At 36.1% G+C, this 230,686-nt stretch carries 194 protein-coding genes, 3 tRNA genes and 2 pseudogenes (1 of these 199 running past the window's edge); 97 read left to right on the top strand and 102 right to left on the bottom strand.

Annotated features, from left to right (window positions below; genetic code table 11):
- Positions 1–6: 6 nt before the first annotated feature.
- Positions 7–444: a universal stress protein gene (locus ACLI50_RS07765; RefSeq protein WP_062673831.1), complete on the top strand. Its 438-nt coding sequence runs from the start codon at positions 7–9 to the stop codon at positions 442–444.
- 84 nt (positions 445–528) lie between these two features.
- Here the strand turns inward: ACLI50_RS07765 and ACLI50_RS07760 are convergent, their stop codons facing one another.
- Positions 529–762: a DUF6341 family protein gene (locus ACLI50_RS07760; RefSeq protein ID WP_002976854.1), complete on the bottom strand. Its 234-nt coding sequence runs from the start codon at positions 760–762 to the stop codon at positions 529–531.
- A 42-nt stretch (positions 763–804) separates the two neighbouring features.
- On the opposite strand from ACLI50_RS07760, the gene ACLI50_RS07755 reads away from it, so the two are divergent.
- Positions 805–1,710: a DUF6427 family protein gene (locus tag ACLI50_RS07755; protein WP_411413520.1), complete on the top strand. Its 906-nt coding sequence runs from the start codon at positions 805–807 to the stop codon at positions 1,708–1,710.
- A 6-nt stretch (positions 1,711–1,716) separates the two neighbouring features.
- The gene (locus tag ACLI50_RS07750; RefSeq protein WP_110007981.1) at positions 1,717–2,301 is read left to right on the top strand and encodes a DUF3109 family protein; all 585 of its coding nucleotides are present in this window, start codon (positions 1,717–1,719) and stop codon (positions 2,299–2,301) included.
- A gap of 77 nt (positions 2,302–2,378) precedes the next feature.
- Here ACLI50_RS07750 and ACLI50_RS07745 read toward each other — a convergent pair whose 3' ends face one another.
- The 13 genes from ACLI50_RS07745 to ACLI50_RS07685 form a co-directional block, all read right to left on the bottom strand.
- The gene (locus ACLI50_RS07745) at positions 2,379–5,222 is read right to left on the bottom strand and encodes a M16 family metallopeptidase (RefSeq protein WP_411413519.1); all 2,844 of its coding nucleotides are present in this window, start codon (positions 5,220–5,222) and stop codon (positions 2,379–2,381) included.
- A gap of 429 nt (positions 5,223–5,651) precedes the next feature.
- Positions 5,652–6,338, bottom strand: a complete 687-nt coding sequence (locus ACLI50_RS07740) for a hypothetical protein (RefSeq protein WP_411413518.1) — start codon at positions 6,336–6,338, stop codon at positions 5,652–5,654.
- Positions 6,339–6,588: 250 nt separating this feature from the next.
- Entirely contained in the window at positions 6,589–7,923 is a 1,335-nt protein-coding gene (locus ACLI50_RS07735; protein ID WP_411413517.1) for a trigger factor, read from the bottom strand.
- 136 nt (positions 7,924–8,059) lie between these two features.
- Complete coding sequence (locus tag ACLI50_RS07730; RefSeq protein WP_411413516.1) at positions 8,060–8,632, bottom strand: hypothetical protein; 573 nt, start codon at positions 8,630–8,632, stop codon at positions 8,060–8,062.
- Between the two features lie 39 nt (positions 8,633–8,671).
- Positions 8,672–11,056 carry a TonB-dependent receptor gene (locus tag ACLI50_RS07725; RefSeq protein WP_411413515.1) on the bottom strand — a complete coding sequence of 795 codons (2,385 nt, stop codon included), beginning with the start codon at positions 11,054–11,056 and terminating at the stop codon, positions 8,672–8,674.
- Between the two features lie 250 nt (positions 11,057–11,306).
- Positions 11,307–11,663: a hypothetical protein gene (locus tag ACLI50_RS07720; protein WP_411413514.1), complete on the bottom strand. Its 357-nt coding sequence runs from the start codon at positions 11,661–11,663 to the stop codon at positions 11,307–11,309.
- A gap of 148 nt (positions 11,664–11,811) precedes the next feature.
- Positions 11,812–13,740, bottom strand: a complete 1,929-nt coding sequence (locus tag ACLI50_RS07715; protein ID WP_137905759.1) for an ABC-F family ATP-binding cassette domain-containing protein — start codon at positions 13,738–13,740, stop codon at positions 11,812–11,814.
- A 200-nt stretch (positions 13,741–13,940) separates the two neighbouring features.
- Complete coding sequence (locus tag ACLI50_RS07710) at positions 13,941–15,287, bottom strand: T6SS phospholipase effector Tle1-like catalytic domain-containing protein (RefSeq protein ID WP_411413513.1); 1,347 nt, start codon at positions 15,285–15,287, stop codon at positions 13,941–13,943.
- 149 nt (positions 15,288–15,436) lie between these two features.
- The gene (locus ACLI50_RS07705) at positions 15,437–16,114 is read right to left on the bottom strand and encodes a response regulator transcription factor (RefSeq protein ID WP_202841152.1); all 678 of its coding nucleotides are present in this window, start codon (positions 16,112–16,114) and stop codon (positions 15,437–15,439) included.
- A complete protein-coding gene (locus ACLI50_RS07700; protein ID WP_238349642.1) occupies positions 16,083–16,715 on the bottom strand; it encodes a sensor histidine kinase in 633 nt (210 codons plus the stop codon). Before ACLI50_RS07700 ends, ACLI50_RS07705 begins: the two co-directional genes overlap by 32 nt.
- A 149-nt stretch (positions 16,716–16,864) precedes the next feature.
- A complete protein-coding gene (locus tag ACLI50_RS07695) occupies positions 16,865–17,488 on the bottom strand; it encodes a hypothetical protein (RefSeq protein WP_202841153.1) in 624 nt (207 codons plus the stop codon).
- Positions 17,489–17,504: 16 nt separating this feature from the next.
- Positions 17,505–18,284 (bottom strand): hypothetical protein, encoded by a 780-nt coding sequence (locus tag ACLI50_RS07690; RefSeq protein ID WP_238349643.1) that lies wholly within the window; start codon positions 18,282–18,284, stop codon positions 17,505–17,507.
- A gap of 62 nt (positions 18,285–18,346) precedes the next feature.
- A complete protein-coding gene (locus tag ACLI50_RS07685; protein WP_227943444.1) occupies positions 18,347–18,967 on the bottom strand; it encodes a DUF5715 family protein in 621 nt (206 codons plus the stop codon).
- A 218-nt stretch (positions 18,968–19,185) separates the two neighbouring features.
- On the opposite strand from ACLI50_RS07685, the gene aqpZ reads away from it, so the two are divergent.
- Complete coding sequence (aqpZ, locus tag ACLI50_RS07680; RefSeq protein WP_110008304.1) at positions 19,186–19,902, top strand: aquaporin Z; 717 nt, start codon at positions 19,186–19,188, stop codon at positions 19,900–19,902.
- Between the two features lie 278 nt (positions 19,903–20,180).
- Here aqpZ and ACLI50_RS07675 read toward each other — a convergent pair whose 3' ends face one another.
- The 11 genes from ACLI50_RS07675 to aceB all read right to left on the bottom strand — a co-directional run bounded on the left by ACLI50_RS07675 (position 20,181) and on the right by aceB (position 29,868).
- Positions 20,181–20,726 (bottom strand): hypothetical protein, encoded by a 546-nt coding sequence (locus tag ACLI50_RS07675; RefSeq protein WP_411413512.1) that lies wholly within the window; start codon positions 20,724–20,726, stop codon positions 20,181–20,183.
- A 70-nt stretch (positions 20,727–20,796) separates the two neighbouring features.
- Positions 20,797–21,789 (bottom strand): LuxE/PaaK family acyltransferase, encoded by a 993-nt coding sequence (locus ACLI50_RS07670; protein WP_411413511.1) that lies wholly within the window; start codon positions 21,787–21,789, stop codon positions 20,797–20,799.
- A gap of 192 nt (positions 21,790–21,981) precedes the next feature.
- Complete coding sequence (locus ACLI50_RS07665; protein WP_202841163.1) at positions 21,982–22,752, bottom strand: UDP-2,3-diacylglucosamine diphosphatase; 771 nt, start codon at positions 22,750–22,752, stop codon at positions 21,982–21,984.
- A 20-nt stretch (positions 22,753–22,772) separates the two neighbouring features.
- On the bottom strand, positions 22,773–23,219 hold the full coding sequence (locus tag ACLI50_RS07660; RefSeq protein WP_202841165.1) for a 6-pyruvoyl trahydropterin synthase family protein: 447 nt from the start codon (positions 23,217–23,219) through the stop codon (positions 22,773–22,775).
- A 187-nt stretch (positions 23,220–23,406) separates the two neighbouring features.
- On the bottom strand, positions 23,407–23,799 hold the full coding sequence (locus ACLI50_RS07655) for a hypothetical protein (protein ID WP_202841167.1): 393 nt from the start codon (positions 23,797–23,799) through the stop codon (positions 23,407–23,409).
- A gap of 32 nt (positions 23,800–23,831) precedes the next feature.
- Positions 23,832–24,998 (bottom strand): hypothetical protein, encoded by a 1,167-nt coding sequence (locus ACLI50_RS07650; protein WP_202841169.1) that lies wholly within the window; start codon positions 24,996–24,998, stop codon positions 23,832–23,834.
- A gap of 88 nt (positions 24,999–25,086) precedes the next feature.
- Positions 25,087–25,416: a hypothetical protein gene (locus ACLI50_RS07645; RefSeq protein ID WP_202841171.1), complete on the bottom strand. Its 330-nt coding sequence runs from the start codon at positions 25,414–25,416 to the stop codon at positions 25,087–25,089.
- Positions 25,417–25,645: 229 nt separating this feature from the next.
- Entirely contained in the window at positions 25,646–26,035 is a 390-nt protein-coding gene (locus ACLI50_RS07640) for an acyl-CoA thioesterase (protein ID WP_202841172.1), read from the bottom strand.
- Between the two features lie 129 nt (positions 26,036–26,164).
- Positions 26,165–26,737 carry an OmpH/Skp family outer membrane protein gene (locus tag ACLI50_RS07635; protein ID WP_202841173.1) on the bottom strand — a complete coding sequence of 191 codons (573 nt, stop codon included), beginning with the start codon at positions 26,735–26,737 and terminating at the stop codon, positions 26,165–26,167.
- Positions 26,738–26,904: 167 nt separating this feature from the next.
- Complete coding sequence (gene aceA, locus ACLI50_RS07630) at positions 26,905–28,185, bottom strand: isocitrate lyase (protein WP_411413510.1); 1,281 nt, start codon at positions 28,183–28,185, stop codon at positions 26,905–26,907.
- 108 nt (positions 28,186–28,293) lie between these two features.
- Positions 28,294–29,868 carry a malate synthase A gene (gene aceB, locus ACLI50_RS07625; protein ID WP_411413509.1) on the bottom strand — a complete coding sequence of 525 codons (1,575 nt, stop codon included), beginning with the start codon at positions 29,866–29,868 and terminating at the stop codon, positions 28,294–28,296.
- 127 nt (positions 29,869–29,995) lie between these two features.
- Between aceB and ACLI50_RS07620 the strand changes: the two genes are divergently transcribed.
- From ACLI50_RS07620 to ACLI50_RS07610, 3 genes are all read left to right on the top strand, one after another.
- Positions 29,996–31,477, top strand: a complete 1,482-nt coding sequence (locus tag ACLI50_RS07620) for a helix-turn-helix domain-containing protein (RefSeq protein WP_411413508.1) — start codon at positions 29,996–29,998, stop codon at positions 31,475–31,477.
- Positions 31,478–31,645: 168 nt separating this feature from the next.
- Complete coding sequence (locus ACLI50_RS07615; RefSeq protein WP_411413507.1) at positions 31,646–32,299, top strand: ComF family protein; 654 nt, start codon at positions 31,646–31,648, stop codon at positions 32,297–32,299.
- A 186-nt stretch (positions 32,300–32,485) separates the two neighbouring features.
- Positions 32,486–33,172 carry an alpha/beta fold hydrolase gene (locus tag ACLI50_RS07610; RefSeq protein WP_137905768.1) on the top strand — a complete coding sequence of 229 codons (687 nt, stop codon included), beginning with the start codon at positions 32,486–32,488 and terminating at the stop codon, positions 33,170–33,172.
- Here ACLI50_RS07610 and upp read toward each other — a convergent pair whose 3' ends face one another.
- Complete coding sequence (upp, locus tag ACLI50_RS07605) at positions 33,173–33,823, bottom strand: uracil phosphoribosyltransferase (RefSeq protein WP_062676151.1); 651 nt, start codon at positions 33,821–33,823, stop codon at positions 33,173–33,175. It abuts the gene before it with no gap.
- A gap of 162 nt (positions 33,824–33,985) precedes the next feature.
- The gene (gene der, locus ACLI50_RS07600) at positions 33,986–35,296 is read right to left on the bottom strand and encodes a ribosome biogenesis GTPase Der (protein ID WP_110008006.1); all 1,311 of its coding nucleotides are present in this window, start codon (positions 35,294–35,296) and stop codon (positions 33,986–33,988) included.
- A 362-nt stretch (positions 35,297–35,658) separates the two neighbouring features.
- Between der and ACLI50_RS07595 the strand changes: the two genes are divergently transcribed.
- The 4 genes from ACLI50_RS07595 to ACLI50_RS07580 all read left to right on the top strand — a co-directional run bounded on the left by ACLI50_RS07595 (position 35,659) and on the right by ACLI50_RS07580 (position 45,172).
- Positions 35,659–35,729: transfer RNA gene (locus ACLI50_RS07595), tRNA-Gln, on the top strand.
- A 508-nt stretch (positions 35,730–36,237) separates the two neighbouring features.
- Positions 36,238–37,863 (top strand): T9SS type A sorting domain-containing protein, encoded by a 1,626-nt coding sequence (locus ACLI50_RS07590; RefSeq protein ID WP_343641841.1) that lies wholly within the window; start codon positions 36,238–36,240, stop codon positions 37,861–37,863.
- 84 nt (positions 37,864–37,947) lie between these two features.
- Entirely contained in the window at positions 37,948–41,517 is a 3,570-nt protein-coding gene (locus tag ACLI50_RS07585) for a DUF5977 domain-containing protein (protein WP_343641843.1), read from the top strand.
- Between the two features lies 1 nt (position 41,518).
- On the top strand, positions 41,519–45,172 hold the full coding sequence (locus tag ACLI50_RS07580) for a DUF6443 domain-containing protein (RefSeq protein ID WP_489752990.1): 3,654 nt from the start codon (positions 41,519–41,521) through the stop codon (positions 45,170–45,172).
- Positions 45,173–45,859: 687 nt separating this feature from the next.
- On the opposite strand, the gene katG is transcribed toward ACLI50_RS07580, so the two are convergent.
- Positions 45,860–48,139 carry a catalase/peroxidase HPI gene (katG, locus tag ACLI50_RS07575; protein ID WP_411413505.1) on the bottom strand — a complete coding sequence of 760 codons (2,280 nt, stop codon included), beginning with the start codon at positions 48,137–48,139 and terminating at the stop codon, positions 45,860–45,862.
- A gap of 433 nt (positions 48,140–48,572) precedes the next feature.
- On the opposite strand from katG, the gene ACLI50_RS07570 reads away from it, so the two are divergent.
- Both ACLI50_RS07570 and ACLI50_RS07565 read left to right on the top strand, forming a co-directional pair.
- On the top strand, positions 48,573–49,040 hold the full coding sequence (locus ACLI50_RS07570; RefSeq protein WP_202841185.1) for a heme-binding domain-containing protein: 468 nt from the start codon (positions 48,573–48,575) through the stop codon (positions 49,038–49,040).
- Between the two features lie 4 nt (positions 49,041–49,044).
- Positions 49,045–49,455 (top strand): thiol-disulfide oxidoreductase DCC family protein, encoded by a 411-nt coding sequence (locus tag ACLI50_RS07565; protein ID WP_202841187.1) that lies wholly within the window; start codon positions 49,045–49,047, stop codon positions 49,453–49,455.
- A gap of 269 nt (positions 49,456–49,724) precedes the next feature.
- Here ACLI50_RS07565 and ACLI50_RS07560 read toward each other — a convergent pair whose 3' ends face one another.
- Positions 49,725–51,164 (bottom strand): alpha-amylase, encoded by a 1,440-nt coding sequence (locus ACLI50_RS07560; RefSeq protein WP_411413504.1) that lies wholly within the window; start codon positions 51,162–51,164, stop codon positions 49,725–49,727.
- Positions 51,165–51,352: 188 nt separating this feature from the next.
- On the opposite strand from ACLI50_RS07560, the gene ACLI50_RS07555 reads away from it, so the two are divergent.
- The gene (locus ACLI50_RS07555; protein WP_202841191.1) at positions 51,353–52,018 is read left to right on the top strand and encodes a DUF4290 domain-containing protein; all 666 of its coding nucleotides are present in this window, start codon (positions 51,353–51,355) and stop codon (positions 52,016–52,018) included.
- A complete protein-coding gene (gene murA / locus ACLI50_RS07550; RefSeq protein ID WP_110008022.1) occupies positions 52,018–53,325 on the top strand; it encodes a UDP-N-acetylglucosamine 1-carboxyvinyltransferase in 1,308 nt (435 codons plus the stop codon). The genes ACLI50_RS07555 and murA overlap by 1 nt, the downstream gene beginning before the upstream one ends.
- 456 nt (positions 53,326–53,781) lie before the next feature.
- Here the strand turns inward: murA and ACLI50_RS07545 are convergent, their stop codons facing one another.
- Together ACLI50_RS07545 and ACLI50_RS07540 are read right to left on the bottom strand one after the other, a co-directional pair.
- Positions 53,782–54,093: an NIL domain-containing protein gene (locus tag ACLI50_RS07545; RefSeq protein WP_062676181.1), complete on the bottom strand. Its 312-nt coding sequence runs from the start codon at positions 54,091–54,093 to the stop codon at positions 53,782–53,784.
- Positions 54,094–54,253: 160 nt separating this feature from the next.
- On the bottom strand, positions 54,254–54,913 hold the full coding sequence (locus ACLI50_RS07540; RefSeq protein ID WP_411413503.1) for a YiiX/YebB-like N1pC/P60 family cysteine hydrolase: 660 nt from the start codon (positions 54,911–54,913) through the stop codon (positions 54,254–54,256).
- Positions 54,914–55,013: 100 nt separating this feature from the next.
- On the opposite strand from ACLI50_RS07540, the gene ACLI50_RS07535 reads away from it, so the two are divergent.
- The gene (locus ACLI50_RS07535; protein ID WP_411413502.1) at positions 55,014–55,718 is read left to right on the top strand and encodes a response regulator transcription factor; all 705 of its coding nucleotides are present in this window, start codon (positions 55,014–55,016) and stop codon (positions 55,716–55,718) included.
- 27 nt (positions 55,719–55,745) lie between these two features.
- The gene (locus tag ACLI50_RS07530) at positions 55,746–57,107 is read left to right on the top strand and encodes a HAMP domain-containing sensor histidine kinase (RefSeq protein ID WP_411413501.1); all 1,362 of its coding nucleotides are present in this window, start codon (positions 55,746–55,748) and stop codon (positions 57,105–57,107) included.
- Between the two features lie 85 nt (positions 57,108–57,192).
- Here ACLI50_RS07530 and ACLI50_RS07525 read toward each other — a convergent pair whose 3' ends face one another.
- Entirely contained in the window at positions 57,193–58,044 is an 852-nt protein-coding gene (locus tag ACLI50_RS07525) for an EamA family transporter (protein WP_411413500.1), read from the bottom strand.
- A gap of 404 nt (positions 58,045–58,448) precedes the next feature.
- Here ACLI50_RS07525 and ACLI50_RS07520 point away from each other — a divergent pair, with 404 nt between their 5' ends.
- From ACLI50_RS07520 to ACLI50_RS07505, 4 genes are read left to right on the top strand one after another with little or no spacing between them, the layout of a single operon-like run.
- Positions 58,449–58,931 (top strand): MgtC/SapB family protein, encoded by a 483-nt coding sequence (locus ACLI50_RS07520; protein WP_227942839.1) that lies wholly within the window; start codon positions 58,449–58,451, stop codon positions 58,929–58,931.
- Positions 58,932–58,935: 4 nt separating this feature from the next.
- Positions 58,936–60,036 (top strand): efflux RND transporter periplasmic adaptor subunit, encoded by a 1,101-nt coding sequence (locus ACLI50_RS07515; RefSeq protein ID WP_411413499.1) that lies wholly within the window; start codon positions 58,936–58,938, stop codon positions 60,034–60,036.
- 15 nt (positions 60,037–60,051) lie between these two features.
- Positions 60,052–63,147 (top strand): efflux RND transporter permease subunit, encoded by a 3,096-nt coding sequence (locus ACLI50_RS07510; protein ID WP_411413498.1) that lies wholly within the window; start codon positions 60,052–60,054, stop codon positions 63,145–63,147.
- Positions 63,137–64,402: a TolC family protein gene (locus ACLI50_RS07505; protein ID WP_411413497.1), complete on the top strand. Its 1,266-nt coding sequence runs from the start codon at positions 63,137–63,139 to the stop codon at positions 64,400–64,402. Before ACLI50_RS07510 ends, ACLI50_RS07505 begins: the two co-directional genes overlap by 11 nt.
- 261 nt (positions 64,403–64,663) lie before the next feature.
- Here ACLI50_RS07505 and ACLI50_RS07500 read toward each other — a convergent pair whose 3' ends face one another.
- From ACLI50_RS07500 to ACLI50_RS07480, 5 genes are all read right to left on the bottom strand, one after another.
- Positions 64,664–65,119: a DUF1801 domain-containing protein gene (locus tag ACLI50_RS07500; protein ID WP_411413496.1), complete on the bottom strand. Its 456-nt coding sequence runs from the start codon at positions 65,117–65,119 to the stop codon at positions 64,664–64,666.
- A 24-nt stretch (positions 65,120–65,143) separates the two neighbouring features.
- On the bottom strand, positions 65,144–66,565 hold the full coding sequence (locus tag ACLI50_RS07495; protein WP_411413495.1) for a hypothetical protein: 1,422 nt from the start codon (positions 66,563–66,565) through the stop codon (positions 65,144–65,146).
- Between the two features lie 10 nt (positions 66,566–66,575).
- A complete protein-coding gene (locus ACLI50_RS07490) occupies positions 66,576–67,760 on the bottom strand; it encodes a hypothetical protein (protein WP_411413494.1) in 1,185 nt (394 codons plus the stop codon).
- Between the two features lie 144 nt (positions 67,761–67,904).
- Positions 67,905–68,870 carry a T9SS type A sorting domain-containing protein gene (locus ACLI50_RS07485; protein WP_411413493.1) on the bottom strand — a complete coding sequence of 322 codons (966 nt, stop codon included), beginning with the start codon at positions 68,868–68,870 and terminating at the stop codon, positions 67,905–67,907.
- A gap of 273 nt (positions 68,871–69,143) precedes the next feature.
- The gene (locus ACLI50_RS07480) at positions 69,144–71,636 is read right to left on the bottom strand and encodes a GEVED domain-containing protein (protein WP_411413492.1); all 2,493 of its coding nucleotides are present in this window, start codon (positions 71,634–71,636) and stop codon (positions 69,144–69,146) included.
- A 214-nt stretch (positions 71,637–71,850) separates the two neighbouring features.
- On the opposite strand from ACLI50_RS07480, the gene ACLI50_RS07475 reads away from it, so the two are divergent.
- The 4 genes from ACLI50_RS07475 to proC all read left to right on the top strand — a co-directional run bounded on the left by ACLI50_RS07475 (position 71,851) and on the right by proC (position 75,731).
- The gene (locus ACLI50_RS07475; protein WP_110008033.1) at positions 71,851–73,056 is read left to right on the top strand and encodes a pyridoxal phosphate-dependent aminotransferase; all 1,206 of its coding nucleotides are present in this window, start codon (positions 71,851–71,853) and stop codon (positions 73,054–73,056) included.
- Positions 73,057–73,066: 10 nt separating this feature from the next.
- A complete protein-coding gene (locus tag ACLI50_RS07470; protein WP_202841214.1) occupies positions 73,067–73,552 on the top strand; it encodes a hypothetical protein in 486 nt (161 codons plus the stop codon).
- A 4-nt stretch (positions 73,553–73,556) separates the two neighbouring features.
- Positions 73,557–74,570 (top strand): UDP-N-acetylmuramate dehydrogenase, encoded by a 1,014-nt coding sequence (murB, locus tag ACLI50_RS07465; RefSeq protein WP_202841215.1) that lies wholly within the window; start codon positions 73,557–73,559, stop codon positions 74,568–74,570.
- 357 nt (positions 74,571–74,927) lie between these two features.
- Positions 74,928–75,731 carry a pyrroline-5-carboxylate reductase gene (gene proC / locus ACLI50_RS07460; RefSeq protein WP_202841216.1) on the top strand — a complete coding sequence of 268 codons (804 nt, stop codon included), beginning with the start codon at positions 74,928–74,930 and terminating at the stop codon, positions 75,729–75,731.
- Here proC and ACLI50_RS07455 read toward each other — a convergent pair.
- Entirely contained in the window at positions 75,721–76,134 is a 414-nt protein-coding gene (locus ACLI50_RS07455) for a VanZ family protein (RefSeq protein ID WP_202841217.1), read from the bottom strand. The two genes, proC and ACLI50_RS07455, sit on opposite strands and share 11 nt — an antisense overlap.
- 56 nt (positions 76,135–76,190) lie before the next feature.
- On the opposite strand from ACLI50_RS07455, the gene lnt reads away from it, so the two are divergent.
- Both lnt and ACLI50_RS07445 read left to right on the top strand, forming a co-directional pair.
- On the top strand, positions 76,191–77,825 hold the full coding sequence (gene lnt, locus ACLI50_RS07450; protein ID WP_202841218.1) for an apolipoprotein N-acyltransferase: 1,635 nt from the start codon (positions 76,191–76,193) through the stop codon (positions 77,823–77,825).
- Positions 77,826–77,861: 36 nt separating this feature from the next.
- Positions 77,862–79,079 carry a hypothetical protein gene (locus ACLI50_RS07445; protein WP_411413491.1) on the top strand — a complete coding sequence of 406 codons (1,218 nt, stop codon included), beginning with the start codon at positions 77,862–77,864 and terminating at the stop codon, positions 79,077–79,079.
- A 62-nt stretch (positions 79,080–79,141) separates the two neighbouring features.
- On the opposite strand, the gene ACLI50_RS07440 is transcribed toward ACLI50_RS07445, so the two are convergent.
- Entirely contained in the window at positions 79,142–80,851 is a 1,710-nt protein-coding gene (locus ACLI50_RS07440; RefSeq protein WP_411413490.1) for a T9SS type A sorting domain-containing protein, read from the bottom strand.
- Between the two features lie 243 nt (positions 80,852–81,094).
- Between ACLI50_RS07440 and rpmB the strand changes: the two genes are divergently transcribed.
- The 7 genes from rpmB to ACLI50_RS07405 all read left to right on the top strand — a co-directional run bounded on the left by rpmB (position 81,095) and on the right by ACLI50_RS07405 (position 84,660).
- Entirely contained in the window at positions 81,095–81,337 is a 243-nt protein-coding gene (gene rpmB, locus ACLI50_RS07435; protein WP_002976757.1) for a 50S ribosomal protein L28, read from the top strand.
- Between the two features lie 6 nt (positions 81,338–81,343).
- Positions 81,344–81,526, top strand: coding sequence for a 50S ribosomal protein L33 (gene rpmG, locus ACLI50_RS07430; RefSeq protein ID WP_002976756.1), 183 nt, complete (start codon positions 81,344–81,346; stop codon positions 81,524–81,526).
- A gap of 20 nt (positions 81,527–81,546) precedes the next feature.
- Positions 81,547–81,699 (top strand): DUF4295 domain-containing protein, encoded by a 153-nt coding sequence (locus tag ACLI50_RS07425; protein WP_002976755.1) that lies wholly within the window; start codon positions 81,547–81,549, stop codon positions 81,697–81,699.
- Positions 81,700–81,780: 81 nt separating this feature from the next.
- Complete coding sequence (locus tag ACLI50_RS07420; RefSeq protein ID WP_343643337.1) at positions 81,781–82,737, top strand: MBL fold metallo-hydrolase; 957 nt, start codon at positions 81,781–81,783, stop codon at positions 82,735–82,737.
- Between the two features lie 156 nt (positions 82,738–82,893).
- Positions 82,894–83,358 carry a RidA family protein gene (locus ACLI50_RS07415; RefSeq protein WP_202841223.1) on the top strand — a complete coding sequence of 155 codons (465 nt, stop codon included), beginning with the start codon at positions 82,894–82,896 and terminating at the stop codon, positions 83,356–83,358.
- A 15-nt stretch (positions 83,359–83,373) separates the two neighbouring features.
- Complete coding sequence (ftsY, locus tag ACLI50_RS07410) at positions 83,374–84,327, top strand: signal recognition particle-docking protein FtsY (protein ID WP_076595870.1); 954 nt, start codon at positions 83,374–83,376, stop codon at positions 84,325–84,327.
- A gap of 72 nt (positions 84,328–84,399) precedes the next feature.
- Entirely contained in the window at positions 84,400–84,660 is a 261-nt protein-coding gene (locus tag ACLI50_RS07405; protein WP_034694983.1) for a GlsB/YeaQ/YmgE family stress response membrane protein, read from the top strand.
- A gap of 77 nt (positions 84,661–84,737) precedes the next feature.
- Here ACLI50_RS07405 and sppA read toward each other — a convergent pair whose 3' ends face one another.
- Positions 84,738–86,495 (bottom strand): signal peptide peptidase SppA, encoded by a 1,758-nt coding sequence (gene sppA, locus ACLI50_RS07400; protein WP_343643338.1) that lies wholly within the window; start codon positions 86,493–86,495, stop codon positions 84,738–84,740.
- 20 nt (positions 86,496–86,515) lie between these two features.
- Here sppA and folK point away from each other — a divergent pair, with 20 nt between their 5' ends.
- From folK to fmt, 6 genes are all read left to right on the top strand, one after another.
- A complete protein-coding gene (gene folK, locus ACLI50_RS07395) occupies positions 86,516–86,932 on the top strand; it encodes a 2-amino-4-hydroxy-6-hydroxymethyldihydropteridine diphosphokinase (protein WP_202841227.1) in 417 nt (138 codons plus the stop codon).
- Positions 86,933–86,949: 17 nt separating this feature from the next.
- Positions 86,950–88,065, top strand: coding sequence for an OmpA family protein (locus ACLI50_RS07390; RefSeq protein ID WP_227942856.1), 1,116 nt, complete (start codon positions 86,950–86,952; stop codon positions 88,063–88,065).
- A gap of 52 nt (positions 88,066–88,117) precedes the next feature.
- Positions 88,118–89,644: an OmpA family protein gene (locus tag ACLI50_RS07385; RefSeq protein WP_411413489.1), complete on the top strand. Its 1,527-nt coding sequence runs from the start codon at positions 88,118–88,120 to the stop codon at positions 89,642–89,644.
- 209 nt (positions 89,645–89,853) lie between these two features.
- Entirely contained in the window at positions 89,854–91,293 is a 1,440-nt protein-coding gene (locus ACLI50_RS07380; protein ID WP_202841231.1) for an OmpA family protein, read from the top strand.
- 78 nt (positions 91,294–91,371) lie between these two features.
- A complete protein-coding gene (locus ACLI50_RS07375) occupies positions 91,372–93,279 on the top strand; it encodes a RecQ family ATP-dependent DNA helicase (RefSeq protein ID WP_202841233.1) in 1,908 nt (635 codons plus the stop codon).
- A gap of 147 nt (positions 93,280–93,426) precedes the next feature.
- Positions 93,427–94,374 carry a methionyl-tRNA formyltransferase gene (fmt, locus tag ACLI50_RS07370; RefSeq protein WP_202841235.1) on the top strand — a complete coding sequence of 316 codons (948 nt, stop codon included), beginning with the start codon at positions 93,427–93,429 and terminating at the stop codon, positions 94,372–94,374.
- Between the two features lie 80 nt (positions 94,375–94,454).
- On the opposite strand, the gene ACLI50_RS07365 is transcribed toward fmt, so the two are convergent.
- The 3 genes from ACLI50_RS07365 to ACLI50_RS07355 form a co-directional block, all read right to left on the bottom strand.
- Positions 94,455–95,036 carry a Crp/Fnr family transcriptional regulator gene (locus tag ACLI50_RS07365; RefSeq protein ID WP_411413488.1) on the bottom strand — a complete coding sequence of 194 codons (582 nt, stop codon included), beginning with the start codon at positions 95,034–95,036 and terminating at the stop codon, positions 94,455–94,457.
- Between the two features lie 102 nt (positions 95,037–95,138).
- Positions 95,139–96,260 carry a 3,4-dihydroxy-2-butanone-4-phosphate synthase gene (gene ribB / locus ACLI50_RS07360; protein ID WP_202841239.1) on the bottom strand — a complete coding sequence of 374 codons (1,122 nt, stop codon included), beginning with the start codon at positions 96,258–96,260 and terminating at the stop codon, positions 95,139–95,141.
- Positions 96,261–96,328: 68 nt separating this feature from the next.
- The gene (locus ACLI50_RS07355; RefSeq protein WP_330743108.1) at positions 96,329–97,333 is read right to left on the bottom strand and encodes an LLM class flavin-dependent oxidoreductase; all 1,005 of its coding nucleotides are present in this window, start codon (positions 97,331–97,333) and stop codon (positions 96,329–96,331) included.
- Between the two features lie 261 nt (positions 97,334–97,594).
- On the opposite strand from ACLI50_RS07355, the gene ACLI50_RS07350 reads away from it, so the two are divergent.
- Complete coding sequence (locus ACLI50_RS07350) at positions 97,595–98,443, top strand: M12 family metallopeptidase (protein ID WP_411413487.1); 849 nt, start codon at positions 97,595–97,597, stop codon at positions 98,441–98,443.
- Between the two features lie 36 nt (positions 98,444–98,479).
- Here ACLI50_RS07350 and ACLI50_RS07345 read toward each other — a convergent pair whose 3' ends face one another.
- Complete coding sequence (locus tag ACLI50_RS07345) at positions 98,480–100,606, bottom strand: helix-turn-helix domain-containing protein (RefSeq protein ID WP_411413486.1); 2,127 nt, start codon at positions 100,604–100,606, stop codon at positions 98,480–98,482.
- Positions 100,607–100,688: 82 nt separating this feature from the next.
- Here ACLI50_RS07345 and ACLI50_RS07340 point away from each other — a divergent pair, with 82 nt between their 5' ends.
- Positions 100,689–101,141 (top strand): hypothetical protein, encoded by a 453-nt coding sequence (locus tag ACLI50_RS07340; RefSeq protein WP_202841242.1) that lies wholly within the window; start codon positions 100,689–100,691, stop codon positions 101,139–101,141.
- A 176-nt stretch (positions 101,142–101,317) separates the two neighbouring features.
- Here the strand turns inward: ACLI50_RS07340 and ACLI50_RS07335 are convergent, their stop codons facing one another.
- A complete protein-coding gene (locus tag ACLI50_RS07335) occupies positions 101,318–101,854 on the bottom strand; it encodes a gamma carbonic anhydrase family protein (RefSeq protein WP_034694954.1) in 537 nt (178 codons plus the stop codon).
- Between the two features lie 162 nt (positions 101,855–102,016).
- Here ACLI50_RS07335 and ACLI50_RS07330 point away from each other — a divergent pair, with 162 nt between their 5' ends.
- The 3 genes from ACLI50_RS07330 to hemH are packed head-to-tail and all read left to right on the top strand — an operon-like array spanning position 102,017 to position 104,483.
- The gene (locus tag ACLI50_RS07330) at positions 102,017–102,895 is read left to right on the top strand and encodes a NifU family protein (protein WP_411413485.1); all 879 of its coding nucleotides are present in this window, start codon (positions 102,017–102,019) and stop codon (positions 102,893–102,895) included.
- Positions 102,896–102,905: 10 nt separating this feature from the next.
- The gene (locus tag ACLI50_RS07325) at positions 102,906–103,439 is read left to right on the top strand and encodes an NADPH-dependent FMN reductase (protein ID WP_411413484.1); all 534 of its coding nucleotides are present in this window, start codon (positions 102,906–102,908) and stop codon (positions 103,437–103,439) included.
- A gap of 15 nt (positions 103,440–103,454) precedes the next feature.
- Complete coding sequence (gene hemH / locus ACLI50_RS07320; protein ID WP_411413483.1) at positions 103,455–104,483, top strand: ferrochelatase; 1,029 nt, start codon at positions 103,455–103,457, stop codon at positions 104,481–104,483.
- An 81-nt stretch (positions 104,484–104,564) separates the two neighbouring features.
- On the opposite strand, the gene ACLI50_RS07315 is transcribed toward hemH, so the two are convergent.
- Positions 104,565–106,517, bottom strand: coding sequence for a M4 family metallopeptidase (locus tag ACLI50_RS07315; protein ID WP_411413482.1), 1,953 nt, complete (start codon positions 106,515–106,517; stop codon positions 104,565–104,567).
- Between the two features lie 353 nt (positions 106,518–106,870).
- Complete coding sequence (locus tag ACLI50_RS07310; protein ID WP_343643344.1) at positions 106,871–108,091, bottom strand: type IX secretion system plug protein; 1,221 nt, start codon at positions 108,089–108,091, stop codon at positions 106,871–106,873.
- Between the two features lie 70 nt (positions 108,092–108,161).
- Here ACLI50_RS07310 and ACLI50_RS07305 point away from each other — a divergent pair, with 70 nt between their 5' ends.
- Positions 108,162–108,800, top strand: coding sequence for an MBL fold metallo-hydrolase (locus ACLI50_RS07305; RefSeq protein ID WP_202841251.1), 639 nt, complete (start codon positions 108,162–108,164; stop codon positions 108,798–108,800).
- A 499-nt stretch (positions 108,801–109,299) separates the two neighbouring features.
- On the opposite strand, the gene ACLI50_RS07300 is transcribed toward ACLI50_RS07305, so the two are convergent.
- Genes ACLI50_RS07300 through ACLI50_RS07290 form a run of 3 tightly spaced genes read right to left on the bottom strand, consistent with a single transcriptional unit; the run spans position 109,300 to position 114,478 of the window.
- The gene (locus ACLI50_RS07300; protein WP_411413481.1) at positions 109,300–111,741 is read right to left on the bottom strand and encodes a TonB-dependent receptor; all 2,442 of its coding nucleotides are present in this window, start codon (positions 111,739–111,741) and stop codon (positions 109,300–109,302) included.
- A 23-nt stretch (positions 111,742–111,764) separates the two neighbouring features.
- The gene (locus ACLI50_RS07295) at positions 111,765–113,246 is read right to left on the bottom strand and encodes a trehalase family glycosidase (protein WP_411413480.1); all 1,482 of its coding nucleotides are present in this window, start codon (positions 113,244–113,246) and stop codon (positions 111,765–111,767) included.
- Positions 113,247–113,248: 2 nt separating this feature from the next.
- Positions 113,249–114,478, bottom strand: coding sequence for an MFS transporter (locus tag ACLI50_RS07290; RefSeq protein ID WP_062676222.1), 1,230 nt, complete (start codon positions 114,476–114,478; stop codon positions 113,249–113,251).
- A 123-nt stretch (positions 114,479–114,601) separates the two neighbouring features.
- On the opposite strand from ACLI50_RS07290, the gene ACLI50_RS07285 reads away from it, so the two are divergent.
- On the top strand, positions 114,602–115,507 hold the full coding sequence (locus ACLI50_RS07285; protein WP_411413479.1) for an AraC family transcriptional regulator: 906 nt from the start codon (positions 114,602–114,604) through the stop codon (positions 115,505–115,507).
- 142 nt (positions 115,508–115,649) lie between these two features.
- Here the strand turns inward: ACLI50_RS07285 and ACLI50_RS07280 are convergent, their stop codons facing one another.
- Entirely contained in the window at positions 115,650–116,204 is a 555-nt protein-coding gene (locus ACLI50_RS07280; protein ID WP_411413478.1) for a thioredoxin family protein, read from the bottom strand.
- A 311-nt stretch (positions 116,205–116,515) separates the two neighbouring features.
- Here ACLI50_RS07280 and ACLI50_RS07275 point away from each other — a divergent pair, with 311 nt between their 5' ends.
- The 4 genes from ACLI50_RS07275 (at position 116,516) to ACLI50_RS07260 (ending at position 123,441) form a co-directional block, all read left to right on the top strand.
- A complete protein-coding gene (locus ACLI50_RS07275; RefSeq protein ID WP_034694942.1) occupies positions 116,516–117,112 on the top strand; it encodes a TetR/AcrR family transcriptional regulator in 597 nt (198 codons plus the stop codon).
- 363 nt (positions 117,113–117,475) lie between these two features.
- Complete coding sequence (locus tag ACLI50_RS07270; protein WP_062676224.1) at positions 117,476–118,636, top strand: efflux RND transporter periplasmic adaptor subunit; 1,161 nt, start codon at positions 117,476–117,478, stop codon at positions 118,634–118,636.
- A 40-nt stretch (positions 118,637–118,676) separates the two neighbouring features.
- A complete protein-coding gene (locus ACLI50_RS07265) occupies positions 118,677–121,859 on the top strand; it encodes an efflux RND transporter permease subunit (RefSeq protein WP_123279189.1) in 3,183 nt (1,060 codons plus the stop codon).
- 169 nt (positions 121,860–122,028) lie between these two features.
- Entirely contained in the window at positions 122,029–123,441 is a 1,413-nt protein-coding gene (locus ACLI50_RS07260) for an efflux transporter outer membrane subunit (protein ID WP_411413477.1), read from the top strand.
- Positions 123,442–123,673: 232 nt separating this feature from the next.
- Here ACLI50_RS07260 and miaA read toward each other — a convergent pair whose 3' ends face one another.
- Positions 123,674–124,594: a tRNA (adenosine(37)-N6)-dimethylallyltransferase MiaA gene (gene miaA / locus ACLI50_RS07255; protein ID WP_411413476.1), complete on the bottom strand. Its 921-nt coding sequence runs from the start codon at positions 124,592–124,594 to the stop codon at positions 123,674–123,676.
- Positions 124,595–124,885: 291 nt separating this feature from the next.
- On the opposite strand from miaA, the gene ACLI50_RS07250 reads away from it, so the two are divergent.
- From ACLI50_RS07250 to ACLI50_RS07235, 4 genes are all read left to right on the top strand, one after another.
- A complete protein-coding gene (locus ACLI50_RS07250) occupies positions 124,886–125,743 on the top strand; it encodes a YicC family protein (protein WP_082798853.1) in 858 nt (285 codons plus the stop codon).
- Positions 125,744–125,829: 86 nt separating this feature from the next.
- On the top strand, positions 125,830–126,393 hold the full coding sequence (gene gmk, locus ACLI50_RS07245) for a guanylate kinase (RefSeq protein WP_411413475.1): 564 nt from the start codon (positions 125,830–125,832) through the stop codon (positions 126,391–126,393).
- 104 nt (positions 126,394–126,497) lie between these two features.
- The gene (nadA, locus tag ACLI50_RS07240) at positions 126,498–127,517 is read left to right on the top strand and encodes a quinolinate synthase NadA (RefSeq protein WP_002976710.1); all 1,020 of its coding nucleotides are present in this window, start codon (positions 126,498–126,500) and stop codon (positions 127,515–127,517) included.
- A gap of 51 nt (positions 127,518–127,568) precedes the next feature.
- On the top strand, positions 127,569–127,730 hold the full coding sequence (locus tag ACLI50_RS07235) for a bacteriocin-like protein (protein WP_157885796.1): 162 nt from the start codon (positions 127,569–127,571) through the stop codon (positions 127,728–127,730).
- A 56-nt stretch (positions 127,731–127,786) separates the two neighbouring features.
- On the opposite strand, the gene ACLI50_RS07230 is transcribed toward ACLI50_RS07235, so the two are convergent.
- From ACLI50_RS07230 to ACLI50_RS07215, 4 genes are read right to left on the bottom strand one after another with little or no spacing between them, the layout of a single operon-like run.
- Complete coding sequence (locus tag ACLI50_RS07230; RefSeq protein WP_110008066.1) at positions 127,787–127,996, bottom strand: bacteriocin-like protein; 210 nt, start codon at positions 127,994–127,996, stop codon at positions 127,787–127,789.
- A 24-nt stretch (positions 127,997–128,020) separates the two neighbouring features.
- Complete coding sequence (locus tag ACLI50_RS07225) at positions 128,021–128,218, bottom strand: bacteriocin-like protein (RefSeq protein ID WP_202841259.1); 198 nt, start codon at positions 128,216–128,218, stop codon at positions 128,021–128,023.
- Positions 128,219–128,257: 39 nt separating this feature from the next.
- Positions 128,258–128,428 (bottom strand): bacteriocin-like protein, encoded by a 171-nt coding sequence (locus tag ACLI50_RS07220; protein ID WP_157885797.1) that lies wholly within the window; start codon positions 128,426–128,428, stop codon positions 128,258–128,260.
- Between the two features lie 46 nt (positions 128,429–128,474).
- Complete coding sequence (locus ACLI50_RS07215) at positions 128,475–128,669, bottom strand: bacteriocin-like protein (RefSeq protein ID WP_110008068.1); 195 nt, start codon at positions 128,667–128,669, stop codon at positions 128,475–128,477.
- Positions 128,670–129,004: 335 nt separating this feature from the next.
- Here ACLI50_RS07215 and thrA point away from each other — a divergent pair, with 335 nt between their 5' ends.
- From thrA to ACLI50_RS07170, 9 genes are all read left to right on the top strand, one after another.
- Complete coding sequence (gene thrA / locus ACLI50_RS07210) at positions 129,005–131,452, top strand: bifunctional aspartate kinase/homoserine dehydrogenase I (protein ID WP_411413474.1); 2,448 nt, start codon at positions 129,005–129,007, stop codon at positions 131,450–131,452.
- A 10-nt stretch (positions 131,453–131,462) separates the two neighbouring features.
- Positions 131,463–132,389 (top strand): homoserine kinase, encoded by a 927-nt coding sequence (locus tag ACLI50_RS07205; RefSeq protein ID WP_411413473.1) that lies wholly within the window; start codon positions 131,463–131,465, stop codon positions 132,387–132,389.
- 15 nt (positions 132,390–132,404) lie between these two features.
- Positions 132,405–133,709, top strand: a complete 1,305-nt coding sequence (gene thrC / locus ACLI50_RS07200) for a threonine synthase (protein WP_343641498.1) — start codon at positions 132,405–132,407, stop codon at positions 133,707–133,709.
- A gap of 3 nt (positions 133,710–133,712) precedes the next feature.
- Positions 133,713–134,081 carry a dihydroneopterin aldolase gene (folB, locus tag ACLI50_RS07195; RefSeq protein WP_110008073.1) on the top strand — a complete coding sequence of 123 codons (369 nt, stop codon included), beginning with the start codon at positions 133,713–133,715 and terminating at the stop codon, positions 134,079–134,081.
- A gap of 34 nt (positions 134,082–134,115) precedes the next feature.
- Entirely contained in the window at positions 134,116–135,480 is a 1,365-nt protein-coding gene (locus ACLI50_RS07190; protein WP_411413472.1) for a DUF4403 family protein, read from the top strand.
- A gap of 42 nt (positions 135,481–135,522) precedes the next feature.
- Complete coding sequence (locus ACLI50_RS07185; RefSeq protein ID WP_411413471.1) at positions 135,523–136,032, top strand: RDD family protein; 510 nt, start codon at positions 135,523–135,525, stop codon at positions 136,030–136,032.
- Between the two features lie 58 nt (positions 136,033–136,090).
- Positions 136,091–136,161, top strand: a tRNA-Cys gene (locus ACLI50_RS07180).
- A gap of 89 nt (positions 136,162–136,250) precedes the next feature.
- Entirely contained in the window at positions 136,251–136,694 is a 444-nt protein-coding gene (locus ACLI50_RS07175) for a CPBP family intramembrane glutamic endopeptidase (RefSeq protein WP_202841272.1), read from the top strand.
- A 546-nt stretch (positions 136,695–137,240) separates the two neighbouring features.
- Positions 137,241–137,468 (top strand): glutathione synthase, encoded by a 228-nt coding sequence (locus ACLI50_RS07170; protein ID WP_411413470.1) that lies wholly within the window; start codon positions 137,241–137,243, stop codon positions 137,466–137,468.
- A 653-nt stretch (positions 137,469–138,121) separates the two neighbouring features.
- Here the strand turns inward: ACLI50_RS07170 and ACLI50_RS07165 are convergent.
- Positions 138,122–138,562 (bottom strand): hypothetical protein, encoded by a 441-nt coding sequence (locus ACLI50_RS07165; protein WP_411413469.1) that lies wholly within the window; start codon positions 138,560–138,562, stop codon positions 138,122–138,124.
- A 242-nt stretch (positions 138,563–138,804) separates the two neighbouring features.
- Between ACLI50_RS07165 and ACLI50_RS07160 the strand changes: the two genes are divergently transcribed.
- The 8 genes from ACLI50_RS07160 to ACLI50_RS07125 all read left to right on the top strand — a co-directional run bounded on the left by ACLI50_RS07160 (position 138,805) and on the right by ACLI50_RS07125 (position 148,095).
- Positions 138,805–139,353 carry a glycine zipper domain-containing protein gene (locus ACLI50_RS07160; protein WP_110008078.1) on the top strand — a complete coding sequence of 183 codons (549 nt, stop codon included), beginning with the start codon at positions 138,805–138,807 and terminating at the stop codon, positions 139,351–139,353.
- A 55-nt stretch (positions 139,354–139,408) separates the two neighbouring features.
- Positions 139,409–141,043: an LIC_10190 family membrane protein gene (locus ACLI50_RS07155; protein ID WP_411413468.1), complete on the top strand. Its 1,635-nt coding sequence runs from the start codon at positions 139,409–139,411 to the stop codon at positions 141,041–141,043.
- A gap of 50 nt (positions 141,044–141,093) precedes the next feature.
- Positions 141,094–142,164 carry a chorismate synthase gene (aroC, locus tag ACLI50_RS07150; RefSeq protein ID WP_202841276.1) on the top strand — a complete coding sequence of 357 codons (1,071 nt, stop codon included), beginning with the start codon at positions 141,094–141,096 and terminating at the stop codon, positions 142,162–142,164.
- Positions 142,165–142,181: 17 nt separating this feature from the next.
- Positions 142,182–142,745, top strand: coding sequence for a thioredoxin family protein (locus ACLI50_RS07145; RefSeq protein WP_062676249.1), 564 nt, complete (start codon positions 142,182–142,184; stop codon positions 142,743–142,745).
- Positions 142,746–142,754: 9 nt separating this feature from the next.
- Positions 142,755–143,294 carry a TlpA family protein disulfide reductase gene (locus ACLI50_RS07140; protein ID WP_330743194.1) on the top strand — a complete coding sequence of 180 codons (540 nt, stop codon included), beginning with the start codon at positions 142,755–142,757 and terminating at the stop codon, positions 143,292–143,294.
- An 82-nt stretch (positions 143,295–143,376) separates the two neighbouring features.
- Complete coding sequence (locus ACLI50_RS07135) at positions 143,377–143,718, top strand: YkvA family protein (protein ID WP_110008082.1); 342 nt, start codon at positions 143,377–143,379, stop codon at positions 143,716–143,718.
- 121 nt (positions 143,719–143,839) lie between these two features.
- A complete protein-coding gene (gene pyrF, locus ACLI50_RS07130; RefSeq protein WP_202841282.1) occupies positions 143,840–145,219 on the top strand; it encodes an orotidine-5'-phosphate decarboxylase in 1,380 nt (459 codons plus the stop codon).
- Positions 145,220–145,272: 53 nt separating this feature from the next.
- Positions 145,273–148,095, top strand: a complete 2,823-nt coding sequence (locus ACLI50_RS07125; protein ID WP_411413467.1) for an aminopeptidase — start codon at positions 145,273–145,275, stop codon at positions 148,093–148,095.
- A gap of 60 nt (positions 148,096–148,155) precedes the next feature.
- Here ACLI50_RS07125 and ACLI50_RS07120 read toward each other — a convergent pair whose 3' ends face one another.
- Together ACLI50_RS07120 and ACLI50_RS07115 are read right to left on the bottom strand one after the other, a co-directional pair.
- Positions 148,156–148,965 carry a T9SS type A sorting domain-containing protein gene (locus ACLI50_RS07120; RefSeq protein WP_411413466.1) on the bottom strand — a complete coding sequence of 270 codons (810 nt, stop codon included), beginning with the start codon at positions 148,963–148,965 and terminating at the stop codon, positions 148,156–148,158.
- A gap of 154 nt (positions 148,966–149,119) precedes the next feature.
- Entirely contained in the window at positions 149,120–149,989 is an 870-nt protein-coding gene (locus ACLI50_RS07115; RefSeq protein WP_343641478.1) for a T9SS type A sorting domain-containing protein, read from the bottom strand.
- Positions 149,990–150,142: 153 nt separating this feature from the next.
- On the opposite strand from ACLI50_RS07115, the gene ACLI50_RS07110 reads away from it, so the two are divergent.
- Positions 150,143–153,370, top strand: a complete 3,228-nt coding sequence (locus tag ACLI50_RS07110) for a DUF8818 domain-containing protein (protein ID WP_343641476.1) — start codon at positions 150,143–150,145, stop codon at positions 153,368–153,370.
- A gap of 149 nt (positions 153,371–153,519) precedes the next feature.
- Complete coding sequence (gene dusB, locus ACLI50_RS07105; protein ID WP_110008089.1) at positions 153,520–154,515, top strand: tRNA dihydrouridine synthase DusB; 996 nt, start codon at positions 153,520–153,522, stop codon at positions 154,513–154,515.
- Between the two features lie 52 nt (positions 154,516–154,567).
- Here dusB and deoC read toward each other — a convergent pair whose 3' ends face one another.
- The 5 genes from deoC to ACLI50_RS07080 form a co-directional block, all read right to left on the bottom strand.
- Positions 154,568–155,311, bottom strand: coding sequence for a deoxyribose-phosphate aldolase (gene deoC, locus ACLI50_RS07100; protein ID WP_343641474.1), 744 nt, complete (start codon positions 155,309–155,311; stop codon positions 154,568–154,570).
- 4 nt (positions 155,312–155,315) lie between these two features.
- Positions 155,316–155,786 (bottom strand): Lrp/AsnC ligand binding domain-containing protein, encoded by a 471-nt coding sequence (locus tag ACLI50_RS07095; RefSeq protein WP_002976659.1) that lies wholly within the window; start codon positions 155,784–155,786, stop codon positions 155,316–155,318.
- A 27-nt stretch (positions 155,787–155,813) separates the two neighbouring features.
- Positions 155,814–156,749, bottom strand: a complete 936-nt coding sequence (locus ACLI50_RS07090) for an endonuclease/exonuclease/phosphatase family protein (RefSeq protein ID WP_411413465.1) — start codon at positions 156,747–156,749, stop codon at positions 155,814–155,816.
- A gap of 379 nt (positions 156,750–157,128) precedes the next feature.
- A complete protein-coding gene (gene trmD, locus ACLI50_RS07085) occupies positions 157,129–157,800 on the bottom strand; it encodes a tRNA (guanosine(37)-N1)-methyltransferase TrmD (RefSeq protein ID WP_110008092.1) in 672 nt (223 codons plus the stop codon).
- Positions 157,797–159,059 carry an NAD(P)/FAD-dependent oxidoreductase gene (locus tag ACLI50_RS07080; protein WP_343641469.1) on the bottom strand — a complete coding sequence of 421 codons (1,263 nt, stop codon included), beginning with the start codon at positions 159,057–159,059 and terminating at the stop codon, positions 157,797–157,799. Before ACLI50_RS07080 ends, trmD begins: the two co-directional genes overlap by 4 nt.
- 66 nt (positions 159,060–159,125) lie before the next feature.
- Here ACLI50_RS07080 and ACLI50_RS07075 point away from each other — a divergent pair, with 66 nt between their 5' ends.
- Positions 159,126–159,989: a glycoside hydrolase family 25 protein gene (locus ACLI50_RS07075; protein ID WP_343641467.1), complete on the top strand. Its 864-nt coding sequence runs from the start codon at positions 159,126–159,128 to the stop codon at positions 159,987–159,989.
- A gap of 51 nt (positions 159,990–160,040) precedes the next feature.
- Here ACLI50_RS07075 and ACLI50_RS07070 read toward each other — a convergent pair whose 3' ends face one another.
- Positions 160,041–160,898 (bottom strand): carboxypeptidase-like regulatory domain-containing protein, encoded by an 858-nt coding sequence (locus ACLI50_RS07070; RefSeq protein WP_343641465.1) that lies wholly within the window; start codon positions 160,896–160,898, stop codon positions 160,041–160,043.
- Positions 160,899–161,039: 141 nt separating this feature from the next.
- Entirely contained in the window at positions 161,040–161,552 is a 513-nt protein-coding gene (locus tag ACLI50_RS07065) for a 5' nucleotidase, NT5C type (protein WP_110008314.1), read from the bottom strand.
- Between the two features lie 214 nt (positions 161,553–161,766).
- On the opposite strand from ACLI50_RS07065, the gene ACLI50_RS07060 reads away from it, so the two are divergent.
- Positions 161,767–163,659: an ABC-F family ATP-binding cassette domain-containing protein gene (locus ACLI50_RS07060; protein ID WP_411413464.1), complete on the top strand. Its 1,893-nt coding sequence runs from the start codon at positions 161,767–161,769 to the stop codon at positions 163,657–163,659.
- A gap of 109 nt (positions 163,660–163,768) precedes the next feature.
- On the opposite strand, the gene ACLI50_RS07055 is transcribed toward ACLI50_RS07060, so the two are convergent.
- Positions 163,769–164,824, bottom strand: coding sequence for a Gfo/Idh/MocA family oxidoreductase (locus tag ACLI50_RS07055; RefSeq protein WP_411413463.1), 1,056 nt, complete (start codon positions 164,822–164,824; stop codon positions 163,769–163,771).
- Positions 164,825–165,006: 182 nt separating this feature from the next.
- Between ACLI50_RS07055 and ACLI50_RS07050 the strand changes: the two genes are divergently transcribed.
- The 3 genes from ACLI50_RS07050 to ACLI50_RS07040 all read left to right on the top strand — a co-directional run bounded on the left by ACLI50_RS07050 (position 165,007) and on the right by ACLI50_RS07040 (position 168,755).
- Complete coding sequence (locus tag ACLI50_RS07050; protein WP_411413462.1) at positions 165,007–167,292, top strand: TonB-dependent siderophore receptor; 2,286 nt, start codon at positions 165,007–165,009, stop codon at positions 167,290–167,292.
- Between the two features lie 94 nt (positions 167,293–167,386).
- Positions 167,387–167,902 carry a hypothetical protein gene (locus ACLI50_RS07045; RefSeq protein WP_411413461.1) on the top strand — a complete coding sequence of 172 codons (516 nt, stop codon included), beginning with the start codon at positions 167,387–167,389 and terminating at the stop codon, positions 167,900–167,902.
- Between the two features lie 262 nt (positions 167,903–168,164).
- Positions 168,165–168,755, top strand: coding sequence for a hypothetical protein (locus tag ACLI50_RS07040; protein WP_411413460.1), 591 nt, complete (start codon positions 168,165–168,167; stop codon positions 168,753–168,755).
- A 98-nt stretch (positions 168,756–168,853) separates the two neighbouring features.
- Here the strand turns inward: ACLI50_RS07040 and ACLI50_RS07035 are convergent, their stop codons facing one another.
- Positions 168,854–169,489: a peroxiredoxin gene (locus ACLI50_RS07035; protein WP_202841304.1), complete on the bottom strand. Its 636-nt coding sequence runs from the start codon at positions 169,487–169,489 to the stop codon at positions 168,854–168,856.
- Positions 169,490–169,583: 94 nt separating this feature from the next.
- Between ACLI50_RS07035 and ACLI50_RS07030 the strand changes: the two genes are divergently transcribed.
- Complete coding sequence (locus ACLI50_RS07030; RefSeq protein WP_202841305.1) at positions 169,584–170,471, top strand: mechanosensitive ion channel family protein; 888 nt, start codon at positions 169,584–169,586, stop codon at positions 170,469–170,471.
- A 214-nt stretch (positions 170,472–170,685) separates the two neighbouring features.
- Here ACLI50_RS07030 and sucC read toward each other — a convergent pair whose 3' ends face one another.
- The 5 genes from sucC to ACLI50_RS07005 form a co-directional block, all read right to left on the bottom strand.
- Complete coding sequence (gene sucC, locus ACLI50_RS07025) at positions 170,686–171,876, bottom strand: ADP-forming succinate--CoA ligase subunit beta (protein WP_343641432.1); 1,191 nt, start codon at positions 171,874–171,876, stop codon at positions 170,686–170,688.
- A 131-nt stretch (positions 171,877–172,007) separates the two neighbouring features.
- The gene (locus ACLI50_RS07020) at positions 172,008–173,285 is read right to left on the bottom strand and encodes a chloride channel protein (protein ID WP_343641430.1); all 1,278 of its coding nucleotides are present in this window, start codon (positions 173,283–173,285) and stop codon (positions 172,008–172,010) included.
- 3 nt (positions 173,286–173,288) lie between these two features.
- Positions 173,289–173,675 carry a DUF423 domain-containing protein gene (locus tag ACLI50_RS07015; RefSeq protein WP_411413459.1) on the bottom strand — a complete coding sequence of 129 codons (387 nt, stop codon included), beginning with the start codon at positions 173,673–173,675 and terminating at the stop codon, positions 173,289–173,291.
- Position 173,676: 1 nt separating this feature from the next.
- A complete protein-coding gene (locus ACLI50_RS07010; RefSeq protein WP_202841308.1) occupies positions 173,677–174,765 on the bottom strand; it encodes a hypothetical protein in 1,089 nt (362 codons plus the stop codon).
- A gap of 166 nt (positions 174,766–174,931) precedes the next feature.
- Positions 174,932–176,260 (bottom strand): hydroxymethylglutaryl-CoA reductase, degradative, encoded by a 1,329-nt coding sequence (locus ACLI50_RS07005; protein ID WP_202841309.1) that lies wholly within the window; start codon positions 176,258–176,260, stop codon positions 174,932–174,934.
- A 156-nt stretch (positions 176,261–176,416) separates the two neighbouring features.
- Here ACLI50_RS07005 and ACLI50_RS07000 point away from each other — a divergent pair, with 156 nt between their 5' ends.
- Both ACLI50_RS07000 and ACLI50_RS06995 read left to right on the top strand, forming a co-directional pair.
- Positions 176,417–177,676: a putative DNA modification/repair radical SAM protein gene (locus tag ACLI50_RS07000; RefSeq protein WP_411413458.1), complete on the top strand. Its 1,260-nt coding sequence runs from the start codon at positions 176,417–176,419 to the stop codon at positions 177,674–177,676.
- 151 nt (positions 177,677–177,827) lie between these two features.
- Positions 177,828–178,586 carry a TIGR03915 family putative DNA repair protein gene (locus tag ACLI50_RS06995; RefSeq protein WP_202841313.1) on the top strand — a complete coding sequence of 253 codons (759 nt, stop codon included), beginning with the start codon at positions 177,828–177,830 and terminating at the stop codon, positions 178,584–178,586.
- Between the two features lie 322 nt (positions 178,587–178,908).
- On the opposite strand, the gene ACLI50_RS06990 is transcribed toward ACLI50_RS06995, so the two are convergent.
- On the bottom strand, positions 178,909–179,709 hold the full coding sequence (locus ACLI50_RS06990; protein WP_411413457.1) for a DNA alkylation repair protein: 801 nt from the start codon (positions 179,707–179,709) through the stop codon (positions 178,909–178,911).
- Between the two features lie 94 nt (positions 179,710–179,803).
- On the opposite strand from ACLI50_RS06990, the gene ACLI50_RS06985 reads away from it, so the two are divergent.
- From ACLI50_RS06985 to gap, 4 genes are all read left to right on the top strand, one after another.
- On the top strand, positions 179,804–180,154 hold the full coding sequence (locus ACLI50_RS06985; RefSeq protein ID WP_411413456.1) for a winged helix-turn-helix transcriptional regulator: 351 nt from the start codon (positions 179,804–179,806) through the stop codon (positions 180,152–180,154).
- Positions 180,155–180,216: 62 nt separating this feature from the next.
- Complete coding sequence (locus ACLI50_RS06980) at positions 180,217–181,095, top strand: DUF4846 domain-containing protein (protein WP_411413455.1); 879 nt, start codon at positions 180,217–180,219, stop codon at positions 181,093–181,095.
- 83 nt (positions 181,096–181,178) lie between these two features.
- Positions 181,179–182,165: a 6-phosphofructokinase gene (gene pfkA / locus ACLI50_RS06975; protein WP_120232866.1), complete on the top strand. Its 987-nt coding sequence runs from the start codon at positions 181,179–181,181 to the stop codon at positions 182,163–182,165.
- Positions 182,166–182,197: 32 nt separating this feature from the next.
- Positions 182,198–183,202 carry a type I glyceraldehyde-3-phosphate dehydrogenase gene (gap, locus tag ACLI50_RS06970; RefSeq protein WP_110008110.1) on the top strand — a complete coding sequence of 335 codons (1,005 nt, stop codon included), beginning with the start codon at positions 182,198–182,200 and terminating at the stop codon, positions 183,200–183,202.
- A gap of 63 nt (positions 183,203–183,265) precedes the next feature.
- On the opposite strand, the gene ACLI50_RS06965 is transcribed toward gap, so the two are convergent.
- Entirely contained in the window at positions 183,266–184,087 is an 822-nt protein-coding gene (locus ACLI50_RS06965) for a hypothetical protein (protein WP_411413454.1), read from the bottom strand.
- Between the two features lie 207 nt (positions 184,088–184,294).
- On the opposite strand from ACLI50_RS06965, the gene ACLI50_RS06960 reads away from it, so the two are divergent.
- Complete coding sequence (locus ACLI50_RS06960) at positions 184,295–185,479, top strand: oxygenase MpaB family protein (protein ID WP_411413453.1); 1,185 nt, start codon at positions 184,295–184,297, stop codon at positions 185,477–185,479.
- A gap of 470 nt (positions 185,480–185,949) precedes the next feature.
- Positions 185,950–186,951, top strand: a complete 1,002-nt coding sequence (recA, locus tag ACLI50_RS06955; RefSeq protein ID WP_062676286.1) for a recombinase RecA — start codon at positions 185,950–185,952, stop codon at positions 186,949–186,951.
- A gap of 268 nt (positions 186,952–187,219) precedes the next feature.
- Here the strand turns inward: recA and ACLI50_RS06950 are convergent, their stop codons facing one another.
- Together ACLI50_RS06950 and ACLI50_RS06945 are read right to left on the bottom strand one after the other, a co-directional pair.
- Positions 187,220–188,653 (bottom strand): hypothetical protein, encoded by a 1,434-nt coding sequence (locus ACLI50_RS06950; protein ID WP_411413452.1) that lies wholly within the window; start codon positions 188,651–188,653, stop codon positions 187,220–187,222.
- A 141-nt stretch (positions 188,654–188,794) separates the two neighbouring features.
- The gene (locus tag ACLI50_RS06945) at positions 188,795–191,689 is read right to left on the bottom strand and encodes an alpha/beta hydrolase family protein (RefSeq protein ID WP_411413451.1); all 2,895 of its coding nucleotides are present in this window, start codon (positions 191,687–191,689) and stop codon (positions 188,795–188,797) included.
- Positions 191,690–191,841: 152 nt separating this feature from the next.
- On the opposite strand from ACLI50_RS06945, the gene htpG reads away from it, so the two are divergent.
- Positions 191,842–193,734: a molecular chaperone HtpG gene (gene htpG, locus ACLI50_RS06940; protein WP_202844160.1), complete on the top strand. Its 1,893-nt coding sequence runs from the start codon at positions 191,842–191,844 to the stop codon at positions 193,732–193,734.
- A gap of 284 nt (positions 193,735–194,018) precedes the next feature.
- Complete coding sequence (locus tag ACLI50_RS06935; RefSeq protein WP_110008116.1) at positions 194,019–194,405, top strand: helix-turn-helix transcriptional regulator; 387 nt, start codon at positions 194,019–194,021, stop codon at positions 194,403–194,405.
- Positions 194,406–194,689: 284 nt separating this feature from the next.
- Here ACLI50_RS06935 and ACLI50_RS06930 read toward each other — a convergent pair whose 3' ends face one another.
- Positions 194,690–194,986: an MGMT family protein gene (locus tag ACLI50_RS06930; protein WP_110008117.1), complete on the bottom strand. Its 297-nt coding sequence runs from the start codon at positions 194,984–194,986 to the stop codon at positions 194,690–194,692.
- A gap of 88 nt (positions 194,987–195,074) precedes the next feature.
- Between ACLI50_RS06930 and ACLI50_RS06925 the strand changes: the two genes are divergently transcribed.
- Complete coding sequence (locus ACLI50_RS06925; protein WP_202841328.1) at positions 195,075–195,221, top strand: hypothetical protein; 147 nt, start codon at positions 195,075–195,077, stop codon at positions 195,219–195,221.
- A gap of 461 nt (positions 195,222–195,682) precedes the next feature.
- On the opposite strand, the gene ACLI50_RS06920 is transcribed toward ACLI50_RS06925, so the two are convergent.
- From ACLI50_RS06920 to ACLI50_RS06900, 5 genes are all read right to left on the bottom strand, one after another.
- The gene (locus ACLI50_RS06920) at positions 195,683–196,657 is read right to left on the bottom strand and encodes a deoxyhypusine synthase family protein (RefSeq protein ID WP_002976594.1); all 975 of its coding nucleotides are present in this window, start codon (positions 196,655–196,657) and stop codon (positions 195,683–195,685) included.
- Positions 196,658–197,096: 439 nt separating this feature from the next.
- The gene (locus ACLI50_RS06915) at positions 197,097–197,477 is read right to left on the bottom strand and encodes a GreA/GreB family elongation factor (RefSeq protein WP_202841330.1); all 381 of its coding nucleotides are present in this window, start codon (positions 197,475–197,477) and stop codon (positions 197,097–197,099) included.
- Positions 197,478–197,771: 294 nt separating this feature from the next.
- Positions 197,772–198,413 carry a DUF2715 domain-containing protein gene (locus ACLI50_RS06910; RefSeq protein ID WP_411413450.1) on the bottom strand — a complete coding sequence of 214 codons (642 nt, stop codon included), beginning with the start codon at positions 198,411–198,413 and terminating at the stop codon, positions 197,772–197,774.
- A 48-nt stretch (positions 198,414–198,461) separates the two neighbouring features.
- Positions 198,462–198,854 carry an alternative ribosome rescue aminoacyl-tRNA hydrolase ArfB gene (arfB, locus tag ACLI50_RS06905; RefSeq protein ID WP_202841332.1) on the bottom strand — a complete coding sequence of 131 codons (393 nt, stop codon included), beginning with the start codon at positions 198,852–198,854 and terminating at the stop codon, positions 198,462–198,464.
- A 30-nt stretch (positions 198,855–198,884) separates the two neighbouring features.
- Positions 198,885–199,913 carry an AMP-binding protein gene (locus ACLI50_RS06900; protein ID WP_411413449.1) on the bottom strand — a complete coding sequence of 343 codons (1,029 nt, stop codon included), beginning with the start codon at positions 199,911–199,913 and terminating at the stop codon, positions 198,885–198,887.
- Positions 199,914–200,013: 100 nt separating this feature from the next.
- Here ACLI50_RS06900 and ACLI50_RS06895 point away from each other — a divergent pair.
- Positions 200,014–200,084, top strand: a tRNA-Gln gene (locus ACLI50_RS06895).
- A 586-nt stretch (positions 200,085–200,670) separates the two neighbouring features.
- Here ACLI50_RS06895 and ACLI50_RS06890 read toward each other — a convergent pair.
- Positions 200,671–201,609 (bottom strand): annotated as a pseudogene (locus ACLI50_RS06890) (recombinase family protein); the annotation flags it as partial.
- 761 nt (positions 201,610–202,370) lie between these two features.
- Positions 202,371–202,715, bottom strand: coding sequence for a helix-turn-helix domain-containing protein (locus ACLI50_RS06885; protein WP_411413448.1), 345 nt, complete (start codon positions 202,713–202,715; stop codon positions 202,371–202,373).
- A gap of 734 nt (positions 202,716–203,449) precedes the next feature.
- Between ACLI50_RS06885 and ACLI50_RS06880 the strand changes: the two genes are divergently transcribed.
- From ACLI50_RS06880 to ACLI50_RS06870, 3 genes are all read left to right on the top strand, one after another.
- Positions 203,450–204,265 (top strand): RNA polymerase sigma factor, encoded by an 816-nt coding sequence (locus ACLI50_RS06880; RefSeq protein WP_411413447.1) that lies wholly within the window; start codon positions 203,450–203,452, stop codon positions 204,263–204,265.
- A gap of 1 nt (position 204,266) precedes the next feature.
- Entirely contained in the window at positions 204,267–205,361 is a 1,095-nt protein-coding gene (locus ACLI50_RS06875; protein WP_411413446.1) for a hypothetical protein, read from the top strand.
- An 82-nt stretch (positions 205,362–205,443) separates the two neighbouring features.
- Positions 205,444–205,812: a hypothetical protein gene (locus ACLI50_RS06870; RefSeq protein WP_411413445.1), complete on the top strand. Its 369-nt coding sequence runs from the start codon at positions 205,444–205,446 to the stop codon at positions 205,810–205,812.
- A 16-nt stretch (positions 205,813–205,828) separates the two neighbouring features.
- On the opposite strand, the gene ACLI50_RS06865 is transcribed toward ACLI50_RS06870, so the two are convergent.
- The 9 genes from ACLI50_RS06865 to ACLI50_RS06825 form a co-directional block, all read right to left on the bottom strand.
- Positions 205,829–206,992 (bottom strand): plasmid recombination protein, encoded by a 1,164-nt coding sequence (locus ACLI50_RS06865; RefSeq protein WP_411413444.1) that lies wholly within the window; start codon positions 206,990–206,992, stop codon positions 205,829–205,831.
- Between the two features lie 508 nt (positions 206,993–207,500).
- Positions 207,501–207,824 carry an RHS repeat-associated core domain-containing protein gene (locus ACLI50_RS06860; protein ID WP_411413443.1) on the bottom strand — a complete coding sequence of 108 codons (324 nt, stop codon included), beginning with the start codon at positions 207,822–207,824 and terminating at the stop codon, positions 207,501–207,503.
- 52 nt (positions 207,825–207,876) lie between these two features.
- On the bottom strand, positions 207,877–208,023 hold the full coding sequence (locus tag ACLI50_RS06855) for a hypothetical protein (protein WP_411413442.1): 147 nt from the start codon (positions 208,021–208,023) through the stop codon (positions 207,877–207,879).
- Between the two features lie 85 nt (positions 208,024–208,108).
- Complete coding sequence (locus ACLI50_RS06850; RefSeq protein WP_411413441.1) at positions 208,109–208,768, bottom strand: hypothetical protein; 660 nt, start codon at positions 208,766–208,768, stop codon at positions 208,109–208,111.
- A 427-nt stretch (positions 208,769–209,195) separates the two neighbouring features.
- The gene (locus ACLI50_RS06845) at positions 209,196–209,747 is read right to left on the bottom strand and encodes a hypothetical protein (protein WP_411413440.1); all 552 of its coding nucleotides are present in this window, start codon (positions 209,745–209,747) and stop codon (positions 209,196–209,198) included.
- Between the two features lie 53 nt (positions 209,748–209,800).
- Complete coding sequence (locus tag ACLI50_RS06840; protein ID WP_411413439.1) at positions 209,801–210,328, bottom strand: hypothetical protein; 528 nt, start codon at positions 210,326–210,328, stop codon at positions 209,801–209,803.
- Positions 210,329–210,330: 2 nt separating this feature from the next.
- Complete coding sequence (locus tag ACLI50_RS06835) at positions 210,331–214,050, bottom strand: DUF6443 domain-containing protein (RefSeq protein ID WP_411413438.1); 3,720 nt, start codon at positions 214,048–214,050, stop codon at positions 210,331–210,333.
- A 5-nt stretch (positions 214,051–214,055) separates the two neighbouring features.
- Complete coding sequence (locus tag ACLI50_RS06830) at positions 214,056–216,404, bottom strand: hypothetical protein (RefSeq protein ID WP_411413437.1); 2,349 nt, start codon at positions 216,402–216,404, stop codon at positions 214,056–214,058.
- Positions 216,405–216,416: 12 nt separating this feature from the next.
- Entirely contained in the window at positions 216,417–218,039 is a 1,623-nt protein-coding gene (locus ACLI50_RS06825) for a T9SS type A sorting domain-containing protein (RefSeq protein ID WP_411413436.1), read from the bottom strand.
- Between the two features lie 772 nt (positions 218,040–218,811).
- On the opposite strand from ACLI50_RS06825, the gene ACLI50_RS06820 reads away from it, so the two are divergent.
- Both ACLI50_RS06820 and ACLI50_RS06815 read left to right on the top strand, forming a co-directional pair.
- A complete protein-coding gene (locus ACLI50_RS06820) occupies positions 218,812–219,486 on the top strand; it encodes a nucleotidyl transferase AbiEii/AbiGii toxin family protein (protein WP_142018111.1) in 675 nt (224 codons plus the stop codon).
- Positions 219,487–219,525: 39 nt separating this feature from the next.
- A complete protein-coding gene (locus ACLI50_RS06815; protein WP_209787185.1) occupies positions 219,526–219,843 on the top strand; it encodes a DUF6922 domain-containing protein in 318 nt (105 codons plus the stop codon).
- Between the two features lie 102 nt (positions 219,844–219,945).
- Here ACLI50_RS06815 and ACLI50_RS06810 read toward each other — a convergent pair whose 3' ends face one another.
- The 8 genes and pseudogenes from ACLI50_RS06810 to ACLI50_RS06775 all read right to left on the bottom strand — a co-directional run.
- Positions 219,946–221,196, bottom strand: coding sequence for a hypothetical protein (locus ACLI50_RS06810; protein ID WP_411413435.1), 1,251 nt, complete (start codon positions 221,194–221,196; stop codon positions 219,946–219,948).
- 618 nt (positions 221,197–221,814) lie between these two features.
- Positions 221,815–222,156, bottom strand: a complete 342-nt coding sequence (locus ACLI50_RS06805; RefSeq protein ID WP_411413434.1) for a helix-turn-helix domain-containing protein — start codon at positions 222,154–222,156, stop codon at positions 221,815–221,817.
- Positions 222,157–223,336: 1,180 nt separating this feature from the next.
- Positions 223,337–224,362: a hypothetical protein gene (locus ACLI50_RS06800; protein WP_411413433.1), complete on the bottom strand. Its 1,026-nt coding sequence runs from the start codon at positions 224,360–224,362 to the stop codon at positions 223,337–223,339.
- A 1,492-nt stretch (positions 224,363–225,854) separates the two neighbouring features.
- The gene (locus ACLI50_RS06795) at positions 225,855–226,556 is read right to left on the bottom strand and encodes a hypothetical protein (protein ID WP_411413432.1); all 702 of its coding nucleotides are present in this window, start codon (positions 226,554–226,556) and stop codon (positions 225,855–225,857) included.
- 165 nt (positions 226,557–226,721) lie between these two features.
- Entirely contained in the window at positions 226,722–227,396 is a 675-nt protein-coding gene (locus ACLI50_RS06790; protein WP_411413595.1) for a caspase family protein, read from the bottom strand.
- A 120-nt stretch (positions 227,397–227,516) separates the two neighbouring features.
- A pseudogene (locus ACLI50_RS06785) lies at positions 227,517–227,863 on the bottom strand (AbiJ-related protein); the annotation flags it as partial.
- 351 nt (positions 227,864–228,214) lie between these two features.
- A complete protein-coding gene (locus ACLI50_RS06780; RefSeq protein ID WP_411413431.1) occupies positions 228,215–229,711 on the bottom strand; it encodes an SIR2 family protein in 1,497 nt (498 codons plus the stop codon).
- Positions 229,712–229,764: 53 nt separating this feature from the next.
- Positions 229,765–230,686 carry the 3' end of an SIR2 family NAD-dependent protein deacylase gene (locus ACLI50_RS06775; RefSeq protein WP_411413430.1) on the bottom strand. The gene runs 974 nt beyond the window's last position, so only the last 922 of its 1,896 coding nucleotides appear in the window; the start codon falls outside the window, past its right edge — the gene reads right to left on this strand; it ends in the stop codon at positions 229,765–229,767.

Here is a 230,686-nt window from a genome sequence, read left to right as displayed (position 1 = left end):
GAGGTTATGATAAATATTGTATTACCCGTAGATTTTGGGGACAAGACAGACCAATTGGTAGACGGTGCCATAAAATTTGCAAAACAGCTTAACGGCAGAATTTACCTGATCCACGTAGCACCATCAGATATCGGCTTTGCTATTGGTGACATGGGATTTCAATATTTTCCGGAAGTGGAAGCCAACGAAATCAGAGAAGAGCTGGTACAGCTTAATAAAATTGAGCAAAGAATCATCAGCCATGATATTGATTGTGAACACCTTTTAAAACAGGGGCTTGCAAAAGATATTATTCTGGAACATGCAAAAGCCAAAAATGCTGATTATATTGTGATGGGATCACACGGCAGAAGCGGAATTTATGATGTATTCGTGGGAAGCTTAACCAAAGGAATAACGAAAAGTTCAAGTATTCCTGTTCTGGTACTTCCGATTCACGACTAAGAAAAAGAAAATTTTAATCGTTAGTAATAAAAAAACCGATCAAACCCTATTGTTTGATCGGTTTTTTACTATATAACCAATTAATTAACCTTCTTTTTTATAGATATTCGGATCGTAGTAAGGGTGCTTACCTTCCGTTGGAGAATAATAGTCTTTATCTTTATCGCCACCTAGTGTAACCACCAGTACGTAGCACCAATAAGTGAATAGTACACAGCAAACTATAAATAGAATCCAGTTTAAAACATTACCGAAAGCATCAAAGAAACCGAAAGACCATTTGAAAACTTTGCTTAAGAATAGAAAGAAAGACGTCATTATTTTCCTTTTTTAAATTAACTTTGTACAAATTTATAAAAAATGTTTAAATTACTTTCAAAAGAAAGCAATATTTTTTCAATTCCTGTTTATATTGGTTTTCTTCTTTTAGTAGTCATAATATTTAACATACTGAATTTCAATACTTACGAAGCCATAGTTGCCGGAATAACTTTTCTGGGAATTGCTTTGGGATATTTTTGTTTTCACAGTGTTGCCCTTAATTATCAGACCCATCTGCCCTTATTTTTATACACCTTTTTTATTTTCGGGCTGTATCCCGGAAATCTGGATATAGGAATTGCAGTTTCTCTGCTTACCAACTCTTTCCTTATCCTGCTTCTGACGAGTGCAGATGAAGATATCAGGAAAAAATCATATGTATTGGTAGGATCTATTGTAGCCCTGAACTTTATTTTTCTTCCTACCACCTGGCCAATGGCTGTTTTTGTGATCATTCACGTGATTGCCACTTCTGCCAAAATAGGGTTGAATCTTTTCAGATTCCTTCTGGGAATTGTTCTGATTGCATTCAGTTATTTTTCTGTCATGTATTTCGTTCAGTTCACTTCATGGAATATCGATTATTTTCCGTTTGGAAAAATGAAACCGGTAACAGATTACACGGAACTTCTTCCGCTGATTCCTGTGGTTCTGATGCTTATTTATGCTGTGTACGACCATTTTAAAAATTACAACAAGAAAAGTCCGATAAGCAGATATAAATACACTTTCCTGCTGGTCTTTTCTGTAGCACAGCTCGTTACTATCATTCTATATATGAATAAAAGCTATGAATATCTGCTGCTCCTGGCATTTCCTTCAAGTATTATTCTGAGCAGAATGATGAGATTTTTACCTAAATACTGGATGCGTGAAGCCAGTGTATGGCTTATTATTATTAGTTTACTGACCTTCAAAGCGGGTACAGTTTTTGATTTATTTTAGAAAATTATGATTCAGATAGACGATAAATTGATTTCTGAGGAAATTTTTTCCGAAGAATTTGTTTGCAACCTTACGAAATGTAAAGGTGCATGTTGTGTGGAAGGAGATGTGGGAGCTCCGTTGGATAAAGACGAGCTTGAAATATTGGACAGTATTTTTGACAAAATAAAACCTTACCTTACTCAGGAAGGTATTAAAGCCCTTGAAGAACAGGGAACATGGACTACTGATCCACACGACGGAATGTATGTTACTCCAATGGTGGAGAACCGCGAGTGTGCCTATGTAACCTTTGATGAAAAAGGAATTACCAAATGTGGTATTGAGAAAGCATATGAAGATGGTGCAGTAGACTGGCAGAAACCTATTTCATGCCATCTTTACCCAATCCGTGTTACGGAATACTCTTCATTTACCGCATTGAATTATCATGAGTGGAATGTATGCAGCGATGCCTGTACGCTTGGAAAAGAACTTCAGGTTCCTGTGTATAAGTTTTTAAAAACTCCACTGACGAGAAAGTATGGTGAGGAATTTTATACTGTTCTGAGCGAAGCTGCTGAAGAATGGAAAAAAGAGTATGGTTCTTAACCGATACACATTCGAATGAAATAATAAAAACCGCAGATCTCTCCGCGGTTTTTATTTTTGTTATCAATAAAGATGAATTAGTTCGTTGTACCTCCTTTTTGGGTTTCATTTTTTTTAGCATTCTCCCAACCGTCTTCAGGCATAAGTATGGCTACATTTTTTTCTTTTGTCAGATATTTTCTGGCAACATCCTGAAGATCTTTTACTGTAAGTGCTTTTACTTTATCCTGATAATTTAAGATATCATATTTGTCACTTCCGTCTAATTGATTTTGAGCAATTCCCTGTAACCAGAATCCATTGTCTTTAAGACTTGTTTTATATTCATTGTATTCTCCTTCTTTGTATTTATCGAGATCTTTTTGTTCAGGGCCCATGTCTATCAGTTTTTGTAATTCGGCCACTGCACTTTTTGTAAGCTGATCTACATTTTCAGGACCACAAGGGAAATTAACACTAAAATCATAAGCACCATACGGGATTTTACTGAAGCTTCCGCTTGCGCCTCCGCCGTAAATACCGCTTTCGTCTTCTCTCAGTTTTTCAAGAACTTTAATCGTAGCGACCTCTCCAAGAGCTGAAAGTGCCATAGCTTCCTTCTCATTATAAGGCGCTTCTCCGCTGTAAGAAATTGTGACAAGGCTCTTCGGTTCTTTTCCTTTTTTATAAACCTTTGTATATCCTCCTTTCACTGGTCTGTAGCCTGTATCTTTAAATGTAGACGATTTTCCTGTAGCAGGAAGTGAAGCAATATACTGCAGGATCTCACTTTTAAGCTGCCCTTCATCTATATTCCCCACAAAATAGAAGTGGAAATTACCTGCATTGGCAAACTTATCTTTGTAAATATCATATGCTTTTTTATAATCTGTATTCGCCCAGTCTTTTTCGGTAGGTTCAAGGCCGGTAAATCTTGGATTCTTCTGATTGATAAATTTGGAATATTCACTGGAGAAATAGTATTCCGGATCAGAATCCACATTCGCCAGTATGGCAGATTTCTTTGTTTTATAGGTGTTGAATGATTCCGGGTTATAATTTAAGTCTGTAAAGCAGGCATAGATCAGTTCCATGGCAGTCTTCAGATCTTTTTTCGAACTTGTTCCTGAAATACCTTCTGTAAGACCACCGACATAAGAGCTTACACTCACCTGTTTTCCTGCAAGATAGTGAGCAAGATCTGTCTTTGAAAGCCCTGCTAATCCGGCTTCCAGTAAAGCATCAAATGCAAATTTTGTTTTATTGTAATCGGCATCCGGAATGACAGACAGTCCTCCCAGGCTTATTGCTGCAAAAACAATCTCATCATCTTTAAAATCTGTTTTCTTGAAAGTAACCTTAGCACCGTTGTTCAAAGTCCATGTGGTCGTTCCTAATTTGGCGTCTGCTTCTGTTTTAGTAATTTTCCCTTCGGATTTAAAAGGTTTTACTAAGCTTTCAGTTTTCTTTTTTTCTTCATAAGGTTTAAGATCAGCCACTTTTACAGTATCAAATGTCTTCAGAACCATCGCCTCTTTTGGCATGGTAATACCTTCCTTTTTTGGACCTGTAATAATAATGACCCTGCTGTCATTCTTTACCCGCTTTTTGATAATTTCATTGGTCTGTTCCAGCGCTATGGACGGAAGAACTTCTTTAATATGTTCATATCCCCAGGTAATTCCAGGTATTGGCTCCTGTCTCAGGAAATGATTCACGTAGCCATCGATAAGTTCACCGCTTTGGTTTTTGTCTTTGTTGTTGTAAGCCCATTCATAAGAGGAAAGCATCCCGGCTTTTGCCCTGTCCAGTTCAGATTGGGTAAATCCGAATCTTTTGGCTCTTTCCACTTCTTCCAAAAGAACTTTCAACGCATTCAACTGGTCGCCGTCTTTTGTAGCTGCGGCACCCTGAAATGCTTCTTTGTTTCTTGCGTAAGTTCCTCCATGGTATACTGAACCATAAGTAAAAGGAGGATTTGGAGAATTAACCAGTTCTGCCAGTCTGCTGTTCAGCATAATATTTACAAGGCCTTCAACAATACTTCTATCATATTGCTGCACTGTTACATCCGGCTGGTACACTTCAGAATCTTTGATAATGAACTGCACTCCTGAAGCCGTAGCATCAGGATCAGTCTCAATAGCAACCAGTGCTTCTTTATGATTCGGAAGATCAAATGATTTTCTTTCTCTGGGTTTTGAAGGATTTTTATATTGGCTGAAGTTATTCCTGATCTTTTTCTCTATTTCATCCACATTGATATCTCCTACTACCACAATTGCCATCAGATCCGGACGGTACCAATCCTGATGGAACTTCCGGATAAGATCAGGTCTGAAGTTTTCCAGCACTTCTTTTTTACCGATAGGAAGTCTTTCTGCGTACTGAGATTGGTATAAAAGCTTTGGCAGGTATTTATCCATCATTCTCTTATCCGGTCCGAGACCTAATCTTAGCTCTTCCAGTACCACTCCTCTTTCTTTATTGATCTGTTCATCAGAAAGTGTTGCGTTAAATGCCCAGTCTTCCATTACTTTCAGACCGGCATCCAGATTTCCAAGTTTATCCAACGGGACAGGAAGCATGTAGACGGTTTCGTCAAAGCCGGTGTAAGCATTAAGGTGCTGCCCGAATTTTACCCCGATAGATTGTAAAAAGTCTACTAATTTATTGTCAGGAAAATTTTTGGTTCCGTTGAAGTTCATATGCTCCATAAAGTGAGCCAGTCCTCTCTGATTTTCGTCTTCAAGAATAGATCCGGCATTGATTGCCAGACGGAATTCTACTTTTTTTTCCGGTAAAACATTTTTTTTGATATAGTACTTCATTCCATTGGAAAGAGTACCGATTCTTACGGACGGATCCACAGGGATGTTTTGTCCATAGATATTGACAGACATCAGGAAGATGGCTGAAAACGAAGATAACATTCTTTTCATCTACATTATTTTTTGACCTTTCAAAAATATCAATTCTCCCAGTGACCGGGCTTTAGCAGAGGGTTAAATTCAAGTTAAAAAATTTAATTATTATAAAATGAAAGCAAATTGTTTCTTTTATATTACTTATATTGATTTTTAATTAAAAACATTCATTAATTATTTAAAATAGACTAATTAAAAATAAGCTCATCTGATTCATTTTTCTTGAAATTACGGTTAACAGATCCATATATACTTCTTTTAAACCCAAAAAACCGTTGTAAAACACAACAGTCATATTATTTTGATTAAAAAAATTCAGTTATTAAACCTGATTTCTGAAACACTGCAATAGCATATTAAGAAAACTTATTGGCATTTGGTTCATATTTTCTACCATAAAAAAACCGGGAATTCCCGGTTTTGATGACTTAAAAAAGTATTTTATTATTTAAAATCAGCATCCGTTACTCCGGAGTTGATCAAAACTTTTGTTGTTTTAATGGTCATTTTCTGACCTCCACCCTCAGCTTCCACTTCAGCCGGGAATTGTATTCCGTCTACAGCCATATAGCTTTTAATGGTTGCCTTTCCTTCACCGGCATCCGTCTTATACAAAAGTCCGGTTCCGGCATCGAAATAGAATTTTCCTTTATCGGAAGACAAAACATTATACTCTTTTCCGTCAAGTTTTTCTGTAGATACTGTCTTGAAATTAGATGCATCAAATGCTAAAGCATCCATTGGTTTTCCTTTCATCAGGTCAGCAATCTTGTCAGCAGGAATATCTGTTTTAGTTCCCATCTGATCAAAATATCCTTTCTCACCGTCAAAAAGCTGCACCATTTCTTTTCCCATAAAAGATTGTACAGATTTGAATTTATTTCCTAATTTCTTAGTTGTCATTTGGATTTCCATTCCCTGCACAGCAACAGTGTTATCAGTAATGGTAGATTTTACAGCGTCTAGTTTATCTTTTCCACCTAGTGCTTTGAAATAATTATCAATAACCTCTTTAGGTGTAAGTTTTGATTGTACGGCTTCTGTTTTAGCAGATACAGCCCCTTTCTTCTGAGCTGCTGCAGGCACTGAGAAAAGTACAGCGCAGAAAAATGGAATGATGATCTTTTTCATATTTATAATAAAGTTTAAAGGGTAAATATAGGAATATTGGCGGACATACAAATAAGTAATGAGTAATGAGCAATTAGTAATGATTGATAAATTGATAGTTGATGATTGATGAATGCTCTACAAGAACTTTGGAAACAAAAACCCGGCCAATTGGTATACGGAACATATCTGACGTAATTCTTAGAAGAGATTTACAACAAAAAAACCGCCAAAAAATTGACGGTTTTCAAATATTTATATCCGGGTATAATTATTTCTTAAGTTCTTCTAAAAATTCGTCGTGAGAAATTTTAGTTTCTTTTTTAGTCGCTTTTTCAAGAATTACATCTTTCAGTTTAGCCATAGCTACTTCAGAAGAAATTTGTCTTACCTGCTCCTGGTCTTTCAACATTTCAACAGCATATTTCTGGATTTCTTCATCTCCTAAGTGGTGGATTCCGTAGATAGCCAATTGGTTTTTCACCAACTGTTCAGCCTGAGCCAATACATCAGCATAGTCAAGGTTGATTTCGTTCTCAGTCATCAATTTACCTTCGATGATCTGATATTTCAACTGGTTTTTCTCAGCTTCAAGAATTTCTTTAGCCTGTTCTTCAGACTGGATATTCTGGTTAGAGAATAACAACCACTTCACAAGGAAAGATTCAGGAAGTTTTACTTCTTCTTTCTCAGTTACCTGCTCCAATACTTTATTCACAAAGTGAACATCAGCATTCTGCTGGAAATACTCGTCTAATTCAGTTTTTACTTTATCTTTAAGCTCTTCTTCAGACTTGATGTTTCCTTCTCCGTATACTTTGTCGAAAAGATCCTGGTTAAGCTCAGCTAAGTTTAATGAATAGAAATCTTTCACTTTAACTTCTACTTCATTGTGGTGTAAGTGCTCAACTTCTTCTTTGCTGAATCCTAATTCTTTAGCTAATTCTTCATCACCTGTAAGAGTTTCTTTAGATACTTTTACAGATTCCTCCATTTTCAACCCTTTTACCAACTTGAAAGCTTCTTTGTTTTCAGCTGTAATAGTAAGGTTTTTTGGGTGGTGGTGGTGCTCACCTTCAGCATCTTCTTCCACAACCTGAGAAACTTCTAAAGCAATGTAAGAATCTTTAGTGATTTTATCTTGAGGAACCTGCTCTGCGAAACGCTTCTGCATGTTTTCAATGCTCTTACCGATTTCTTTGTCAGAAGCTTCTACTTTGTAGTGAGGAGCTTCATATTTAGCTAAATCTATAGTGAATTCAGGCTCAAATCCTACTTCGAAAGCAACTTCTAATTGATCAGCATTGTAATCGAATTCGTTTACTGGCTGAGGAACAGGCTGACCAACTAATCTTAGTTTGTTTTCATTAACATAGTTGTTTAAAGCATCAGAAACTTGTCTGTTGATTTCTTCAAATGCAATACCTGCTTCATATTGTTTTTTAACCATACTCAAAGGCACTTTCCCTTTTCTGAATCCAGGAACTTGCGCATTTTTAGCATAATTAATCAACTGCTTCTCTACTTTTTCTTTGTAGTCAGATTTTTCCAATGTTACTGTAAGCAATGCACTTACATCATCATGGTTTTGTGCGGTAACCTTCATTATTGATTAAAATTTTAGGTTGCAAAAATAGGAATTTTTTATGAAAAAAACTCATTTAAAATCAACTTATAAAGCCAAATATTGTTAAATAAAAAACCACCGGAAAATTCCGGTGGCCCAAACAAGATTAATTGTCCTAATTACTTAGGTTGTATTTTGCCTCAGCATCTGTTTCTCCTCCTACTACGCTTCCCCAGGCAGTTCCTGATTTGGCATCATTTACGCTTTGTGGAGAGTGAATCAGAGTTAATTTTAAAAATGGTTCTGTTCCATCAACAGCTTTTACAACAGTCCATTTTGTTCTCAGTCCTACTCTTTTGCCATCGCTTCTAAGATCACTACCATCTACTCTTTCAACAGTAATATTAGATTTTGGGAAATCAAAAATTAAAAAATGTTCGTTTTTAGCATCGATAATTTCCTGAGTAGCATCTTCATTTCCATTTTTAAATTTTGCCTGAACAGTATAGGTTTTACCATTTGTAAGCGGAATCGTAGGTGTTCCTCCTGCTCCGATACTGTAATCATAAGTCTGAGTAGTTCCAGCCGCATCATCTGTCACCAACAAAAGGATGTTGGTAAGTTCTTCCTGAGGAAGATCATCTTCTTCTGCCGAACCGTTTCTCTGACAAGAAGTAACAGCAGTAACAGCGATGAATAAAACAGCTAATAATTTGATAATATTTTTAGTATTGAATAGATTTTTCATTTTTTAAGAATTTTAAAATTTTGATTGAATAGTTAATCTTTAGAATCTGTATCTAAAGTTTAAAATAAAGTTTCTTCCTGCCTCATCTGCAAAGAATCTTAAACGGTTCATATATTCTCTGTAAGAAGTATTGAAAAGATTGTTTACGATAAGTCCTGCAGAAAGATTTTTGCTGATGTTGATTCCGGTTTGGATATTCCAAAGTGAATATCCGTTGGGTGGAGTACTGAAATCTATTTCCTTGTCCACCAATTCACCATTCACATACAGCTCTAATGTGGCATTTCTAATCGGGAATCTGGTTTGTTTTAAAAATGTTTGATTTTCAACAGTGAAATAGAAGTTGCTCCATTCCTGTTTTTTAAACTGCAATGCATTGGAAAAATTTGGAGGCATCATTAAAATTAATGGCTCATTATGGGTATCATCCTGACCATACACGTAGCTTCCTTTCCCTACATAGGTAAGGTTATCAGTAAGTCTCCAGTTGATATCCAGATCCACTCCATACATTTTTGCATCAATCTGCTGATAAGCCCATTCCGGAAATACACCTCTGATTGTTCCTTTAATTCCTACAGGAATTTCATTAATGAAATTTTTAGTAATGAAAAAATATGGATTCACAGAGACATTTAACCCTTTCAGAACATTAAACTTTGAGTCAACATTCAAATTAAACTGATGTCCCTGTTCATTTTTCAATCCCATATACCCGGTTTCAATAATTCCTGCAGAATGGTGCAGTCCATCTGAAAATAATTCAGCGACATTAGGAGATCTTCCCACTTTTGCGTAATTAAATTTCAGATCAAAATTAGCATTGGGACGGTATTCCAAACCTGCATTGAAAGAAACGTTATTATAATTTAGCTGAGGGCGTGTTAAAACTCTGTTTTGATCTGTTTTCACATAAAATTGTGGATAAGCATCTGCATATAATTTTTCCCAGTCACTTTTATCATACCATTTGGTTACATCATAACGGGTAAAGTCATATCTTGCTCCTGCTTCAAAATTGAATTCAGGTGAAATTTTATATTTGAAAACAGAATATGCTCCCGCAGAATATTTATCGTAATTGGGTATCAGACGTCTTGCTTTGGTTGCCGGATCTGAATAATTGTTTTGAAAACTTGCATCAATTCCGGTTTCTAAAGACCATTTTTCCCTTTCTAATAAATCATTAATGTTAAATTGATGCGTCATGAGCTCCATATCAAGTGAGGGAGTTTCGTTTAGATTTCCTCTTCTGATATCATATTCCTGTCTGTGATTATACTGATAGCTATACGTTGCAGATAGTTTTCCTATATTTTCAAATCTTTTGAAAGCTGAAACTTTTGCGATATGATGCTCAATAACCTGTCTCGGATTATCAATATCATAAGTGAATTTGCCTGAATATATTGGCGGATTGGCATTCATGGCTCTGTCATAATCTTCAGAAGTTGAGACGTGTGAATCTCTTAATATCCCTATGTTCTGATTCGTCAGATAATAATCAAAGGAAATTCCTCTTTCATAAGTATTATTTTGAACAGTGAAATTGAAGGAAGAAAAATCCATTCCCGTATTTTTCAGATTATAATTGGGAGCACTCTGATCCCCCAGTTTCTTAATGCTTCCTCCAGATTTTACAGCCCATCCGTTTTTCCACACTCTGGCAACATCTGCATCTAATCCAAGCCCCCTTCCATTGGAGATTCCGGTAAGTCCGATTGAACCTTTTATGGTATCTTTTTTAGGAAAAATTTCCGGTTCCATTACCACAACTCCACCAATAGCATCGCTTCCATATTTCAAAGCAGATGCTCCTTTTATCACGTCGATATGTTGAAAATTATTAATATCAACATTCGGAGCATGTTCTACTCCCCATTCCTGCTCAGCAAGACGTACCCCATTGTTCAGAATACTGATACGGCTTCCATACAACCCGTGAATAACAGGTTTTGAAATATTATTCCCGGTCTTCAAAGCAGTTACCCCTGAAATTCTAGATAATAAATTCCCAAGATTGTCTGTAGAATTTTTCTCTATATCAGATTTATTGAGTGTTTTAACTACCAGTGAACCATTATTTTTATGACTTCCATGAATAGTCACAGTTTCGATATCTTTAATATGGTGTTCCAGTGTAATCACCAGCTGAACATCCTTATCAACTCCTATATTTTCAGTATAATCATTGCAATCAGGATGTTGAGCAATGAGTGTATACTTTCCTGCAGGAATTTTGTCAAAAGAAAACTGACCTTTCTTATTGGTTTTAGCTGTAAAGTTCCCGATTTTAATCACTGCATTTTCCAGCCATGTTTTATCATGGAAATCCTGAACGGTTCCCTCTACAGTATAAGTTTTTTGTGCACTTGTAAATACTGATCCACAAAAGACCAGCAGCAGGCAATATATCAATTTCATTGTAAATAGATTGATTGCGCACCCTTTTCAACAGGGTACATTTTCGTTAAAATTTGTGAGAAGGGCTAGTTTTAAATGTACAATGTAAAAGTCTAATGTCTGATGAGAGGTTAGAGGTTAGAAGCTAGAAATTAGTAATTGAACATTATTTAAATACCAATTACAAATTAACAGTTGTTTTTCCAGCAACTTTAAACCTTAAACATTGAACTTTAAAGTACAGAACTTTAAACCCTATAGAATCTATGAATTATGCAAATGCGGGCGGTCCCCGAAGCTGGAAGGTGAATTTGGTCTGTGACCAGATTTTCTCCTGAATGGCGATGATTTGTTTTACTTCATGGCTGTAATGCTCAAAAGTAAAGTTGAATTCTTCAGGAGCTAATGTATGTCCGGTAACCAAAAAGTGGCAGGCCAGACAGTCGCCAGCTTTCTCTTTAGTAACGGCTTTCGTCATTGTATTCTCTGCTTTTTTAAAATGAAAAGCCTTAAAATAGTCTACAGAATCATGATGGTGAAAGCTTTGAGAAAGCAGCGCAAGGAAATACACTCCAAACAACAGTTTGGAGATAAAACTCTTTAGGTTTCTGCTTTCTTTAAAAATCATGGTTCAAAATTATGAAAATAATTTAATTGTTTCCTTAAACTTTTATTAAATTACTTAATAACTGTTGACAATAGGTAGAAGTAAATACGGTTTTGTTACAAAAAAAATGCTTCATCATTTTTGGTTGATAAAGCATTTATATTGTAGTTTAATCCAGTTGGGTTCCAAGATATTCCCACTCCTGTAAAGCTGTATCCAGCTCCTCCTTAGCTTTGTTGTATTCTTCTAAGGTTTCATCTGAAGGATTTTCTTTGGCAAAAGATGCTTCCATCTGCTCTACTTTTGTTTCAAGCTCAGAAATTTTCTCTTCTACTTTCTTTATTTTATTCTGAATATTTTTCTGTTCTTTCGTCACAATATTTGAAGACTGGCTGCTGCTTACAACAGGTTTTTCCTCTACTTTCTTGGGTTCAACCTTTACTTCCGTATGAAGTTTGGCTTTTTCTGCAGAAATCTCTCTGATGGTTTCTTTCTGTCTGTACTCAAGATATTCATTGATATCACCAAGGAATTCTTTCATTTTCCCATCACGGAATTCGTAGATTTTATCACAAAGTCCCTGAAGGAATTCCCTGTCGTGAGAGATGACAATTAAAGTTCCTTCAAAATTCTGCAGTGCCAGCTTGATAATTTCCTTAGACTGGATATCAAGGTGGTTGGTAGGTTCGTCCATGATCAGCGTGTTGAAAGGACGAAGCAACAGTTTACAAAGTGCCAGACGGTTTCTCTCTCCTCCGGAAAGTACTTTTGTTTTCTTAGTAACGGCATCTCCCTGGAAAAGGAAAGATCCTAATAAGTCTCTTACTCTTGGTCTTGTTTCTTCTGTTGCTGCATCTTCAGCTTCTTCCAGAACCGTTTTATTAGGTGTTAAAACCTCTTCCTGATTCTGAGCGAAATATCCAATGTTGACATTATGTCCAAGATTCCAGGTTCCTGAATAGTCTTTGATATCTCCTGCCAGGATTTTAGCCAGCGTAGTTTTTCCCTGACCGTTCTGCCCCAGAAGGGCAATTCTGTCTCCTCTCTGAACGATGAAGTCTACATCATCAAAAATTTGCTTCTGTCCGTAGGCTTTTCCAAGATTGATCGCTTCGAAGATCACTTTTCCCGGAACCATAGACTGTACGAAACGGATATTGAATTTTGAAACGTCTTCGTTATCCACTTCAATACGTTCAATCTTATCTAATTTTTTAATAAGTGACTGCGCGAAAGAAGCTTTGGTAGCACTTGCACGGAACTTATTAATATTATCTTCCATCTGCTTGATCTCCGCATCCTGATTCTTTTTAGCCTGAATCAGTTTTTCACGGCGGTCTTCTCTCATGATCAGATATTTGGAATAGTTGGCTTTGTAATCGTCAACTTTTTTATTGTTGATATCAAAAGTACGGTTACAAACCGCTGTCATAAACTGTTTATCGTGACTTACCAGAACAATAGCTCCGGGATAATCCTTAAGGAAGTTCTCCAACCAGATGATGGATTCCATATCCAGGTGGTTGGTAGGCTCATCGAGAAGCATGATATCGTTCTTCTGAAGAAGTAATTTTGCCAATTCGATTCTCATTCTCCATCCTCCGGAAAATTCATCGGTGATTTTCTGGAAATCATCTGCTTTAAATCCTAAACCGAATAACACTTTTTCCATGTCACCCTCAAGATTGTAGGCATCATGGTTCATCAAAAGGTCATTCAGCTCGGTCATTTTATTAATCAGATCCGTATAGGAATCACTTTCGTAATCTGTTCTTACAGTCATCTGGTGATTCACTTCTTCAAGCTCATTCTTCCAGGCATTGATCTGTTCAAAAGCCTGCATGGTTTCTGCCCAGACCGTTCTTCCTTTTACGAAATCAAGATCCTGCTTCAGGAAACCAATGGTAACACTTCCTTCAGTGACAACTTCTCCCTCGTAGAAATTAATTTCTCCGGAAAGCATTTTCAATAAAGTGGATTTTCCTGCTCCGTTTTTACCAACGAGACCCACTTTATCATCCTTTTTAATGGTGAAATTGACATTTTGAAATAAATAATTTCCTGAATGATGTAATCCTAAACTTTGAACCGAAAGCATCTTAATTAATAATTAGTAATGAATAATGAATTTTCGGGTGCAAAAATACGGAAAAAGAAATGAATAGCCGAGAAATAAAAAAACAGGCCAGAATTTGGCAATTTTTCTCTGTAGGTAAAACATTAAACCGCAAAAAAGGAGACACCATGAGATGTCCCCTAACCTAAATTTAAAACTGAGAAGTATTTTCACGAATGCTTCTATTCATTTACTCTAACAGCTGCCGGTGTTTTTACAATAGAGCGAAGCCAGATATCATTATTGGGAACGTTTGTTCCATAAAGAAAATCTGCAACAAAGCTGTCTTCCGGCAGATGAAGTTCTACGGAAAGTCTTTTTGTCCGGCTTGTTTCATCAACGGAGGTACTGCTTGATACATTTAATCCGTTATTGATCAGCTCAATATTAATTTCACGCTGGGTTCTGTACCGGAAACTGTTACTGTACAATCCGAAGTTTGATGAAATATGCGTATACTCTGCAAATTTTCCGAAATCATATATTGGCTTTTTGTTTCCGGAAAGATCCTTCAGATATTCTTTCATTTTACTATAATACCTGTTAAGAAAAGAATGTTTATTATAATCTGTTCCGAAATAGGCTTCATTTTCTGTACTAAACACTGACAATATGATATTGGTCTCATCCATCATCAGTTTTCCATATACTTTTGAGAGGTCGTTATATACTTTATCCCTGCATACAAATGCCTGCGAAAGTCCATTCACTGTTTCCACTTTATATTCTGAGAGCAATGCATCCCAGATTTTATTTCCATCAGCACTGGTTTTTGCATTTCTGATATCTGAAACATAGCTATGCAGATCATCAACATTTGCGAAATCTGTAGAAATATAAACAGATTGCGGTCCTTCAAGATAGCCGCCTCCAATATCGGCATGATCTCCGGGAACGAATACTTCTTTCCAAACTGATGATTTTTTTTCTGATTTCTGATCCTTCATTGTTTTTGAATTCTCAAATAAGCCGGTAAGCGGAAAGAAAAACCTGCCCTCATTAACTGCACAAAAATGCAGAGCATTCTCTATCTGTACAGACATATTCATATTATAGGTATTAAAAGGTTTGGACTCTACCGTATCAAAAAGCCCCAGAAATTTTATTCTGCAATTTCCCACAGCATAATGAGTCAGAAGCTGATTACATAAGGTTCTTGCCAACATACCTCCCCGGCCGAATCCGTATACATAAAAATGGTATTCTTTGGTGTCATCATAGGCTATTTTTTGCACAAATTCCCCTGCTTTCTGAAGTTTATCATCAGATGAATAACCACTTCCATAGGGTGGGTTTGCACATGTTGCCATAGCAAAATTATTATCTTCATGCCCCGTTACAGTACCAATTCCTTCAATATATATCTTTTCATCTCCAACGAACAGACTGTATAATTTATAGATATTGCTGAAAGTCCCGTAATAGCTTTCATTATTATTCAGCGGTTTATCCGGTGAAAGGATATTGACTCCATTGTTTCCTGTGCCGTCAAAGAAAATCCCGACGGAAATCACTCTGTTACCATTCATGTTTCTACTTTAATTTTTTATTACAGATCCTGTTGTGTTTTTTTCAACTGACATCCCTTAAAGAGACATTCCAAAATAACAGAAGAAAAACAAGGTTAGCTAGAGTGAAAAGTACCAAATAAAAAATTCCGTATTTCTACGGAATCAATTTATATTTTTTCAAGGGAGTAAATATTGTTGACAATAGCATAGATGACGATTCCTACTGTATTTCTGGCTCCGATTTTTTCGAGAATACGCTGTCTGTGACTTTCTACAGTTCTTGGGCTGATAAAGAGTTTTTCTCCGATTTCGTTGTTAGTCAGTTCCTGACAGATCAGCTTTACCACATCTTTTTCTCTTTCGGATAATTCATCTTCTGTTTCAAAAAGAGAATTTTTCTTAGCAGAACTGTTCATATAAGTAAACAGCATCTGATGATCTTCAGCCGTAAAAAAAACTCCGTTTTTGTCTACCATTGTAATGGCATCAATAAAGGTTTTCTTATTCGAATTTTTCGGCAGAAACGCAGATACTCCCAGTTTGACCATATATCCGAGAATTGAGGTTTTATAATGGGATGACAGGATAATAATTTTAAGATCAGGATATTTTTCCTTGAGGATTTCTACCAGTTCAAAACCGTTCATGGGTTTCATCTGAACATCTACAAGAGCAATATCAGGAAATTCATCTTTTGAAAGTTTTCCGAGGTCTTCTATAAAATCGGGGCCATTATCTGCGGTAAGGGTTACCGATATATTTTTTTCATTGGACAGCAGCATTTTTACCCCTTCGAGGATCAGCTGTTCATCATCAATCAGTGCTAGTTTGATTTGGGAACTCATGATATTTTGGAATTTTTATGATTAGACGACTTCCTTTGTTTGAAAATGTTTTTTTCCATTTGTGTGTGGCATTCATAGATTTGATGCGGGATTCGATATTTTTTATTCCCATTCCTTTTTTCACATCTTCATATTCAAAGCCCTGCCCGTTATCCGAAATCACTACAGCCATATTGTCAGGATAATCTTTCATGTAAATCCAGATATCCGTTGCGTCCGAATGTTTGATCACATTGGTAGTAAACTCCTGAATAATTCTGTACAGCTGTACTTCCACAAAAAGATCTTTCTTTTCATATCCCTGCATTACCTGCAAAGAGATATTGATTTTGTGGGAAAGGTTGGCTATTAATTCTTCAACATATAAAACCAGCCCTACCGACTCCAGGTTTACAGGGTATAATGAATGGGAAATACTTCTGGCAGCATCAATCAGGGAAGACATCTGACCGTAGATATTTTTTTTGATCAGCTCATCGCCCTGAGTATCCAGATTATTTAACCATAAGGAAAGAATATTGAGACGGTTTCCGATATCATCATGAATCATGACCGCAATTCTTTTTCTTTCTTCTTCCTGGGCTTTGATATTTTCCAGCACCAATTTCTTCTGATGGAGAACTTCCGCCTCATGCTGTACATTTTTCTCCTTAATGATTCTGGTTATAAAAGCCCTGTACGCTAACAGAATAAAGGATACTATAACTGTTATGGTAACAATTATAAGGATCAGCAGATTGATATTTAAAGTTACTTCTTTAATCTGATAAAAGTGTATAAAAATGAACAGTACAAAATACCCGAAAGAATATTATTGGCACTGAGAATTGTATAGTAATCATTTTCCGACAGATTGGCAATCTGATGCTGGATGATAAAAATAAATACCGAAACGGAATAGTAGAAAAAAATACTGGCATCTACGAGAAGAAAACGGTTCTGTAGAGAGGTATTCTTAATCTCACGGATCAATGTAAACCCGGAAAGACAGATGATGATGATATTGGAAACTACTTTCGCAATATCGGCATTGGCAGGATAATCAAATCCATATTTCGAGATCATAAAGCCAGCTGCCAATGCACCTGTAATCCACAGAACAGGTTTTGGCCAGTCCAGTTTTCTGACAAATAAACCCGTCAGAAGGAAAAATTCTCCTGCGATATATAAAGGATAGAGGAATGAAGTATCATTCAGTCTGAAGATATAAGGCAGCGCCAGATTCAGCAGCTCAATAAAAAAAAGAAAAGCAATACAATGAAAATATTGCTTTTCTTTATGATTTAATATGCGGTATTTTGCTGCTCCCAGCAGTATAACAGATAGAAGCAGTGCATAATTCAGGAATAAAATTGCCTTATAAAGTCCAGCCATTCCTCAGTATATCATTTTAAAATTCACTTCCTACATCTACATCCGGAATACGGCAGATAGGAGGACACGGCTTTGCCCAGTCATAAGTATTGGAAATCACTTCTGCTCCCAGTTCTGCATTCCTTAGATTTTCACGGAAAGAGATAAAAATAAGGGTTACCAGCATTTTTCCATAGATATCATTGTATCTGATACCAAAAGAACAGGTAATACCAGCCAACCCTTCATCTGAAAGGCAAAGGTCTGCTACAGGAACATAGAATTTTCTGAAAATTCCGCTGCCTTCATTTTCTCTGCTCTCTTTATAAAACCAGTCCATCCCCTGGTTTCTCCAGCGTTCAATAGCATCTACAGCTTTGTCCTGCTCAAGAACCGGTGTATTGGAAACCGGGAATCCCATATTGGCATTCTTCTCCATACTCTCAAGATCTCTGGAAAGAACCGCATTTCTGATGACGGTATATTCCTGGATTTCCTGCAGCCTCAGATCTTTATCAAGTTCGGTAAGGAAACTGTATGGATATTCTTTTACATCTATTTTTTCCCCGTCGTTATTCATAGGATAAAAAATAAGAATCAACCGGTCTCTGTAAATTCCTACTGCAGCACAGAAGTCTTTATAATCACTGAACCCTTTCATCCATTCAAGGTGTTCTCTGGAAATATTAAAAACATAGTTGGTAGGGATAAGCTTTTGAATTCTGGAAAAGTCTGAAAGAGATGCTTTCCATTCATTTGATGCTGTCCTGCATTCTTCTACAGGCAGCATATAGTCTACAATGTTTAATGTTGACATAAGCATAGTTTTTAGTCCTATAAAAATATAGAAACTAAATATGCTACGCAAGAGGATTTTAATTAATAATTTTTCACAGTAATATGATAACAGCTCTGTTGTTTCTCTTTGATGAAATATATTCTACCAGCTTTCTCATAGTACTTTAAAACTTTCTCCAATGCCAATTCCATTTTCGGATTGTACTTTAAAACGTTGTTGAATCTTACATAAGAAATGTCAAAAGAATTACCATAATTGTGTGAACTAATCCCTAGTGAGGCGTTGGAATTTACTCTTCTAAGCCTGCATTGGTCTTCAAGAGTTCTGGTAATGGATGAAACAGTAAAGGTACCGCCTTTTGTATCCTTGCTGAACTTAGAACCTATTTTTTCCAATGTAGTTTTTGCCTTTGATACCATATAAGCCCTGCTGTAATCAAGTTTTTGAACGCGATATCCTTTACCCGATTTTTTTATTTTGTGGAATTTGCCGCTATTGATGTATCGCTGCACTGTTTTGGAATCTTTCAGCAGCTGTACCCCAAAACTTTTTGAGGCATCAAGATGAGATTTATAAAGCGGCGTAGGCTCAACCTTTAATACAGTGGCAAGATCATAGCAGGGAAAAGCTTTTTTAGCTGCCTGCGAATAATGTAAACTATAAATAAAAGGTACAAAGACCACACAAAAAAACTTTCTCATTCACCATCCTTTTAAATTACAAATGAAAGATAAAACATTTATGTTATATCTTTCAAAACCGACTATTATACTCTCTAAACAAATCCCAAACAAACTTTACACCAAATTACAGATTTTGTAATTTTTGTTCTCTCTTTTTTGAAATATTTTTCAGATTTATCTTTTTACTTTAAGATTTAAATTTTACATTTGAGATACTTTAAACAATAAACAACATGATAAAAAAACTTTTCGCTGAATTTTTCGGCACATTTTGGCTTGTTTTCGGAGGATGTGGAAGCGCTGTTTTCGCAGCTGGTGTTCCAGATATTGGCATCGGACTTTTAGGAGTTGCTTTAGCCTTCGGTCTTACTGTTCTTACCATGGCTTACGCTGTAGGCCATATCTCAGGAGGGCATTTTAATCCGGCAGTTTCTTTTGGACTTTTAGCAGGAGGAAGATTTTCTGCAAAAGACCTTATCCCGTACATTGTGGCACAGTGTCTGGGTGCAATTGTAGCAGCAGGATGCCTGTATACGATTCTTAACGGAGCCGGAGCGGTAGAATTCTCAAAACCCGGAGATTTCGCCACCAACTTCTACGGTGAAGCCGTTTATAACGGAAAAGCTTTCAGTATGGGAGCTGCATTTCTTGCTGAGTTTTTATTAACCGCCTTTTTCCTTATTGTAATCATGGGAGCCACGGATAAGTGGGCTAACGGTAAGTTTGCCGGTCTTGCCATCGGTCTTGCTCTTACGTTGATCCACCTGATCTCAATCCCGATTACAAATACTTCTGTAAACCCTGCGAGATCACTTTCTCAGGCAGTGTTTATGGGAGGAATTGCAATGTCACAGCTTTGGCTGTTCTGGGTTGCCCCTATTTTGGGAGGAGTTGTAGGAGGTTTAATCTACAAGTTCTTACTTCAGAGAGATACTGCTGAAATTGCAGATTAATTTAAAATACTATTCAATGATAAAATCCTGTCAGGCGGCAGGATTTTTTTATTTTCTGATTTTGAATAATTGTTTTGAAATTCTTTGTAAACGCAAAGTTTTTATAAAGATGAATTTTTATTTAATGGAGCAAAGTGGCTGCGACTACGTCGTTGATAAAGTGATAGGTTTTACGATCGCTTAATAAAAATCAATGAAATTGTGATTCCTTCTTTGCTTTCTTAAACTTTCAATATAGAAAATAAGTCTTTGCGTTAGAATAAGAAACCTCCTTAATTTTATTTCAGTTTTTTGATTTCAAAAGGATTTTTAAAAATCAGTTCCTCGTGCTTTCCTTTAATTTCCATTTTACGCTGGAGAAGATTCAAAGCTATCTTCCTGATAAAAAAATCTTTGTCATTCAGTTTCCAGTAGGAATCTTCATGGAGTTTTTTAGGCTGGCGGATCAGATAAAATTCGGTATCCCAGGTATCCGCATTGTGATAGAATTCAATGATTCCGCAATGTTCCGGAATTAAAGCAGCATCTACCATTCCCATCGGGAGCAAAAAACTGAAAGAATTACACATATAATCTCCACAGGAAATTTTATCGTGTTTCAGAAATTTTTCTCCGGTGTCTTTATTCAGGTATGATTTTTTGAAATCATTTTTAAAATCACTTTTTGAAAGTTTAATTTCAATTTCATGACTTCCACCCTCCGAATCTATGATTAATATGTCCGCTTCCCAATCTGCCTGAAAATAATTCGTCAGTACGATTTCTTTTTCAAAATCGCAATGGGAATGGATGTAGGCGTGTATGAGTTCTTCTATTTTGATCATTTTTTATGATACAAAAATTAATAAGTGGAGCGAATTGACAATTAACAATTGCTTTCTTCGGTTTAAATCATCAGCTAACCAGTAAACTACATCCTCTGATATCTGAATGGTCTATTCTTCCTAACACCTGAAATTTATCACCGATTATTTTTCCTAAATCCTGTGTGGCAATAAATGAGCAGGAATGGGTATTGGCAAGATCAATAATATTAATAGCTCCTGTGCGGCCTTCTTTTTGGTACGTTAAGGGATCTTCTGCATTGCGAACCATAATTCTCATCCAGTTGGGACACTCATATTCATTATTTCCAAGGGAGTAAGCCTGTGAAAGTAACTCTGTCATAGAATATTCTGAATAGATTTTCTCCGTTTTAAGGCCTTCCTGCAATATTTTAAGCAATTCATCCTTGGTCATTTCTTCCTTCCGCCCCTTCATACCGCCGGTTTCAATCACTATTAAATTTTCAGGGAAATTCAGGGATTCTTCGCTTTGCTCAGAATGACAGTAATCAAGAAAGTCTAATAAAGCAAAAGAAACTCCGAAAAGAATCACTTTTTTATCCTGCAAGGTGTTCAATAGTTCAAAGAGTTCAGCATGATTATAAAGGAAATATCCGTTTTCCGGCTTGGCAGATTTTTTCATCAGATAATCTACCATATAGATGAGTGATGAATTCTGTCTCTCAAGATAACTTGGAAGCAGCCCCAGAAAAATAAAATCTTCCGGTTTTCCGATGAACTGTTCAAAGCTTTTATAAATACTCTCCTCATAAAGTTCCGGATCTGCGATGAAATGTTTGGAAAGGTTCATCTGGGTGGTTCCTGAACTTTGAAAGAAAAGATCCGTATCCACATTTTTATCCAGAATCTGATGATTTTTAAACATTTCAATAGGAAGAAACGGAATCTTCACCAGACTATCTACCTCATCGGGACTAACCTTCAGAAAATCAACAAATTTCCTGTATATTTCAACATTTTCATATTGATAACGAAATGTTTTCAATGAGGCATTCAGGAAATCCTGTTCAGTCTGTATGTTGAATATATTTTTCAGTTCCATAATTTTTGAGTTTCTTAATCCCCGGCTGCAGGGCAATTATAGAGATAGAATATTTTTTTAATAATTTTTTAATGCATAAAACCTATTTTGGTAGACTTATTGCAATGACTTATCCGGAATATGGATTAAAAACAAGAGTGGGTTTTCCACCCGTTCGAAAGTTACCTCTTTTTAGAGGTAATTTTTTTTGCTTTATTTTTCAAAAGTTTCCAGTTCAAAATCTTTTTCAAAAACCCCGTAAGTGAAATAGGAAATCCAGTCTCCAAGGTTGATATATTTTGCATTCTGTTCCAGATCCAGTACCATAGGCAGATGTCTGTGTCCATAGATAAAATAATCAATCTTCTGGGTTTTCAGCTTTTCTTTGGAATAAATGATGAGAAACTCTTTATCTTCTCCCAGAAAAGCCTTGTCCTCTTCTCCTGAGATCATTTTATTTTTTTGGGAAAGATACAATGCTACTTTCATCGCAATATCGGGATGAAGCCATTTGAAAAACCATTGTGCCACAGGGTTTGTGAATAATTTTTTCATTCTTTTATAGCCTTTATCTCCAGGTCCCAAACCATCTCCATGGGCCAGCAGAAACTGCTTCCCTCCCATTTCAAAATATTGTTTCTGATAGAATACGGTACACCCGATTTCTTCTTCCAGATAATCTTTCATCCAAAGATCATGATTTCCGACAAAGAAATAAATATGAATTCCTCTGTCTTTCAATTCTGCAATTTTCCCGAGCACCCGGACATATCCTTTGGGAATGACATGCTTCCATTCGTGCCAGAAGTCAAAAAGATCACCCATTAAAAACAAAACCTGCGCATCTTCCTTGATCTCATCCATCCAGCGTATAAATCTCTCTTCCCGCACCTTGCTTTCCTTTGGTGTAGGGGCACCAAAATGCTGATCCGAAGCGAAATATACTTTTTTTCCAGGTTCTAAATTAATTGTTGTTTTTAACACCTTCTGAGTTTTGTGAAAAATTATTGATTATCTTCTGCAACCCATTCTCCATAAGAGTTTTCTGTCTCATGAAGTTTAAGATAGGCTAAAGAAATTCCTTCGGGAAGTCTCGATTTGATTTTAGCAGCAATGGCATACAACATGTTTTCACAGGTTGGCTGGAAGCTGCAATAGATTACTTTATGTCCTTTCTGTTCAAGGTCATCTCCCAGTTCTTTGTGTGGAGACAGCGCATTGACAAGAACCGCATGGTCCCATACATCTACGATTTCAGATTTTACGATACTTTTGATATCTCCGAAATCTACCACCATTCCATTTTTAGGATTTTCAATATCATTAATCGGTTTTCCTTTCACTGTTACAAACAGTTTATAGGAGTGCCCATGCATATTTTTACACTTCCCATCGTAGTTGTAAAGCACGTGAGCCGTTTCGAATGTAAAAATTTTTGTAATACGTATCATAGTACAAAGATAGGATAAAACAGCTTAATAGAGAAAAGACTGTTTCTATTACAACGATTTTAAAATATTCTTTTTAGAAAAAACCTGAAAATAATATTGTTGAAATAGAAAGTTTCATGGAGATGTTTGTTTGATGTTTCCCTAGTAAAAACAGCGGTCGTTTTATTCTATTACATTACAGGAAAAATTATTCATTATATTCTGGTTTTAATTGACCGGTTTGAAAGCCTAATTCTCTCAAATAATCAAGTCCGTTTTGTATTTCCATTGAATTGAAACCGGACCATCCTTTTTTTAACCCCATTACAATTAACTGCCTGATGTATTTAGGCTTATTGAGATTTATCTCATCTTCTGAACCTGTGATTTTATTCATCAGTTTCACACCTGATTTTAAAGGCTGCCCCATTACATAATCCTCGACAGTCATAAATTTGATGATTAGAGGGGTTTGCTTTTGTCCGTTTAAAAATACTTTTACAGTCAAAGTATTAGTTTTAGTTTCAGAGTGATATTGATCAGAAACCAAATACAAGTATTCTATAGTATTGACAGTTATTTTTCTTAACTTATTTTTCATTACCTCGTTCTTCTACCCAGATATTTCAGACATTATCTTATCGTTTTTTCAAACTTGTTAATAATGGTATACGCTTTATCTTTTACAACAATATCATAATTTCCTTTATCCAGGATTAAAAAACGACTGTCTTGGGAAGTATTGAGTTCAATGATATCCGCAGGAACACCTTCCTTTTCAAATTCACCTTTTCTGTAAGCTAAAACCAGGGCCGGATAATTTGAAATTTTAGAAGAAGGAATTTTGTAAAACTTCCTGTTTTTACTCAACATCCAATGCGGCCTTCCGTTGATGTATTTAGTAACAGGATGAATGATTTTAATATCAGTATACAACTCCTTGTCTTCTCCATTGTATATTCCCTTATTTTCATCTTTCAAAACAACAGGGATGGTATTATTTATCAATCTTAAAAGCGGTTCATTATACTTCAGGCTACTTTTTTCTGAAAACTGAGTCTGGTCAATCGTAAAAGGATTGATCCCCGTCAGGTCGGAAAGTCGCCCCGCCATTGTTTTCTCCCAGGATTTATGAACCCCTTCATAAGCATGCTGATAGCCACAATAGATCAGATATTTGCCTTCTTTATTTTTCTGCATAAAATCGAAGATATTGTTTGCCTCTCCTATTTCCCTTTGTTTATTATTTCCTTCTGCTTCATATGAGAAAAGCTTGAACCCAATTTTCAAGGCATTGTAAATAAAGTTTCCGAATTCCGGTTCTTTGGAATAATATCCACTGTTAAGAGCAGCAAATTTTGTGGTGTTTACAGAGTCACCCGCTAATGTTTCAAGTCCCAAATATCTGTAACCTTTGTCATATAATCCCTGCAGTAAGGAAGATGCGAAAGTTCGGTGACTGGCATTGTGATGGGCTTCATTAATGATGATAATCTGTTCACTAACGGATCTTTCTAAGATATAATCTTTTGCGTTGACGGGGATTAATTTCGTAAACTTCAAACTATCTGCAGTGCTCAGCTTTTTCACTCTTCCAAAAGTCATATCCCAACTTTCCAATGCAGATTTATATTGTCCGCTTATCGAGTAAAATGTTGCAGCCATCTGGCTTCTCCAGGATTGACTTTGGGTGGAGTCTGCCACCTTTTTTTTAATATCATCTGTAAACCAGTAAGGATTTTCCTGGCCATAGCCCGCCATGCTTAACAAGAGTAAAGTCAGTGAATAAGAGAATTTCATATGTATCTAGTTTTTGATTGATAATTGTCATCCGATAAGCTACAAATTCAGAGCCAACAGTACAAGAGGCCTGGCTCAAATCATTTCTTTATAAGTTATTTGCAAATTTTGATTTATTTACAGTTACTTTATTCTTAAAAGCTTTATAAATATAGTATTGGTTGATATTATTCTGAGTAATCAAAATAGGTTCAGCATTATCCTCAATTACAATTTTAGAATATCCCAGATCTGATGAAAAGGCATTTGAATTCCATGAATAATACAATTCAACGGCTTTAATTTTATCAAAATCTATTTTTCTCTCTTTTTGGCTCTGTTTATCCAATACTATGATTTGCTTTTCTAAAGGATCAATTTTAGCTTCTTCCCTTAAATTTCGCAAATAATATTTTTTTCTGATTATTGCTGTTCCCAAAAAGAGATAAGTAAGAAAAGAAAACAGTAAAACCGGAACAGCAAATGAAAATATCTTTGATAATGAAAGTTCATTCCAGTTCAGAATCATTTTACGTACAATGGCACCAGAAATAAAAACAGTAAAACACAGATAAAAATACCCCAATATCAAATTGCCTACAATTTTATTCTTTTTATACTCAAATTCCATTTTAACAAGTTAAAATTGTTTTACTCTACACCTTGTTCTAATTAAAAAACTTCTCCAGCCAGTCGTTTTCCAGACGTTTTATTTTTTTGGTTTCAGGATCAAACAGAATCCAAAGCGTACTTGAGTCTACCACAAGTTCTTCATTGCAATAGAACTCAACTTTTCTTGGCTGTTTGGCTCCTTCGGGAGTCAGAGGATAAGTTCTTACCGTAATGATATCATCCAGATAAACCTGTTTTTTATATCGGATATGATGATCCAGAAGCATCCAGGCGTCGTTTACATATTCTGTTTGCTGTTTCAGAAGATCCCAGTGCTCTGCTGCCACTTCTTCCACCCAGTGTACATATTGTACATTATTCACATGGTTGTTCTGATCAATATGCTCTTCTGTTACTTTGATCTGTTTTTCGTACATCAAATTCATTCTCCTGAAAGTTTACTCAAATTTATCATTTTAAAATAAAACTTTCTTCATCCAGCCACTCACTTTTGTCCATAAAAAAACGGAATCATCGTTCTGATTCCGTTACAATATTCAGTATATTGAAAATTCTTATTTAGATTTCCCGGCTGGCTTGGCAGTTGTTGCCGTAGCCCCTAATTTGGTTTTCACAGTAGCAGTGATATCTTCGCTTCCGTCTGTGTAAAGAAGGTTATTAGATTCCTGTGATGCTACATCAAATACAAAATTCAGGTTTCTTTCTTTTGCTACAGCATAAATAGCATCTTTCACTTTCTTCTGTAAAGGACTAAACAATTCGTTTTGTTTGGCAGAAATATCTTTAGCAGCCTGTGTTCTGGTTTCCTCTATCTTCTTACCTAAAGCCTGTAATTCTGTTTGTGCTGCAATCAGTTCTTTAGTCACAGCTTCTTTATTGGCTTCGCTTAACGTTTTTTCTTTATCCTGTGCCGCTTTCAATTTAGTCTGATAATCACCGATAAGCTTCTCAATTTCAGTCTGCCTGGTCTTAGTCAGGTTATCAATAGTAGTTCCTATAGTTTTTACTTCAGATAAACTTGCAAAAATGTCCTCTGTATTTACACTTCCAATCTTCTGTTGAGCATGTACAATATTTGCAGTAAGTGTTAATCCTAACGCAATAAAAATTGTCTTAATTAAATTCATTTGTAATAATATTTTTTTTCGCTCCCAAATATAACTCAAATTTCAATTACTTATCATGTAATTATTAATTTGAAATTACATGGTGTAAAAAACAGGTTTAAACAACTTCAGACAAAGAAAAACCTCCTCAAAGAGAAGGTTTAACATCAAAAAATATGGAAAAATGACTAATGGAACTGTGCTGTTTCTGTAGAATCTTTCATTGCTACAGTAGCTGAGGAACCGTTGGTAACAATATTCTGCACTTCATCAAAATATCCTGTTCCTACAAAAGATTGATGCTTCACCGCTCTGAATCCTTTCTGCTGTAGTGCAAATTCACGCTCCTGAAGTTCAGAATATCCTGCCATTCCTCTTTCTTTATAAGCCAGTGCCAGCTCAAACATGGCTGTATTCAAAGCATGGAATCCTGCAAGGGTAATAAACTGGAATTTGTACCCCATTTTAGCCAGCTCTTCTCTGAAAGTAGACATTTCTTCCACACTCAGTTTTGCAGCCCAGTTGAATGAAGGTGAACAGTTATAAGCAAGCATTTTTCCAGGGAATTTTGCATGAATTCCATCTGCAAATCTTCTGGCCTGCTCCAGGTCAGGATTGGAGGTTTCCATCCAGATCAGATCAGCATATGGCGCATAAGACAGTCCTCTATCGATTCCCTGCTCAACTCCGTTTCTTACCACGTAAAAACCTTCAGAAGTTCTTTCTCCGGTTACGAATTTCTTATCTCTGTCATCAATATCAGAAGTCAGTAAATCTGCTGCATCCGCATCCGTTCTTGCAATGATAAGACTTGGAACGCCCAATACATCGGCAGCCAGACGCGCTGCTATCAACTTATTGACCGCTTCCTGAGTAGGCACCAATACTTTCCCGCCCAAGTGGCCACATTTTTTAGCGGAAGAAAGCTGATCTTCAAAATGTACGGTAGCCGCTCCGGCTTCAATCATTTGTTTCATCAGTTCAAAAGCATTCAGATTACCTCCAAAACCTGCTTCTGCATCGGCAATAATAGGCACCAGATATTCTTTATTTCCTGTTCCGCTTACAGACTGCACCTGATCCGCTCTTAGTAAGGCATTATTAATTTTCTTTACCACAGAAGGCACTGAATTGGCCGGATACAATGACTGATCCGGATACATCTCCCCTGACAGGTTAGCATCTGCAGCCACCTGCCATCCTGAAAGATAAATTGCTTCCAGGCCGGCATCCACTTCCTGCACCGCCTGATTACCTGTCAATGCACCCAGTCCCGCCACATAATCCTGGGTATTTAATTTATCCCAGAATTTTTTGGACATTTCTGTCGCAATAGTGTATTCAATGGTATAAGAACCGCGAAGTTTAAGAACTTCTTCTGCCGTATAAGGTCTTTTTACACCGTGCCAACGTGGATTTGTCAGCCAATCTTGCTCAATAGCCTGGATTTGTTCTTGTCTTGTTTTCATAATATTTGGATTTTGTTTGATTAGATTTTTGGGGTTCGGGTTACGAGGTTCGGAGGTACGAGATATAATTCTCAAACTTTCGGACACTTCTACTCTCTCACTCTCCAATTAGATAAAAGGGTATGCTTTAAGGGTTAGAAATTCTTCAAAATTTTCGCAGAAAATCAATTCATTGAAAAGTTCTTTGGCGAGGTTGAATTTTCCGCTTTTGAATCGGGTTTCACCTACATATTTTTCAATATGATCCATTTCTTCTTTTTCCCACTGCAGTACCATGCTTCGGGTTAATGTTCTGTCATCACTCAGAACCGCTTCATTTTTCAGCCATTGCCAGATTTGTGTTCTTGAAATCTCAGCAGTAGCGGCATCTTCCATCAGATTATAAATAGCGGCAGCACCGGTTCCCATCAGCCAGCTTTCAAGATAAAGAATTCCTACATTGATATTTTTACGGACTCCTTTTTCTGTGATTTCTCCTTTGGGAATTTCCAGCAGCTGGCTTTCTGTTATATGGTATTCAAATTTTTTATCGATCTGATTTTGGGAAGGCATAAACTGGTCAAAAACTTGTTTTGCTACAGATACCAATGCCGGATGTGCAACCCACGTTCCATCGTGGCCATTTTTCACTTCCCTTTCTTTATCATTTCTTACTTTTTCAAAAGCAATAGTATTGGCTTCGTCATCATCTTTTACCGGAATTTGAGCGGCCATTCCGCCTATAGCATGTACATTTCTTTTATGGCAGATTTCAATCACCCTCTTTGAATAAGCACTCATAAAAGGAGACGTCATGGTTACCTGATCTCTGTCCGGAACAATAAATTCGGTAAGGTTTCTGAATTTTTTAATGTATGAGAAAATATAATCCCATCTTCCGCAATTCAATCCTGCGCTGTGTTCTTTTAATTCAAATAAAATTTCATCAATCTGAAACGAAGCGGTAATCGTTTCTATTAAAACAGTCGCTTTAATGGTTCCCTCCGGAATTCCGAGATAGTTTTGCGCAAAAACAAAAACTTCATTCCACCAGCGTGCTTCTTTATAATGTTCCAGTTTTGGAAGATAGAAGTAAGGACCGCTGCCATTTTCCAAAAGCTGTTTTGCATTTCTGAAGAAATATATTCCAAAATCAGTCAGTGATCCGGAAGCTTTTTCTCCATTGATTTCAATATGTTTTTCAGGAAGGTGCAGGCCGCGTGGACGAACCTGTAAAACAGCCGTTTTTTCATTAAGTGTGTATGCCTTTCCTTTTTCGTTCACAAAATCAATAGTCCGGTTAATGGCATCAGAAAGATTAATCTGTCCCTGAATACAGTTTTCCCACACCGGCGAGCTGCTGTCTTCAAAGTCGGCCATAAATGTAGAAGCACCGGAATTCAAGGCATTGATAATCATCTTGCGGTCAACAGGACCGGTAATTTCTACTCTTCTATCCAGCATATCGTCAGGAAGCGGAGCACATACCCAATTTCCATTCCGGATGTCTGCTGTTTCTTTCAAGAACTCAGGAAGATTTCCTTTATCAAAATTTTGCTGAGTAATTTTTCTTTCTTCTAAAAGTTCAAGTCTTTTATGATTAAAGTTCTGATGAAGCGAAATCAGAAAATCTGCCAAATCGGGAGTAAATACTTCCTCAAACCGCTTCTGTGCCTTTATTTCTAATTGAGTCTTTGTTTCCATAACCTATTGATTTTGTGATTTGATATTACAAACATAAATAAAAATTTTCACAAATAGCGAACGTTCGCTAAATTTATTTAAAAATTATTATGCGAATAATCGCATCTAATTATTTATATTTGAAGTAATGAATTCAGAAAGCGACTTTATCAAAACAGTTTTCGGGCTAAAACTGAAACAGCAGAGACAAAAGAAAAACTGGTCTCTGCAGGACCTTGCTGTAAAGACAGGATTATCAAAATCTTACCTCAACGAAATTGAGAATGGGAAAAAGTATCCCAAACACGATAAAATTATTCAGCTTTCTGAAGCACTCAGCTGCACTTTCGATGATCTTGTTTCTACCAAGCTAGATAAAAGTCTGGCCCCATTCAACGAAATTCTTCAGTCTGATTTCTTTAAAGAAGTTCCGCTGGAGTTATTCGGAATTAATAAAAACAACCTCATCAGCATTATCAGCGATGCACCGAAAAAAGTAACGGCTTTTATTAATGCCCTGATCGAAATTTCTCAGAATTATAATCTTGGTAAGGAAAGATTTTATTTTGCCGTCTTAAGGTCATTTCAGGAATTATATGATAACTATTTTCCTGAAATTGAAGAAAAGGTTGATCTGTTTACCCGGGAAAATCAGTTACAACCCGGAAAAGATCTAAAGTCTGACATACTGGAGGCAATTCTTGCAGAAAAATTCAGTTACACCATTCAGTCTGAAGATTTTGAAAAATATGGGACTCTGGATAATCTTCGTTCTCTTTTCATTCCTGAAAAAAAACTATTGCTGCTAAATCAAAAACTGGAAAAGGATCAGAAAACATTCATTCTGGCTAAAGAAATCGGCTTCAATGTACTGGAATTAAAAAACCGTCCCAATACCTATTCGTGGCTTGATTTCGGAAGTTTTGAAGAAATTCTGAATAACTTTTACGCGTCTTATTTCGCAGGAGCATTGCTCATTTCAAAAGAACCTGTCATTGAAAAGACCGCAGAATTTTTCCAGCAAAATACATGGGAACCTAAAAGTTTTGAGAGCCTTATCAGCAGTTTTACCCACTCGCCTGAAACATTTTATTACCGGCTGACCAACATCCTCTCGGCAGAAATGGGAATCAAAGATCTTTTTTATTTATGTCTGGTAAAAAAGAAAAATTCGGATAAAATACAGATTTTAAAGGAGCTTCACCTTAATCATCAGCAGGCTCCTCATGCCAATGCAATGAACGAGCATTACTGCAGAAGATGGATTGCGGTAAAAAATCTTGGTGATTTAAAAGAAAATGAAACCCTGACGGATGCTCAGGTTTCTCATTATAAAGATCAGGGAATAAGTTATCTGGTAATTTCTACTTCACAAAAAAATCCTTTCTCAGATGGAAGCAACAGAAGTTATTGTTTGGGGATTTTACTGAATTCCCAAACAATTAAAAAAATAGGTTTTATCAAGTCTCCTTCCTTAAAAACCATTAATGTAGGCGTTACGTGTGAATCCTGCAGTATTCCTGACTGTGAAGTAAGACAAGCACCACCGGTAAGACTGGAAAAGGAACATTTTAATATGAGTATGAAGAATGCTGTTGAGAAGATCAGGAAGACGTTTGATGATATTTAAAAAGTGAATGGTGAATTGTCAATACGCTTCGCTTGTGAATTTTTATGTGAGGTTCGGGATGCGGGATTCGGGTTTGTGAATAATCGAATTCGCGAACAATAATAATTCACTATTGACATTGCGAAGCAAAAATTGACAATTATTTTCATATCTTAGTAAAAACACACTATGATATTAGATATATTGTTTCCTAACCGCTGCATCCACTGCAGCAGAATCATTGATCCTGAACTTTTGGTTTGTGATCTTTGTTTCAGTCAGATTCACTTTACCCATTACAATTATTTTGAAAATAATCCGATTAAGGAAAAATGCAGTTTATTTTTTCCGGTTGAAAACGCATTCGCTTTAATACAGTTTGAAAAGGAAGGTTTAAGCCGTCAGATTATTCACGATCTGAAATATAGAAGCAGGGAAAAAGCAGGAAAAATCCTAGCTGATTGGACAGCAGAACGACTTGATTTCAAAGATAATTTCCCTGACCTTTTAGTAAGTGTACCACTTCATCCAAAGAAACTGAAGAAAAGGGGATATAACCAGCTGCATTTATTTACTGAAACTTTATCTTCGTTTTATAACATTCCTTTTGATCATAATTTAATTAAACGAAATCATTATTCTAAAGCACAGGCCTTAAAAGACAAGAAACACAGACTGGAAACTGTCAATACATTCTCCACAATCAAGCCTGTTACCGGAAAACATATTCTTTTGATTGATGATGTTTTCACGACAGGAAATACGGTTTCATCAGTGGCGTGGGAGATTTTAAATGCAGGAGATAATAAAGTAAGTGTTTTAGTGATGGCTGAGGATGTTTGATATGGGAACGGATGCGAGTTTCGGGGTGCGGGTTTCGGGATTCGGGATTCGGGATTCGGGATTTTCTGTACGGAGAAATAATCAAAATATTTTTAAATCCGAAAACTCTCAGACACTCTTACACTTCCGCTTCATCCATTTTCACGATTCAATTCTTTTTCCTAATTTTCAGAAAACTATACAACTATGCCCAATCTGATTTTACTGCACGGAGCTTTAGGTCACAGCGACATTTTCAAACCTTACCTGAATGTCCTGTCATCCTATTTTACAGTTCATACTCCTCTTTTTTCAGGACATGGAGACCTGAAACTTCCTGAAGACGGCCTCAATATTAAAAAGTATGTCGAGGAATTATCCGAGTATTGTAAAGTGAACCATCTGACAGACGTATCTATTTTCGGGCACAGCATGGGTGGTTATGTCGCACTTTGCTACGCAATGGAAAATCCTGACAATGTAAATTCTGTTATAACACTGGGCACAAAGTTCGACTGGACTGAAGAACAGGCTTTAAAAGAAAGTAAGATGCTTAATCCGGATGTTATTCTTGAAAAAATTCCGCAGTATGCCCAGCTTTTAGAATCACAGCACGGAACAAAGTGGAAACAGCTTCTTCCTGGTATTGCTGATTTAATGATTGATTTAGGTAAAAATCCTCCTCTGGAAAATAATTTTGCTACGATTACCACTCCCGTTCAAATCATGGTGGGTGATAAAGATAATATGGTAACGCTGGAAGAGAGTTCAAGGGTTTACAGAAGCCTTCCAAATGCAAAACTGGCCGTACTTCCGGATACAAAGCATCCTATGGATAAAGTACGACCTGATTTATTATTGAACTTAATAAAAGATTTCTGGAATCTTTCTTAATTATCGCTGAAGTTTTTCTCCGTAGCTCAAATCTCCGGCATCTCCCAATCCTGGTGTGATATACCCTTTTGAAGTTAAGTGTTCATCAATTGCTCCTACCCAGATATGAGCTTCAGGATATGCATTCTGAACAGTTTCAACTCCCTGTTTCGATGCAATGGCTGCAACAATATGAAGCTGGGTTGGATTTCCGTTGGTCAGCAAATCTTTGATGGCTTCAATAAGAGAAGCACCAGTTGCAAGCATAGGATCAGCTACAATAAGGGGTCTGCCTTCAATGCTTGGGCACGTAAGATAATCCTGTTTGATTGAGAAATAATCGTTGGCATCATGTTTTCTGTAAGCTGCCACAAAACCGCAGTCTGCTCTGTCTAAATAGTTCAGGATTCCTTCGAATAACGGAACACCTGCTCTTAAGATGGTTGTAATAACCGGCTGCACGGCTATTTCCCTGCTTTTTATTGTATCTAAAGGAGTTTGAATTTCAACTTCTCTGTACTCCAGTCCTTTACTGATTTCAAAAGCGGCAATCTCCCCGATTCTTTCCATATTCCTTCTGAATCTCATTCGGTCATGCTGGATCGTAACGTTTCTAAGTTCGTTAATCCATTCGTTGACAAGAGAAAAGTGTTGCGATAAAATAGTAAGCATGAAAATTTTATTTTTAATTTCAGTTAATTGATATTAATTGCCGCAAAATTACAACTAAAAAACGAATTGAAAGATCGGTCTGAAAGAGAAAGTCTGGTTGGGTGATATAAAAAACTCCGGCAAGCTTCGCTTGCCGGAGTTTTCCGATGAACATTTGTTCTATTATTTTTGTCTGAAATACACTTCAATCGGAACTCCGGTAAATCCGAATTCTTTTCTCAGCTGATTTTCAGTAAATCTCTTATACGGTTCTTTCACATACTGTGGAAGGTTACAGAAGAATACAAACTGTGGTGACGGCGTAGGAAGCTGAACACAATATTTGATTTTGATATATTTTCCTTTCAATGCCGGCGGTGGTGTATTTTCGAAGATCGGAAGCATTACTTCATTCAGTTTTGAAGTTTTAATTTTCTTCTTACGGTCTTCATAAACCTGCATAGCTACTTCTACAGCTTTTAAAATTCTTTGTTTCGTTAACGCTGAAACGAATAAGATTGGAATATCCTGGAACTGACCGATTTTATCTTTGATTGATTTTTCAAAATCACGCATCGTATTGGTCTGCTTATCCTCGATCAAATCCCACTTATTCACTAGGATTACGATTCCTTTTCTGTTTTTCTGAGCCAGTCCGAAGATATTCATATCCTGAGATTCCCATCCTTGTGTAGCATCCACCATGATGATCACGACGTCAGAATATTCGATAGAACGGATCGATCTCATTACAGAGTAGAATTCAAGGTCTTCGTTTACCTTAGACTTTCTTCTCATCCCTGCAGTATCTACCAACACAAATTCGTGTCCGAATTTGTTATATAAAGTCTGGATACTATCTCTCGTAGTTCCTGCGATATCGGTTACAATATTTCTTTCAACATCCAATAAAGCATTAGTCATGGTAGACTTTCCTACGTTTGGACGGCCTGCAATCGTAATTTTAGGCAATCCTTCAAAAGGATCTTTATATTCTGTAGTAGGGAAATCTTTAACGATATCATCTAACAAATCCCCTGTTCCTGAACCTGTAGCAGAGGAAAGTGTGTAATATTTATCAATTCCTAACTGATAGAATTCTGTTGCAGGAAGTTCTTCCTTGGAAGAATCTACTTTATTAATAACAATATAAATAGGCTTGTTGGATCTTCTGAGAAGTCTGTAAATTTCGTGGTCTGTGTCAGTAAGCCCTTCTTCCACGTTCATCATAAAGATAATAGAAGTAGCTTCATCCACCGCTAATTGTACCTGCTTACGGATTTCTTCTTCGAAGATATCATCTGTACCTACATCATAACCTCCGGTATCAATTACCGTAAAGTCTACTCCATTCCAGTCTGATTTTCCGTAGTGACGGTCTCTGGTAACACCAGCTGTAGAATCTACAATAGCTTCTCTTCTTTCTAATAAACGATTAAAAAGCGTGGATTTTCCTACGTTGGGACGTCCAACGATTGCGACAATATTTGACATAAAAAATGTTTAATAATCCTTTTGCTTTGCTCAGGATATGTTATTAATGGGTTACTCCAACTTTTGGAGCCCAATTTTTTTTGCAAAGATAAGGTTTTATTATTTAACAGATTGAAGCTGGGAGAAGGAGGCAGGATGTTATTATCCATCGGATAAATTAATGTAAGCCCTACTCTTTCAATCTAACAATATATCCACAAATCTACTGTTTATGGGTAGAAGAAGATTTTTTTAAAATTTTATTGAAAAATAATTCTTTGGATATCAATACATAAAGCTATCTTCTTACTAATTATGTTAATTAATCTTTACTTTAGATTTTCATATTTAAAATAATTTCTATAATTTCGCGGCATAGAAACAGACCCATGGTGTAGCGGTAACACTACTGATTTTGGTTCAGTCATCTGGGGTTCGAATCCCTGTGGGTCTACAAACCATCCTTTTTCAAGGGTGGTTTTTTGTTTTTTCTTTTACAATCCCATTAAGCGTTAAACCTTATTCTCGGGTTGCCGGCTTTATTTGAACCTGTTTATAAACAAAAAAACCACCGCAAAAATAGCAGTGGTTATTATTACTTCACCACACGAAAGGGTTCGTGCGGTAACTTGAGTTCGATTAATAATTCCGATAACTTTTAAAAATTCATATTTCACGATCTTTTTCATTACAGGATCAACAGCGGAAAAAGGTTCACATTATAAATACAGGCAGATATAGTGTTATAAATTAATATTCTTCTATCAATTTTTAATGATAATTTTATTCTTTATCCATATTCAATTCCTGTTTTTAATACGTAATTGCATGACAAAACAGCACACCTAAAGGTGACAAAAATCATATTAATTCACTTAACAAAAGCCACTAAACCTTGCTAAAAACCGTTAATTTCGTGCAGGTTTAAAAAAACTAATACTAACTCAAAAAATTACACGGGAGTGAAAAAACTCTATCTCAGTGCACTTATTTTGTGCACTTTTCCGAGCGTATCTGCTCAGGAAGTGGTGTGGCAGAAAGATATCAAATCCTCCACCCAGGATTTTTTAAGCCAGATCACCACAACAATCGATCAACAGTATCTTATCACAGGAAGCAGCATTCAGGCCAAAAGCCAATTGCAAGCCGCTAGCAGCCAAAAGCAAAACAGCGGTTACGATTTTCACCTGGTAAAGCTTAATCAACAGGGACAAGAGGTCTGGGAAAAATATTTTTCAGGCCAGAGCCATGATTATTTATCAGCAACAGTTACCACGCAAGATGGTGGATTTCTTCTGGCAGGAACTTCTTATTCAGGAAAAGGGTTGGATAAAAAAGATGATTCCAAAGGGGGATCTGACATCTGGCTGATCAGAATCAATGAATTTGGAGATGAACTATGGCAGAAAACCTTGGGAAGTTCTTCCGACGAAGAAGCAAAGGCAGTGATTCAAACTACAGATTTGGGATTCTTTGTGGCCGGAAATGTACAAAGTTCTTCAAAAGGTTATGGTTCCAAAGACATCTGGATTACCAAACTGGATAAAAACGGAAAAGAACTTTCCCAATTACTCCTAGGTGGAAAAGGTTTAGACGAAGTAGAAAAGATGATTCCAACAAAAGATGGTGGAGCATTACTGGGAATTTATTCAAGAAGCTTCGAGGTTCGTGTTTCTGAACCTAAAGCAGGTAATCGTTCAGTCGGCAAACAGCAGCCTGCCACTTCAACTGCCATTAGCCAGACGCCTAAAACCACCAGCAATTATGGTGAGGGAGATTACTGGATTGTCAAATTAGACAAAAACGGAAAAGTAGAATGGGAGAAAAATTTCGGAGGTAAAGGTGACGATCATATCAGAACATTGGCTTTAACTTCAACAGGCTTCATGATTGGTGGAGAATCAAGATCAGAAAGATCAGGGAACAAAACCGTTGGATTGCAAGATGGAACAGATCTTTGGGTGATTGCTATAAATGAAAGAGGTGATGAACAATGGCAAAAATCTTACAATTTCAAAAATCGTGATATTCTAATGGGAATGAGCGTTCTTCATTCAGCAGATGATAAGTCTTCCAAAGGAATTTTATTGGGAGGTTATACACAGGCTGAAGGAAGAATAGAAACGGATGATGAAACTTTCTGGATGCTTTATCTTGACCAGAACGGAAATGAACAATGGAGAAAATACGTAAAAGGAGAATCCAGAAAGAAGGAAGAAAGGCTTTCAGACTTGAAATTAAATAGAGACGGTTCCATAGTTGTTGCCGGAACCAGTGCGGAAGAGCTGGGTAAAGAGAACTGGAAGATTGTTAAGCTGGAAGACAAGCAGGTTGACCAGTTAATTGAAAAATATGATATTAAAATCTATCCAAACCCTGTTTCAGATTATGCTTACGTAGAAATCGGCTTTGATTTCAAGGAAGCAGATATTCTGTTGTATGATATGAGTGGAAGACAGATCCAGAGTATAAAAACCAAGAACAGAGTGACTAAGATTAATACCCAGGTTTTAATACAGGGAGCTTATCTGATCACCATAAAAACAGATACGAATAAAACAGCAAACGCTAAACTGATAAAAAAATAATAACCAGTAATGAATAAATTTAGATTTTATTTGACAGGTATCTTTATGATATTATGTCAAATAATACATGCGCAGGGTAAAACTTTGGAAGATTATAGCCTCGGTAAAAAAGTGAATGTTTCCAATAATTACAATGTAGGAAAACTTAATCTTTCTATTCCTTTATATAATATTGATCTGGATAATCTCTCTCTTAGAGGGAGTGTAGATTATCTTCAGGAAATTCCTAAAACAGAGTCTGGAATGGTGGGATATAATTGGAACTACAATATGTTCGGTAAAATCACTGTAGCTTATAAAAAGCCTGGTGATCTTCATGAGCCAAGATTTTTAGGAGCCAATATGAGTTCCGGATTTTACCCGGCTTCTCAAAATAACTGTCTTATTTCAGGGCCTGGGACTGTATCAAAAAAACAGCTTCTTATCAATCCGAATACAAATACATCCTTCTACACCTATGAGCCAAATACATTCTACTTTGATTTTATGGGGTATTCCGGTTACATGGTTTTTGATAATGTAGGAAAATTTCTTGTATATTCTGAAAATGGAAATTTAACAGCTTCTTATAATGGTGAAAAGTGTCATAATATTCTTCAGCCAATCAATAGCTTTCCTGAAATTGTAATGAAAGATGATAAGGGTAATGAGTTTTATTTCGGAGGCGACTATAATTCAACCGATGTGTATTATGCCAAATCAAAATATACTTATAACTCTTGGAGAGATGATGGGAACTTCACATATGTAACTGATTTTTACACCAATAGACAGGTTAATTATATTTCAGCAGTATATTTAAAGAAAGTTAAGCTACCCAATGGAAGAATTATAGAGGCTTTTTATAAAAACAGTAATAAAAGTATTTTGGATCCGTTTACAAATGGAGGTGAATATTTAAACGGAGATTATCCATCCGGAATTCCTTCCAATTCTATTCTATTAAATAATAATATATTTCTGGGAAGTGGAAACGGAAGCGATTTTAGCAACCATAGCAGCTCTTCTACCAACAATGGCCCTAATGATACATCTTCAACAATCTCTTTTACCAATGTAAACATTTATCAAAAACTTGCTATTCTGGATTCAATCCGAGTGTCTGATTATGGTTCTCTAACATTTGACTACATTCAGGTGGGTAATCAATTTACAAAACCTTTTCTGAAAAATATAGGATTAAAAAGTTTTAAGAAAAACATAAAAAAAATTGATTTCAACTACACGGGAAAATCTCTTGAATCAATCAATAACAACAACGAAATTTATAGTTTCAATTATTATAGCGGAGGAAACGGATACCAGACAGATCCATCCGGAATTCAGTATTATGCAGGGTTTGGAGGAATGCTTAAAAGCGTAGTTTATCCTACAAGAGGAAAGGAAGAATTTGTATATGAGCAAAACGATGTTTCTAAAATAAACTATTTCTCACGCTCCAGCTTTGGTTTTGAATCAAATTCTTTGGTGGATAAAGAATCCCGTATAGATGGACAAAGATTACAGACAGTCACTACATATGACAATATGAACCAGCCTATCAGCACAAAAAAATACAGTTATTTAAATGATACTGGCAAATCTTCAGGTATATTAACCTATAAGGATGAGACAAGTGCATTTGTGGATAATTATAATTGGTTTGGTGAAGGATCTCCTACACTTGTAAGTAAAAGCCGTGGATATTATGATGACCATGTCAGATATAGCCAGGTTACAGAAGAAATCACAGGGAAGGAAAAAAATATATTTTATTTTACTGATCTTGTTTCCAACCCGGATTCTCTGGCCAATAAAGTATACAGCAGTAATGGACTTCCTAATGCGGCTCAGATTGCCCAGTCAAAACTACCTTTAAAAGTTAATAAAAATAATGAAAGAGGAAAACTTTACAAGATGGTTAAACATGATGCCAATATGTTTGCAGTATCAACACAGACCATTAAGTATACCAATTTCCTGAATAATGTAAATCCTGTCAACGAAACATCCAGCACATGTACCACCTGTAAAATATCTGACGATAAATATTATGTGGAAGCTAAAGCCAGTTTATGGGCACTCAATTCTTCAAATCCTCCACAGTTGGAATATATAGGATACTATCAGTATCAACCGGTACTTCCATACCTGCCAATCTCAATAAAAACTACAGAACAGATTGCTCCACAAACCATCAATGGAAATTTTGTTGGCAATAAACTGATAGACACGCAGAAATATATTAAATACACAAACTCATATTTGTATTGGCATCCCAATGCAATAGAGACTATTGACTATCTTCCATATGAATGGCCTTTACCATGGAACCAGCCGGTTTACAATGGGAAAATCATTAGCCGAACTTTTTATCCGCAGGATTTGGTAAGAAACAATTCTTCCTGTATTTCCGGAAATTGTCCCACAGATAATGATCAGGTAGGGGGAAAATTTTCTATCTATAAATATATGGCAGATAATGGTATTATCTCCCCTGTCATTATAAGTAAGATGAATAACAATAATAAAGTTTCACTTACTGAAAATGTATACTCCAAGGATATTACTACAAACAACAATTTAAAAATCAGTAAACAACGGCAGTCATTACTGGATTCTAATTTTACTTTAGATACACCTTCATCAGCTGCTGTGGAGGAAACAGTAAACTATCAATTATATGATAATTTAGGAAACTTAATACAATTCAAAAACGCCAACGGCATACCTACAACTATAATTTACGGATACAAGCAATCCCTGCCAATAGCAGAAATTGTTGGAGCTACCTATTCACAGGTAATGCAGGCTTACAATCTGGATCCTGCCAGCAGTACTTCATACCTGCAATTAGACGTTGTAAAAAAATCTGATTTAGATACCAATGAATCTGCGGAATCTGATTTAGCTTTAGTTCTTGATAATTTCAGACTAAAACCCGAATTTAAAGATTTCCAAGTTTCAACATATGTTTATGATCCTCTCATTGGAATTAAGACATCTACCACTCCTAATGGCAAAAAGGACTTCTACAAATATGATGCACTAAATCGTCCTAAAAAAGTGCTTGATACTGACGGAAACCCTTTGAAGGTATATAATTATAATCTTTCTCCCAAGAGATATTATAATGCCTCGTTTTTAAAAACATTCTACAGAACAAATTGTGGGGCCAACTTTGAAGGAGGACCACACATGTATATAGTACCAGAGAATAAGTTCTTTTCAACCATAAGTCAGGCTGATGCAGATCAAAAAGCTCTTGATGATGCCAATGCTAATGGGCAAAATGAAGCTAATATGTATGCTACTTGTTTTCCTAAGGAAAGCTGCCCATTCACAATGGCCAATAACTTCGTGGCCTTATCTACAGATGTCTACACCTATTATGGAAATATTGCGGTAAAAGTTACTTTCAGAAATTACCCTATTAACGCCAGCTACTGGAATGATGAAATTAAAATCGGGCAAATGGGAGGAAATTGTAAACCATCTGTACAAAGAACTATTAATAACTATGTAGAGCCACCGGGAGGCTCTTTCGGAGATACACCAGCGAACAGAACATGGTCAATAAGAATTGATACGGCAGGTAATATCTATGTAAAATTATTATCAGGATCTGTTGGAAACAATTCTGCTAATCCGTTAAAATTTGATTTTGTATTTTAAAATGAGAAATTATAAACTATTATTTTTAATAACTATCATTTTGAGTAATTTTTATTATACTCAAAATACAGGGCCCACACAGACTGAAAATTATATATCTACCAAAAGTTATATTTCAAAAGGTTCTGACACTTTAGTTAAACCCCCAATGCAAACCATCAGATATTTTGATGGAATTGGTAGAATTAAACAAACCATTGGAGTAAAATCTACTTCTAAAGGCAGGGATATAGTTACTCATGTAGAATATGACCAGTTTGGAAGACAGGTGAAAGAATATTTACCTGTGCCCCAGAAAGTAACACAAAATGGGGCTATGTATACCAATCCCCTTGAAAATGCAACTGATCCTAGTATATATGGCACTGAAAAAATCTATTCTGAGAAAATCCTCGAAAATTCTCCTCTGGATAAGATTCAACAACAAATACAGGTAGGCACAGCCTGGAGTGGTAAACCCGTACAATTCGGGTATGACAGAAATATCGATGGTGAAGTAAGAAAATATACTACTACTACAACATGGGTAAACGGATCAACAACTTCTGTACTAAGTATATCAGGAAATTATGGAAATAATCAACTATATAAGAATATCAAGCTTGATGAAGATAATATTGAGGTTATTGATTTTGTAGATGGAGAAGGAAGAACAATTTTAAACAGGAAGGCTATTAGTGCAACACAAAATGCAGACACCTATTATGTATATAATGAATATGGTCAACTTGCTTTTGTAATTCCACCCTTGGCCTCAGTTTCGGGAAATACAGACACAACAACACTCAATGCGCTTTGTTATCAATATCGTTATGATAATAAAAGCAGAATGACAGAAAAAAGGCTGCCGGGAAAAGATGAATGGGAATTTATAGTTTATGATAAACAAAACAGGGTCGTGCTTACCCAAGACCCAATGCAGGCAAGTCTGAATAACAATTTTAATAAAAAAGGCTGGATGTTTACCAAATATGACCAGTTTGGAAGAATTGTTTATACCGGTTTTTTTGCCAATACAGCAACAAGAGCTGCAATGCAAACAGCTGTTAACAATATGTCTGCTAATCCAGGGAATAACGAAGCTAGGAGTATAACTCCATTCAACCTCAATGGGATTGACATTTTTTATACAAAAAGTGCTTTCCCAACAGGAAGTATGACCATACTGAGTGTGAACTATTATGACGGATATCCATTAGGAGCCCCTGTTCTACCCGGACAAATTCTCGGACAAAATGTTCTGCAGGATAATCCTAATTCTTCGCTCAGCACGAAGAGCCTGCCTGTGGCAACTTTTATCAAAAATATTGATGATGATAATTGGACTAAAAATTTCAACAGATATGATACCAATGGGAGATTAATCGGAACATATTCTATAAATCATCTTGGAGGTTATACCCGCAATGAATCCCTACTTGATTTCAGCGGGCTGATCAAAGAAACCCACACCTATCATAAACGTACCACTAATGATACGGAAACTCACATAAAAAAAACCTTTGAGTATGATAGTCAAAACAGACTTTTGGCTCACAAACATCAGGTAAACAATAAACCGGAAGAACCAATTTTCTTAAATACTTACAATGAAATAGGACAGGTTAGCAATAAAAAAATAGGAAAGGATGATGATGGCAACCCTCTTCAATCCATCAATTATACCTATAATATTCATGGTTGGCTGACTTCTATCAATGATCCTTCTAATATGGCACCTGAAAATGTATTTGCCATGAAAATCAAATATCAAAACCCAGAAGACAGCAATTATGGACAGGCCCGTTACAATGGAAATATCTCGGAAATTGACTGGAAAACAGGTTTAGGCGACGGAATTTACCGCAGATATGCATATCAGTATGATAAGCTGAATCGTTTAACACAAGGAATTTATCTTACTCCCAATCTAACGTCTAATAGTCAGAATCATTATTATGATGAGACAATGACTTATGATATCAATGGTAATATTAAGACCTTAAGCCGTTATAAAAATCCTCCGGCTGGGCAGACAACTCCTATGCAGATTGATGAGCTGATATATGACTATGATCTTGGAGGAAATTCTAATCGTCTGACTAAAATTACAGATCAGAAGATGAACTCTTCTGGTTATCCGTTAGGTGGCAACCTCATCAGCTATGATGCTAATGGTAATATGTCTAATCATATGGACAAGCAGATAAAAATGATTAAGTATAATTATCTTAATCTGCCAACTTCAGTAAATGCAATAATAAATGGTATCACTCCAGGAATGAATGAAGGTCCTCTTCACACCTATAAATACAGATCTGACGGTTCAAAATATGCTAAAAGGGTAGATAATCTAAATCCTTACAGTACAGAATACTCAGAAACTGAATATCTAGATGGATTCCAGTATGAAAGAACCTACGCCAAAATAAATACAGCACAGAATGGTTTTGACAGTGGTTATATGCTTAAATTTGTTCCTACTGCTGAAGGCTTTTATAGTATTGACAGAGAAATGTATATTTATAACCTTAAGGATCATCTTGGGAATGTAAGATATAATATTGCCAGATCAGATGGTGGAGGACGCATGATGATGGAAGAAACTAACTATTATCCTTTTGGGTTAAAACATGAAGGATATAATGATGGTTTTCATATGTACGACTATGGAATTAAGAATAATTATAAATATAATGGTAAAGAACTTCAGGAAACGGGAATGTATGATTATGGTGCAAGAAGTTATATGCCGGATCTGGGAAGATGGGGAGTAATAGATCCGTTCGCAGAAAAGATGAGAAGATATTCTCCTTATAACTATGCATTTAATAATCCTCTGAGATTTGTTGATCCGGACGGAAGAGCACCTTACGGTTGGGGATTAAAAGGTACCCAATGGGAATGGCATGACAAAGTGACGAAAGATAACTATAAATCTATGGGATATAGTGATTTCTCTGACGGATACACAAATAATGTATATCCGACTGCCAATGGTTCAAAAGTAACTTTAGGACCTGCAGGACCTAGTGATTGGTCTGAAACTAAGATCTATAATGAAGGTAAAACTTATACAAACAATATGTATTATGGACAATGGTTTTCCCAATTGAATGGAAATGTCTCCTCATTTACATCTTCATCATTTGACTTTGCTGCAGTTGATTACAACGCAGGATTGAAAAATTTTAATTTTGAAGGCTTAGATACAAATCTTAACATCAAACTAATAAATGTAAAAGGAGGACTTTCTGTGCCAACTCTAATCGGCAGCAATTCAAATATTCAGGCTTACTTAGAAGGTACAGTTGCTGAAGCAAAATTGAGTTTCACAACAAGCACTCTATCTACTTCTTTATCCGCAAAAGGATTAACAGGTTTTGTAGGAGCGAATATTCAGAGTAACAAATATGGATGGTCTGTTGATGCTGGAGCCATTGGTGCATTAGCCGAATTTGAAGGAAACTGGACTGCTACAGCACCAAATGGACGATGGGGGCTGAATGTAACAGGTTCTATCCCGGTTGGTGCAGCAGGTGCAAAAGGTGGTGCATCCTATCTTTACAACCCTAAAAATGATAGTTTTTCCGTAGGCGTTTCAGGAGCCGTAGCAGACGGACTAGGAGTGGGCGCAGACATAAAGCTCACATTTCCCAATCCTTTTTCATATTAATTTTTAATATTTAATATCATGAATACAATCTTACAAATACTACTTCTTATTATCATATTTTTAAATTCAATTTTTTTAATTTTGGGAAAGGATATATTGTCCCTAAAAATATTTAGAATAAGCTGGATTGTTGCATTAATAGATATTTTATTGATTTTATTCTTTTTTAAACTCAACCAATCAATAATTCTTTATATTATATTCACATCAATTACTGTTCTATTTATTCTAGGATTAAGAAGTTTTGTAAATAATTATAGTGCTAATACACTAAAAAATCATGATATCAGAAAACGGTTTGTCAATTTTATTGCTTATTTTTTACTCTTATTTTTAACTATACTAACCGTTGGTGTTATGAAAAGTATCTTATTGGGCTCTCCTTTATAAGGATCCAATTATATATACAATGTTAAATAACAGGAATTATCAGAAAACAGGTATGTATTTACAATTATAAAATTGTTTATTCTTTAAACAAATTATAATTACCACCGCAAAATGCGGTGGTTTTTTATTTATAGTTATGTCACCTTACAATTTGAAATCATCAAGGTAGTACTTACTTTTAAGCAGTAATCATAACCTGCAAATTAGTATTGTACCGATATTGAAAAAATATTCAAAGGAGACAGGCTGCCTTTTCCAAGGCAGCCTGTTAATTATTTTGATTTAAGGAAAATCAGATCAGACCAGATCAAACCTATCCAGATTCATCACCTTCGTCCACGCCGCCACAAAATCTTTCACAAACTTACCTTGTGCATCAGCACTTCCATATACCTCAGCCACGGCTCTCAATTCAGAATTGGAGCCGAAAACAAGATCCGCACGCGTAGCGGTCCATTTTGGCTGGCCGGTTTTCCGATCAGTTCCGATATACAATTCTCTGTCATCTGACATTGCTTTCCACTGAGTTCCCATATCCAGAAGATTTACAAAGAAATCATTGGTAAGAACGCCCGGACGGCTGGTGAATACACCATGTTTTGAACCGTCAAAGTTCGTATCCAAAGCACGCATTCCTCCTATCAGTACAGTCAGTTCCGGAGCGGTAAGGGTTAATAATTGTGCTTTATCAATCAGTAAAGATTCTGTAGACACCGTATATTTTCTTTTCAGATAATTTCGGAATCCATCAGCAGCAGGCTCAAGGTAACCCATAGATTCTACATCCGTCTGTTCCTGAGAAGCATCCATTCTTCCCGGGGCAAAAGGAACTTTTACGTCCTGACCCGCATTTCTGGCAGCCACTTCAACAGCAGCATTTCCTGCTAGTACAATTAAGTCTGCCAATGATATTTTTTTACCTCCGTTTTGAGAATCGTTGAATTCTTTCTGAATTCCTTCCAGAACATTTAATACTTTATTCAATTGAGAAGGATTGTTGACTTCCCAGTTCCTTTGAGGCTCCAGTCTGATTCTTGCTCCGTTGGCACCACCACGTTTATCACTTCCTCTGAAAGTAGAAGCGGAAGCCCAGGCTGTAGATATCAGTTCTGTATTGCTTAGTCCTGAATTTAAAACTTTTGATTTCAATGCCTCCACATCATTTTCATCAACCAGTTCGTGGTTGACTTCCGGAATAGGATCCTGCCAGATCAGTTCTTCCTGCGGTACATCCGGTCCCAGATAACGGGCGCGTGGTCCCATATCTCTGTGTGTTAATTTAAACCATGCTCTGGCAAACGCATCGGCAAACGCATCAGGATTTTCGTAGAAGTGTCTTGAAATTTTTTCGTATACAGGATCCATTCTTAACGAAAGGTCTGTGGTAAGCATGGTTGGTTTATGCTTTTTGTCAGCATCAAATGCATCAGGAATGATTTCAGCACCGTCTTTGGCTACCCATTGGTGAGCTCCTGCAGGGCTTTTTGTTAATTCCCACTCATTTTCAAAAAGATTTTTAAAGAAGTAATTACTCCATTGGGTAGGAGTTTCTGTCCAGGTTACTTCCAGTCCGCTGGAAATCGCGTCTCTTCCGCTACCAGACTTATACGTGCTTGCCCATCCTAATCCCTGCTGTTCAATTCCGGCTCCTTCAGGTTCTTTTCCTACATGATCTGCCGGACCTGCTCCATGGGTTTTACCGAAAGTATGTCCTCCGGCAATCAAAGCAACGGTTTCTTCATCGTTCATCGCCATACGTCCGAAAGTATCACGGATGTCTTTAGCAGCAGCAATAGGGTCAGGATTTCCGTCCGGACCTTCAGGGTTTACATAAATAAGCCCCATTTGTACAGCAGCCAACGGATTTTCAAGGTTTCTTGAATGAATATCTCCGTCTGCATTATCATCAGTAGGAAGAACCGCCGAATGTCCTTCTGCTACTCCCTCCGAACCGTGAGCATACCGTAAATCACCTCCAAGCCATGTCTTCTCAGATCCCCAATAGACATCGGAATCCGGTTCCCAGACATCTGCACGTCCTCCCGCAAACCCAAATGTTTTAAAGCCCATGGATTCAAGAGCGATATTCCCCGTAAGGATCAGAAGGTCTGCCCATGAGATGTTTCTTCCATATTTTTGTTTGATGGGCCACAATAATCTTCGTGCTTTATCAAGACTTACGTTATCAGGCCAGCTGTTCAACGGTGCGAAACGCTGTTGCCCAGCTCCTGCTCCACCTCTTCCGTCACCTACACGATACGTTCCGGCGCTGTGCCATGCCATACGGATAAACAGAGGGCCATAATGACCAAAGTCGGCCGGCCACCAATCCTGAGAATCTGTCATCAATGCATGAAGGTCTTTTTTTACAGCCTCCAGATCAAGGCTTTCAAATGCTTTGGCATAGTCAAAATCCTTATCCATAGGATCTGAAAGTGAAGAATGCTGGCGCAGAAGATCTACTCTAAGCTGATCAGGCCACCAGTCAGAATTCTGAGTTCCTCCTCCTGCTACATTCTTCTTCATTGTTCCGTTGTGAAACGGGCATTTACTGATGTCATTCAAATCTTTTTCCATTGTCGTTTATTTATTTTTTATGTTGATTAATACAGTTTCCAATTGTGTTCTAAGAACATCACAAACCTACAACGTTTGCTCAATAAATACAATCTATTAATTTTTATCTCAATGATAGTTAAAAACTATAAATAAATATTTTCAACGGCACAATATCTGGTCAGAATTGTGGTATTAAGTTAGTCATTTTTAAGATTAACTTAAATAAAAACAACAGTATACCTTCCAATTTAGAATTACTCAACGTAAGAATGTAAAGGGAGAAGGAAGTTGAAAGGAGGATGTTTGGCGTCACCATGAAAATAACATATTAATTGCTAAAAAATACACTATTACAACATTTTCTGGAAGCTGTTCCTTCTTCCAGCTTCTAACTTTCTTTCACTAAAAATAAATTAACTATCTTTATATTTATAAAACATGAACATCCGCTATGAAAAAAATAATTGTTGTCGTTCTCGTTGTATTTATCATCATACAATTTTTTCCTATCGATAAAACGAATCCGCCGCCAACTCCCGGTATGGATTTTCTGAAAATTAAAAATACTCCTGAAAAGATAGCGCATACAATCAGAACATCATGTTATGATTGTCATTCCAATGAAACAAAGTATCCATGGTACAGCAATATCTCCCCGATGTCATGGTGGGTAAAAAATCATATTGACGAGGGCAGGAATCATCTTAATTTTTCTACCTTTGCAGTGTATGAACCTAAAAGACAGCTTCATAAACTTGAGGAATGTATAGAAATGGTTGAAAAAAAAGAGATGCCGCTTGAATCCTATTATTTAGGCCATCAGAATGCTAAACTTTCTGATGAGCAGCGTGCAGATCTTATCCATTATTTCAAAAAAGTAAAAGAAGACACGGAAAGGGGAATCCTATTTAATAAATAACGTCATGGAAAATTGGGAAAATAAGCATATTGTATTTTTTGACGGAGATTGCGGAGTCTGCAATTTCTGGGTACAGTGGATTTTGGAACGGGACAATAAAGACCAGTTCATGTTTGCTTCTCTTCAATCTGATTTCGGACAGCAGTTTTTATCTGAAAGAGGGCTGGAAACCAATGTATTCAATACTATGTATCTGTGGAAACCCGGACGGTTTTATCTGATCAAGTCAAGGGCAGTACTGGAAATAGCTAACTTGTTGGGAGGCATATATAAACTTTCGTTTATCGGAAAAATCGTTCCGGCATTTTTAAGGGACAAGGCCTATGATCTTATTTCCAGAAACAGGATGAAGCTGGCCAACCAGAAATGTTATTTACCGGACCTTCATCAGAAGAAAAAATTTATTCAGGTGTAATTAATGATTCTTACACCGTTTCATTTAACTTATAAAAAGATCATTCCGTAAGAATTTCCTACAATATTAATGCTTTGTATAGATATTCCTACGGAATGACAACTAAGACGTATAGTTTTGCTAGTTTAATGTTTAATGTTTAATGTTTAATGTTTAATAGAAATTAAACCGAAGAACAGTCTCTTACCAGCTTAATCAATTATCAATTATCAATTATCAATTATCAATTATCAATTATCAATTATCAATAATTACCCATTGCTCATTACTCATAAATTCAGCGACCACACAGAATAAGAATTCGGCGGACACTGGATTTTCACCCATTTATCTCCCTGAGTTGTTGGGTACCAGCTTGAGTTCCCTGTAAAATCTTTGATCTGCTGGCTGCTCCAGTTGGTTTCTATCCATCTTTCCTGCCAGTTTGAAGACGTATTGATGTAAACTACAAGTCCCGGATTACCATTATAACCGTTACGTCTTGCAATATATTCATCATTATCGGTGTAGAGAATGGAAGTTGTTCCGGTGGCTTTGTTATTGTGAATCCAGATCAGATTGTTCAGTCGTTCCTTATTTAACCATTCTTCATAATCTCTGTAAAAAATGGTAGGATAACCTTCATGGGTTAAGATATAGGCATATGCCGGCATTTTATTGTAGATGATATCGGTATCATGATTGGCAACAAAGGTGACTGCTTTGTATGGATTTCTTTTCCACATCATATCATCATTCAAAGCATTTAAATTACCATTATCAAAGGCTTCATCCATTTTATAATAGGCCGCAAAATCAAATACGGAACTGTTGGCATTATTGGCCCACCATTCCAATGTGTTGACATTTGAATCCCATAATTCCCCGACAGAAAATCCACCTACGTTAGAATTCCAGGTGTTAACAACCCATGGTCCGAACCCCTTAACGTAATCAAACCTCCAGCCATCAAATTTCATCACATTTTTATAATATTTTGCTAAGGAATCATCTCTTCCCCAAAGCCAGTCCTGCACATGAGGATTCGCGTGGCACAAATCCGGAAAGCCACCAAAAGCCCCTTCATCATTATTCCCGTAAGCATTTTTGTAAAAGTCATTATAGTTTCTCTGGAATTTTCCGGAAGCCACACCAGAAAAATTGGTCCAGGTATTAGTTCCTGTAAAAGGATTGGCTTCAGACTGCCCGCCACTGTTGTGATTGATTACAATGTCTGCATACACCTGCATGTTTTCAGCATGCGCTTTCGTAATCAATGCTTCCAGTTCGGCTCTGGATCCGAAACGGGTTTCTGTGCTTCCATTCTGATTAAAATTTCCAAAATCATAATAATCTGTAGGATCGTATCCCATAGAATATGCACCGTTCTGTGCTTTTGATGCCGGCGGCAGCCATACCGCACCAATTCCGGCATTGGACCACGCTGTTATTTTGTCTTTAACGGTATTCCACCAGTTACCACCTTCCGGAACATCCCAGTAAAAGCCCTGCATAAGAACTCCGCCACCCGGTCCGGCTACGAATTTACTTTGTGTGGAACCTGAACCGCTTCCTGTACTGAAAGGCCGGCCATCATGATGGGTCACATTCACTGTTTTGTTATGAACCTCTTCCTGCTTGGTAGGTTCTGTCATTAATTCATCACTTGTACGGCATGAGCTTATTAATGCTAAAGCCAGTAGTGAAAGGAAAAAGTTTGTTTTTTTCATCGCTGTAATTAATTATCAATCTATTAAACAAGATACAATTTTATTAAAAACAAAATCAAATAAACGGGAAATATTTTCATTTCACCTAATAAATCAAGATGAAAGGCATTCAATTTTTTTCATTAAAAAATCATAAATTTTTCAGATTCCCGAGACAATTTTTCTTTTAATGCATATATTTGCATACTATGGAATACAACACCCAAAAAACTCAGCTTCATATGCCGGAATATGGCAGAATTATACAACAGTTGGTTGAGCGCTGCAAAGAACTTCCTTCCAAAGACGAAAGGAATGAAATGGCTATGGCAATCATCGATTTTATGGGTCAGAGAAACCCACAACTTCGCGACGAGGAAAATTATAAACATAAACTTTGGGACCATCTTTTTATTCTTGCCAACTATGATCTGGATGTAGATTCTCCTTATCCGTTCCCAACGATGGAACAGCTGGCGGAAAAGCCTAAAAGAATGGAATACCCAAAACTTCAAGGTGACTTTAAGTTCTACGGAAAAAGTATTCTTCAATTGATAGAAAAGGCAATCGAACTGGAAACAGGTGATGAAAAAGAAGCCCTTATTGAGGTGATTGCCAACAATATGAAGAAGTCTTATAATGTCTATAATAAGGAACATGTGACGGATGATGTTATTTTCCGCCACCTGAAAGAACTGTCTGAAAACAGGCTGGATCTTACCGGAATAGATTCTCTTGAAAAGAGTAAAATTTATTACACCAGCAATAACAACAACAGGAATAACAATAACAACAACAGGAACAACAGCAATAATAAAAATAATAACCAGCCCAACAAAAGAAGGCATAATAACAATCATAAAAACAGAAAATAATGAGTGGAACATTTCAAATAAGAGGAGGAAAAAGACTGCAGGGTGAAATAACTCCACAAGGAGCCAAAAATGAGGCTCTACAAATTTTATGTGCGGTTCTTCTGACGGACGAAGAGGTAAGAATTAAAAATATTCCTGATATCCATGATGTGAACAGACTGATTGAAATTCTTGGAGATTTTGGAGTAAAAATTACCAAAAACGGACAGGGAGATTATACTTTCAAAGCGGATCAGGTCAATTTTGATTATATAAAATCTAACGAGTTTAAAAAAGACGGAGCCAAACTACGCGGATCCATTATGCTGATGGGACCAATGCTTGCCCGTTATGGAGAGGCTTATATGCCTACTCCCGGAGGTGACAAAATCGGGAGAAGAAGATTGGATACTCACTTTCAGGGACTTGTTGAATTAGGTGCTGAATTCAATTATGATGAGGAGGAATATTTCTACTCTTTAAAAGCTAAGGAACTGAGAGGAAAATTCATCTTATTGGAAGAAGCTTCTGTAACCGGAACTGCCAATATTGTAATGGCAGCCGCTTTGGCTAAAGGAAAAACAAGAATCTACAATGCTGCCTGTGAACCTTATCTTCAGCAATTATGTAAAATGCTGAACAGAATGGGAGCCAATATCTCAGGAATCGGGTCCAACCTTCTTACTATTGAAGGGGTTGAATATCTGAGAGGTACTGAGCATACCATGCTTCCGGACATGGTAGAGATCGGCTCATGGATTGGTCTTGCAGCCATGACAAAATCTGAAATCACCATCAAAAATGTAAACTGGAACCAGCTTGGGGTAATTCCGAATACCTTCAGAAAACTGGGAATTCAGCTTGAACAAAGCGGTGATGATATCTATATTCCGGCACAGGAGCATTATAAAATCCAGAAATTTATTGACGGTTCTATCCTTACGATTTCGGATGCGCCATGGCCTGGATTTACGCCTGATTTATTATCTATTATTTTAGTAGTGGCTACTCAGGCCAAAGGAAGTATTCTGGTTCATCAGAAAATGTTTGAATCCAGATTATTCTTTGTGGATAAATTAATTGATATGGGTGCTCAGATCATTTTATGTGATCCGCACAGAGCTACGGTAATCGGATTGAACCAGGAAGCTCCGTTAAGAGGGACAACAATGGTTTCCCCGGATATCAGAGCCGGAAATGCCCTTCTTATTGCAGCACTTTCTGCGGAAGGAAAATCTATTATCCACAATATTGAGCAGATCGACAGAGGATATGAAAATATTGATGGAAGGCTAAGAGCTATTGGTGCTGACATTGAAAGAATCTAAAATTATTTTATTGAGCTAATCCTTTAAATAATGGCTTCGACAGGCTCAGCCTGACAACGCTTAAAAATTTCGGTTGGTATTAGGGCTGTCACCCTGAGCTTGTCGAAGGGTTATCAATAAGAAAACCTTTGTTAATTATTAATCCCGAGTTATTAATATTAACTAAAGGGATAAGCCAAGAATTTTATTTAAAAACGTTCAGAATATTCTGAGCGTTTTTTTGCTTTACTTCTGTCATTGACTACGTCGAATCTTTGATTTCTGGCGAAGGAAGAATCTTATTGCCAATCAAATATATGAGATTCTTCACTACATTTCATTTCGCTCAGAATGACACCCTTGAGGCACCTCTGTTCTGCAGCAATTTGATTCGTCATTTAAATCTGTTATAGTGGCAAATAAAAAGCGCCCGGTAAAACCGGACGCTTTGAGTAATTAAAACTATATGAATCTCACTTAAAAATATGTTCTGCAGGTATATTCTACCGTCGTATTGATAAGTTTATTTTTATTCAGATACACTTCAAGCTGCTGAAAATCTTCTGAATTGACATTAATATATAACTGTACTGAACCGAAACTATACCCGTTCACATACTCTACGTTAGCAGATAACACTCTATGACAAATGCCAAATTGATTGTAGATCGTATTCATCAAATGTTCAAATTTCATTTTACCATTCAACTCTATTTCCAATAACAATTCTTTTTTAGGCAGGTTAATTTTATTTTGTAAAACCTGCAGGCCTGGATTAGGTGTAATCATTGCTAAACATTTTTGGGTTAAACTCTGTCAGATCATATGACACTTTTGTTTTTAAATCTGTGACAAAAATATAAAAAAATATTAGTCCACCAAATTAGTAGACTAATATTTTTAAAAATTTAACATAAAAAAAAGAAGCCTGTTGAGCTTCTCTTATGTTTTAATAGTTCCCTATTCTTTCTAATTTACCAGAACCGGCCAATCCGTTTGGGTTGCAACCAGGCTCACCTTCAGGGACTTTGAGATTTTTCTTAGTATAAAATTCTTCCCAGAATGTGTTTGTTTTTCCTGTTTTCGGATCAATAAATGTCATGGGCTCCAGTTTGAAAATATGTTCGTCCCGAAAAGCTCTTTCCACAAAATCTGAACAGTAATAGGAATTTTCATCAAGGATATAATTGAAATTGTAAGGTTTTCCCAGCATGGAATGCGCTTTTTTAACCGCTTCAGGAATTGCTTTCTGATATTCCGGTTTTAACCGGTAAACAATCACCTCCTGACCTTCTTCTTTCTGATCTTTAATAAAGTCTTTTAAATCTTGTCTCTGAGAACCGCCTTTTGGTGCAGCATGCAGAACAAACATTTTGCGGCCCTCTTTTTCCAGAATTCCTATATGATCAAATGAAGCTGTTTTTTGTTGTTGAGTTACATTATTAATCGCTCCGGAAAGCCCTGTTTCTTTTGCAGTTACAAAAAGCAAGTCTCCGTTTCTGATATCTACAGTACTTACAGAAACATTATTATGACACTGTACCAATAATAACATCAGACCGCATAAAAATCCAGCCACAGACCTCTTTTTTAATCTAAATTCAGACATTCGATTCTATTTTCGGAACCAAAATTACAAAATAGAATTCATTACATTTGTGAGAATATTGATCTATTCTTCACCCCAACCCAAACACTTCAGGAATTTTATGCCCCATATTTTATTAATTGAAGACGACGACAGACTTTCAAAATTGATTGCAAAGGGATTTCAGGAAGCAGAGTTTGAGGTCACTGCAGCTTACGATGGAAATACCGGTCTGAAGCTGGCTTTACAGACCCATTTTGATCTGGTAGTGACAGATATTGTATTGCCCAAAAAAGATGGTCTTGAATTCTGTAATGAAATCAAAGCTTTAAAACCCAATCTTCCTGTTATTATGCTTACTGCACTGGGAACTACGGATGATAAGCTGGAAGGATTTGATGCAGGAGCTGATGATTATCTCACCAAACCTTTTGAAATGCGTGAACTGGTGGCAAGGATCAAAGTACTTCTGAAAAGATTTTCACAACAGCCCCACCAAAAGATTTCTGTTCTTACATATGAAGGTATTGAAATGAATCTGGAACAAAAAACCGTGAGCCGTGATCATACGCCTATAAAATTGACCCCGAAAGAATTTAATCTCTTAAAATTCATGATGGAAAATTCAGAAAGAGTGCTTTCCAGAAGTGAAATTGCGGAAAAAGTGTGGGAAACCCATTTTGATACGGGGACCAACTTTATTGATGTCTATATCAATTATCTACGAAAAAAAATAGATAAAGATTTTGAAACCAAACTGATCCATACCAAAGCCGGTATGGGATTTATTCTGAAAAAAGACTACGAAACAGGCACTGTACAGTAAGCATTAAGATAAACTAAAAATATCCGGATGAAAATAAGAACCCGACTAACGCTGCTTTTCACCTTAATCACTGCAATGCTTTTAGGTATTTACAGCATTTCGATCTATTATTCATCCAAAGAAGCCAGAGAGCAATCTTTTTACAGCGAACTTCAAAATGAAGCGATTGCCAAGGCCGATTTATTTTTCCGAAGCTCACTCCCCGAGCAGGAAATGCACAAGCTTTATAAAAACAATACCAGAACGCTTAACGAAGTTCAGGTAGCGATTTATGACAATAATAAAGAGCTGGTTTATCATGATGACGCCAAAGTAGATTATGTAAAGGAAACTTCGGAAATGCTTTCCAAGATATTTCAAAAAAAGAAAATCAATTTCTTTCTCAATGATCTGCAGGTCATTGGAATCGTGTATCATTATGAAGGAAAAACGTATGCGGTAACTGCGGCAGCCTATGATCAATACGGATATGATTATCTTACACATCTTCTTACCATCAGTCTCATCTCGTTTTTCATTATTCTGATTTTGATTTATCTGGCCGGAATATTTCTTTCTAAAAAAGCATTGAGTCCGCTGACTGAAATGGTTATTCAGATAAAAAAAATAACCGCCGGGAAATTACAGTTACGCCTGAAAACAACCAAAGAAAAAGACGAACTAAATGAGCTTGCTGAAAACTTCAATGGAATGCTGGAACGGCTTGAAAATTCTTTTGATTCGCAAAAGCATTTTGTATCCAATATTTCTCACGAACTGAGAACACCTTTAGCAGCCATCATCACCGAGCTGGAACTCGCTTCTGAAAAAGATAAAACCAAAGAAGAGTATCAGGAAACCATTCACTTCGCGCTGGATGATGCCCGGAATATGGTAAAACTGTCAAATAGTTTAATGAATCTTGCCAAAGCAAGCTATGATCCCGATGAGATCAGTTTTTCGGAAGTACGTCTTGATGAAGTTCTTCTGGAATCTTATACCAAAATCACGAAAGATAATCCGGGATATAAAGTTTCAATGAACATTGAAGATTTGGTAGAAGAACACCAGCTTACCATCCTGGGAAATGAGTATCTTCTTCAAGTTGCCTTCAACAATCTTATTGACAATGCCTGTAAATATTCTCCGGAACATACTTGTCTGATTGATGTAAGTACGGATTCAAAAATCCTTACCATCAGTTTTACCAATACCGGAAATAGCATTAATAAAGAAGATTTACAGCATATTTTTGAGCCTTTTTACAGGAGCGAAAACTCCAAACATGAAAAAGGTCATGGAATAGGATTATTTCTCACCGAGAAAATTATTCTGCTCCACAATGCAAAAGTCAAAGTTGTATCGGAAAAGAATAAAACTATTTTTACGGTAGAGTTTATTACCCAGTAATTGATCAAAAGCTTCATTCAAATGTATTTGAATCTTAACTTCCCTTAAAACCTTAATTAGCTTAATGGTTTTTAAAATTTCTTATTTAATCATGAGAAAGAGATTTTTTATTGAAAACTGTCGTTCCTATACTCGCTGTAATCACACAGGCAATAGAAATCCATTGTAAAAAAGATAATTCTTCAGCAAGAAAAACCAATCCTGAAAGTGCTGCAAATGCAGGTTCCAGGCTCATCAGAATACTGAATGTCTTTGCCGGAAGTTTTTTGAGAGCCATCATCTCCAGTGAAAAAGGCAAAGCACTCGAAAGAACAGCCACGCCAAGTCCTTTTATGAAAATAGAAGGAGTAAGATTGAAAACGGCTCCATCCCAGATGGTAAAGGGAATAATGACAAGACTGGCAAATATCATCCCGGTGGTAACCGCATCTTTTCCATCCATTATTTGGGAGACCTTTCCACCCATTACAATATACAGGGCCCAGAACATCCCTGCCAGAAAGGCCAATCCAAGTCCTAACAAATCGACATGATCATTTTTCCACGGAACAATTAACAAAATTCCCACACAGGCCAGTAATGCCCACACGACATCCAACAGCTTACGTGACAATGCCAATGCGAGAAATAATGGCCCGGCAAATTCCACAGTAACAGCCAATCCCAGCGGAATCCTTTGAATCGCCATATAGAAAATAAGATTCATTGCAGCCAATCCAACTCCATAGATTGCACAGTATTTCCATTTCTGACTGTTAAATTGTAAAAACTTAGGTCGGTTAAGCAAAGTAAGCAAAACAGCAGAAAGTACAATTCTTAAAGTAACCGTACCAATCGCTCCGATTACAGGAAAAAGCTGTTTTGCAATGGAGGCTCCTCCCTGCACACAGATAATCGCTAAAAGCGTAGCCGGTATTGCTAAGTTTGATTTTTTCATTTCTAAAATATATAATTCAAAAGATATTGGAAGGAAGTCTCCGGGATTTAACAAGCTTTTATTTCATATGACAGATTGTAAAATTCATCATACAAAAATCAGCCTCCAAATGTATTGAAATTTTATCGCTTATCATGGGTACAGTTTACACATATTAAAAGGATATAATAAACAACTATTTCCTGCAGAATCATCAAAAAAACAGGAAGGAACTTTCTCTAATGATTTTCTAATCACATTCTAAAGCTTTTCTAACGGCAAAAAAGGGCAGTCAGTTTTACTTTTGCACAGTAAAAAATAAAGCAATATGGACTCAGATCCTTACAGTAATTATCAATCTTAAAAGCTTTAGTTGTACTCACTTTTCCCGTACAGCTGAAAAGCTTATAAAAACAGGAAAAGTTATGAATACATTCGAATTTACCCTTCGTCTCCTTACCGCATTTTGTCTGGGAGCCGGTATTGGCTTCGAAAGACAGTGGCGCAAAAAAAATGCAGGTCTCCGCACCAACACTCTGGTATGTATCGGTTCTGCTGCATTTGTACTGATTGCTATCAGAATTGGTGGCGATGCAGCCGGCCGAATCACCTCTTATATCGTCAGTGGAATAGGTTTCCTTGGCGGTGGTGTTATCATGAAAGACGGCCTTACCGTAAGAGGATTAAATACAGCAGCGACATTATGGTGTTCAGCAGCCATAGGCGCATTATGCGCTTTGGGATATCCTCTGGAAGCCTTTATCACAGTTCTCTTCATTGTATCTACCAATATATTCCTGAGACCTACTCTATCCTCTCAGAAAGAAGCCAGAAGCAAAAAATGGTTCAGTACCAGGAAAAATAACAAAGAAAAAGTAAAAATCAGCAACAGCACTCAATTGTATTAAGATCATGAAAAAAATAATCTTAAGTAGTATTATTCTCTTTGCAGTCTCTTGTAAAGACAATGCACCTCAGCAAAACAAAGATCCGGAAATCATAACAAAAGGTAATCAGATCACCATTCCGGAAAGCCATCCGGTTTTCAAAAAAATTAAAACACAGATGGTAACCAAACAGGAACACAGTGATGGTGTAATTTCAGCGGGAACAATCCAGGCAATTCCCAATCACTACGCGGAAATTGCCAGTCCTTTTTCCGGAAGAATTACAAAATCTTTTATTCAGCTTGGACAGAATGTTTCTGCCGGAAATCCACTTTTTGAAATCCTTTCCTCAGATTATTTTTCGGTTCAAAAAGATTACACGGATGCTCTGAATGATGTACAGCTTGCAGAAAAAAATTACAGACGCCAGCAGGACCTAGTAAAACATGGAGTCGGTATCCAGAAAGAGCTGGACGAAGCGGAAACTGATTTTAAAAATAAAAAAACATCCCTTTCCAATGCCTCTTCTGCCTTGAAGGTTTATAACAGCAAAGGAGGAGGCATAGGAAATCCGCTTGTTGTAAGGGCTCCCATTGGCGGAGAAATTATTTCCAACAAAATTGTCAACGGGCAATACCTGAAGGGAGATGCAGATCCTGTAGTAATCATTGCAGAATTATCAAAAGTCTGGATTTCCGGTGATGTAAAGGAAAAAGACATCCGCTTTGTCAATATTGGCAACCAGGTTTCTGTAAAAGTGAGTGCCTATCCCGACAGAAATATTACCGGAAAAGTATACCACATCAATGAAATGGTGGATGAAGATACCCGAAGCATTAAAGTTCTTATTGAATGCGATAATCCGGACAGAAAATTAAAGCCGGGAATGTACGCCACCGTAAACTTCTCAACAACTCCTGAAAAGACAGTAATGATTCCTGTAACAGCTTTAATGCAGGAGGACAGTTCACAATATGTATGGATAAAAACAGGAAAAAGCCAATTTACCAGACGTTCTGTGACAACGGGAGAAACCGATGAAAAAACTGTAAGAATCATATCAGGATTAAAACCCGGAGAAACCATCATGACCGAAGGCGGAATTTATATGCCTGATACAAAATAATGTAAATGAAAAACTATGAAGAAATTATTGACAATCTCTATACAGAAGAGATGGCTGATGCTTGCCCTCTTCCTTTTACTGGGATTCTTCGGATACTATTCCTGGACCAGATTATCCATAGAAGCCTATCCTGATATTGCCGATGTCACTTCCCAGGTGGTAACGCAGGTTCCGGGCCTGGCCGCCGAAGAAGTAGAACAGCAAATTACCATTCCTTTGGAAAGATCTTTGAACGGACTTCCCGGAATGCATGTGATGCGAAGCAAAAGTACCTTTGGGCTTTCCATTATTACGATAGTATTTGATGATGGTATAGATGATTACTGGGCAAGGCAGCGTATTCAGGAAAGACTGACGGATGTGGAGCTTCCTTATGGGGCACAGCCCGGATTAGATCCCCTTACCTCTCCCATCGGCGAAGTGTATCGTTACATTATTGAAAGTAAAAGCCACAGTCTGCGGGAATTGACAGATTTACAGAAATTTGTCATTATTCCCCGAATCAAACAGGTTTCAGGAATTGCTGATGTCACCAATTTCGGAGGAATGACCACCCAGTTCCAGATTGAGCTGAATCCGCATAAGCTTGAACAGTACGGTTTATCCCTGTCAGAAGTTACCGAAACAATATCCAAAAACAATGTCAGTGCTGGAGGAAGTATGCTTCCCCGTGGAAACCTTGCGTATGTAATCCGCGGAATTGGTTTGGTAAAAGACCTGGATGATCTGGGAAAAATTGTAGTGAAAACCCAGAATGGGGTTCCTGTTTTCCTGAATGATGTTGGAACACTGAAATACGGAAACCTTGAAAGAAAAGGAGTTCTTGGCTACACAGACAGAAACCGTAATTATTCTGAAAGTGTAGAAGGAATTGTACTATTGCTAAGGGGACAAAACCCTTCCCAGGTACTGGAAGGAGTACATGAAGCGATTGAAGAACTTAATAATGAAACACTTCCACCCGGAGTAAAGATCCATCCTTTTCTGGACAGAACAGATCTTGTAAAAACAACGCTTACCACAGTTTCTCATACCCTTACCGAAGGAATTGTACTGGTGATTATTGTACTGATTGTATTTCTGGGAAGCTGGCGCGGAGCATTACTGGTAGCGATTACCATTCCGCTTTCTTTATTATTTGCTTTTATACTAATGCATTTTACCAATATTCCGGCCAATCTTCTTTCACTGGGAGCTATTGATTTCGGAATCATTGTAGACGGAGCCATCGTTATGCTGGAAACCATCCTCAAGAAAAGAGAAGAAAACTCAGAAGAAACACTGGAAGAAAAGACAATTAAGCAAAGAGTGATTGAAGTGGCAAAACCGATTTTCTTTTCCACCATCATTATCATTACGGCCTACCTTCCATTATTTGCTTTTGAAAGAGTGGAAAAAAAATTATTTACCCCCATGGCTTTTACTGTTGGATATGCTCTGTTGGGAGCCCTTGCTGTAGCATTACTTCTTATTCCGGGATTAGCCTATGTAATTTATCGGAAACCACAGAAGATTTATCACAATAAATGGCTGGAGAAACTCAGCACAGCCTATGGAAAAAGCATTGAAAAAATAATGCAGACTCCTAAAAGAGTTCTCATTCCCATTATGATTGTTTTAGTATCTGCCGGAATTCTCTCCTGGCATGTGGGAAAAGATTTCTTACCTGAACTGGATGAAGGCTCTATATGGCTGCAGGTACAGCTTCCACCCGGAATTTCTTTAGCCAAATCAAAAGAAATGAGTGATACCTTACGTGCCCGCACGCTGAAACATCCTGAAATTACCTATATGATGGTTCAGGCAGGACGTAACGATGATGGTACCGACCCGTGGACTGCTTCCCACTTTGAAGTTTCTGTCGGAATAAAACCTTACAGCGAATGGCCTTCGGGAAAAACAAAAGCAGATCTCATCAAAGAACTTGCTGCAGATTATAAGGACATGCCGGGATTCACCGTCGGATTTTCACAACCAATGATTGATGGAGTTATGGACAAAATCTCCGGAGCGCACAGTGAGCTGGTGGTAAAAGTATATGGAGAAGATTTTAAAGAAACCAGAAGAATTGCAGAAAATGTATTGTCTACTTTAAATAAAATTCCAGGTTCGGCAGACCTTGCCATTGATCAGGAGCCACCGTTACCTCAACTGCAGATTATTGCCAACAGAGATAAAATTGCTCAGTACGGATTGAATGTTGCCGATGTGGCCGATCTTATTGAAGTCGCATTGGGAGGAAAAGCCATTTCCCAGATCTTTATCGGCAATAAAGTGTATGATATTTCATGCCGTTACACAGAAGACAGCCGCGATACTCCGGATAAAATCGGAAATCTGATGCTGACTTCAGCTTCCGGAGCCAAAATACCTTTATCACAGGTTGCAGAAGTGAAATTAAGTACCGGAGAAAGCACCATTACCCGAGAAATGAATAAACGACATCTTACGGTAAAGCTGAATTTAAGAGGAACCGATCTTTCTTCCTTCCTGAAAAATGCACAAAATACAATTGAAAAAGAGATCCAATATGATCATGAGAAATACCAGATCAAATGGGGCGGACAGTTTGAAAATCAAAACAGGGCATATTCCAGGCTGGCATTTATTGTTCCGCTGGCATTAGCTATTATGTTTCTTCTGCTGTACGGTGCCTTTGGAGATTTCAGGCAGGCTTTGGTACTGATGTCTATCGTTCCGTTGGCTCTATTTGGGGGAATGCTGGCACTCAATATCCGCGGAATGTCTCTGAATGTATCTTCAGCAGTAGGATTTATCGCTCTATTTGGAGTGGCCATCCAGAATGGAGTGATCATGATCTCTCATATCAATGATCTGCGGAAGAAAGGATATGAACTGAAAGAGGCTGCCATCAAAGGTGCAAAAGACCGTTTCAGACCTGTACTGATGACCGCGACGGTTGCTGTCATCGGATTATTTCCGGCATCACTGGCTACAGGAATCGGTTCTGATGTACAGCGTCCACTGGCAACAGTAATTGTTTACGGGTTGATGTTCTCTACTATTTTAACCTTATTCGTGCTTCCGGCTATTTATTTTATGGCTGAATGCCGAAACAAAAAACAAAATTTAGAATCAGATGAAAATTAGAGTTCGTTTTATCATATTATCTGTCGTATTGCTCAGCATCACCGGGATGAAAGCACAGGAAAAAGAGCTTTTAACCTTTGAAGAATACCTGAGTCTTGTAGGAAATAAAAATTTAGGCTATGCTTCTCAAAAATACAATGTAAGCATGTCCGAAGCAGCTATTCAGACTGCTAATATGTTCCCTGATCCTGAGCTGGAAATGGAAACCACCAATAACGGAGTAAGACAAAGTATGGGATATGTGTATGGTGCCTCACTTGGCTGGACACTTGAATTGGGTGGTAAAAGAAAGGCCAGGGTAAATCTGGCAAGAAATCAATCGGAGCTGAGCAAAATACAATTGCAGGATTTTTTCAGGAATCTTCGTGCAGATGCCAGTTTAGGATATATTGAGGCTTTAAAATCCAAGGCTTTGCTTGAAGTGCAGCAGGATTCTTATCAAAACATGCAGCAACTCGCAAAATCCGACAGTATCCGGTACAAATTGGGAACGATAACATGGGTCACTTCCAAACAGAGTAAGCTGGAAGCAACTTCTTTACTCAATGAAGTATATCAGGCTGAAAGTGCAGAGCAGCAGGCTCTCACCGGTTTATCTGTATTTATGGGAGACGGCAAAATTACAGGCAGAGATGTTGCCGGAGACTTTAATGCTTTCAACCGAGATTTTAATATTGATGATCTGATTCTTCAGGCTTTAAATGAAAGAGCAGATTTATTGGCTGCGAAACAAAATACAGAAGTAACCAAAAGCCAGATCAGCCTTGAAAAAGCTAATCGCATCATAGATTTGGGCATTAGTGCCGGAGCAGAACGGCATACCGAAGCAACGAATGAAATTGCCCCTTCTCCCTCTGTAAATGCTGTCAAAATGGGTATTAGTATTCCTTTAAAATTTTCCAACAGAAGAAATGCCGGATTGAAAATAGCAGAAATGGCCCATTCGCAGGCAGAAGTTGAGTATAAACAGATCGAACAGGAAATAAAAGCTGAGGTAATGCAGGCTTATCAACAGTACACTGCCACTCAGAAACAGCTCAGACAATTTCATAACGGAATGCTTTCTGAGGCGAAAAGTATTCTTGAAGGAATCACTTACAGCTACAAAAGAGGAGAAAGCTCTATCCTTGAAGTATTGAATGCGCAGAGAACCTATAACAGTGTTCGAAAAGATTATTATGAAGCTCTAGCAGATAATGCTGCCGCTTTGATTGAGCTGGAACGTAAAGCGGGAATCTGGGATATTCATTTTTAGCTGGAAGAGGGAAGCTGGAGGATGGAAGTTTCTGGATGTCGATGAATAAATACACATCATTTAATTAACTTTTTAATATTCAGATTGCTCATCAAGGAATCACAATTGGTGGTTTGCCACACAAATATATCTTCCAGCTTCAAACTTTACCATCCAGAATTTACGATAAGTGATTCTAAAGCACGAATAGTACTTCCAGCTTCAAACTTCCAGCTTCCCTCACAAAAGAGCCCTGAAATCAAATAGATTTCAGGGCTTTTTTTATTTCTTATACTGTGATTCATAAATTCCGATCCAGTCATCAGGTGTCATTTTCTGACTCAGCTCGGCAATCAGTTCAAAAGGAATATCTTCTGTTTTTTTGAAGCGGACACAGGATTTACCCATATCCAGCTTTTTCTTCGAATGTTTGGGATATTCTCCTACGAACCAATCCAGAAGTTCCGGTTTCGAATACAGTCCCATATGATAGAGTGCTATAAAATTCTTCTGGGAAGCAATATTGATAAAAGGCAGCGGTGTCCCGGGTGCACAGTGATATCCGGCAGGATAGGTTGTCAAAGGAACTACCCAGCCTATCATCCCGTAATTGGCAGCGTCTTCAAAACCTTTCGGAAGGTTGTCGTTCACCGTATCAAAAAGTTTTTTAAAAGCTTCCTGTCTCTCTTCAGGAATTTTTGAGATATAATCTTCTATAGAAACCGACTGAATCTGCATGTGATAATTTTTTCTAAAATACGATTATTTTATAAAATTGTATACACTGAACATCTGAACCTCTTTGCTGCTCTTTTGAAGGAACATCATTTTATTGACATTCGGAACGTACTGAATCATATTTCCATCTGCAAAACCGTAGTTCTGGAAGAAGTTTCTGCCTTTATAATCAAGGCTTACTTCCTGAGGTTTCAGATTGGCAAAATCAAAAACTTTCATAGAAAATCCTGTATTACCAAATGCTCCTTTAGGATAGAAAGCAGAAATATAAAGTTTGTCTCCGGCTTCAACTACATGAATTCTTTTTCCGGTAGAAGTTCCTGCTGCTACGAATTGCTTTACTTCACCTTCTTTGTTAAACTTCATCAGCATTCCCGCATCCAGAGAATATACAGGATCAGGGAAACGGTTCATTGCTGTAGGCATAGGTCTTGTCACCGTCTCCTGCTGAACAGCCATTAAAGTTTCATCCCCTTTCACAATCGTTTTAATGACTTTCACATCGCTCATGTCTTTGCTTCCAGCCAGATTGGTATTGCTGATAACTGCTTTTCCTGATTTCATATCATAAAACATTACCGTTCCGAAAGTACTTGCTCCAATGGTAACTGCTGCATTTTTTCTTCCAAAAGTTACCAGATAATCATTATCATTTTTACTGAAAGCATATAATTTTTCAGGAATATATTTATCATCGAACGGAAGGTCTTTATCTTCAGTATTGGAAACCAGTTCAAGCTTATACGATTCTTTCCAGCCTGCGGCTTTACGTAATAGGACGATTTTCGCTGAGTTGGTTAATGTCAAAGACTTTTCAACATAATCATTGCTCAATGTGATTTCTTTGTTCCAGACCGGAGAAAGTGTTCTTAAATCCATTACCAGCACATCATTGACATTATCTGTCTTTTTATTCGCATATCTGTCATTGAATATGGCTGCATATTTCCCGTTTTCTGAGAAAAGGACATAAGTAGTTCCTGATTTGTTGGTAGACTCGATGCTGTATTTTGCAATACTCTTTGTTGTAAAAGTCCCTTCCTTTCTGCTGAAAACATGCAGGAATACTTCCTTTCTGTTTTCTTTTCCGAAATACTCTTCCGTAAATGCTATAAATTTATCATCATCGATCTGTTGTGACCCCAGATAATTGTGAAGAACACCATTCGTTTTGTTGGCATAATCTTTCACATAAGTATCCACAAGACTTCCGTTCTGATCCAGTTTTCTCATCAGTAATTTTTTGTGAGGGAAAACATTTCTCATCAATCCGTCAATATTAATAGCACTGAACATATAAGAATTGTAATCATCTGCCAGTACCAGTTTATCATCCGTTTCAAGATTGGCATCCACTGTGAATTTTGTTCCTTCTGTTACTTTCGTCTGTGCAAAAGAGTACACAGAAGCGGTAATTAATGCCGAAGCAATAATCTGTTTAATCATATCGTTTTCTTTAGTTATTATAAATTTTTTCTTCTAATCTTTTCAGTTCAAGATTGGCATCATAGGATAATTTAATATCTACTAAATGCTCCTGTAACTCATTTAAATATTTCTCTGCTTCCTGATAGTTTCCTAAAGCAATATTCAATCTGATCAGGTTAAAATAAAGGTATTCTCCGATCTTCTGATTGTAAACTGCTTTCTTATCGTTGTAATTTACTTTTGTTAAAGCTGTTTTCCAGAGATCAATTCCTTTCTGCATATTCTCCATAGCAACTTTATTCGGAGCGTAATCCGATTTTGCCTGAAGTTTCTTCAGATTGGTCGTCACATAGATATATGCTTTTTCCAGATCATCATACTCTCCTTTGTTCTTCACAGTTGCCAAGGTCACGGTAGAATTGATGGTCTGATACCCAAAATTTTCATTGATAATATTTCTTGTACGGTCAATCGTTCTTTGCAGGAATCTTTTTTCCTGAGCATTCAGATTAATTTCATTAGTCGGAACGCTTGCTATTTCTGCAAAATCTGAGAAGTAGGTTTTATCGAGCTTTACTGTACCGCCTTGCTTCGCTGTGATTTTTGTAGGCTGGTTGGCAAAAGTTTTCCCCTGATTGTCCTGAAAATTTGTTCTTTCCATTTCAATGACAATATCAAGATAATTTCCACCTTTTGAAAAACCGGTCACATCAATTTGAGAAGCCAGAATTTTGTTATCTACAATTAAAGCATCCCTCAGATCAGGCTGCTGGTACACCGGCATTGGAGGAATATTAAGGATAGGTCTTGAAGGAAGCCTCAGTACAGGAGCTCCATTGGTTGCTGCAATTTTTTCAACAGCTGACAATTTGCTGTATTCTGCAGATTCAAGTTTGTATTTTTCCTGAAGTTTTTTTACTTCAGCATCATAGTCTTTTAATCTTTCCTGATGCTCATACCTGGCATTTTCAACATTAGTCTGGTAATTGTCTACCTTTTTCTGGTGGTCTTCTTTTGAAATTCTGATGACATCATCTTTTGTAATGTTGTAGGGAGACTTTACCGTAATCGTATAATTTCTGTTGGAAAGTTCCGTAAGAAAAACCGGCTCTTTTAAAAGCTGGAAACTGATTATTTCTTTATCAATTCGCTGAGCCTGGGAAAATTCGGAATAAAATAATGGTATTAAAAAAAGTAGTTTAAATTTATTCATGGATATTATAGTTTTCGGTGCAAATGTATAATAATTTTATGGACATTTTCTGATAATATTTTGTCCAGTTATTATCAAAACTGGTCACAAAAAAGGCAACCGCACGAGTGCAGCTGCCTACAGAAATTATCGACTCAAAAATTATTATTTTTTTAAGGCTTTTACTGTTGATTTTGAACCATCTTTAAAGTCTATCGTCAGCAAGTATAAACCGGCATTCAATTCTCCTAACTGAAGTTCATTAGTTGGATTGTCAATAGTTTTTACTACTCTTCCTGCCACATTTGTAACCGTTATAGTTTTAACACCTTTTATATCACTAATATGAAAAACATCTTTAAAAGGATTCGGGTAAATATCTCTTGTTTTAAGACCATTTGCTTCAGCGGTACTGAGTTGTGTATTCTTTTCTGCAGAAAAGGCAAAAAGATTGACAATACCATCACCTCCGCTTTTTGTCAGGGTTACACTTTTTACAGATTTAGATTGGTTGGCGGTATCTATATTCAATGCAAACTGATATATTCTGGGATTAGAACTATCAGGTTCTAGATCATCATTACCCACAACAACCCTTCCCAGCCCCTGAACCGCATAATTGGCTCCACCATACCAGTCAGAAATACTTATATTGGAAAATATCTGAGAAGTATTATCGGTGAATGTCACAGTAGCCGTTACAATAGCCTCGCCACTTCCACATGTTGCAAGCATATATAATTTTAAAGCTGTTGATGGAGTCATAAATTCAAGTGTTCCATATTCCCCGGTATTTTCCAGCCTCAGCGAATTATTGGAATTCAGATTTCCCAGCTGATAACTTAATCCGGGAGTCGAGGATACCGCAGAATTGAGGATACCATTAGTAGGTATACCAAAAGTTAGTGGCGGATCAGAACTCACAGCTTGAAAATCTGTTGCAACAAAAGCATAACCTTGACCATCAATGTCATTGGTAGTAGAATCATAAGCAGATCCGATGCCATTAGCTATTACATCAGCGGTAAAACCTGAGGAAACCGGCATGGTTTGATAATTCTGAGCCTGCATGGCAACGGTAGAAAATAAAGCAATACATGAAAGCTTTTCTAAAAATAGTTTTTTTTTCATAATAAGATGTTTTTTATGTTGAATCTAATCCAAAAATAAAAAACCAATACTTAAAAAGCTATTTCCCAAAACAATAAATAACATATCGACTTAAATTCTAAAAAATAGCTGCAAAAAAACTAAAATTATTAACACTCAAAAAGCACACAATGAATATTATTTACTTATTCTCAATAATAGATTTTGGAAGTCAGAAAATTATCCGCCTCATAAAAACAAAAAAGGCAGCCGCACGAATGCAGCTGCCTACAGAAATTATTAACTCAAAAAATTTTATTTTTTAATGGCTTTTACCGTTGATTTTGAACCATCCTTAAAGTTCATCGTCACTAAGTATAAACCGGCATTCAATTCCCCTAACTGAAGTTCATTAGTTGGATTGTCAATAGTTTTCACTACTCTTCCCGCTACATCTGTAACTGTTACAGATTTTACATTTTTGATATCTGCAACATGAAGCACATCTTTAAAAGGATTAGGATATACATTCACTTCTTTTTTCTTCAGATTCGTTTCTGAAGTGGATAAAGAGGTAGCCACTTCAAAGGTAAAATCAATAAATTCTCCTCTTGAAATAGCAGAACAAGGGTTTGAAGGGGCTGTACTGTTATAATCAGTCACCACTCTCATTCTATAAGATCCAAGAGGTGTTCCTGCAGGGACTGTGATAGATCCCGACGTACTTGTAACATAAGTATTGGTCACAAACATTCTTTCTGAAGCTTCAAAAGTTAAATTATTATTCCAGTCTACCCAAACCCCAATTCCACATGTAGGACCACCGGCCGTAAAAGATACGGAAGTACTGGAGCCAGGAGCATTGATTATTTTGTTACTGGTTGTTGTTAAATTCTGATATCCGCCTGCAACACTTGAACCGGATGAATAAGCCATATCTACAAGTCCTCCTGTAGAACTGAAGTCAGAAAGCCATGAATTCTGAGAAGTAGATGAAGGTAAGCAATACCCTGTTCTGAATGTAAGCACCTCACTCCAGATACTTTTATCAGCAGCACTGCATACAGATCTTACCCATACATAATAATTGGTATCAGAAGATAATGAACTTAATGGTGCAGAAGTCGTAGCAGAAGTTACAGAATTGGAAGCGTTCAAGACAGTAGATGCATCAGGTGCAGTATTCGTTGTACTGTAGTATACTTCGTATCCATTTGAAGGAACCGAAAGAGGAGCAGTCCAGCCAATTGTTGCAGAGTTCACTGTAAGATTGGATACCGCAACTGCAGTCGGCTCAAGGCAGGAAGGAATATCCTGAACGGTAATATTATCAATATAAATAGAACGTGAAGAACCTCCTAAACCGTGTTTAAATGCCAGTTGCAAATCAGAACCCGCAGGAATATTCACTGTATATTGTGCATGCGTAGTTGTAAGGGAAATAGGAGCTCCTATCTGTGTAAAGGATGCAGGATCCGCAGGGTTCGATAGTGTTCCCACCAATAAAGTATAATTACTACCTCCGGCTTTTGCATAGAATCTCACACGTTTGGTCCCGTCTGAAAGGTTTACCGCTGGAGGTGCAACCAACATCTGACTGCCTGTAGTCCCACTCGAGTTATTCATGTAGTAAGAATTAGGTGCTGAATAACTATTGGAGGTTGATACATAGCCATAACCCGAAAATGAAGGAGTTTCCAAATATGCCCAGCAGCTTGGAGCATTGGTATTGGTGCTTGAACCTGTACTTGTCGTATCAAAGTTTTCTGTATAAGGAACCGTGAAAGTAGAACATGCCGTTTTAAATGTTCCTGCAAAAGACCATACACTCTGTCCCGTTACAGTATTACAGTTGGATCTCACCCAATAATAATAGGTTGTATTGGAATTAAGACTTCCTATTGTTGTACTTGTTCCTGTTACTCCCTGATAAGTAGGTGTTACCGTACTTGCCGGTATTGTGCTGGAAGTACTGTGGTACACATCATAACTGGCAGCACTGCCTGTCCATGAGACTAAAGCAGAATTGGCTGTGATTCCGGAAACGGCCTGCAATACAGGAGGCATACAATCCGAATAGGCATCTGCCGAAAAAGCAAAAATATTCGGTATACCTGAACCGCTTGCTTTGGTTACCGTTACGCTCTGTATTAGTTTTGCCTGGTTCGCAGCATCTATTGCCAGTTCAGCCTGATATAATCTTGGATTGGTTCCGCCCTCAGGAGAGGGGATATCATCACCGGCACCGGGAGTAGCCCCGGGCTTTTTAATCCTTCCTATTCCCTGGATGGCAAAACTAGGTCCATTATACCAGTCAGCAAGACTGATACCTGAAAACGTCTGCGAACTGCCATCGGTAAAATTCACCACTACATTTACCGTAGAAGTACCACTTCCACTTACAGCAAGCATGTACAATTTGGTTGCAGCTTTCGGTGATGTAAATGCCAGGGTTCCGTTATCATTAATTGCAGCCAGTCTTAAAGAGTTGTTCGCACTCAGACCGGCCAGTTGAAAACTCAGCCCCGGAGTAGTTCCCACTACAGAATTAATAACCCCATCAACAGGAATACCATAGGTAATAGCTGCACTTGTGGAGGTTAACTGAAAATCTTTAGCTACAAAAGCATAAGAAACTCCATCTACGTCATTGTTTGTAGTAATTGTGGAAGAACCGATGCCATTAGCAATCACATCAGCTGTAAAGCCTGAGGAAATGGGCATGGTTTGATAATTCTGAGCCATCATAGCCGTGGCCGAAAACAGAGCAATAGCAGGTATTACTCTAGAAAATAAATTTATTACCATTTTAATCACATTTGAGGCGAAATTTAAGAAAAATAATAACACGAAAATATTATTTTTAACATAATCATAAAGTTTATTTTAAATACATGAAAATTTAATATTAAACAATCAAATTTTAAAGACAACATAAAACGTATGAAACATCTTCTTATTGATTCTTAATTTTATTATTGAGAAATTAAATCCTATTTTTGTCATACAAATTTTTTGAACAATGCCGAATATTTCAAACAGAGCACTGCATATGCCGCCATCGCCGGTAAGAAAACTGGTTCCTTTTGCGTTACAAGCAAAACAAAAAGGAATAAAAGTATACCACCTTAATATCGGACAGCCTGATATTGAAACTCCGGAAACAGCTTTAAATGCTTTAAAGAACATCGATTTAAAAGTATTGGAATATGCTCTTTCTGAAGGTAATATAGAATACAGAAAGGCCCTTACTGAATATTATCATTCATTAGGCTTCTCAGATCTTACTCCTGATAACTTCATTGTTACCAACGGAGGTTCTGAAGCACTTAACTTTGCGATCTCTACTCTATGTGATGAAGGTGATGAAGTCATTATCCCAGAACCTTACTATGCCAACTACAATGGGTTCACCAGCACATTTGATGTGAATGTAGTAGCTGTACCTTCTACAATTGATACTGGTTTTGCTTTGCCGCCTGTTGAAGAATTTGAGAAAAAAATTACAGAAAAAACAAGAGCGATCATCATCTGTAACCCTGGTAACCCTACCGGATATCTTTATACCCGTGAGGAACTTCAGAAACTGGCAGAAATCGCTTTGAAATATGATATCGTCATCATTTCTGATGAAGTATACAGAGAATACGTATACGATGGAAAGCAGCAGATCTCAATGCTCGATTTCCCTGAATTAGCTGAAAACTGTATCATTATTGACTCTGAATCCAAGCGTTACTCTATGTGTGGAGTAAGAATCGGATGTATGGTGACACGTTCCAACAAGATCCGTAATGCGGCGATGCTTTTTGCACAGGCAAGATTAAGCCCGGTTCTTTTAGGACAGATTGCAGCAACGGCAGCACACCAGAACGACGGCCCCTACATCAGAGCAGTAAGAGAAGAATATACCCACAGAAGAAATGTACTGGTAGATCTTTTAAACGCTATTCCTGGTGTGATCTGCCCTAAACCAAGAGGAGCTTTCTACTGTGTTGCAGAACTTCCGGTAGACGATACTGAAAAATTTGCCCAGTGGCTACTTGAAAAATATTCTCTTAATAACGAAACCATCATGGTGGCGCCTGCAGGAGGATTCTACAGCGATCCTGAATTAGGTAAGAAACAGGTAAGAATTGCCTACGTACTGAAAGAAGAAGATTTAAAAAGAAGTGCTGAAATTCTTAAAGAAGCTTTAAAGAAGTACAGAGAAGAATTCAGTCTGTAAAAATATATTGATGCCGACAACAAAAAAACTCCATCTGAAAATCCTGTTTTCGATCCTTTTGCTGTCGGCATTTTTTTCCTGTGATTCCAAAAAGACAGAGCCATCTGTTTCTCAAAAAAATCCACATGAGATTACATTCATCAGCGTATCCGACATCGGAGGACATCTGGGAAACTACAGAATTGTGAAGGCCACAAAAGATTCTGTTTTTGCAGAACAAGGGATGACAGCCAATCAAACCCATAAATCATGGGTATCTGCTATGAATTCCGAAACCTGGAAAAAGCTGGTATCAACAATCAATATTGTAGATCTTGATCATATCAAAAGTTCTCCAAGCCAACAGTCTGTAGACGGAACAGATGAAACCTTCCAGATCCGGACTCCCAAAAAATCACATATCTATGTGAATGCTTATGCAGATACTTTACATTACAAGCAATTACAGCAACTTAAAGAACAACTAAACAAAATTCTCCCCAAAGAATACCAATAAAAACATGCAGGAAAATTTTTCACTACGACCTTACAACACATTTGGTGTTGAAGCCAAAGCCCGTTATTTTACGGAAGTTAATACTATTGATGAATTAAAAGAGGCACTTATTTTCGCGAAAAACCAAAATCTTCAGCTTCTGTTCCTGGGAGGCGGAAGCAATATTCTTCTTACCAAAGATTTCGATGGTCTTGCTATCAGACTTAATTTAAGAGGTATTTTCGAAGAAATCATCAATGAAAATGAGGTATGGGTAACCGCAAAAGCAGGTGAAAACTGGCATGAATTTGTAATGTACTGCCTGCAAAAAAATTATGGAGGACTTGAAAATCTTTCTTTAATTCCGGGAAATGTTGGAACTTCTCCGATGCAGAATATCGGAGCTTACGGAACAGAAATTAAAGATATTTTTGTAAGCTGTGATGTATTGGACCTGGAGAATCTTGAATTGAGAACTTTCAATCTCGAACAATGCAGGTTCGGATACAGGGATTCTATTTTCAAACAGGAAGGAAAAGGCAGATATGTTATTCTGGAAGTTACTTTTAAACTGACTCAAAAAGATCACCATATCAAAACCGAATATGGAGCAATTCAATCTGAACTCGAAAATCTTGGCATTGAAAATCCAACCATTCAGGATGTTTCAAAAGCAGTGATCAATATCCGTCAAAGCAAATTACCGGATCCTAAAGAAATTGGAAATGCCGGAAGTTTTTTCAAGAACCCAACCATTCCTTTAGCTCAGTTTGAAGCATTAAAACAAAAATTTGAAAATATTCAGGGTTACCCGAATGGAGATGGGGTAAAAGTTCCTGCCGGATGGCTGATTGAACAATGCGGATGGAAAGGAAAACAAATCGGAAATGCAGCTTCACACAAACTGCAATCTCTGGTGATCATCAATGCAACCGGGAGTGCTACAGGAAAAGAAATTTTTGATTTTTCTACAGAGATCATTAATTCTGTAAAGGAAAAGTTTGGGATAGAACTTGAACGGGAAGTGAATATTATTTAATCTAAAAATATATAAAGGCTGATTTGTATGAATTTAGTCTTTTTTTATTACTTATTATCTGTAACTGTTGGATGAACGCAAAGTCGCAAGGATCTTTTATTTTTCTTTGTTATTATTTTAAGGCGCAAGGATTTTATCTTCGATAACATTTAATGCTGTACGATCTTTGTGCTACAAAAAGATTAACCTTATTTCATTCTCACCCTTGCTGAAAATCTCGATTTTCTCGCGTCTTAAAAACGGCATATTATTCAAAATCTTTAAGCCTTTGCGCTCACCCAACAAAAATTAATTCAGAATCATTTCATATCTAGTCTCCGGAAAATCATTATTTTAGCTTAAAAATTACTAGTTGTGATGAAAATAGCTATTCTTGGTGCCGGAAATATGGGGCTTTCTTTTTCGAAATCATTCTTAAAATACGAACTGATCAAACCTGAACATCTGCATCTTATTATCAGAAGCCAGGAAAAAATCTCCAAAATAGCTGACGAATTTCCCAAATCCAAAATCTCCACTTTCGAAGAGGTAAAAGATATTGATGCTGATTTAATCATCATTGCAGTAAAGCCTCAGGATTTTCAGGCGGTTGCCCACAACATTCAATTTACTTTCAAGGAAAACCAGATGGTCTTATCCATCATGGCAGGGATTAATATTGAAAAAATCCAAAAATTGCTAAATCATCCGCTTGTGGTAAGAGCAATGCCGAACTCTCCTACCCTTCTGGGAATGGGAATCACAGGGTATACTGCTGCCAACGGAATTTCTTTCAGCCAGTTAATCAATATTGAAAGATTATTAAACAGCACAGGAAGATCGGTTTATCTGGAGGATGAGGAACTTCTGGATGGTGTCACTGCCCTTTCAGGAAGCGGCCCTGCCTATTTTTATTATATTATTGATGCTATGATTAAAGCCGGCATTGAAATGGGAATTGAAGAAAACCTTTCCAAACTTTTTGTAAAACAGACGATGCTGGGAGCTTATCATCTGATCAATAATTCGGAAAAAAATCTTGAGGAACTGATTAAAGATGTTGCATCCAAAGGAGGAACTACTGAAGCTGCTTTAAAAACATTTGAAGAAAACAGTTTCAAAGAAATTCTGAAGCAGGGAATTCTGAACGCTGAAAAGCGTGCAAAGGAACTTAATAATTAAGTTTCCTATCCAAAAATCTGCGTAGCAACCAACCAATATATACCCCGAAAGTATTCAGGAGGATATCATCTACCTCAAATATTCCCATTCTGGTAAAATATTGAAGCGCTTCCACAATAACAATACATGAAATAAAACCAAATATCAGGGGTTTCAGCTTTTTCAGTCCGGGAATTACCCAGCCCATAAACCCAAAAGGAATAAACATCATAATATTACCCAAGACAATTGTTACTATATCTATGGTCTTAGTGGGACCCTGGATAAATTTGAAGGTAGAAAAAACTGGTTCTACGGTGATGAGATTTTCCTCATACTGAAATCTGCCCATTCCCAAAAACATCAGATAGAACAGAAACAGAGTATACGGAACAATTATGATTGTATAAATTTTCTTTAACATCGAACTGCTAATATATTCATTTCAAAAACATTAAATTTGTGTATTAAAATAATTTAATGAAATACGTTCTGCTTACACTTATTTCAGCAATGCTGCTGTCGGTTTCATGGCCAACTTATGGGGTTCCGTTTTTTATATTTTTTGCTCTTGTTCCTCTTCTGATGATGGAACATGGCATTTCAAAATTTTCTGATTATAAAAGGAAAAGCTGGGTGGTCTTCGGATTATCTTACCTATGCTTTGTCATCTGGAACGTAGTCACTACAGGATGGCTGTATGGTTCAAAGAATCCGGATGGAAGCCACTCACTGATGGCTGTTTTATTCCCTGTATTAGTCAATTCTCTTTTATATTCTCTGGTATTCCAATGTTATCACTGGTACAAAAATGCTCAGGGAACGTATTGGGGATTAGGCTTTTTAATTGCCATCTGGATGAGTTTTGAAAAATTTCATTTAGGATGGGAACTGACATGGCCGTGGCTGAACCTGGGGAATGTATTTTCAGACTATCCCAAACTGATCCAGTGGTATGATACTTTGGGAGCAACCGGAGGAAGCTTCTGGATTCTGGTCATCAATGTTCTGATTTTTTATACTGTAAGAACATGGGAAGCCGGAAGAAAGAGAAAAGACCTGATCAAAAACTCCGCTATTGTTGCTGCTTTAATTGTTCTGCCGATGATTATTTCAATAATCAGATACAACAATTTTGATGAAAAGCCAATCGGACAGGTTAATGTTCTGATGCTTCAGCCGGATCTTGATCCTTATGCTGAAAAATACTCCAAAGATAGCCTGACTATAGAACAGGATTTATTAGCGCTTGCTGAAAAAAACTCAACCGGTAAGATTGATTATTATATCGCCCCGGAAACCGCTCTTCCGGGAAGAGGATCTATTTCCGAAACAGGTTTTGAAAAGAGTTTACTTCTTAATAATATCAAAGGATTTTTATCCGGTCACCCGGAATCTGTTTTTGCTACAGGAATTTCTTCACACCGATTCTTTTATAATCCTACCGACTTACCTAAAGAAGCTTACCAGATTAACAGCGGTGTTTGGGTGAGCAGTTATAATACTGCCATTCAACTGGTGCCTAACCAAAAAGTACAAGCTTATCACAAAGGAAAACTGGTGCCAGGTGTTGAAATATTCCCTTATATGAATGTTTTGAAACCATTATTGGGAGATGCCATGCTGAATCTTGGAGGTACTGTAGCTTCTCTGGGAACAGACAAAGAACGAGTTGCCTTTGCAAATCCTTACAACAAAGGAAAACTAGCGCCTATCATTTGCTATGAAAGTATTTATGGTGAATTTGTAACAGACTATGTAAAAAAAGGAGCTAACTTTTTAGGTATTATGACCAATGACTCATGGTGGGGCGTTACCGAAGGGCACAAACAGCTTTTATCTTATGCTAAACTGAGGGCTATTGAAACAAGAAGAGAAATCGCCCGTGCAGCGAACAGCGGAATTTCAGCGCATATCAATGCTAAAGGAGAGATAACAGCCGATACTTTCTATGGTGACCAGACAGCCTTATTCGCAAAGGTAAACCTGTATGATACAATGACATTTTATACAAGAGCAGGAGACCTTCTTTCAAGGTTTTCCATATTTGCGTTAGGATTCCTATTGTTCTACTATCTGATTGAATGGTTCAAAAAGAAAACAAAGAAAGCGTAATCCGAAGATTAAGTAAATTTATTAGATAGAGATAAAATGAAAGAAAAAATATTCAGATACAGATATTCTCTCATTTTTCTGGTGTATTGTCTTGCAGTATACTTTTTAAGTAAAAATGCCAGTCTTGTATTTGAATGGAAGGTAATCATGGAAGATTTTTCCGTCTATCATGATTATTATTACCTAGGCAAACCTTCGGCTTATATGCCGCCTTTATATCCTTATTATTTACTTTTAATAGAAAGTATTGTTAAGACACCAAAGTGGGTTATGATTTCATGTGTTCTGCAGTCTGTCATTTTATTTTTCTCGGTTTTATTACTTGTTGTGTCTTTTGAAGAAAATGCGATAAAAAAAAACAGGTATTTCTTTGCTTTTGTGGGTGTTATTTTTTTTCCGCCTATTCTTTTAGGCGCTACAAAAATCAGTTCATTTGCTCTTACACTATCTGTATTCAGCATTTTCTTTGCGTTAGTATTGAAATTATCACAGAAGGTCAATGTAAAAAATATAATATTAACTTCAATATTTTCAATAGCCGGGCTGTATCTCCGGTTTGAATTTCTGTTTTTAATGATCAGCTCAGCAATTATGCTGATCGGATATAAAAAAATAAAATATTACAACCTTCTGCTTGTGTTTGTATTTATTTTCATTACCTATCTTCCATGGTGTATAAGAAACTATGAAAAAACAGGAGTATTCCATTATTCAACTTCTCTCAATTATAATTTCGCAAAGGGGAATAATGAAAAATATGATATTTTCTCAAGTGAAAACCTGCCGTATGATCCGGCAAAAAAAATGATATTAACCGATGAATATCTCCGTCAGAATTTCACAGATGAGAAACAAATAGATCAATATCTGCAACAGCTCAACAAAAATTTCATTTCGGAGCATCCGGAACTGTTTATTAAAAACAGTTTTAAAAAAATAGGAATCAATTTTTTAAATTATTATCCAGGAAACTATAATTTCCCAAGCGTTTACATAATGTATCTGTACTCTGTTATTTTACTCGTTTTTAATTTGCTTTTAATTTACACAATTATTCAAAAGCTAAGATTAAGATTCACATTTGATGCTGCATTTCCCGGAGTTATTTTCATTTTCTATTTATTGTTTTATTCTGTAGCACCGTTACCAAGATATTTCCTGTTATATTTACCGCTATTTTTCCTTTTTGTATTTCAGAATTTGAATGATAAACTCTATTTATATTTGTTGAAACTCAAAAAGACAAATGGATAAAAAAGAGAAAAGCCAGCTGGACGTCTGGCTTTTCTCATTGATAGAAGATAGAATTGATTCAATTACTTAATCGTAAGTTTCCTGGTGGTTATTTCGTTTTTTATCTTCAGTTTTAATACATAGATTCCTTTTGGTAAATGAGCAACATCAATAGACTGATCTCCATTGATACTGATATTCAGTTTTCTTCCGTCCATCGAATACATTTCAACTTCTGAAACTTTTTCTCCTTTTATATAGACTTTATCTGACACAGGGTTCGGATAGATAACAAGCTGCTTTTCAGATTTGATTTCCGCTGTTCTCAAAACACTTTGGGCAGAAGCGTCAGAATATACTTTTGCAGCATCAATTGATTTCACACTCCAGTATACATTCTGAACAGCCTGATCAAGCTCAAGGAACCATGATGGTGTCGTTACCACATATTTGGCAATATCATGAGCTCCCTGCGTAGTTCCTACCGAGATCTCATAACGTAATGCACTCATCGGAGTTTTATCATCAGAAGCACCACTCCATGTAAAATTGAAACGGTTTCCGTTTTTAGTCAGATTCAGTTGCGTTGGTGCTGTAGGTTTGGCATTTGCTTCTGCAGCATTATTTTTAAATACTTTAGTCAGTGAAGGCAGATCTGAAGCAGACCAGTCGAATCCACCCAATAAGATGTCCGGATGATGATCATTATTAAAATCAAAAAGCTGCACCAGCCCTGGCCCTCCAAGGGCAGTAATACCATTTAGAGTTCCTTCATTGAATTTATGATTGGAAACATCATAGATATAGGTTTTCACTACAGCATTATAATTTTCATTTCCTGAAATAATAAAGTCGTAATAGCCGTCATTATTTAAATCTCCGACACTTAATGCAACATCAGAAATATCGCCTGCTTGAATTATATTCGGAGTTAATGCTCCGGTACCATCATTCATTAAAACAGCAGAATAGGCATCATCATTTATATCTCTTCCAATTACTACGATATCCTGAAAGCCATCAGCATTAAAATCTGCAAAATCTATTTTTCCCACTGCAACAGGCGCAAGATCCTGTATAGGAGTCAGAACTCCAGCCTGGTTCATATATACTTTGGATACCGCATCTCCGTTGATGTCTGATCCGATAATCACAAGATCCAGCAGGTTGTCGTTATTAAGGTCTACTACTTTAAAACTTCCACTCTGAGTTCCATCTATCCAATTTTCCGTAAGATCAAAACCAGTCCCTGTATTTTTATAATAATCCAGACTGTTTCCGAAGCCTCCTCCATGAGCATATTGAGTTCCATTAAGAGCATAATCAGGCTTTCCGTCATGATTAAAATCAAAAACTTCCAGGGATCCGTAAATTTTTCCCGGCAGTTCTGCTTCTTTTATAAATCCTGTCCCGGTATTTTTGAATCGGTATTGTTTATAATTAACAACATCCATATAGCTGAGCCCTGTAGAAACAATATCCATTAGGCCGTCATTATTATAATCAATGAATTTAATATCTCCAAGATGGGTTACATCAGCTCCCAACCCTGCAAACGGTAACAATGTTGTTCCATTGTTCTGATATACTTCATTATACGTACTGTCCACATTTCCATCGCCATCAGTATCTATTGCTCCGTTAAGTACGATATCCAGCGTACCGTTGTTATCTATATCTGCAATATCAGCTGCAGAATAATAAAAATTATTCATGCCGGTCTGAATCTCAGTAAAGTTCTGAGCCATGATACTGACAGGCAGCATAGAGCATAAAATATAAATCCTTTTCATAATTGTTTTTATTTAGATTAATTAAAAACAAAGATAGAATATTAAATTTCCCGGGTGAAAAAAAGGCTGTATGAAATATATCAGCACTGATTATCTGCTGCATCCCAAGGATTCTGCTATTTTAAAAATTCAATATTATTAATCAGCCACTTATTTGCAAATATTTTCCAAAAGATTTGTCTATCTAAAAAATTCTTCGTTATTTTGCACTCTCAAATATTATACAAATAAGAACATCGAGATATGTCAAGAATTTGCCAAATAACAGGAAAGCGTGCAATGGTTGGTAACAACGTTTCTCACGCTAATAACAAAACGAAGCGTCGTTTTGAAATTAACTTATTAGAGAAGAAGTTTTACCTTCCGGAGCAAGATAAGCACGTTACACTGAAAGTATCAGCTCATGGATTGAGAGTGATTAACAAGATTGGAATCGAGGAAGCTATTGAAAGAGCTACTAGAAACGGATTGATTAAAAAGAATTAATAAATCATGGCAAAAAAAGGAAACAGAGTTCAAGTAATCCTTGAATGTACAGAGCACAAAGAAAGTGGTATGCCAGGAATGTCAAGATACATTTCTACAAAAAATAAAAAGAACACTACAGAAAGATTGGAATTGAAAAAATACAATCCTGTTCTTAAGAGATCTACCATTCACAAAGAAATTAAGTAATTTATAAATAATAACTTACCATGGCAAAGAAAGTAGTAGCAACCCTACAAAGCGGTCAGTCTAAGAAGATGACTAAAGTGGTGAAAATGGTTAAGTCTTCTAAATCAGGAGCTTACGTTTTCGAAGAAAAAGTAATGAATGCTGATGAAGTAGATGGTTATTTAAAAAAATAATCAGTACTTTGTTTACAATATAAAAAACTACTCATTTTTTGAGTAGTTTTTTTGTTATATTCGTTTCATAAAAAACACATTATGAAGCAATTCTTTATTTTATTTTCAGTCCTACTATTCACAGAGTCTTCCTATCATTCTCAAACCCTTCAAAATAAAAGAAGCGCTACAGATAATGTGAAAATTATTATTCTGGGGAATGTACAGGATGCCGGCTCTCCTCAGATCGGATGCCGTAAAGAATGCTGTGTGGATCTCTGGAAACATCCCCAGCCCGACAGAAAAGTATCTTCTCTGGGAGTCATCGACGACGAACTGCAGAAAAATTATATCTTCGATGCCACCCCGGATTTCACTCAGCAGCTGCAATTCCTGATGGAGCATTCAGCTGATCCAAAGAAAGCCGTGCCTGATGGTATTTTTATTACCCATGCCCACATCGGACATTATACAGGTCTTATGTTTTTGGGGAAAGAAGGTATGAATTCCAAGGATGTCCCCGTCTATACCATGCCCCGTTTAAAAGAGTTCTTTGAAAACAATGGCCCATGGTCCCAGCTGGTCCGTTTAAATAATATTATTCCCTATGAGATGCAAAATGAAACACCAATAAAGGTGAACTCTCATTTAGAGGTTACTCCTATACAGGTTCCTCACCGTGATGAATATTCGGAAACAGTAGGTTTCATCATTAAAGGTCCTCATAAAAAGGCATTATTCATTCCGGATATAGATAAATGGAATAAGTGGAAATACCATATTACAGATCTCATAAAAACAGTAGATTATGCATTTCTGGACGGTACATTTTATGATTCGGAAGAAATAGGCTACAGAAATATTGAAGATATCCCGCACCCCTTTGTAGTGGAGAGTATGGAACTGTTTAAAAGCCTGCCGCCTGAATATAAAAAAAGAATTTTCTTTATCCATTTTAACCATACCAATAAAATTTTAAATCCTGATAGCAGACAGAGTAAACAGGTTATTGAAAAAGGTTTTAATATAGCACGCCTGGGAGACGAATTTGACTTATAATTGCAATCAGTTTCTTTATCAGACTGTAATAAAAACCCTGCTGCTGAATATCAGGAAATAAAAATAATAAAGACTTTGTTTACATATAAAAAAACAACTCCTGTTTTGGGTAGTTTTTTTGCTATCTTTGCTCACCAGATTATTAATCAGTAAAGTATGAAAAAGATACTTGTTCTGGCCTGCACAGCAACTTTTCTATTTTCATTCAGTCAGAAAACAATGAATTTAGAATATAAAAGTTCGCCGAAAGTTTTCAGCATAAAAGGATTATCTCAATCGGTAAGTATTGATTGCGGAAATTCCAGAATGATTTTGCTATCCGGACAGGTTCCTCTGGACACGGAAGGCAATCTTGTGGGAAATACGATTGAAGAGCAGACCCAGCAGGTTTTCAAAAATATTGAAAACATCCTGAAAGAATATGAAGGTACAGGAAAAGATATTATCAAACTGGTCATCTACACCACAGACATCAAAAAAACACCTGATTTCAGAAAAGTAAGGGATTTGTATGTCAATCTTCAGAATCCTCCCGTAAGCAGCCTTGTAGAAGTGAGCAGGCTTTTCAGAGATGATGTGTTGATAGAAGTAGAAGCCACAGCAGTGATTAAAAATAAATAAGAATAAACTAAAACTATGAGTTGGTTTAAAAATATTTTCAAAAAGGAAGAAAAGGAAACCTTAGATAAAGGATTGGAAAAATCCAGCCAGGGATTCTTTGAAAAAATGACGAAAGCCGTAGTCGGTAAAAGCAAAGTAGATGATGAAGTTCTGGATGATCTGGAGGAAGTACTGATTGCTTCCGATGTAGGTGCCTCTACCACTATCAAAATTATTGAAAGAATTGAAGAACGTGTTGCCAGAGATAAATATGTAGGCGTCAACGAACTTGACAAAATTCTCCGTGAAGAAATTTCGGGATTATTGCTTGAAAATCCACATGCCGGTACGGGAAATATAGACACTTCAAAAAAACCATATGTCATTATGGTAGTAGGAGTAAATGGAGTGGGAAAAACAACAACCATCGGAAAACTGGCTCATCAGTTCAAATCGGAAGGTAAAAAAGTAGTTCTTGGAGCGGCTGATACCTTTAGAGCGGCTGCCGTTGACCAGCTTGTTATCTGGAGCGAAAGAGTGGGTGTTCCCATTATAAAACAGGAAATGGGATCGGATCCTGCGTCTGTAGCTTTTGATACGGTACAAAGTGCTGTAGCTCAAAATGCAGATGTTGTCATCATCGATACTGCAGGAAGACTTCACAACAAGATCAACCTGATGAACGAGCTTTCCAAGATCAAAAGAGTGATGCAGAAAGTAATTCCTGATGCACCTCATGAAATTTTATTGGTGCTTGACGGCTCTACAGGGCAGAATGCTTTCGAACAGGCAAAACAATTTACAGCAGCAACGGAAGTAAACGCGTTGGCAGTAACAAAACTGGACGGAACAGCCAAAGGAGGTGTTGTTATCGGTATCTCCGATCAGTTCCAGATTCCGGTGAAGTATATCGGTGTAGGCGAAAAAATGCAGGATTTACAACTTTTTAATGGTACGGAATTTGTAGACTCATTCTTCAAGAAAAGATGATTTATATCATGTTTTCCCTTATATTAGTAACAAATCATTTTTAAAATATTAACAATAAAAAAATTTGCAACTATGGGAATTATTACATGGATCTTATTCGGTCTTATTGCAGGTGCTATCGCTAAAATGATCATGCCTGGAACTCAGGGAGGAGGATGGCTTATCACTATCATCCTGGGAATTCTGGGAGCATTTGTAGGAGGAGCTATAGGAGTTTACGTTTTACACTGGGGTGATGTCACTTCATTCTGGAATCCGAGAAGCTGGATTCTCTCAATCGGAGGCGCTTTAATCATTCTCTGGATTTATGGAATGGCCACAAAGAAAAGCTGATAGTAACGCTGATAAAAAATAAAATCCCGGATCTGAAATTTCAGGTCCGGGATTTTTGTATACAATATAAAATTTAGTTAGTTGTTGATTCTGATCTGATAAGGCATTTCCATTTTCACCTCAGACTGTAGTTTTTTGTTTGTGATCTGCTGTAAAATCTCATAGTTGGACTTCCCTATCTTATTTTTAATAATTCTTGCCGAAACATCTTCCTCATTCAGGTCTTTAAAGATTTGTTCGAACGGGGTCATTCTCTTAGGGAAAGCCTCTACGTGGTAAGATTTCATTCCTGCTTTCTGAGCGGCAAATTCCACAGCATCAGCTAAAGTACCCAATTCATCCACCAATCCAATTTGCTTGGCACGAACACCACTCCATACTCTACCGCCTCCTACATTATCAATCTGCTCAAAAGTTTTCTTTCTGTTCTGAGTTACAAAATGTACAAATCTCTTATAGGTACCTTCCACACTTCTTGTCATCATATTGACTCCATAAGGGGTCACTCCGTTTAATCCTGAATAATACATAGAGTTGGCATTGGTAGAAACAATATCCGCACGAATCCCGTTTTTAGCAGCAATATCTTTATAGTAAGGCATCACCCCGAACACTCCGATAGAACCGGTAAGTGTATTAGGCTCTGAATAAATTTTATCTGCAGCCATTGCTACATAATATCCTCCTGATGCTGCATAGTCTCCAAAAGAAACGATCAGTGGCTTTTTCTTTTTCAGCTGCTGTAATTCAAATAAAATTTCATCTGAAGCATTGGCACTTCCTCCCGGAGAGTTGATTCTGAACACAACCGCTTTCACTTTATCATCCTCCTGAAGTTTTTTGATGTACTTCACATATTTCTCGGAATGAATATCATTGTATTCATCTCCGTTATTAATAGATCCCGAAGCATAAAGTACAGCGATCTTTTCACCGGATTTATCTTCATCCGCATAAGAATTGATATAGCTTGTCAAAGAAATCTTGTTCAGCTTTTCTTTATCTTTTACATTAAGCTTCGCTTTCAGAAGATCTTCATATTCGGATTTCTGGATCAGCTTATCCGCAAGTTTATACTGTAAACTCTGCTCAGGAATCATTCCGTATAAGCTGTCTGTAATTGTTCTGAACTGAGCAGTATCAATTTTTCTTGAAGCAGCCATTTTATTGGATGTATTTTTCCAAAGATCATTCAAAAGAGTACTTAACTGTTCTTTATTTTCAGGAGAAATATCATTTCTTAAAAAGGGTTCTACCGCAGACTTGAATTTACCGTGACGGATTACTTCGATTCCGATTCCGTATTTATCTGCAAAATCTTTGAAGAAAGTAACCTCAGTAGAAAGACCTTTTAATTCGATCATTCCTGCCGGATGCAGGTAATATTGATCAGCAACAGATCCTAAATAATAAGCAGACTGTGATACTCCGTTTCCATAAGCGTATACAAACTTTCCGCTTTTCTTGAAATCCTCAATAGCATTTCTAAGATCATCAATCTGCGTAAGGCCTGCAGACAAGTCATCAGCTTCTATACTGATTCCTTTAATATTATCATCAGTTTTTGCTTTGTTGATAGCCTCTAATGCATCATATATAAGAATACTTTTATTTTGGGCGCCTATCCCGAATAATCCCATCTCTTCTTCGGTAGGACTATCGATGATACTGGTCTTTAAATTAATCGTAAGAACTGAGTTCTTTTTCACCGCCACCGACTTATCATTCCCCATTGCACTGAACACAAGCATCATGATGAAAAAGATGAAAAATAGAGCGCAAAGTATGATAATTGCGACTATATTTGCCAAAACATTTTTGAAGAAACTTCTCATAAATCAATCAATTTTCTAATATGTCGCAGCATAAGGTCGTTTTGTTACTGGGAAGTAACTTAGGAGAGCAAAAAAAAAATGTAGAGCTTGCATTAAAAAAAATCAGTGAAGCCGGAAATTACATTTCACAAACCAGCGAATTTTTAATGTCTGAGCCTGTAGAGTTTGCCAGTTCCAATATTTTTTGTAATATTGCAGCAATAATATTCACACATCTTTCACCCATTCAACTGCTTGATTGTATTAAGAATATAGAAGTTGAGATGGGAAGAATTAATGATTCAAAAGTATCCGGTGGTTACACAGACAGGATAATTGATATTGATATCATTAAGTATAATGAGTTGAATTTTAAATCAGAAAGATTAGAAATCCCTCATAAAAAACATCTTTTTGAAAGGGATTTTTCCAGGATATTATTAAAAGATTTTATTTAAAACATAAAACATATTGTATGAAATTAGGTTTATTATTATTGGCTACGTCATTGCCAATTGCAGCTTTCGCACAGAACAGCGGCACAACAGTAAACTCTTCCACAGAGTACCCTAATACATTCTCCTCAGGTTCCGCTAATGTAAAACCCTTTGACAACAAATCCAGACGTTTCAGAGACTGGTCTATTTCTGTTGGAGGAGGTCCTGCATTTATGGTACACTCCGATTTAAAATCTATCCGCAAGGATAAGACTAATTGGGGATACAATGCTTACGTAAGCGTGGACAAACAAATCACACATGCATTCGGGCTAAGCCTTATGTATATGAGAGGAGAAACAAAACAGACAGCCCAGCTTCCTGGTGCTGAAGGTGTAAAATCAGGAATAGCTACTGCAACAACACAGTTTGACAACATCTCTTTATTGGGGGATATCAACTTCTCGAACTTATTCAGAAGAGTAGACAACCACTCTCCATACAGATGGGCTTTCCACGGATATATGGGTATCGGTCTTCAGGGATTCAGAACATCACTGCATGATAATGACGAATTCAGATGGAGCAATTCTCCAAGAAGAACTCCTTTATTCATTAAACAGGACATTGATATCAACTCTATCTTCTATCAGGGAGGTGTGGGAATCAAGTACAATGTTTCAAAACTTATTGACGTTGAGGCAAGAACCATGTACATTATCAGTGGTGATGATGAATTCGATGGCGGCGGATGGGCAGATCCTAATGATTATGATCCTTCCACTCCAGGTTCAAAATATAACATGTTAAATTCCAGAAGATCTGATAACGCCTGGACAGTAAGTTTAGGAGTATCTTTCAAACTAGGAAAGCACGAATCTCATCTGGCATGGCATGATCCGCTTCAGGAAGCTTATTACAGAACCAGCGTTCTCGAAAATGCAAGTACTGACCTTGTTGTCTGCGAAAAAGGAGATGCAGACAATGACGGAGTATGCGATGACTGGGACAGACAACTTGATACTCCTGCAGGAGCAAGAGTAGATGGAGCCGGAGTTGCTTTGGATATGGATCTTGATGGAGTTATTGACCTTTACGATAAGTGCGTAACTGTACCAGGACCTGTTGAAAATAACGGATGCCCGATTAAATAATTAAAACAGTCTTACAATTCTTTTACAAAAAGAAATCAAATAATAATACACGATGAAATTAAGTTTAGCAATTGTTGCATTAGCTTTGGCAATTCCTTCTGCCGCTTATGCACAAGACTCAACAGCAGTTTCGAATGGAAAATATCCCAATACATTTTCCTCAGGATCTGCCAATGTTACACCATTTACCAACCAATCCAAGAGATTTAATGATTGGTCTGTTTCAGTAGGAGCAGGTGTTCCGCTTCTGCAGTCAGCAGATTTAACCTCTATCAAAAATGGTAATGGTAAAAACCTTTTTGGCTATTCAGCGTATGTAAGTATTGATAAAGCGATTACCCATGCTTTTGGGATCAATTTACAGTATGACAGAGGTGAAACCAGACAAGGATGGTTCAATACTAAAAATGCAGCACCGGATGCAACAGCAGTAGGGGCAAGAACTCAGTATGACGCGATCTCTATCTTAGGAGATATCAACTTCTCAAACCTGTTAAGAAGAGTTGACAACCATTCTCCTTACAGATGGGCACTTCACGGATATGCAGGTATCGGTACTATTGCATACAGAGCATATCAGAAAGACGGAAGCAACAGACAGAGATTGATGACAGAAATCAAACCTTTCGAATTAGGTTCTATGTTCTTTCAGGCTGGTACAGGTCTGAAGTTCAAAGTGAACAGAAGAATCGATATTGAAGGTAGATTAATGTATGTGGTAACCGGTGATGATGAATTTGACGGTGGAGGTGATGCTTACAGCACTATCAACAAGCGTTCTGAGCAGGTTTCAGACAACTTCTTCAACGCTACTTTAGGTCTTTCTTTCAAACTAGGTAAGCACGAGTCTCACGTAATGTGGCATGACCCGCTTCAGGAAATCTATTATAAACTTGATGTACTGGCTAACAAAAACCAGGATATTGAAGTATGTAAAAAAGGAGATGCTGATAATGATGGTGTATGCGACGATTGGGACAGACAGCTTGATACTCCTGCAGGAGCAAGAGTAGATGGTGCCGGAGTTGCGCTTGACACTGACTTAGACGGTGTAATTGACCTTTACGATAAGTGTGTAACGGTTCCAGGACCTGTTGAAAACAACGGATGTCCTGTTGTTAAAGATAATAAGCAAACTGCTGTAGAAGTAGAGAAAACCCTTAAAGATATTTATTTCAACTTTAATAAAGCAACCATCAGACCTGAATCTAATGAGAAACTGGATCTGGCTGCTTCAATTATCAAAGAAAACGGAGGTAATTACCTGTTAACAGGACATACCGATATCAAAGGAAATGCAGCATACAACCTTAGATTGTCTAAAGAAAGAGCAGCAGCTGTAGTTGGAGCTCTGGAAAACAGAGGCATCAATGAAAATGTGCTGAAATCAAGAGGAGTAGGTTCTGCTGAAGCTACTATCCCTGCATCAGCTTCAGATGCTGAAAGAATGGCGGACAGAAAAGTTACTGTAAGATTTATAGAAAGTTCAGAATGGGATTCTATCAAAAAGAAAGACTATGAAGATGCTCCTGTAAAAAAAACAGTCAAAAAAGCTCCCGCTAAGAAAAAGAAGAAATAATTTCAAATACTTCATAAACCGAAAAGAATTGTTCTTTTCGGTTTATTTTTTTTCTACTACGAATTTTTTTACATACCTTTATCATTATTTTCAGGACAATTGTACAAACACATTAGTAATCAGTACGTTTGTTTTGAAAAAAATTAACACAATATCACTTTTTAGCGTAAAAAATCATTTAAAATAACTTAACTTAAAAAAATAACACTATGAAATTAAGTTTAGCAATTGTTGCATTAGCTTTGGCAATTCCTTCTGCCACGTATGCACAAGACTCAACGGCAGTTTCAAAAGGAGAATATCCTAATACATTTTCTTCGGGATCTGCTAATGTTTCCCCATTCACCAATCAATCTAAAAGATTTAACGATTGGTCTATTTCTGCCGGGGTGGGTGTTCCACTTCTTCAGTCTGCGGATTTAACCTCTATCAAAAATGGTAACGGTAAAAACCTTTTTGGATATTCAGCGTATGTAAGTATTGATAAAGCGATTACCCATGCTTTTGGGATCAATTTACAGTATGACAGAGGTGAAACCAGACAAGGATGGTTCAATACTAAAAATTCAGCACCGGATGCAACAGCAGTAGGAGCAAGAACTCAGTATGATGCGATCTCTATCTTAGGAGATATTAACTTCTCAAACCTGTTAAGAAGAGTTGACAACCATTCTCCTTACAGATGGGCACTTCACGGATATGCTGGTATCGGTACTATTGCGTACAGAGCATATCAGAAAGACGGAAGCAACAGACAGAGATTGATGACTGAAATCAAACCTTTCGAATTAGGTTCTATGTTTATGCAGGCTGGTACAGGTCTGAAGTTCAAAGTGAACAGAAGAATCGATATTGAAGGTAGATTAATGTATGTGGTAACCGGTGATGATGAATTTGATGGAGGAGGTGATAAATACAGCGCTATCAACAAGCGTTCAGAGCAGGTTTCAGACAACTTCTTCAATGCTACTTTAGGTCTTTCTGTTAAACTTGGAAAACATGAATCTCACTTAATGTGGCATGACCCGCTTCAGGAAATCTATTATAAACTTGATGTGCTGGCTAACAAAAACCAGGATATTGAAGTATGTAAAAAAGGAGATGCTGATAACGACGGGGTATGCGACGATTGGGACAGACAGCTTGATACTCCTGCAGGAGCAAGAGTGGATGGTGCCGGAGTTGCGCTTGACACTGACTTAGACGGTGTAATTGACCTTTACGATAAGTGTGTAACTGTTCCGGGACCTGTTGAAAACAACGGATGCCCTGTAGCAACAACAGGACCTGTAGTAGAAACAGAAACTAAATTGGAAGGAATTGAGTTTGATTTGAATTCTGACAGAATTTTACCTTCAAATACTCCAATTTTAAATAATGCAGTAAACTATATTAATTCTTCAAATGGTTCTTACAATGTAATCGGAGCTACAGATACAAGAGGTACTGATGCTTACAACCAGAAACTATCTGAAAGAAGAGCAAACAACGTTAAGAACTATCTGATCAAAAATGGTGTTCAGACAGGTAAACTACAGGCTATAGGAAAAGGTGAAAAAGACCTTAAATATCCTGAATGTGAACCGGCAACGAAGTGCCCTGAATGGAAAAACAGAGCCAACAGAAGAGTATACTTCGAAGCTAAATAATAAACATATTGATACATTATATGAAAGTCACGCCCTGCGTGACTTTTTTTGTCCTAATTCTTTCCTTATTTTTACAACATGATTTCTCCGCAGGATTTTCAAAAGCTAAAATATGATACTCTTAAGTATTTCTGGGGTTATACCGACTTCAGAGATTCTCAGGAAGAAATTATCAATGCTGTAATCAATGAAAAAGACACCCTGGTTCTCTTACCTACAGGAGCAGGAAAGTCTTTATGTTATCAATTACCAGCCTTACTGAAAGAAGGAACCTGCCTTGTTGTTTCTCCTTTGCTGGCATTGATGAAAGACCAGGTTAATCAGCTTAAAGCGCGTGGTATAGAAGCAGAATATCTTTCCTCCGAATTGGATGAATATGATGCTGAAGCCATTTATGACCGCTGTAAAGAAGGACTTACCAAGCTGCTCTATGTTTCTCCTGAAAGGCTTACCAATACTCAGTTTATTCAAAATATGGAAGAAATACAGCTATCCTTCATTGCCGTTGATGAAGCACACTGTATTTCAGAATGGGGACAGGATTTCAGGCCCAGCTACCAGAATATAAAAGGATTCAGAAATAATAACCCAGAGATTCCCTGCCTTGCCTTGACTGCAACTGCAACTCCGAAAGTGCTGGAAGAAATTAAAAATAAACTGGAACTGAAAAATCCTTTTGTTTTTCAAAAGAGTTTCAAAAGAGAGAATATTAAAATCTTTACAGATGAAGTATCTGATAAATTTCAACGTGTTTTTGATATTCTAAAATACAGCAATGATTCCGGAATTGTTTACGTAAGAACAAGAAAAGAAGCTGAACTGCTGGCAGAATTTCTAAAGAAAAATCAACTGAAAAATGTAGATTATTTTCATGCCGGTCTCACAACCAAAGAAAAGAATGCAAGACAGAATCTTTGGAATAACAGTGACAATCACGTTCTTATTTCTACCAATGCCTTTGGAATGGGTATTGACAAAGATAATGTCCGTTTTGTCATTCATTATTCTCCCGCTGCATCCCTTGAAAACTATTATCAGGAAATCGGAAGAGCCGGAAGAGATGGCAAAGACAGTTTTGCCTTCATGCTCTGGAACAAACAGGAACTATTGAATTTTGATCAGGTTTTAAAAAACCAGACTCCCAACAAAGCTGAGTTTTTGAAAATAGTTAGTTATCTCTACTCTATTTTTCAGGTAGCTGAATTTGAACTTCCGGAAAAGACATTTCAACTGAATCATCTCAGTATACAGAATTTTACAAAACTATCGAAGGCCAAGATCAACAATGTACTCAATTTTCTGCACAATCAGGAAATTGTTTACTACAATGATAACAAAAGTCTGTCTTCGCTCGAACTTTTTATTAAAGCTGATGAGATTGACCAGTTGCCACAAAAAGATGGCCATTTCATAGAACTCCTTTTCCGTACCATATCAGGAATTACTACGCACAAAGTTATGTTCAGCGAACAGCAGGTCAGCAACAAAATCAATATCAGTGTTCCTTTAATCAAGGAACGTCTGAAAGAGCTGCAGCAAAAGAATTACCTTGAATATATTGACGGAGCATTAGCCAGTATTAAATTCCTCAAACCCCGTGATGAAAGAGCTGTGAACAGCGCTTACTGGAAATTATTTGAACATATTCAGAGGAATAAAATCCAGAAATGGGAAGAGATGAAGTTTTACGTAGAAAATAACGACTACTGTAAAATGAAACTAATTCTTGCTTACTTTGGTGAAAAAAATTCAAAAAACTGTGGACAGTGCTCTGTCTGCGAAAAAAATAAGCAGTCTATCTTTGGGAAAAATATTTCCCAGCAGATCATTAATTTATTAGCTAAAAAATCGGCTACTATTGAAGAACTGTCTATCCAGCTCAGCTATCATTCCAAAGAAAATATACTGGAGAATCTGATTTTTCTTTTGGATTCAGGAAAGGTAAGAATGCTGAATTTCAGAACGTATGCGCTGAATCATGAGTAATGAGTAATATGCAATGAGCAATGAGCAATGATTGATAAATATTATGACCCTCAACCTGCCTAAATCTCAAAGCTCATACTCTAAAACTCTCCTACCTTCAAACCCTGATATTTTCCGACTCTCAGATCAAAAACTTATCTTTGCATTATGAAATCATTGAAAGTCGTTTTTTTAGGAACTCCTGAGTTTGCAAAAACCTCTTTGGAGGCCATCCACCAATCTCACCATCAGGTAGTAGGTGTTGTAACTGTAGCTGATAAGGCAAGCGGACGCGGACAGAAAATTCACCAGTCACCGGTAAAAATCTATGCAGAAGAAAATAATATTCCTGTTTTTCAGCCAGAAAAGTTGAGAAACCCTGAATTCCTGGAAGAACTTAGGAAACTGGATGCTGATGTTTTTGTAGTGGTTGCCTTCAGAATGATGCCTAAAGTGCTTTTTGAGATGCCTAAAATGGGAACTTTCAATCTTCATGCTTCACTGCTTCCTGATTACAGAGGTGCTGCACCCATCAATTATGCTGTAATCAACGGAGAAGAAAAAACCGGAGCAACTACATTCTTTATTAATGAAAAAATTGACGAAGGAAATATTCTTCTTCAGCAGGAAATGGAAATTTTACCGGATGAAAATGCAGGAAGCCTTCATGACCGACTCATGGAAATGGGCTCAGGCCTTGTGGTTAAGACATTGGATGGTCTTGCCGAAAATGCTATTGAAGAAAAACCTCAGCCCCATGTAGAACATCCTAAAAATGCTTATAAAATTTTCAAGGAAGATACGAGGATTAATTGGGAACAGCCTTCAAAAACTATTCATCAGTTTATTCTGGGAATGTCTCCTTATCCTGCAGCCTTCACTACTTTAAAGATTGACAACGAAGAAAAAGGATTAAAAATATTCGGGGGTAAATTTGAACTTTCTGATCACGGAAAACCAGCCGGAACGCTGGATATTTCAAAAAATGAATTTAAAATTTACACTCAGGACGGGATCTACTACCCTCTTGAACTTCAACTGGAAGGTAAAAAAAGAATGATGGTAAAAGATTTTCTGAATGGCTTCCGAAACTTTGACGGAATTACATTAAGCTAAAATAGACTATTATCAAACATAGAAAAAGTCCCGAAAACATGTACCAATAAACTTTCGGGACTTTTTATTTTTTTCGGTCATCAGCTTTTACTGACAATTTTCTTTCGGATTCTGCTTATAAATTCCGGAGTTACTCCCAGATATGCTGCAATCTGAATATTCGTTAAACGGTTGGCTGTCTGTGGATAATCTTTTAAAAACTCAACATAACGTTCATCAGAAGGCTTGCTTAGATTATCAATAATTCTACGCTGTAGTGCAATAATTGATTTTTGAAATTTAAGCCTCATTAATCTTTCAATCTCCGGCATTTCAGTATACAGTTTTTCTTTGTCTTTTTTGGGAATAAGAAGGATTTCACTATCCTCAAGCGCCTGAATATTGAGTTTAGAGGGAATACGGTTCACAAAACTATCAATATCGGAGATCCACCAGTTTTCAATTCCAAAATACAATATCTGTTCGGCTGCATTATGATGGGTATGAAAAACTTTAAAACATCCGCTTACTACAAACCCTTCAAATTCGCAAATTTCACCTTCTTTTAAGAGGAATTCTTTTTTCTTGATTTTCCTTAAACTGAAAGCACTGCAGTATTTCTCCAGCTTTTCATCTGAAATTTCAATATAGCCCCGGATATGTTTTTTTAAAGATTCAGTCATGGTTTAAAAAATAAAAAAGGTTTAGAAAAATCCTAAACCTTATATTTTATATTACAAACAGTCAATTAATGTGAAAACAATTCACTATTGACCATTCATTTTTTATAGTTGTACCATCTCCGTAACCTCTACATCATATCCTCCAACCTGAGGTTTGATATTAGGGTTTTGAGTGATTACTTTAAACTTGTTGATTCCTAAATTCTTAAGGATCTGCGTTCCGATTCCATAATCTCTGTAGTTGTACGCCAGTGTAGGATGCTGCTCCTGACCGTCCTGATAGTTCAGGAACTGCTGAAGTTTTCTCAATGTATTTTCAGAGTTGGAAACATTGTTGATGAAAATAATAGCTCCTTTTCCAGCCTCATTAACCATATTGGTTACTTTTTCCAACAGAGGTTTCTCCCCATTATTTAATCTTGTCAATACATCGAAATAAGAATCTGAAGATTGTACTCTTACCAAAACAGGCTCATCTACTGTCCATGTTCCTTTTGTCAATGCAAAGTGGATCTGGTCATTGGAAGTTTCTCTGAAAGCATAAAAATCAAAATCACCATAATGGGTTTTTACTTTTTTCTCTTCAAGTCTTTCTACAAGATTTCCTTTTTTAAGCTGATAATGGATCAGGTCTTCGATAGAAACGATCTTCATATCGTGTTTTTGGGCAAAAGCATGAAGTTCAGGCAGACGGGACATTGTACCGTCTTCGTTCATGATCTCGCAGATCACACCTCCTTCTTTTAACCCTGCTAAGTTCGTAAGATCGATGGCCGCTTCAGTATGTCCGGCTCTTTTCAATACACCTCCTTTTCTTGCACGAAGCGGGAAAATGTGGCCAGGTCTCATAAAGTCCGTAGGCTTGGATTTTTCATCCATCAGCGCTAAAATTGTTTTTGCTCTGTCACTTGCAGAAATTCCGGTAGATGTTCCGTTACCCAGAAGGTCAACTGATACGGTGAAAGCAGTTTCCTTAGGATCGCTGCTTCTGCTTACCATCACTTCAAGTCCAAGCTCATCACATCTTTTTTCAGGAAGCGGCATACAGATCAGCCCTCTTCCGTGAAGAGCCATAAAATTGATAATTTCCGGCGTTGTCAGTTCTGCCGCGCAAAGAAAATCACCTTCATTTTCTCTGTCTTCATCATCTACTACTATGATTATTTTACCATTTCTAAGGTCTTCAATAGCCTCTGGAATAGTATTTAATTTAATATCTGACATTTTTACTTTTTATTTGTGCAAAGATACTCATAAAAATAAGCATCTGCCAATTAATTATGGATGGTTTATTACGCTTTGGATAAAGAGTCTGCAGCCGCTCTGAAAATCTCGTAAGATCTCAATCTTTTCTGATGGTCGTAGATATGTGAATTGATCATCAGCTCATCTACCTGGAACCTTTCCTGGAAATCTTTAAGTTTTTCCTGAATTTCAGCCTGATCTCCGATAAAAGTATATCTCAGTTTCTGCAATACCATAGATTTTTCCATTGGGGACCAGATGTCATCCATATCATCCACGGGTGGAGCAAAAGGTTTTCTGTCGTTTCTTACAATATTGATGAATGCCTGGAATAAAGTGGTGGAAATTTTATGAGCTTCCTCAGAAGTTTCAGCCGCTACCCCATTAACACAGGCAATGATATAAGGTTTATCCAGATATTTTGACGGTTCGAAATGTTCTCTGTATATTTTAAAAGCCATTTCCATCTGCTCAGGTGCAAAATGTCCCGCAAATGCATAAGGCAGCCCTAGTTCTGCAGCCAGCCATGCACTGTCTGTACTTGACCCCAGAATATATAGCGGAATATCCAATCCTTCTCCCGGAATGGCACGAACCATCGCCTCTGAATTTTCTTTTGAAAAATATCTTTGAAGTTCGAGGATCTGTCTTGGAAACTGTTCATTGATGATGGCTGGATTCCTTCCCAACGCTTGTGCTGTCAAGCCATCTGTTCCCGGAGCTCTTCCTAATCCAAGGTCAATCCTTCCCGGAAACAGAGATTCCAGTGTTCCGAACTGTTCTGCAATGATCAGAGAACTGTGGTTAGGAAGCATAATTCCTCCTGAACCTACTCTGATTGTTTTCGTTCCATTGGCAATGAAACCAATTAAAACAGAAGTTGCAGAGCTTGCAATACTTTCCATATTGTGGTGTTCTGCCAGCCAGAATCTTTTATAATTTAAATTTTCAGCGTGATTAGCTAGTGATAAGCTGTCCTGAAAAGTATCATGAATGCTTTTACCTTGCTTTACCGGGGCAAGATCTAAAACAGAAATTTCAAAATTTTTCATGTTATGATGTTAATTTTTCTTTAATCTGAAAAACAAGGCAAATTTAAAACATAAAAACTGCATTAGTTACTTTTTGTAATTAATAAAAACAATTGATCAGTTCAGGGAAAAACTATTGGAATAAAATTTTTGTTTACTTGATTTTATCTATGAGATTTTAAAATTTAAATAACTCTATTAAAAACATATTTTAACGAAAACAATTCAACAAAAAGAGATATATTGATTATATTCGTATACCAAATTTTTAAAAACATTAATATGATCAAAAAACAAAACAGCCTGTTTTATAAACAGATGCTGACAGGAAAAACAGTCTTGATGAGTATTCTTATGACTGCCACAATTTCATCATGTAGTAAAAACAATGAAGAAATTGTTTCCGAAGCACAAACCAATGCCCTCAACGCAGACAATGTAGAAAAAGGACAATTGAACGGCCAGGAAATTACCTATGAAAGAAAAAACGGAATGAATTTTTTCCAGGGAGATATTGTTCTTACCGACAAACAACTATCAGAAGGTAATGAAGTTAATAAAGGCGGTGCCAGTTATTCAAGATGGCCGAATGGGAAAATCTATTATACCATTGCCGGGAATATGGGTTCCATTAATGTTAACAAAATCAACTCCGCAATCAGCGAGTATAATAATAAAACCAATACTCAGTGGATCTACCGCACCAATCAGTCTAATTATGTGGAATTTATTTTCGGAAGTTCATCAGGATCTGATGGCTGGGCGCATATCGGATACCAGGGTGGAAAACAAACTATTTCTTTGGATCAGTATATTTCTGTAGGATCAGTTATCCATGAAATGGGGCATACGGTAGGACTTTATCATGAACATACGCGTAAAGACAGAGATCAATACGTAAAAATTCTGTGGAATAATATTCAAAACGGACAGTCTTATAATTTCAATATCTATAATTCCGGAACAGATATAGGCCCGTTTAATATTAATTCGGTGATGATGTATTGGCCGACCTCATATTCCAGAAACGGGCTGCCTACGATTACCAGAGCTGACAACAGCAATTTTACTTATACCAGAACCGGATTTACCACCGGAGATATCAATACCATCAATGCGATGTATCCTTAAATTTTTAAGAATCGTCTCTCCATAAAAAAAGAACTCTTACGAGTTCTTTTCTTTTTTATAATTATAATGATTAATTAAAATCCTGATTTCGTTAAATTCAAAATGGCTTGGCAATGCATTCTTCCACTCGGTTAATGTTTCATGTGGATTTTTATAGAATTCATCTTCAAAAGCTTTGATTTTATCTGAAGTAATGACTCTGGCGATGTCCAGCAATCCCTGCTCGGCAAATTTGGCAAGATGCCCAATAACTGTTTCTTTCACCAGCCCTCTTTCCAAGGCAATTTCACCGATCGTTTTTCCTTGCTCAAACAACTGGAAGGTTAAAACCTGGGACGGAACTTTAGCAATTTTCAGATTGATTTCCTTATCATTCTTTTCATCTAAAAGTTTCGTTTCAAGCAGGTGAATATCTCTCAGGCTGTTCAGATATTCTTCAATGTCTTCCAGCCAGCTTTTAAATTCTTCGTTGTATTGTTTCAATCCTTTTGCACCTTTTATCTCAGCATAAAACTCTTTCAAAGGATCGAATATTTTATTTCTGGTTTCTGTAAAAAAGAAATTAACCGCACCTTTTGATTTGCTTTCAATCTCGGACCATTCTTCTTTCTGTTCAATAAAATTATTGACTTTCTGGAAAATGATTCGTTCTAATTTTTCAAAAATTTTCCCCAGGTTGACCGCTTCATGTTTCAACTGAAGATAAAGCTGTTTGGTTTTAACGTGGTCTATATTTTTGGTGACAATGGAAAGGTTATTCCACTCCTCCACTTCTTTCAAAAACCATGTACAGTCTAACGTTCGCAATACTTTACTGATGCTGTAATCATATTTTTCCTGATTCAGGATCGCCTCCACATGATCATTGGCAATAGTATCGGTATGGAAATGAAGAATCCTGTTATCCTTGAAAATAACTTCGGGAGTAATTTTTGATTTTAAAACAATGCCCTCCAGAGTTCTGCAGCGGGATAAAGCCACATACACCTGACCGGCAGTAAAACTTTTCCCGGCATCAATAATCACTTTATCAAACGTTAATCCCTGGCTTTTGTGAATCGTAACCGCCCATGCTAATTTGATCGGAAACTGCTCGAAACTTCCCAACACTTCCTCTTTGATATTTTTATCCGTATCAAGGAAATATTTTTTCTGTTCCCAGGTTTCCCTTTTTACCACAATTTCTCTTTCACTTTCATCCAGAACAACACGGATTTCATTCTCATCCAACCCGATAATCTCACCCAGTTTTCCGTTAAAATATTTCTTTTCTCCGGAAATATCATTTCGGATAAACATGATCTGAGCTCCAATTTTCAGTTCCAGAAACTGGTCATTTGGAAATTGATTTTCTTTAAAGTCTCCTACCAGTTTAGCTTCATAAATCTGAGGATCTACTTTAATTTCTGCCAGTTTTTCCTGATTGATCTCGTCTGCCATTTTGTTGTGAGAACAAAGATATACATAAGACTCTTTTCCCATATCAAAGTCAGGATCATACCTTTCATTGAGATGATCAAAATCTATATTATCCACATCGCCGTCACGGATCGCATTCAGAATTTCCAGAAACTCTTCGTCAGATTGTCTGTATACCTTTGTCAGCTCAATGGTGACGATTGGAATTTCCTTAATGGCATGGCTGTCAAAAAAGAAAGGTGAGTTGTAATACATTTTGAGTATATGCTCATCCCTTACCACCGGAGGAAGTTGATACAAATCTCCGATAAAGAGCATCTGTACCCCTCCGAATCTCTGATTATTCCTTCTGATGAATCTCAAAGAAAAATCCATCATATCCAGAACATCAGCCCTCAGCATCGAAACCTCATCGATAATGATGATCTCAACCTCTCTCAGAAGTTTGAGTTTATCTTTACGGTATTTGAAATGAGGCATCAGATCGGCAATATTATTGGCCAAACTGGTATCTATCCTTTCTGTAGTAGGAAGAAAGGTTCTCAACGGCAGCCCAAACATGGAATGGATGGTTACTCCTCCAGCATTAATGGCAGCAATTCCCGTGGGAGCCACTACAATATGCTTTTTCTTGGTACGCCTTACAAAATCATTAAGAAATGTTGTCTTTCCTGTTCCGGCTTTCCCCGTTAAAAAAACACTTCTGTTCGTATACTCTATTAAGTCAAAAAAATGATTATTCATCTTCGTCAAAAATACGGAAATGAATTTGAATTTCTTACCTTGGCATAAGTTTTGAAAATTCTTAAAAAGAAAAAAGTTTATTGTGAAAAAATTATTCTTTCATATCCCGGCAATAGTATTGTGTACTACATTAACTTTAGTTTCGTGTAATACATCAAAGAATGCCAATACCAATCTTCCTGTTGATATTGCAGACAGACCTGCTGACGAAGACAGTCAGAAATATGAACAGGCACAGCTGGATAGATTAAAAGCTTCTATTGAATCTGAAGTATCAGGAGAAAAATGTACGGATGCCAGCGAATGGGCATTTGCTCCCATGGGATCAAAAGCCTGCGGCGGACCTCAGCAATACATTGCCTATCCTAAGAAAAAAGAAGAAGCTTTCTTACAAAGAGTGAATGAGTATACGGATAAAGTGAAAGCTTTTAATGAAAAGTATAATATTACGTCTGACTGTATGATGATCGAGCCACCTACATCACTCAAATGTATCAATGGTAAGATCAGACTTATCACGCCGGACAATAATTAACAATAAAGCAAAGGTTCTATATCAAATCGAAAAAGCTCTGTTTCAGAACAGAGCTTTTATATTTATTTTTAAATAGTTCAATGGTGAATTTTGCTTTGCAAGTGAATGGTGAATTTTTGCAGTACAAAATAATTGACAAGCGCAGCGGATTGACTATTCACTATTCACCTGACATCCTAAAATTGATGATCCTTCACATTCTCCTTATACCATGATGAATATTTCACATAGTTATCTGCAATTCTGTTCACTTCTCCTTCCAGTAACTGAGCATTGATATCTTTTATTTTTCTTGCAGGAACTCCTCCCCAGACTTCTCCGGATTTAATGTGCGTTCCCTGGGTCACTACAGAACCTGCTCCTACAATGGAGTTTTCTTCTACCAGACAATCATCCATCACAATAGCTCCCATTCCGATCAATACATTATCTTTAATGGTACATCCATGAACAATCGCGTTATGTCCGATGGAAACATTGTTCCCGATATTCAAAGGATATTTCTGATACGTACAGTGCAGCATTGCATTATCCTGAACATTTACCTTGTCTCCCATTTTGATGTAATGAACATCTCCTCTGATTACTGCATTATACCAGACACTACAGTCTTTTCCCATTGTGACATCGCCAATAATAGTTGCCGTTTCTGCTAAAAAAGTATTCTCTCCGATCTGTGGTGCTTTTCCTAAAAGCTGTTTTATTAGTGCCATAATATTAATTTGAAAATGTGAAAATGTGCCCAATTGGGAATTAAAATATACTATCATTTCTGATATCTAACTTCTAAATTATAGTGATAGCAAAAATCTAACTCTCAATTTTCAGCTTCTAACTTCTAATGCGTATTTTTGTATCTCAAATTTAACGAAAAAATGCGTACCGTACTTATAGAACCAACTGAAAACCCAAAAGTGATGAAATTTGTAGCAGATTACAATCTCATCCCGGGGTCTTTGGAACTGGACAGAAATTCAGATATTTCGGAAATTCCTCTGGCACAGGAACTTTTCAATTATCCGTTTGTGGAAAGAGTTTTCATTACCGCTAATTTTGTAGCTGTGGCAAAACAGGATACCATAGAATGGGAACATGTTGCTGAAAGTCTGAAAAATGTAATTGAGGATGAATTACTGGCCAACCCGAGAATTTATCTTCAGAAGAAAAAAGAAATGTATCAGATCTATGCTGAAATGACTCCGAATCCCAACGTAATGAAGTTTGTTTCAAGCAAACTGCTGATGGATGGTTTCGTGGAAGTAAAATCGAAAGAAGCGGCTGAAGAAGTTCCTTTAGCACAGGCTATCTTTAAAGAGTTTGATTTTGCAACGGAAGTTTTCATTTCAGACAACTTTGTAGCTGTTACGAGAGATAATTCTGTAGAATGGCACCAGGTGATGATGACTGTTCGTGCACTTATTGCCGAATATCTTCAGAACGGAGGTGAAATTTCAAAAATCGAACCTCAGAAACACGAAAACCCAGTTGAGAAAATTATCAACAGAGATTATACTGAAGATGAGCAGAAAATTTCTGACATTTTAAATGAATATGTAGCTCCTGCCGTAGAAAATGATGGTGGAAAAATTTCTCTGATGGAATATGATCAGGAAAGCAAAACAGCAAAAATGCTTCTACAGGGTGCATGCTCCGGTTGCCCAAGCTCTACTGCTACTTTGAAAAACGGAATTGAAAATATCTTAAAACAATTCGTTCCGGACCTGGTAGAAAGAGTGGAAGCCGTGAACGGATAAAACTGCCGAAATGCCTCCCGGAAAAAAAATTGTCGTGATTATTGGAAGTGCTTCGGCAAATTCCAGCAATCAGAAACTGATGGAACAGGTGCTGGAAAAAACAGACAACGCAAATACAGATTTTCAGTTGTATGCTGACCTTTCTGTTCTTCCGCATTTTGATACCGCATTAACTGATGATCATACTCCTGAAGAAGTTCTGAAGATCAGAGAGGATATTAACCGTTCAGCAGGGGTGATATTTTCTACACCGGAATATATTTTCAGTATTCCCGGAAGATTAAAAAATCTATTGGAGTGGTGTGTTTCCACAACGGTATTTTCTGAAAAACCTGTTGCTGTGATCACGGCTTCCGCCAGCGGAGAAAAAGGACACGAAGAGTTGTTGCTGATCTTAAAAACTCTTGGAGCCGCAACAGATGATAAACATCAGGTATTAATAAAAGGGATAAAAGGCAAATTTGAAAGCAATGGCTTACTGGAAAGTAATACCTTTGCCAAAGTATCAAAATTAGTAACAGATTTTATAAGTTCTGTTTCATAATTAAAATTTAGAATATTGAATAAGAAAGGAATTTTACTAGTCAACCTCGGATCACCGAGATCAACTTCTGTAAACGACGTAAAGGAATATCTTGATGAATTTCTGATGGATGAAAGGGTGATTGATTACCGTTGGATCTTTCGTGCACTTCTCGTACAGGGAATCATTCTGAAAACAAGACCTGCAAAATCTGCTGAAGCCTATAAAACAGTTTGGACAGATGAAGGTTCTCCACTGATTGTCATTACTGAACAGATTCAGAAAAAGCTTCAGAAAGTAGTAGACGTTCCTGTGGAAATCGGAATGAGATATGCACAACCAAGCATTGAAACCGGAATTCAGAAACTGGTTGATCAGGGAATCACTGAAATTGTTCTTTTTCCACTATATCCTCAATATGCGATGAGCACCACGGAAACGGTTATTGAAAAGGCCGAAGAGGTAAGAAAAAAGAAGTTTCCCGGTATAAAAATTAATTATATTCAGCCTTTTTATAACAGAGATATTTATATCAATTGTCTTGCAGAAAGTATTAAAGAGAAGCTTCCTGAAAATTTCGATGCATTGCAGTTTTCTTACCATGGTGTTCCGGAAAGACATATTTATAAAACAGATCCTACAAAGACCTGTAACCTTAATGACTGTTGTTCCAGAGATGATAATCCAAGTCATCAGTTCTGCTACCGTCACCAATGTTATAAAACAACGCAGCTTGTTATTGACAAACTGAATTTACCTAAAGAAAAAACGATTGTTTCTTTCCAGTCAAGATTAGGAAAAGATAAATGGATTGAGCCATATACCGACGAAACATTGGAAACAATTGGTAAAAAAGGGATCAAAAACCTGGCCATTGTATGTCCGGCTTTCGTTTCTGACTGTCTTGAAACCCTGGAAGAAATTTCTGTGGAAGGAAAAGAACAGTTCATGCATGGTGGTGGAGAAAATTTCCATTATATCCCATGTCTGAATGATGAAGACCGATGGATTGAAGTGGTAAAAACACTTTGTGAAGAAAAACTTAATGATTTCTATTTAGTATAATTTTTTTTGCTAAAAATATACAAAAGGCCACAAGAATTAACTTGCGGCCTTTTCATTGAATATATTAAAGATTTGATTTGGTTATTTTTTAATCAGGTTTCCTGCTTTTTCTCCGTTGACCAATACAATGTATACTCCCGGAAGAATATTAGAAGGAAGCTGAATGTTCAGTTTATTTGTCCCATCAGTAATTTCAACTTTTTCTGAAATTTCTTTTTTACCTGTAAGGCTTACCAGTTCTACAATTCCTTTTCCTGATTTTCCTTCAAAGTTGATGGTAAATCTGTCTGTTGCAGGATTCGGGCTTATCGTGTACAGTGCTGTATCTGCTGTTGCCATTTTTCCTGCCGGAGAAGTTCCACCTCCTACACCTACAGCATTCCATGCATTTTTAACCTGAGTCACTTCATTGCTGGTTGCTCCGTATAAATCAGTAGCTGCCTGAATAGAATAGGTTCTTGCATTGGCATATGTTGAAGAAGAGGTCAGATAAGTTGTCAATGTTCTGTATGCAATGGCTCCAGCCTTATCAAGTCCTATTGCGGAAACATTGTAAGCAAAACCTTTGTCATTCGTACCGGAACCTCCTGTTACTAACAGATAATACCAGAAGTTAAGTACACCTGAATTGGTATGAACCCCACAATAATCATTAGACTGGCTTGGAGTAACGCAACCTGAAGTGGTGGTAGTTTTCCAGTAGGTTCCCATATAGGTATCCGGCTGGCTGTATGCGTTAGGGTTAGCCATATTCCTGATTACATAATTGAAATCTTCTCCCAGTGTCCAGCTTGCCTGTGTAGGTCTTGCCCAACGTTCAATGGTGTTTCCAAATATATCTGAGAAGCCTTCATTTAATGCTCCTGATTCTCTTTGATACGCAAGGTTAGCTGTTTTGGATGTTAATCCATGCGTAATTTCATGGCCGCAAACATCAAGTGCTGTTAATGGTTTTCCTCCGTTTGTAGTGGAACTACCATCTCCATAGGTCATTCTGGAACCATCCCAAAATGCATTAAAATAGTTGGTAGAATAGTGAACATAGGATTTAATAGCAAAGTTATTATTATCAATACTCTTACGTCCGTATTTTGTATAGAAGTAATCCACTGTCATTTCTGCTCCCCAATGGGCATCTGTAGCATATTGATCTTTATTGGTATTGACATTATTCCAGTTGTTGTCCGTATCTGTAAAGTCTACTGCAGAAGCATAGCTTGTTCCTTTTTTCAGGTTATAAGTTTCTACTGAAGTTCCTCCGTTTCTTCCTGTTTCTCTTAATCTGTAGCTTCCGTTATAAGAGTCTGTAGTGATGCTGCGGGTTCCGCTATATCCTGTAACGGCTGTTCCCGGTGTGTTTACTTCGTGAATAATGGCATCTACTCCCAGCACTTTTCCATTTTTAGCATCTACAAAAACATATTGTCTGCTTAATGGTTTTTCTGCATAGATATCGAATTTATAGGCTAGCCTTAAATCATTCAGCTTGTCATCATCAGGATTTGAATAATAAACCAATTCACCTTTTGGAGCATAGCTTGCATTGGGATCACCGGTTTCTTTTTTAAGAAAATCTTCTTCTTCTTTATTTTTCCATTTATAGGATTCTGCTCCTACAAATGACAAAGCGCTCTGTAAAGCAGCATTTTCAGCAAGACTGGCTGTTTTATCAAGTCCTTTCGGAACTTTAATAACCCATTTTCCTGATTGTCCTACAATTTTACCGTCTTTTGTCTGTACCGCCATCATTCCGTATTCTACAGGAATATCATTAACGGTCTGTTGAAATCTTTGAGTTTCAAAACCTAATGCATCTTTTTCTAACCCTAGTTTACGAGCATGCCCCGGAGAAAGCCTCTGAGAAGCTTCGTCAAATAAAACAGGGGCTCCCTGATAGGAAGGGGCATTTTTTTCAAATCTCATAAATTCAGCATGTAATCCGCTTTTTCCCGGAACTAATTTTGATGGTGTGTTTTGCCCAAAGACAAAAGAGCATGCAGCAACGCTTGCTACTAAGATAAATTTCGTTTTCATATTAATATTGGTTGATTGTGGTGACGAATTTATAAACTTTTCACAATAAAACAACAAAAACAATGAATAAAATTCAATTGATATTATAAATCAATAAATAAAACATAATAATGATTTTAAAACAAAGAAAATTATTTAAATATATTTTTTTTGCAATATGAATTTTATGTTAAAAAATTTAACTAAAATCAAATTTTTGTGAATTATTATTTTTCACTATGCAGTGCATTATAATGTAAAAAATTAATCCTAATCTACGGTCTGGAGGATAAATTCTATTCAATAGAATCAAAAAAAAGGAACCATCTTAACAGACAGTCCCATTTTATATGATATTTTTATCGTATTACTACCTACCTCTTGTTGGCAATTGGTGTTCTGAATTCTCCATATCCCATTAACCCATCATAATTTCTTCCAAATGGTGCATAATAAAGAAATGCCTGATAGAGATTTTCTGTCTGCCAGAAGTTACCGTTTATTTCTCCAAAGTTCAGAGAGCCATTCCCTTCTTTTGTTGCCAATACATAGTTATAAAAACCTTGTTTCAGGAATATTTTCGCGACATACTGTTTGGTGGACGCGTCATATTGCATCTGATTTTCCTTGCTGGGTTTAAAATTATTAAATCCTCCCAGTACATAAATTTCTTTATCCACAGGATCGGAATCCAGGTAGAAATGTACCCATGAATAATCAGCTTCTCTTTCTGCATCTCTCTCTCTTCCCAAGTCGTTCCTTCTGTAGTACCAGGCTCCATTCACATCCGGCTGATACTGATAATTTAAAGGGAACGCCCATACCGGATGAAGATACGTCTGGTTCACATCATCTTTTATTTCGGTAGCACGCACCATATCTGCGGCCATATTCATATTTTTATTATCAAAATAATAAAACTCATTATCCCCAGGAAAAACAAGATTCATCTGCTGGAACAAAACCTGATTTCCTAAAACACTGCTCGGTTTAAGATTGGATATCACCATATTCGGGTTGTTATTCTGCATCACATTCATCGTGATTGAATTGACGTTGGAAGAAATATCTCCGCCTTTCGGAGAAACATTCACTTCTACCCTCTGGTTAACGTTGGGATTTTTCGCATCTGCAAATCTTGAAATATTTAACCCCACAGACGTTACATCTTCTACCAGATAAAATCTCTTTTTGAACAGAGGCTGGTCTGCCGAATCTTTGTAGACAATCAGTTCATAATTCCCTGAGACTTTCAGCTGGATTTTATCATTCGGGAAAACAAGTTTATAGTGGGTATAAGCCTGTAATGTATTGAAAGAATACTGAAACTGATCCAGCAGTGCATTCATACTTCCGGTAGCAAATTCTGTAAAAAACAGATTATCTTCATTCCAGTTTCTGTCGTAATGTTTGAAGGTATACCTATAGATCTGACTGCCGTTTGTAAGATCATCAAAGCCTAAAACCAATTGTTCACCAATTTTAATGACAGGGGTTTCATCATTGGTCTGAGGGTTGAACAGCTGAATACTTTGGATATTTTGTCCAAAAACCAGTCCGCCCAAAGAAAGTAAGAGTATTCGCAAAGTTTTCATTATGACGAAGATAACGAAAAATAGCCATTTTCTTAATAATATCGTATTTTTGAATAAAAAATATTCAGATATGCTTCAGATTCAAGGTTTCGTATTCAACTTTGCGAGTGAAAATACTTACATCGTCTATAACGAAAATAAAAATGCCTGGTTAATCGATCCGGGAAATATGAATGCTCAGGAGACTCAGGCTATAGATAATTTTATTACTGAAAAAGGACTGAAGATTCAGAAAATTCTTTTAACCCATGCTCATATTGATCATGTTTTGGGCCTTCAGTGGGCTTTTGACAAATTCAATGTTCCTGTGAATATGCATCAGGAAGACCAGGAAGTTCTGGATATGCTTCAGGCGAGCGGGATGAGATTCGGAATGCAGATCAATCCGGTAAAAGTGGATGTAGAATATATAAAGGAAGGTGATGAACTTGATCTGGATGGAGAAAAATTCAAAATATATCATGTTCCGGGACATTCTCCAGGAAGTGTTGTCTATCATAACGAAGCACAAAAATTCATGATTTCCGGTGATGTTCTTTTTGAAGGAAGTATCGGAAGAACAGATCTGTATAAAGGAAATTATGATCAGCTGATTGAAGGAATTAAATCAAAACTTTTCATTCTGGATAATGATACCCAGGTTTTCTCAGGACATGGAAATCCTACATCTATTGGTTTTGAGAAACAGTATAATCCTTTTTTGAAGTAAACAATCTATTTAAACCTCATGCAGATAATGCAGATTCCTTCGAGATGAAATGATTTAAGTTTATTAAAAAATACTCATATAGCTAATCATTAAGAAGGATTTAAGTAATAAAGAATAGTTAAGATGAATCATTCTGATTTTTAAGCATAAAGCGCTGCTTATCTTAATACTCTCAAATGCTTAATGATAAACCTTTTTGTTTCAAAAAATAAAATTTAATCTTCATTAACAGGTCGCTCCTACGGAGCTTTATTTTACGGTGATCTTATTATTTTTCTATTAACAGTTGATCACGATGGGATCAAATCCAGCTCCAGTAGGAGCTAACTGTTAATAGACGTATATGTTTTAACATTAGAGCTCCGGAGGAGCGACCTGTTAATCCATGCCATAAATATTGATATTTCCAATGTATTTAGACTTTTTATCGGACAGTAATGATAAAAAATACAAAACCGTCAGAAATTCTGACGGTTTTGCTGTTATAAAGAAATAGAATTTAGAAATCCAATGTGATTGATGCTCTGGCAGCAGCTCCCATAATAGGTCTGGCCATGATGATTCCGTCTCCATTAGGCGATCCTGCTCTTGGATCTCCTTCTGTAATCCCGATGGTGTTAAAGATATTGGTACCGTCAACGGCAAAGCGTATTCTTCCTAACTGGTAAGACATTCCCGCTCCAAATTCTGTGAAAGAAGGCAAAGTTTGTACATTCTTCTCATCCTGGAAGCGTTTTCCATAATAATTCATACTTACATAGGCTCTCCATAATTTGGTAATATTCACAGCCGGTGAAATATTGAAGAAAAATTTAGGCATCCTTCTTACTACATTTCCTTCAAGAACACTTCCGGCCTCAAGGTTTTTATATTTTGGACTCTGAATGGTTCCGTTGAATGTTACTTCTACAATATTATTGAATAAACGGGCGAAACCTTCCACTTCAACTCCATAGTTTTGTGTATTGGCAAAGGTATTTTCGGATTTTCCATCAGAGAAAACATCCGTAAATGACAGGTTCTTCAAGGTAGAATAGAACGGAATCACTGCTATATCAAAAGTACGCGAGTAATATTTATACCCAACCTCCAATTGGTTTGTGGTCACTGATTTTAAAGGTTTATCAGGAGTTGGATTGGAGAAATAATTGTAGTACGCTTCTTCATTCGGAGATCTGAAACCATTGGAGAAACGGGCGTATACTGCATTTTCTCTATTGATTTTATAATTCGCTGCTAATGTAAAAGATACTTTATCCACATTATAGTTCCAGTAGGTATATTTATTTCCCAATACACTCATATTATCATCAGCAGTAGTCGTGCTGAAACCATGAGTTCCATCAATGGTTAACCCTGAATTATTTAAATTCGCACTTGTTGTATTGGCAAAATTTCCTTTGTAATAATCGTGGCTGTAACGAAGACCTCCGTTTACACTTAAGGCATCGGTAATATTATAATCCAGGTTTATATACAGATCATTCAAACTTCCCTGAGTCTGAGTTCTTCTTTGTAAAAATGTCATATCCATAACACCATTGTAGGTTTTAGAATATCCATCATCAGACGGACTCATAGACGGGTTTACCAGATTTAAAAGTTCAGGTCTGTCTGTAGCAGTTGCCAGAACATTACTCCAGTTCCAGTATTGCTGAGATTTCCAGTTGGATTTATAAAAACCAGCCGTAACATTTCCTTTGTCAAATTTATAACTGAATTGTAAATCATTCACAAAATTATTCATCTGTTTGTCGATTGCCCAGAATCCTAATTTTTGTACATACTCAGGATTAACAACAGCTCCGTTGCTTACGAGAGAATACTGATAATTGCTCATACCAAGCCCACCATCTTTCACGGCATCAGTAGCATATTTAGAAGCTAGCTTTGGACCTCCTGCCGGAAAAATCCCGGTATAATTCATATTGATATTGGTGTATCTCGTTTTGTTTAAAACACTGAAATTATTTCCAAGATCATATTTAAACTCTGCACCCAATGCATCTACTTTCGGATGGATCCCATCTTCAAGATTTCTGTTGAAAAATCCACCTCCGGCCTGTGGAATATTCAGCTGGCTGATGGCTCTGTAACTATATGTTCCGTAATTAGGATCAAATCCCTGGAATCCTTTCAGTTTATTTCCGTTCTGGATTAAAGGAATCGGAAGGAAGAATGTATTTCTGTCATCCAGTTTTTTGTAATATACTTTTACATAGCCTTTATCAAAGACATATTTCAGATTCATTCTGATTTGCCCCCCATTATTGGCTTTGAAACCTGTTTTTCTGATTCCGTCATCTGTTCTGTAAAAACCACCGACATTAAAAAACAATTTATCCTGAACCAAAGCGCCTCCTACATTCACATCGGTACGCATCAATCCGTAGGTACTGGTTTCAAGTTTCGCCGTACCTCTGAAATCATTGGTTCCTTCTCTGGTAATAAAGTTGATCAGACCTCCAGGTGAATTGGTTGCAAAAATAGAACCTGAACCTCCTCTCAAAGCTTCCATGCGGTTGACAGAATTGTCTACACGGAAAAAATTATCTGCATTGGCAAACTGAAGCGCTCCATCTTCAAAAACGGGAAGACCGTCTTCCTGTACCTGTACAAATTCATAAGCTCCAGCAGAAGGAATCCCTCTTGCAAAAAGGTTGTTTCCTACCTCACCTCCTGAAGTTTCCACAGCAAATCCCGGAACTCGCTGTAGTAAAGCCGCAGCACTGATCGGGTTCTGTTTCTGAATTTCTTTGGAACTAAATGTGGAAATTGCTGTACTGGATTCTATTTTTTTCTTTGGATTTGAGTTTCCTGTGATGACAATCTGATCGATGGAAGAAACTTTTGCAGAATCCTGCGGTGTTTCCTGGGCATAAGCATTATTAAAGTATAACGTAGCTGTTGCGGCGATTAAAAAGATCGATTTTTTTTTCATAGCCTTATTTTTTATTGTTAGTTTCAGTTCTGTTGTAATTGCAAATACACTCCATTGGTCCAACCGAATCCGTCCTGATTAGGGTATTCCCCTCCGCCTGCTATTGTTTCTGTGTCTAATGCATTGTATTTTTCCATCAGCTTTCCGGTGTTTTTGTAGACCCTTTCTACATTGGAACACCAGTTGTTTTTAATTTTTTCTGCCAGCTCATCAAAGCCGTAATTTTTCATTGCTTTAAATCCTAACCATTGATAAGGAGCCCACGCATTGGGAAGATCCCACTGCTGACCCGAGTTTTTAGTTGTGGTAACAAGACCACCCTGGTAAAGAAACTTTTCAGCAACAGCTTTAGCAACAGCCTCAGCCTGCTCCTGATTTGCAATACCCAGAAATAAAGGGTAAAGAGCAGCAATATGTTCAGACGGTGTTTTTGTGTTTTTTTTTGTGTGATAATCTTTATAATTGTTAGTATTTCCATCCCAGAAATAGTTATTGATCATCTGTCTTCGGCTTGCTGCTCTTTCTGAAAAATAATTTTCTTTTTCACTCAGATTCTGAAGCGCTGAAGATTTTGCCAAAGTCATTTCCAAATGCCATAAAAGGCAGTTCAGATCAACCTGTGCAAGGTTCAGCGTTTCTATCGTCTGTATATTTTCTCCGTCTGCAAACCATCGGCTGGAAAAATCCCAACCCGATTCACAGGCGCTTCTTATATTTCTGTAAAATTCATCACCTGAAGCTTTCTCATGATCTTCAATATCGATCAGATAACTTTCGGGCCGCGGTGTATTTTCTGCATCGTAATAACGGTTCAGGATATCTCCCTCTATTGTTTTTACCACTCTTTTTACACTGGACCCGTTTTCAAGTCCTTCTTCCCCATTCATCCAGAAAGCATATTCTTTCTCCAGTGTTTCGTGGTATTTCACATAAATCTCCTTGTCTCCTGTCGTTTCGAAAAGAAGATCCAGCATTAATGAAAAGTAAGGAGGCTGCGATCTGCTCAGGAAGTGAGTTCTGCTTGCATTCGGAACAAATCCTATATTTTGGATCAGATAAGAACAGTTTTCAATAATGTTCTCCATCATTTCTACTCTTCCCGAAACCTGTAATCCTAGCATGATAAAATAACTGTCCCAATAGAAAAATTCATTGAAACGACCACCCGGAACTATATAAGGCTTTGGCAATTTTAAAAGGGTCCCTTTTTCTTCATACGCTGTACGGGTGAGTTCATCCCACAACTTTTCGATATGTTCACCAATTGGGAGCTGATCTTGTCTCTGAACAGAAACTCTTGCTCCTAAAAAGTCAAAATGAGTCATCACAAAATCTTTCAGATCAAAACCTTCCGTATTTTTGGATTGTTCATAATCCTCATTGATCTTTGCAATGGGAAAAAGAGGAACTGCATCCGTCATCATTTTCTGATCCTCAAAAATTTCAGATCTCTGTACATTATCAAACAGACTTTGAATTTCGTTTATATAAAGCTGATTACTCATTGTTATTTTTTAGGATTAATTTTTAATTTATTCATGAACACTGCCGAAGTTATCAGTAATGAAAGCGGAATCAGGGAAAGGTAAAATGCCCGCTGCCCGCTGAACTCCTGAAATACAAAACCGGTAATGATAGAACCTATCGTTCCCCCGATTGCTGAGAAAACAACGATCAATCCTGACATCGCACTGTGCAGATATTTAGGGATTGATGCCAGAATCACAGAATTAATACTTGGATAAATTGGTGCCAGCAAACCTCCCATCAAAGGAAATAAATACACGACCAAAGGAGCATTCAACCAGTTTGTATTTGTATCAATATGAATATTATGGGTCAAGGGCAAAACCAGCAATAAACTGATAGCAAAACCTACCACACAGAAAGAAACTACATAGATCCAGCTGAATTTTTTAGAGAAGAATCCCGATAAAAATCTTCCCAAAGCAAAAGCTCCCGCTAAAACCGCTCCCGCCTGAATACTCATAGAGGTAGGCACTTTTAAAATCTCTTTATAAAATGTGGGCGTCCACGTTTGAAAGCTCTGCTCTACCAATACAAAAAGGAAAGCGCATAATAAAAAACATAATACTTTTTTATAGCTGAATAAGCTTACACTATTTTTTAAATCTCCCAAGAGATCTGTTTTATCACTTTTAGCTTCCTGTTCGTTCAGTTTTGAAAAGAATAAAAATAAAAAAGACAAACTTGAAAGTCCTCCCAGCACCCAATACACATTCAGCCATTCAGTAGATTTCGGATTATGATCATCTATATATAAACTGAATAAAACATTTCCAGCCAGTACTCCGATCATGAAAAACCCTTCCAGAAATCCCATAAAACTGGAATGTTCTTTATCTGTTTCCGTTACCAACCCAATAGAAGTAAAAACCGATATTTTGATTAATGCAAATGAAACTCCTACGGTTGCAAATAATAATTTAAATACCCAGAAGTCATTGGTAAAAGGCATTACAAAACACATGCAGCTTACCAGCAATAAAGCAATCAGCATTGATTTTTTGATTCCTATCTTCGGAAGAAATGAAGCCAGAATGAAAGAACATATGGCGATTGGAAGATCTTTGAAGCCTTCCAGAACGCTTGCCGAAGATTTTGAAATCCCAAAATTCTGCTGTACCTGTAGAATGACTGTTCCTACAGAATTCAGAAGAATGGCGAAGACAAAATAGTTTAAAAATAAAACGGCCTTGATGTTAAGATTTTTCATTCAGGTGATTTCTTGTTGGCTAAGATAGAAGCATTTCTGTTAACGATAATTTAACACAGTAAATCAATATTTGAACTATATTAATATATTTAGTATTTTTAGTGAATAAATATGATTAATTAGATGAAAGTTACTTTTGAAAGGGTAATCCCTAATGAAAAGAGCTCATTCCGCACCATTCATAATAATTCTCCCATTTCAGAATTCAAATGGGAGTATCATTATCATCCCGAAATTGAGCTGGTATGTGTTATTTCCGGGAATGGAACCCGTCACGTGGGTTATCATAAAAGTAATTATACGAACGGAGATCTGGTATTAATCGGGTCCAATATTCCCCACTCCGGATTTGGTCTGAATTCTATTGATCCGCATGAAGAAATTGTACTTCAGTTCAAAGAAGAAATCCTTCAGTTTCCCGAGCAGGAAGTAGAATCGCGATCTATTAAAAACCTGTTGGAACTTTCAAAGTACGGGATTCATTTTCATCATAAAGTAAAAAAAATAATGCTTCCTAAACTGAAGCTGATGCTGGAATCAGAAGGCTATAAAAGATACTTATTGCTGTTGGAAATTCTTTTTGAACTTTCAAAATGTGAGGATTATGATCTTTTAAACAAGGAAATCATGCCCTACACCATTATTTCTAAAAATAAAACCCGTCTTGAGAATATATTTACCTATGTAGAACATCATTACGACAAGGAAATTGATATTGAAGAAGTAGCAAAACTAGCTAACCTGACTTTGCCAGCTTTCTGTAATTTCTTTAAAAAAGCGACTCAGATTACGTTTACAGAGTTTGTGAACCGTTATAGAATTAATAAAGCCTGTCTGCTGATGGCGCAGGACAGATCTATTTCAGAATGCAGCTACCAGTGTGGCTTTAATAATGTGACCTATTTTAACAGGATGTTTAAAAAATATACGGGGAAGACTCCTTCAGAATTTATCAGGAATTATTCTCATAGCAATGTTAATGTAGATATAAAGACTGAAAAGGAGACTAAAGCTAAAATAAGTTTTTAATAGAAAAACTACGCTGAGACTTCTACCGGAGTGACAGACTGTGTGGATAATAGGTGAACTATGTTGCAAGAAACAAAAAAGCCACTCCAAAAGAGCAGCTTTGTATTATTGAGTAAAAACCAGTAACTAAATAAACCAGCAATTATTTCCATTTAATATTGCAACCCATGCTAGGTCTCTGAATTTCTTCCTGAACTTCTCCAGCCAAAAGATTCTCAAAAGCAATAATCAAATCCTCACCTGTAACATCTTTATTATTTCCCGGTCTTGAATCATCCATCTGACCTCTGTATACAAGATCAAGCTTATCATCAAAGAAATAAAAATCTGGTGTGCAAGCTGCATCGTAAGCTTTTGCTACTGCCTGGCTTTCATCGAACAGATAAGGGAAATCAAATCTTCTTTCAATCTGGAATTCGATCATTTTTTCCGGAGAATCTGCCGGATATTTTTCAATATCATTCGCATTGATGGCGATGAATTCAATTCCGCGCTCGTTATAATCTTCGTATAGTTCATTGATCTTGTCAATCACATGAAGAACAAACGGACAGTGGTTGCACATAAAGATCACCAAAGTACCTTTTTCTCCTTTCAGCTCTTCCAAAGACTGAAGTTCATTCGTTTTTGACGGGTTAGGAAGTTCAAAAAACGGAGCTTTTGTTCCTAATGCCAGCATATTTGAGGGAGTATTCATATCCTTATTTCTTTACCGGCAAAGATAATTATTTCTTTTGTTAATTAGGAAGAAGACATTTTCATTTTTAATTAAGCAAGGAAGCTGGAAGCTGGAAGAGCGAAGATTGTTAACCCTCAAAAATAGTTATAGTCAAATTCTATTATTATATTATTTAACCTTAAAAATAACTTCCAACTCCCACTCTTCCAGCTTCCAGCCTTCAATTAAATTTCTTTAAAAAGTAGGCAAACCCATAAAACTCACAATATCCCTTGGAAGTTATATTAAAAAGTTTGTAGTTTTGCTAACGCTGTTAGTAAATAAAAATCATGGGTCTACATGAACGCCGTCAACGAGAAAAAGAATCCATCCGTGCAAATATCTTGCAGGCTGCTTTTACGTTGGCTAAAACTGAAGGCTGGGGTTCGCTTTCTATGCGTAAGATAGCAGATGCTATTGAGTATAGTGCTCCCGTTGTATATGATTATTTTGAAAATAAAGAAGCTATTCTATTTGAAATTTCTTTAGATGGCTTTCATAAGTTACATATAGAATTATTAAAAGCTCAGCAGAAACACGATACTCCGGAAGAGCAGCTTGTTGCCATTGTGGATGCGTACTGGAACTTTGCTTTTAAAAATAAGGAATATTACCAGCTGATGTTTGGTCTTGGAATGCAATGTTGTGGAAAAGGGCAGATGAAAAAAGAATTCTCATCATTTCAGGAACTTATTTATGAATGTACTTATGAGATTATAAAGAAAAACGGATCTAATCCAGACAATGCCTGTCATATGTCCCACGCTCTGTTTTCTGCCGTTCACGGTATGATCTCTATTATGATGATGCGTACAGCTGATATCCCTTCAACGATGAATAAAACGACTTTGGACGAAACTGTTTCGGCTTTTATTAAGTCTTTATAGATTTTTTTTGAATTAAAAATTAACACCGTTAGGAAAATTAACACTGAATTAATAGATTATTCTGTTATTCCTGATTAAAAAATGAAATCACTTATGAAGCAATATATAAGATTCAGCTGTTAAAAGTAATCATTTTTTGCTTACAAATTAACACTGTTAGTAAAATTAACACACCTTACACCAACATTATACACTTAAATACATTAAAAAAATTTCAATTATGGAAACAATCGACCTCATCGGACATTAAAAATTCTGTAATTTTTTTTGAACAAATTATTAACACTGTTAGGAAAAAATACAGCATTTATTAAAACATTTTTTACTTACCTCTAACACTTCATTAAAAAAATTAAACCAACAATGAAATTACCTGGAAAAACAAGGTTTATTGTACTTATTGCAAGTATAATTCTTTTACAGAGCTGCACAAAAGCCGCAGAAGGAACCAATGCCGCACCTCCAGCTCCAGAACTTCCGGTTTATACCGTTATCACTTCACCCGCTACTACATATCAGGAATTCCCAACTGCATTGGAAGGGAAAAACAACGTAGAAATCAGATCTCAGGTAGATGGATACCTGGACAGAATCTATGTAGAAGAAGGAGCTTATGTAAGAGCAGGACAACCGTTATTTAAAATAGATTCAAGAAGCTATGGCGAACAGATGAATATGGCTCAGGCTAATCTTCAGGCGGCCAATGCCAATATTCAAAAAGCAAGAGTGGAAGTAGACAGACTTCAGCCGCTGGTTGCTGCAAAAGTAGTTTCTGATGTACAGCTTAAAACCGCAAAAGCCAATTATGAAGCCGCTGTTGCTGCCGCTGCTCAGGCCAGAGCTTCTGTAGGAAGCGCCAGAATCAATGTAGGATTTACCACCATTACAGCTCCTGTAAGCGGCTATATAGGAAGAATTCCTTACAAAAAAGGAAGTCTGATTTCAAGAACAGATGTGAATCCATTGACATTATTATCTGATATCAGTGAAATCTATGCCTATTTCTCTTTAAGTGAGCTTGACTTCATTGCTTTCCAGAATAAATATCCGGGAGCAAGCTTAGAAGAAAAACTGAAAAATATGCCCATGGTAGATCTAGTGATTGCCGACAACAGTACTTACCCTGAAAAAGGAAGATTAAGCATTGTAGACGGCCAGTTTGACAAAACTACCGGAGCCATCAGTGTACGTGCCGTTTTTCCTAATGCCAACGGAACTTTAAGAACCGGAAATACAGGAAGAGTACGTATGCCACAGCTGATTTCTAATGCAGTCGTAATTCCTCAGGAATCAACCTTCGAAATTCAGGATAAAACCTATGTTTATGTAATGGGTAAAGACCAGAAGGTAACCGGGAGACCGATCAAAATATCAGGAAAAACGGATAGCTATTATTTTATTTCTGAAGGGCTTAAGCCTGGAGAAAAAATTGTATTCACGGGAATTGGAAACCTGAAAGACGGAGCTTCCATCAAGCCGAAAAATATTTCTTCGGACAGCTTGTTAAAAGCAAAACCTCTATAGTTCTTTCCGAATACAGAAGACTTAAAAAAATAAACTTCTTATGTTAAAACAATTTATAGAAAGACCGGTCCTTTCAACGGTCATCTCCATAATACTCTTATTATTGGGAGCTTTGTCTCTCTTTAATTTACCGATTGCCCTTTTCCCGGACATCGCTCCACCAAGCGTTCAGGTAACGGCATTCTATCCTGGAGCCAATGCTGAGGTCGTAGCCCGTTCGGTAGCTACTCCTATTGAGGAAGCGGTAAACGGAGTTGAGAACATGACTTATATGACCTCAAACTCCAGTAACGACGGTACCATGACCCTGAGTGTTTTCTTCAAACAGGGTGCCGATGCAGACAATGCAGCAGTAAACGTACAGAACCGTGTATCGAAAGCGATGAGCCAGCTGCCTCAGGAAGTGGTACAGGCCGGGATCTCAACCCAGAAGGTTCAGAACAGTATGATTATGTTCATGGGACTGACCAGTGAAGATGCAAAACAATATGATGAATTATTCCTTCAAAACTATCTGAAGATCAATGTTATTCCACAGATACAGCGTATTCCGGGGGTAGCACAGGCTCAGGTATTCGGGACAAGGGATTATTCCATGAGAATCTGGCTGAAACCGGATCGTCTGGCAGCCAATAATCTTTCGCCTCAGGAAGTTTTGGGAGCCATTAAAGACCACAACCTTGAAGCTGCTCCGGGCCGTCTTGGACAGGGAAGTAAGGAAACCTACGAGTATATCCTTAAATATAAAGGAAAACTGAATAAGGGTGAAGACTATGAAAACATCGCCATCAAAGCAAACAGTGATGGATCTTTCTTAAGATTAAAAGATGTTGCAAGAGTAGAATTCGGTTCTTATACGTATACTGCCACCAACAGGGTAGACGGAAAACCGGTTGCCGGATTTGCTATCCTGCAGACAGCCGGATCCAATGCCAACGAAATCCTTACGGAAATTGAAAAGCAGGTGAAAGTAATGGAAACCACTCTTCCAAAAGGAGTGAAGCCAATCATCATGTACAACTCTAAAGACTTCCTGGATGCTTCTATTCATCAGGTTGTGGAAACACTTGTTATCGCTTTCATCTTGGTATTTATTGTAGTATTTATTTTCCTTCAGGATTTCAGATCTACCTTAATTCCTGCTATTGCCGTGCCGGTTGCAATTATCGGAACCTTCTTCTTCCTGCAGTTATTTGGTTTCAGTATTAACATGCTTACCTTATTTGCATTGGTACTCGCCATTGGTATTGTAGTGGATGATGCCATTGTGGTGGTAGAAGCCGTCCATTCTAAAATGGAACAGACGGGAATGCCTGTAGAGCATGCTACCATGCACTCGATGAGTGAAATTTCAGGAGCCATTATTTCCATTACACTGGTAATGTGTGCCGTGTTTATTCCGGTTGGTTTCATGCAGGGACCTGCAGGAGTTTTCTACAGACAGTTTGCTTTCACATTGGCGATTGCGATTTTAATTTCAGCGGTTAATGCATTAACATTGAGCCCTGCATTATGTGCGATGTTCTTAAATGATCCTCAGGGAGAACATGGGGAGCACGGTCATAAAAAAGGTTTTGGAGCAAGGTTCTTCAATGCTTTCAATGCGAGCTTCAACAGCATGACCAGAAAATATATTTACAGCCTTAAGTTTTTAATTAAAAACAAATGGGTTGCGATAGGAGGTCTTGTTATCATCACAGCAGCAAGTGTATTTTTAATCAAGAAAGCGCCGTCAGGATTCATTCCTACGGAAGACCAGGGATTCGTATTATATGCAGTGAATACTCCTCCGGGAAGTTCACTGGAAAGAACCCACAGAGCTACGGCTCAAATTGATCAAATCATCAATGGTGAAAAAGCAACCAACCACCTTTGGGTAGCGGACGGGATGAACTTCATCAGTAATGCCAACGCATCTCCCTATTCTGCAGGTTTCATCAAGCTTAAAGATTATGACAAGCGTGGTGAAATGAAAGATCCCGATCAGATTGCAGCAACGTTGACAGGTAAGGTAAGCCAGGTGAAAGATGCCAACGCATTCTTCTTCAACTTCCCTACTGTACAAGGTTTCGGTAACGTTTCCGGATTTGAATTCATGCTTCAGGACAAAACGAATGGTTCTTTTGAACAGTTGGGAACAACCACACAGCAGTTTATCGGAGAGCTTATGAAAAGACCTGAAATTGCTTTCGCCTTTACAACATATGCGGCAGGAAACCCTCAGTATACTATTGATGTGGATACTGATAAAGCTAACCAGCTGGGCGTTTCTGTAACAGAACTGATGCAGACCATGCAGATTTATTTCGGAAGTAGCTTTGTATCGGATTTCAACAGATTCGGGAAGTATTACAGAGTAATGGCTCAGGCCGATATTCCTTACCGTACGGATGTTAATTCATTAGAAGGAATCTATGTTAAAAATAAATCAGGAGAAATGGTTCCTGCCAAAACTCTGGTAACGTTAAAAAGATCTTTCGGTCCTGAAACGGTAACAAGAAACAACCTTTTCAATGCTGTTACGATTAACGGAACCCCGAAACCTGGATACAGTACCGGAGATGCCATCAAAGCGGTAGAAGAAGTTGCCCAGCAGTCACTTCCGAGAGGATACGGATATGAGTGGACAGGGATTACCCGTGAAGAAATTAAAACAAGCGGACAAACTGCCTTTATTTTCTTCTTAAGTATTCTATTCGTTTACTTCTTACTGGCAGCTCAGTATGAAAGTTATATCCTTCCGTTTGCGATTATTCTTACCATTCCAACAGGGATTTTCGGAGTATTTGCCTTCACAGGACTAGCTGGAATTGATAACAATATTTACGTTCAGGTAGGATTGATCATGCTTGTAGGACTATTAGCGAAGAATGCCATCCTGATTGTGGAATTTGCCGTACAGAGAAGAAAGGCAGGTAAAACATTGATTGAATCTGCCCTTCAGGCATCGAGATTACGTTTAAGACCGATCTTAATGACCTCTTTTGCCTTCATCGTGGGAATGCTTCCATTGGTATGGACGCAAGGTGCTTCTTCAAAAGGAAACCACTCTATCGGTTACAGTACCGTAGGAGGAATGCTTACAGGGGTAATCTTCGGGATCTTTATCATTCCGGTAATGTATGTAGTGTTCCAGTACCTGCATGAAAAAATGCCAAGCAGAAAAAAGAAAAGACTTCTGAAAAAACAAATGGAGGAAGAACTTTTAGCTGCTAGTCACTAATAAAAAAATGAATGACAAAAACTTAGAGAAAATTTTAAGATCATAGGTTTACCTATTTACCTGCCTGTTCTTAATGGTTTAAAAAACTAACTATTTTCTCCTACTAAAGAAATTTTTGCATCAACAGAAACCTCTCTAAGTTTTGTCTTCAATTAAAAGTTTAAAAACTATGAAACGAGTAAAAAATATTATTCTAACATTTGTGCTGGCCATCGGCTCTGTTTCGTGTGTGTCTAAACTGGCCTACACGGAGCCTGAGCTTCCACTTCCGGAAAAGTTCCAGTACACGGCCACTGCAGACACAGCCAGTATAGCCAACCTGGAGTGGAAAGAGTTTTTCAGTGATCCTATTTTACAGGGACTGATTGAAAAAGGAATTAAAAATAATTATGATCTTCAGATTGCCTTAAAGCAGGTGGCTGCTTCACAGGAAAAACTAAAACAGGCAAAATATATGCAGTATCCGGATGTTGGGTTCGGAGTAAGCGGACAGATTTCAAAACCTTCCAAAAACAGCATGAACGGGCAAAGCTTAAATTTATTTTTAGGTTCAAGCCATGTTGAAGACTATAACGCGGCCTTCAACCTTTCATGGGAAGCAGATATCTGGGGAAAAATCAAAAACCAGCAGGAAGTTTCAAGAATGCAGTACCTTCAGACGTATGAAGGTTCAAAAGCAGTTCAGACTCAGGTCGTGGCAGCCATTGCACAGGGATATTATAATCTGCTGATGCTTGACAGACAACTGGCGATCGCAAAATCCAACCTGGAACTGACCAGCAATACCCTGTTAATGACCCAAAAAATGTGGGAAAGTGGCGATAATACTTCTCTGGGAGTACAACAGGCCGCAGCACAGAAACAGGCAACAGAACTTCTGATTGCCCAGCTGGAACAGAATATTGCCATCCAGGAAAATGCACTGAGTATTCTGGTTGGAGAACTTCCCAATAAAGTCGACAGAACCATTGAAATGTCTGATACTTCACTGCCTCAAAACATTACGGCAGGACTTCCGGCAGCTATGGTAAGCAGAAGACCAGACGTTCGTCAGCAGGAACTGGTTTTATTAGAATCCAATGCGATGGTAGGAATTGCTCAGGCAAATATGTATCCTGCATTGAAAATTACTGCGAATGGTGGAGTAAATTCATTCAAATTTGATAACTGGTTCCAGATTCCGGCTTCGTTATTCGGATCGGTTTTAGGGGGAATTACCCAGCCTATTTTCCAGAAAAGACAATTGAAAACAGATCTGGAAGTAGCAAAAATTCAAAGAGAAAAAAATGTTCTTGCATTCCGTCAATCGGTATTAAATGCTGTGGGAGAAATTTCTGATGCTTTGGTTTCCAATGAAAACTTAAAAGTTCAGGAACAAAAAGCGACAGAACAGGCAACTACATTAAAAGATGGAATTAAAAGTGCACAACTTCTTTACAAAGGAGGTTCAGCCAATTACCTGGAAGTAATTACAGCACAGGGAAATTCCCTACAAGCAGAGTTGAATCTGGCTTCCATTAAAAGACAGAGATTAAGCAGCATTGTAGATTTATACAGAGCTTTAGGCGGCGGTTGGAAGTAGTAAATTAAATTATATTTGTTGAAGTGCGGTTCTTTTCAGAGCCGCATTTTTTTGTATTGTTTCTGTTTATCTACAATATGAATTTAAACTTGGATTCCTAAGGAATGACACAGTGTATGGATAAATGAAGCGTCCGGTTTGTCATTCTGAATGGAACAAAGTGGAATGAAGAATCTTTAAAAACAATCGATGAGATTCTTCCTTCGTCAGAATGACAAACTCAGTGCTTAATTTATTCCTGAAATTGCTCAGCAATCCATTTTAACAGAGCCTCAAAGTCTTTCTGAGAATATCCCAACTGTAAATAATGAATATCGTCCGCCTTTCTGTACCATGTCAATTGGCGTTTTGCATATCTGCGGCTGTTCTTTTTAATTTCCGAAACCGCAAAATCAAGATCCCATTCTCCATCAAAATACTTGAACAGTTCAGCGTAACCTACAGTATTCAAAGCTGTCAACCCTTTGAATTTCTCAAGACTTTTCACCTCATCCAGCAGTCCGTTTTCCATCATAATATCCACTCTGCGGTTAATTCTGTCATATAATTCTTCCCTTGGAGCTTCTATCCCGATTCTGATGACATTAAAATCTCTTCCATTTTGAGAAACCGAAATATGTTCAGAATATTTTTTATCCGTCTGCCAGATAATATCAATAGCTCTCAACAGCCTGCGGTGATTGTGAATATCCACCACACTGAAATATTCAGGATCCAGTTCTTTTAAAATCCCCTGAAGTTTTTCTATTCCCTCCTGCTCCATCATATTTTGAAGCTTTTCCTGGTTTTCAGCATTGGCTTCCGGAAGATCATGCAGACCTTCTATCACCGCTTTTTCATACATCATGCTTCCTCCAACAAGAATTACCGTGTCATGAGCAGTAAAAAGTTCATTGAGTTTCTGAAGAGCATCTTCTTCATACTGTCCGATAGAATAATACTCTTCCACTGAAAGATTTCCGATAAAATGATGAGGTGCCTGCCCCAGTTCTTCTTCCGAAGGGGCGGCAGTCCCTATTTTCATTTCTTTAAAAAACTGGCGGGAATCACAGGAAATAATCTCCGTATTGAAATGTTTCGCCAAATCAATTGCCAATCTTGTCTTTCCTATTCCGGTGGGTCCTACTACAGAAATTAAATTTTTCTTTTTCACAGCGCTAATTTACGAAAACGAGCTCATTTGAATTTTTATTTTTAAACACAAAAAAGCTACGGATTGTTTTGAATCATTAAGAATATTTAAGTTGTTAAGTTTAATTAAGAAAAAATCAAATAGATTTCTTTTAAGCACTATTCTAAAAGCGAAGCTCATCTTAATATTCTTAACATCTTCATTAAAATTTTAATGGTTATTTAAAATTGAATGATCAGATTGTATACGTTGGAATTTCATTGTATCACATTATACACTTAATTGTTTATCTTTGTAGAACAATAAAAAACTATGATTTTATCAATGACCGGATTCGGTAGAGCCGAAGATGTTTTTGAAGGAAAAAAAATTACTATTGATATTAAATCTCTGAACAGCAAGAGCTTTGATTTAAATATTAAAATTCCTTTACGTTATAAAGAAAAAGAATTTGAAATCAGAAAAATTCTTAACGATAGAATTATCCGTGGAAAAGTAGACTGCTACGTTAATATTGAGAATCTTGAAGAGTCCAACGATGTAAAAATCAATAAAAACTTAATTGACTCTTATATTAACGAACTTAAAAACATAGCTTCTGACGGTCCCAATTTCGAATACCTTAAAATGGCAGTAAGACTTCCTGATGCCATCACTTCAAGACCTGACGAATTAACGGAAGGTGAATGGGAAGCTCTGGCTAAGATTGTCAATAATGCCGTAGACAGATTCGAAGAATTCAGAAGAACTGAGGGTGGTATCTTACACGAAGAACTCAACAGAAATATTCAGAATATCGACAAATATCTTAGCGAGGTGATTCCTTTTGAAGAAGAAAGAATTGTAAGCGTGAAAGAACGTTATCAGAAATCTTTGAAAGAATTCGAAAACGTTGATGAAACCCGTTTCTACCAGGAAATGGCCTATTTCACTGAAAAACTTGATATTTCTGAAGAAAAGGTAAGACTTGCCCAGCACCTGAAATATTATAAGGAAGTAATGGACAATGAGTCTTTCAACGGAAAAAAACTGGGATTTATTTCTCAGGAAATCGGAAGAGAAATCAATACACTGGGTTCTAAAGCCAATCACGCAGAAATCCAGAAACTGGTGGTGATGATGAAAGATGACCTTGAAAAAATAAAAGAACAAACGTTAAACGTATTGTAATGACAGATACGAGGTGCGAGTTGTGTGGTTGTTATTTCTAATAATGGAACACCAAACTCGAAACCCGTAACCCGAAACCCAAAAAAATGGATAAAGTAATTATATTTTCAGCACCATCAGGGAGCGGAAAAACTACATTGGTAAAGCATTCACTGGAAACATTTCCTGAGCTGGAATTTTCAATCTCATGTACAACGAGACAACCGAGAGGAAGCGAAGTTCATGCGGTAGATTATCATTTTCTGACACCGGATGAGTTCAGACAGAAAATTTCTGAAGATGCTTTTGTAGAATATGAAGAAGTTTATACTGACAAATATTACGGTACTTTAAAATCTGAAGTGGAGAAAATCTGGAATCAGGGAAAAGTAGTTATTTTTGATGTAGATGTAAAAGGAGGAATTTCGTTAAAAAAATATTTCGGTGATAAAGCGCTGTCTATTTTTATAGAACCGCCTTCCATTGAAGAATTGGAACGAAGATTGATCTCAAGAAACACAGATGATGCAGAAACCATAAAAACCCGTGTCGCAAAGGCAGAAGAAGAAATGACCTACGCCAGCGGGTTTGACAAGATCGTGATTAATGAAGATCTTGATGCAGCTAAAAAAGAAATAGAAAGTTTAATAAAAAGTTTTATCAGTAATTAATGGCTGGAAGATGGAAGAAGGAGGATGGGAGTAAAATACTACACTCAAAATCTAACTTCTAATTTCTAACCTCTAGTTTCTGATCATAAAAAATTGAGGTGGATATGAGTACCGAAACATTAGAAAAAGCTAAATCTGCAATTCCTGTCAGAGGATTTCTGGATATAAAAGATATTGCTATTCCTCAGGGTGAAGAGCTTGTAAAAGCTATTCTGAAACTTAAAGAGGAAAAAAATGCTGTTATTCTTGCCCATTATTACCAACCGGGAGAAATCCAGGATATTGCTGATTTCCTTGGAGATTCCTTACAGCTGGCAAGACAGGCTAAAGATACCAATGCTGACATGATTGTATTCTGTGGAGTACATTTTATGGCAGAAGCCGCAAAAATTCTGAACCCAACTAAAAAAGTAGTTCTTCCTGATACCATGGCCGGATGCTCTCTGGCAGACGGTTGTTCCGGAGAAGGATTGAGAAAAATGCGAGAGCAGCACCCGAATGCTTTAATTGCCACTTACATCAACTGTAATGCAGAAACTAAAGCTGAAAGTGATATTATCGTTACAAGTTCAAATGCTGAAACAGTGATTGAAGCACTTCCGAAAGACAGACCGATCATTTTTGCACCCGACAAAAACCTGGGAAGATACCTTTCTAAGAAAACAGGCCGCGATATGATCCTTTGGGATGGAAGCTGTGTGGTACACGAAGCATTTTCAATGGAAAGAATTGCCCAGCAATTGGCAGACAACCCGGATGCAAAACTGATTGCACACCCTGAAAGCGAAGAAGCGGTATTGAAGTTAGCTCATTTCATCGGCTCTACTTCTGCTCTTTTAAATTATGTAGAAAAAGATGACTGCCAGAAATTCATCATCGCTACAGAAGAAGGAATTCTTCACGAAATGAAAAAACGTGCACCTCACAAAGAACTGATTCCTGCATTGGTTTTCGACGAAAGCTGTAACTGTTCAGAATGTTTTTATATGAAGCGTAATACAATGGAAAAATTGTATCTATGTATGAAATATGAACTTCCGGAAATTCTTATCGACGAAGAATTAAGATTAAAAGCATTAAAGCCTATTGAAGCGATGCTTGATCTTTCCAAAAGCATAAAATAATTTTTTTATCACGAATATTTATTATATTTAAAACTTAAACTAATAATAAATATGAAAAATCTAAAAAAATTAGACAGAAGAAGTCTTAAAAATGTAAACGGAGGAAGTAACATATGTAACTTAAACTGCGAAATACATGAAACCTGCGGAGCAGGATGCAATGGAGAATTGATCTGCGTACCCAGAGGAATGTATATTCCGGATAACTGTTAAAAAAATAAAGCACTGTAAAAACAGTGCTTTTTTATTGTTCTGAAACAGGTCTTGTGCTAAGAAACACCTCCGTCTACGCATTCCATACTTACCAGAACACACATCTTACAATAATCAGGCAGTCCCTGATAAGCAGAACATGGATACTGATATTCTGGACCATCTCCGAACGTAGCATTCTGAGGACACCCTGCACATCTGGACGGACCAGCTGCCCCATTTAATTTTTCAAGTTCTTTTCTGTTTAATTTCTTTAAATTTTTCATAGTTGTTTTAATTTTTAATACGTTTTAAGATTCTGAAATAAGACAACTTCCCGGAATTGACGGATCATAAGGGAAAAGATAAAGACAAACTTTACGCCCTTTAAGATCTGTGCATACTGCACACCCTTTTGGTCCGCAATCGAGGTCAACTGCACAGCTGTCTCCTGTACCTCCGATAATAGATCTTAAGCTTTCTCTGTTTAATTTTTTTGAATTTTTCATAGTATTTTAATTTTTAAATTGAGTTTAGTCTATTCAATACTAAAGCATTGGTGCATAGCAGGTTCCTCCCGGCTTCAGCCAGCATCCCCAATTCCCGCCTCCGCGGAAACAAACAAACTGCTCGCCTCCACAGGCTTCAATCTGAATATCAGTGAAACCACCTTTGATGTTCTTCTTGTCTTCTCTTGATAATTTTTTAATTGTTTTCATATGGTAATAATTTTGGTATTCTGTAACAATAAATTGATCATTTGAATCAGTAAGGTCCGAAGCATTCAAAGCTTACCAGAACTCTTCCTTTACAGCATTCCGGTAAAGCATGATAATCGGCACATGACCTTGGCTCGCCTGGTCCGTATGGGCCGGCAGGACAATTCTCAAAACAGTTATTCACATTTCCTCCACTGATTGACTTCAGATTCAAACGGTTTAATTTCTTTAAATTTTTCATAGTTATTTCGTTATTAGTTAATATCATAAATGTAACATTTTTAATCAATTACACCAAAATATATCTCATAAAAAGGAAATATATTTTATTATGTTAAAAACTTGTCTGTTTCAAAATAATTTGTACATTTGTTCCGTTACAATGAATTTTTTAAGAAACATATCTGATATTTCTGCTCTGAAGTCACTTATTTCAGGCGTATCTTCTGTTTCTACATTTGGCACTACAACAATTACCCCATAACGGGGTAGATTTTCACATATTATTCCCGGTACCCGTACTCTTTTTTTCAAAGAGTAACCACTTCTTTTTATCCAACTTCAAAAAAATAATTGATGAAAGTTTTAAAATTCGGCGGAACATCAGTCGCCCATTCTCAGAATATCTTACTGATGGAAAAAATCGTAAAAAGAGAATCTTTAAAAAGTAAAGTTGTTGTTATTGTATCAGCTCTTCACGGAGTTACAGATCAACTGATCAAAGCAGCAGAACAGGCTTCTGTAAAGGATGAAAATTACAGTCAGGCCGTTCAGAACCTTGAAGAAAAACATATCAGTCTGGTGAAAGAACTTTTCCCAATCACAGAACAAAGCTCATGGCTGAGTTTTGTAAAAAAACATTTCAACGATATCGAAGATCTCTGCAACGGAATTGCTGTTCTTGGGGAATTGACAGATAGAATTAAAGATAAAATTGCTTCTTACGGAGAATTCCTTTCCTCAAAAATTATAGCTGCAAGATTACAACATGAAGGATTAGACTGCGTCTGGATGAACTCTGCAGAACTGATCAGAACAGACAGTAATTTTACCCATGCAAAAGTAGATTTTAAATCCACCGATCATAATATTGCCCGTTTTCTGAATGAAAATCAGAACCACATTATCGTAGGACCAGGTTTTATAGCGAAGGACGAGAAAAATAACGCCACCACATTAGGGAGAGGCGGATCAGATTACACCGCATCTATTATTGCAGCGGCTATTGATGCAGAAGAACTCCAGATCTGGACCGATGTAAGTGGGATGATGACTGCTGACCCCCGCCTGGTCTCCAATGCTAAACCTATTTCAGAAATATCTTATCATGAAGCGATGGAACTGTCACATTTTGGGGCCAAAGTGCTCTACCCGCCTTCCATTCAGCCTGTCATGGTAAAAAATATAAACCTGCTTATCAAAAATACTTTTGATCCCGATGCAGAGGGAACTCTGATTTCTCATCAACTACAATCTTCAGAAGATGAAAAACAGATTGCAGTAGGAATCTCCAATATGAACAGTATTGCCCTGCTTACACTGGAAGGCAGCGGAATGGTAGGAATACCCGGAATTTCAGCTAAATTATTTCAGTGTTTAAGCCATGAAAAGATCAATGTAATCCTTATAACACAAGGTTCTTCAGAGCATTCCATCACTATTGCGATTGAAGAAAAAGAAGCTTTACGTGCCGAGCATGCAATCAACTCTTCTTTTGCGGATGATATTAATCTGAAAAGAGTGTACGCGGTGAAAATTGAGACCGGACTTTCTATTGTAGCTCTGGTTGGAGAAAGTATGAAAAGCAGAAGCGGTGTAAGTGCAAAAATGTTCGGATGTCTGGGAAATAACGGAGTTAATATTAGAGCCATAGCACAAGGGTCTTCGGAAAGAAATATCAGTATTGTGATTTCAGAAAAAGACAGTAAAAAAGCGGTAAATGTACTTCACGAAGATTTTTTCGAATCTGAAATAAAACAAATTCATCTTTACATCTGTGGAACAGGAAATGTAGGTTCAAAACTGATCCAGCAGATTTATGACCAAAATGATTATCTAAAAGAAAACTTTCTGATCAACCTGAGAATTGCAGGAATCTCCAACAGCCGGCATATGATGTTTTCAGATCAGGGAATATCACAGGAAAATTATTTTAACTGGAATCAGCAGGGTGAAAAAGCCTCTGCCAGGGAATTTGCTGATGAAATTATCCACAGAAACCTTAGAAATTCTGTTTTCGTTGATGTAACTGCAAGTCCTGAGGTTCCTGAAGTGTATGAAAGCTTATTAAAAAGAAGTGTGGATATTGTTGCCTGTAATAAAATTGCAGCTTCTTCTGATTTTAAAAAGTATAAAACCTTAAAAAATACCGCCAGAAACCACAACTGCAGTTTTTATTTTGAAACCAATGTAGGGGCAGGGCTTCCGGTAATAGGAACTATCAACGACCTCATTAAAAGCGGAGACCAGATTCAATCCATTAAAGCTGTACTGAGTGGAACATTGAATTTTGTATTTAATGAGTATGACGGAAACAGAACTTTTTCCGAAGTGGTAGCCCAGGCTCAGAAGGAAGGATACACAGAGCCGGATCCAAGGCTTGATCTTTCGGGAACAGATGTAGCAAGAAAAATTTTAATTCTGGCCAGAGAGGCAGGATATCTGCTTCAGTTTGAAGACATTGAAAATATAGGTTTTCTGCCTGAAGAATGCATGGAAGGAAGCGTTGAAAACTTTTATGAGAAACTCACAGTATATGAAGACCATTTTAAAAACTTATTAAACAATGCTAAAGACGAAGGCAAAATATTAAAATACGTAGCAGAATTTGAAGACGGAAAAGCCAGAGTAGGTTTACAGCATATTGCTCCGGACAGCGATCTGTTTCATCTGTATGGCAAAGACAATATTGTCATTTTTAAAACGCTGAGATATTCCGAACAGCCTTTGGTGGTAAAAGGAGCCGGTGCCGGAGCGGATGTAACAGCGAGTGGAGTTTTTGCAGATATTATCCGTTCTATTTAAAAATACAAATATGAAAAAAGTAAAATTAAAAGTACCTGCCACTGCTGCCAACCTGGTTTGCGGATTCGATATTTTAGGAATGGCAGTTCATGATCCTTATGATGAAATGGAATTCAGATTATTGGAAACTCCTGATATTATTATACAACATACAGACTCTTTCGGGCTGCCTGAAGAACCGTCCAAAAATGTTGCAGGCATCGTCTTGTTGAAAATTCAGGAACATTTTAATCTGAAAAATGGTTTTGAAGTGATTATTCATAAACATATAAAGCCTGGAAGCGGGCTCGGCTCCAGTGCGGCAAGTGCCGCCGGAGCCGCCTTCGGAGCCAATATATTATTAGGAAACAAATTGTCAAAAGAAGAAATGGTTCATTTTGCCATGTTTGGAGAAGAACTGGCTTCGGGAGTACGCCATGCAGACAATATCGCGCCATGCATCTATGGTGGGATTACACTGGTAAAATCTACTGATCCGATTGATATTATTCCGCTAAACAGCCCGGATTTGTTTGTAACAGCAGTACATCCGCAGGTAGAAGTTAAAACTTCGGATGCCAGACAGATTTTAAAGAAAAACATCAGTTTGAAAAGCGCTGTGGAGCAATGGGGAAATATCGCAGGGCTGGTAGCTGGAATTGAGAAAAATGATTTCCCGTTAATTGGAAGAAGTCTTAACGACGTCATTATAGAACCTGTCCGCAGTATTCTGATTCCGAAGTTTGACGAAATCAAAGAAAAAAGCTTACAGATAGGATCTTTGGGAGGAGGAATTTCCGGATCAGGACCTTCCATTTTCATGCTGTCAGAACAAAAAGAAACGGCAGAAAAAATTGCTCAGATGATGAAATCAGTCTATGATGAAATTGATATAAAAAGTTTTGTATACGTCTCAAAAATAAATCCGGCAGGAATTAAGATTGTTGAAGAAAATTAACCTTAAAAAACAGAAATGAAATATTATAATTTAAAAGACCATCTGGAAAAAATTGATTTCAGAGAAGCAACAATAAAAGGTCAGGGAAAAGAAAAAGGATTATTTTTTCCGGAAAACATTCCGCAATTTGATCAGGAATTTATTCAAAATCTTCATCAGTATTCCAATGAAGAAATTGCGTACCAGTGTATGAAAGATTTTGTGGGTGATGAAATTCCTTCTGAAATCTTAAAGGAAATTGTTACTGAAACAGTCAGTTTTGATATCCCTTTGGTTAAGATCAATGAACAAATCTCTATATTGGAATTATTTCATGGTCCCACCCTGGCTTTTAAAGATATCGGAGCCAGATTCATGAGCCGCTGCCTTTCCTACTTTTTGAAAGACCGGAATAAAAAAGTCACTGTTCTGGTGGCAACTTCTGGAGATACGGGAGGCGCTGTAGCCCATGGATTTTATAAAGTACCGCAAATTAATGTAGTCATTCTGTATCCTAAAAACAGAGTCAGTCCGGTTCAGGAAAAACAATTGACCGCATTAGGCGAAAATATTTCAGCGCTGGAAGTCAACGGAAGTTTTGATGATTGTCAGAATCTTGTTAAACAGGCTTTTTCAGATGAAGAAATCAATAGTCAGTTATTTTTGACCTCTGCCAATTCTATCAACGTTGCAAGATGGCTTCCTCAGCAGATTTATTATTTAATCGCTTTAAAACAATGGATACAGGAGCATAAGGAACAACCTGTAATCTGTGTACCCAGCGGAAATTTCGGAAATATCTGTGCCGGGCTTCTGGCTCATGTCAGAGGTTTGCCTGTCAGCCATTTTATTGCCGCCTGTAATGCCAACCAGGTAGTTCCTGATTATTTTAAAACTCAGAATTACCAGCCACAAAAAGCCATTACCACTCTATCCAATGCTATGGATGTGGGAAACCCAAGTAATTTTGTACGAATTCTGGAGCTTTTTGGGAATCAGTTTGAATTGGTAAAAAATAAAATTTCAGCTTATTCCATTGATGATGAGCAAACGATGAATACTATCTCGGAAGTTTATGAGAAATACGGATATGTTCTGGAGCCTCACAGCGCTGTTGCATTGGCCGCAATGGAACAATATCTGCAAGAAAATCCTGAACAGAAAGGATTTATTCTGGGGACTGCACATCCTGTAAAATTCCCTGATGCGGTGGAAAAAGCCATTCATACGCAGATTGAAATTCCTGAACCTTTGAAAGAACTTATGGAAAAGGATAAAAAAACTGTAGAAATAAATTCAGATTTTGAAGAATTAAGACGATTTTTGCTTCATAAAATCTAAGCAATGAGCAAAATATATCTTGAAGATGTAAGAATATATGCCTACCACGGTGTACTTCCCGAAGAAAATATCATCGGTACCTATTATATTCTGAACGTAGAACTTCATACCGATCTGTGGAAAGCTGCAGAATCTGATGATTTGCATGACACAATAAGCTATGCAGACATCAATGATATTCTTCATGGTGAGATGAAAATAAAATCCAGATTACTGGAACATGTTGCCGGGAGAATGATTACAAAAATTCACAACAGCTTTCCACAGATTGATTATATTAAATTAAAAATCACCAAAACAGCTCCTCCAATGCAGGGAGAAATGAAAGGCGCCAGCATTGAGCTTGAAAAAAGCTTTAAGCCGGAAAATTAAAATTCATATTTTCGTTGATAAAAAAACATTCAAATTGAAATTCGTTACAATATTATTTTTAGCAGCAGGAATCAGCGTTTTTGGCCAGACCACCGTTGATAATCAGCTGGCAGCCTATAACTTTCCGAAGATAAAATCCAGTATTACAATGCCTGTGACCATTCCTCTTTCGGAACTTAGCAATATGATCAATGCTTCTGTGAAAGATCTCGTTTATCAGGATGATTCTTATACAGACAATAATAATGACCAGTTCAAGGTAAAAGTTTGGAAAACAAGACCTATCCGCCTTGTAGGTGGAACCAGTCAGAACCTGCTGATTGAAGTTCCTTTAAAAATATGGGCAGAAAAAGGAATTGGTACATTGGGAGTTTATACCTATCAGAATACAACCTTCGAAACGGTAATGTCTTTCAATACCACCGTTACTTTTAAAAATAACTGGACCATCACAACGAACACCCGTCCGAACGGTTTCAGATGGGTTACAAAACCTGTTCTGGATTATGGAAGAATACAGATTCCTATTACCTCCTTTGTTGAAAAAAGCTTAAAAGAACAACAGGAAAAATTTTGTAAAACAATTGATCAGCAAATGGCTGCACAGTTGAATTTCCAGCAATATGCCTTAATGGCCTGGAATACTTTTCTGCAGCCCTTCAATATTTCTGAGGAATATAATACCTGGCTGAAAGTAAGTCCGGTGGGAGTTAATATCACTCCTTTGAAGTTCTATGGAAATCAGATCAACGCTACTCTTGGTGTTGATATCTTTTCGGAAACTTTCACAGGAAATAAACCTGCAGCTTCTTCACCGGTGACCAGCGTTGCCAATTTTAATACAACACCGGCAGTTGCAGATCGATTTATTTTGCAGACCACTGCTAATATTCCTTTTACTGAGGCAAGTAGTATGGCAAGAAAAACTTTCCTGAATAAGGAGTTTGATGTGCGTGATTCTAAAGTAAAAGTAACCGACATCAGAGTGTACGGTGTTGATGACAGAGTCGTTATTGAAGCGCAGACTGATGGTTATATAAAAGGGACTTCCATTATTTCAGGGGTTCCAGTATATGACGAAACGAAAAGGAAAATTGTTTTGTCACAAACCAAATTCAAGCTGAAAACGACCAATATTCTGCAGAAAACGGCTTCCCTTCTGTTCCAGGGAAAAATTGTAAAAATGATTGAGGAAGAATATGGTATCCCCACTCAGGAGCTGGAGGAAACTTCAAGGAAAAGTATTGAAGAAGCTTTTAATAAAGAGTATTATAAAGGATTAAAAATGAACGGAAGAGTTTTCAATCTTAAGCCCAGTAAAATTCTACTTAGCAGTACAGGAATTACCGCCGTTATTGATACAAATGCTTCGTTAAAATTGATTGTGAACGGATTCTAAAATTTTAAACTCAAAAACTAAACCAAAAACTAATAACCGACCATGAGAAAATATTTACTAGTTGTAGATCGAAACAAAGCTGAAAAGCTGACCAGATTTGCTAATTTTTTTATTGACAGACTTGTCATCTCAGTTTTTTTTCTTGCTTTGGGCTTTACTGCTTCCTTACTGTATAACCTAGCCAATATTGACTTTCTGCTCAAGATTGTTTATAAGATGTCAGAAATCAATAGGTTTCTTGATATACTGATAACCTCTCTTATCTACTTTATGTACACTTTTCTGATAGAATATTTTACCAAAGGAAGATCGATCGGCAAGTATATTACCGGAACAAAAGTCATTTGTATTGATGGAACAGAACCTACTTTCAATGATTATTTGGTTCGCAATATTTCGAGAATTGTTCCTTTTGATACATTTTCCTTCTTAGGTGAAAATGGCTGGCATGATAAATGGAGTGAAACAAGAGTAATAAACATCAAAAATTATCAGGCTGAAATTCAAGCAAAAAGCGAAATTGAGGATCTTGGAAAGAAAGAAATTGCTTAAAAACTTTTGTTCATAAAGAAATTTTACTATATTTGCACACCTCAAAAATGGTAAAAATGGTACTTTGGCCGAGCGGCTAGGCAGTGGTCTGCAACACCATCTACAGCGGTTCGAATCCGCTAGGTACCTCAGAAAAAACCTCTAAGTTATTTAGAGGTTTTTTTGTTTTTATATTTTTACGATTTTTAAATATTCCATTTTTTTTCAACAATATTATTATGAAAAAGTTGATCACTTTCTTTCTGATTTCTTTTGTCTTAGCAGTTTTAAACGGATATTTTTTTAATTATATTAATGACACCTACTTACATTTTGATGTCAATTACAATAAGTCTCAAAATATCTCAAAAAATGAATTAAACTTTATTGCGCTATTCGTTGCACCTTTTATTGAAACTTTTATATTTCAGTATCTCCCCTACCTGATTTTAAGCAAATGGATAAAGCTCAATAATAAAGCATTTTGCATCATCATTATGAGTATTATTTTTGCATCAATGCATTATTATAACTGGCTCTATATTGTGATGACATTTTTTGGAGGCATGATTTTAAATAACCTTTATATTTATTACCACAAGCAAATTCCTAACTACAGTTTTATTCTAACAGTACTCTTCCACATGTTGTTCAATCTTTATGGGTTTTTGTTTATCATGTAACTTTTCTTTATTTAAAAAACAAGCTCTTCCTGATCAAAGAAGAGCTTGGTAAATAATGCAAAAAGTAATGATGGATAAAAAATTATCTTTTTCAAAGATAAAGGGATACATCAACCTGAGTTTATGAGCAGCGTCATATCAGATCAAAAAAAAATCCCCGGAAATTCCGAGGATAAAAACTAATAACCATGAAAACTCAAATTAAACATGAGTTACATTTCTATATTGAAAAATCGTGCCAAGAATAACAATTTTGAGAAAAAAAGTTAATTTCTTACTGCAGCACCATTTTAATCAATTCAGCATTTTAAACCGATTTTACTGATACTTTAAAAACCACTTCATAATTACTTCTAATAATTTCAGATAAATATAACGGTCTGGCAAAAGTATTAAAAAAAAAGTAATTTACATTTTAATAAAATAAAATTTACATTCATGACATAAAAAAAATTAAAATAACTTAATCGGCCATAAAAATATTTTTTGTCACAAATTGGCATACTTTATTCTTTATATAAACCAACCCAGTAAAATTTAAATGTCATGTCACAAAAAAATTTTAATAAAGAAGATTTCACAAAAATCAAAGATGGGGAATATCAGTTGGAGTATACAATAAGTGAAATAGGTGAAGGGGCAGATCTTATCGTGGAAAGAATGACAGAAAATGGAAACTATGAAATGATTCAGCCTCAGTTACGAAAATCAAATGACAAAATATCAATCATTTGGGACAGTCCGTTCGACGGTAGAATTCTATTTAATGTATAAGGGCAATTCAGACATGTTCATCATATAGAAAAAGCCCCCAGAAATGGAGGCCTCAAAAAACACAAATGATGAAAAAAAATTTTATATCAGAGATAAAAATTATTTTATCTATTAATTCTTAGTCAAAGATATACCACTCTTTTTTTTTATTTTATGATTATACTCATAAAATTTTTAATTCTTTTAAGTAGGGATTTTTCCGAGCCTTTCAAATATTTCTCAAAAAGAGATAATAATTAAAATCTGTAATACTCTGTTTTCTTATAACTGGGAGAACAGCATTTCTTTAGATGAAAATGCATCATAAAAATATCATGTTTTGCACAATTATCATATTCGCTAAGTCATATAAAGCATAAAAAGAAACGGCCTCCGCAAGGAGGCCTAAAAAACACAAATGATGAAAAAAATCTATTTAGAAAAATCCAAACAGAATATTGTGGAATCATTCAAAAATGGTCATTATATTGTTACATTTTCTAAGCAGAAAACACTATACAATACTGGAACAGAAGAATGAATACTTTCTATAAGAATCAAACTGCATCTGAAGATCAATTAAACACCAAAACAGGGTGAAATTATTTAGTAAACTAAAAGATCTTCATCTGTGGAACGGGTAAATTTAGTTAAATATTTATTTGCTCACAAGACTATTCCTCCCAAATGATTGGAATATACACTGTAACATATCCATCAGCATCTACATGGGCATCAGAAACCGTTGCAACGACAGTTCCATAACCTACCCAGCCTCCCTGGCCCTGCGTAGCAGAAAAATTATAGGTTCCTGCAGGAAGGCCATCATAATATTGTGGAACAGATTGAAATCCGCCACCGTAATAGGTATCATACACTTCTCCTGTAGCTATATTCTCAGCAAGAAAACTTCCTACATCATAATTTCCAGAAAGAATTTTGGTTCCGTTTTTTGAGAGAAGACCGTACCGGATCTTATAGGTCTGATTTTTTGGCGTTTCACCGGTTATTCCTGAACTACCTTTATAGGGCTGGGCTATTTCTCTGGAGGAAAACGATGTGGCAACAGTAAGCAATGTAATCACTGCTGATACTGTAAAGATTGATTTTTTCATATTAAAACGAATTTGGTATTCAAAAATACTCAACTTATATGAATTTAATAAAAACTATTAATGAAATAAAATTTACAAATATTCCTGAAACCCTGCATTAACAATATAAAATTCATCATTATTCAAAATCATTTTCCTTTTAACTATTAATTTTAACACTCGTTAACTAAAATTTGGCTCTATAATTGAAAATACAACTAAAATTAAAAGTCAATTGACTTTATTGTATTAAAATTTGAATTATGAGAAAGATAGTATTAGCAGGTTTTTTATCCGTCTTTTTAATGACGGCCTGCAAGAAAGATGACCGTGTTGCAGAAAAGTCGCTGGAAGCACAGAAACTTGAGTTTCAGGCCAGACAACTTGAAATAGAAAAACAAAAACTGGCTATTGAAAAAGAAAAAATGGTGTACGAAGCCCAGAAAAAAGCAGACAGTATATCAGAAAGCAAAAAATCAAGAGCTGCTGCTGAAAATAATTCAAAACCACAGGTGATCAGAGAAACACGAACAGTATATAGAGACAGAAGCTCAAACTCTGGTTCAGGCAGCAACGGAAGCTATGCAGATAACGGAAGTGGTACTTCACAGGGAACCACACAGAAAAAAGGATGGAGTAAGGCTGCCAAAGGAACTGTTATTGGTACCGTAGGTGGAGCAGCTGTCGGAGCGATAGTGGCTAAGAAAAACAGAGGCCTTGGTGCTGTCATAGGTGGTGTTGTAGGAGGTGCTACAGGATATACTATTGGTAGATCACAGGATAGAAAAGACGGACGAGTACAACCACGTTAATAAATATTTTAATGATAAAATACAAAGATTGCTTACTTTTAAGCAATCTTTTTTTATGATACTGATTCTGTTTTCATCCATTTTCATCATTCCTGTCCTGATGGGCTGGGGAAAGATCATGGAAAATATATGGGGAGTTCTGTTTCAGGGAATTTCAGGGAAAATTTTATCCGGAATCCTGGGATTAAGTCTGATATGGACAGTTATCTCATTTTTCACTCCCTTGAATATCAATATAGAAATACCTTCCATATTCTCAGGGTTATTCTTTTTCTTTAAAAACAAACTTTATCAGAATTTCTATAAGCTTACAAAAAAAGATTTTAAAGTATTAAGTGTAAGTTCTCTGGTTATTATATTCGCAGGTTCTTTTTATCCTTATATATTGGATCATTTCGGATATTATATTCCTACGTTGAAATGGCTCACAGAATATGGTCTGGTAAAGGGAATTTCTAATGTAGATCTCACCTTAGGGCAAATGTCTGTCTGGCATACCTTTCAGGCTGGGTTTTCTAATTTCTCTGACCCTTTCTTAAGAATCAATACGGTGCTGCTTATCATCTACAGTATGTATAGTATTGAAAAGAAAAACTGGATCCATCTTTGTTTTCTACCCATCTTATTACTGTTTTCACAGTCTCCTAGCCCGGACCTTCCTGTGATTATCTTTTCTGTGATTATTTTAAATGAAATTATAGCTGGAAACAGAAATATCACGCTCCTCTTTGCATTTTCAGTTTTTGTCTTTACCATAAAACCTACGATGATATGGCTTCCTATTTTGGTTTTCTTAAACTTTGTTTTTATTTTTAAAAGCAACTTTAAACAATTTCTTTTAGGGAGTTCAATTCTTTTTTTATTCTTCGTTAAAAACATCTGGACATTCGGATATCCTGTCTTTCCTATAGCAATAGGAGATCTGGGGCTATCCTGGAAGCCCAATTCCGAAGTTTTAAAAATTTCTTCTCAGTTTGCGATCATGAAAACCTATGATATGCAGTATACCTATGAGGAAATCCAAAATTTTTCAACATGGGATTATATCAAAAACTGGTTTTCTCTGGAAGGAATAAAATCCAAAATCAATATTATCTTTATTCTGAGCTTAATTATTTTCATAGTATTCGCCTGGATAAAAAAGAAAAAACTTATCACCCTGATCTGCATTTCATTGTTGATAAAAAGTATAATAGTTCTTGCTTTTTCAGCCCAATACAGATTTTTCACAGATGTCTTTTTCGTGATATTCTTTGTTATTTTCCATGAATATTTTGATCAGAAAAAAGCTGTTATTGTTTTCTCAATTTTAAGCGTATTTTTTATTTCCATTTTATCTTTCCCGGAATTTATCCAGAGATATCTTCCAAGTTTCAGAGCCGGAAACTTCATGAGAGGATTTGAAAAAGAACAGATATACAAGCCTGCAACGTATGAATATCAGCAGTTTCATACATTTAAGGTAGGAAATTTTAAATTTAATATGGTTCACCATTATCCTTATAGTTTTGACACACCGCTTCCGGCCATCACTCCGGCTTATTTTTTCGATAACGTGAAGGCGGGTATTTTTCCACAGCTCTCGGATAAAAATGATATCAAAAAAGGATTTATCTGGAAAAAGATGACCTCAGAAGAAAAAGAGGAAGTCCAAAAGGTTATCAATACTATCAAAAACAATGATAAATAGAACAAATCCAGAAACTTTATTATCTGAAGAAAAAAAGGTAATTTTGTATCATGTTCAACACATTAGGTAATCTTCTTAGTCTTACAACATTTGGAGAAAGTCACGGAGTGGCTTATGGCGGTATCATTAATAATTTTCCGGCAGGTTTAACGGTAGATCTCGATAAAGTTCAGTATGAACTGAACCGAAGAAAACCTGGCCAGTCGGCAATCGTTACACAAAGAAAGGAAAGCGACACGGTAAAGTTTCTTTCAGGAATCTTTGATGGCAAAACAACAGGTACGCCCATCGGTTTTATCATTGAAAACGAAAATCAGAAATCGAAAGATTATGATCACATTGCTGGCGCATATCGTCCAAGCCATGCTGATTTTACTTATGACCAGAAATTTGGTTTCAGGGATCATCGTGGTGGCGGAAAATCTTCTGCAAGAGAAACAATGAATTGGGTAGTGGCAGGAGCCCTTGCCAAACAACTTTTACCCAACATTGAGATCAATGCTTACGTTTCTTCCGTAGGTGATATTTTCTGTGAAAAGCCTTATCAGGCTTTAGACTTCTCCCAAACAGAAAGCAATGATGTTCGTTGTCCGGATACTGAGACGGCAGAAAAGATGATTGCAAAAATCAAGGAGATCAAAAAAGAAGGAAACACAATCGGAGGAACCATCACCTGTGTGATTAAAAATGTTCCTGTAGGAATAGGTGAACCCATATTTTCAAAGCTTCAGGCTGAACTGGCAAAAGCAATGCTGAACATCAATGCCTGCAAAGGATTTGAATATGGAAGTGGTTTCTGTGGTGCTAAAATGACAGGAAAAGAACATAATGATGCCTTCAATACGGATTTCACCACAAAGTCTAACCTTTCCGGAGGTATTCAGGGTGGAATTTCCAACGGAATGGATATCTATTTCCGTGTGGCTTTCAAACCTGTAGCTACTATTCTGAGACCTCAGGACAGTATTGATAAAGACGGAAATCCAGTCATTGTAGAAGGAAAAGGACGTCACGATCCTTGTGTCGTTCCAAGAGCAGTTCCTGTAGTGGAAAGTCTCGCTGCATTTGTACTGGCAGACCTGTTTTTGATCAACAAAACAAGAAACATCAATAATTTTTAACATAAATATTTTTGGTAATGAAAAATTACTGGGATAAAGGAATTTCGTTTGAAGAATATCTTCAGATTGCAAAAGAAAGATTAGAAAATCCTGCCAACCAACAGGAGGCTGACTATAAACAATATTACGAGCTGGGTCTTCAGAGAATGGACAGAACGGTAAAAAAGTACGTTCCGGATGAAGATCAGCTGAAAGAACTGGCTGCCAAAAACTTTGACGGAAAGATTTTAATCATTTCTGAAGCATGGTGCGGAGATGCTAGTGCAACAGTACCTGCTCTTTTCAGATTTTTTGAAGGACACAATGAAGTAAGAGTTTTCCTGAGAGACAGTGATAAAAGCTTAATCAACCAATTTTTAACGAACGGTACAGAATCCATTCCGAAAGTCCTTATCCTTGATAAAGACCTGAATGTAAAAAATTCATGGGGACCGCGTCCCAAATATGGATATGAGCTTCTGATGAAATATAAAGCTGATCCTGAAGCGTATCCAAAAGATACTTTCTACAACGATCTGCAGATATATTATGCCAAAAACAGAGGTAAAGATGCTGTTCAGGAAATTTTAGATCTGCTATAAAAAAGAGATATGAAAAAAAATGTCATTTATCTTGTAATTATTGCCATCATAGGTGTGGTTGCCTTCGTACCCGGAATAAGAAACACCCTGAAAGATGCATTCTTTCCCGTAGCCACTATAGAAAATGCGGTTCATATCAGTGAAGAAGATTATGATATAGAGCTTAAAGGCATTAATGCGCCAAGCACCAATCTTAAGAATTTTAAAGATAAAGGGGTTTTTCTGAACTTCTGGGGAACATGGTGCCCGCCCTGCAGAAAAGAATGGCCTTCTATTCAGAAACTTTACGATACAAGAAAAGATCATGTTGATTTTGTTTTAATTGCCATGAATGATAAAGAAGAGGATGTAAGGAAATTTTTGAAAGAAAACAACTATACTGTTCCGGTATATATTGCTCAAAGTCCTATTTCTGAGAAAATTCTTCCAAAGGTATTTCCTACCACTTTTCTGCTGGATAAAAACGGAAGAATCCTTATTAAAGAGGATGCTACAAAAGACTGGAACACAGAGACTGTGCATCAGTTCATTGACAATATTATCAAATAATATTTTAACTAAATTTTATAATTTGTTGGTACAGGATTTGCGAATTTTATAGCGTTGAAAAATTTATTAATCCAAACACAAAATGAAATATTCAAAATTAAATCTTGCAAAAGAAGCCATCAATCATAAGGGCTTTATCAAAAAGATCCCTGATATTTTCAGAATGGTCAAAATGTGGAGAAAAGGAATTTATCCAATGAAATCCATAGACATTATTCTTCCTTTACTTGGAATTTTATATGTACTCTCTCCTATTGATCTGCTTCCTGAATTTGTAATACCGGTTCTTGGAGTCATGGATGACCTGGCAGTATTGTCGCTTACCATTCCTAAACTCATCAAAGAGGTTGACAAATTTTTGTTATGGGAAGCCCAGCAGAAATATAGCGGTACCCAAGTCATTGATGCTGAAATCGTAAAATAATAGTTTATTATATTTTTAACACCATCCCGGCCAATCCGGGATGGTTTTTTATTGACAAATGGGCGATAAATTTTTAAGCCTTATTTCAATTCCTTAAATTTGCAATATCTAATAAAAAATAATGGAAAGTAAAAAAGAATTCTTCTTAGAGTGTTACAAACTAGGCATCATCAAATTCGGCAGGTTTACCCTGAAAAGCGGTATTGAAAGTCCTTTTTATGTAGACCTGAGACCTTTGGCTTCAGATCCTAAAATTTTAAAAAATCTTGCTAATTATTTATTGGAAATGCTTCCGTTAGATAATTTTGATTTAATCTGTGGAGTTCCTTATGCTGCTCTTCCTATGGCTACAGCAATGTCTCTGGAAAGCTATATTCCATTAATTATTAAAAGAAAAGAAGCAAAAAGCTACGGTACCAAGAAGCTGATTGAGGGAATTTACCAGAAGGGGCAAAACTGCCTTTTGGTAGAGGATGTGATCACTTCAGGAAAATCTTTGCTGGAAACTATTCCTGAAATAGAACAGGAAGATCTTAAAGTTTCAGACATTGTGGTGGTACTTGACAGAGAGCAGGGAGGAAAACAATTATTGGAAAGCAAAGGATACAGAGTGCACACCCTTTTCAACATTTCGGAAGTATGCAATATCCTTCAGGAAACTGGTGAATTGTCTGATGAAGAAGTAAAAAGAATCCAAGACTTCCTTCAAGGGAACCATATTCAGTTTGAAGAGGAAATAAGATCTTCTTATGAACAAAAACTTCAGGTAACACAGCATTCCGTTTCAAAAAAATTACTGGAAACAGCTTTGGCAAAAAAATCAAACCTTATTGCCTCTGCAGATGTTACTACAACTCAGGAGCTGTTGGAGCTTGCTGAAAAAGTAGGTCCGCATATTATTGCTTTAAAAACGCATATCGATATTATTTCTGATTTTGAATACGAAAAAACAATTACTCCTTTAAAAGCTATTGCTGCAAAACACCAGTTTCTACTGATGGAAGACAGAAAATTTGCTGATATCGGAAATACACAGGAACTTCAGTTCACAAGCGGGGTTTTCAAAATTACGGATTGGGCAGATTTCGTAACTTCTCAGGTAATCGGAGGTTTTGAATCATTAGACTGTTTCAAAAATGTAGGAGTGGTAGCCATCGTTGGAATGTCTTCCAAAGGAGCTCTGACAACTGCAAGCTATCGTGAGGAAGCTTTAAAAGTGGCTTTATCTCATCCTAATGTCATTGGTGGTGTATCTCAGAATAAAATTCCTGAGGATCTGCTATTGTTCACTCCTGGGGTAAACCTTGCGGATTCAGGAGATGGTAAAGGGCAGCAGTACAACACACCGGAACATGTTTTCAAAACACTGCACACAGATTTTATCATCGTAGGAAGAGGAATCTACAAATCCAACGATCCTGAAGCATCTGCCATCACTTATAAGACAGAGGGATGGAATGCTTATATTAATTCTTTGGAAAAAAAAGCAATTCAAGGTTAAAATGCTATAAAGTATATACAAAATAAGTTATATTTGGGCTTTATCACGAATATTTGAAAAAGATCAGCATTTGCCTTATTTTGTTATGGGGAGTTGTACAGGTTTCTGCACAGACAGACAGTATATACATTGAAACAAAACTGTCTCCTGACAAAAAAAACCTTGAGGTCCGCCAGGAAATTGTTTATTATAATCAATCCGGGAAAGACCTGCAGACCGTAAAACTCCTGAATTGGGTTGCCGCGTACAATAAACGGGGAACTTCTTTAGTCTACAGAAAACTGGAAGACCGGAATAATGATTTGCATTTTGCAAAAAAAGACCAATTGGGAAAACTTCTGGAACTGAACATTAAAAATTCTGAAAATGAAGTCCTTCCTGTCAATACCCTCTCAGATGAAAATCTTTTTATTCCTCTGAAAAATGTATTAAAACCCGGCGAAAGCGTCACTCTACAGTTGCAATACAGGATGCAGCTTCCCGATAAAACTTTTACGGGATACGGAACATCCGCCCAGAATACTGTATTAAAATATTTCTTTATTGTTCCGGATCATTTTGATCCGGACAATATTTCCAGAAGAAACTATCATGATATTGAGGAACAGGTAAGCTTTAATACTTTCTGGACCGTCAATTTTGATATCCCTGTGAACAGTTTTGTTGAAGGTAACCTTCCTCAGGTTCAGATGAACTCATTTAAGGGCTATCTCGATTCTGATCCTGAGTTTTTAATTTCTCCGACAGCATTTCAATCCATAAAAACCAATGTTGACGGAGAGGAGATCGAAATCAAATTTGGATATAATCTGAAACCGGATGAAAAACAAAACCTGGAGTTTTATCTTCCTTTACAATTAAAATTCATTAAAGAACGCATCGGGTATCTACCGAAAAGTATTTTTATCTCAGATAAATTCAGAGCCAAAGAAGACTTTTTCGGGAATAATGATATTACTTTCTGGAAATTCAGATTCCGCCTGTTTACTGAGACCGAAAAAACCGATATGGATTATTTCGGGATCATTGCCAAGAAAATCCTTGACGAAGGCGTTATTGCAGATAAAGAAAAAGACCACTGGTTTAAAAATGGTTTAAAATCTTATCTTGAAATTCAGTACCTCAAAAAATTCTACGCTGATACGAAACTTCTAGGGACACTTCCGGAGACCAGAATCTTTGGACTTAAACCTTTAAAGCTATTCCATGCATCCAAAGTAAAACTTCTGGACCGCTATGGACTTTCCTATCAGTATATCATGCTGCAGAACCTTGATCAGAAAATTGATGAACATTTCCCTGTTCTGAGTAATTTCAATGATATGGCCATCAGCAGCTTTGAAACAGGAAGCCTTTTCAACTACTCGGCCGACAAAATGGGATATGAACAATTCGATGGGATTGTAAAAAATTATATTTCTAAGAATTCCGGGAAAAAAATTAATCCTGATGAATTCCTGTCATCTCTTTCTGAAAACAATAAATCAACAGCCTACCTTTCCAACTTTTTCAAACAAAAGAACAGGGTTGATTTTAAATTGAAAAACATTAGAAAAGATAATGACTCCCTGCAAATAAAAATTGTAAGAAATACAGATATTTCTATTCCTGTAAAGCTGGAAACAGAAACCAGAGAAGGAGAAAAGAAAGCGTATTGGATAGACACTGAGGAAAATGAACGTACCACCAGCCTGTCGCTTCCTGCATCAGAGAATATTTACAAAACCACCTTAAACAGTGGCTATATCTTCCCTGAATCCAATTACAGGGACAACTTCCTTTATGCGAAAGGTTTATTTTCCAATGCAAAAAAAATTAAACTTAAATTAATAAAAGATATTCCCAACCCGGAATACAATGAGATTTACATCAGCCCAAGGGTGCGTTTCAACAATACGTATGATAAATTTCTTCTGGGAGCCAATTTTAAAAATCAGTCTTTCTTTGACCAGAAATTTTTGTATTCGGTGACTCCAACCTATAGTACCGGAACAGGGAAACTTACCGGTTCAGGAGCTGTCTCCTATTCTATTCTGCCTGCAGAAAGCATTATCAGAAGTCTTACATTCGGGGTTTCCGGTTCTTATTTTCATTATGATTATGATCTTGCCTACAGAAAGACTTCTATATCTTCTTCTATTAACTTCAGAAAAAACCCGAGAAGTACCGTTAGCAGAAGTCTCGGCGTATCCTATAATTATTTTGAAAGGGATCTGAGTCCTAAGATGATCGCCAATAATGATTACAGCAAATATAACCTCTGGAGTATCGGATATGGTTATAGTGACAGCCAGATGATCCATGAAAAAAGTTTCAGCCTGAGCACCCAGGGAATGGAAGATTTCAATAAAATAACGGCTGAAGGCTTTTACAGATGGGAATTTGCTCCAAAACAAAAGCTGAGCTTACGTTTATTTGCCGGATATTTCTTAAGAAACAACACCAGAAATAACCTCTTCGACTATGGAATTTCCAGGGTTTCCAACTATTCATTCTCTTATACGCTTTTGGGAGAAAGTGCCAGCAGCGGGCTTCTTTCCCAGCAGTTTATATTAGCTGATGGTGGTTTTAAATCTTTTCTTCCGGGAACAGTCAATCAATGGATCACTTCTGCCAACGTGGATTCAAGTGTATGGAAAATCTTCCATGTATATGCGGATGCGGGAGTGTATAAAAACAAAGATCTTCCCGCCAAATTCATCTGGGACACCGGAGTTAAAGTAAGAATCATCCCTGATTTTCTGGAAGTGTATTTCCCGATACAGTCGTCTTTAGGATTTGAACCTTCATTCAAAGATTATGGGAAGCGTATCAGATACACTTTAATTCTTAATCTCGGATCCATTATTAATGCAGCTAGAAGAGGTTGGTATTAAGATTCTGAAAAATAAAAAAATAAGGACAACCTGTTATCGGTTGTCCTTTCTTATTTAAAACTAATCTTTTATTATTTTCTGTGAGATCGGAATATTGTTAATGGTTCCCGTCACAATATAAGTTCCTTTTGGAAGCTCTGCAATATCAAGAGTTGAGGCCAGCTTAGTAGGTGATTTTTTAACGACCTGCCTGAATGTATCATACACTTTCACATCTTTCACCTCAGTTCCGAACACGACTTTACTGTCTTTTATAAATGGATTTTGTACAAAACCTGACTTCACACTGCCTTCGAGGGAGAAGTCTGCCATATTATCATTACTTCCTGCTAAATTTCTTCTGATAGCCGTGGTTGTAGTGGGAGATGGAGCCGGCCCGTCTCCTTTAAACTGATCTGCATTGGATCCGTACCCTACAAAATCCAGAACATTGGATGCAGAAGGCCCTGTGACCTGCACTATATTTCCCGCTAATGCAATTTTTCCTGATACGTTGGAAATTTTTAATCCGGAAGATTTATTGGGAGTTCCATCAAAATTTACGATTGTAGTTGCAATAAAATCCGGTGTTGGCAGATTTTCGACACCTCCTTCAATCGCTGATTCCTGAATTAAATAGGTTTCTTCAGGTCCTAATGTCAAATCCGGAAGCGTATGATATTCTGTAAAAGCACCTATCGCCGGAGCATATTGAATACTTGCTCCCGTCAAAGAAACCAAAGAAGTTCCGATATTTTTAAGGACGATATAATTATTCTTTAATACAGCTCCCGAATTGGCATTCCCGCCATAGATCTCATTGATCACAATCTGAGCATTTGAAAAAGAAGTTAATAATGTAAGTCCGGCAAGAGTAAAGATTTTTTTCATCGTATTAATTTTAGAAATGGATTGATCATAAAACATCAAAAATAATACCACCAAATTATGAAATATATAAGATACAAAAAGCTAAACATCAGGAAATAATCACAAAAACAGCCGCTTCATTGAAGTGGCTGTTTATATTTTTATTTAACAGGGATTAGTCTTTAAGAACTTTCTGAGAAACCGGCTGGTTGTTTACTGTACCTGTAACGATATAGCTTCCTTTTGCTAATTCAGCAACGCTTACCGTTTCATTTTGTCTTACAGAAGCTTCTTTTACAAGCTGTCCGAAGCTATTGAAAATCTTTACATCTTTTACATCAGATCCGAAAACAATTTCATTATTTTTAACGAAAGAGTTTTTTACAAAGTTTCCTGACTTTATGTTTTTAGAATCGATAACAGCTAAAGTGGCACTGGATGCAGTAACCGTTAAAGAAATATCATCTATTCTCCAATTGGCAGTACCCAAAGATGGAGTTCCTGTACCAGGGCTGTCGCTTCCATAGATTCTTAGTGTAACCGGAGCTGATTCTGCACCTACTAAATTACTCCCTGAAAAAGTAATATTATTCAAGGTCCATGTACTGTTATTGTTAACGTTTACAGTTCCTATCGCTGTTGCATAATTATCGATGCTTGAATATACTGTAATCTTTCCGGGACCGGTAGATGTCCCTCTCGACCCGAAATTTAGAGAATTCAAAGTTACTTTGTTACCCGCAACAGGAGTAACAGTAACACTAAAATAGGTGCTTGTTGCAGTTGAAAGTGGTTCTTTAAAAGCAGCAGCACCAAAATTACTGGATCCGCTTGCTCCTGCATATCCTGTAGATACAGATGAAGCAGTTATTAAATTGGTAGTACCATTATTATTTCCCTGAGTTGCTGCAAAAGCCACATTTGAAATAGTAGCATTGGTACCGGAAATAGGATTTACAGAACTACCATCCCAAAGGTAAGTTGTTTGCGCAAAAACCACTGCGCTCAGTGCAACTGTTGCAAAAAGAGAATAAAGTTTTTTCATGATTTATTTTTTGTTGTTAATAATTTTCTTTCTCTAACAAAACTACATTCTATTTTTTTTTCAGGGACAATAAAGAGGTTAAGTTTTTGTTAATAATAGTTGACCTCTTAATGTTAACATTTTTTAATTATTTTTACGAATTATTTTTAAAAGTTGCGGAATTTTGTCATTCTATTCGTTTTGTTCTTCGTAGGCATATTTTCAGGAAATGCTCAGGTATTTTCATGGAAAAATCCCAACGTGCCTGAAGACAGCATAAAAAGGGACAGTATTCTTGCGGCAAAGCTGGAGCAGGACATCTTTGCAAAGGACACTCTGGATTTTATAAGAACGCACAATAAGATCATTATTGATGAAGCCGTACTGGCAAAAAATGATAAAAAGAGATTTTTAGGAGAGCTTAACTCAAAAGGATCTATTATCCGTGGGATTACTTTTGGTAACAACCAGGGGCAGTCTGTACAAAGTTCCATGGATCTTCAGATATCTGGGCGGTTATCCAAAGATGTTACTATTTTAGCAAGTATTTCAGATCACAACCTGCCGATTCAGGCTGATGGTTATACCCAGACTTTGGAGGAGTTTGACAAAATCTATATGCAGCTTAATATCAAGGATAAATCTATCCTCAGAGCAGGGCATCTTGACCTTGTGGAAGCTAAAAATTATTTTGCCAAATACCAGAGGAGAAGTATGGGACTTCAATTCCAGACAGAATTCGGGAAGGAAAACAAGACATTCCTAGATATCTCTGCAGGGGTTGCACGAAGTGAATTCCACAGAATCCGTTTTCAGGGGGTTGAAGGTAACCAGGGACCTTACCGTCTGACAGGCAAGAACGGTGAACAGTTTATTACACTGATCTCCGGTTCTGAACAGGTTTTTATTGATGGAATTCTGATGAAGCGTGGTGAAAACCAGGATTATATCATCAATTACAACACCGGTGAAGTTACCTTTACCAGTTTCCGTCCTATTTTTCAGCAGAATTTCATCACGATTTCTTATAACTATGCCAACAGGAACTATTCAAGGTATTTGTTTACAGGAAAGCTTGAGCATCAGAGAGAAAAATTCAAGGTGGGATTCAACTGGTTCATGGAAAATGACAATAAGAACGCACCTCTTTCTTTAAACCTTTCTAAAGAAGATGAGCAGATTCTGGCTGATGCCGGAAATAATCCTGACCTGATGTATGCCCCTTCAGGAGTTGTAACCGAATATGATGTCAATAAGATTTTATACAAATTAAATCCTGCCGGAAATTTCTATGAATATTCTACGGATTCGAGTTTAACACTTTATCAGGTTTCTTTTACTTATTTCGGAGCTAATCAGGGAGATTATAAAATTGCACAGACAACCAACAACGGGCGTGTTTTTGAATATGTAGGTCCTAATGGTGGAGATTACAGAGCGGTAAGAAAACTTCCTTCTCCCCAGAAATCACAGGTATACTCTCTGAACTCTGAATATTTGCTGAATGAAGGAAAAATTGGTGCAGATATCTCTTTGAGTAACTATGATGTCAATTTATTTTCATCAAAAGATTCTGATCAGAATATCGGCTACGCATGGCGTATTTTTGGAAATAAAAGCTTTACAAAAAACGCATGGAAAGGAACGCCAAGCTTTGAATATCAATATATAGACAGACAGTTTCATATCCTTGACCGTATCAACGATGTAGAATTCTCCAGAGATTTCAACCTTACCCAGGAATTCAATAAAAAGACCCAAAACAGATTCATCTTCAGCTTCCTGAATAAATGGAATAATAAGTCTACGTTGAATTACCGCATCAATTATCTGGACGAACAGGATTCTTACAAAGGGATTAAAAACGACCTTGACTTTGGCTGGCTAACGGGAAAATTCTTTACTAAAGGTAACTTATCTTATCTGAGTACCAATGCTACTCTTCAGGATACAAAATTCATCCGTGGCGGAGTTTCAACAGAGTTTACGGGTAAAAAAGGAAGCTGGGCTGTTGGTGGAAGCATGGAACACAACGAGAAGAAGTACAACGATACCCAGCTTATGGATGTCACAAGTTTCAGCTGGAAAGAAATCTTTTTACAGAAGAAAATCGGTGACAGCACAAGAACCAAATTGCTGGCAAAAGTATATATGAGGGATAACGACTCAGTACGTGATAATAGGCTTCAGAATATGAACAATATTCTGGGGATTATGGCTGAAAGTCAGATTATCAAAACCGAAAGAACCAGTTTAAATGCTCTAATTCACTACAGAAAATTCTTCTACGCAGGGGCAGAAGGTGAAGTAACCCGTAATAATGATTTTGTTGTCGGAAACATCTTATACAACCAGCAGCTTTTCAGAAACGGGATGCGTCTTCAGGCTTTCTATGAGCTGGGGAACGGGCAGGAAGCCCAGAGGGAATTCCAGTACATCAAAGTAACAGATGGACAAGGTGTTTATAAATGGACGGATTATAACGGAGACGGCGTTCAGCAGCTGGATGAATTTGAAATTGCCGAATATTCCGATCTGGCGCAATACATCCGTGTCTATACAAATTCTGTACGCTATATTCCTTCCAATAAAAATAAATTACAGTTGGCCTTATTTGTCAATCCGGCCATTGTTTTCAACTCTGAAAATGGATTTTTAAAACGTTGGAATTTTAATATTTCATTAAATTCTCAAAACTCATTCTACAAAAAGGAAAAAGTACTTGTGCTGAACCCTTTTGAAAAGAACAGTGACCAGATCCTTAAAAATCAGAATATTCTGGCTTCCGTACAGTTTAATCCAACCGATAAATCAGGCTGGAACGGAAATTACCGTTTTATCACCAATGACAATCTCATCAATGCCAATTTCAGTAATGAAGAACGTGAGCAGACTTCCCATTTCCTGAACATAGGATATTGGTTCAATAAAGAATTCAGAGTGGATTGGGAAAACTCGGTTCATGATATCCAAAACTCTTCACAGTTATTTAAAACAAGAGATTATCGTCTGAATAATTTTGAAACCAAGCCTAAAGCAACGTATAAATTCACCGATGCTATTCAGGCTGAATTATCTTCTGCTTTCCGTCAGAAACAAAGATTGGATGGCGAAGAACTTCTTAAGGCTTTTGATGTTACAGGAACCATCCAGTGGGAGCGAAGAAAAACGTCTATCCGTGGAAACTTCTCATTTATCAATAACGATTTTACAGGAAACAATTTCAGTATTGTAGGAAACCAGATGCTGGATGGGCTTAAACCCGGAAAAAACCAGGTGTGGAGTGTATTTATCCAGCAGGCTATCAACTCATTCATCCAGCTGAACCTTAATTACGAAGGAAGAAATTCAGGCGACCGTACCATTCATATCGGAAGTATGCAGGTAAAAGCAAGCTTCTAACTATGGACAACTGGAAGTGAGCAGCCAATCAACTCTTATATTCACTATTTAAAGTCTTTTTCTATCCTCCAATTTCCAAACAAAACAATCATTTATGCTGATAGATAATATCATATTTATGAATGTTCAGAATTTTGTAAATTTGCACCATGATAAAAATAGGCAACATAGAACTGCCGGAATTTCCGCTTTTGCTGGCTCCGATGGAAGACGTAAGTGATCCTCCGTTCAGACGTTTGTGTAAAATGCATGGTGCAGATTTAATGTATTCGGAATTTATTTCTTCCGAAGGGTTGATTCGTGACGCTATCAAGAGCCGTAAAAAGCTGGATATTTTCGATTATGAAAGACCCGTTGGGATACAGATTTTTGGTGGAGACGAAGAAGCGATGGCCATGTCTGCAAGAATTGTTGAAACGGTAAATCCGGATCTGGTAGACATTAATTTCGGATGTCCGGTAAAAAAAGTTGTCTGCAAGGGAGCAGGAGCTGGTGTTTTGAAAGATATCGACCTTATGGTGCGTCTTACAAAAGCTGTTGTAAGCTCTACTCATCTTCCTGTTACTGTAAAAACCCGATTAGGATGGGACAGTACCAGCATTAATATTGATGAAGTAGCAGAACGTCTGCAGGAAACAGGAATTAAAGCCCTTACGATACATGCAAGAACCCGTGCTCAAATGTACAAGGGTGAAGCAGACTGGGAACATATTTCAAGGATTAAACAAAATCCAAATATTGAGATCCCGATTTTTGGAAATGGTGATATAGATTCTGCTGAAAAAGCATTAGAATATAAGCAAAAGTATGCCTGTGACGGTATTATGATCGGGCGTGCTGCTATTGGATATCCATGGATTTTTAATGAAATCAAGCATTTCTTTAAAACAGGAGAGCATTTACCTGAGCCAACCATTTCAGACCGTTTACTGGCGGTACGTCAGCACGCAGAATGGAGTGCTGAATGGAAAGGAGAAAGACTAGGCCTGGTTGAAATGAGACAGCATTACAGCAACTATTTCAGAGGAATTCCTCATTTCAAGGAGTTCAGAAAAAAATTCCTGGAAGTTTTCACTATGGAAGAAATGGACAGCCTGATCAAAGAAACCCAACAGTTCTACGAAGAATATCAGGCACAGCTATAAAATAAAAACCATCAGCAAAACTGATGGTTTTTTTTATATTAAGAATCTGATATTAATATCCTTCTGATGAAGATTCGTTTTTAATTAATCCCAGAGCTGAAGAAGTTCCAATTCTTTTAACTCCCATTCTGATCATTTTCTCAGCATCTTCGGGAGTTCTTACTCCTCCTGCTGCTTTTACGGGAAGTTTGCCGGCGTTGCTCAGCATAATTGTTATTCCTTCAAAGGTTGCTCCGTTAGGCTTTCCTTCGGCAGTCTGATAAAATCCTGTTGATGACTTGACAAAAATTTTCGGCAACTCATTTTCAGAAAAATTCTCTTCTGCCCAGGTAGAAATCTTTTTAGTAAGATCGGCAATTTGTTCATCAGTTAATGCAGCAATTTCAATAATCCATTTTGCAATTTTATGATGCTCGAGAGACAATGTTGTACATTTTACAAATTCTTCTCTTACCAGTTCTATATTTCCCTGTAGATAAGCGGTATAATTAATAACAAAATCCAGTTCATCTGCTCCGTCTTCTATTGCCTTTGAAGCTTCTGCAAGCTTTTCATCAATGGAATACGTTCCTTCGTGGAAACCTATTACAGTTCCTACTACAACATTTGAATTTCTTTCCTGAATATATTTCTTCACCTCCGATACATAATCCGGACGAATCATCACGGCAAAAATACCATTATCTATTGCTTCCTGAGCAAGTTCTTTATCTTTTTGAAGTGTTTCTTCGTGGGAAATACCTGATTGTTCTGGGGTTTTCAGGTAAGTTGAATCCAAATATTGGGCTATGTTCATGTCGTTATACTTTCAATTGTCTGTAAATACCTTGTTCCAAAGATATAAAAGTTTCTGTTCTGGTTACACCTTTCAGCTTTTGAAGCTTGCTAAGGATCTGCATTAAGTGATCATTGTCTTTACAAAGAACTTTCAGAAAAATAGTATAATTTCCTGTCGTATAGTGGGCTTCCACTACTTCGTTGATATCATGCAAAGACTTTACCACTTCCGGATAATGGCTTGGCTGATCTAAAAATACACCAATGTAGGAAATTACTTTGTATCCAATTTTCTTAGGATTAAGAAATGATATTGAATTTTCAATAACTCCTGCATGTTCGAGTTTTTTGATTCTTTGATGCACTGCAGTAGTGGAAATTCCGACATTTTTTGAAATGTGGGCTAAAGAAGTTTTAGCATTATCCATCAACATGTAGATGATTTCTTTGTCAATAGAATCTAAATGGTAGCTTGTGTTGCTCGAATTTTTCATTTTCTACTTTTTTATTATTTATGTTTTTTAATGTAAATTTTTAAATTTTACAAAAACCGGAAAGTGATCGCTATATCCTCCTAAATACCGCGTACCAGCATAAGTTCGGAAAGGCCGTCCTTCAAAATTTCTGGTTCTGCTGCGGATTTTTTCAGAATTAAAAATATGGGCATCCTGAAAAGCCAGCGTCTTATTATCAAGTAAAGATCTTGACATAATGATCTGATCATACAGCAATCCAGATTTATAATGAAAAGTAGAATAATTTCTTGTAGAAAACAATTGTTGAAAAGGGTTCATTAAAACCTTCTCACGGTCATTGTCATAGAGAATCTGTACTAAATTTTCATCATCCGGGTTTTCGTTAAAATCACCACACAAGATAACATGCTCTTTGTCAGCATTTACAATTTTCATAATCCGTTCCCGGACTTCATTCAATATAAAGGTTCTTTTTGGTTTATTGATATCTTTTTCGCGTTTAGAGGGAAGATGCGCGATAAAGACATTAATAATTTCCCCTTTATATCTGACTTTTGAAAAAAGTACGTCTCTGGTTGTGTCGTAATTTTCTGTGTTTTTATTTACTATTTCAAAAAAGAAAGTAATGGTTTCTGAATCGATTACCTCTACTTTATTTTTATCATATAACATGGCTACATCCACTTTTCTTTCATCCATGGAATTATAATGTACAATTCCATATTCTGAATTAAAGGGTTCCATCTCCACAAGATTTTCCAAGACTTTCCTTCCGGAAACTTCTGATAATCCTATTAAAAATGGTAATACATCATTCTCCTCCTTCATCAGCTGAAATACGTGCGAGATTTTAAAAAGCTTGTTTCTATATCTCTTTTCATCCCAATTCCTTAATCCTGACCGGGTAGGATCTAATTTGTGGACAGGTTTCGGATCGGGCAAAAATAAATTTTCAACATTATAAAAAGAGAACAGCTCCATCTACACTAATTTCTATACTTTTAATTTATTATGTTCTTTTTACTTTAAGATGTAAATTTATTATTTTTTTTCAAATTTTCGTGATTTACCTCCAAAACTGTAAATCAATTTCCAATAAAAAACAATTCAAATATAGTAAAAAATACTAACGAAATAAACCATTATAAATTAATTTTTTAATCATTCGACAGTTTCGATATATTAATCAAAATTGAGACAATATAAAAAATACGGAATAATCGGAATAAATTTTCAATTTAAAATCGCTATCATTAATATTTTTCACGCTTTTTTAAATAACAACAAATATTATTCCATTTACCTATAATAAATGGAATAAAAGTGAAAGCAAGAATTATATTCGTTTGGCAATTCTTGTTTACAGTAAATCGGGACGTTTTTCTTTTGTGATTCTTACTGCTTCATCGTGACGCCATTCTTCAATCTTTCCGAAGTTTCCGCTCAATAGGATTTTGGGAACATCTAAACCTTTATAACTTTCAGGCCTTGTATAGATGGGTGGTGAAAGAAGATCATCCTGAAAACTATCTGTTAAAGCGCTTTGCTCATCATTCAAAACTCCGGGAAGCAATCTGATAATTGAGTCTGCCAAAACACAGGCTGCGAGTTCTCCTCCTGTAAGGACGTAGTCTCCAATTGAAATTTCTTTTGTAATATGAAGGTCTCTTACTCTTTGGTCTATTCCTTTGTAGTGCCCGCAGAGAAAGATCAGATTTTCTTTGATAGACAATGAATTGGCAATTTTCTGATTCAAAGTAACTCCATCCGGTGTCAGGTAGATCACCTCATCATAGTTTCTTTGAGATTTAAGCTCTGAAATGCATTTATCCAGCGGCTCAACCATCATTACCATTCCTGCTCCGCCTCCATAAGGCTCATCATCAATTTGTCTGTGCTTATTGACTGCCCAGTCTCTTAAATGGTGAAAATGTACTTCTACCAGTCCTTTATCCATTGCTCTTTTCAAAATAGAAGTTTTGAAAGGACTTTCCATCAATTCCGGAAGGACGCTTATTATGTCAATTCTCATTGTAATGTTCCGTTTTTCTTAGTAGGTATAATAATTAATCTTAAAGAAGAATCTTTGTTGATATAGCTCCACATCCAGTTGAAGAATATGGCCAGCTTATTACGAACGCTCAAAATTAGCATTAAATGGAGAAACATCCAGAAATACCATGCCAGAAATCCCTGGAATTTTATAAACGGCAGATCAACAACTGCCCTGTGCTTCCCAATGGTCGCTAATGAGCCTTTGTCATCATATTCGTATTCTTTCCATTCTTCCTGACTTTTCTTTAAAAGATTTTTACCTAAATTTTTGGCCTGATTAATGGCTACGTTGGCTACCTGAGGATGTCCCTGCGGATACTTCGGTGTTTCCATATAGGCGATATCCCCGATGGCATAAATATTATCGTAACCCTTTATTTTATTATGTCGATCTACAATATATCTGTTTCTTACTAATTTTTCTTCCGGAAACCCTCCTACTACATTTCCTGTAACTCCGGCAGCCCAGATCACATTATTGGATGGTATTTCTTTTCCGCTTCTGAGATGTACTTTGTCCCCATCATAATCTGTTACCACTTCCCCGCTCAAAAAAGTAACACCAAGATCTTTCAGGTATTTCTCAGATTTTTCCTGAGCTTCACTGCTCATGACAGCAAGGGGTTTTTCTGTGGAACTTACCAGAATAATTTTCAGATGGTCGAAATTCATGTAAGGGTAATCTCTTGGAAGGATGTCTTTTTTCATTTCAGCAAAAGCTCCGGCCAGTTCTACTCCGGTAGGTCCGCTTCCAACGATCACAATATTCCAGTTTCCGTCATCGCTCCTGCTTTTTTCAATAATCAGCTTTTCAAAGGTCATCAGAACATGATTCCTGATACTAATGGCTTCCTGGGTATTTTTCATCCCGAAAGCTTTTCCTTCCAGTTCTTTGTTCCCGAAAAAATTAGTTTTACAGCCCGTTGCTATGATGAGTTTATCATAAGTAAATTCTGCCTCGTCGGTAATGACTTTATGGTTGGCAGGATCTATTTCTTTCACCTCAGTCATACGGAACTGCGTGTTTCTGGATTGCTGAAAAATCTTTCTGAAGGGAAAAGAAATGTTGGAAGGTTCTATCCTTCCCGAGGCTACCTGATAAAAAAGCGGCTGAAACATATGGTGGTTCATCCGGTCGAGAACAATAACCTTTTTGTTCTTGTTATTCAATGTTTTTGCAAGCTGCAGCCCCGCAAATCCTCCTCCAATAATGATGATTTTTTCGCGTGTTTCCATAATACACAAATTTACTGATTTTATTTTAGCATTTCGCAGTGAAAAAAGTTAGTTTTGCAAAACTTTATGACACCAAAAAAGTACACCAAAAAAACTGCCAAAAAAGTCCATAAGTCGAGACGGAAGAAGTATTTTTTCCGAAGATGGGTCATACTGGCAATTTTAATAATGGCATTAGTAGGAACAGGACTTTACTTAAAGCAGTCCGTCAGCTATTACTATGCGTTGTACTTTAATAAATTTAAGCATAAAAAGCTTCATAACAGTGAAAAGGAGGCAGCAAGAATTCAGAGAATATTAGCCAGCAACCTTGATAAAACCTATGGTTTTGATGTTTCCCATTATCAAAACCGGGAAGATATCAGATGGGATAGCCTCAGCATCGGAAATAAAACGATTCCGCTGGAATTTGTAGTGATGCGTGCAACGATGGGAAACCGTAGTGCCGACAAGCATTTTGATGAATTTTGGGAAAGTGCCCAAAAACATGAGCTTATCCGTGGCGCCTATCATTTTTACAGAGCCGATGAAGATCCCGTGATCCAGGCCAATAATTTTTTAGACAACGTGAAACTTGAAAGCGGAGATCTTCCTCCGATTCTTGATATTGAAAAAATTCCAAAGCGTAAAACCAACAAAAAACTGGTTGAAGACCTGAAAGTATGGTGTAAAATTGTAGAAGAAGCCTATGGTGAAAAACCTATCATCTACACGTACTACCATTACTATAAAGATTTTCTGAAAGGCGAGTTTGAAGGCTACCCTTTATGGCTTGCCAATTACAACGATGTTCCCTCACCTTCTCCCGATGACGAGTGGGATTTCTGGCAGTTCACAGAAAACGGTATTGTTCACGGCATCAATACAAAAGTGGATCTTGATGTCTACAATGGTAATTCGTGGTCGTTAAAAAGGCTGACACTGGATTAGAAAGAAAAAGGAGCGGTGATAAATTTTCCAGCTGATCAAACTACATATGTATTAATCATCTTCATTCATATTATTGCTTCCGTTTTTATCCATTTTCACATCAATATTAATGGCTGGTGCGGCAATGGTCATTTTCTGCCAATCACCATAAAACTCCCTTATAAACCCTGTTCTGAACAAAGCAGCACTGATTTTAATCCTGCCGTCAAAATCTTTTAAAAACTGTATGCCGATAAAAAATTTTCCCTGCAGCCAGATGTTACGGTCGCTTACATCCAGTGTATACGTTCCATCTTTGATCATATCTTCAGTGAGCTTTACGGTAATCTCCTCTTCCAGGATATTTTTATCCGGGAAGCCATTTTTTTCACTGTAAATGCTATATCTCATTAAAACCGGCTCGGTAGAAACATAGCTGGCTATATTCAGATTGATATTTTTAAGCTTTGATCTTTTCTTTGCGTTGAATTCTAAAGCTGTTTCTCCAAGAAAACTCTTTTTGTCAAATTCCGGGTTAACAGAATAAATAACACTTTTTGTTTTGGTATTGACCCCCCAGTTTTTATCTACCAGCTTTTTAGGCTTAATTGTAATCTCTTTAATATTTTTAGTTTTCTCTGTTAAAAATATTTTTTGCTGGTCATATTTTTTAAAATCCTGTATTGTTTCCTGATAAAGATCGTATCCCGGAACTTCTATTTTTATTTTCTGCAGGGGATCTGTATTGGAAAGATCAATTGAAAATTTTCCTTTTTCATCTGAAATTGTGCCTGTCGATTTCTTCTCAATCCCGATTTTCACATAAGGAATAGGCTGATTTTCGTTTTTAGAAACAATAGTTCCGGAAACAACCTGCGCATGGAAGGCTGAGGCTGCCACAAGGAAGAATAAAGTAGAATATATTTTCATGTTAAAAGTTTGATGCAAACATATCTATTTTCAATATGCCGGCCTCCCAACATTTTATTAAATTTATTCTCCCTTTAGTTAAAATTATTTAAAAAATTTCCGGAATTCTCTCATAGCTCTATCAGGAATTAAAACTCAGAATTATAGGATATTCATAACCTCTTCCCAGGAATGAACTCTTTCATAGGTATCATTTTCTATCAGTTCATTATGAGGTTGGGTAAATATCAGTCTTTGTCCTGAAAAATGATCCAGATTTTTAGGATAATCATCAATCATGACATCTCCGGACACTACTCTTTTACTTCCGCAAAGAACAATCTGTTCCCATGTGATAAAAGGAAAATGTTCTGCCAGCCAGTCATATTTTTCCCGTAGACTGTTCGGAAATTCCATTCCGGCAGATACAATATAAAGTTCATATTTATTATTAAGGTATTCTATTGCCTCACGGCTTCCTTTCATTACCGGTAAGGTTCTGAAAAAGCCTACTTCATTCACATGCTTTTTTCCGTTGGGAAAAGACTCTATTTCAGGCTTACCTGCCAAATCACTGATTTCAATTTCTCTTCCTGTATCTCTTTTTTCAAATTGTGCCAGCTGATGATATACATCCGCCATTACTCCATCCATGTCGACGATAACTTTTTTCATTACTTCAATCAGATTTTGTATTATGTATTACTTTTACAATGTACATTTCATTGTAGTTGATCAAATTTACTGATTAGTTTTTGCAGGCAAGGGACACAGTCTATTAAAAAATTATAAATATTCATTTTTATAAAAGGGGTTCCGGGAAGTTTTAGGCTACATTTTCGTATTTTTGCCTTTCAATTCAAAATTAAAATCAAACTATTAATTCCCAATGAATTACGTTTCTGCAGAAAATCTTACCAAATCTTACGGCATCAAAGTTTTGTTTAAAAATATTTCTTTCCACATCAATGAAGGAGATAAAATAGCTATTGTTGCCAAAAACGGAAGTGGAAAATCTACGCTTCTGAAAATATTAATGGGTAAGGAAATTGCAGACAGCGGAACTGCGATCATCAATAAAGATATCCAGGTGGTATTATTTGATCAGGAAATTGACTATGATCCTAAGCTGAGCATTGAAGAATTTATGATGACCCTGGATTCCGAGCCTATCCTGGCGCTTAAAAACTATCATCGATCACTTCATTCTACAGATAATGATTTTATTGAGAAAGCACTGGCTGATATGGAAGTTCATAAAGCCTGGGATCTGGAAAATGAAATGAAGCAGATTCTTTCCCAGCTTAAAATTACAGATCTTGAGGCTAAAATGGGAACCCTTTCGGGAGGACAGATCAAACGTGTCGCTTTGGCGAAGCTTTTAACTGAAACAAGAGCTGAGCACAGACATACCCTTCTTATCATGGACGAACCTACCAACCACCTTGATGTGGATATGGTAGAATGGCTTGAAAATTATCTGAACAAGGCAAAAATTACTTTATTGCTTGTCACCCACGACCGATATTTCCTTGACAGTGTTTGTGATATCATATGGGAAATGGAGGATCAGAATCTGTATGTTCACAATGGTTCGTATGCAACTTATCTTGAGAACAAGATGATTCGTGAGGAGAATCTTAATGCTACAATTGATAAAGCCAATAACCTTTACAGAAAGGAACTGGAATGGATGAGAAGACAGCCAAAAGCCAGAACCACAAAATCAAAAAGCAGAATTGATGCTTTCTACGAAACGGAAAAAGTGGCCAAAACCGACACCAGAAAAGACGGACTGGAACTTGATTTTGAAATGAAACGTCTGGGAAATAAAATTCTTGAACTCAAACATATTGATAAAAGCTTTGGATCTAAAGTTTTATTGAAAGATTTCAGCTACCAGTTTCAACGTGGAGAAAAGGTTGGAATCATTGGAAAGAACGGCGCGGGAAAATCTACCCTGCTTAACATTATTCAAGGTTTTGAAAAAGCCGATAAAGGAGAAATTGAAACAGGAGAAACTATTTCCTTCGGTTATTTCTCACAAAAAGGCCTTACCTATAAAGAGGATGAACGTGTGATTGATTTCATTAAAGAAATTGCAGAATTTTATCCTTTAGCAAATGGTAAAAGTTTATCCGCATCACAGTTCTTAAGATTGTTCTTATTTGACGATCAGACACAGTATTCTCCTATTTCCAAACTTTCCGGAGGTGAAAAGAGAAGACTTCACCTGATGTATATTTTGTATCAGAATCCTAACTTCCTGATTTTTGATGAGCCTACAAATGACTTAGATCTTCCGACGCTAACGGTTCTTGAAAACTTTCTTCAGCAATTCCAGGGATCTTTGATTATCGTTTCCCACGACAGATATTTCATGGACAGAATTGTAGATCATGTTCTGGCTTTTGAAGGAAACGGAAAAATCAGAGATTTTGTAGGTAATTTCTCAGAATACAGAGAAGCCAGAAGCCGTGAAGAGGCATTGGAAAAAAATACTGTGGCAAAACCTGATCCTGTAAAAGAAGTAATTTCTTCCACAGAAGGTACTCAATCTTCCAATTCTAAAAGAAAACTGACCTTTAAAGAACAAAGGGAACTGGAAACGATTGAAAAAGAAATGCCTGAACTGGAGGAACAGCGTGCAAAAATTCTGGATAAGCTCAACAACGAAGCTGATTATGAAAAGATAGCCACTCTTTCTTCAGAGCTGGAAACTGTTTCAGAAAAACTGGAGAACCACGAAATGAGATGGCTTGAGCTTCAGGAGCTCCTTTAATAATAGGAATGAGTTCAAAGTGTCGCAGGGTTGGAATGTAGACGGGTTGGAGATTTCTAATCCCGACTGGTATCAACCTTGAACTTTAAACTTTGAACTCATTCATCATTTATAATTTTACTATTCTTTCTTCTTTTGCACTTTCAAGAGAAGCATCAATGATTTTCATATTCTGAATAATTTCTTTTCCCGGAGATGGTAAGGCATATCCAAAAACGATGTGTTCATAAATCTGCTGGTAATAATCCATATAGTTTCCGGCTTCGCTGGAGGTAAGAATTCGTTCTGTTTCGGAATGATCATTCAGGAAGTTTAAAATTCCGTCCGGTGCAGTCAAAGGCTGCGTCCATTCTTTACCATATTCAGGAACGGCACCTGCTACCAGTTCATTTTCCTGATTATCGGTTCTTTCCTGCAGGAAAGTTCCTCTGTCTCCATGAATTGTGTACGCATAATGCCCCTCTTTACTGAAAACAGATGATTTCAGTCTTACTCTCAGATTATCTTTATAGAATAAAAGAATTTCAAAATAATCGTTAGCGAATTCGGCTCCTTTCATAGAAAATACATCGGCAAAAAGTTTTTCCGGATACCCAAAGTACTGCACTGCCTGATCTACAAGATGTGCTCCCAGATCATGAAGTGATCCTGATCCCTGCTGATCAGGACTTTCTTTATGCTGCTTTCCACTGGCCGTGGTACGGAATCTGTCAAAACGTATTTCCACTTCTTTAATATTCCCTATTTTCTTATCATTCAGAATTTTTTGAACCTGCAGAAAGTCACGGTCAAATCTTCGGTTTTGGTATACACTCAGAAACAAACCTTTTTCTTGAGCAAGTTGCACCAGTTCTTCTGCTTCAGAAACATTTACTGTAAAAGGTTTTTCCACAATAATATTTTTTCCCGCTTCCAGTGCTTTTTTGGCGTACTCATAATGGGTCTGAACCGGAGTATTGATGATCACCAATTCTACATCAGCAAGCTGAAGCATTTCTTCCACGGAACGATAGATCGTTGCCTCAGGATATTTCACCTTCGATTCTTCCTTGCTTCTTTCCACCACAGCAGAGATAAAAAATCCCGGATGCTCCTTTAAAAAGGGAGCATGGAACACTTTTCCACTCATTCCAAAGGCACAAAGCCCTGCTTTTACCAATTGCATATTATAATTTTTAACAAATATATTCATAAAAAATTCTCTATCCCTTAGTCTAAAGGAGCTATAGAAATAATCCATCTCGTCCACTCATAAAAATATGATTTAAATCATAAAATTATTTTTATCTATTCTAAACAAATACTTACATTTGCGCCTTATTTAAAACTGTTCTACATAAAAATAAAATGAAAAAACAATTACTTTCTTTAGGTCTTCTATTCATCGCTGTTTCAGCGAGTTCTCAGATGAAAAATGCTGAAGCAGATACCATCAGAACACAGACCATTGAGGATATTAATCTTCACAAAACAGGAAATCCCAACCAGGCAAGACCATTATCAACAAAGTCAAATCTGACGGTAATGGAAACTCCCCAGCCCATTGCTATTGTTACTCACGAAATCATTGAGCAGCAGCAGGCAAAGCAACTGAGTGATGTTCTTCAGAACGTAAACGGATTGTATATCACTTCATCCAGAGGAAATTCTCAGGATAGTTTTGGTGGACGTGGTTTCATTTTAGGAAATGATAATATTTTTAAAAATGGTTCAAGAGTAAACAGTGGTGTTTTCCCTGAAGTAAGTGGTCTGGAAAGAGTAGAGGTTTTAAAGGGAGCCAATGCCATGCTTTTTGGAAATACAGCAGCTGGTGGTGTTATCAATATGATTACAAAAAAACCTAAATTCAATTTTGGCGGAAGTATCGGGCTAAACGGCGGAAGCTGGAATTCCTATAAACCAACAGTTGATATTTACGGTCCTTTATCTAAAAATATTGCTTTCAGAGTAAACGGAGCCTATGAGCATGCTGAAAGTTTCAGAGATGTTGTAGAATCAGAGAAATATTATTTCAATCCATCCTTCCTTTTCAATTTAAGCCCAAAGTCACAATTGATTGTGGAAGCAGATTATCTTAAAACTAATTTCACTCCTGATTTCGGGCTTGGTTCTATTACGGAAAAAGACCAAAGCTATAGATTGAATGATACTGTTTCCAGAAACACTTTCTTCGGAACTGACTGGCAATATCAAAATGTACAGCAAGCTTCTACGAATGTAACTTTTAATCATCAGTTCAACGAAAGATGGTCTTTAAATGCGATTGCTTCTTACCAGAACTATACAAAAGATTATTTTTCTTCTGAAAGAGTACAATGGATATATGATACTAAAGATGCCACTGTAGATCCTAACAGATTGTCATGGAAAAGACCTTTTGGCAGAACTTACAACGAACAAAATTATACTTCAGCACAGGTAAACATCAATGGTGAATTCAATACAGGAAAAATCAGCCACAAAGTTTTAATTGGGGCAGATGCTGATTACAGCCAGGCAGATGCTTATGCTTATACTGTTGCGGCTCCAAGAAATCTTCTATATTTAGATGATCCGTCAACGTGGGGAAGTATTGATATGCCGAATTCTACTCTTAGTACGAGAAACAGAATCAATACAAGAAGAATCGGGATCTATGCACAGGATTTTATCAGCTTAACAAAACAATTAAAAGTAATTGCAGGTTTAAGATGGTCTTATATAGAAAACATGCCTACGCTGACTACCCGCTTTACATTAAATGATAAAATTGAAGTCGCTAATTCGTCAACGTCTGACAATGCATTTTCTCCGAAAGTAGGTTTGGTATATGCTCCAAATGAAAACCTTTCAGTATTCGCAACTTATACGAATTCTTTTGCAGCAAATGCAGGGTATACTTCAGATCAATTTGGCACGGTAAATACCAATCAGCCTGTTACAGATGTTCAAAATCAATTAAATACTTTATCTAGACAAAGTATAAAACCTTCAACAGTTGATCAATATGAAATCGGTATTAAAAAGAATTTCTGGAACAATGCTTTAGCTGTTAACTTAACGGCTTACCAGATTATGTACAATAATTATTACCAAACCTACTGGTTTGCTTCTGCTTCAAACGGGGCACCGGTAAATTCCACAGACACCAATCTTAAAGAATTTGCAGGAAATATGAGAAGCCGTGGTGTGGAACTGGACATTACAGGAAATCCTACAGAAAACTTATCTATAATCGGAGGTTTTTCTTATAACAATTCGGTTTATACCGACACTCCTGAAAAAGGATATATTGAAAACCAAAGACTGGTAAGAACACCGGCAACAACAGCAAATGCTTCTGTTTTCTATAAATTTACAAACTACGTAAAAGGATTGAAAATCGGAGCTGGAATTTATTACATCGGGGACAGAATTGCCGGATGGAATGATACAAAATCTACAAACACAAGTAGAAATAACGTGAGCAGAATGTTTGACCTGAAAGATTATACGACTGTTTCCGTTTCAGTAGGCTACGAGTGGAAAAAATTCTCTATCCAGGGGAAAGTGGGCAACCTGTTTGATGTCGTAAATTATAATGTTCACGAGAATTATTCAGTGAATCCGATTATGCCTAGAAATTACTATTTCACATTGATTTACAGACTCTAGAATTCTTTATATAATAATTCTTTCACTAAAAGTGGAAATTGCATTTTTGCAGTTTCCACTTTTGAAATTTTAAACAAAAACAAAAAAATAAGATATGGATAAGATTAAAGACACAAGAAGTTTCATGAGAATCACGCACCGTTACCTGGGATATTTCCTTACCGGAATTATGGCTGTATATTCGTTAAGCGGAATTCTTCTGGTGTACAGAGACACAGATTTCCTGAAAAGTGAAAAGAAATACGAAAAGAATATCGCAGCCAATCTTTCAGAAAAAGAGCTGAAAAAAGAGCTTAAGATGAAAGGCCTGGAAGTGGAAAAAACAGAAGGAAGTGTTCTTTATTTTAAACAGGGAACTTATGACAGTGCAACCGGAAAAGCCAAATATTCCAAAAAGGAACTTCCTTTCGTATTGGACAAAATGGTTTCGCTTCACAAATCACAATCGAAAGATGCTATATCCCCTCTAAGCGTATTCTTCGGAGTTTCTCTTTTCTTTTTCGTCATCTCAAGTTTCTGGATGTTTAATCCTAAGACCAAAGCATTCAAACGTGGAATCAAATTTACAATTGCAGGTCTGATCATTTCGGTGATCCTTTTATTTATTTAAATTCCGAATGGGCAAAGAAAAATAAGTGTTTTATATAATTAATGATATATTATCTACTTTTATCATTTTTTTCTTAAAACAACCATTTTATTTTCTTTATTATCATAACATATAGAGCCGACAGGTGAAAAAAATAAACTATATCTCGTTGAAAATCTTAACGTTTGTTTAGAAAAATTACGTAAAATTAAGAGTCTGGCACATTTATTGTTTTTTCTATAATTCGTGAATAATAAACATTTAATTATTAAAATAATAAATTATGAAAAGACTTATTTTAACAGGGATATTAGCCATAGCAGGCTTAACAGCAACTGCCAACGCTCAGATTCAAAAAGGTAATTGGATGGTAGGGGGTAACCTTGTAGGTGCAAATTTTGGGTTAAATGAAGGAGCAGGATATAACTTTGCAATTCAGCCTAAAGGAGCCTATTTCATCGAAGATAATATCGCAGTTGGGGGATACGTAGATTTAGGCTTTAAAGGAGCTAAAGATGCACCCACTACTTTTACATATAATGTAGGAGCATTAGGACGTTACTATCTTAATCCGGGAGAGCAGGGAGTAAACAACTTACTACACCACGGAAGATGGTTCTTCGAAGGTAATGTAGGTGTTGGAGGAATGTCTATCTCTAAAGGAGGTTCTTCTTCTAACGGTCTTAACTTCGGATTCGGACCTGGTTATTCTTACTTCATCACACCAAACATCGGATTGGAAGGTTTAGTGAAATATGATGCAAATGCAGGATTCGGAAGCGGTGGATACACTAACAAAATTACTTTTGGTTTAGGATTCCAGATTTATCTTCCAACGTCTAAAGCGAAACAAATCATCAACGACGTTAAGTAATCACTGAAATACTTATAAAAAAAATGAAAGCGCCCCGAAATTTATTTCCGGGGCGCTTTTCGTACAAATTAAAACTAAACTATAAAAAATCAAATAAATCATGTATTAGGTTGAGGGGTGTATCTCAGATAGGGCTTTATTTCCGTTACCCCTTTCGGGAATATTTTCCGGGCATCTTCTGTAGAAATGGTTGGAGGTACAATAACATCTTCTCCAACTTCCCAATTCACAGGCGTAGCCACACGGTAATTGTCTACCAGCTGTAAAGAATCCAGCACTCTGAGGATCTCGTCAAAATTCCTTCCTGTAGAGGCCGGATAGGTAATAATCAGTCTTACTTTTTTGGAAGGATCAATAATCAGAAGAGAACGTACTGTAGCGGTAGCCGAAGCATTGGGATGAATAAAATCATACAGTTCTGAAACCTTTTTGTCTTTATCTGCGATAATAGGAAACTTTACATTGGTATTCTGAGTTTCATTAATATCTTTTACCCAATTTTGATGATCTTCTACCCCATCTACACTCAGGGCAATTACTTTTGTATCTCTGGCATCAAACTCAGACTGAAGTTTTGCGGTATATCCCAACTCCGTTGTGCATACCGGTGTATAATCTGCAGGATGCGAAAACAGAATTCCCCAGGAATCTCCCAGATAATTATAAAAATTGATATCGCCGACCGATGATTCTGCCTGAAAGTTGGGTGCTGTATCTCCTAGTTTGATTGACATAATATTCTTTCTTTATAGTCTACAAATTTAGTAGACTTTTTGGAACTGGCAAATTTTTTGATGAAAATTTATATCTTTAATTAAAATTTTATTCATGGAGAAAACCGGACTCAGGTATGTAGATCTTGTTTACAAGGTATTGGAAAATTGGTACATCACCTTCGCTGAACTTACCCCCAAGCTGATTGTTGGAATTTTAGTATTTACCTTTTTTCTGGTTACCAGCAAATATTTAAGCCAGGCAGCGGTAAAATTATTCCATAAATTTTTTCCTAAAAGTCGCAAAGAGAGTTCATTAGTCACCTTAATCAGTGTATTCAGATTTTTGATCATGCTGATGGGAACCTTTATTGCTCTTGAAATAATGGGTTTCAGCGGCTTTCTTTGGAAGTTTATCGGAAGCTTAGGAGTTGCCGGGGTTATTGCCGGGGTTGCTCTGAAAGACCTGGTATCCAGTATTTTCTCAGGAATGCTTATTGGAATTGACAAAGCTTACAAGGTAGGAGATTATATTACGATCGGAACCCACTCAGGAACAGTACAGGAAATCGGGTTTCTCACTACAAAAATTCTTACTGATGACGGAAAGAAAGCTTATATCCCTAATCAGGTTGTTTTCAATGCTCCGTTTTACAATATTACAGCCTCTCCACAGCGAAGGATAATTTTAAACTTTGAAATTCCGGCTGATGAAGATATCACTAAAGCTCAGAAAGGAATTCTTGATGTGGTTAAAAATCTTGATAATGTGGATAAGCTGGACACCGTAGAAGTAATTTTTACAGACTTGAAGCAAGGTGCATTTAATCTGCAGGTAAAATTCTGGATAAAAGTAGGGGCTAATCTTGCGCAGGTAAGAAGCCAGGCTTATTTAGGGATCAAAGAACGCTTTGATACGGATAAAATTCAGCTGGTAACGCCAACGAGCATCAGCATTACAAGTGGAGAGACTAACTTGCCGGAAAGTCATCAGGATAAGTAAAATTATTTATAAAATAAAAGACCATTTCGAGTATTGAAATGGTCTTTTTATGATGATTGATTGGAGATATTTAAACCTAACAGGTTTTAGAAACCTGTTAGGTTTACAGTAGTACATTTCCGCTGAAGTTATTACAAAACTGTGCCCTTCACGTTCCAACAAAAAAACCGTTCCAAAATTGGAACGGTTTTCTATTTTATTTAAAAATTTCAGCTTATGCTAAAACTTCTTTTACTTTGTTTGCAGCTTCTTCTAAAGTAATTGCAGAGTGTACCGGAAGACCAGACTCGTCAATTAATTTTTTAGCTTCTACAGCGTTAGTTCCCTGTAATCTTACGATCAATGGAACAGGAAGGCTACCCATAGCTTTGTAAGCATCTACAACACCCTGAGCAACTCTGTCACATCTTACGATACCTCCGAAGATGTTGATCAAAATAGCTTTTACGTTTGGATCTCTTAAGATGATTCCGAAAGCAGTCTGTACTCTCTGAGCATCTGCAGTACCACCTACGTCAAGGAAGTTTGCAGGGTTACCACCAGATAATTTGATGATATCCATAGTTGCCATTGCAAGACCAGCTCCGTTTACCATACAAGCAACGTTACCATCCAGTTTTACGAAGTTAAGACCAGCTTCACCAGCTTCTACATCCATTGGATCTTCTTCTCTTGTATCTCTAAGTTCTGCTAAGTCTTTGTGACGGAATAATGAGTTGTCATCTAAAGTTACTTTAGCATCTACAGCGATAATTTTGTTATCAGAAGTTTTCAACACCGGGTTGATTTCGAAAAGAGATGCATCAATACCTGTGTAAGCATTGTAAAGTGAACCGATGAATTTTACGAATTCTTTGAAAGCATTTCCTTCAAGACCTAAGTTGAAAGCAATTTTTCTAGCCTGGAACCCTTGAAGACCTAAAGCAGGATCAATGATTTCTTTGTGGATCAAGTGAGGAGTTACTTCAGCAACGTGCTCAATATCCATACCCCCTTCAGTAGAATATACGATTGTATTTTTTCCTTCAGCTCTGTCTAAAAGAATAGAAACATAAAATTCTTTAGTTTCTGTTTCACCTGGATAATATACATCCTCTGCAATCAAAACAGAATTTACTTTTTTACCTTCAGCAGAAGTTTGTGGAGTTACCAGCTGCATTCCGATGATGTTCTGAGCGTTTTCTTTAAGTTTATCCATGTTTGGAGAGAACTTTACACCACCACCTTTACCACGACCACCTGCGTGGATCTGAGCTTTTACTACCCACCCTTGAGCGCCAGTTTCAGCAGTTAGTTTTTCTGCAGCAGCTACAGCTTCTTCTACGTTGTTTGCAACGAAACCACGTTGGATAGCCACTCCGTACTTTGATAAAATCTCTTTTGATTGATACTCGTGAAGATTCATATTATTTTTATTATTTTATTTAAAAATTTAAAGGTTGACAAATTTACTAAAAAGACACGGAAGTTCAAGTTTATTGACTTAAAATTTAAAGACCGGCAGACTTGATTTTTAACATATCACTCGATTTTCCCTTATTCTTCCGCTAATTTCTCAGACTGAGACCCTATAAACGGAATTTTCGGAGCCAGAAAATATCCTGTAAGACTGGCAAACAATATCGGCACGAAATAAGTAAATCCGGTTAAGGTTCCCAGGATAATTGTTGTACTCATGGGTGTTCTAGTCACACATGCATTAATGGCAGCCATGCAACTTACAATCGACAGTGTGGTATCTACCGTGGGAAATAAATTGTGAATAATTAATCCCAATGTTGTTCCTACAAAGAACAAAGGAATGATAAAACCGCCTCTCCATCCGGAAGTTACTGTAATGGCAATAGCCAGTATTTTAAAAACCAGAACCAGGATTAAAAAATTCAGTCCGAAGTTTCCACTGATCAGTTGATTGATCTCATTGTGTCCAAAATATCTTGTGATGGGAAAATTATAAGCAATGATTCCTAAAATAATTCCTCCTGCTAATGTTTTAATGTAAATCGGGAATTTTCTGTACTCAAAAACTTTTTTGAAAAATTTAACTACAAAAATGAAGATCCATCCGAATAAGGTACCCACAATTCCGAACAAAACAGCATACAGAAAATCATATACACCTGTGTAATGATATGCTTTCAGATCCCATGTTGCCCCAATTCCCAAATGGATAATCAAAGCAAACATTAAGTAACTGAAACAGCTTGCTACTAACGCAGGAATAATGGCTTTATAATATTCTACCGCATGTTTGTGATGCAGAATTTCCAGAGAGAAAAGGCTTCCTCCAAGCGGTGCACCAAACAAAGCCGTAAAACCGGACGCCATCCCGGCAATACTTAATGACCTCAGCTCCTCACCTTTCAGTCTGAAAATTTTCCCCAACCAGGTTCCTGTAGATCCGGTGACCTGTACCAAGGGAGCTTCCGGTCCCAAACTTCCTCCCGATGCTACACAAAAAAGAGAAGAAAGAATCATGGATGGATTATTTTTCGGATCCAGTTTTCCTTTATTGAATCTGATATTATTAACAATCAGATGAATTTCTCCGGGATCGCCTATAAAGTGAATCACCAGACCTGCAAGCAATCCACAGATTGCCATGGTTGGAATAACTTCCCAACCTTGAAATTCCGCTAAAAATTCTGTAAAATATTCCAATACAATCCAATATCCGCCGGCAATGACACCGCCTACCAGGCCTGTAACAGCCCACATAAAAAAAGTACGGCTGAATACAAACGGATTGAATCTGATAGGTTGATCTAACAGATTGAATGTTCGTATTAATCGTCTTCTTCTATTAATTTTCATTCGCTAAATTCTGTTTTTAGCAAAATAAAAAATAAGCATTCCCCAGCTCAAGATCATCATCAGACCTCCAAGCGGAGTGATAGGGCCTAAGAATTTAAGATTCATTCCCCAATAATCCTGCATGCTTAAGAAATAGATGCTTACAGAGAATAAAAATGTTCCTGCAATCATTAAAATGGAAGTCCATTTTTCAGCAGAAGTTTCAAATTTTAAGATATACCCGATGATCAGCAGGAAAAAAGCTGCATACATCTGGTATCTTACTCCTGTTTCAAAACTTTCCAGTCTTTCCACAGCTAATATTTTCTTTAAAGCGTGTGCTCCGAAAGCACCCAGGATTACAGACACCATTCCGTAAACTGCTCCAAAAATTAATGTGATTGTTTTCATTTTATAACTCTTCTAATTCTAAGGTTAAATATTTTTTTGTTTTATCATCCTGCCAGGTTCCTGAAATTGTATTTCCATTCATATCTGCTTCCACAAAAGCTCTTGGAATCCATTTGCCGACAGCTTCATCATAATGATCATTCTCAGTAATGGAAATATGATTTCCTTTCATTTTACCGTCCCATGGGATCAGTTTTTTATTTTTATCATACCAATACAATGCAGTAAAGGAACTTGTATCATTTTCACTTTCTCCTTTATATAAGCGGCTGATAAAAACAGTGACAGGATATTTGCCATCTATTTTTCCTTTGTACAACTTATTTCTAAAACTGGTGGCACCTATTTTTTCAGAACCGGAAATTAAATTTCTTGCATAAGGACTCCAATATTTTTCCAGTTCTTTGTAGGAAAACTTTATTTCGTGACTGTCGAGGTCATCCAGAGCTCTCATAGCATGGTTGGAGCATCTTCCGGCAACAAAAGTCAGTTTATCTTTTCCGAAAAAATATCTGATGTCTTCTAAAGTATGTTCTGTAAAACAGTCCTCATACATAGCGATCTGATCTTCAGTTTCCTCAGATGGATTTTTTTCTGCTTTCAGCTTGACCAGAAAGTCGGCAATTCTTTTCTTTACTCTTTTCTGAATGATACTTTCAACCATTTTAACTGAATTGGGTTGAAATAAATCTTCAGCATTGATAAAATTTCCTGTTCTCAGATCAAAATTTTTCCAGATTAAAAACCCTTCTGGATAAGCACCTGAAGCTTCGCCGTCTATGGCAATGCTCAGGATATTTTCAGGAGTTTCAATTTTATCCCAACTATAAAAATAAAGATAGTTGGAATAGGAATTGGTTGCTGTAGAAGCCAGTTTAAAAGGGTTTCCGCCAGATCCGGGAACATATTCCAGCTGATCTACCTGCAGAAATGTATTGATTTTATTTTCGACCCGCGGATTTTCAGGATAAGAAACAACCGGAAAAACGGTATCTTCAGTTTTAGGCTGCAGATTAGTGATTTTCACTTTTTGCTGCTGTGAAAAACTTAACCCGGAAATCAGTAAGAAAAATACAATACCCTTTTTCACTATTTTGATTTTAAGTACATTAAAATGAACTTAGCAACCAGTGTAGAAATCCCCAGTATGATAAACATATTGGCGAATTTTTTGGAACTTCTGAAACCTTCATTGTTTGTTTTCTTCAGAAAGAATCCAAAAAGAAGGAATACGATAGGCAAAATGATCTGTAGCATTAGTTTCCTCTCATTCTGTTAAATTCATTGATCACCTCATGGTGGCTCACCGTCTTATCTTTAAAATACGTTACAAAGTGCTGTTTTTCTTCTTCAGTAGCGCCCAATTGGTTCAGAATATTCAATAAGTGCATCTTCATATGTCCTTTCTGGATTCCTGTGGTCACCAGAGAGCGTAAAGCCCCAAAGTTTTGTGCAAGTCCTGAAACTGCCATGATGCTCATCAGCTCTTGTGCGGAAGGTTTCCCAAGAAGTGCCAGTGAGAATTTTACCAAAGGGTGAAGATTGGTAAGTCCTCCCACAACTCCAACAGAAATAGGAAGATCAATCCAGAATCTGAAGATTCCGTTATCTGTTGTACAGTGTGTTAAAGATCTGTATTGGCCATCTCTTGCTGCATAGGCATGTGCACAGGCTTCCGTAGCTCTGAAATCATTTCCGGTAGCGATTACAACGGCATCTACTCCATTCATTACTCCTTTATTATGAGTAGTCGCACGGTAAGGTTCTATTTCTGCAATGGTAACGGCCTGTTTGAATTTAGAAGCAAATTCTTCAGGAGAAATTCCACTGTCATCTTTTAAATCTTCCATTTTACACGAAACCTCAGCTCTCACAATACAGTCAGGGGTAAAGTTGGAAAGAATATTCATCACAATCTGTAGTGAATTCTTTTCTTCCTGAGTAAAATCTTCGCTGGTAGCAACTTCCTGTCTCAAAGTCTTTCCGAACTGCTCAAGACATGAGTTGATAAAATTCGCTCCCATTGAATCTACGGTATCAAAGCTTGCTTTCAACTGGTAATAATTCGGCATTTCTGCTGTTTTATCCACCAGGCTGATGTTTAAAATACCTCCGCCACGTTTTCTCATATTCGCGGTGATATCTTCTGTAGCTTCAAATAATTTTTTCTTTAAACTGAAATTAAAGAAATGTAATAATTTGTGAGGTTCTACATTAAAAATAAAGTGGGTATGCCCCAGTTTTTCAGTATTGATAATCGTTGTTTTAAAACCTCCTTTATCGATCCAGAATTTGGCAGCTTTGGAAGCGGCAGCAACTACTGAACTTTCTTCAACAGCCATTGGAAGCGCCAACAGTTTTCCATCGATTAAAAAGTTCGGAGCAATTCCGTACGGCATATAAAAATTAGAGATGGTATTTTCAGAAAACTCTTCGTGAAGCTTCTGAAGATCTGCATCATCATTCCAGTATTGTTTTAATATATTTTGATATTCCTGGTTTCCTTCAAGATATTCGTTTACGAGCCATTCGATTTTCCCCTGCTTTGGAAGCTTGGAAAAACCTTCGATTGGTTTATGATTCATGATATAAACTTTAATGAGCCGTAAATATAATGATTTTGAGACTCTTTTTTGTTGATAACTTCTATGAAAAAAGGTTGACTTTTATCAATTTTGGAACTAAATTTGAACAATATTAAATTACAATTCAGATACAAAACATATCAAATCATTTTAAACATGAATTTTGACCGTCTTAAAGAAAAGCTTGAAATCCTTGCAGATGCAGCGAAATATGATGTTTCCTGTTCATCAAGCGGAGGTACAAGAAAAAATAAAAAAGGAGCATTGGGAGATAGTTCTGCAAGCGGGATCTGTCATACCTATACAGAAGACGGAAGATGTGTTTCCCTGCTTAAAGTTCTGTTGACCAACCATTGCATTTATGATTGTGCTTACTGCGTTTCCAGAAGTTCCAATGATATCAAAAGAGCTGCTTTTACGGTAGAAGAAGTGGTAGATCTTACCATCAATTTTTACCGCAGGAATTATATTGAAGGTTTGTTTCTAAGCTCAGGAATTTTTAAAAATGCTGATACCACAATGGAAAGACTGGTAAGAGTGGCCAAAAAGCTGCGCCTGGAAGAAAATTTTAACGGTTACATTCATTTGAAATCTATTCCGGGAGCAAGTGATGATCTGATGCAGGAAGCTGCGTTGTATGCAGACCGTTTATCCGTCAATATTGAAATTCCTACGGAAAGCGGATTAAAACTGCTGGCTCCTGAAAAAAACAGACAGGATATGATCAGCCCGATGCGGTATATTCAAAAAGGTATCATTCAATATAAAGATGAAAAGAAAATCCTTAAGAAGGTTCCGAAGTTTGCTCCGGCCGGACAGTCTACACAAATGATTGTGGGGGCAACCAATGAAAACGATTTACAGATCATCAAAGTGGCCGATCATTTTTATAAAAACTTTAATCTGAAAAGAGTTTATTATTCCGGGTATGTTCCGGTTCTGGAAGATCAAAGACTGCCCTCTTTAACCACAGAAGTCCCTATGCTTAGGGAAAACCGACTGTATCAGTCGGACTGGCTGATGAGATTTTATGGTTTTAAAGCGGAAGAAATTTTAGATCCGAATGTTCCTTTTCTTGACCTGGAAATGGATCCGAAATTAAGCTGGGCATTACGGAATCTGGATCAGTTCCCGGTGAATCTCCAGACTGCCGAATACCGGACGATTTTAAGAATTCCCGGAATCGGAGTGAAAACAGCTCAGAAAATTGTGAGTGCAAGACGTTTTCAGATTTTAACGATGGATCATTTGAAAAAACTCGGAGCAGCTGTTAACCGGGCAAAATATTTCATCGATTTTAATGCTGGGAATGCCTACCTGAAATACTTAACGGATAAAAACTTCAGAAAGCTGCTCATAGGCGGAAGCTCATCCAAATTTCATAACCAGTTTTCGCAACAGCTGACTTTGTTTTGATTTTAAACACAAATGACACCATATTTTCACAAATGGACACTAATTTATAATACAACACGACTGTCATTCTGACGAAGGAAGAATCTCTAGATTCTTCACTTCATTTTATTTCGTTCAGAATGACAAGCACACACAAATTTTAATTCAACACATGACAACCCTACTCTATGATGGAAGTTTTGACGGTCTTTTCACAGCCATATTTGAAGTTTTCGAATACCGTTATAAAGATGTGGAAATCACAAGCAGGGAAAGGTTTCATCAAGAAAATATTTTTGCAGAAATTCATGAAGTTATTACTCAGACAGAAAAGTCTGAGCGGGTTCTCAACAAATTGGAGCAGAATATTGGAAAACAGGGTATATATCAACTTTTAAAAGTTTTTTTATCTGAAGATCCGGATCTGGAAAACCTCATCTTATCCGCAGTAAGGCAGTCAGTGAAAAATCCCGAAAATAATATTCTTGAAAATTTTGCCGATAATGATGTTTTAAAAATTTCAAAAATCTGTAAATCAGTTAACCGCGAAAGACACAGAATGACGGCTTTTGTACGGTTTGAAAAAATGCGGGATGGTGTTTTTTTCTCTAAAATAGATCCCGATTTCAATGTTCTTCCTTTAATCAGAAAACATTTTCACGACCGATACCAGGATCAGAAATGGATGATCTACGATCTCCGGAGAAACTACGGACTTCTGTATGATCTGAACGATTGTGAGTTTTTCTATCCTGATGAAAAAATTATTCTCCATAATTATCAGCAGAAATTTCATGATGAAGAAAATAATTATCAGATACTCTGGCAGCGATATTTCACAAAAACCAATATTGTAGAAAGGAAAAATATGAAACTCCATATTCAGCATGTTCCCAAAAGATACTGGAAATATCTGACTGAAAAATGGTAGCCGGAATTCCATATTGTGGATAACTTTTTATTTCGACGATAAAAACTGCGGTTTCAAATTATTTTTTGATCCATATTTTATAACCTGTTCATTTTATGGGAGATAAAATCCGCATTAATGGAAAACTCATATTGTGGATAACTTTTTTGAGTTAACATACCGTTAACATTGAAAATAATTCAACATCAATTTTTTTATAAAAATAGAGTAAATAAAGCCAGTTCCAGAAAGTAAAGGAATATAAAATATATTATAAACCCATGTAAATCTGCAATCTAAAGATTCAAAAACCATATCAACATTCCTAGTTTGTGGATAACTCTCACTTTCTGATGGTCCGTAACGCTTTCTTTACAATATACTGCGTTTCTTTTGTCGGACTTTCCCGAAGCCATTCGTCACAGATTTCCACTACAAATTCGGGTTGTGATTTACTGGCATCATTCAGCCAGTTGCCGACACTGTCCTGTACATATCGGGATGAATCTGATCGTAAAGGTTCCAGAATTTCCAGTCCAAGTCCCGGATTTTGTTTTAAAGCATCAATATGTTCACACCACACACCTCTTGGCCTTGTGGATTCGCTGGCAAAACGTCTTACATTTTCATCGTCATGCATCGTCCATTCTGATAAAAGAGATAAGCTTTCCTCAAGGTTTCTGGCGATATCCGGACGCACCGTCATCCAGCAGATTTCCCTCACTCCAAAATGAGAGTCAGAAGCAAATGGCTGAATTTTGTTTAATTTTTCCTTAAGTTGTAAACCGTTATTTCTTCCAATCGTATAAGCTGCCCAGCAACGTACCAGATCTGCGGGATGAACTGATAATTTCAAAAGAAATTCGTTATCCTTATTTTTCACAGCCAGATTAAGTAATCCAATTCCTATTGTTTCATTAATGGTATTGACAGTTTGCTTTTTCAGCTGGTTTACATTTTCTAAAACGGGTGTCAAATATTCCTTACGATTATTCTGTAAAAGCAGATTTTCCAACAGCAATCTTTGATCTACAGCCAGCCATTCCGTAAGATTGGCGGTTTCAATTTCTCCTCTGTTCAGCTGATCCAGAATATCCGCTGGAATATCTTTGATGGAGCGGGCTCCTTTTCGTTTTTCTGTCATACTATTTAATGATTACCTTTACAAAAGTCTGAAAGTGGGCGGAGAAAAACAATACCGCACATTTTTACCACATAGGGATAAAAAAGTCAATTTTATGGAAACAAAGGGAAGAGCTGAAGAAAATAAAATATGTCCGTTGGAAGTTGCTGTCAATACTATCAGTGGAAAATGGAAAATTCCCATTGTCTGGCAGATTAATGAAGGCAAAAAACGTCCCAGTGAGTTTTTACGCGGGATTGCAAAAGTGGACCGCAGGGTTTTGAATCAGCAGCTGACTGAAATGGTAGATGATGGCATTTTAACAAAACAATCCTTTAATGAACTACCTCCAAGGGTTGAATATACCTTGACAGAACTTGGGGAAAAACTTGTGAAGATCCTCTGGCAGCTGAATGATTGGGGTAAATTGTTGATTCCTGGAAAAGAGGAGTCGTTGAACCGATAAATTTTCAAATAAGATATTGGCGGATAGGTGAAAAAAAATGATATTTGTGTTCACTAAAACGCATGAAAAAAGTTATCACAGGAATCATTGTTATTCTCATTTACATAGGCTGTACAAAAGAAAAAATATCAGACCGTTTATTACCTGAACCGGATCAAAATGAGCATTTAATTGCTGAAAATGCTTTAAAAATCAATAAAGGTAAAAATACCATCAGGCAAAGATTTTCACCTCCGGAAGGTTATGAGTGGATGGAAGAAAAACCTGGCTCTTTCGGGCATTTCATTGAGAATTTCAAACTCAAACCTTACGGCAGCCAGATTGTAAAATATGACGGGACACCTATTTCTACCCAGCATCTTCATGAAGCGGTTTTTGATATTGATACCGGAAATAAGGATCTTCAGCAATGTGCTGATGCAGTCATCCGAATGAGAGCTGAATATCTTTATAAGGCAAAAAAATTTAACGAAATTAAATTTCATTTTACAAGCGGTGATCTTTTCAGCTGGAATGATTATAAAAACGGAACGAGAGCTTTTGTCAGCGGAAATTCTGTCAACTTCAGAAGAGCTGCGTCTTTTGATGATTCTTATCAAAGTTTCAGAAATTATCTGGATGTCATTTTTAATTATTCAGGAACGATTTCATTAAATAAAGAAACAAAACCGGTCAATAAAAATTCAGATCTGAAAACAGGAGATATTTTAATCACACCGGGAAGTCCCGGACACATTGTTTTTATTTCCGGTGTCTGCCGGAATAAGGAAGGAAAAAGATTATTCTTATTAAGTGAAGGATTCACCCCGGCGCAATCAGTTCATGTACTTTCAAATCCGTTTAATCCCTATTTTACGCCCTGGTATGACCTTGACATCCATGCTGAGGAGACCAAAACTGCACGATATTTTTTTAAACCTACAAACTTCAGAAGCTTTTAATAATTTATATTCAAAACTATTGGAAACTTACTACGATAATCTGAACTTGTTTTTGTAAATTTGTTTTCGAAATTTTTTACTTGATGAAAGAGAGTGCTGTAAAAAAAATTGCAGTTCTTACTTCAGGAGGTGACTCTCCGGGTATGAATGCGGCGTTAAGAGCGGTAGTAAGAACCGCCAATTACTATAATATCGAATGCTACGGAGTGAGGGAAGGTTACAACGGCCTTATCAATAATGATTTCCTGAAAATGGGAGCCCGTTCCGTAAAAAATATAATCAACCAGGGTGGAACCATTCTAAAATCTGCCAGATCTGCTGAGTTCAGAACTAAAGAAGGCCGTCAGAAAGCTTACGACAACTGTATAAAGCTGGGAATTGACGGATTGGTATGTATCGGAGGTGACGGAACATTTACCGGTGCCAAAATCTTTAATGAAGAGTTCGGAATCAGAGTAATCGGTATCCCGGGAACGATCGACAACGATATTTTCGGAACTGATAATACGATCGGATACGACACTGCATTGAATACGGCAATGGATGCCATTGACAAAATCCGTGACACGGCAACTTCCCACAACAGGGTTTTCTTTGTGGAAGTAATGGGTCGTGATGCGGGTTTTATTGCTCTAAACAGTGGATTGGCAACAGGAGCTCTGGATATTTTAATTCCTGAGAAAAAAGACAGTATTGATGAGCTTTTCACGAAATTCAGGGATGCGGAAAAAACCGGAAAAGCATCAAGCATTGTGGTGGTTGCAGAAGGTGAAAAACTAGCCAATGTGTATGAACTTGCAGAAAAAACCAAACAGACCTTCCCTGATTATGACATTCGTGTAGCGATTTTGGGACATATGCAGAGAGGTGGTTCTCCAAGCTGTGCAGACAGAGTTTTGGCAAGCCGACTGGGCTATGGAGCCGTAACCGGATTAATGGAAGGACAAACCAATGTAATGGCAGGAATGCGTTCCAACGATCTGACGTATACGCCAATTGAAGAAGCCATTAAAAAACATAATGAAATCAATAAAGACCTTTTACTGATTTCAGAAATTTTAGCAATCTAATTATTTTTATAATCTAATAAAAACAAACTATTATGTCAACAATTAAAGTAGGTATCAACGGTTTTGGTAGAATTGGACGTCTTGTTTTCAGAGCAATGACTGAAAGAGACAACATTGAAGTTGTAGGAATCAATGACCTAATCAATGCAGAATACATGGCTTACATGTTAAAATATGACTCTGTACATGGTATTTTCCCAGGTGAAGTTTCTGTAGAAGGAAATGATCTTGTAGTAAACGGGAAAAAAATCAGAGTAACTGCTGAAAAAGATCCAAGTAACCTAAAATGGAACGAAATCGGTGCTGATTACGTAGTAGAATCTACCGGTTTATTCCTTGATAAAGACAGCGCTGCAAAACACCTTGCTGCAGGTGCTAAAAAAGTAATCCTTTCTGCTCCTTCTAAAGATGACACTCCAATGTTCGTAATGGGGGTAAACCACAAGGAGCTTACTGATGATATCAAAATCTTATCAAATGCTTCTTGTACTACAAACTGTTTAGCTCCTTTAGCTAAAGTAATCCACGATAACTTTGGAATCGTAGAAGGTTTGATGACTACTGTACACGCTACAACAGCTACTCAGAAAACGGTTGACGGTCCTTCAATGAAAGACTGGAGAGGTGGTAGAGCTGCTCTGAATAACATCATCCCTTCTTCTACTGGTGCTGCTAAAGCAGTAGGAAAAGTAATCCCTTCACTAAACGGAAAATTAACAGGTATGTCTTTCAGAGTACCAACTGTTGACGTTTCTGTAGTAGATTTAACAGTGAGAATTGAAAAGGCTGCTTCTTATGAAGAAATCTGTTCAGTAATCAAAGCTGCTTCTGAAGGTGAATTGAAAGGTATCCTAGGATATACTGAAGATGCAGTAGTATCTCAGGACTTCGTAGGAGATAAGAGAACTTCTATCTTCGACAAAGATGCTGGTATCATGCTTTCTCCTAACTTCGTAAAACTTGTTTCCTGGTATGACAACGAAATGGGTTACTCTAACAAGTTAGTTGATATGCTTGTACACGCGGCTTCTTTATAATCAATAATGAGCGATAAGCAATAAGTAATATAAAACCTTCCCGATGGGAAGGTTTTTTTGTTTTTATTTTTTAAATGGATTTTTATCTAATCGAAAAGAGATTCCAATAAAAGGGTTAATACGATATTGCGATTCATTTAAATTATCATTGGTTACGGAACTATCAATTGTTTGCCCTACAAAATAATTGGTATTGGGTAGAGTCTGTTTATGAACACCAACACCTCCTGTCAAAATAATATTCTGCCCAATTCCTAAAGACAGTCCTGCAAAAACAGCAATTTCTTCAAAATTAATTCCCAATCCTCCTGAAAATCCATAAGAAATAGTATTCTGATAATCCATAAAATTAAACATAACTGCAGGCATAAGTTCCATCGTTTTATTACTCTGAATCTCAGTCACTTTTTGTAATCCGTTGTCAGTCTGTGAAATAAATTGATTACGATTGGTATAAAAAATCGCATTGGCACCAAATGTAGTAGTCCACCTCCAATCAGTCTGAGTTTTTATCTTGTAAACTTTTTCTACGGGATCTTTATCAGTAGTAGTAATTGTAATTGTCAATTCAGTATTACGTTTAAAGGTAATCTCTCCGATTTTATCCTTATTAATCTTAGTTTCTTTCTCTGATTCTGCTTTATCAATTTGTAATACAGGTTGCATAGTAGCATTTTTTTTAAGTGAAATACTATAGCCTTTGGGATTGGGTGCAATAATATCATATTTATTTTTACCGGCATTATCCTTAACATATTCAATAACTGTTTCAAATGATTTTACATTCGAATCAACATCTATTATAATATCATTTCCTTTAATTGTTACTTGACCAAAAGCCAACCCTGAACAAAACACTGACAATAATAAAATTTTTGTTTTCATGATTATATATTTTTTAGATTAATCCTTTAGTTATTAATTTTATATAAAGCTACAATGGCTTATTATGATCTGAAATAACCCAAAAGGGTAATTTTTAAGCTTAAAAAATCGAAATCAAAAAGAATTTTAATTGATGCCGCTTCCTGACAAATCTCACCAAAACATTTCAGCATAAAACTTGTACTTTTATAGATAAAGGAATGAAACATGATACAACCCCGTTTTAAAGACGCTCCCCATTTCAGGAAATTTTGGGAACATGGCAATGGAAAGCAGCTTATAGAATTTTCCGGGGCAGAAGTGAGTTTTGAAAAATTTGAAAAATTTGCTCCCTATTTCCATCATACGGATGAGATCGGTGACGAGGTGGTAAAAGATGTTTATTTCACTAAAAAATTTCATGAGGCTTCCAGGGAAATTGAACATTACATCAGAAATGGAGCCTCAGAAACTGATGATGTTCCTGAAAGTGTAAAAAAAATGTTCAGCCAAACTCAAAAAGTTCCGGACTGGCTGGATTATAACCTGCTCAAAAGCGGAGCTGAACTCTGCATGAGAAGCAATCTTGATTCATTAATTTCATTAAGGGATTATTGTCTGATTGGTGGTTATGACTACGCCTACCTCAACAAACCATTAATTGTTACGGAAGCTTTGAAAAAAGGGGCCGTGAAACGCCTTTCTGAAACATTGGACTTTTGGGTGAATGCTACCCGGTACAACGCATTGGAAATCCATGCAAAAGGATATGAATTTGCCATAAAAACCCGTTTGATTCATTCTTACGCAAGGCTTTCCATTAAAAAACATTATAAAGACTGGAACACTGAAAATTGGGGAGAGCCTATCAATTCATGGGACATGATGGCAACGTATATCGGGTTTAGTCTGGTATTCCTTCATAGTCTTAAAAAGCTGGGAAATCGTTTTTCTGTTGAAGAAGAACAGGGAATTTTCCATCTTTGGAAATACGTGGGTTACCTTTTGGGAATTCCGGAACAGCTTCTTCCTGATGATAAGAAACAGGCAACGGAATATTTTTATTTATGGACTTCCGTTCAGCCCCCTTCGGATAAAGATTCTGTTCTTCTGGCTCATTCTCTTTTGGATGAATCATTGGAAAATCCTATTTTAAAATTTGAGTTCCAGAGAAAAAATTTAAGATATCTGCACATCTGCTGTACCTGGTTTCTTTTAGATGACGAAGTGTGTAAAAGATTACAAATTCCGGAAGTTCCTTACAGAAACCTGTTTCCAAAATCGAAAATACTTTTCAACACAATTTATGACAGCCTTATAAGCCGCAATGCCAGAATAAAAAGAGGAAACAAAGATCAGATGAAAGTACTGGAAGATTATCTTGCCATCACTAAAAATTCAAATTTTCATTAAAATCAATTGTTGGAACTCGCAAAGGCGCAAAAATTTCAAGACATTGCAAAAGTTTTTTAGGACGCAAGAAAATCGAAGATTTTCAGCACGGAATATATAATTTCAAGTAAAATTCTTGCAATCAACGATGATACAGGTTTTCATTAATATCTGCGTTATCTGCAAAATCAGCGTGGGGTAAAAAATACATATACTACTCAATTTTATCGGAGATAAAATCCTTGCGCCTTAAAGCATAATCTATATTAAAAGAATGGCGCCTTTGCAATTTCCAGCAAAAAAACTCATCTTAATAAAGTAATAAGCATAAAAAAAATACTTTAGATACAGCATTCCGCATCTGCTTCGTTATGAATGAGATCAGTAATAAAATTTTATCATTTTTTAACTCTTAAAACAGCTTTCAGAAACAAATAATATTAGCTTTTGATCTATAAATTATGTATTTTTGAGAAATTATTTTAATAGAGATGAGTAACATTGATGATAAGAAAAAAGCACTCGCTTTAGTGCTTGACAAGCTAGATAAAACATATGGGAAGGGAACGGTAATGACTTTAGGTGATGAATCTATAGACAATACCATAGAAGTAATTCCTTCCGGTTCTTTAGGTTTGGATATTGCCCTAGGTATAGGCGGATATCCAAAAGGAAGAATCATTGAAATATATGGTCCTGAATCTTCAGGTAAAACAACGTTGACCCTTCACGCTATTGCTGAGGCTCAAAAAGCAGGTGGTATTGCAGCATTCATTGATGCAGAGCACGCTTTCGACAGAACGTATGCTGCGAAATTAGGAATTGATCTTGAAAACCTGATCATTTCTCAGCCGGACAACGGTGAGCAGGCTTTAGAAATTGCAGATAATTTGATCCGTTCAGGAGCTATTGATATCGTTGTTATTGACTCTGTGGCAGCTCTTACTCCAAAAGCAGAAATCGAAGGTGAAATGGGAGATTCCAAAATGGGTCTTCATGCAAGATTAATGTCTCAGGCATTAAGAAAGCTTACCGCTACGATTTCAAGAACAAAATGTACCGTGATTTTCATCAACCAGTTGAGAGAAAAGATCGGTGTCATGTTCGGGAACCCTGAAACCACTACCGGAGGTAATGCACTGAAGTTTTACGCTTCTGTAAGAATTGATATCAGAAAAGCAAGTGCTCCTATCAAACAAGGTGATGAAGCAATCGGTAGCCGTGTGAAAGTGAAGATTGTGAAAAACAAAGTAGCACCTCCATTCAAGCAGGCAGAATTCGACATCATGTATGGTGAAGGTGTTTCTAAAGTAGGAGAAATTCTTGATACCGCTGTAGATATGGGAATTGTGAAGAAAAGCGGATCATGGTTCAGCTACGAAGAGACTAAATTGGGTCAGGGACGTGATGCTGTAAAAGATGTTTTAAGAGATAATCCGGATCTTGCTGAAGAATTGGAAGCTAAGATTAAGGAAGAAATGAAAAACAAATAATTTTTCAGAAAATATAGAAAAGGCAGTCTTCGGATTGCCTTTTTCTGTTTTTAAAGTAAAGATTTTTCTAACGCAAAGGTTTCATCTGTATGCTGTAATATTTTTAAGGGAGCAAAGAGCTGAATCAATTTCATTGATTCTTACTAAGCAAATGCATCATTTACCACAAAGCTCCATCAACGATGCGTTTAAATAAATGAAGGGTCAGAAAATAAAAAAGAGGTCATTCCGTAGAACAACCTCTTTGAGATTTTATATTTTTTAAAAATTATTCAGCAATTTTACCCTGCAGCTGAAGTGCTCCGGTCACTTTCATTCCTTTTGTAAGCGTTTCCATTCTCATGTTCTCTTTGTTCACAAAAGCATCAATGGTGAAGAAATCTTCATTCTCTTCATTCGTGATCAATTTCAACTTCAAAATATATCCTTTAACACTTCTATCTTCAAGCAATTCTGTTTCTTTAAAGTCTACTACCTGACCAATAAAATCGAAACATGCATAATTAGGCAGGTCCTGACTTGGTGCATAGGTAGTAAAATCCTCACTCATTTTGGTTCCATCCGGTAAATCAGTATTGGTTTGAACATCAAGGATGAAAACAATTCCGCTGACATTCACCTTCAGATGAGGCTGAGTCATGTAGGTATTTCTGTTTTCAGCATAATCTGTTGCAAAAAACCAAACACCAAAAGTATCTCTGGCAGGTCCTGCTACAATTGCCTGTAAATTCAATGCATTTTCCCATTCTCTGATTGATCTGGTTTCAAAATCCAGAGTATAATCCGTTTTTACTTCCGGAATTATAGTACTCAATTCATCTGTAACAATGGTTTTAAATCTTACATCCTCAAATTCAGTTTTATTTCTGGCCTCTCCTGTCGGATCAGAAACAGTGGACTGCATTAAAACTGCGCTAAGATACTGCCCGTAATCTTTAGTCTGAAAGTTCTGATGTCCAAAAACGCCACTCCATGTATTCACAAGATTATGAACATTGGATTTTCTGATAATTATCCCAGCTTCATTAGTGGTTTCAGGAGCCGCAATCCCTACTGTATTCTGGAAATAATTTTGTCCCTCAATCAACTGATGGTTCATAATCGCATTATTTTCTTCATGAGAAAACTCTGCAAAACCTTTATACGTAATATTCTGGTTTTCGAAAATATAAGGCAATCCTGTTTTCTTCTTTTCATCACCGGCAAAGTGATAAGCAAGTGAAATTCCCTTGAATTCTCCTTCCTGAATAGCCGGAGTGTGATTACCGTTATGATCAAACTGAGAATGATATAGTATCATATAAGATTTAATCTTCCCTTCCTGAAGCTCACTTTCAAACTTTTCTTCCATCTGTGCAATCGCCTGTTGTGGAGAAAGCGCATAAGCATCTTCAGTAACCATATATGCAAAGCCTTCTACCCCGCCATTTTCTTTTTCAAAAGCAGAAAGCGGTGTATACTCACCTCTTAGCTGAAGGGCTATAGAATACACGATATAATCATTATAAACCCTGATTTTTTCATATTCTTCATTTACTTTTGGTTCTTCTACCGGCTGTGAAGGGATTTCCGGTATTGTTTCCACAACTTCTTCCACCACTTCCTCTACTATTTTTTCTTCCGGCATTTCCATTTCCTGAACCGGAGTACTTACATTTTCCTGACTGTTATTTTTCTTCTTAAAAAAATCAAAGATTCCCATACTGTTATTTATAATTGGCGGTAAATATAATAAAAGTGCTCAACAGACCCATCATAAAAAAAATGCCATTGTGTCAGTGTGCTCTTTATTGCTTTTATAATGAAAAATTCCGGCGGAGCCTTTGGCTCCGCCGGAATTCTGTTAATTAGGTTTATCATCTGTCAGTTCAAATCCCCAATCCTTTCCTTTTTGGGTTGCCGGGATTCCTTTTGTCATCCAGACCGGAGCTTTAGCACCTTTAAGATAATAATCAAAAAACTGCTGTTCGCGGATTTGAATATCTTTTCTGTTCTGACGTTTCATAAGGTTATGATCATCTCCATTATAATTCAGAAGCCATACCGGTTTTCCAAGGCGGCGTAATGCTGTAAACATTTCAATCCCCTGATACCATGGCACAGCTCCATCTTTATCATTACTCATAATAACCACCGGAGTCTGTACTTTATCAATAGTAAAAAGCGGTGAATTTTTAATATAAAGATCCGGTGCTTCCCACAAGTTTTTCCCCAATCTGCTTTGTGATTTCTCATACTGAAACTGCCTGTTCATTCCTGAAGTCCATCGGATTCCTCCATAGGCAGACGTCATGTTGACAACGGGTGCCCCACTCCATGCAGCTGCATACATATTGGTATGAGCAATAAGATAAGCAACCTGATAACCTCCCCAGCTTTGTCCCTGAATTCCTATTTTTGCACCGTCTACCCATGCATTTTGCTTTAACTTTTCAACTCCGGAATTAATGTATTCCATCGCAGATTCTCCAGGGAAACCATCTGTATATGAAATATCAGGTGTGAAAACCAGATATCCGTTGCTCACAAAATAAGAAATATTTAATCTTGAAGGCGTTGGAGCTGGTGCAACATAACGGTTTAAATTGTCTGACAGTTTTTCATAGAAATAGACAATCATCGGATATTTTTTATTCGGATCAAAGTTTTCCGGTTTGTATAACACTCCTGTAGAAGTATTTCCTTTTGGTGTTGTCCAGTTTACCAATTCGTTTGTTCCCCAGTTATATTGATTTTGCTGAGGATTGGTATTGCTCAGTTTTTGTTGTTCTGAAAAATCTGATGTTGCAAAAATATTGGGAGAATCCGTGTATGATTCTTTTACCAGAATATATTCCTCAGCTTTTTTTGCTTTTTGAAGGGTTCTGTATCCCCATACATTTTCCATCTGAATCTTTACCGGATCAGCGTTTGACTGAACAGATGTTTTAAAAATTCCGTTGGCCTTGGATGTATTATCAAATGCGGATAAATAAATGACTGATTTTCTGTTTAAGCTTTTATTATCCTTATCCAGATCATAGGTATCAAATGTTATTTTATGCTTACGTCCGAATCCATTGGTCATATTTCTCGGCTTTTTTGAACTGTTCAGGAAAAATTCCCAAAGATCGTAACGGTCTCTGATAATTACAGATTCATCATTATCTGTCCAGGATGCAATACCATAAGAATTTGGAAAATCCGGCATATCAAATTCTTCATCAACGAAGGAAACAGGTAGACCTGTATTCAATGGCAGGGTTTGTTTTGTCTTCACATTATAGCTCAGCCATTTCCCTTTTTCTCTGTCAAAGATCACAACAAATTTTCCCAGCGGAGATACAGCCGCTGCTCCATTGAGGTTTTTAATAATTTCGGTTCTCTCTCCTGTTTTATTGTCAATCAGAAAATAGGTCTTCTTTGTTGCCCCTTCCCATTGTGAAGAAATCCGGTTATTGATACTGGTAATTCCCAGCGCAAATTCTGCATTTCCTTCGTTCACCAGTCGTAAAGTATCCAAATCTTCTCCGTCAATATTGGTGAAGAAATCCGGTTTTTCCGTTTGCATAACTGCAGCGTAGGATTTTTTCAGATCATTTTTCAATTCTTTTAGCTGTACCGTTTGCAGATAATCGTCCTTATAATTCCAGATATCCACAACGGCATGATCATTTGCAATCATGGCAGTATCTTTTGCAATTGGCTTCGGAGCAACACCGAAATACAACTGTTTCCCATTTTTACTGAACAGCGGCAACCGGTTTTCGGAAATTACCCAGTTTCTCTTCATCTGTGCATTCTCATTGGTAACAATTGCTTTTTTGTTTCCTTTAAAATTAAAGTAATATAGCTGATACAACTTCACCAGATCATTCTGTGCAGAAGAAGTTCCTACATAAGCCAGCTGATTTCCTTCTTCGTCAAAAGACAATTGTGAAAAGTCTCCCTCCATTTCAGAAATTGTATTGACGGTTCCTTTTTGCAGATCAACTACCTGCACAGTTTGCAATGCATATTTCTTGGGTTTTGACTTGTCTGTATCTTTTTTATCCGAAGATTTTTCATCTGTTGAATCCTTTCCTTCTTTTTTATCTTTCTTTTCATCCGGCTTCTTGGTTACAAAAACAAGCTGCTTCCCGTTTTTACTGAACTCGTAGCGTATGACATTATCATATGTTGTACTTTTTCCATCCAAAAGGTTTTTCACCACCAGCTGTAATGGTTTTACATTTTTTTCTTCCTCTTTATTTTCTTCCCCGTCTTCTTTGTCGGAAGCATCATCAGAAGATTTATCTTTTATATTTTCCAGAAGATAAGCAACGTAAGAACCTGCTTTTTCGGGAATTTTAAATGATTTTACATTCGGAATTTTCTCTGTTTTATCATTAAAAAAATCAACAATGGCAAGGCTGTCTTTTGTTAATTTATTTTTCTTCAGTTTTTTATCTTTTACCGCTTTTATATCTTTATACTGCGGTCGGATCTGAAAAACAGCAAACCTGGAATCATTGGTAAAATCCACTTTTGCCGCTCTTGCAAACTTCTTTGTTGTCTTATTTTTAACGGAATATAAAGAAAGGTCAGAATTTCCTTCCTGAGCATCTACCGAATAGGCAATCCACTTTCCATCATTTGAGATTTTTCTTGATCCGATATTTTGCCAGCTGTCGTAAACAGAATGGTCTAAAGGCTTCTTCTGCCCATATACCCAGAAGGTCATGATGAGCAGCATAAAAACTGTACATTTCAACTTCATTTTTAAAAATATTTTAAGATTTAAAAGTAAGGCATTTCTTTGACAAATCCATATAACAAGATCTTTTCAGTTTGAAAAAATGACATTCTGTCACTTTCTCCTGCATGGTATTTTTTTTGAGAAAGAATTTTAAATTAAAAATCTAAAATATGATGACTAAAGGAAATATTAATGTATCTGTGGAAAACATTTTCCCGCTTATTAAAAAATTTCTTTACAGTGACCACGAAATATTCTTGAGAGAATTGATCTCCAATGCAACGGATGCTACTTTAAAATTAAAACACCTGACAAGCATTGGTGAGGCAAAAGTGGAATATGGAAATCCAAAACTTGAAGTTAAAATTGATAAAGACCAGAAAACATTACGCATCATCGACCAGGGAATTGGTATGACCGGCGAAGAAGTTGAAAAATATATCAACCAGGTTGCTTTTTCAGGCGCTGAAGAGTTTTTGGAAAAATATAAGGATTCTGCAAAAGATTCCGGGATTATCGGACATTTCGGTCTTGGATTTTACTCTGCTTTCATGGTGGCTGAAAAGGTGGAAATCCTTACAAAATCTTATAAAGATGAGCCGGCAGTACGTTGGATCTGTGACGGAAGCCCGGAATTCACGCTTGAAGAAACTACTGATAAAACAGACAGAGGAACGGAAATCATCCTCCATATTGCTGAAGATTCCGTAGAGTTTCTGGAAGAAGGAAAAATCCGTGAACTGCTATTAAAGTATAACAAATTTATGCCTGTTCCGATTAAATTCGGGACAAAAACACATACACTTCCTTTACCGGAAGATGCTCCTGAGGATGCCGTAGCTGAAACAGAAGAGGTAGACAATATCATCAACAATCCGGTTCCGGCATGGACCATCGCTCCAAGTGAACTGACCAACGAGGATTATATGAAGTTCTATCATGAACTGTACCCAATGCAGTTTGAAGAACCGTTATTCAACATCCACCTGAATGTTGATTATCCTTTCAACCTTACCGGAATTTTATTTTTCCCGAAATTGAGCAATAATCTGAATATTGATAAAGATAAAATTCAGTTATATCAAAACCAGGTATTTGTAACGGATGAAGTAAAAGGGATTGTTCCTGACTTCCTGATGTTGCTAAGAGGTGTAATTGATTCTCCGGATATCCCATTGAACGTGTCCCGTTCTTATCTTCAGGCAGACGGTGCTGTAAAGAAAATTTCATCGTATATCACGAAAAAAGTTGCCGACAAAATGGCTTCTTTAATCAACGAAAACCGTGAAGATTATGAAAAAAAATGGAATGATATCAAGGTTGTAATCGAATACGGAATCATTACAGAAGAAAAATTTGCTGAAAAAGCAGACAAATTCACTTTATATCCTACAACAGACGGTAAATATTTCCTTTGGGATGAACTGGTAGAGAAAATCAAGCCAATACAAACTGATAAAGACAACAAACTGGTTATCCTGTATGCTACCAATGCTGATGAGCAGCACAGCTACATCCAGTCTGCAAAAGATAAAGGATATGAAGTTCTGCTATTGGATTCTCCTATCATTTCACACGTGATCCAGAAACTGGAAACTTCAAAAGAAAATATTTCATTTGCGAGAGTAGATGCCGATCATGTTAATAACCTTATCAAAAAAGATGAACCGGTAATTTCAAAACTGAATGAAACCGAAAAAGAATCTTTGAAAAAGAATGTAGAAGAGGCGATAAAGGATTCTAAATTTACGGTACAGCTTGAAGATCTTGACAGCAGTGATGCTCCGTTCACGATTACCCAGCCTGAATTCATGAGAAGAATGAAGGAAATGCAGGCTACAGGCGGAGGCGGTATGTTCGGAATGGGAGGTTTCCCGGAGATGTATAATCTTGTGGTGAACTCCAACAGTGAGCTTTCCAGCCAGATCTTAAAGACTGAGAATGCTGAAGAAAAAGAAAGCTTAATCAAATATGCTCTTGATCTTGCCAAGCTTTCACAAAACTTACTGAAAGGAAAAGACCTGACAGATTTTATACAGAGAAGCTATAAGCAGCTTGAAAAATAATTTACAAGAGACTGTTTCATTTTGAAGCAGTCTTTTTTGTTTAAAAAGTATAAATTGTAAATAGATAATCCAAACCTTACAGTTTTTAGAAACCTGTAAGGTTTAAATCTTTCTCTTATCAGAAGTTATTCTGAAAGAAAATTTTCAACAATTAAATCAGATAACCCTTCTGTTTTTAAATTTAGTTTCATTTTATCTTTAATTTTATTCTTTAGCACCTATTTTTTTCTACTTTTTATTGTATAGCTTCTCCTTTTTTGCCATTTTTGTATAAAATGTCGGTCATGCAAAAAGAAAAATTACGTCTCATCAGAAAGCAAAAAGGTTATACTCAACAACAGGTAGCTGATTTTATCGCAACAGATGTATCTAATTACAGCAGAAAAGAAAGCGGTGATGTGAGGATCGTAAAAGATGAGTGGGATAAACTTGCCCGTTTTCTGGATGTACCCATTGAGGACATTTATGAAGAAGAGGAAGCTACAGTAGTTGTTAATAATGATCATCCTGTATTTAATGATAGATCTGCAGGAGTTATCAGTAACCAAAATAATTATGATAATATCCCTGGCGACATCATTAAAAACCTTCAAAACTATATTGCTCTATTAAAAGAGGAGAACGAAAAGCTGAAAGAAGAACTAAAAGATCTCCCAAGAGGAAGAAAATAATACAGTTTCAAACTGTAGAAAATATTGATGTCACTTCATATTAATGTATGGAGTGACATTTTTTTACGGAGGTTTTTGAGGTGAGCGCTTTTTTAACGCCAAGGATTGATGATCCTTATGTTTTATTTCAGGAAGCGAAGAGTTGCGACTTTGTCACTGATGAAGCTTTATGATGAATGATACGTTTGCTTAGAAAGAATCAATGAAATTGATTTCTTCTTTGCTCCCTTAAAAATATTAGAGTTTATAAATAGAAACTTTGCATTAAAAGAATTCTTTGAAATTTACAATTCCTCCAACGGATCCCAGAACAGTTTTTTGAAATTCTTTATTCTGAGGTTTTCAACAATGATTCCTTCTGCTTCCAGCTTTGGCTGAAATTCGGGGACAGATAATACTCCTGAGCTTGAAATCACGCGGTGTGCAGGAACATCTTTCGGACATCCTCCCATCGCTTTTCCTACATGTCTGGAATGATTAGGATAACCAACAGCTTTTGCTATGGCGCCGTAAGTAGATACTCTTCCTTTGGGAATAAGTCTTGCCACTTCGTATACCTGTTGTTTGAAAATTTCGTCCATATCAAAATGATTATTTTAAGTCGGTTCTCTTTTTGCATCATTTTTGAACTCTTTTCATCTCAATGATGTTTCATTAAAAGATAAAGATATGAAAAAATCATTTTTCAGGCTGTTGAATGCCATTAATAAAAAAATACTTCCGAAGTTGAGTAAGAAAGATCCTAATCATCTTACTAAGATAGAAAAGGGAATTCTGGCGTATCGTTATTTTGTGCTGGTGAATTCTTTGGATTGATTTTTATTTTCCTGCAGATCGCGCAGATTTTCACAAATGTTTATGTATATTTTTGGGAAAACGCAAAGGCGCAAAATTATTTTAATACTATGTGTTGTAAGGCGCGAGGATTTTATCTCCGATAAAATTTCATACGACATAGTTTTATCTCCCGCAGATTTTGCAGATCGTAAAAATCTGTTCAATTCGTGTAATCTGTGGGAATACTTTATACTATTTTTTAGCCATTAAGAAAAATGAAGATGGGAAGAATAATTAGTTTCATCTTTGATGAAAAGTAAAGCATGCGGATAAATAAAATAGCTTTAGCTATTTCTCTTAATGCCCTTTAAAACTTAAATAATCTTAATGGTTCAAATTATTTTTAGTTTTCAAAACAATTCTATTTTTACATCCTAAAACAAAAAGCGCTTCAAATCAATTGAAGCGCTGATATTATAATCTCCAGTGAGATGTTTTTCTTAAGCGTTTTCCAAGATATAAGAGAACATCAATGGCGCACAGATAGTCGCATCACTTTCAACGATAAATTTCGGTGTAGTGATATCCAATTTACCCCAAGTGATCTTCTCATTTGGAACTGCTCCAGAATATGAACCGTAAGAGGTAGTAGAGTCAGAAATCTGGCAGAAATAAGACCAGAAAGGAATGTCATGCATTTCCATATCCTGATACAACATCGGAACTACACAAATTGGGAAATCACCTGCAATACCTCCACCAATCTGGAAGAATCCAACTCCTTTTCCTCCTGAGTTTTTAGTATACCAGTCAGCAAGGTAAGTCATATATTCGATCCCAGATTTCATTGTCGTAGGCTTAAGCTCTCCTTTGATGCAGTAAGAAGCGAAGATGTTACCCATTGTAGAATCTTCCCATCCCGGAACTACGATTGGTAAATTAGCTTCTGCAGCAGCAATCATCCATGAGTTTTCTCTAGGAATTTCATAATACTGCTCCAATACTCCTGAAAGGATCATTTTGTACATGAATTCGTGAGGGAAATATCTTTCTCCCTTAGCTTCAGCGTCTTTCCAGATCTCTACGATATGTTTTTGTAATCTTCTGAAAGCTTCTTCTTCAGGGATACAAGTATCTGTAACTCTGTTCAGACCTCTTTCCAAAAGATCCCACTCATCCTGAGCCGTTAAATCTCTATAATGAGGAACTCTTTCATAGTGAGAGTGTGCTACAAGGTTCATTAAATCTTCTTCAAGGTTAGCCCCTGTACAAGAGATAAAATCTACTTTTCCCTGACGGATCATTTCAGCAAGAATCTTCCCTAATTCAGCAGTAGACATTGCTCCTGCCAAAGTAATCATCATTTTTCCGCCATCTTTAAGATGTGCAACATATCCTTTAGAAGCATCCACCAATGCAGCTGCGTTGAAGTGCAGGTAATACTTTTCTATGAATTCAGTTATCGGTTTGCTCATTTTTTTAATTTTTGCAAAGATAAAACTTAAAAACGGAATGCAGCGAAAGCACTTGAAGAAAGTATAACAGAGGAGTCTTTTTTTATCATTTGTTAAATTGGGAAGGTATAGGTTGGAAAATGCAAGGGCAAAGGGTTTTAAAACTTTGTGAATATTTTAAGGCCCAAGAAAATCGAAGATTTTCAGCAAGGGAAAGCATCATTTTTGCACAAATTGCACAGATTTTTATTTTATATTATCCGAAAAATCAGCATGTGATAAAAAATAAATTGTACAGTATAAAATTTTATCGAAGATAAAATCCTTGCGCCCTTAAAGTAGGAGCCATGTCAAAAAATTTGCGACTTTGCGTTTTCCAACAATAAAAATTTATAAAAAAGCGCGACCCAAATGAGCCACGCTTTCATTAACAATCAACTTAATATTATTCATCAAAGATTTATCCTTCCCAGGTTTCCACTTTCAGAATTTCGATTTTTCTTTCTCCGTCTCTGAAAGGCCAGCTGATAACATCTCCTACCTTATACCCTACTACTGCAAGAGCAATATCAGACAGAATGGAGTGTTTGTTCTTTTTAAGCTTTTGTTTTGTGGAGGGTACGAAAATGTATTCATGTTCAAAACCAAGGGTATGGTCTTTTAATGTTACTTTTCTATCAACTGTGACAATATCAGCAGGAAGATCTCTTCTCAGGACCTGTTTTGCTTTTCTGAGCTCTTCGGTCAATCTTTTTTCTTCTTCGATGCTTACTTTTTTTCTTCTCAGTGTATCTTTTATGGCATCATAAATTCCGGTGGTTACAATAATATGATTAGACATTTTCTTCAATTTTTTAATTTAAAATACAGTTGTTCTCTGACGATCCAATGTAGAAGCCAGGCGTACAACAGCCTTCTTCTATAGAAAACTGCAAAAAACAATACATAAAGTTCTAAATGAGTCCCTGCCTTGGATCCTGACAGGGCTTAGATAATGAAGTCCTTGGAACTTTTCAGAAAAGAATCTGTATGAAGATAAAGTAAAGACAGCAGCAATCCTGACCGGCGGTGTTCTGCAGATAAAAAAATTGTTGCTGTCATTATCAATTATTATTAATTCTAACAAATATACGGCTTAAAAACGGAATGTAGCGGCTGCACTTAAAGAAACTCTGTGCAAACCTTCTTTTTGATCATCATCAAATTTATAAGTCACCCCGTTATACTTCATTTTATTCAGGGTTCCGCCACTTAATCCTACTTTTGGCCCTATCATAAAATTCTTGCTTACCTGATATTGATATCCAAGATCAACCTCTGCCCCGAAAGTACTTCCTGTACCTTTTACAGATCCTGTTTTTGTAGTATAAGATAGTACTCCCAACGCCACATCTGCAAATACCTTATGTCTTGTATCCAGATGATTATTTGAAATAAGTCCGGAGAAACCGAAAAATGTAATATGATCCTTTGTCGTTACAGGAACAGATACTGGCATTCCATTTACATAACCAAGCAGAAATCCGTCGCTAGATGCACTGTAGTTGGAATATTTCACTCCGAATCCAAGACCGTTTTTCACTTCATAATGGGCTGTAATATCAATGTTCAGTCCATTTTTCAGGTCTTTTACATATTCTTTTTCTTCTTTGCTAAGGCCGGGAATTGTCTTTGCAGTTCTCCATGCATATCCTATGGAAGGTCTGATAGAAAATTTCTGAGCGAAAGACATGATGGAGATTGAGAACACTCCAGCTACGATTATTTTTTTTATCATGGTTTTAAAATTTCCGACAAAAATAAAATTTTCTACCGGAGAAACCTATTAAAACCTGAAACGTCTGCTTTCTTTTTTATCTGAAAGCTTTTTCTTATTATCCAGTCTTGTTTGTTTCTGACCTTTTGAAGGCTTGGTTGCTGTTCTTTTTTTCGGAACAATGAGTGCTTTGTTTACCATTTCAATTATTTTTTCAATGGCTTTATTTTTATTCATCAGTTGTGTTCTGCTTTCAGAAACTGAGAGGAATAAAAAACCGTCCGCATTGATCCTGTTTTTCAGTTTAAGCTGAATCAATACTTTTTCGTCTTCATTAAAAAATTCTGATGCATCTACTTTCCAAAGTACGGTAACGGCAGTCTCCACTTTATTGACGTTTTGTCCTCCTGCACCGCTGCTGCGGGAAGTTTTGAAACTGAGTTCTTTTGAAAAATCTTTCATTTTTTTAAGATTTTGAGATACCGGAATCAACTAGAGATCTCCAGTTAAATTTTTATACAATTCCAATCTGTTTACCTTCCCGTTGGGAGTTCTCGGAATTTCTCTGATGAAAATAATGTCTTTCGGCCTGTGGAATTTTTTTTCAAATGGTATTTCTGAAACTTTCCTTTTTACCTCATCAGATTCATTTCCTTCTATAATCAATATCAATTTCTGGCCCAAACTTTCATCCGGCAACCCTGCAAATATGGCCTCATTTGGGAGTTCTTTTTTTACCAGGGCTTCCAGGGCTTCAGGAAAAATTTTTGCTCCTCCGGAATTAATCACATTATCAATTCTTCCAAGGAATTTAAACTGTTTTTTACTCTTAATCTCAACTAAATCATTAGTTTGCAACTCTGAAGCATTTACATTGGGAGCAAAGATCTTCAGACAACCTCTGTCATCTAAAGAAATGGACACATTTTCAAAAACGGTAAAATACTCTTCCTGTTCCGGCATTAATTGTTTCAATCCGATATGAGAAAGGGTCTCAGACATTCCATAGGTTTCAAAAATACGGTTTGAAGGACTAAGGTTCATATGCCGGATTTTATTTTTCAGACTTTCTGAAACGGCAGCACCACCAATGATCAGGTTTTTAATCAGATGAAGCTTTTCCAGTGAGTTTTCTACCTGAAGAGGCGTCATGGCACAAAAATCTACTTCTTCATTCAGATTTTCAAGAGGCTTTAAAGAAGGATCAGTAACTTTTAATTGTAATTTTCTTTCTATAGAACGGACAACCATCATTTTTCCGGAAATGTATTCTACAGGCAGGCAAAGTAATGCCGTATCGCCTTCTTTTAATCCTAAAAAATTACAGGTCATCACTGCTGAATTGACCATTTTCTTTTTTTCAATTTCAAAGATTTTGGGTACTCCGGTAGAACCCGAAGTCTGGACATTTACTCCTGTTTTTTTTGAAAACCATTCTTCCAGAAAATCTTTTACTTTCTTTTCAAATTCTGTATAGAATGATAATTGATTAATATTGAGATTATTGAAGTCTATCAGCATGTTTTCCGTGAATAAATTCTACAGTAAATTTAAAAAAAAATTCAAAAAGTTCTTGTATATAAAGAAAAAAGCTGTAAATTTGCACCACTAAAACAAACAGAGACTCATGGTGTAGCGGTAACACTACTGATTTTGGTTCAGTCATCTGGGGTTCGAATCCCTGTGAGTCTACATAGCAGGAGAAATGATTATAATTATTGTTTCTCCTGTTTTTATTTGGTGATAATCCACTATTAATCTGAAAGATATAGTGAGCAAAAGTGTTGATTCTTGCGGTTCGATAATGATTTCCGTCAAATTCAAGTTTTTCAGGAAAAATCGAACCAATAATTTGGCGCTTGACTGCAATATCACCTTCTGTATAGACTTTCCAGATACTAGTAAGTGTTTCTAATGCTTTTTCCAGGAGCTTTGGTATATCTACTTTATTTTCTTTCGGTTTGTCACCTAATTGCCTTTCCAGCTTTTCGATTTGCTCTTTAAATTCTGTCTTTATTTCAAGATATTCTTCATCATCAATTACTTCAGAAAGCAGTTTATTCCTTGCCACAGATATCTTTGAATTCAATTTGTCTATCTCTTGAGATATTTTCTTTCTTTCATCTTGAGGTGCCTTTATAAACTTCTGATAATTATCTAGAAATACTTTTTTTATAAGTTTTTTTACTGGCTCATTCATTTCCAATTGCTTTAATCCTTCTTCAAAAACTGAATTGACCAATTCCGCTCTATGACGAAATCCACAGGCGGCATTACAATGATAATAGTAGTATCTGTTATTTCTGCCTTTTGAAGCGCTTGCAGTAATATTTTTTCCACATTTAGGACATACCAGAAAACCTCGTAATGGAAAATTTTCACCGGAAAGAATTTTAGTATTGGGGCGCTGTAGCCTTCTTTTACCGTCCAGTACTTCTTGCACTCTGTTGAATAGATCTCCACTGATTAAAGCTTCATGTTGACCATCTACAAAATGTGCTTCTTCATCTTTGTGTTTTTCTAAAAATACTTTCCCATAGTATATGGGATTTCTTATTGCTATATGAAAAGATGTTCTACTCACCTTTTTAATTGTTAATTCATTGACCTTTTTTCTGATTTGATTAGATGCCAATACTCCTTTTGCAATTTCATTAAAAGCCCACTTCATGGCTGATGCTTCAGGTTCTTGCGGTACAATATACTTTTCACCATTTTCCCTGCTTTTGTTGACATAGCCAAATGGTGCTTTTCCCATAACCCTTCCTTCTTTTTTGGCCCTGCGCATTCCATAAAACACATTAAGGGCTCTTCTGTCATTTTCAACTTCAGGCGCTGCCAAATAAATTGCGAGCATCATTTTATTTTCAGGTATTGAAAGATCTAAAGGCTGGTCAACAGCCTGTGGTTCTATGCCCAATTTTGAAAGTGTACTTATCATTTGATAGGCATCTCCTGCATTACGGCTGAAGCGGTCCCATTTAGTAAATAGGATAAGGTTTGTTTTACAACTTCTCTTTTTAAGTGTAGTTAAAAGTTTTATCCATTCAGGACGGTTAAATGATTTTGCGGAATGGTCTTCGTAGATAATTTGTCCGATAGAGATATTGTTAGATGAACAATATCTTTTTAAACGATCTTCCTGATCTCTTTGTGAATATCCTTTGTCGGCCTGTTCATCAGTAGAAACACGGATGTATAAATCTGCTATCTTCATAATTTTCAAGGTTAGTAAAATATTATAGGATAGCTTTAGAAATACATTATTCAGAACCGAAGTACTGCCTAATAACAGCCAAGGTAAGAGTGTACAGAAATTCCATGATCAATTCTGCCTCTTCCTCAGATATTTCAATGCCTTCGTTTTGAAAGAATTCTATCACTTCCTCAATGGGTATTTTTTTTATTTTCTTATCCTCCAGCACTCTGTACAAATTTCAAATAAAATTATTAGCTAAATTGAATAATAATTTTTTTCGGCTGTGAAGGATTGTTTATGGCTTTTACTGGCTTTATTTCAAAGCTGGTATTTTTTTAAAGTATTATAAGGTGGTCTTTATTAATAATCAAAAGGAGACTGATAACTCACTCTTCTCATCTTATGCACATTTCAATGGGATTATTATCCATATGCAGCGGTTTATTCTCTACAAATGAAGTATGCATATTATCCCTTTTCTAGAAAAGATATCGGAATGTTTGAATTTCCCTAAATTACTAACTGAGACGACTTAAATAGCTGATTATAAATGTACTAATATTTTTCCTTATAGAATCATATAAAACAGCTTATTTCTTTTAAATCCGAGATACTCTTACATTAAAAAAAATAAAAATACCGATTTTCATCGGTATTTTATTCATTTATAAGTTAAAAATTATTCAAGAGTAATTTTTCTATTCTTATGCTTTAAAATCAGAAATGTCTTTAGAAATCCCTAAGAAAACATAAATTTTGCAATTTGTGAGAAATAAATATTATACTGCTTCTATTTTAATGACTTCATTATGAATCACCTTAGTACCACCTACATTCAGAGTTTGCTTAATGGTAACTTTTATTTTATCATACTTAGGCGTTGGGAAATCCAACAATTGAGAAACATTATCAAAATCGAAAGCTTTTGCAAGTAAAGTAATATGTCTGGTAGAATATTTATGACGTTGAGTATATGATTCAACATTTCCTACAAATGTTTTTGAAACTCCCATTAATAAACTTAATTTTTCTTTGGTGATATTTTTTAATTTTCTCAAATTTTTAATATGTTCTATTAAATCCAAATCAAATTGAGTTGTTTCAAATTGAATAATTTTTTCCATTTATTATTTTTTTAATCCAACATGTTGGATATTTAAATATTATTCTTATCTTTGCTTTAGCGATTGATAATTATGCCAATTGGCATTAATTGACGATGTTTTCTCAGCTCAAAACGACCAATTTCCAACTGAGATAACCGTGATATCGCTCCATGTCTAAAAGTTCCCTAACTTTGCATATGGCATGAGGGCGGTTCTCACGTTATTTGTGGTTGGAACTTTATAAATCTTAGGGTTTAAAAAGTTGGGTTTGGTCGCCCATGAGCCCAAAACGTGTGACCGCTCCTTGCTTTTTGCAGGGAAATTCTTCATACAGAAAATATCGTTCTATACCAACATCTAAAAATAGTTAATATGAGAACGAAATTATCCAACATTCCAATTAAGGAACCGCCAGCAGGTTAATCTACCATTTTCATTAAAAGATCAGCAGCTCTATACCTAACATAAAAGAAAGGTATGTTTCGACATGGATTTACAAAATGCCTGATTCCTAAAGCAGAATCACTTTTAAAGTTGCACCTTAAAAGTAGTATTTTGTTCCAGAACTACCAAATTTTGATACTGTGAAGGTAAAGATAGGGGTATAGGTCTGTTTTCACAATCAAAAACATTCAAGCATTCAAATTAATCAAAGTTTGCCCTTAAGTAAAGAGAAAATACTCCTGTCTTTCCCTTTTAAGAACAATCATATTAAAATCCGTCCAGCAATAATTTAGCTGTAATATACTGTTATGAAAAGAACAAACTCTTTGCCCCGCATGCCAACCGATTATCAGCTATATGAACTGCTGAAAAAAGGCAATCCGATCGCTTTAAATCATATTTATTTACGCTACAAAAGACTTCTTCTGTGGCTTGGAAAACAAATGCTTGAGGATGAATTTGTAGTGGAAACACTTGTTCAGGATACCTTTCTCAAACTTTGGCTACACCGTGATTCCATTGAAAGTCCGAATCATATCCTGGGCTTTTTACGGTTTGTTTTGAAAAGGGACTGTATAACCTATTTCAATACTCCGAAAAATAAATTCGCTCGTTTAACCACTTCCCTTGAAAGTTTTGAGAATTATCAGGATTATCTCATTGGTTACGATCCCTTACAGGATAAAGAGCAACTTCTCCGTCAGCAATCCGATCAAAAGAATTTTGATGAAGTTAACAGGTTTTTAAACGTAATAAGTCCCAAAAGAAGACACTTGATTGAACTTTGTCTTGAATATGGCTTTCAGTATAAAGCAATCGCAGAAGCAATGGGAAGCAGTGTGACAGCCATAAATAATGAAGTGATTAGAGCCATAGATGACCTTCGGAAAATTATTAAAGGAAGTTCTTTTGAGCTGCCACAGAAAAAATCTTCAAATAATAAAGAACTTTCAGATAACCTCAGTGACCGGCAGCTCGAGATATTAAAAAGAAGGTTTGAGCAAAAATCTTCTTTCAAGATTATTGCTCAGGAACTTAAACTTTCTGAAAAGCAGGTCCACCTGGAATTTCTGTATGCTTATCAGTATTTACAGAAGAACAATAGATCATTAAACGCTCATTGAAATGGATAAATCAACGATTACACTTACCCGAAAAATTCAGCTGCTGATCGATGTTCCTCTTATTGATAAAAAAGAGATGTGGGAAAAGCTCTATCGGTATCAAAACCGATGTTTCCGAGCAGCTAATTTTATTGTTTCCCATCTGTATGTTCAGGAAATGATTAAGGATTTCTTTTACTTCACCGAAGAAATCCAATACAAACTTGCAGATGCAAACAAAGATGAAATGGGAATATTTACACGTTCAAAAACAAGCACAACTGCACGCATGGTTTTTGACCGTTTTAAAGGAGAGATCCCAACCGATATCCTCGGTAGTCTGAACAATACGATTCAATCTACTTTTTCCAAAAACAAAGCCGATTACTGGCAGGGAGTAAAGTCTTTGAGAAATTTTAAAAGAGATATTCCCATTCCTCTTCCAGTTAAATGTATCAGTAAAATGAAATATGATCCTGAAAAGAAAGCGTTTTGCTTCAATATGTTTGCGATTCCGGTTAAAACGTATTTAGGCAAAGACTTCACTGATAAGCGCCTTATAATGGAACAGCTTTTAAAGGGAGAAATAAAGCTTTGTACATCACAGATCCAGCTTAAAGCAGGGAAAATCTATTGGCTTGCTGTATTTGAATTTGAAAAAGAAAAGCACCTTTTACAGCCTGAAATCATCGCTGAGGCTTCCTTGTCTCTGGAACATCCTATAGTAGTAAAAGCTAATAATGTACGAATCAATATTGGTTCAAAAGAAGAATTTTTATATCGCAGGCTTGCCATTCAGGCAGGTCAAAAAAGGATTCAGGCCGGCATTGCCTATGCCCGCTCTGGAAAAGGGGCCAAACGCAAACAAAAAGCAATTTATAAAACAGAAAATTTGGAAAACCGATATGTAAGTTATCGGCTTCACGTGTACAGCCGGAAACTTATCGATTTCTGTATCCAGCAGCAGGCGGGCACACTTATCCTTAAAAATCAGGAAGATAAAATCGGTATTGCAAAAGATAATGAATTTGTGCTTCGCAACTGGAGTTATTATCAGTTGCAGACCAAAATAAAATACAAAGCAGAAAAAGCTGGCATCGAATTAATCATTGGATAGCTAAAAAATATGAGGGTGCTTGTACACCCGTAGGGTGAGGTCAAAGTACACTCACTAAATACTTGATAGTATATACAACGGCGTGGGCTCTTTTTTTATATGTATAATATGGAATAGAAATACATCAGGGAAAAAGCATAAACGCTTTAGAGAAATGTTGGAAACAAAGCAGGAAATTTCAGCTTTTGACTTAGGTGATAATTTTAATCAGAAACAATTTCATTTATTTGAACAAAAGGAAGGGTTTAATGAAGATCTCTTCAAAACAACTGTTTACAATTTTTCAAAAGAAAAAAGAAAAAAAGAAAGCCAAAAATTCATTATCGAAGATTTTAAAAAGCAAGTTTATGATGAAAAATACAACCTGCAAGGTGGAGATTTTTTGTCATATCATTTGGACCTGAACTTGCTTTTTAAAAATCTGGAACAATACCTTCGTTTTCTTTTATGAATTTTTGCAGTCCTACTTACAACCTCTTTATTTTCTTTCTTCTTTGCTGAACCGGAATATCTTCAGTATTATATTGTATTCTATGATCACCAATGTTCAGTAAGGAAAAGATTTCTAAGCTGCTGTCAGGATTTTTAAATACCTCTTCCAGTGATGAAAAAGGAATATTGTTTTCTTCAGAAACTTTTTTACAAATACGATCAACTATTGTTATGAGTTTCTCTTTGCTGGTATCAAATAATTTCGGCTGTTTGAACTTTTCAAATTGGATTGCTTTTATAATCGTATCCTTAACAGAATTAAAATAAGCATTCTTTTCATTGGTATATACTGTAATAGTAGACAGTATGCCAGAAAGCTTGTTTTTTAATAGTGAAACTTCTTTGGTCAAATCTGTATTCTTTTGCTGAAGCTCAGTAATGATTTTAGTTTTGGATTGAAGAATTTCTTTATTTTTAAGCAGTTCTGTATTATATGATTTAAAAACTCTTTCATAGTTTTCGATCGTCTTATCTGTTTTGATCCTGCTAAAACCTAAAAAGTCATTTTCTTTGACAATTAGATCTGCAAACTTTTTAGATTTGAGTTCTTCCTTTATTTGAGCAATCTTATTATTTAGTAGCACAAGCTCATTTTCCTTTTTCTGGATTTTAAATTCAATGGCTTCCAGTCTTCCTTTAGAACCTGAAACACCTCTCTCCATTTCCAGACATTCAGCAGTAATATCCTGCATTTTTGAATAATGGAAAGATTGATGCTTCAATGTTTTTCCTGTTTCCAAATCTTGCCAGTCTGCCACTAAATGAGCATGATAATTAGGTTTCCATTCTTTGGAATCCTTATCATAATGACCTTCATCTTTATGAATGGCAATTTGAAAGATTCTCATTCCTAACTCCACTTCAAGCCTTTTAGAGAGCCTATGTAGATCCTGCATTGTTGTATTTTCCTTAATAACAACTACAGCTTCACGAATAGGCATTGCATTTTTCTGTAATTTCCTTCCGGATTTTTCCTTACAGTATGCCTCTATTGATCTTACCCTATCTGAAATCTTATTTTCTACCCAATATTCATTTTTTTCCGTAAAATCCTTTTTGATATAATCAAAAGTTTTTTTTCTGAAATTGTGGGCTTCGGAATCTGTTTTAACTGCTTTGAAATTAATAGAAGTTTTCATGGAAAGAAAATAATCCACATAACCATCAACTCTAGATAATAAGACTTATTTGGCACCGATTTGCACTTATTGACTTAATAAAATAATCAGCACTGGTTGGATACGTATTTATTAGTTAAAAATGAACTTGATACCAAACAGAGCATTGAGATAAAATACCCAATAAAGTTTCTAACTAAAAACCACTGTAAAAAGACAGTGGTTCATTTTATTAATTATAGTGAAATTTATTCACGAATTATCTATAGCTCTATAAAAATATATTTCATATAGGTATATCAAAATGATAAGCATATTAATTATAAAAAATATCCAATTAACAGGTTTTCTTATTTTTTTAATGAATGTTGAAGTAAACAATGATAATAAAACACCAATTACTAAGAGTAAAATCATACTATTTATACTCCTAAAAATTCCAAAATCATAATTAGAACAAGTCAATATCAATAAAAAATATATAAAATTTATTGTTACAATAATAATCACTTTCTTTTTATCTTTCATCTTATTCCTTTTTTTCCTCTTTATTTAATTCCTTTACGACTGCATTATATGCATTATATCGATACTTATTATCAATTTGATTGTGAGCAGAGCTGACTGAAACATTTGTTCGAGCAATCTGGATAGACTTAGACTCATCTTCGTTTGTGATAGTATCATATGCATTATTGTCTTTCATTCTTTCTATGTTACCATTGTTAAAGATCTTAATCTTATCTTCTGCCTGCATTCCATCTGGGTCAACAAATCTAATTGGGTTATTGTAGGCATAGGTGTAAGTACTCCAACGTCTGGAAGTTTCCGCCAGTGGATCTACCACACCCATCTTCCAACTCCGGCATATAGAATCTGGCTCCAAAATCAAACATACCGGTTTCCTAAAGCTCTTTACCGCCGAACTTATAATTCAGATAACCGCCTAAAAGGCCTTTATCCTGTCCTATATGGCTCAATCCAAAAGGATAGTAATTGTTGGTATCTGTAATCTGAGGAGCGCCTTCGCTGTTTTTTGTAAAACTTACCAATAAATTTCCTAAGTGACCACTCCTTATTTTAGCAATATTTAGAAAAAGTAAGAGTAGGTAAAATTCCTACTCTTATCTTATACGTTTACTGAACTATCTTTTCAGGAAAAAAGTCTTTTAAATCCATTTCATAAACTATTGGATCACATTTTCCTGTAGAAACATTTTTGGGTACTTTAGAAATATTACTCAAAAGATCATCTATGTTTTCATGAATAGCATTACCTTTTAGAACAATACGCACCTTATTACAACGATTTTCATTATCCTGTATTGAAATACTTGATGTATATGCATTTATATCATTGGGTAAATGTATATAACTATATTTCATTAAATACTCATAATTAAAGTCTTTATCTACAATAATCATTGAAGGAATAAACATATAATTATCAGCTGAACCTGTATGCAAATCAATATTATAAACAGACTTTTTTTTATGTTGAACACTTTGTTTAAAAAGAGTAAGTATTCCTTTGTTATATTTTTTAGAAAAAAATACAAGATTTACTAAATCAACATTTGTTAATTTTTTATCAAAGTCAAATCGTTTCTTATCTAAAATATAAAATATTTTATAATCCCTATCCTCAAATATCTTTATGATATTTGTCTTTTCTGTTGTTAAATTAACCGAGACTTTTTTATTCTCTATGTCAGCCATTTTCAGTTGAGAAAAGCCATTTATGTTAAAAACTAAACCTAATAATATTAGTATTTTATTTAATTGTTTTAACTCCATATTTTGTCATTATTATATTAAAATTTTGTTGAACAGCTGATCCATCCCTATATCTAATCCATCCATCTATATAGTTGCTCTGGGAAGTTTGATTATAACCCGTAAAATATTGAAATCTTATTTTCCCTCCAATGGGCCATGAACTTGGGTAATCTTTGTTCACAAAAACCCCAAGCTGGTGCGAGCATCTTGCTCGTACCAAACAATAACAATTTTTAAAATTACACTTATTTTCTATACTTCAAAAAATCATGCTAGCAGCTATTACAGTAAACAACACTTTGCTATTTTGTAAAGTGTTGTTATTTTACATAGATATGAGCGAGACACTGGCAACGGTAAAGGGAAGATTACATTACGAGGCTTTCCTTGTCCAATGCAAAAAAAAAAGCTGTCCCACTTTTGAGACAGCTTATTGCAAAATAGATTAATCCTTTGTGTATTGGTTTTTGGAATTTAGAAGCTTCTTTGGCGGATAGCTTTTAAAATAAATAGTATACTTTTTATTTTCCAACTTTTCTGTTATTTCAATATAGTATTGAATCCGACGTTTTCCTTCATATTCAACAACAACAAAATTATAATTTGTTTTTTTATTCGGCGTTTTCTTTTCGGAAACAAAGTCTAAATAGATTTTATTTTCTATGTTAAAAATTGGAATATTAAAGAAATCACCTCCGGTTCCCCCACTGCCAACAATTTTAAAATCATTATCAAATGATGTGGTTAGAAAAAATTCCCGGGAGAATTCTTTACCATTTTCTAAAAAAAAAGAATACTTATAAGTTTTTGTATTTAATCCTAGTTTTCTGTTGCTTTTTTCAAATGTAGTGTCAATAGTCATTTTTGTACTTCCACGCACTACTGAGTTCATAAAAAAATCTTCAAATTTCTTATATTGATATTGTTTATAAACATATACACCAAGCATAAATATTATTCCGGATAACAATAATACATACAGTATTGTCTTTTTCATTATTAATTGTGCTATTAACACAAGAGTAGAACATTTCTACTCTTGCATAATAATTAGTCTTTTATATATTGATTTTTAGCATTTAAAATCATCTTTGGCGCATAGCTTTTAAAATATATAGTATAAATGTTATTTTCTAACTTTTCTGTTATTTCAAGATAATATCGTATTTGTTTTTTTTTTTCATATTCTATTGCCAAATAATACGAGGATGTTTTATTTGGTATCTGACTTAGATATATTTTATTTTTTACTCCAAAATATTTCGTAAAATTATCTAGATCACTTCCACCTCCTCCTCCAACAATTTTACCATTCTTAATTGAAGTTGTTACATGGAAACTCTTTGAAATATCCTTATTATTCTTATTTTCCAGAAAAAAAGTGTATGTATAATCTTTTACATTATTTTTCTTATTTGTATCGTCAAATGTTTGATCTAAAATAATTTTCTTGGTACCATAAACTCTGGCTCCCATCAAAAACTCTTCAAACTTCTTATATTGATGTTGATGGTATATGTATATTCCTATTTGATATACAATTATTAAACATAATAATATTATTATATTCTTTTTCATTATTATTTATTTTTTATTTGATAATTATAATCTCTGGTCTGGATAGGAGGTCCTAAAAACTCATATTTAAGAAGTGGTATATATCGGATTCCTTCTGCAATCATTAAAGTATTAAGATTATATGACTGATAATTAGTTGGACGTCCAAATTGTAAAGATGTTTTTCCTTTATTCTCTGTAACTTTAAAGGGATAAGAAACTGTCATATATGCTGTATGCGAGTTTTTTACATTTACTTTTGTATCTAATTCCCATACTTTCTTTTCTATAGCTTGTTCTTTATTACTAATTTGAAACTGAATATTTAAAACTCCCTTACCATTACTTATATATTGTATGTTTGCAGTTCCTTCTGATTTAGCATCATAAGCACTACTGTCATAAGCACTAGGATTTTTGCTTGTACTGATACTATACTCCCCATTTTTCAGTTTTATAACTGTAATAGCAATATTAAGAGAAGAAATCATATTATTGATTTTTTTAAAATCATCGGTATTAAAATATTTATTATTATACGGATTATTTTCTAATCTAGATTCCGAAGAAAACTCTGCACCTTTTGATCCTTTCAACATTCCTTTCTTCTCCGTATATACATAATCCCATTCACCAAACTGAAACACAAAGTTTAACGTGGTAGGTAAAGGATCGCCCACCCCCTGTAGTGCATCCATTAAAGCTCCTAATGTTACACCATCTCCACCTCCACTACCCGAACCATCATTCGGGTCTATCCCTACAAACTGTGACATGTAAGCTTTACCCACTTTAATTCCTGGTGTATATCCTGAAGTGTCTATACTTCCATCATCATTAAACCATCTACCATCTACGTCAAAATTCGATATAGGATCATTGGCAACGTAAGCATAAGGACTTGTAGAATGATAGCTTTCTGCCAGCTGATCTATTCCATTCCATTTACCAATATCTGGCATATATTCTCGCCAGCCGTAACTATACATTCCTGTTTCCTGCAATTCTTTACCGTTATATTTATTATTTTTATAACTACCATAGCCAAAAAAAGCATTTCCGGTTTTCAGATGATTCATCCCGAAAGGATAAAAGTCATTGCTATCTACAATTTCAAGAACACCTGCACTATTTCTTCCATAAGAAACCCTTACATTCCCAATATGATCTTTGTATTGGTAAATATACTGATCTTTCTGATAATCATAAAACCCTTCTGCGGTTGCAAAAAATTGTAATTCTGGAGTTTTAGAAGTGTTGAAAATTCCCCTCGCATCAATTGAAAAGGCTTGCGGCTGCATTGCCCTTGCCGAAAGGGATAATTCTTCCAGCCCTCCTCCTGGATTAATAGCCTCATTTCTTAAGTATTGAAACCCGTCCAGATAATCCGTTGTTTTTTTTGTCGTTATAAAACCATTATACCCTGCAATGGTTGTTGTATTTTCCTTTCTAAGCTTTGCTCCATCTGCCCTGTACTTAGTAACTATAGTAACATCTTCATTTCCATATTTATTAACATTCAAATAATTGGGTAGATTCAGATGGTTGTATTTGATAGAACTAATTCCTTTATCCGGCATGGTAAGCATATTACCATTCTGGTCATAAGCAATGGTGTTCCCTCCTCCTTCATAACCTGTAGGGTTATTGGATGTATCGGAAATACTCTTTACCTGATTTCCGATATAGGTATAATTCAGGTTATCGATTACTGTTGCTGTATTGCTTCCACTTTCCGTTACGGCGGTCCTGGACAATTGATTGATATTTCCGTTCAGATCATAGGATAATGACTCTGTATTTTCTTTACTATACGGATTATTTGGATTCTGGTAGTAACCTGCTGTAAGCCTGCTTAATGAATCATAAGCATAGCCATATCTTTTGGGAGTTAGTGATGGATATACACCTAAATTCTCTACAGCCCTCCAATCTACTTCTGCAATATCACCGTTATACTTTGGAGTTACATTTTTCCCGGCAAATTGTGTTGGATCAGGATTATTAATCCCTTCTTTTATATTGTATTTTATTCGATAAGTAAACAGTTTGCCTCCCAGATCAGCTAATGTCATTTGGTTTTTATTGACTTCAGTGAGCCAACCACGGATATTGTAATTATAATCAATACTTTGAAGATTATTTCCGACTTTTTTATTAGTTAATTGAGAAAGTTCATTATAAGTATTTTCCAATAATAATTCTTCCGGTTTATCATCTACCTGATGGTAATGGCGCAAAAGTCTGTTTCCAGAATCGTAAATATAACGCTGTTTAATCGTTACTCCCAATTCACCAGGTCTTCTCACATGATATGCAGTACTTTTTTGTAGAACACCAGCAAAATCTAAGTCAGATTCTGTTTTAGTATACCCTCCGAAATGATTAATGGAATGAGTACCAATTGTCCTTCCTTTGGTGTCGTAATAGACATAGTTTTTTGTCCAGTTTTCATCTTCAATATTTTTAATCAGGTTCATGACTGGAAGGTTTTTGGTACTTGTTGGATTGGCAGTTGAATTATCGGAAAGTAGAGCCTTTCCCATAATTGTTGAAGGGAAAGCCGGATTAAAACTATATGGAGGGTAGGTATCATAGTAATTAACGCTCAAAATCTTCATATTTCCCGTTGGAAAAGCATTTTTAGTATAATAAACATCCATTCCGTTTTGGGTAAAAGGTATTGTACTTCTTTCTTCGTTATTCGCCACATTGGTAGAGATATTATCTATCATGGTTTGCATTGCCGGTCGTGTTGCTGTATCAGAAAAAAATCCAGTATAGACCACTCTACCAAACTGATCATACTTGGTAAATATCCAACCTTTATCAGCAAAATTATTATTGACGGTTCTTAAATTTGCATCCTGTGCTAGCACCAGCCTATTCTGCTTGTCATATACCATATATTCCCAATCTTTTCCGGGAATTTTCTTTTCGACCAATCGGTTCCATCCATCATATCGGTATTGATAACAGAGGTTATCTAACACTGATGAACTCAGTGCAGAGGTGGATGCTAAAGGAGGAATAATGTATACCAAATGGCCATACTCATTATACACCTGATAAGTATCTACATTTTGAGTTCCGTCTTTTTTCCTTGTTAATATGGTTTGACCTTTTTTGTTTTTGAATAAGATTGTTACATTACCATCTTCATCAGTAACCGTAGATTTATACAATGTATTATCTAAATAAACTCCTGAAATGCTTAATTCACTGTTTGTTCTTCCTTCCTTCCATGTTGTAACAATTGTATATTTCTTCACTTCATCCGCAGATTTATTAGCTGCATAGGAGAATTGTAAAGGGTGGCCTGTCCAATCGTTACCAACTTGTTTTTGTTCCAGAATTCTTCCTAAAGGAGATGGTTCCAAGATTTTTTCAGCATATATTTTTTCATTTCCATACTGAGAGGGAGCATTGGAAACTGGTGAAGGATAAATTCCTCCATTCTGGGTTCCTGATTGTGGAATAGGCAGATAGCTTTTCAGCTGTCTTCCATGAGCATCATATTCTACAGGAATAGCAATATCTTTTCCGGTTGGTGTTGCTTTTATACTAATACTTTGATTTAATCTTCCAAGTCCATCAAAGTATTGTACAGATTCTGTTTTTTTGGAACAATCTTCTGTTAAGCAATTTTTTTCATATATGAAATTTTCTGTTAACGTCAGATTAGTCTGAGCATAGCTAACGCCTGCCGCTAACAAACCAGGCAGTAATAATATATTCTTCATTGTGTTTAGTTTTTATAATTGTATCGATATTCTTTTAGAACAACTTCCTTCGTGTCCACAATAACTACAATTTTCTCCAACTGATTGTTGACATTATATCTGTAAATTTCTCTAATTCCATTTGGAGGAGTAGTTGTTGTAATGCCTATAAGAGGATCATAGCTTATCGTTGTAATTTGAAAATTCTTTAATTCGGGAGTTTTTCTGAAATTATCAAATGCCAAAAGTAATGCAAGTTCAGTGTCCGGATTTTGAGCATCCAAGTTGGAAGCGTCTATAATAGGCTGAATATAGGGTGATATCTGCGCATAAGTTGCTCCTTCTATTTTAGCAATAGGTTGCGTTTTATTGTATCCATACACAATAGCTGTAGGAATACCTACGGAAGGCGTGAACTGTATAAGATTTCCTCTGTCATCATACAGATCGAATCTCATAGTAGTTTTTATGGTGCCATCACTTATGTTAGTTGCTAATATTGAAGATGGTAATGTATTATTTGTGTTATCATATTTCGTTTCTACCTTGGAAACAAGTTTCCCATCATTTTTTTCTTCAGTTGTTACCGGAATACTCAAAATATGAGCATTGGAAAGATTAGAATATCCTGTTTCCGGATAGTTCAATATTTGTTCTTCTATTATACCATCAACAGTCTTTTTTGTTTTTGAAGGCTGAAAATTAAAAATAGAATATTCTGTTTCTAGCTGTTCTTCTATACTTGGATTATTGTTAATGTAAACAGTGGAGGTATTTGTAAGTTTCTTAAGCCATATGGATTTAGAAAAGGTTTTAATATTAGAATATTTATCATCAAAAAGCAGATAATCTACAGCACCCGGAATGTTCTCAAAAAGATAATCACTTTGCTCAGTCAACAAAAGCCTGTCATGAGCATCATATATCTCTTTTTTTTCCAAAAGCCCACCACTCACAGTGCTGTAATATGGCCAAAATTTATCATTTGTTCCTCCACCTGTATAGGATGTCTGAGGAAAATCATCAGGTGTTTTATAATAATATTTAGTATAGCCGTTATTATCATCAATAACTTTCACATTTCTATAAAGATTATATGAGGCATTGTCAATGCCCATCTCTATTAAGAATGCTTTGCCTGATGAAATATTGGGATTTGTAAAATTAGAATAATCATACCTTACAGATTTTGCTGGGATTACCTCTGCAGGTGATGTATAATGCTTGATGGACATTACCCTGCCATCTGTAAATTCATATTGTATTACACCTTTAGTTGGAGTAATTAAGCGTTTCAGTGGAGGGTCCAGTTCAGCGTAATTATAGGTTAGCTCTGTGGTTTCAGAAACAGCTCCGTTTCTATCTAGTTTTTTTACTTTCTCTAATGCCCTTTTGTAGATATATTCCATAGGACCTCCCTCCAGCTGTATATCTTCATATTGGAAATATGAATAGTCAAAATTATAACCAGAAATGAGATGGCCATTCCAATCCTTCAAAACAATTTTTTGTACCTGATAAGGATCGTTCATTTTCCACGCTTCATCAAAAATATAGTCATACTCTATCTTACCAAACCCTGGTGATACAATAGATTTTAATTTGCAAAATTGATATATTTTTTTGTCAGGAAGGTAGACTTTATTTTTACTTCTTTTCTCATAAGTAAAAGTGGCTATTTCTACATTATTGGCATCTAAAATCTTACTCAGAAAAAAAGCAGAACGGTATTCATTAGATCCCCCATAAGGATCACCATTTAGGTTGGCCAAACTGTAATCATTAAATAAAAACTTATTCCCTTTTGCATCAGTAATAGTGAAAGAGTTTAAAACAAGTGTTGCTGTATTAGAAGTACGTGTATATTCTATTTTTACTTTATTGGCTGAAAGATTAATCAACTGAAAAGAGTTAGTATTCACATCTCGTACAAACTTAAACTTGCCAGAAATCCCAGGTATATTATAATAATAAATATCATCAAACTGATTTTTTTCATAACCATTAAGCGTAACATCATAGTATCTTTCATCTAATTCATCAACAATATTTCGGGAAATAACTCCGCCACTAAATAATGACCATCCCGTACCAATGTCAGCTGCAGGTTCATCTCTTTTTATATTCAACAGGTTATAGGATAAGGAAATATTCAATTGAATGTCCTGACTTTTAGATGGTAGTTGCAAAAGAGGTATAGATATTTCAGGTAATCCTGTTGCGTTAGTTTGTGAGACATTATTATAAGATGCAAGCGACGAAACCGTCGGCACAGGCCTAGGTAACTCGCCAAAATTAATGCCACTCTGTTGTGCTGCTGCATTTTGAGAAAATATACATGATATTATCCCTAGTAGCATAATTGTTTTTTTCATGATTCTTAGTTTTTATTTTTTAATCAATTTTGCATTCGCTGTTTTGTTATTATCAGTTTTTATCGTCACCAGATAAGCGCCCTGTACAAGGTTCTGTGTATTAATCTTGGTCACATTATTCTTTGTCTTCAGACTCTGAAGCTGCCTTCCGCTCATATCATACAGCAGAATATCAGCTTCTTTGAAATCAAAGCCGATTTCTACATAAGCATAATCGGATACCGGGTTCGGATAAATCTTGATATCTTGCTTCTCGATCAGCTGGTTGACCTGCTTATCTCCCAGTTTCACAATCTTCCAGTTCTCTTTCCCCAGTTCTTTGGCGCTGGTCCCGGCCAATATGATAGAACCATCCCGGTTCAGTTTCAAATCTGAAAGTCTTTCCTCTCTCTGCCTTGATTCTCCTGCCACATGCTTTCGCCACTGCTCATTACCATTCTGATCCAGATACAGCATCCAGAACGTTTCATCATCCTTTTCTATTCTGCCTTCAGCCTGGGTATAACCGCCTAACAAAATTCCTTTGGAAGATTTGTCATCTGCTGAATGAATGACGCTCATTCCCATTAAGACATCATGGTTTTTGAAGTTGTAAGATTTTTGCCACTGTTCATCGCCTCTTTCATTTAAAGAAATCAGCCAAAGGTCTGTGCCTTCTTGGATACCTACCGTTTTGTTTCCTGATCTTTCGGATCTGGATTCTCCACCAATGATATAACCTGTTGAAGTCAGGGCTAAAGTCCTCATATGATCATCTCCTTTTCCGCCATAGTTCTTTTCCCATTCTATTTTTCCGTTCTTGTCAAGTTTTACGATCCAGTAATCTCCTTCACCATAATTGCTGCTTTGTTTGGAGGTTACAGAGGTAAGGGTACGGGTAGCTGTATTTTCAGATGAAGATCTACTTTCAGGGTTTCTGACACCGGAACCTGAATCACGGACCTCGGAGCTTCTTGAATAAATTCCCAGTAAGGCTCCGCCATCTTTCGTGGGAATCATTTTCTCAACTTCATCAAGACCTTTTCCTCCCAAAATAAGCTGGGACAATTCTTTTCCATCTTTGTCGAGTAGCGTGATCAAGACATCTTTGGAGCCATAACCCTTTGCAGCATTTTGTACATTACCAGCAACAAAGAATCCTAAATCGGTGGTTTGGATCACCGCTCTTGCTTCTTCATCTGAAGAAGTTGCCAATGTTTTTTGCCATAATTCGTCGCCAAATTCATTGATTCTGATCAACCAGATATCCGATCCGCCTTTAGAGTTGTCTTTTTTATCTAAACCTTTGGAAGAATAACTGGTGCCAGCCAAAAGAAATCCACCATCCTGTGTAGTAACAGTTGCAGACAGATAATCATGATTCTGCCCGGAAAAGTATTTTTCCCAAACCTCTTCTCCCTGTTGGTCGAGTTTGATAAGATGAAAATCGTAGCCGTTGTTCTTCTTGCTTCCTTGTTGCAATTTGTCGCTCTGAATTGAGCTTCCCGTAATCAGATACTGCTGATCGATTGTTGTGGTAACTTGGCTTAAAAAATCCTGGGTGGAGGATTTGATATCTTTCTGCCACACCACTTCCTGAGCAGATATTCTCAGGATTGTGCATAACATAAATGCACACTGATAAATTTTTCTCATAGATTGTGTAATTGACGTGTAAAAATATAGCTAATACTTCATATACATACTCCGTAAAAAACCCATATTTTCATAAACTTTTATTAATATATGTTGTATTGCGTAAGTAAATTGTATCATAGTACAAAGCTATATCAGCATGACGTCAAACAATGTCGCTTTAATAATAAATTTTACTACTACACAAGTGTAAAAGAAAAAATGTATATATAATTTTACTCTCGATATGTACTGGTTATTGAAACAAAAGATATAGAAAACTGCATTCAAGTAATGTTTTTTTGTTCTCTTAAAAAAGAGAATTATCAATTAAAATCATATTCATAGGCTAAAACAAAATCTCATACTAATTTAAAAAGTCTCACAGAGCGAAGCAGCAACTTTGTTAGGACGTAAGGAATTTCAAAGTTGCGAATGAGCTCCTAACTTTTCCGCATAGTTGTAAATCGCACGCATTTTTAATAAACAATAGATTTGTTCTTAAAACAAAATTTAAAATAAATTACTTTTCACAAAGTACCCTTAATTTCGATTAATGGTTTAAAAAGCACAAACCTATTTTAAGGTTTCCTCCTAAAAGGTGAGTTTCTAAAAATAGGTATATACTTACTTCGCTACAACAGAAAAATTTTTAAGCTCAATCCTTAATATCTGCATCAATAAAAGGCTTCTAATTTTGACTTTCATTGACAATCGAAGCCAAATAGTTCCTCGCACTGTCATTGTACAGACATACCTCATTTTCAGGATTAATTTTCTGAAAAATGAAATTATGCTCCATAAGGAAACTGTCAGTAAGGAAATGTGGGAACTTCTCCAAAGGTTGATGAAAGATGAAATACTAAAAGATTTTAATCTCGTTGGAGGAACTTCTTTGAGCCTTCAAATCGGTCATAGATTGAGCATCGATATAGACCTGTTCTCCACTAAAGAGTTTGATGAGCAAGCCCTGCTAAAACATTTGACAGGCAAACATCCTACGGTGAAGGTAAGGGATATATTTAGCAATACAATCCTGCTTGATATAGGTGAGGTCAAGGTCGATATTCTAGCACATCAATATCCATTACAAAAAGCTTTTGAGACAAAGGAAGGTGTAAGGTTAGTATCACTAGAGGATATAGGAGCGATGAAACTTCATGCTATTTTTCAAAATGGTACACGGATAAAAGATTTCATCGATATGCATTTTCTCTTGGAACACAATCCGCTTAAGATTTATCTGGAATCTTATCAAAACAAATACAATGGCAACCCTGTAATGGCTTCATACGCTTTATTGTACCATGACAACATAGACATGGATGCAAAAGTGAATATACTGAAAGGAAAGAAAGTTGATATGGATACGATGAGTGAGCGATTAAAAAAAGCGGTCAATGATCCATTGCTAAAATTCGGAGAAAGGCAAGAATCTCCTAAAAAAAGCAGAGGATTTAGACGCTGAAATACATAATGTAAAGCTGAAAAATCGTATATTTATAGTATGGAATCAAGAGCAAAAATAAATAAAATTCCAAATCTCGACCGTGTTTTTTTCTGGGATTTTGACATTGATGCAATGGACTTTATGCAAGCCTATAAGACCATTATTGCCCGAATTGTAGAACGTGGAGGTCAACAGGAGATTGATGAGATCATCCGTTTTTACGGGTATGAAAAAGTAGTCACTGCTATCCGTGACGAAATTTACTTTCTGCCCAATTATGCTATCGAAAAAGCCCTGAAATTCTTCCCAGAACTTAAAAAAGAAGAAATGTATTGCTATCTAAATAGAAAGGACAAACCTTACCACTGGATATAGTTTTTGCAAACTTTCTTCCGAAACTCAAAAGCAATCGTTTTTGAAATTGATAATATGTTTCGTTTGTTATTTTTTTTCTTAGTTATCTAAAGGGGAGAGTACTTATTTTTTTAAGTTTAGCCTTTTGAATTCATTGATTATCGGATTCATGAATGCCAAATTATTAAAAGCATTATCCTTCTTCATAAGTACAGAAACTATATATTCCATATCATTTATCTTGTCTGAATCGAAAGAATAGGAGCTAGTGGATAGATCATGACTCGATTTAAAGAATATGAGTGACTCAGAATTCTTATACTTTATTCTTTCTCTTCTTTCCATATTAAGAATCTTTTGGTTGTTAGGATATAGATACATTTCTCCAACATATAGAACTTTAATAATTCCTTCTACTTCAATACGATTTGCTATTTCATACATTTTTCTATAAATAGTCGTTTTTATTGAACTATCAAATGACATGAATTGCATTTTTTCATCATTATAAACAATCAAGCAGGTTGGCATAAGCTTCTTTTGCATTTGAAAGATAACTAGGTGCATCATTATAAAATTGTTGAATAGATCTTTCGAATCTGGAAACATTTTTTCAAAATTTGTGAACGGGACTTTTTGATCATTTATTCCCAAGATCAACTCAGCTCTTGAAGCTTTTTCAAACAGATTTTTTCTGGTATAAAAAACATAATCGTCTATGAGCAACATATTTTTTGGAATACGATGAAAATGCATTTTATCGATCTTTTTTTCAAGCTGATCAGAAAGTACGTCAGTTTCCTTTAGTGCTTCTTTCATTGCCGTCATAAATAATTTCATATTATTTATCCCAGATATGAAATTGTCATACAGCTCCTCATTACTACCCCTTTCATAAAATGAATATTCAGCAGAAAACATTACTTCAATCAAATTAAATTCTGTAAAAAATTCACGCATAGAATCAATTAGCGTTGAAAATTCTACATCGTTTTCTATCGTAAAAGATAATTCAGGTAAAGCAATGTTGTCGGTAGTGGTATATACTACAATGCGTATTTTTTTCTCTAAATTGAAAGGTTGCTGTTTTAATACTTCATTACGCTTTTCGATAAACCATTTACAGACATCATTGAGTAAATATTTTTGTCTGTTTTCTTCATAAACTTTTAGGTGTTCGGTATGTGCTAACGACTTTTGCAACATAAATGTTACATTCCTATACTCTGAAAAAAAATTATCTAGGTGAGAAATATTGTCAAAAAAGTTGGTTCCCTTTTCAAATTTTTCTAAGCTACTTAAAGCACTATAGAGTTTATGATAAGCTGGATACAATAAGCCCTTTTTACTCTCTTTTAAATCAGCGTTATCCATAAGTAATGAATTATTAAATATATCTGAGCAAACTAATTTATGATTATTTTTATCGTTTTTTGAGATTGATATTTAAAGTTTGGACCGTTTTCAAATTAAGTACACATTAAAAATGGAATCTCCTATTTTCATGTTGAAAGTTATAAAATCGATAATTATCTGGAATATTCGGAAACTTACTCCAAAATAGATGCTCTTCTCTTGTTAATTTTTTCATCCTTTTTTGTATTAACAACAAGATCAGCAGTCCGTAATAACTTATCATCCTTCTGATAAACCATGCTTAAGATTTTTATAAAGGATTGAATATGTTTGACTACACTATTTAAAAAACAGATCTACATTATAATAGATCTGCTTTTTGTTTCATATTAAAATTATTCTAATGAAAATGTTAATTAAAAAATATACTCCAGTAATTTTGTTTTTGCAAAACCAAAATTAAATTCATATGAAAATATCCATTTACAAATTGGTTGGTCATCCTGTATTCGTTCATTAGAAATTGTCATTATTTAGAGTCTTGCTAATAAGTTTAATATCGTGAAAAATTTTCCAGCTCTTGTTCAGGGGCTCTGAAGTCGTAATTCAGGCTTTTTTCTGACAATACGAACAAGACTAAACTGAGAAATATTTTTTCCATTTAGCTACTGTATTTCTACTAAGCTGAAAATGTATGGCTAATTGAGTATTATTTAGGTTATTATTTTTTTGATATTCAAGCATTTGTAATATTGTTCTTAAATCATAAGAACGATGGTTTTGATTGAAAACATTCACTTCTTTGCATTCTTTTTTAGATATAAGAATATTAATTCTGATAACATCCCTTGTAGATAACTGGTCTTTTGCTAAAATGTTTTTACATTGTGTTTCAATATCAGGATATTTCCTTTTAATAATCTCTTGATAAATTCTTTTATAATCTACAGAATTTATTTTGTGTATTTTTTTATCCATTTGTATAAAGTGGTCTTTGGGATTTTATATTGACTAATAATTTCTTGTTTGTTTTTCTCGCCTGTTTCCAACAATTCTAAAATAAAGTCAATTATTTCTTTGGTATAAATATTTTTTCGGAATTGTGGGGTCTTACTTTTTTTATTAGAATTCAAACATTCATTTTGCCATTTTTTAGGAGGGGAATATAGAATAAGGTGATGAGTATATATTCTGAAAAAGTCATATCCCAATAGTTTACTCCATCTTAGAAGTAAATTTGAATCCATGCTTTCACAGTGATACATTTTTTCAATTTCTTCTTCTTGGCATTTAAAAAAATTACAGATACGGGACATTTTTATCCCATTTTCTGTAACTATTTGATTAATAATAAAGCCTATATGAATTTCCCTGAATTGCATAACTTTTGATTCATTGGTACAAATTTTATTATATATGATTTTATTAGGTTAGAGCTTCCAAAAAAAACAAATGATTCCATTGAGAATATTAGATTAATGTTTTATATTATCAATCATTCCGGTAGGATGATTGATAATGTTCAATACAGATTATCTGTTTTGGGAAGGATCATAGCCTAATTGATATCTGTTATTAAGTTCGGAATTAGTAAGTGCCATTTTTAAATAGGGTCTCTAATTACTACAGCCTTACCATTGTTGAATACCGTACATGTATCGTAAGGTCTGTTCAAAGAAGAAATATCCATTTGAACAGACCTGTACTGTTAAATATGGATTACAGTCAATATCCATTGATAAAAACAGTATATCCAAGAAAACGATAATATATTTTGATTACTATTATTTTTGACTAATTACATAACCGAAGACATTGTTTTGCATCGAAATAATGTGCTTATAATTATTGGTTAGCCCAAGCTAAGATATCTACTATATCAATGGTTGACCCTACTGGATAAAAATCTCAATATTATCTACTAATTAGATGGGGGGCAATAACTATAATCTGAGAAGCATAAGTTGCAAAGGTAATTCCGGAATTTTGTTATAGATACCTAAAGAAAGTATTTATCCCGGGAATTAACTATCTTAAGCAGATCAAGCTGATCAAGCAAAAAATTTTTAGCTTCATTCAGGTTTTGTCTTTATTCAGTATCCACATTAGGACATCCTTAGCACAGCAACTAAAATTTCTTTCTTATTAATTTATAATATCAAAAATCTTTCGCTATTACAACCCATGCATTGTTTAAATTTCCAAATGTATTTGCGGCAATAGCAAAAATTGTAATTCTTTTTCCAATAGCAATACTGTTTAAAGTCGTTGCATTGGCAACAGTTGGCACTGATCCTGTTATAGTTACAGGATTAAAAGGAGCAGCAGCTACAATACTTATTGATTTACCTATTTGAGATGAGGATGGTATCGGTAAATTTATAGTTACTCCATCAATTCCACACCAAAGAACAGATTCATTTCCTGTTGCATTATATGTTCCGGCAGGAACTAATAATAAAGAAACCGGACCTGCTAATAGATTGTTGAAAGGTATATTTCTGACATCCCCCAAATTATCAATAGTAAGTACATTAGTCCCTGTAGTAGCAGTCCCCAGATTTGATACTCTTATTGGCAATGCAGAAGCATTAATATCCAAATTTCTTTGTGGCGTAGCTGTACCTATTCCTATCCTGTTATTGGCTGCGTCAACAGACAGTGTACTTCCATCAACAGAAAATGCATTGACCTGACTTCCTGTAAATGAAAGCGTATTTGTCCCTTGCGATACGGTACGGTTACTGGTAAGACTTCCATCTGTATTATAAATATTAACACCTGCAACTCCAACTGTGCCACCATCCGTAGATCTCCATCCGGAATTACTATATACATATTCCAGGGCTTTTCCATTAGGAATGGTAACTCCATTCAGTGTAGCTCCAAAACCGCCCGTTGTATTATTGAAGACGATGAGACGTTGACCAGCATTGGGGGCCGCTGGAGCAGTAATCGTTACAGTGGCAGTAGCCGCTCCCGTTAGCTGTACCTGACTTATATTAGCCGGTATTGTAACAGCATTTCCGGATATAACTATTGCAGTTTCCCTATTAGTGATTGCTCCATTTACATCAAGTGTTGTCCCGGGATTTACTGTATTAATCCCTACATTACCCGTTTGAGCAAAAATGCCTATGTTTACATTGAGTAAACTGATTAAAATTATTTTTTTGGAAATCATAATAAATAAATTTTTTTGTTTGTTGTTTTTAATATAATAAATTTTACGGAGTTGATAATATCCTTGTATTTGTCAATATGGGACGTATTCTGGGAAGAAGCGGTATCAATGCATATTTGGTTAACAATAAAGCTCAATAAGCAATATTTGATTTTGTCAAATTTCTATGTTTTATTAACTATAATTCGTAGTTGATAGATATGTTAATTGTAAAACTATAAAATAAGCTCCCCAATTCTCTCATCACCTGTGATAATAGCAACTTAATTGTAGAGGGTATTTAATAGAGGAGCTTAATTTATTAATCTTTTTAGTCTATTTTTTGACAGTTTTTTTAATTTCTTACAAATAATTGTTAACCAATTACAATTATGTTCTTCATGAAATGTGCGGATAAAGATTTTAATTATAATAATTCAACATTATCTAAAAAAAATTCGAAAAAGATCAAATGACATTAAAAAGAATATCATTATTTAATTATGCACTAAATACTGTATCTTCGTAAGCATTGTTTCTACATCTTATATCCAAATAAGATTTAGATACGTACAATAATTAGTAGCCTAAGATTACATTCAGTATTATTTTTATATGCACTAATATAAATAATAACAGAAAGTTACCTGAGGGAAAATTGAATCAATCCCTACTTGTGAAGTGCCTCTTTAAGAAATAACTGTGGGAAATTAAGGGGTAACATTTGTTTCATTTTTTTTGTGTGTTTTTGTTGATATTTGATAATTAACTCTAATTAAATTACCTTTTCAACACAAAGTTAAAAAATTTATTTAATATACAAATAAAAATATAAAAAAATTTGAATTATAAAAATTTAATGAAAAGGGAAGTTCAATATCTGAATAAATAAAAACAATATCCATAATCAGTTACAAATTAAAATAAAACCACAGATAGTAAAAATTACTCTCATTTAACTATTTATTCTTGTACTATAATCTGTATCAGATTTTCAGGACCATTACCCCCCCCCTGTAGGAACCCCTTTTTCAAATTTAAATTAGCGGTATTAGGAATAGAAAGAGCCCTTTCATTTATATATTCCCAATATGTTCTAGAAGATAATGTAATTACATCAAAGTCATTTCCTACAAATCATCCTACTGCCTCCGAATGTTCGTGAGTAATCAATAAACCAATTTTACAATTATTAATTAAATCCTCAGTAGATTCTTAGCAAGTAAACGGGTTCTTCTGCTTCTGGTCGAAGCCTATCATTTTTTTAGATTTATCTTTTAGATTTAGTATTAGATTAAAAAATAAAGCTACACTAGTAACCATAGTTGATAAGATAACCGCTGAGTAAATAATATCAATATATACATTTACCACTTCTATCTGTATTAAAATAAAACTCAAAAGAAACACTATTAAGAATAGAAGTGATGTCATATAGAGTAGATTTTTATTTTTCATCGAATCGTTTTTTGAGATTGAAAATTTACAATATATTGTTCATTCGAATTTACTATTATGTAAATTGGTTATTATTTTTCCAACTAATTAACATTTTATGAAAGTTATCAGCTATATCTCTATAATTGTAAAGATAATCAGCTTTTTCATAGTCATGTTTCAATGATTCAACAAATAGATTAGCAACCGAATTATATAAATCAGAATCAAGATTTTTAAAAATCGAGTATATCTGATTGTAATTATGTTGAGTGTTAACATCACCAAAAAGAGAGCCTAATTTACCCACAAAAAAGTGTGCAGCTCGCACATTAATTTTATTATTTATTTTATAGTTTTTTACTAGTGAATCTATTTCTTTTTGATTTACTTTTTTTTCAAAGTAATCCATAATAAAAAGATCCTCAGTATAACCTAATTTCTTGTAATCATTGAACATCATCTTATGCTCTATAAAATTACATAAAGGTTCAGTCATGCTTGTATTAAACATTGTAAAGAATAATGGGTCACTGGCCATATTTCTTTTTATTGCTGAACATAAATAGAAATCGTGATAATCAAGGTTTAGATGCAGTAACTCATGGGTAAATGAAGCCTCACAAATATTTACTGGATTATAATAAATAATTGCATGACTATTTTTAACAAAGATCATATATTCTTTAACAGTATTGGGCTTTATCTCTATTGTGAACTTCCCAGATAGTTTTTCCCATAGTTCTATATTTCGATTAGTAACGAATTTTTCTTTCATCGTTTTTTGAGATTTTAATAACAACTATAACGTTCTCGCTCTAAAAGCAGCTTGAGGCTAAATCAGCGCTATTTTTCGGATTAGGCAAAATCTTCCAAATACAAACCAATTTTCCCATTAAGACAAATCCCAAATTGCTTGTAGCGTGTGTTAGCACTCGTTTTATTATTTTCTATTAAAGTAAAAATCTGCTGTTAATGATGTGGATTCCCATGGGACTTGTTCGTCCTTCGATTTTTCCATTACAGATTTCCTTACTTTTTGGAACAATTGAGTAATCGTCACATTAACTGACTTAATTTCTGAAATAAGTTCTCCTGTGTAAAGTCCATTTTTACCTTCACCATCAGATGCTGTCTTGCCCGGAGATGTCGAGTATGCAATTAAAGAGCCTTTTGGTGCGTCCATAACAGCAAAACCTTTTTGGCCTAATTCTCTTCCCCAGTTTCTTTCAAACGGATTGTTACGACATGCGTCAAGAATAATTAGATTCACAGAAGTTTTAGCACTTTCCATATGGCTTAATATTCTGTCAACTCGGACACAGTCATATTCAACTGTTCTTTCGTTTTTCAAATTTGCATCAACAGGAATTAGGTAATTTAAGCCTTTAACTTGAACACCATGTCCAGCAAAATAAAATAAGCCAACATCATACTTCTCAAGTTCAGTCCCAAAGTCGTCAATTCCAATCTTCAATTTCTTAAGAGTTGGATTTTCTATATACATTACATCAAAACCAAGTGATTCTAGACTTTCTTTAACAGATTTTACATCATTCAAAGGATTTTCTAGATGTCCAGCAAACTCATACTCACTACATCCAACAACTAATGCAATTTTTCTTTGTTTGATTTCTTTGCTTTCATTGGTGGTTTGGCCATTTGGGATCTCTCTATAACCATATATTGATTTTCCTGCGATTTTTGATTTTTCATAAAATTCAATTCCACTTGCAGAAAGGTTTGTATTATATATTTCAATTAATTGGTTGACCCCTTCTTCATCTGTCCTTGAAACAGGATTTATTGTTAATGATAAGAATTTAAGTAGTGTTTCTTCATCACAATGAAGTAATTAAAACGTCTATCAGTAAAAACCCAATCATCTTCCCAGTCGTAATTCATGATACGATGTTTATGGATATCATCATAAGCGTTGTCGTATCTGGAGTCGTAAGACTGAATTTTTGAGAGATCAAAAATCCTATTTAAAAAATCAGGTTCTTCAAGTCTGCCAGACCAAGAAATTTTATTGAGCGTTATTTCGTCAAAGATTGCTTGGCGAACAATTATGGAAATTTTCATTTGTAGTTCATTGTCATTATCATCAATTTTAGGACTCCATGAAATTCCACGTATGTGCATACCCATTGCAGTTGCAATTTCCATTAATTGGGTTTCAATTACTTTAATTTCTTTTTGAAACTCGGTTTGTAGTTTAAGATAATATTTTCCAGGGACACCAATTTGAGCATCCATTAAATTAGTCATTCTATCACTACTCATTTCAAATAGAGTGTCAACATATAAAAGGTCAATACTACATTCAGAAATTAGTCGAGCGGAATCTTGTTCCCCCACATCCTTTAACCATTTATATAATTCTTTCTGCATATCGTTTTTTGAGATTATTTACACACTAAACATCTTCTGCAATCAAGAATATTTTTTATAGTCATAAGCACTTAAAAGTTTTCTAAAATCTGGTCTAGTTGAATCATTTATATTTTCTCTAAGAAACACTTCCACATCACTACTACTAACAGTATCATTTAATAAATTCCAAACTATACAATTTATTTTATGCGTAGATGCAACAGACTCATCTTCAAAAATATCATTTATTGAGTTATGTGTTTTTTTTGCAGAATCAGTAATTTTTGTCAAGTGGGACTGTAAATTCTTTTCTTGCTGAGTCTTCAATTCTTTTATAGACTCCAAATTTGGATTTATTTTTTCAAAACCAAAAACTGGAAAATATTGGCTAGATTGAATATTGTAATGATCTATACACTCTAATATTTGTGAATTTGCTTCATCAATTATTTCAAAGTATTTTGATAGTAATTCCTTTGCAGTATGAAAGTGATATTTAATTGTTTTATCTGATCCAATTGCAAGAACCTTATCACTACTTTTTAAGTCATCCAAATCTTCTGTAATACTTACTTTAATATCTCCTCCTGCATAAATCTCTTTAACAATATTTTGAACTTTTCTAATATCTAAAGCACTTACAGGTAAATTTAAATTAGAAATAGCCTCATAAATACGGCTATAATTATCGGTTCTTACTTTATTAATTTGGATAGTTAAATTATTTTCTAAAACAATATCATGCTCTACAACATCAACTTGTTCGATATTTTCTCCATACTCAATCAAGAGGAAATTTCTTTTTATCTGAGTAGCTGCTTCGGAATTTGGCTGTACATATGAAAATATAGTTCTAAGAATTTTTTTTATGTTTTCATCACCTACTCCATAACCTAAAAATATTATTGGATTATGTATAAATAATGAAAGTAATTGTGCTCGGATTAATTCATATCTTTTCTCAAAAAACTCATAGTCAGACTCCGTAATTATAATTTTTTCTGGATTTTCAAAACATCCGTGAATTTTATACACCGAACCATAAGGATTGCTAAGTAGTATGTTATTACCAATAAGTTTATCAAACTCAAAGACATACTCAATTAAACCATCATAATTTGTAGTTATTATGGAACCAATATTTTTTCTAATTTTTTTGAAAATTCGTAGTTCTGCTTCTTTATCATCCTTTAATTCTAGATTTGACAATAATTTCGAAATGTAAATTTTGAATCGACTTAAGCTGATTCCTTCATCCATTTTCTGGTAAAAAATATCATTTATTTCCTTGAATTTACCATTGCGATCTACCATTAAGCTTTCATTAAATTCCTTCTCAATAACAGTCGCAATTTTTGTATAATCAAATGACCCATCATTCTCAAATTGAGACTTAATATCTAAATAGTATTCTTTATTGCCTTTAAAATCTATGCATATTTGTTTTAATAGTCCATCCCAAGTAAATGAATTTTTCAGATATCTAAGGCTTATACCAGTTCCAATAAATAGCACTGGATGATTTCTATAGTGGTTTATAAATTCTTCTATAATCATGGTTATTTTTAATCATTTTTTTTTGAGATTGATTATATAAATTAAAATATTATTCAATTATCTCCAGGAATTTCGTAAACGTCATAGAATCCTACCTTTCTCTTGCCTGATTTATTAGTAATTAAAACTTCTTTTGCTTTTTTATTTTTGATTTCTTCCATGTTTGATATAAAAGGGTCAAAAACATATGATCTCATATAACCTAAATTAAATTCTTTATCATGCACATTTACTTTTACTTCAGTATTTCCTCCAAAAAACATTATATGCTCTTCTTGATTTATATTCAAAAAACCTTTATCAAAACTTTCATCCAGAACAGCCCTTAATCGTGGTAATGGCAATTCAACTAAAGTATTTTCCGCCTTCGCTATTATAGATTCAAGTGTGTGATAATTATTCTCGTTAATGTCGTTTCTACTTATGTCCTTAAATCTTATCATGTGCAAAGTTTCAACTTTGCATAACTTTTCAAGATAGTTAATATAGAACTCTAAATCTTCTGGGATTTTATTTGCAATGAGTTTTTTTGTAAAGACAGATTCTCCATTTACCAAAAATGAAAAGCGAATTCCTTCAATAATTTTAGCAAAGGATTTATAATATTCCAAAAGTACTCTTGGACTTTTAATAACTTCATTTATTTCAGATTCATAATTTATATTAGCTCCTTTAGCACCTGGCATAAATGTAATAGACCCTTTTGCTACATCTGTTTCAAAGGACAATACAACTTTCCCTTCTACTATATCTTTATATACTTTTACGTTAAAATCCATTACAGACATACCATCTTCAAAAATAATATCAATTTTACCTTCATACGAAGGAAGTTTCATAATGTATAAAAATTCCATGTCTGATAAATCTTGAAGTTTGAAATTATCTACATGCATTACAAAATCAGATAATTCAGTTTTAGGAATTCTGAAACTTTTTTCTGCGGTTTTTCCTTCCATAAAACTTTTTAATTTA

This window comes from Chryseobacterium cupriresistens (assembly GCF_046614675.1).
GTDB lineage: Bacteria > Bacteroidota > Bacteroidia > Flavobacteriales > Weeksellaceae > Chryseobacterium > Chryseobacterium cupriresistens.
This window is presented reverse-complemented; position numbering and strand designations above follow the sequence as displayed.

Excerpts from the sequence above, each read along its gene's own strand:
- ACLI50_RS07765 (WP_062673831.1), top strand. The coding sequence starts at position 7 with ATGATAAATATTGTATTACCCGTAGATTTTGGGGACAAGACAGACCAA.
- ACLI50_RS07760 (WP_002976854.1), bottom strand. The coding sequence starts at position 762 with ATGACGTCTTTCTTTCTATTCTTAAGCAAAGTTTTCAAATGGTCTTTC.
- ACLI50_RS07755 (WP_411413520.1), top strand. The coding sequence starts at position 805 with ATGTTTAAATTACTTTCAAAAGAAAGCAATATTTTTTCAATTCCTGTT.
- ACLI50_RS07750 (WP_110007981.1), top strand. The coding sequence starts at position 1,717 with ATGATTCAGATAGACGATAAATTGATTTCTGAGGAAATTTTTTCCGAA.
- ACLI50_RS07745 (WP_411413519.1), bottom strand. The coding sequence starts at position 5,222 with ATGAAAAGAATGTTATCTTCGTTTTCAGCCATCTTCCTGATGTCTGTC.
- ACLI50_RS07740 (WP_411413518.1), bottom strand. The coding sequence starts at position 6,338 with ATGAAAAAGATCATCATTCCATTTTTCTGCGCTGTACTTTTCTCAGTG.
- ACLI50_RS07735 (WP_411413517.1), bottom strand. The coding sequence starts at position 7,923 with ATGAAGGTTACCGCACAAAACCATGATGATGTAAGTGCATTGCTTACA.
- ACLI50_RS07730 (WP_411413516.1), bottom strand. The coding sequence starts at position 8,632 with ATGAAAAATCTATTCAATACTAAAAATATTATCAAATTATTAGCTGTT.
- ACLI50_RS07725 (WP_411413515.1), bottom strand. The coding sequence starts at position 11,056 with ATGAAATTGATATATTGCCTGCTGCTGGTCTTTTGTGGATCAGTATTT.
- ACLI50_RS07720 (WP_411413514.1), bottom strand. The coding sequence starts at position 11,663 with ATGATTTTTAAAGAAAGCAGAAACCTAAAGAGTTTTATCTCCAAACTG.
- ACLI50_RS07715 (WP_137905759.1), bottom strand. The coding sequence starts at position 13,740 with ATGCTTTCGGTTCAAAGTTTAGGATTACATCATTCAGGAAATTATTTA.
- ACLI50_RS07710 (WP_411413513.1), bottom strand. The coding sequence starts at position 15,287 with ATGAATGGTAACAGAGTGATTTCCGTCGGGATTTTCTTTGACGGCACA.
- ACLI50_RS07705 (WP_202841152.1), bottom strand. The coding sequence starts at position 16,114 with ATGAGTTCCCAAATCAAACTAGCACTGATTGATGATGAACAGCTGATC.
- ACLI50_RS07695 (WP_202841153.1), bottom strand. The coding sequence starts at position 17,488 with ATGGCTGGACTTTATAAGGCAATTTTATTCCTGAATTATGCACTGCTT.
- ACLI50_RS07690 (WP_238349643.1), bottom strand. The coding sequence starts at position 18,284 with ATGTCAACATTAAACATTGTAGACTATATGCTGCCTGTAGAAGAATGC.
- ACLI50_RS07685 (WP_227943444.1), bottom strand. The coding sequence starts at position 18,967 with ATGAGAAAGTTTTTTTGTGTGGTCTTTGTACCTTTTATTTATAGTTTA.
- ACLI50_RS07675 (WP_411413512.1), bottom strand. The coding sequence starts at position 20,726 with ATGATCAAAATAGAAGAACTCATACACGCCTACATCCATTCCCATTGC.
- ACLI50_RS07670 (WP_411413511.1), bottom strand. The coding sequence starts at position 21,789 with ATGGAACTGAAAAATATATTCAACATACAGACTGAACAGGATTTCCTG.
- ACLI50_RS07660 (WP_202841165.1), bottom strand. The coding sequence starts at position 23,219 with ATGATACGTATTACAAAAATTTTTACATTCGAAACGGCTCACGTGCTT.
- ACLI50_RS07655 (WP_202841167.1), bottom strand. The coding sequence starts at position 23,799 with ATGAAAAATAAGTTAAGAAAAATAACTGTCAATACTATAGAATACTTG.
- ACLI50_RS07650 (WP_202841169.1), bottom strand. The coding sequence starts at position 24,998 with ATGAAATTCTCTTATTCACTGACTTTACTCTTGTTAAGCATGGCGGGC.
- ACLI50_RS07640 (WP_202841172.1), bottom strand. The coding sequence starts at position 26,035 with ATGAATTTGATGTACGAAAAACAGATCAAAGTAACAGAAGAGCATATT.
- ACLI50_RS07635 (WP_202841173.1), bottom strand. The coding sequence starts at position 26,737 with ATGAATTTAATTAAGACAATTTTTATTGCGTTAGGATTAACACTTACT.
- aceA (WP_411413510.1), bottom strand. The coding sequence starts at position 28,185 with ATGAAAACAAGACAAGAACAAATCCAGGCTATTGAGCAAGATTGGCTG.
- aceB (WP_411413509.1), bottom strand. The coding sequence starts at position 29,868 with ATGGAAACAAAGACTCAATTAGAAATAAAGGCACAGAAGCGGTTTGAG.
- ACLI50_RS07620 (WP_411413508.1), top strand. The coding sequence starts at position 29,996 with ATGAATTCAGAAAGCGACTTTATCAAAACAGTTTTCGGGCTAAAACTG.
- ACLI50_RS07615 (WP_411413507.1), top strand. The coding sequence starts at position 31,646 with ATGATATTAGATATATTGTTTCCTAACCGCTGCATCCACTGCAGCAGA.
- ACLI50_RS07610 (WP_137905768.1), top strand. The coding sequence starts at position 32,486 with ATGCCCAATCTGATTTTACTGCACGGAGCTTTAGGTCACAGCGACATT.
- upp (WP_062676151.1), bottom strand. The coding sequence starts at position 33,823 with ATGCTTACTATTTTATCGCAACACTTTTCTCTTGTCAACGAATGGATT.
- der (WP_110008006.1), bottom strand. The coding sequence starts at position 35,296 with ATGTCAAATATTGTCGCAATCGTTGGACGTCCCAACGTAGGAAAATCC.
- ACLI50_RS07580 (WP_489752990.1), top strand. The coding sequence starts at position 41,519 with ATGAGAAATTATAAACTATTATTTTTAATAACTATCATTTTGAGTAAT.
- katG (WP_411413505.1), bottom strand. The coding sequence starts at position 48,139 with ATGGAAAAAGATTTGAATGACATCAGTAAATGCCCGTTTCACAACGGA.
- ACLI50_RS07570 (WP_202841185.1), top strand. The coding sequence starts at position 48,573 with ATGAAAAAAATAATTGTTGTCGTTCTCGTTGTATTTATCATCATACAA.
- ACLI50_RS07565 (WP_202841187.1), top strand. The coding sequence starts at position 49,045 with ATGGAAAATTGGGAAAATAAGCATATTGTATTTTTTGACGGAGATTGC.
- ACLI50_RS07560 (WP_411413504.1), bottom strand. The coding sequence starts at position 51,164 with ATGAAAAAAACAAACTTTTTCCTTTCACTACTGGCTTTAGCATTAATA.
- ACLI50_RS07555 (WP_202841191.1), top strand. The coding sequence starts at position 51,353 with ATGGAATACAACACCCAAAAAACTCAGCTTCATATGCCGGAATATGGC.
- murA (WP_110008022.1), top strand. The coding sequence starts at position 52,018 with ATGAGTGGAACATTTCAAATAAGAGGAGGAAAAAGACTGCAGGGTGAA.
- ACLI50_RS07545 (WP_062676181.1), bottom strand. The coding sequence starts at position 54,093 with ATGATTACACCTAATCCAGGCCTGCAGGTTTTACAAAATAAAATTAAC.
- ACLI50_RS07540 (WP_411413503.1), bottom strand. The coding sequence starts at position 54,913 with ATGTCTGAATTTAGATTAAAAAAGAGGTCTGTGGCTGGATTTTTATGC.
- ACLI50_RS07535 (WP_411413502.1), top strand. The coding sequence starts at position 55,014 with ATGCCCCATATTTTATTAATTGAAGACGACGACAGACTTTCAAAATTG.
- ACLI50_RS07530 (WP_411413501.1), top strand. The coding sequence starts at position 55,746 with ATGAAAATAAGAACCCGACTAACGCTGCTTTTCACCTTAATCACTGCA.
- ACLI50_RS07525 (WP_411413500.1), bottom strand. The coding sequence starts at position 58,044 with ATGAAAAAATCAAACTTAGCAATACCGGCTACGCTTTTAGCGATTATC.
- ACLI50_RS07520 (WP_227942839.1), top strand. The coding sequence starts at position 58,449 with ATGAATACATTCGAATTTACCCTTCGTCTCCTTACCGCATTTTGTCTG.
- ACLI50_RS07515 (WP_411413499.1), top strand. The coding sequence starts at position 58,936 with ATGAAAAAAATAATCTTAAGTAGTATTATTCTCTTTGCAGTCTCTTGT.
- ACLI50_RS07510 (WP_411413498.1), top strand. The coding sequence starts at position 60,052 with ATGAAGAAATTATTGACAATCTCTATACAGAAGAGATGGCTGATGCTT.
- ACLI50_RS07505 (WP_411413497.1), top strand. The coding sequence starts at position 63,137 with ATGAAAATTAGAGTTCGTTTTATCATATTATCTGTCGTATTGCTCAGC.
- ACLI50_RS07500 (WP_411413496.1), bottom strand. The coding sequence starts at position 65,119 with ATGCAGATTCAGTCGGTTTCTATAGAAGATTATATCTCAAAAATTCCT.
- ACLI50_RS07495 (WP_411413495.1), bottom strand. The coding sequence starts at position 66,565 with ATGATTAAACAGATTATTGCTTCGGCATTAATTACCGCTTCTGTGTAC.
- ACLI50_RS07490 (WP_411413494.1), bottom strand. The coding sequence starts at position 67,760 with ATGAATAAATTTAAACTACTTTTTTTAATACCATTATTTTATTCCGAA.
- ACLI50_RS07485 (WP_411413493.1), bottom strand. The coding sequence starts at position 68,870 with ATGAAAAAAAAACTATTTTTAGAAAAGCTTTCATGTATTGCTTTATTT.
- ACLI50_RS07480 (WP_411413492.1), bottom strand. The coding sequence starts at position 71,636 with ATGGTAATAAATTTATTTTCTAGAGTAATACCTGCTATTGCTCTGTTT.
- ACLI50_RS07475 (WP_110008033.1), top strand. The coding sequence starts at position 71,851 with ATGCCGAATATTTCAAACAGAGCACTGCATATGCCGCCATCGCCGGTA.
- ACLI50_RS07470 (WP_202841214.1), top strand. The coding sequence starts at position 73,067 with ATGCCGACAACAAAAAAACTCCATCTGAAAATCCTGTTTTCGATCCTT.
- murB (WP_202841215.1), top strand. The coding sequence starts at position 73,557 with ATGCAGGAAAATTTTTCACTACGACCTTACAACACATTTGGTGTTGAA.
- proC (WP_202841216.1), top strand. The coding sequence starts at position 74,928 with ATGAAAATAGCTATTCTTGGTGCCGGAAATATGGGGCTTTCTTTTTCG.
- ACLI50_RS07455 (WP_202841217.1), bottom strand. The coding sequence starts at position 76,134 with ATGTTAAAGAAAATTTATACAATCATAATTGTTCCGTATACTCTGTTT.
- lnt (WP_202841218.1), top strand. The coding sequence starts at position 76,191 with ATGAAATACGTTCTGCTTACACTTATTTCAGCAATGCTGCTGTCGGTT.
- ACLI50_RS07445 (WP_411413491.1), top strand. The coding sequence starts at position 77,862 with ATGAAAGAAAAAATATTCAGATACAGATATTCTCTCATTTTTCTGGTG.
- ACLI50_RS07440 (WP_411413490.1), bottom strand. The coding sequence starts at position 80,851 with ATGAAAAGGATTTATATTTTATGCTCTATGCTGCCTGTCAGTATCATG.
- rpmB (WP_002976757.1), top strand. The coding sequence starts at position 81,095 with ATGTCAAGAATTTGCCAAATAACAGGAAAGCGTGCAATGGTTGGTAAC.
- rpmG (WP_002976756.1), top strand. The coding sequence starts at position 81,344 with ATGGCAAAAAAAGGAAACAGAGTTCAAGTAATCCTTGAATGTACAGAG.
- ACLI50_RS07425 (WP_002976755.1), top strand. The coding sequence starts at position 81,547 with ATGGCAAAGAAAGTAGTAGCAACCCTACAAAGCGGTCAGTCTAAGAAG.
- ACLI50_RS07420 (WP_343643337.1), top strand. The coding sequence starts at position 81,781 with ATGAAGCAATTCTTTATTTTATTTTCAGTCCTACTATTCACAGAGTCT.
- ACLI50_RS07415 (WP_202841223.1), top strand. The coding sequence starts at position 82,894 with ATGAAAAAGATACTTGTTCTGGCCTGCACAGCAACTTTTCTATTTTCA.
- ftsY (WP_076595870.1), top strand. The coding sequence starts at position 83,374 with ATGAGTTGGTTTAAAAATATTTTCAAAAAGGAAGAAAAGGAAACCTTA.
- ACLI50_RS07405 (WP_034694983.1), top strand. The coding sequence starts at position 84,400 with ATGGGAATTATTACATGGATCTTATTCGGTCTTATTGCAGGTGCTATC.
- sppA (WP_343643338.1), bottom strand. The coding sequence starts at position 86,495 with ATGAGAAGTTTCTTCAAAAATGTTTTGGCAAATATAGTCGCAATTATC.
- folK (WP_202841227.1), top strand. The coding sequence starts at position 86,516 with ATGTCGCAGCATAAGGTCGTTTTGTTACTGGGAAGTAACTTAGGAGAG.
- ACLI50_RS07390 (WP_227942856.1), top strand. The coding sequence starts at position 86,950 with ATGAAATTAGGTTTATTATTATTGGCTACGTCATTGCCAATTGCAGCT.
- ACLI50_RS07385 (WP_411413489.1), top strand. The coding sequence starts at position 88,118 with ATGAAATTAAGTTTAGCAATTGTTGCATTAGCTTTGGCAATTCCTTCT.
- ACLI50_RS07380 (WP_202841231.1), top strand. The coding sequence starts at position 89,854 with ATGAAATTAAGTTTAGCAATTGTTGCATTAGCTTTGGCAATTCCTTCT.
- ACLI50_RS07375 (WP_202841233.1), top strand. The coding sequence starts at position 91,372 with ATGATTTCTCCGCAGGATTTTCAAAAGCTAAAATATGATACTCTTAAG.
- fmt (WP_202841235.1), top strand. The coding sequence starts at position 93,427 with ATGAAATCATTGAAAGTCGTTTTTTTAGGAACTCCTGAGTTTGCAAAA.
- ACLI50_RS07365 (WP_411413488.1), bottom strand. The coding sequence starts at position 95,036 with ATGACTGAATCTTTAAAAAAACATATCCGGGGCTATATTGAAATTTCA.
- ribB (WP_202841239.1), bottom strand. The coding sequence starts at position 96,260 with ATGTCAGATATTAAATTAAATACTATTCCAGAGGCTATTGAAGACCTT.
- ACLI50_RS07355 (WP_330743108.1), bottom strand. The coding sequence starts at position 97,333 with ATGAAAAATTTTGAAATTTCTGTTTTAGATCTTGCCCCGGTAAAGCAA.
- ACLI50_RS07350 (WP_411413487.1), top strand. The coding sequence starts at position 97,595 with ATGATCAAAAAACAAAACAGCCTGTTTTATAAACAGATGCTGACAGGA.
- ACLI50_RS07345 (WP_411413486.1), bottom strand. The coding sequence starts at position 100,606 with ATGAATAATCATTTTTTTGACTTAATAGAGTATACGAACAGAAGTGTT.
- ACLI50_RS07335 (WP_034694954.1), bottom strand. The coding sequence starts at position 101,854 with ATGGCACTAATAAAACAGCTTTTAGGAAAAGCACCACAGATCGGAGAG.
- ACLI50_RS07330 (WP_411413485.1), top strand. The coding sequence starts at position 102,017 with ATGCGTACCGTACTTATAGAACCAACTGAAAACCCAAAAGTGATGAAA.
- ACLI50_RS07325 (WP_411413484.1), top strand. The coding sequence starts at position 102,906 with ATGCCTCCCGGAAAAAAAATTGTCGTGATTATTGGAAGTGCTTCGGCA.
- ACLI50_RS07315 (WP_411413482.1), bottom strand. The coding sequence starts at position 106,517 with ATGAAAACGAAATTTATCTTAGTAGCAAGCGTTGCTGCATGCTCTTTT.
- ACLI50_RS07310 (WP_343643344.1), bottom strand. The coding sequence starts at position 108,091 with ATGAAAACTTTGCGAATACTCTTACTTTCTTTGGGCGGACTGGTTTTT.
- ACLI50_RS07305 (WP_202841251.1), top strand. The coding sequence starts at position 108,162 with ATGCTTCAGATTCAAGGTTTCGTATTCAACTTTGCGAGTGAAAATACT.
- ACLI50_RS07300 (WP_411413481.1), bottom strand. The coding sequence starts at position 111,741 with ATGAAAAAAAAATCGATCTTTTTAATCGCCGCAACAGCTACGTTATAC.
- ACLI50_RS07295 (WP_411413480.1), bottom strand. The coding sequence starts at position 113,246 with ATGAGTAATCAGCTTTATATAAACGAAATTCAAAGTCTGTTTGATAAT.
- ACLI50_RS07290 (WP_062676222.1), bottom strand. The coding sequence starts at position 114,478 with ATGAAAAATCTTAACATCAAGGCCGTTTTATTTTTAAACTATTTTGTC.
- ACLI50_RS07285 (WP_411413479.1), top strand. The coding sequence starts at position 114,602 with ATGAAAGTTACTTTTGAAAGGGTAATCCCTAATGAAAAGAGCTCATTC.
- ACLI50_RS07280 (WP_411413478.1), bottom strand. The coding sequence starts at position 116,204 with ATGAATACTCCCTCAAATATGCTGGCATTAGGAACAAAAGCTCCGTTT.
- ACLI50_RS07275 (WP_034694942.1), top strand. The coding sequence starts at position 116,516 with ATGGGTCTACATGAACGCCGTCAACGAGAAAAAGAATCCATCCGTGCA.
- ACLI50_RS07270 (WP_062676224.1), top strand. The coding sequence starts at position 117,476 with ATGAAATTACCTGGAAAAACAAGGTTTATTGTACTTATTGCAAGTATA.
- ACLI50_RS07265 (WP_123279189.1), top strand. The coding sequence starts at position 118,677 with ATGTTAAAACAATTTATAGAAAGACCGGTCCTTTCAACGGTCATCTCC.
- ACLI50_RS07260 (WP_411413477.1), top strand. The coding sequence starts at position 122,029 with ATGAAACGAGTAAAAAATATTATTCTAACATTTGTGCTGGCCATCGGC.
- ACLI50_RS07250 (WP_082798853.1), top strand. The coding sequence starts at position 124,886 with ATGATTTTATCAATGACCGGATTCGGTAGAGCCGAAGATGTTTTTGAA.
- gmk (WP_411413475.1), top strand. The coding sequence starts at position 125,830 with ATGGATAAAGTAATTATATTTTCAGCACCATCAGGGAGCGGAAAAACT.
- nadA (WP_002976710.1), top strand. The coding sequence starts at position 126,498 with ATGAGTACCGAAACATTAGAAAAAGCTAAATCTGCAATTCCTGTCAGA.
- ACLI50_RS07235 (WP_157885796.1), top strand. The coding sequence starts at position 127,569 with ATGAAAAATCTAAAAAAATTAGACAGAAGAAGTCTTAAAAATGTAAAC.
- ACLI50_RS07230 (WP_110008066.1), bottom strand. The coding sequence starts at position 127,996 with ATGAAAAATTTAAAGAAATTAAACAGAAAAGAACTTGAAAAATTAAAT.
- ACLI50_RS07225 (WP_202841259.1), bottom strand. The coding sequence starts at position 128,218 with ATGAAAAATTCAAAAAAATTAAACAGAGAAAGCTTAAGATCTATTATC.
- ACLI50_RS07220 (WP_157885797.1), bottom strand. The coding sequence starts at position 128,428 with ATGAAAACAATTAAAAAATTATCAAGAGAAGACAAGAAGAACATCAAA.
- ACLI50_RS07215 (WP_110008068.1), bottom strand. The coding sequence starts at position 128,669 with ATGAAAAATTTAAAGAAATTAAACCGTTTGAATCTGAAGTCAATCAGT.
- thrA (WP_411413474.1), top strand. The coding sequence starts at position 129,005 with ATGAAAGTTTTAAAATTCGGCGGAACATCAGTCGCCCATTCTCAGAAT.
- ACLI50_RS07205 (WP_411413473.1), top strand. The coding sequence starts at position 131,463 with ATGAAAAAAGTAAAATTAAAAGTACCTGCCACTGCTGCCAACCTGGTT.
- thrC (WP_343641498.1), top strand. The coding sequence starts at position 132,405 with ATGAAATATTATAATTTAAAAGACCATCTGGAAAAAATTGATTTCAGA.
- folB (WP_110008073.1), top strand. The coding sequence starts at position 133,713 with ATGAGCAAAATATATCTTGAAGATGTAAGAATATATGCCTACCACGGT.
- ACLI50_RS07185 (WP_411413471.1), top strand. The coding sequence starts at position 135,523 with ATGAGAAAATATTTACTAGTTGTAGATCGAAACAAAGCTGAAAAGCTG.
- ACLI50_RS07175 (WP_202841272.1), top strand. The coding sequence starts at position 136,251 with ATGAAAAAGTTGATCACTTTCTTTCTGATTTCTTTTGTCTTAGCAGTT.
- ACLI50_RS07170 (WP_411413470.1), top strand. The coding sequence starts at position 137,241 with ATGTCACAAAAAAATTTTAATAAAGAAGATTTCACAAAAATCAAAGAT.
- ACLI50_RS07165 (WP_411413469.1), bottom strand. The coding sequence starts at position 138,562 with ATGAAAAAATCAATCTTTACAGTATCAGCAGTGATTACATTGCTTACT.
- ACLI50_RS07160 (WP_110008078.1), top strand. The coding sequence starts at position 138,805 with ATGAGAAAGATAGTATTAGCAGGTTTTTTATCCGTCTTTTTAATGACG.
- ACLI50_RS07155 (WP_411413468.1), top strand. The coding sequence starts at position 139,409 with ATGATACTGATTCTGTTTTCATCCATTTTCATCATTCCTGTCCTGATG.
- aroC (WP_202841276.1), top strand. The coding sequence starts at position 141,094 with ATGTTCAACACATTAGGTAATCTTCTTAGTCTTACAACATTTGGAGAA.
- ACLI50_RS07145 (WP_062676249.1), top strand. The coding sequence starts at position 142,182 with ATGAAAAATTACTGGGATAAAGGAATTTCGTTTGAAGAATATCTTCAG.
- ACLI50_RS07140 (WP_330743194.1), top strand. The coding sequence starts at position 142,755 with ATGAAAAAAAATGTCATTTATCTTGTAATTATTGCCATCATAGGTGTG.
- ACLI50_RS07135 (WP_110008082.1), top strand. The coding sequence starts at position 143,377 with ATGAAATATTCAAAATTAAATCTTGCAAAAGAAGCCATCAATCATAAG.
- pyrF (WP_202841282.1), top strand. The coding sequence starts at position 143,840 with ATGGAAAGTAAAAAAGAATTCTTCTTAGAGTGTTACAAACTAGGCATC.
- ACLI50_RS07120 (WP_411413466.1), bottom strand. The coding sequence starts at position 148,965 with ATGAAAAAAATCTTTACTCTTGCCGGACTTACATTATTAACTTCTTTT.
- ACLI50_RS07115 (WP_343641478.1), bottom strand. The coding sequence starts at position 149,989 with ATGAAAAAACTTTATTCTCTTTTTGCAACAGTTGCACTGAGCGCAGTG.
- dusB (WP_110008089.1), top strand. The coding sequence starts at position 153,520 with ATGATAAAAATAGGCAACATAGAACTGCCGGAATTTCCGCTTTTGCTG.
- deoC (WP_343641474.1), bottom strand. The coding sequence starts at position 155,311 with ATGAACATAGCCCAATATTTGGATTCAACTTACCTGAAAACCCCAGAA.
- ACLI50_RS07095 (WP_002976659.1), bottom strand. The coding sequence starts at position 155,786 with ATGAAAAATTCGAGCAACACAAGCTACCATTTAGATTCTATTGACAAA.
- ACLI50_RS07090 (WP_411413465.1), bottom strand. The coding sequence starts at position 156,749 with ATGGAGCTGTTCTCTTTTTATAATGTTGAAAATTTATTTTTGCCCGAT.
- trmD (WP_110008092.1), bottom strand. The coding sequence starts at position 157,800 with ATGAGAATTGACATAATAAGCGTCCTTCCGGAATTGATGGAAAGTCCT.
- ACLI50_RS07080 (WP_343641469.1), bottom strand. The coding sequence starts at position 159,059 with ATGGAAACACGCGAAAAAATCATCATTATTGGAGGAGGATTTGCGGGG.
- ACLI50_RS07075 (WP_343641467.1), top strand. The coding sequence starts at position 159,126 with ATGACACCAAAAAAGTACACCAAAAAAACTGCCAAAAAAGTCCATAAG.
- ACLI50_RS07070 (WP_343641465.1), bottom strand. The coding sequence starts at position 160,898 with ATGAAAATATATTCTACTTTATTCTTCCTTGTGGCAGCCTCAGCCTTC.
- ACLI50_RS07065 (WP_110008314.1), bottom strand. The coding sequence starts at position 161,552 with ATGAAAAAAGTTATCGTCGACATGGATGGAGTAATGGCGGATGTATAT.
- ACLI50_RS07060 (WP_411413464.1), top strand. The coding sequence starts at position 161,767 with ATGAATTACGTTTCTGCAGAAAATCTTACCAAATCTTACGGCATCAAA.
- ACLI50_RS07055 (WP_411413463.1), bottom strand. The coding sequence starts at position 164,824 with ATGCAATTGGTAAAAGCAGGGCTTTGTGCCTTTGGAATGAGTGGAAAA.
- ACLI50_RS07050 (WP_411413462.1), top strand. The coding sequence starts at position 165,007 with ATGAAAAAACAATTACTTTCTTTAGGTCTTCTATTCATCGCTGTTTCA.
- ACLI50_RS07045 (WP_411413461.1), top strand. The coding sequence starts at position 167,387 with ATGGATAAGATTAAAGACACAAGAAGTTTCATGAGAATCACGCACCGT.
- ACLI50_RS07040 (WP_411413460.1), top strand. The coding sequence starts at position 168,165 with ATGAAAAGACTTATTTTAACAGGGATATTAGCCATAGCAGGCTTAACA.
- ACLI50_RS07035 (WP_202841304.1), bottom strand. The coding sequence starts at position 169,489 with ATGTCAATCAAACTAGGAGATACAGCACCCAACTTTCAGGCAGAATCA.
- ACLI50_RS07030 (WP_202841305.1), top strand. The coding sequence starts at position 169,584 with ATGGAGAAAACCGGACTCAGGTATGTAGATCTTGTTTACAAGGTATTG.
- sucC (WP_343641432.1), bottom strand. The coding sequence starts at position 171,876 with ATGAATCTTCACGAGTATCAATCAAAAGAGATTTTATCAAAGTACGGA.
- ACLI50_RS07020 (WP_343641430.1), bottom strand. The coding sequence starts at position 173,285 with ATGAAAATTAATAGAAGAAGACGATTAATACGAACATTCAATCTGTTA.
- ACLI50_RS07015 (WP_411413459.1), bottom strand. The coding sequence starts at position 173,675 with ATGAAAACAATCACATTAATTTTTGGAGCAGTTTACGGAATGGTGTCT.
- ACLI50_RS07005 (WP_202841309.1), bottom strand. The coding sequence starts at position 176,260 with ATGAATCATAAACCAATCGAAGGTTTTTCCAAGCTTCCAAAGCAGGGG.
- ACLI50_RS07000 (WP_411413458.1), top strand. The coding sequence starts at position 176,417 with ATGAATTTTGACCGTCTTAAAGAAAAGCTTGAAATCCTTGCAGATGCA.
- ACLI50_RS06995 (WP_202841313.1), top strand. The coding sequence starts at position 177,828 with ATGACAACCCTACTCTATGATGGAAGTTTTGACGGTCTTTTCACAGCC.
- ACLI50_RS06990 (WP_411413457.1), bottom strand. The coding sequence starts at position 179,709 with ATGACAGAAAAACGAAAAGGAGCCCGCTCCATCAAAGATATTCCAGCG.
- ACLI50_RS06985 (WP_411413456.1), top strand. The coding sequence starts at position 179,804 with ATGGAAACAAAGGGAAGAGCTGAAGAAAATAAAATATGTCCGTTGGAA.
- ACLI50_RS06980 (WP_411413455.1), top strand. The coding sequence starts at position 180,217 with ATGAAAAAAGTTATCACAGGAATCATTGTTATTCTCATTTACATAGGC.
- pfkA (WP_120232866.1), top strand. The coding sequence starts at position 181,179 with ATGAAAGAGAGTGCTGTAAAAAAAATTGCAGTTCTTACTTCAGGAGGT.
- gap (WP_110008110.1), top strand. The coding sequence starts at position 182,198 with ATGTCAACAATTAAAGTAGGTATCAACGGTTTTGGTAGAATTGGACGT.
- ACLI50_RS06965 (WP_411413454.1), bottom strand. The coding sequence starts at position 184,087 with ATGAAAACAAAAATTTTATTATTGTCAGTGTTTTGTTCAGGGTTGGCT.
- ACLI50_RS06960 (WP_411413453.1), top strand. The coding sequence starts at position 184,295 with ATGATACAACCCCGTTTTAAAGACGCTCCCCATTTCAGGAAATTTTGG.
- recA (WP_062676286.1), top strand. The coding sequence starts at position 185,950 with ATGAGTAACATTGATGATAAGAAAAAAGCACTCGCTTTAGTGCTTGAC.
- ACLI50_RS06950 (WP_411413452.1), bottom strand. The coding sequence starts at position 188,653 with ATGGGAATCTTTGATTTTTTTAAGAAGAAAAATAACAGTCAGGAAAAT.
- ACLI50_RS06945 (WP_411413451.1), bottom strand. The coding sequence starts at position 191,689 with ATGAAGTTGAAATGTACAGTTTTTATGCTGCTCATCATGACCTTCTGG.
- htpG (WP_202844160.1), top strand. The coding sequence starts at position 191,842 with ATGACTAAAGGAAATATTAATGTATCTGTGGAAAACATTTTCCCGCTT.
- ACLI50_RS06935 (WP_110008116.1), top strand. The coding sequence starts at position 194,019 with ATGCAAAAAGAAAAATTACGTCTCATCAGAAAGCAAAAAGGTTATACT.
- ACLI50_RS06930 (WP_110008117.1), bottom strand. The coding sequence starts at position 194,986 with ATGGACGAAATTTTCAAACAACAGGTATACGAAGTGGCAAGACTTATT.
- ACLI50_RS06925 (WP_202841328.1), top strand. The coding sequence starts at position 195,075 with ATGAAAAAATCATTTTTCAGGCTGTTGAATGCCATTAATAAAAAAATA.
- ACLI50_RS06920 (WP_002976594.1), bottom strand. The coding sequence starts at position 196,657 with ATGAGCAAACCGATAACTGAATTCATAGAAAAGTATTACCTGCACTTC.
- ACLI50_RS06915 (WP_202841330.1), bottom strand. The coding sequence starts at position 197,477 with ATGTCTAATCATATTATTGTAACCACCGGAATTTATGATGCCATAAAA.
- ACLI50_RS06910 (WP_411413450.1), bottom strand. The coding sequence starts at position 198,413 with ATGATAAAAAAAATAATCGTAGCTGGAGTGTTCTCAATCTCCATCATG.
- arfB (WP_202841332.1), bottom strand. The coding sequence starts at position 198,854 with ATGAAAGATTTTTCAAAAGAACTCAGTTTCAAAACTTCCCGCAGCAGC.
- ACLI50_RS06900 (WP_411413449.1), bottom strand. The coding sequence starts at position 199,913 with ATGCTGATAGACTTCAATAATCTCAATATTAATCAATTATCATTCTAT.
- ACLI50_RS06885 (WP_411413448.1), bottom strand. The coding sequence starts at position 202,715 with ATGGAAAAAATTATTCAATTTGAAACAACTCAATTTGATTTGGATTTA.
- ACLI50_RS06880 (WP_411413447.1), top strand. The coding sequence starts at position 203,450 with ATGAAAAGAACAAACTCTTTGCCCCGCATGCCAACCGATTATCAGCTA.
- ACLI50_RS06875 (WP_411413446.1), top strand. The coding sequence starts at position 204,267 with ATGGATAAATCAACGATTACACTTACCCGAAAAATTCAGCTGCTGATC.
- ACLI50_RS06865 (WP_411413444.1), bottom strand. The coding sequence starts at position 206,992 with ATGAAAACTTCTATTAATTTCAAAGCAGTTAAAACAGATTCCGAAGCC.
- ACLI50_RS06860 (WP_411413443.1), bottom strand. The coding sequence starts at position 207,824 with ATGGGTGTGGTAGATCCACTGGCGGAAACTTCCAGACGTTGGAGTACT.
- ACLI50_RS06850 (WP_411413441.1), bottom strand. The coding sequence starts at position 208,768 with ATGGAGTTAAAACAATTAAATAAAATACTAATATTATTAGGTTTAGTT.
- ACLI50_RS06845 (WP_411413440.1), bottom strand. The coding sequence starts at position 209,747 with ATGAAAAAGACAATACTGTATGTATTATTGTTATCCGGAATAATATTT.
- ACLI50_RS06840 (WP_411413439.1), bottom strand. The coding sequence starts at position 210,328 with ATGAAAAAGAATATAATAATATTATTATGTTTAATAATTGTATATCAA.
- ACLI50_RS06835 (WP_411413438.1), bottom strand. The coding sequence starts at position 214,050 with ATGAAGAATATATTATTACTGCCTGGTTTGTTAGCGGCAGGCGTTAGC.
- ACLI50_RS06830 (WP_411413437.1), bottom strand. The coding sequence starts at position 216,404 with ATGAAAAAAACAATTATGCTACTAGGGATAATATCATGTATATTTTCT.
- ACLI50_RS06825 (WP_411413436.1), bottom strand. The coding sequence starts at position 218,039 with ATGAGAAAAATTTATCAGTGTGCATTTATGTTATGCACAATCCTGAGA.
- ACLI50_RS06820 (WP_142018111.1), top strand. The coding sequence starts at position 218,812 with ATGCTCCATAAGGAAACTGTCAGTAAGGAAATGTGGGAACTTCTCCAA.
- ACLI50_RS06815 (WP_209787185.1), top strand. The coding sequence starts at position 219,526 with ATGGAATCAAGAGCAAAAATAAATAAAATTCCAAATCTCGACCGTGTT.
- ACLI50_RS06810 (WP_411413435.1), bottom strand. The coding sequence starts at position 221,196 with ATGGATAACGCTGATTTAAAAGAGAGTAAAAAGGGCTTATTGTATCCA.
- ACLI50_RS06805 (WP_411413434.1), bottom strand. The coding sequence starts at position 222,156 with ATGGATAAAAAAATACACAAAATAAATTCTGTAGATTATAAAAGAATT.
- ACLI50_RS06800 (WP_411413433.1), bottom strand. The coding sequence starts at position 224,362 with ATGATTTCCAAAAAAATAATTTTAATCAGTTTACTCAATGTAAACATA.
- ACLI50_RS06795 (WP_411413432.1), bottom strand. The coding sequence starts at position 226,556 with ATGAAAGAAAAATTCGTTACTAATCGAAATATAGAACTATGGGAAAAA.
- ACLI50_RS06780 (WP_411413431.1), bottom strand. The coding sequence starts at position 229,711 with ATGATTATAGAAGAATTTATAAACCACTATAGAAATCATCCAGTGCTA.